Below are 225,233 nucleotides of genomic sequence, written 5' to 3'. Positions count from 1 at the left end.
TACATGAGGATCAGAAATCGGACGCCAAGCTCACCGAGTTGCGGCCACAGACCGAGGCCGGTTCTCCGTCCTGACGCGGTGGCTTGATCACAACGGCTCCGAAGCTTCGGGGAATTCCGCCCGGGCGGCCTCAAAAGCACACTGTCCAGGGAAACTCAAGCCTTGACCTGCACAGCGAGAGTCGGCAGGGTCTACACCAACCAAACCTTCTCGGTCACTAGCCGAGGAGGATGCGGGACGGGGGAAGACCAACCGGGGGGAAATCAAGCCGTACGCCGTCGCGTCCAGAGGCAGTCGTCTGCCCGGACGCCGTACGGTCATGCGTGCGTGATTTCGGCATCAATACCGTACGCCTTCTCATGTCCCCAGACACGAGAAGCGAAACGGGGACCATGCCGATCAACGTACTCATCTGCGATCAACTGCCCATTGTGCGAAACGGGATCAGTGCGATTCTGGCGCCCGAAGAAGACATTCGCGTCATCGACTCCACGGATTCCGGGATCCACGCGATGATGATTGCCAGGACACGCCGTCCGCACGTCATCATCACCAGCCTCGCGCTGGACGGCCTTTCCGGCCTGGAAATGATCAAAAGACTCCGCAAGGAGGACATCTCCCCCGCTCCGCGCATCGTCGCCTTCACCATGGACGACAGTGACGACGTCATCTCCGCGCTGCTGCACGCGGGCGTGACCGGACTTCTGGTCAAAGAGGTCGACCACGCGGAAATGGTGTCGGCGGTGCACGCCGCTGCGCGGGGACAGATGATGCTGGCGCCCCGGGTCGCCGAGCGTCTCGTCAGCTGGTTCCGCCGGCAGGACAGCCGTCCGGAAGGAGGTCTGCAGCCCGTGGCGGCCGCCCTGACGCCGCGGGAGCGGCAGGTGCTCTCGCTCATCGCGCGCGGCAGGTCGACGGAACAGGTCGCGGTGGACCTCGCCATCGGCATCGCCACGGTACGGACGCACGTGTACCGGCTGCGGAACAAGCTCGAGCTCAGGGACCGGGCCCAATTGGTCTCGTTCGCCTACCGCTCAGGGGTGATGCAGATGGCGACAGCCGACGGCTGATCCCTCAGCGGTTCGACGGAGGCTCATGTCCCGCTGCCGTACTAGCTTTTCTCCCCGATTCGACACGGCACGACAGACTCGCTACTCGCCGATGAGTACTGCTTTCTCCTCGGCGAAGTGGCAGGCCGACTCGTGGGCCGCGGGAGTGTCCGCGCCCTTGAAGCGCTCGGGGATCGCGAGGAGCGGGGTCTCCTTGGCGCACTTGTCCTCCGCCTTCCAGCAGCGGGTGCGGAAGCGGCAGCCCGAGGGCGGGTTGGCGGGGGACGGCACGTCGCCCGTCAAAATGATCCGTTCGCGGCCCTCGCGGGCCTCGGGGTCCGGGACGGGGACCGCGGAGAGCAGGGCCTGGGTGTAGGGGTGGGTGGGGTGTTCGTAGATCTGCTCGTCCGAGCCGATCTCGGCCATCTTGCCGAGATACATCACGCCCACCCGGTCGGAGATGTGCCGGACGATGGACAGGTCGTGCGCGATGAAGAGGTAGGAGAGGTTGAACTCGTCCTGGAGCTTCTCCATCAGGTTGATGACCTGGGCCTGGACGGAGACGTCCAGGGCCGAGACCGGCTCGTCGCAGATGATGATCTCGGGGTTGAGGGCCAGGCCGCGGGCGATGCCGATGCGCTGGCGCTGGCCGCCGGAGAACTGGTGCGGATAGCGGTTGATGTACTCCGGGTTCAGGCCCACCACGTCCAGCAGGTCCTGGACCTTCTGGCGGCGCGAGCCCTTCGGGGCCACCTCGGGGTGGATCTCGAAGGGCTCCCCGATGATGTCGCCCACCGTCATCCGGGGGTTCAGGGAGGTGTAGGGGTCCTGGAACACCATCTGGATGTTGCGGCGGACCGCCTTCAGCGCCCGCCCGGACAGCTTGGTGATGTCCTGGCCCTTGTAGAAGACCTCGCCGGCCGTGGCCCGCTCCAGGGTCATCAAAAGCTTGGCGACCGTGGACTTGCCACACCCGGACTCGCCCACGATGCCCAGCGTCTCGCCCTGGTACAGGTCGAAGGAGATCCCGTCGACCGCCTTGACCGCACCGATCTGCTTCTTGATCAGGATGCCCTGGGTGAGCGGGAAGTGCTTGACCAGGTTGCGGACCTGCAGGATCGGCTCACCGCGCTCCACCGGCGCCTCGATGGCCGCCACGGCCTCCTCGGCGGTGCTCACCTCGACGGTTTCCACCGCGGAGACGTTCGGCGTCTCGTCCTGAGGCCCCTCGGACTTCTTGAGCGGCTCAGCCATGGATCGTCTCCTTCCAGAAGTGGCACGCGCTGCCGCGGCCCGGCAGCTGGGCGCCGTCCTGCTCGGTGACCGGCACCAGCGCCGGGATCTCCGTGCGGCAGATGTCCTGCGCCTTGGGGCAGCGCGGGTTGAACGCACAACCGCCGGGGATCTTGAGCAGGTTGGGCGGCAGACCCTTGATCGCGTAGAGCTCCTGGCCCTTCTGGTCCAGGCGCGGGATCGAGTCCAGCAGGCCACGGGTGTAGGGGTGCGCGGGGCGCTTGTACAGCTCGTGCACCGGCGCCGTCTCCACGATCCGGCCCGCGTACATCACCGCGATCTTGTCCGCGACATCGGCGACCACGCCGAGGTCGTGGGTGATCAGGATCAGACCCATGTTGTACTCGCGCTGCAGCTCGGCGAGCAGGTCCATCACCTGGGCCTGGACCGTCACATCCAGCGCCGTGGTCGGCTCGTCCGCGATGATCAGGTCCGGCTCCAGGGCGAGCGCCATCGCGATCATGATGCGCTGGCGCATACCGCCGGAGAACTGGTGCGGATAGTCGTTCACCCGCTCCTTGGCCGCCGGGATCTTGACCTTCTCCATCAGCTCGATGGCCTTGGCCTTGGCCTCCTTGCGGCCCATGCCCTCGTGCACCCGGAACATCTCGCCGAGCTGATAGCCCACCGAGAGCACCGGATTCAGCGAGGACAGCGCGTCCTGGAAGATCATCGCGATCTTCCGGCCGCGGATCTTCCGGCGCTCCTCGCCGGACATCTTCAGCATGTCCTGCCCGCGGAAGAGGATCTCGCCCTGCGGGATCCTGCCGGGCGGCATGTCGAGGATGCCCATGATGGCCTGGGCCGTCACCGACTTGCCGGAGCCCGACTCACCGAGGACCGCGAGCGTTTCACCCGCGTCCACGCTGTAGTTGACGCCGTTGACGGCCTTGACCACGCCCTCACGGGTGTGGAACTCGACGTGCAGATCACGCAGTTCGAGCAGCGGGGTACCGTCCCCGGCCCCGGCACGCGGCTCCGGAACGCTCATGGTCTTGTCGATGGTCGTCACGTGCGCCTTTCTCAGTGCAGCTTCGGGTCGAGGGCGTCGCGCAGACCGTCACCGACGAAGACGAAGGCGAGCACGGTCAGGACGATCGCGACGCTGGGGAACGCCCAGAGGTGATCGCTGACGCCGATGAACTGCCGGCCGTCGGCGAGGATGTTCCCCCACTCCGGGACGCCCGGGGCGACGCCGATCCCCAGGAAGGAGAGCGAGGCGACGCTGACGATCGCCGTGCCGGTGTTGAAGGCGGCGTAGACGAGGACCGGTGTCATCGAGTTGGGAAGGATGTGCCGCAGCACGATCCGGGTGTGCCCGGCGCCGAGGGCCCGGGCCGCGGCGACGTAGTCCGCCTCCCGTACGGAGAGCATCGAACTGCGCAGCAGGCGGGCCACCGTCGCCCACGAGAACAGGGCCAGCGCGGCGATGACCGGCCAGACACCCTGCCCCGTGACCAGGATGATCGCGATGGCGCCGACGAGCAGCGGAAAGGCCAGGAACACATCCGCGGTCCGCATGATCACCGCGTCGACCCACTTGCCCGCATACCCCGCGAGCGCACCGAGCGTGACGCCGATCGCGCAGGTCAACACGATGGAGGCCAGCCCGATCAGCAGGGCGAGGCGGGTGCCCGCGATCAGCCGGGAGAGCAGGTCACGGCCGAGGCCGTCCGTGCCGAACCAGTGTTCGCCGGACGGGCCCTCCATGGTGTGGTTGAGGTCCTGCGTGGACGGGTCGTGGGGTGCGAGCAAGGGGCCCACGGCGGCGGTCAGCACCAGGCCCACCACGATGACGAGGCCGACCACGGCGAGCCGGTTCTGCAGGAACCGGGCGCGCACGACCCGCCAGTAGGTGGTCTGCGGAAGCCCCGCGGCTCCGGCGTCGTCCCCCTCCCCCGGGTCGGTGCCCGCCCGCGGCGGGGTCTCCTCGGTTGCCGGGGCCGCCGCTGACGGCCCGTCGGGCAGGACCACCGGCCCCTTGGTCAGTTCACTCATGGAGGTTCCTTCGTCGGGGCCGGAGTCACGGTCGGACCGGCGGAAGTTCAGGCGGTCAGCTTTCCCGGATGCGTGGGTCCAGGGCCGCGCACAACAGGTCCACCAGCAGGCTCAGGAAGACGAAGACGGCGACCCCGTACGTCACCACGCCCAGGACGATGGGGTTGTTCTGCTGACGGACCGCGTTGACCAGCGCGAGTCCGACCCCGTCCCAGTTGAAGATCGCCTCGGCGATCAGGGCGCCGCCCATCAGCAGGCCGAGGGAGATGCCGAGGTAGGTGACGACGGGGATGATGCTGTTCCGCAGCACGTGCTTGACCAGCACCGTTCTGCGCGGCAGCCCCTTGGCGACGGCCGTCTTGATGTAGTCCGCCTGGAGCACTTCCAGCATGGTCCCGCGCATCAGCCGGGCCACGAGCGCCGCGTCGACGATGGCCAGTGTCACCGCGGGCAGCACCAGGGACTTGATGGTGCCGTCGCTCAGGAGCGGGAACCAGCCCAGCTCGACGACGAAGAGCTTCTGCAGCAGGAACCCGACCACGAAGGTGGGGAAGCCGATGGTCAGCGTGGAGACGAAGGTCGCCGAGACGTCCCAGACGCTGTACTTGCGCAGGGCCGCCAGCACGCCGACGGGGACTCCGACGGCGATATTGATGACGATGGCGGCCAGTGCGAGCTGTGCGGTGTTCACCAGCTTCGGCGCGAGGATCTCGCTGACTTCGCGTCGCTGCACGTAGTCCTCGCCGAGGTCGCCGGAGAGCAGCCTGCTGACGTAGTTGAAGTACTGCTCGTAGTACGGCTTGCCCAGGCCGTAGCGCTCCTGCAGCTGGGCCACGACCACCGGATCATGGGCATTCTCGCCACCGCCGGCCAGCGAGCCGACCGGGTCGCCCGGGAGCACGAAGAGGCAAATGAAGAGAACGACGGTCGCTCCTATGAGGACGATCAGCATCTGCCCGAAACGACGGGCAACAAAGCGCCCCATAAAGTGTCCTCTCCCCTGTGCCGCTTCTTCACTTCACCTCTCGTGCTCCCCCGTGCGCTACTTCAGTGAAAGCCCCTCGAGTATCGGCGACTCTCCGAAGGAAAGGACATCGAGCCCGTTGAACTTGTCCTTCGCCGCCAGCCGGTACTCGGACCGGTGGAAGGTGGGGATGAGAGCCATGTCGTCCATGGCCACCTTCTCGGCCTGCTTGTAGAGGCGTATCCGCTTCTTCTCGTCCTTCGTGGCGCGCGCCTTGTCGACGAGCTTGTCGAATTTCGGGTTGCTGTAGCGGCTGCGGTTGTCGCCCATGACCTCACCGCTCTTGTCCTTGGCGATGGAACCGGAGTGCAGGAGCGGGTACAGGTAGTTGTCGGGCGTGGGGTAGTCGGCGCCCCACGAGTACCGGAACAGTCCCGTGGCGTCCGCGCTCTGTTCGGCCTCGAGCCCTTCCCTGAAGGATTTGCCCCGGAGCTTCACCTTGAGCCCGAGCGTGTCCTCGAGCTGCTTGCCCACGGCCTGGATCCACTGGTCGTGTCCGACGCCCGTGTTGAACACGAGGGACAGCTCGGTACCCGGCTTGAGACCCGCCGCCTTCGCGTGCTCCTTGGCCTTCTTGGCGTCGGGCTTCAGGCAGGAGGCGCAGAGCCCGTCCTGGTACGACTTGGGCAGCGCGGGCGGAATGATCGAGGACGCCGGCCGCTGGTAACCCTTGTAGAGCCCCTTGGTGATGGCCTGGCGGTCGATGGCGTACGAGATCGCGAGGCGGGCGTCACGGCTCTTGAGCGGCCCCTGATCGGTGATCGGCAGCAGATAGTTCATGCCGTTGACGTCCTGCGTCACCCACTTGCCCGCGGGCTTGAACTTGGCCTCGGCAGCCCTCAGTTGGCCCGGCGGGACGTGCGCGTAGTCGAAGAGGCCGGTCTGGAATCCCTGGTACTCGAGGTCGAACATGCTCTGATCGTTGAGCAGGGTGATGTCCACCCGGCCGATCTTGACCTTCTTGAGGCCGTAGGCGTCGTTGCGTACCAGCGAGATCTTCTTGTTGTGGTCCCACTTGCCCGCCATCTTGAACGGGCCGTTACCGATCGGCTCATCGGCGAATTTCTTGTTCTCGCCGGTTCCGGCCGCCTTGGGTATCGGGCTGAACACCGTGTGTGCGGTCTTCTTGTCGAACTCGCAGTCGCTCGCGGCGAGTCTGACCCGCAGCGAAGTGGCATCGGGCGCGGACAGCCCGCTGAGCTCCTTCGCCTTTCCGCTGCGCACCTTCTCGTATCCGACGATCCCGTCGAGGTGGTACGACACGTCGGAGGCCAGCTCCGGGTTCACCGAACGGTTCCAGCCGCGCACGAAGGCCGCCGCGTCCACGGGCTCACCATTGGTGAACTTCGTGCCGCTCTTGACCGAGAACTTCCACTGCGTGCAGTCGTCGTTGGTCGTGGCCGCCGTGGCGAGCCGAGGCTCCATCTCACCCTTGTGATTCACGCGGTACAGACCGGTGAACACCACCTCGGAGACAATCAGTCCCGTGGTCTCCGAGGCGAGTCCCGGGTCGATCGAGACCGGTTCGGTCAGACCGAATCGGAAGGTTCCGCCATCGGCAGATCCCTGGCTCTGGCTTTCTCCGCCACAAGCCGTCGCCGCCATGGCGAGGGCCGCGACCCCCGCGGCCCATCTGATTCTCCCGACACCACGCATGAAGTTGCCTGCCTCCTTCGATTTCCCACCCTGGCGCCCAACTATTGGAGGAAGCCGGGCTTCTGGGACACCCGGAACCACGTCACGTTTCCATTACGCAGCACGGCGGCATGTTCCGTATCGGGAGCAATCGGAAGGGAAGTCCATGTCACGGAAACGTAAGGGTAATTGGCGGCGGCCCCATGCGCACGATGCGTTGCTGTCTGTTCCGGCTCAGCGTTTAACTCCCCTTCAACGCAGGGACTTAGCCCGGCATAAGCGGAGTGATTACAGGTGTGGCACGGCAGTTGTTCTGTTGGCATCGACCGGCCCCGTCGGTAGGCTCCGACCACGCGGCTTCTCGAAGGGCTAATCCGTTGACAGAACTTGCTGCTTCTCATCCACTCGCCGACTCCCATCCACTCGCGGAGTACGGCTGGAACGACAGGGTCGAAGCAGATTTCGCCCCCTACGCACCCAAGGGGCTGCTGCCCGGGCGCGTCGTCCGCGTGGACCGCGGCCGCTGCGAGGTGGTGACGCTCGCCGCGGACGGCTCCTCGGTCCTGACCCTGGACGCCGACCCGGCACCCATCGCCTCACGTGACCCCATGTGGGCCGTCTGCGCCGGTGACTGGGTGGCCCTGGACCCCGAGGCCGACCCGGCCGCCGTGCGGGTCCTGCTGCCTCGCAGTACCGCGTTCGTGCGGTCCACCTCGTCCAAGCGCTCCGAAGGCCAGGTCCTCGCGACCAACATCGACTACGCGGTGATCGCCATCTCGCTCGCCGTGGAACTGGAGTTGGAGAGGGTCGAACGCTTCCTCGCCTTGGCATGGGAGTGCGGGGCGCAGCCCATGGTCGTGATGACCAAGTCTGATCTGATCCACGAACCGGAGACGCTGCGCTTCCTGTCGGAGGACATCCGCGATGCCGCTCCCGACGTGCCGGTCCTCGCCGTCAGCGCACGGACCGGTGCGGGCCTGGACGAGCTGGCGGCCCGGCTGTCCGACGGCACGTCGGTGCTGCTCGGCCAGTCCGGCGCCGGCAAGTCCACCCTCGCCAATGTGCTCGTCGGCCAGGATCTCCAGGAGGTCAAGGCCGCGCGGGACAGCGACGGCAAGGGCAGGCACACCACGACCCGTCGCGACCTGCTCGTACTCCCCGGGGGCGGCACCCTGATCGACACCCCCGGCCTGCGCGGCGTCGGCCTGTGGGACGCCGCGCACGGCCTCTCCTTGCTCTTCTCGGACGTCGAGGACCTGGCGGAGTCCTGCCGCTTCCACGACTGCTCACACACCGCGGAACCGCGCTGCGCCGTCCTGGCGGCGGTGGCGGACGGCGAGCTCTCCCAGCGGCGTCTGGAGAGCTACCGCAAGCTCACGAACGAGAACGAGTGGATCGCGGAGCGCATCGACGCGCGCCAGCGCGAGGAGGTGCGCCGGAACTGGAAACGGGGCGCGAAGCGCGGTGCGGTGCGCGACTGAACGGGCGTTCCGCCGGAACGCCGGGGCGGGGCACGCCGGGCGGGGCACGCCGGGGCGGGCCGGGGCAGCCCGACAACAGCTCACCTCAACGATTTCTCATCGCCCTTACCGACACAGTGAGGTCGGATCGCTGATCGGACGTATGGACCGGCCGCGCCTACGGGTGCGTGTCCGTGATGGCGATGACCTCGTCGAGGTGGTTCAGGGCGGTCTGCAGGTCGTCGATCTTGGCCTGGATGCGCTCGCGCTCGGCTCGCAGCATGCCTCGTTGCTCGGCGTCGGTGTGCCCGGAGTCCCAGCACGGCAGGAGTTCGGTGATCCTTCGGCTGGTGAGGCCGGCGGCGAACATCTGCTGGAAGAAGCGGACCCGGGGGATGGCGTCCTGCCGGTACAGGCGCTGGCCGGACGGGCTGCGCTCCGCGATGAGCAGCCCTTGCTGCTCGTAGTAGCGGACGGCACGCACGGAGACGCCGGCGCCGCGTGCCACCTCGCCGATGCGGATCAGCCGCTCGGCCGCGGTCGCTGTGACAGTCATGGTGATTCCTCTCACCCGTGGCCCCGAGGTCCGGCGCTTGCCTCTGACGCCGGCGTCAGGTTTTAGCGTACCGGCCATGGACATCAACAACTCAGTTGCCCTTGTCACCGGAGCCAACCGCGGTCTGGGCCGCGCCTTCGCCCAGCGCCTGCTCGAAAGGGGCGCCCGCAAGGTCTACGCGACGGCTCGCCGGCCCGAGACCGTGGACCTGCCCGGGGTCGACGTGTTGCCCCTCGACATCGCCGATCCCGCCTCCGTGAGGGCCGCAGCCGAGGCCGCCCCGGAGGTCTCGCTGCTCATCAACAACGCGGGGATCCAGACGGGGACCGACCTGGTGACCGGTTCGCTGGACGCGGTGCGGCACGAGCTGGAGACCAACATGTTCGGCCACCTGGGAATGATCCGGGAGTTCGCGCCGGCGCTCGCCAGGAACGGCGGGGGCGCGATCGTCAACGTCCTCTCCGCCATGTCGTGGTTCGGGGGCAAGGGCGCCAACGCCTACCACCTGACCAAGGCCGCCGCCTGGGCCATGACCAACGGCGTCCGCCTGGAGCTCGCCGAGCAGGGCACGCTCGTCACAGCGGTACACCTCGGCCTGGCCGACACCGACATGGCGGCGGGCTGGCCCGTCGACAAGATCGCTCCGTCCGATCTGGCCGACGCGGCGCTCGACGGTGTCGAGGCGGGCTCCGCCGAGGTCCTCGCCGACCAGTGGAGCCGGGACGTCAAGTCCCGACTGCCGCTGACGCCGGAAGAGTTCAACGCCGCAATGGACCGCGCCCTGGCGGCACTGACGGCGGCCTGATGAGCCTCTCGGTCCGCACGGGGCGCAAGAGTGCCTAGGTCTGTGCGGACCCGTATGGTCCATCCGTCGGGCGCGCAGCTGGACCGGGCTCGTCCGACAGGCTGAGAGGGCTCAGCAGAAGGCGGAACGCGAAGCGGCCATCGCGCAGTTGCGGGGGCTGCGTCAGCAGATGACGAGCGCGCATCCGCAGTCCTTCACCCCCGCGCGCCCGGCGGTCGCGCCCTGCCCACCGCGGCGGGCGGAGCAGGACGCGCCGGGCTACCTGGCCGCTGAGCAGGCCAGGCTGCTCAGTGCTGGCCAGAGTGCACGTCGTAGAACCACTAGGCGTCCCCGCCCGGAGAGATCAGGCCCGTCTCGTAGGCGAAGACCACGGCCTGGACACGGTCGCGCAGGTTCAGTTTCGACAGGATGCGGCCGATGTGGCTCTTGACCGTGGTCGGGGACGCTCGACCCCCACCTGGCCCGCTACCCCGATGACGAATGGGCCCAGCTGGTCACCGACCAACTCACCGGGGTGCGCTCCACCCTCGCCCAGCTTTCCAAGCGCTCCCGGCCCTGACACGAGCCCCTGCCATGCCGACCCCTGTCCGCCACCGGCCCCGCCGCTATCCCTCCGACACCACCATCGCCGAATGGGCCCTGCTCGAACCCCTGCTGCCAGTTGAGGCATGCCAGACCAAGACCGGCGGGCACCCCGAGAAGTGGCCCCGCCGGCAGATCGTCGACGCCATCCGCTACCTCGTCGACAACGGATCGAATGGAGGGCCCTGCCTGCGGACTTTCCCCCGTGGCAGACCGTTTACGGGTTTTTTGCGCGATGGAACCGGGCCGGGGTCATCACCTTCATCCGCGACCAGCTCTGGCGCCTGCGGCTCACCCACCCACAGATCACCCAGATCTGGGCAGACTCCGCCTACGCCCGCGACCTGCTGCCCACCTGAACCGCAGGCCACCTCTGGATGACCTTACGGCCCGTGCTGCGGCCCAAGGGCACCCACGACTTCGTCGTCCTTCCCCCGGCGCTGGAAAGTCGAACGCTTCCTCGGCTGGATCATGAACGCCCGCCGCAACTGCCGCGACTACGAACGCCTCCCCCAACACGCCGAAGCCCACCTGAACTGGGCATTCATCACACTCATGACCCGGCGCCTGCCCCTGCGAACGCCGAGCTGGACGAAGAAGCCGCATCCCGCAGACACCTGACATCCTTCGCCCCTTGGCTGCGTATTTGGCTCCATCGCCCTCTCTTGCCCGACGGCCTCTTCTCACAGACGGAGTCCCTGAGGTGAAGCGGCAGAGCGGCGCGCCGGGTGTTCCCCCAACACGACCGCGCCTCAGGGGTTGCCTCCGCCCTCCACGCAGGTGCTCACGGGCCTCTCTGACCCCATTACGACCCTGCGGGCCACACTGTGAGGCAGGCGCTGACGGTGGGCGGGTCTCCTGCGAGGCTGCTGGACGCGGACTTGCAGTAGGCGAGTTCGGCATTGGGCTTGCCCAGTTGCGTCTTGACATCGCTGATCTTCGCGTTCGGATCGCCCTCGAGAGCCACGCAGTCGCCGGTTTGGAACAAGTTCAGGCCGTCGAGGACCTCGCCGACGGCGCTTGGACCTGTGGGTTGGTCCGAGGTTTGAATCTTGTCGCAGAGGTAGGGCTTCAGGCCAGCGGGGGCGTGTTTGGTGGCTTCAGCGAACGTCCAGTTGTCCGTGCCGCGGGAGTCGGCGGCGACCGCGAAGGGAGCGGCGCCGACAAGAGCTGTCGCCAAGGCGGCGCTCACAGTGAGGAAACGCAGGTGTCGGTTCATGGGATCCGATTCTTGTGACCGTTGCGGCCCCCTGCGAACCGAGCAAGGTAAAGGAGTGAGCTTCACCCTCTACGGCCAGACCAGCTTGTCGATCCGCGACGCCTTCACCGCGTAACTGCCGCCTGGCCCGCTACCACCCGCCGTGCCTCGGCTGCCGCGAACCGACCCCCGCGTTGCCGAGACCAACGCCTGATACAGCGCGAGGGGCCATGCCTGCTCTGCCACGAGTCCCTCGCGTCACGGACAAGGCTGAACGCCGCCCTTTTACTGACGGCATCGCGCATTGACATGTCGCGAGTTGCCTTGAAGGCGGTGGCGTCCAGGCCACCGCAGACGCGTGGCGCACAGCCCAGCTCGTCGATGCACAAGAGATCGACGCTGTCGCACCGCTACTGACCCTCCGCACCGCTGCACACCTTGTCATGGCTACGCTGCCCCTGCCCCGCCGCCGCTGATTCGGAACGGTCCTCGTGCCCCCTTCTCTCGAATTCTGGTTGCTCCCAACGGGCTTCATGCTGATCGGCGCTGTCACGAGTGCAATTGCGTGTCGTGCCCTCCTCCGGGACCGGATCCTGCACGGCCGACGGCCGCCCCATGGAAACCAAAGGCCACATAGCCCGCGAGCTCCACCGCAACGCCCCACCTGGCACCCCGGTCACGGTCTACTACGACCCGGCAGCCCCCTCCCGCTGGACGCTCCCGTCCGCGGGCACCCGCATGTACTGGCTCATCGCCGCAACGGGGGCGACCTTTGCGTTGATTGGGATAGGAATCGCACTGGTAATAGCGTTCTGGGGATCTTCATTTGAAAAGTGCGATTCGGGTACGAGCGACTACAGCACCTCGTGCCCCTAGGGCCGACTAGCGCGGGTTGCATAAGGGAACCGGCCCTCCACCTGTGCTTTCGAGTTCAAAGACAGCTACTGAGGGCCGGTTGCCTGTGCGGTCTCACATCCGGGATTTGAGCACGTCGACCTCACAGCCCGGCGCGGTCGGGTCGAAGCCGTGCTCGACCAGCCAGCGAACCGCCAGCAGGCTGCGCAACGACCACCACGCGCGGACCACTTCGACGTCGACGTCGGTGCCGTAGCCGGCGATGACGTCGCCGAGGCGTTCCTCCTGTCCGAGCGTGAAGGTGGCGAGGTCGTACAGAGCGTCGCCCTGGCCCGCTTCGGACCAGTCGATGATGCCCGTGATCTCGTCGCCGTCGACGAATACGTGAGCGATCTGCAGGTCGCCGTGCGTGAACGCCGGAGTCCACGGCCGGAGCGCGGCCTCGGCGATCCTGCGGTTGCGGATGACCAGGTCGGCGGGCAGGACGCCGTTCGTCACGAGCCACTCGCACTCGCCGTCGAGTTCCGCCGTCAACTCGTCACGGCTCCGGCCGGCCCGGCCGGGCCAGGGAGGCAAGGGTGCGTCGTGCACCTTCCTGATGGCGGCGCCCGCCGCGGACCATGCCGTCGGCGACGCGGTCGACGGTTCGCCGAGGCGGCCGAGCGTCGTCCCCCGCAGCGCGGCGATCGCGAGCACGGGCGGCTTGCGCCACAGGACCTCCGGGGTCGGGACCGGCGCCAGGGCCATCGCCTCGACCTCGACGTCGATGCGCGCCTGATCGGCGTCCACCTTCAGGAACACGTCGCCGACGCGCAGGGTCGCGCGTTCGGAATGGGCGACGACGACGTTGACCTCATCCATGAGCGAGCAGTATTCCGGACCGGCTTCTTCAGGGCGATGTCACCTCCCTCAGGGCTGTGCCGTCCGTCTGGCTCGGGCCGTCGCACTGGTATGAGCCGACGATCCCCCATCCCTGGACTTGTTCGCCTGTACGAACGCGGGTGATGGTCGGCCTCTTAGCCTGAGGTGGTGATCAGTGACATGCCGTTGAACCCTCGCACCAGTCTTGTCCGTGTGATGGAGGACTTCAGCCCTGCCTTGCTCGACCTCGTGCACGGAAGCCCTGAGCCGACCGATGAGGTGGGCGGCGTCGTCATCCACGACCCGGGGGACGAGGTCACGTACCCGCCGCGCGCCATCGTGTTGGGCGTCGGGGTCTACGGGACGGAGGAGATCACCCGGCTCCTGCGGGAGCTGGGCCGGCACGGCGCGGCCGCCCTGGTGGTGCGCGGTCCGGTGGAGCGCGACGAGGCGCTGGCAGCCGCGGCGGCAGCCTCGGGTGTGGTGCTGATCAGCTTGACGCAGGGCGCGTCGTGGTCGCAGCTGACGGAGCTCCTGCGGACGCTGCTCACCGAGGGGGACATCGGGGACCCGGGCGTGGAATCGCTGGGAGGGGTCCCTTCCGGTGATCTGTTCGCGCTGGCCAATGCCGTCGCGACACTGCTGGACGCACCGATCACGATCGAGGACCGCCGCCAGCGCATCCTGGCCTTCTCCGGCCGTCAGGACGAGGCGGACCAGGCGCGCGTCGCCACGATCCTGGCCCGCCGGGTGCCCGACGGATACCTGCGGATCCTGGAGAGCCGGGGAGTCTTCAGCGAGCTGTACCGCAGTGACCGCCCGGTGCACATCGCCCCGGCCACGATCGAGGAGGGAGAGACCGCCCTGCCACGGGTGGCCGTCGCGGTGCGCGCCGGCGACGAGTTCCTGGGGTCGGTGTGGGCCGCGGTCGAGGAGCCGCTGACCCCCGATCGTGAGCGGGCGTTCCAGGACGCCGCCAAGCTCGTCGCGCTGCACCTGCTGCGCCACCGGGCGGGCGCCGACGCGCAGAACCGGCTGCGGGCCGACCTCGTGAGCACGGTCCTGGAGGGCGGCATGGGCGCGGCCGATGCCCTGGACCGGCTGGGGCTCGTGGAGGAGCCCACGGTGGTGATGGCCATGGGCCTCAGAGGGCAGCGGGGCGACCACGCGCACCTCGCCGCCGAACGGCAGCGGCTGACCAGTGCCCTGGGCATCCACCTCAACGCGGTGCAGCCCCGGTCGGCTCTCGCGCTGCTGGGCGACGTGGCCTATGCCATCGTGCCGGTGCCGGCAGATCCGGAGGCCGGTCAGGAGCGGGCGGTGCAGATCGCCGCCAACTTCGTGGAGCGGGCCGGCAAACGCTCCCAGGTGGTGATCGGCATCGGGTCGGTGGCCACCGACCCGTCGGCCCTCAGCCGGTCGAGGACCCGGGCGGACCGGGCTCTGCGGGTGCTGATGAGCGGCCCCGGCGACCGGAACGACCAGAGCGGCCAGAGCGACCAGAGCGACCAGCACAGTCGGCACGGCCAAAGCGACCAGCCCGACGAGAGCGGCCGGAGCCGCAGACGCGTGGCCTCGATCGGCGACGTGTACATCGACGCGCTGCTGCTGGATCTGCGGGACATGGCCGCGGTGCAGGGAGACGAGCTGCTCGGGCCGGTGGCCCGGCTCGTGGAGTACGACGCCCGCCATCGCTCGCACCTGGTCGAGACGCTCCGCGCGTGGCTGGACGCCTTCGGCGACGTCGTCGCCGCGTCGGCGAGCGTGTTCGTCCACCCCAACACCTTCCGCTACCGCATCCGGCGGGCCGCCGAGGTGGCGCGGGTCGATCTGCGGGATCCCGCGACGCGCTTCGCCCTCATGCTCCGACTGCGGTTGATGCGCCCCTCGGACGTCCAAGGGTGATCCACTCCTTGGCCGTGGTCACCTGCTCCAGAATCTCGCTGACCGGATCGACGCCGAGTCCCGGCGCGGTGGGGACGTCGAGATGGCCTTCGGCGAGCTCGAAGGGCTCGGTGACGTCCGTGGCGAAGTAGCGGCTTGAACCGGAGGTGTCGCCGGGCAGGGTGAAGCCGGGCAGCGCGGCCAGGGCGACATTCGCCGCGCGGCCGAGGCCGGTCTCCAGCATGCCGCCGCACCACACCGGGACGCCGTGGGCCACGCACAGGTCGTGGATGGCCTTGGCCTCCAGATAGCCGCCGACCCGGCCCGGCTTGATGTTGATGATCGACGCGGCTCCGAGGGTGAGGGCCGCGGCGGCGTCCTCGGCGGATTCGATCGACTCGTCCAGGCAGACGGGCGTGCGCAGCTGCTTGGCGAGCGCGGCGTGCTGGACCAGGTCGTCGTCGGCCAGCGGCTGCTCGATGAGGAGGAGGTCGAAGGCGTCGAGCTTGGCGAGATGGCGGGCGTCGGCCAGGGTGTAGGCGGCGTTGGCGTCGACCTGGAGGAGCAGGTCGTCGCCGAACCGCTCCCGCACCGCGCGGACCGGGGCGACGTCCCAGCCCGGTTCGATCTTGAGCTTGATGCGGACGTAGCCCTCTTCGATGAACCCGGCCACGGCGTCGAGGAGTTCGGGGACCGAGTCCATGATGCCGACCGAGACGCCGCACGGCACGCGCTTGCGCTCGGCGCCGAGGAACGAGCCGAAGGACTGGCCCGCGGCGCGCAGTTGGGCATCCAGGACGGCCGTCTCCAGTGCCGCCTTGGCCATCTTGTGGCCCTTGAACGGCTTCATGGCGCGCTTGACCGCGTGGGCGTCCGCGTCGGCGGGCAGCGCGGGGATGAGGAAGCGGCGCAGCACGTCGGCCGCGCCGTCGACGTACTCGGAGCAGTAGCGGGGCTCGGACATCGCCACGCACTCGCCCCACCCCTCGCTGTCGGGCGTGACCACGCGCACGAGCAGGACGTCGCGGGCGGTCTCGACGCCGAAGGAGGTCCGGAACGGCGCCCGCAGGGGCATCGCGATCCGGCGCAGTTCGATTCCATTGATCTTCATGATGCTTGGGCTCCTGGGGAGGATTCAGGGGTCACGCGGGACGGGGGCGGGCGCGTTCGACAACGTAGGAAGTCCGGTCGTGGAAGCCGGTGACGCGGGCGCCTTCGGCGAGCAGGCCGCCGAGCACCTCACGCATCGCGAGGCGCCACGCCTTGGCCGCGCCGGGGTCGGTGCGGCGCAGTCCTTCGATGTCCGGCGGGACCTCGACCAGCAGGGTCGCGGCGTCGCGACGGCCGATGACGGGCAGGTCGTCCCGTACCGCCAGCGCGGTCGCGGCATCGTCGGGGACCTGCACGGAAGTGCGGTGCGATGCCGCGGCGGCGATCACCGCGGGATGGTTCAGCTCCCAGGCGATGAGCGCCCGGTCGGTGTCGTCACCGCCGTTGATCGCGTCGTCCATCTCCCCGTAGAAGCTGGTCAGGTACTCCACCGGGAGCCCGCCGAGCTTGACCAGGTTGAAGTGGGCGTTGCGCCGCACCAACGGATCGTAGGTCCACGTGATCCGCCGCAGCCCGCGCGCCAGCGCCCACTCGCGCTGGTGCAGCTTGAGGGCCAGGCCCGCCCGGTGGCCGGGCAGCGCACCGGTGACGTGCGAGTGCAGGGCCTCCCCGGCGGGAGCTGCGAAGAAGGCGACGGACGCGCCGACCAGCCGGCCGTCGGCGAAGGCTCCGGCGACGTAGTTGCCCGCGTGGGAGAGCGCCCGCATCTGCTCGACCCCCATGGGCGAGCTGCCGGGGGCACTCCCCCAGATCTCCTCGAACAGCGTGTTGACACGCTCCAGTTCCCGCAGCTCGTGCAGCTCCCGTACATCGAGTGCGCTCACCGGGCGACCTCCTCGACAAGGGCGGCCAGGAGCCGGGCGCGGGGGGCCAGCTCGGCGACGACCACGTGCTCGTCGTCGGCGTGCGCCCCGCCCCCGACGGCACCGAGGCCGTCCAGAGTGGGGCAGCCGAGTCCGGCCGTGAAGTTCCCGTCGGACGCGCCGCCGACCGCCGCCGAGGACAACTGCCCGAGGCCCAGCCGCTGAGCGAGCAGGCCGGCCCGTGCGAACAGGTCGGCGGAGGACGCCTCCTCCAGCGGCGGCCGGTTGGGTCCGCCGCGGACCTCCACCCGCGCTCCGGGCACCGTGCTCTTCATGCCGCGCATCGCGCTGTCGACCCACTCCTGAGCCGTGAGAGAGGGGACGCGGACGTCCACGCTGACCGTGGCTTCGGCGGGCACCGTGTTGGTGGCCGACCCGGCCTTGACCACCGTGGGAACCACGGTGGTGCGCCAGCCGTCGCGGACACCGACGTTGGCCTCCTCGGCCAGCCCGGCCAGGGCGAGGATCAAATGCGCGGCCTCCACCGCCGCGTTTACGCCCTTGTCCGGCTCAAGACCGGAGTGGGCCGCCCTGCCGCGTACCACCAACTCGTACGCGGAGGTGCCCTTGCGCGCGGTCTTCAACGCGCCGCCGTCCGCCGACGCCTCCAGGACGAAGGTCGCCGCACACTGCCGTGCCGTCTCCTCGATCAGCGCCCGCGAGGTGTCCGAGCCGACTTCCTCGTCCCCGGTCACCAGGACGCAGACGCCGTCCAGGGAGGGCAGCGAGGCCAGGGCATGGAACAGCTGCACCAGCCCGGCCTTCATGTCGAAGACCCCCGGCCCGCGCGCGATGCCGTCGGCCACCGACCACGGATGCGTGGCCAGCGAGCCCATCGGCCACACCGTGTCGTGGTGTCCCAGGAGCAGCACGCGGGGGGTGCCGAATGTCCACCGCAGATGCGTGACGCCGTCGATGACGAGGCGTTCCGGCGAGGCGCCGAGATGGCGTGCCCCCTGGGCGGCCACGACGTCCGCGCTGCGCGCCACGGCGTCCAGGTCTGCGGAGAACGACTCGCACACCACCAGTTCCTCGAGGTCAGCGAGCATCGCGGGCAACTGGAGCGCCGGCCGTCCCGGCGGCGCGCCGCTCATCGGGCGCCGCCCGGCTTGCCCGGCTTGCCCGGCTTGCCCGGCTGCTCACGGAAGAACGCCGCCCAGCGGTGCGGGGTCCGCCGCTCCCCCGCCGGCATGAGCAGATCATCGTGCGTGTCGGCGACGACTGCGCGCCCGTACAGATCTTCGGTCACCTTCGGCTCCTCCTCGGATACATGCCTGTGACGCTAGGCGAGAGCGAGGAGCTGAAGTTCGTCGCGAAGCCCCGATTTCGTCGAAGTCCTCCGTATCGCTGAACGACTCGGCGATTCCGCGGCTCCGCGACTCCACTTCGGTGTCACGTGCGGCGGAGGACCGTCAGCAAGGGCGGATGAACCATGCGTCCGACCAGTTGCCCCACCCCTTCTTGTTGTTCGGCGGTATCTCGGGCCACACGAGCTTCTTGTCCTTATTGAGCACCTTGGCGTACGCACCGTCCTGGTTGTTGATGTAGGCGCCCACGCCCTCCCAATTGCTCAGCGCGTAGGTTCCGCACTGCCAGAACACGTGGATCTTCCAGCTCTCCTTCACCGGGTCCCACGTCTCGGTGCAGAAGCGGCCCTTCGGACAGGAGCTCAGCCCGTCCGTCGTGTGGAAGACCTTCTCGGGTGCGGGCGTGACCGTGGGGGATACCGCCTGTGGCGACACCGGGGCCGCCTGGGCCTGGGTGGCGGCCAGGGCTCCCGTCAGCGAGGCGAGGGCGACGGCCGTCGCCAGAACAGATCTCTTGACCAGCATGGGCTTGCACTCCTCGATTGCGGTCGGTGGCTGCGCTCGGCGTGGTCCGCGTCTTCCTTGCACAGCTCTTCCTTGCACAGCCTGGGCGGCCCGGGAATCGGAGCGCATGTGCTTTTGGCTCCAGCCAAAACGTCGGGCAGGTGCCGGCGTCAGGACCTGCCGAGGAGCTGATGGCCCAACGGGGTCGCGGTGTGCAGGACGCGTTTGCCGTCGCGTCGGGACGCGATGAGTCCGCCTTCCCGCAGCACGGCGAGCTGCTGGCTGACGCTCGGCAGGGACACACCTGTCGCGTGGGCGAGTTCGGAGGTGGTGGAGCAGGCGAGCACAGCGGCCTCGTACAGGAGCGCGGCGCGGGTGGGCCCCAGCAGGCGGGCCAGCGACGCCAGGGAGGCGGCGGACGACGCCGGGGAGGCGCCGGACGATGGCGGAGTCTTGTCGACCGGGTAGATGAGCACGGGCCGCAGGTCGCTGTCGGCCAGCGTGATGGGGCGCCGCCAGCAGAAGTACGACGGGACCAGCAGCAGGCCCCGGCCCTGTAGATGCAGGTCGTAGTCGACCGGATAGTCGACCGTCAGCACGGGCGGCTCCCACACCGCCATCGGCCGCAGAGTGTTCAACAGCGCCCGCGTCCCACCGTCGACGAGGGCGCGGGTGCGCAGCGCCCGGTCCGTCGCCGTGGTCGCGTCGATGTGCCTCCACACGGGCTTGATGAACTCCCGGTGGTACGTACGGAGGTTCGCGCCCAGCGCGGTCAGCGCAGCCGTGTCGCCGCGCGCCAACTCCGCGCCCGCCCATGGCCGTCCGCCGCTCGCCGACAGCAGGGCCAGCTCGTGGCGCAGTCGGCTTTTCGGTGTCGCGAGCACCCGGTCGACGCCTTCCCGCAGCTCCGGGGGGCCGCCTTCGACGGGCGGGGTGAGGAAGTCGGGGAAGTACGCCGCGCGTGGGACCAGAGTGGACAGTGCCGACGCCGCCCCTCGGGCCTCCTCGCCCCGTCGGACCAGGCCGCCGGCCATCCGCCGCCACGGCGCGAAGGCGAGGGCACCCTCACGGGTCTGCAAGCGGCACAAGCTGCACACGATCTCCCACAGCGGGTCCGGTCGCCGGGCGAGCCTGACGTTCTCCACATCACTGCCAGTGAAATGGATGCGCAGCATGGCTCCCCCGTCGGCCTTCGATGCCCGACCAACACTGTGTCACGCACGAGATCCCGGACGAGGGCCAATCTCGGTCAGGCACAATGCACTTGCTCGCTGGGGAGCCCCGCAAGGTTCGTGCGGGAATGACGCGCCAACCCATAGAATTCAAGAACAAACCAACAGTGCGGTTTTGACGCCAGATTCTTTTTCAAGATCGACGGGGGCGGCAGAAATGATCACTGCACAGCGGAGCGCGTCCGAGAGCCATGCGCGCGGAACCAGGGACTGCCCATGAACGCACATGTGGCGGCATGGGGCGGAAAGCCGCCGGATCTGCGTTCCGGACATGCGCCGCGGTCCTCGGCATCGGCGCGCACTCCCCTGGTCGGGCGCCGCCCCGACCTCCTCGACCTCTCCGTGCGACTCAAGCGGCCCACGGCCCGGTTGATCACCCTCGTCGGGCCCGGCGGCGTCGGCAAGACACGGCTGGCCGAGGCCGCGGTGGCGCACGCGGCGGTGCCCGTCGTGCGGCACGTGGACGCCCACGAGATCGAGACCCCTCAGGCGCTGGCCGAGGCCATGGACGTACCACCGCCGTCGGCCGAGTCCTGGCTGGTCCTCGACGGCTTCGAGCTCTCGGGGCACCCCGCGTCGGCCATGGTCGACGCGCTCCTCGACGAACGGCCCCTGCTGCGGATCCTTGCCACCGGCCGCAGGCCGCTGCATGCCCACGGCGAGCAAGTGGTCCCCGTGCGGCCACTGTCCGCGCCTCCGCCTCCCTACCACCAGGACGTCTCGGAGCTCCAGGAACACCCCGCGGTGACACTCTTCGTCGACCGGGCCAGGAGAATCATTCCCTCCTTCGCCCTGACCGAGGACAACGCCCGGACCGTCGCCGAGATCTGTGCCCGCCTCGACGGCATCCCCCTCGCCGTCGAACTCGCCGCGAACCGGCTGCGGTTGTTCGACCTCGACGTCCTTCTGACCCGGCTGCGGGACGGCAGGCCGGTCCTCGGGGGCAGCCACCCGGCACGCTCGCCCCGGCACCGCTCCATCAGCGCGATCTCGGAGCGCAGCTACGACCGGCTCGACGAGCACCAGCTCGCTCTCCTCACCCGGCTGTCGGTGGCCGTCGGCGGCATGAGCCTCACCACCGTCGGCGAGCTCTGGGGCCTGCCCGCCGACAGGGCCGAGGAGACCGTCGAGGCCCTGGCCGCCCACGCGTTGCTGCGCGTACACACCTCGGACGCGGAGACCCGGTGCTCGATGTACCACATCGTCCGGGAGTCCGGCCTGGAGCGGCTCGAAGCGGCCGGCACCCTGGACCACGTCCGCGATCAGCACGCCGAGCACTTCCTCGCGCTGGCGCTGCGGGCCGAACCGCACTTGGCCGGGCCTCGGCAGCACACGTGGCTCGACCGGCTGGCGACGGACCACGACAACGTCCGGGCCACCCTCTCCCATCTCACCGCGCGGGGGCGGCGGCACGACACCGCCCTGGCCGCGCTGGCCCTGCGCCGCTACTGGCTGACGCGTGGTCACCTCGCCAGCGGTGAGCGGTGGTTGGCGGACGCGTCGGCCGTGTTCCTCACCCGCGCCGAGCAACGGCACCTCACCGCGCGGGCCGAGGCGGCACGCGGCGCGCTTGCCCTGGCCGCCGGGGACAGCCATCTCGCGGCGGACTGTTTCCAGCGAGCCGCCATCGCCCATGCGGAGTGCGGGCAGCGCCACCAGGAGCTGACCGCCCGCACCCAACTCGCCGCTGCACGGCCCGACATGGCGTCCGACACCTCCCGCGCTCTGGCGGAGCACGTCCTCACGGCCGCGCGGACGTCCCCGGCGCCGGAAGAGGTCGGGGAGGCGGCACTCGCACTCGCCGCGCGGGCCCGCCACACCGACGCCAAGCTGGCCTCCGACCTGCTCGACGCGGCCGAGACCGTGTACACGCGGGCGCAGGACGTACGCGGCCAAGGCCTCGTACTGGTCCGGCGCGCCGATGTGAGCATCGCGCGCGGCGATCAGGAGCGGGCGGAGAGCCTGCTCCACGAAGGCCTGCTCCGGCTCCAGGCCGTCGGGGAGCGCACCATGCTGCCCCCGGCCCTGGAAGCCCGCGCCTATCTGCTGTGGCAGCGCCTGCCGGAGCAGGGCGAGCGGATCGCGAGGATACTCGCCGCCTCGACGGCCATCCGGGAGGCGACCGGAGCGAATCCGCTCCCTGCCTCGGCCGTGCCCGCCACCGCCGCGCGGGAGTTGCGCGCGTTCTGTTCGGGTCCGGAGTACGAGGCGGTACGGCGCGAGGGGCGGGCGCTGACTCCGTGGGCCGCGGCCCAGGAGGCGCTGGCCGCGCCGCTGCCCACCGGGCCCTCGCCGGCCGCGGCGCCCGAATCCGCCCGCCTCTCGGCCCGTCAGTACGAGGTGGCCCTGCTCGTCAGCAACGGATTGACCAACCGGCAGATCGCAGCCCGGCTCAACCTGTCGGAGTGGACCGTGGTGAATCACGTACGGCACATCATGCGCCGTCTCGACGTGCCGTCCCGCGTCCACATCGCCCAGTGGGTGGCGCATCAGACGCGGTAGCGGCCGGGAGGCGGCCGACCCCAGGGCCTCGATGCGCCCGTGGCCGAGGCCGCCTACCGGCGTGCCGGACGGCCGACGGACGCCCGCCCGACCGGGGTGATGACACAGGTTCTCAGGCCAGCAGCGGTCGCAACTCCCCGACGAGGACCTTTCCGTTCTCGTTCTTCGGCAGCTCCGCGACTCCCACGACCCGTTCAGGGATGTACCACTCCGTCATTCCCCGTCCGGCGAGAAACGCGCGCAGTTCCGCCAGGTCGGGCGTCCGGTCCGCGCGGGGCGCGAGTACCGCGCACGCGTGTTCCTGGCCGTCCTCCCCGCTGTATCCGATGATCACGGCTTCGCGCACGTCGGGATGGTGCAGGATCTCCCCCTCCACGTCCGCCACGGGGATCATGTACGGCCCGCCGACCCGGCGGCTCGCCCGCCCCTCGAAGCGCACGCCGCCCGCGCCGTCGTCGCGGACCAGATCGCCGGTGTCCATCCACCCTTCGTCCCGCGTCCAGGTCGGCTGGGCCACGCCGCCGTCCGCTCCGGGCGACCACACGGCCACGCAGACGGAGGGTCCACGGACCCAGAGCCGGTGCACGCCGTCCTCCCCCGGGACCTCCCGCAGGGAGATCTCCAGGCCCGCGAGGGGCCGCCCGTCACTGCGGACGGCACCGGCCGGCGGCCCCCCTTCCGGAGTGCGGATGCCCATGCCGAGTTCGGTCATCCCCCAACAGGTGCGCACCGGCACCGAGAAGGCGTCGGTGACGTCGGCCACGAGTTTCGGCACCACGGGCGCGCCCCCGCACATGACGAACCGCAGGTCGGGCAGCTCGTGCGGGTCGGCCCGCTGCGCCTCGACCAGCTGCGCCGCGAAAGGCGGCGCGGCGAACACCTGGGTGACGCGTGCCTTCGCCATCAGCTTCAGCTGTTCCGCCGCGTTCCAGGTGTCCAGGTACGCCCCGGTGCCCTGGGCGAGGATCGGCCCCCAGAGGCAGTACAGGAGACCGGCGAGCCCCGAGACGGGGTGGGGCGAGCAGAACACCTCACCCTTGTCCCAGCCGCGCTCGGCGGCGCCGGCCGCCGCGGCGGTCCCGGCGTGGAGCGTGTTCTCGGTGTGCAGCACGGCCTTGCGCTCGCCGGTGGTGCCGGAGGTGAACATCACCAGGATCACGGAGTCGAGGTCCGGCCCGGAGGGCACCTCGATCGGCTGCGGCAGCCGGTCCTCGTGCGCGGTGTGCAGGAAGTACGCGGCGAAGTCGACGGCCCCGTCGGGCACTTTGTCGCCGTAAACGACCCGGTGTCGCAGCTCGGGGAGCCCGGGCGCGATCTCTTCGAGGACCGCCGCGTAGTCGTAGCCGTTCCAGGTGTCCGGGACGACGCAGAGGCTCGCCCCTGTCACCCGGAGCAGCCGCTCCACCTCCCGGCTGCGCATCGTGGGCAGCAGCGGCACCGCGACGGCGCCCGTCCAGGCGCAGGCCAGGGTGAGTGCGGCGGCCTCCCACCAGCCGGGGAACTGGAAGGCGACCCGGTCGCCGCGCCGGATCCCCAGGGACAGCAGTGCGGCGCCGAAACGCTCGGCGTGGCCCGCGAGTTGGGCGTAGCTGATGGTGACCGGGTCGGTCGCGTCCGTGCGGGCGGCGACGACGGCCGGGGCCTCGGGGTGTTCGGCGGCCGTGTCGAGGAGGTCCTGGATGATGGACCGGTCACGCCACCAGCCGCGCTCGCGCATGCGCGCGGCGACGTCCTCGGGCGGCCGGATCCCGAAGGGGATCTCCCCGGCACCCGGTTCGTGCGGTCCGTGCGATTCGTGGTCAGTGGAGGCGGCGGGCTCAGGCACGCGTTCCCCCGTCATGCGGTGCGGATACGATTTCGGGCGCGGGGTCGACCAGGTCGCGGGGGAACTCCATGCCCCAGCGCACGAGTTCGATGTACGGCAGGTGCAACGACCCGACGGCCACGACCTGTTCGGTGATCCGGCCGTCGCGGACACGCACGGTGTGGGCCTCGATGCTCGTCCCGCGCTCGCCGGTGGGCTCCTGCCCGAGGAACGTGCCGGTGTTGTGCCAGTGCATCGTGAAGCGGAACGCCACCCGGGTGCCGTCCGCGTTGGAGAACTCGTCGTGCAGGGCCACCCGTACGCCCGGGAACCCCTGGTGTACGGCCTTGCAGAACTGGACGATGAACGGGACGCCCTTGACCCCCCATTTGAGGGGAGTGTAGAAGACGGCGTCCTCGTCGTAGAGCTCGGTGAGGGTGTCCCAGTCCTGCTCTCCGAGGGCCCGGATGTATCGCTGGATGAGCGTCTCGCCGTTCAATGTCCGCTCCTGCCTTCCATGTCGTGGTGCGCGGCCTTCACTCTCACCCAGTACCGACGCAGCGGCGCCGCGAAGTGTGACAGGCCCGTCCGGGCCATGGGTGTTGCCGCTCCCCGATCCCCAACTCACCAGCTGCTTCAGACCGTTTCCATGATTCCTGTCGTACTCATGTCACGGTTTCGCCTCCGGCTGCGTCGGTCCTGTTGAAGCACCTCACACGACGACGAACGAGAGGCCGCGGGATGGTCACGGACGCACCACACACTCGGCAGCGGAACCCCTGGCTGGTGCTTGCGGTGCTCTGCGCGAGTTCCTTCATGACGCTGCTGGACACGACGATCGTCACGATCGCCATTCCCGAGATGGCGGCGGGGCTCGGCGCGTCGCTGGACGACATCCTCTGGTTCGCCAACGCCTACATGCTGGTCTTCGCGGCGCTGCTGCTGCTCTCCGGACGGCTCGGCGACCGCTTCGGGGCGCAACGGGTCTTCGCCACCGGACTCGCGGTCTTCACCCTGGCATCGGTGGTGTGCGGCCTCGTGGACACCCCGGGGCAGATGATCGCGGCCCGGGCCGTCCAGGGGCTCGGCGCCGCGGTGATGATGCCGCAGACCCTGGCCCTGATCAGCGCCGTCTTCCCGGCGGAGCGGCGCGGGGCGGCCTTCGGCGTATGGTCCGCCGTCGCGGGTCTGGCCACGGTCGCGGGGCCCACCGTCGGCGGCGCGCTGGTCTCCGGCCTCGACTGGCGCTGGATCTTCTTCATCAACCTCCCGATCGGCGCGGTGGCACTGCTCGGCGCGCTCGTCGTGGTGCCCGACGTCCGGACGGGACAGCAGTCCTCGCTGGACCTGTCGGGTGCCGTCCTGTCCACGGCGGGCCTCACCCTGATCGTGTACGGGCTGATCGAGGGCGAGCGCTACGACTGGGGCACCATCGAGTCCTTCCTCAGCATCCCGCTCGTCATCGCGCTCGGTGTGGCGCTCCTCGGGGTCTTCGCGGTGCACCAGCGGGCCCGTCAGGACCGGCGCCCGCTGGTGCCGTTCGAGCTGTTCCGCAGCCGCGGGTTCACCGTCTCCGCCCTGCTCGGCGCGATGCTGCTGTTCGGTTCCATCGGTGTGCTGCTGCCGCTCACCCTCTACCTGCAGTCCGTGCTCGGGCTCTCCGCGGGCGAGGCCGGTCTCGCCCTCGTACCCGGACCGCTGGTCTCGATGTTCGTGGCACCCCTGGCCGGCAGCGCCGTCGGCAAGCTGGGCGGCCGCAAGCTGCTCATCCCCGGGCTGCTGATCTTCGGCGCCGGTATCGCCCTCACCGCCGTCATGGCCGAGCCGGACTCCAGCGTGTGGGCCATCATCCCGGGCCAAGTGGTCTTCGGCATCGGCATGGGTCTGGTCTTCGCGCCCACCAGCACGCTCGCGATGCAGGAGATCCCGCCGCGGCTGACCGGTGTCGCCTCCGGCATGTTCACCACGTTCCGGCAGATCGGCGCGGTCGTCGGCGGTGCCGCGGTCGGCGCCCTGCTGCAGAACCGGCTCGCCGCCGAGGGTGTCCCGGAGGAGGTGCGGCAGCAGGCCGGCCGGCTGACGGACTCGATGTACGCCGACGGCCTCACCGACGCGGTGCGCTACGGCCTGTTCCTGACGGTCGCGGTGGCCGTCGTCGGCTCCGCACTCGCCATGCTGCTGCCGCCGGCCCCGCGACCCGAGCCGGAATCGGCCTCGGAGGCGCCCGCGAAGGCGGACGTCGCCGGAGCCATGGACTAGCGGAATTCTTTCCCCGCTCCCCCTCCGCCCGCCGCATTTCCTGAACCCGAAACTGTTCCCTGAAAGGAATTCGGACGCGGCATCGGTGGATTCCGCATGGAGAACGGCAGGAATCGGCAGGAGGGGTGGGAGCTTGGGATTGTAGACTCGGCAGGGCAGTTGACGATCGATGGCGACGCGTCCTGAACCTGAGTGCACATGGAACGGAGAGTCATGGCCGAGGCGACAGCCGTCTCCGAGCGATCCGGCACCTCGGATCCGTTCGAACGGTACCGGCAGCTTCTGTTCGGCATCTCGTACCGCATGCTCGGTACCGTCGCCGACGCCGAGGACGTCGTCCAGGAGACGTGGCTGCGGTGGCAGCGCGTCGACCCGGACGCCGTCGCCGACCCACGCGGCTACCTGGTGCGGGCCGTCACCCGCACCTCCATCGACGAGATGCGCCGCAGCCGGACCCGGCGCGAGGAGTACGTGGGGCCCTGGCTGCCCGAACCGCTGCTGGTCTCGTCCGACGTCGCGGTGGAGTCCTCACTGCTCGGCGAGTCACTGAGCATGGCCGTCCTGGTGATGATGGAGACGCTCTCCCCGCTGGAGCGCGTGGTGTTCGTGCTGCACGAGGTGTTCGGGTTCAGCTTCCCCGAGGTCGCCGAGGCGGTCGACCGCAGCGAACAGGCCGTACGACAGCTCGGCAGCCGCGCCCGGCGCCATGTGCGGCTGCGGAACCGGCGCTTCGAGTCGGACCGCCGGCGGGTCCGCGAGATCACCGAGCACTTCGTCGCCGCCTGCCTCGGCGGCGACGTGGAGGCGCTCATGACGGTGCTGGCCCCCGACGTGACCATGTGGGCGGACGGCAACGGCCACGCGGAGACCCCGCGCGTCCCGCTGCACGGGGCCTCCGTGGTCGCCGAGTACTTCGCGTCCACCGCGGGCGGCTATCCGGCCGGGCTCGTGGTCCGGACGGACGAGCAGCACGACGGCACGCCCGCCGCCGTACTGGCCACCCCGGCAGGGGTGTTCGCCGTGGTCGCGGTCGACGTCGACCTGGTGGACGACCGTCCCCGGATCACCGCCGTACGCGCCGTGCGCAACCCGGAGAAGCTGCGCCGGGTCCCGGTCACCCCCTGAGGGTTCCAGTCACCCGCTGAACGGCCACGGCACGTCCCGAGGGTCGGCCCGCCCGCCGGCCGCCCGCTCATGGGCGGCCGGGGGGCGGTCACTCCGCCACGGTGTCCACCGCGTCGTGGTACTCCCGGCCCAGCACCCACTTCGCCACATGGAGGCGCGACGGCACGTCCAACCGGCGCATGACCTCCCGGACGTGGTTCACCACGGTCCACTCCGACAGGCCCAGCCGCTGCGAGATCTGGCGATTGGTCATCCCCTGGCTGACCAGCTTGGCCACCTCGTACTGACGGGCCGTGAGCCGCGCCGGACGGGACACCGCCGACGCGGACCCGGCGGGCGGCGGGCCGAAGGCGAGCGCCTCGCCCGCGGCCGCGACGGCGGAGAGCACCCGCCCCTCCCGCCACGCCGCCGCGTACTCGGAGCCGGACAGCAGGCGGCGCGCGTCGGGCAGAGCGGCGGCCACGCCGTGGACGAGCAGCGGCGGATGCGCTCCGGTCGACTCCCGCAGCGCGGACGCGGCCGCGAGGAGCCGCGCCACGCGGTGCCCCTGGTGCGGCAGCCGGCGCCACAAGTGCACCGCGTGCCCCTCCAGCACCGAGGGCAGCACCATGTGCTCCCCGATGGACCGCAGCCGGTACAGGCCCTCCCACAGCAGCCGCTCCGACAGCGCCTGATCACCTTGGCAGTCCGCCAGCACGCCGCGCATGCCGAGGACCAGCCCTTCGCCCCGGACGTCCCGCGCCCGCAGGAACAGGGAGTTGGCCGTGTCCAGCAGGTCGGCGGTGAGCTTGGCGTCGGCGCACCAGCTCCCGGCCGCCAGCGGCAGGGCGGCGTTCGCCACCTGGACGGTCGCCCCCTCGTGGGACGCCACGCGGAGCAGCTGCGCCGCGGCCTTGCGGATCGTCTCGGGCCCCGCGGACTGGTGGGTGAAGGCGAGCCAGGCCAGCGCCGCCCGCTCGTGGGCGGTCTCGCCCTGCTCGCGGAAGGCGCAGGCCGCGCGCCAGAAGCAGTCCGCGGCCAGCCGCACGCTGCCGCGCGCCAGGGCCACCTCGCCCCGTGCCGCGTGGGCCCGCGCGGACGGCTCCTCGTGTCCGGGGGCGGCGACGAACGTCTCCGCCGCCTTGGCCAGCCACTGCTCCCCGAGGTCGAGATGGCCGCGCACCAGCCAGAAGCGGTGCAGGGCGAGGGTGGCGCGTGCCGCGTCGAGCCGGCGGCCGCTCGTCTCCAAATGGGCCAGCGCGGCCAGCAGGTCCTCGTGCAGCGGGGCCAGCCGCTGGAGCCACTCGGCCTGCTGGGGTCCCGTCAGGTACGGCTCGGCCTCGAGGGCGAGCGACAGGAAGTGCTCCGCGTGCCGGCGCCGGGCGTCCGGCAGCTCGCCGGTGGCCGACAGCCGCTCCAGGCAGAACTCGCGGACGGTGTTGAACATCGTGAACCGCGGCTCCCCGCCGCCCGGCGTCACCCGCAGCAGATGGTGGCCGACCAGCGCCTCCACCGCCTGTTCCGTCCGGTGCGCGGGGAGCTCCCAGAACTCCTCCGCGGTGGGGAGGTTCGTGCCGGCGGTGAAGACCGAGAGACGGGTGAGCAGAGCGCGCTGCTCCTCGTCGAGCAGCCGGAAGCTGTGCTCGGTGATCGAGTGGACGCTGCGGTGCAGCGGCGAGCGCGCGGCGTGGTAGCCGCCCAGCACCGGCCGGCCTTCGCGGAGCCGGGTCAGCAGGCTGTCCACCGGGAAGAGCCGCAGCTTCTCGGTGACCAGCTCGATCGCCAGCGGCAGCCCGTCCATGCGGGTGCAGATCTCCGCCACCGCCCGGGCGTTCTGCGCGGTCAGCGCGAACGACGGGTCGATCGCCCGGGCCCGGTCGACGAACAGCTCCACCGCGGCGTAGTCCTGGAGTTCGAGGACGTCCTGCCGGTACGGCGAGGGCGGGGTCGGCAGCGGGGGCACCGGGAGGAACCGCTCCCCGTACAGACGCAGGGGGCGGCGGCTGGTGGCGAGGACGCGCAGTGCGGGCGCGTGGCCCAGCAGGGTGTCGACCGCGGCGGCCGTGGCGTCGGCGGCCTGCTCGCAGCCGTCGAGCACCAACAGGCAGGGCTCGTCCGGCAGGACGGCGGCCAGGGTCTCGGCCAGGTCGTCGCAGCCGGTGGTCCCGTGCAGGTCCAGATAGGCGACCCGGGCGATGCGGGCATCGGCCACGGCCGCGCAGGCCAGCCGGCTCTTGCCGACACCGCCGGGGCCGGTCAGGGTGATCAGCCGGTGTGCTTCCTCACCGAGCAGTGCGGAGAGGGTGAGGACCTCGAGGTCGCGCCCCACCAGCGTGTCGCGGTGGCCGGGTACGCGGGACGGCAGGTCGAGGGTCGGCCGGGGGCAGAGCCGGCCGGTGCCGAGCGCCCCGGCGGTCATCGGGATGTCCCGATCGCCCATGGGGCGAATTGTTTGTACTCAGATAACTGAAGTCTTGCATTCCGCATGACGCTACCCCCCGTAGCTCACGGTGCGTGAAACTCAGGGAAGAGCATACGGACCGCATATCTTCCGGGGAACCTTATTTTTCACATTCTTGGAATTACTCTCGCCGCCGTTCCAGATCCTGAGACGAGCGACTGATGACGGAATTCTCATTCCGCTTCGATTTCCTCAGGATCACGCGGCAGAGCATTCCGAAGATCAAACCCCAGAAAGCCGCGCCGAGTCCCCACAAGGTGATACCGGACGCGGTGGTGAGAAATGCGACGATCGCGGCGGTCCGGTGGTCCACTTCGGTGAACGCGCCCGAGATGCTGCCGCCCAGGGCACCCAGCAGGGCGACGCCCGCGGCCGCCGAGATCAGCTCCGGCGGCAGCGCCGCGAACAGCCCGGCGACGGTCGCCCCGCACAGGCCGACCGCGACGTACAGCACCCCGCAGCTCAGTCCGGCCACATAGCGGCGGGCGCGGTCCTCATGAGCGTCCGGGCCGGCACAGATCGCCGCCGTGATCGCGCCGAGGTTGAGGGCGTGCGCCCCGAACGGCGCGAGGACGACGGACGCCACACCCGTGTCACGGACCAGCGGCCCCGAGGGCACCGCGTAGCCGGCCGCCTTGAGCGCCCCCACCCCCGGCGCGTTCTGCGCCGACATGGTGACCAGGAACAGCGGCAGCGTCAGGCTCACCAGCGCCTCGCCTGGCCAGGCGGGCGCGGTGAACACCGGGGTGGCGAGGGAGAGTCGGGTGCCGCCGAGGGACAGCGTGCCGGTGAGGCCCGCCACCGCGACGGCCGCGGCGAGCGGCGCCGCTATGGCATACCGGGGCGCCACCCGCTGACAGACGACGTAACCGGCGAGCATCACCCCGGCCACCGCGGGACCGCTCTCCAGCGCCCGGAAGGCGTCCAGGCCGAACCGCAGCAGGATCCCGGCCAGGACGGCGGAGACGACGGCGGCCGGAACGCGCCGCATCAGCGCGTCGAACCAGCCCGTCGCGCCCACCAGTACGGTGAGCGCGGCGGCAGCCAGATACGCCCCGATCGCCGTCGCGTACGGCATCTCGTCGAGCTGGCCGACCAGCAGCGCCGCACCCGGTGTCGACCAGGCCGCCACGATCGGCGCGCGGTACCGCAGGCTCAGCACGAACCCGGTCACACCGCTGCCCACGGCGATCGCCCAGACCCACGACGAGAGGTGGGCCTCGTCCAGGCCGCCGGCGTGCGCGGCCTGGACCACGATGGTCAGGGGTCCCGCGAAGGAGACCACGACCGCTATGGCGCCCGCGACGACCGCGGACACGGACGCGTCCTGCCACATCCGCCGCGCGCGCCCGCCGTGGGCCTCCGCCATCAGAGGATCTCGACGTTGGCGGCGGGCCGCAGCCGCCGCTGGCAGTCCAGGACGTGCTGGGCGCCGCGCAGCACCACGTCGTAGTCGAAGTCGTCGTGATCGGTGAGCAGCACCACCGCGTCCGCGGCGGCCACCTCCTCCTCGGTGAGCTCCACCCTGCGCACCCGGGCGTCCAGCGGCACGGATTCCCGTACGTGCGGATCCACCGCGTGCACCTGCGCGCCGGTGCGCAGCAGCAGTTCGGCGACCTTCACCGCCGGCGACTCGCGGGCGTCGCCGGTGTTGCGCTTGTACGCGAGGCCCAGGAGGAGTACCCGGGAACCGTTCGCCGGGCGCTGGAGCCGATTGAGGGCTTGGACCAGCCGCTGGACCACGTAGTTCGGCATCTGGCTGTTGACGTCGTTGGCGAGGTCGACGAACCGGAACCGGCGGCCCAGTTCACGCTCCACCCGCCAGGAGAGATAGCGCGGGTCGACGGGCAGGCAGTGGCCGCCGACCCCGGGGCCCGGCGTGAACGGCATGAAGCCGAAGGGCTTGGAGGAGGCCGCGTCGATCGCCTCCCAGACGTCCACCCCGAGTTCGCGCGCGATCACCGCCATCTCGTTGACCAGCGCGATGTTGACGTGCCGATAGGTGTTCTCCAGGAGCTTGGTCAGCTCGGCGGTCTTCGTGTCGCGCACCGGCACGGTCCGCTCGACCACCGTGTCGTAGAACTCGGCGGTCCGGCGCAGGGACTCCGCGTCCACGCCCGACACGATCTTGGGGGTGGTCTCCAGGGTCCAGCGCCGGTTTCCGGGGTCGATGCGCTCGGGGCTGTAGCCGAGGTGGAAGTCGGTACCGGGGCACAGGCCGCTCTCCTTCTGCAGCAGCGCTCCGAATACGTCCTCGGTGGTGCCCGGGTACGTGGTGGACTCCAGGACGACCAGCGCGCCCGGCCGCAGGTGCGCGGCCAGTGTCAGCGCCGCCTCCTCGATGCAGGTCAGGTCGGGTACGTCGTCGAGGAGCGGGGTGGGCACGGTGACCACGGCCACGTCGAAGCCGTCGAGCGCCGCCACGTCGGTCGTGGGGTGGTAGGCCCCGGACTCCAGCGCCTTCGCCAGCCGGCGCTCGTCCACGTCCTCCACATAGGAGTCGCCGGACCGCAGCCGGGCGATCCGCCCGACGTCCACGTCGTAGCCCACGACGGTGTGGCCCGCCTCCACGGCCCGTACGGCCAGCGGCAGGCCCACATATCCCTGGCCGACCACCACCACGCGACGGCCCGAGCTCGGCGGGACGGCGTCGTTCTTCGTTGGGGACATCGTGTGCCCTTTCAGCCGTTGTGCACGAGCGCCAGGTTCGCCGCGACCAGCAGGACGACGCCCCAGCGGTGGATGGTGACGCCTTGTTTGCGGGCCGAGAGCACCTCACCCGCGACCAGCCCGGCGTGTGCCTGCCGGGCGCGCAGACCCACCACGGGCAGCAGGAACGCGCAGAACCACCACGGCACCGCGCCGACCGCCGCGGTGACGACGATCGCGCCGGTCTCGGCCAGCGAGAGCCCGGCGATGAAGCCGCGGTAGACGCCCGGCGGGACGCTCGTGGCGAGGTTGCGGCGGCCGGCCACCCGGTCGCCGTCCACGTCGTTGATGTTGGAGTAGACCGAGACCATGAGGCTCCACAGTCCGAACAGGAAGCACGCAAGCCACGCCGCACCGGTCATCTCCCCGTTCAGCAGGGCGAAGGGGATCAGCACGCACAGGCCGGTGCTCAGCCAGATGACCGCCTCCTGGCCGCCCCGGTAGCTGAGCTTGAGGCCGTAGGAGTACTGCACGCTGATGACCACAGAGAAGCCCGCGGCCGCCAGCGCCCACCAGGGCCGGTGCGGTGCGACCAGCGCGGTGAGCGCCCACAGGGCGCTGCCCCCGATGGCGCATCCCCAGCCGAAGCGCAGTGCTTGCCGCAGGGTGAGCCTGCCGTCGAGCAGGGGTTTGCGGTCCCGGGCGCGCAGTGACTCCTGCGGGTCGTAGTTGCGGGCGTCGCTGCCGTCCCGTACTCCGGTGACGTCGTCCAGTGCGACGGTGGCCGCCACGACCCCGACCCAGCCGATGTCGAACAGCACGAGGACCCACCAGGTGCGCGGTTCGTCCCAGGCCGCGCCGGGCAGCAGCGCCAGGACGACGAAGACGCAGAGGTAGTAGTCGAAGAAGGAGAGCTTCGCCAACTTCGCGTAGGCGCCCGCCCGTTCCCGGACGCCCTGGCGCGGTGGCGCCGCGGTGGTCGCCGTCATCGTCCCGGCTCCGCTCCGCCCTTGCGGCCGACCGTGCTGATCAGCACCTGGCTCAGCCAGTGGTGGGCCGGGTCGGCCATCTCGGCGAGGGCCGCGTCGATCCGGGCGTCGTCGAGGAGCCCGGCGCCGACGATGCGCGGTCGCATGAACTCCAGCCACAGCATGTAGTGCCTGGCCTGGTCGGAGCCGCCGCGCACCATCACGGCCCGGCCCTCCGCCGTCGCCTCCAGGCCGGCGGCCAGGACCAGTTGGTGGTCGACGTGCCCGCCGCGCGGGTCGTGGCCCGACTCGCGCATCAGGCCGTATCCGGCGGCTCGTACGTCCTGGAGGAAGTCCTCCGAGACGTACGAGCGGAACAGTGTGGAGGAGTCGGTGTCCTCCAGGAACAGCACTCCGCCCGGTCGCAGCGCGCGCACCATGCGGTCCACGGCGGCGGATCTGTCGGGCAGGTGCTGGAGCACCATGCGGGAGTGCACGAGGTCGAACGCCGCTTCGGGCAGGTCCTCCTCCCGCAGATCGTGCCGTACGGCGTCCACCTGGGGCAGTGACGCCAGCGCTGTGAGGCGATCGGTCTGGAGGTCGGTGGCGAGGACCCGTCCTGTGGGGCCCACGCGGTCGGCGAGCCAGCGCGCCACGGAGCCGGATCCGGCGCCGATCTCCAGGCAGTGCCAGCCGGGCCCCACGCCCAGCGCGGCGAGCCGCTCCAGGGTTCCGGGGTCCCATATCGCCTCGTTGGTGCGAAGCCGCTCGGTCTCCTTCTCCCAGACCGGGTCGAAGACGTACTCCTGCTGTGCCGGTGGGCTCGTCATGTGGGTCTCCATGGGCTGCACTCGCGTACTCATGCGTAGAACTCGCAGACCGTGTCGGCGATGAATTCGACCTCGGCGTCGCTGAGGTGGGGCCAGATCGGGATGGCCAGGTTGCGTGCTGAGGCCAGCTCGGCGTTGGGCCAGCTGCCGTCCGGTGCGGCCCACGGTGCGAAGGCGGGCTGCCGGGGCAGCGGCACGGGGTAGTAGATGTGGCTGCCTATCTGGTGCTCCGTCAGGTAGGCGCGCAGGTCCTCGCGGCGGTCGACGAGCAGTGAATAGACGTAGTAGCAGCGGCCGTTGCGGCCGGCGGGAGGCGCGAGCACCCCGCGCTCGCGCAGTGGCTCGAAGCGCTCGGTGTAGTAGTCGGCGATCCGCGCGCGGCGTTCGAGCCGGTCCGCGAAGCCGGGCAGCCGGTGCAGCTGGAAGGCGGCGAGCACCTCGTCGAACCGGTTGTTCTGACCGATCCGGTGGTGCAGGAAGCGGTGGACGCCGTCCTGCCCGTGGTTGCGCAACATCCGGACCGTACGGGCCAGTTCGGGATCGTCGGTGAGCACCACCCCGCCCTCGCCCGCGGTGCCGAAGGCCTTGACCTGGAAGAAGGAGAACACGCCGAGGTCGCCCCACCGCCCGGCGGGCCGCCCGTCGAGGACGGCGCCCTGGGCGACCGCCGCGTCCTCGATCAGTGCGACACCGTGCTCGCGGGCGATCGCCCCCAGCTGCTCCATGTCCGCCATGATCGAGAAGACATGGGCCGGCATCAGCGCCTTCGTGCGCTCGGTGATCAACGACTTGGTGGCGTCGGGGTCCAGGACCATCGTCCACGGGTCGACGTCGGCGAAGACCGGGGTGGCCCCGGTGTTCGCCACCGAACTGGCCACCGGCTGACAGCAGAACGCGGGCACGATCACCTCGTCGCCCGGGCCGATGCCCAACGCGCGCACGGACAGCTCGAGACCTCCGGTGCCGCTGGCACAGGCGATGACATGGCCGGCGCCAGTCATCTCGCCTAGCGCCGCCTCCAGTTCGGCGGTGCGCTCACCGAGGATGAACCGCTGATCGGGGCCCGTGCCGAGCTCGTGCACGGTCGACAGCAGCGCCTCGCGGTCGTCCTCGAAGAGGTCGGGGGGAAAGAAGGGCAGAGTTTTCATGACGCGGCCCCCGTGTAGAAGCGGCGGACGGCCTCGCACACCCGGTGCACTTCGTCGAGGGCGAGGTCGGGGTGGAAGGGGAGGGCGACGGTGCGCTCGCAGGCCGCCTCCGCGTTCGGGAAGTCGCCCCGGCGGTGGCCAAGTTCGGCGAAGCAGGGCTGGAGGTGGAGCGGGATGGGGTAGAAGACCTCGGTGCCGATGCCCTCCCTGGTGAGGTGCTCCACCAGGGCGTCCCGCCGCTCCACCTCGATCACGTACACGTAGAAGACCGGGTCCGCCGGTACGCCGCGGTCGACCACCGTGGGCACCCGCAGGACGCCCGGCATGTCGGACAGCAGCTCGGTGTACACCGCCGCCAGCTCCTTGCGGCGGTCGATCGCCGCGTCGAGCCGGGGCAACTTGCCGAGCAGCACGGATGCCTGGATGTCATCCATCTTGCTGTTGGTGCCCGAGGCGCCCGACAGGTTGGAGATGCCGGCGATGTGGTCCACGGTGCGGCCCATCCGGCCGTGGTGGCGCAGGATCGCCACCTGCTCGGCGATGTCCGGATCGTCCGTCAGGACGGCGCCCGCGTCGCCCAGCGCGCCCAGGGTCTTGGTGGGGAAGAACGACAGGACGCCGGCGTCGCCCAGCAGCCCGGCGTGGACGCCGTCGCGGCGCATGCCGATCCCCTCGGCGCTGTCCTCCACCACCTTCACGCCGTGCCGCTCCGCCAGGGCGCCGAGTGCGCCCATGTCGGCGAGCTGCCAGAACAGGTGCACCGGCATGATCGCCTTGGTACGCGGGGTGATGGCCGCCTCGGCGGAGCGCGGATCCAGCGAGTAACCGGCCGGTTCGATGTCGGCGAAGACCGGCTTGGCGCGGGCCAGCGCCACCGAGGTGGCCGTGGCGGCGAAGCTGAAGGCCGGCACGACGACCTCATCGCCGGGGGCGACACCACAGGCTCGCAGCAGCAGGACGAGGGCGTCCGTCCCGCTGTTCACCGCCACCACGTGCCGTGCTCCCGTGTAGGCGGCGAGCGCCTTCTCCAATTCCGCGACCTGCCGGCCGTGGGAGTACTTTCCACGGTCGAACATCTCGTTGAGACGGCGCTTGATGTCCGGCCAGCAGTCGTTGAACGTGTCGGCCTGAGTGAAGAACGGAACCGGCTTTCCGATTTCTCGTTCCGTATTTCGATCGGTGCTCCGGGCAGGGGTGATCACACAGTCCTCCGTGTAGCAGGACGGAGATATGGATGTGCGAAGCTAAGCCGGTCGATTTCCCGGCGGCAATGACAAACCCTTGCCGGGACCGGGGACGGGGCACCGGCAAGTATCAGTCATGCCGGACCGTGGGAGGCGTCGAACCAGCAGGTCAGGGAGGGTTGTTGAAGGACGCCGACCAGCCTTGCCGGGGGCCGTGGAGGGGGTCGGCGCTTGACACGGAACGCCCCCTCACCGCAGCTTTTCCAGGGTACCGCCGCGTTTCCGCATCACGTGTCAGAGTCCGATGAGCGGGTGACAGAGGATGTGCTCTCTTTGAAATTTCACGGCGATTCCGGAGGACCGGAGAAGTCGGCGGCACCGCATGTGAAGACTGCGGTTCCCGCCGGGCACGAGAAATCCGAAAGAACCTACGCCGAGGACATCGTGTGCGGACCACCGACCTCCCGAACGAAAGGCACCGCATGAGCGACGACGGCGTGCTGACCCGGTCGCTTGACGCCGTCCAGGAGCGCATCGACACCGTCCTCACCCAGGAGAGCGCGCGCTGGACCGCGGTGGATCCGCGCTGTGCCGCGTTCGTCGACAGCGTCACCGCGATCACCACCGCCAAGGGCAAGCTGCTGCGCCCCCGCTTCTGTCTCCTCGGCCACCTCGCCGCCGGCGGCACCCCCGGCCACGACAAGGCCGTCGACGCGGCCGCCGCCCTCGAACTCCTGCACACCTTCGCCCTGTTGCGCGACGACGTCCTCGACGACTCGCCGCTGCGCCGGGGCGCCGTCACCGCGCACGAACGGCACGCCAAGGAGCACCGGGCACGCCTCCTGCGCGGTGAACCCCGCCGCTACGGAGAGGGCATCGCCAACCTCGCCGCCGACCTCGCACACGTCTACGCCGACCGGCTGGCCCACGCGCTGCCCGCGGCGGCCCAGGCGGTGTGGGACGAGACCCGGGTCGAGGTCACCGTCGGCCAGTACCTCGACATCACCGTCGCCGCCGAAGGCGTGGCCGACCCGGAGCTCTCCCGCTGGATCGCGGTCTGCAAGTCCGGCCGGTACACCATCCAGCGTCCCCTCCAGCTCGGTTCCGCCCTCGCGGGCCGGCCCGATCTGGCCCCTGTCTTCGAGAGGTACGGTCTGCCGCTGGGCGAGGCGTTCCAGCTCAGGGACGATCTCATCGACGCCTTCGGTGACGCCGAGGACACCGGCAAACCCGCCGGTCTCGACCTCGACCGGTTCAAGATGAGCTACCTGCTCAGCCTCGCCGTACGCAGCGACGACCGGATCCGGGAGCTCGCCGCCACCCCCGCCGCCCCCGACGGCGCGGCCAGGATGCGCGACCTGCTCGTCACGACCGGTGTGGCCGACAAGGTCGAACAGCGCATCGCGGACCTCGTCGACCAGGCGCGCGAGGCGGTCGCCGACGCACCCCTGGTTCCCCGCTGGCGCACCGAACTCATGGAACTCACCACGCGTGTGGCGTACCGGGACCGCTGAGGCGTACCAGAACCGCTGAGGCGTACCGGGAGCACCTGGCTGCACCGGAGCCGCTGGAGTCACCGGAGTCACCGGACCGTACTGGAACCACCGAGCCGTACCGGAACCACCGAAAGGAACCGCACCGGCATGGACCGAACACTGATCATCGGGCTCGGGCGGGCGGGCCTCGGGCTGCACTGGGCGGTCCTGCGCAAGCTGCGCGCCGCCGGGCGACACACGGATCTCTTCGACCCCGCCCCCGTCCTGACCCTGGACCCGCCGGCCCCCGCGGCACCCGCGCGGGCCGAGGGCCTGCGCCCCGTCGCCTCGATCGCCGAGGCCCGCACCCTGCTGGACCCCGAGCGCACCGTCGTGCACCTGTGCACCCCGCCCGTGGCCCGCCTCGGCCTGCTGCACGAACTGGCCGCCGCGGGATTCCGCCGGATCATCGTGGAGAAGCCCCTGGCGGTCGACCGTCAGTCCGTCCACGAGATCCTCGCCCTCGCCCGCACCGAGCGGCTGCGGCTCGCTATCGTCGCCCCCTGGCTGGCCAGCGCGCTGACCGCACGGCTCGAACGCATCGTCGCCGAGGGCGCGTTGGGCGAGCTGCGCTCCATCGACATACGGCAGAGCAAGCCGCGCATGAGCCGCACGCTCACCGACGGCGGCCACCCCACCGCGTTCGACGTGGAACCCCCGCACTCCCTCGGGCTCTGTCTGCGGCTCGCCGGGGACGCCGTCCTCGCCGCCGCCGAGCTGACCGACATGCGGATCGGCGACACCACCATCCCCGGCATGGGCCGCGCCGAGCTGGTCTTCCGGCACCAGAAGGCGACCAGCCGGATCGTCTCCGACCTCACCGCCCCGGTCCGTGAGCGCCGCGTCCAGCTGGAGTTCGCCGACGGCCGGGCGGTCGCGCACTACCCCAACGGCGAGGACGACCACTACGCCCAGCTGCGGTTCAGCCGCACCGGGCGCCCCGAGACGTGGGAGGTCTTCCCCGACGACGCGCTGGCCGCCTACTTCGTCGACACGTACCGTGCCCTGCGCGACGGCACCGACCTGGCGGCCCAACTGCGCCTCTCCTCGCGCGTGGTGGAGCTGCTCGCCGACGCCAAGGACACGACTCGGCGGCCCGGCGCCGGGGACGCCCACTCCCCCGCCGGACCCGCCGGACTCGGCGGACCCGGCGGACGGCAGGTGAGCCATGCGGGATGACACGGGCTCGCGGGCCGAAGCGGGGGCCCGGGGCGAGGCAGGATCCCGGCGCGACAGGGGAACCCGGGGTGACGCGGGATCCCGGTACGACAGGGGGCCCCGGGATGACGCAGGACTCCGGGATTACGCAGAACCACAGGGTGACGCAGGACCCCGGGATTACGCAGGACCACAGGGTGGCGCAGAACCACGGGGTGACTCAGAACCCCGGCCCCCCGCCGGGGAACCCCTGCTCTCGCCGCCGCCCGGCATCCGCTACGCCGGCATCGGCGACGAGGCCGCGCCCGACCTCGCCGGCCAGATCCGCGCCCACCAGCTCCTCGGCTGGTCCGCGATCGAGCTGCGCGACATCGACGGCACCGCCCTCGCCGACCTCGACGACGCTGCGTTCGACCGGGTCGCCGCGTCCCTGCGCGAGGCACGCCTCGACGTGGTGTGCGTCAACTCCCGCATCGCCAACTGGGCCCGCCCCGTCACCGGCGACTTCGAGCTGGACCGCGGCGAGCTGACGCGCCTCGCCCCGCGCTGCGCCGCGCTCGGCACCCGGTACATCCGCGTGATGTCCTACCCGAACGACCCCGGCGCCCCGCTCGACGAGCCGGAGTGGGCCCGCCGGACGATCGGCCGGCTGACCCGCCTGGCCCGGCAGGCCGAGGACGCCGGTCTCGTCCTGCTCCACGAGAACTGCGCGGGCTGGGCCGGCGCCGACCCGGCCCGCGCGCTGCGGCTCCTGGCGGAGGTCGACAGCCCGGCGCTGCGGCTGCTGTTCGACACCGGCAACGGCGTGGCGTACGGCTACGAGGCGTACGACGTGCTCACCGAACTCGTCCCGTGGGTGGACCACGTGCAGATCAAGGACGCCCGGGCCGAGGCGGGCGAGGCGGTCTACACCCTTCCCGGGGAGGGGAGTTGCCGGGTCGCCGACTGTCTGCGGCTCCTGCTCGACCACGGCTACACCGGCACCTGGACCATCGAACCCCACCGCACCGTCCGCCCGCACGAGGGCCGTACCGACGCGGGCAGCGACGGCGTGGCCGAGTTCGTGCGGTACGGACGCGCCCTGGAGTCCCTGGCCTCGCGGCTGCCCGCCCGGTCGGCCCCCGACCGGGAGGCCGCCCGATGACGACACTGACCCACGCCGACCACGCCCTGCTCCTTCACCTCCTCGAACTCCCCACCGTCGGCCCCCTGGAGGGCGAGGGCGAGCCCCGGCTCAGGGAGGCACAGCGGGCCTACGCGGACGCCGCGCGCCCCCTGGGCTTCGAGGTCGTGCACCACGCCGCCGCCGAAGCCGCCGAGCTGACGGACGATCAGGTCCCGCTCGCCGTGCACAGGGCCGTCGCGGACGACCCCGCGTTCCTGGCCGTACAGCCCTCCCTGGTCCTCACGCTCGGCCCCGAACTGCCGCAGGCGGACACGGTGATGTTCAACGTGCACCTCGACACCGTCGCGGGTCTGGAGCCGGTCGGGTTCGACGGGGAGCGTTTCACCGGGCGCGGCGCGATCGACGCCAAGGGTCCCGCCGTGGCCCTGCTTGCCGGGGTGCGCGCGGCGCTCGACGCCGCCCCCGACCGGCTCGCCGGCACCCGCGTGCTCATCCAGGCGGTCGCCGGCGAGGAGGGCGGCGCCATGGGGGTGTTCGGCACCCGCCCGCTGATGCGCCGCGGCTGGTACGGCAGGCTCAACCTGTTCTGCGAGCCGACCGGGATGCGACTGCTGTCGCGCTCCACGGCCGCGATGACCGCCTGCGTCCGGGTCGACGGTGACGACGCCATCGACGACCGGCCCGCCGCAGGGCACAACGCGACCGTCCTGCTCGGGCACCTCGCGCAGCGGCTCGCCGCCCGGCTCCCGGAGCACGCGGACGGCGGCCAGGTCTGCGTCGCGGGCCTGCACACCGGGCACCTCCACAACCGGGTGTACGGGACCGGCCGGCTGCTGCTCAACTGCTCCTACCCCGACTCCGCCACAGGGCAGGCGCTGGCCGACCGTCTGGAACGCGAAGTGGCCGAGGGCGTGCGGGAGTTCACCGAGACCTATCGGGACCACCGGGACTTGGCCCGCACCGCCGCGGACGCCGCCGTGATCACCCGTGTCGAGTGGCACAAGCGCGGGCTGCCCGCGCTCCCGCCCCTGGACGACCCCTGGGCCGTCGACCTGCTGACGCGGGACGGCGGGCCGCCCCGATGGCCCGCCGACGAACCCGCGTTCACCTGCGACGCGATATGGGCGGCGGGCCTGCCCGGCGCGTACACCGCCGTCCTCGGCCCCGGCGACCTCGACCGCAACCACGCCCACGCGGCCGGGGAGTACGCCGACCTGGCCGATCTCGAAGCCTTCGCCGGGGCGGTGAGCGGCATCCTCGTCCGCTTCGCCGCCCGGCGGCACGCCACCACAGGAGGAAAGCGACAGTGACCCAGTCGACCGATGCCCCGCCGCACGACGGGGTGACCGTCCCGTACGACGCCCTCGTGACCTTCAGCGCCGAGGTCTTCACCGGCCGCGGGGTGCCGGAGGACCGGGCCCGCACCGCCGCGGAGGCCCTCGTCCACGGCGATCTCACCGGACTCACCTCGCACGGCCTCGCCAACCTCACCCGGCTCTACCTGCCCGCCCTCGACGCGGGCCGCATCGACGCCACCGCGGAGCCGGAGAAGATCACCGACACCGGTGCCGCCGTCCTCCTCGACGGACGCCGCTCCCTCGGCCTGTGGGCGGCGACCGAGGCGCTGGAGCTGGCCGCCGACCGTGCCGCGCAGACCGGCATCGCCCTGGTGACCATGCGCGACGCCACCCACTTCGGCTGCGCGGGGCACCACACGGCCCGGATCGCCCGGCGCGGCATGATGGCCTTCCTCGCCTCCAACTGCGGCCGCCAGCGCATTGCCCGCCCGCCGGGCGGCCGGGCCGCGATGCTCGGCACCAACCCGTTCAGCGTCGCCGCGCCCGCCGGCGACCGGCCGCCGTACGTCCTCGACATGAGCACCACCGTGGTGCCGACCGGCAAGGTGCGGGCCGCCGCTCGCGCCGGGGAGCCGATACCGGAGGGCTGGCTGGAGGACGCCGAGGGCCGCCCGGTGACCGATCCCCACGCCCTGGACACCGGTGCGGGCTTTCTGCGCTGGCTCGGCGGTGACCCCGCCACGGGCGCCTTCAAGGGGTACGGGCTCGGCCTGATGGTCGAGGTGCTCGCCGCGCTGGTGCCCGGTGCCGGGCTCGGCCCCGCCCCGGAGGCCCTGTCCGGCGACGGGCGGCCCTCCGGGCGTGACGACGACATCGGCCTCACCGCCCTCGTCCTGGCACCCGGCGCGCTCCGCCCCGGCCCGGACTTCCACACCGAGGCCGACGGTCTCTTCGGAGCGCTCCTCGACTGCCCGCCCCTGGACCCCGCTCGGCCGGTGAGCTATCCCGGACGGCCCGAGGAACTGACCGCGGCGCACCGCAGGGCGCACGGCGTACCGCTGTCCGCCCAGTGCCACGCCGAACTGACCGCGCTGGCCGCCGAACAGGACCTCGCGTTCCCCGAGCCGATCCCCGCGCCGGACGCTCTTCCCTCGGCGGGTGCCCGATGAGCCGCCGTCCGGCGGCGCGGACCCGCGTCGGCCTCATCGGCCTGGGTGTCATCTCGAAGTTCTATGTCGCCGGTTTCGACCGGCTGCCCGGCCTGGAGCTCGCCGCCGTGTGCGATCTGCGGCCCGCCGCCCTTGAGCCGTTCCGGAACGTCGCCAAGTGCTACACCGGTCACGCCGAACTCCTCGCCGACGCCGGCGTGGACGCGGTCGTCGTGAACGTCCCCAACGACGCGCACGCCGCCGTGTGCGGGGACGCCCTCGCCGCGGGGGTCGCGGTGTGCGTGGAGAAGCCGCTCGCCATCCGTGTCGAGGACGGCCGCGCGCTCGCCTCGCTGGCCAGGGAGAAGGACGTCACCCTCTTCACCTCCTTCCACCGCCGCTACAACTCCGCCGTCCTGCGCCTGCTCGACGAGGTCTCGGCGGCCGGCTCCCCCGTGCGCTCCCTCACCGTCCGCTACCTCGAACGCATCGAGGAGCACGCGGGCAGCGACCGCTGGTACCTCGACGCCGAGCGCTGCGGCGGCGGCTGCGTCGCCGACAACGGACCCAACGCCTTCGACCTGGTGCGGCTGTTCCTCGGCGACGTCGAGCCGGCGGGTGCCGAGGTCGTCCGCGACGAGCTGGGCACCGACCGCAGGGCCTCGGTCGATCTGCGCTCGACGGCCGGCGTCTCCGCGCGGGTCGAACTCGACTGGTCCTACGACGGCGAGGTCAAGGACGTCACCGTCGAACTCCGGGACGGCACCCGGCTGTTCGCCGACATGCTCGACGGGCACACCGAGTTCAAGGGTTCGCTCTGGCACGAGTACGTCGGTGTGCTCACCGACTTCGACACCCGCCTGCGCGCCGGACAGGACGCCTCCCGCGACGGACTCGCCGCCCTCGAACTCGTCGACGCCGTCTACCGCGCGGAAGGAGCCACTCGGTGAACCCGGGCGAGGACGGCGGCAAACGCACCGTGCACGCCACGGTGGTGAAGGTGCTGACCCACCGCCGCGACGACCGGGGCATGCGCCTCGAGGAGTTCACCAGCCGCTGCGTACGCGCCGGCGAGGTGCACGAGCTCGTCACCACCGACCAGGCCGGCAGCCCGCCCGAATCCCGCATCGACCGGGTCGGCTTCCTCGGCTTCGCCGAGATCCAGCGCGCCGGGGTGATCGACCGGGGCGACGAGGTGTGGATCGACGGCCGCCTCGCGGGCACCGTGCTCGGCTTCGACTCCTGCCACTTCCCCAACCACTACAACGTGCTGATCGCCGTCGACGACCTGGTGACGGGCCCCGACCTGGACCTGCGGCCGGAGACACCGCTGTTCTTCCGCCAGGTTCCGGCGGACGTCCGCACGTCGGGGCCCGCGGGAGCCACGCCCGGGCCCGCCGGAGCCACGTCCGGGCCCGCCGGAGCGAGGAGCTGACCTTGGAACCGCTGAACAGCATCAAGAATCCGGACAGTAGAAGGGTGCAATTCGCATGAGCTCCGTCACCTTCGACGTGACCCCTCCGCACGCCCCCGGCACCACCTGGCGGCTCGACGCGGAACTGTCCCTGCCGCCCGGTGAGGCGCCCGACACCGTGCTCCTGCTGCTGCCGGGGCTCACCTACGACCGCCGCTACTGGGCCGCTCCCGGCGCCCTCGGCTACACCCGGCACGCCGTCGGCGAAGGCTACGCCGTCCTTGCCCTCGACCGCCCCGGCACCGGCGCGAGCGAGCACCCGCCGGCCGAACAGGTCACGGTCGAGAGCAACGTCGAAGCCGTGCACCAGGTGGTGACCGCCCTGCGCCGGGGCGGCCCCGGGCGGCCCGCCTTCCGCCGTGTGGTCGCCGTCGGGCACTCCTTGGGCTCGGGCATCGCCCTGATCGAGGCGGCCCGCCACCGCGACCTGGACGCCCTCGTGGTCACCGGGCTGCTGCACGCCATCGGCCCGCTCTACCCGGAGGCGATGCCGGCCCTGTACCCGGCCGCCGAGGACGCGTTGCTCGCCCCGACGAACCCGCCGGAGAACTACCTGACCACCCGCCCCGGCTGCCGCGCCACCCTGTACGAGCACCCGGCCGGCATGGACCCCGACGTGTCCGCCTGGCACGAGGACACCAAGTCGACGGTGACCGCCGGGGAGGGCTTCACCCTGGACGCCATCTACCAGCCGGAGGTGGCCGCCGAGATACGGGTGCCCGTCCTGCTGGTCGTCGGCCGGGAGGACCGTCTCTTCGGCGGCGGGGACGCCTCCACCGAGGACGCCGCGTCCGTCGTCGCGTACGAGCGGAAGTTCTACACCGGCGCCACCGACCTGGAGGCGTTCGTCGTCCCGGACGCCGCGCACTCCCTCAACGTCCACCGCAGCGCGCCGAGTTGGTACGCCGCCGCCCACGAGTGGCTCGACCGCAGGTGCCCCGCACGTGAGCGCTGAGCCGAGAGGAGGGGACCGGACATGACAGACCGCAGCACCCGTCCACCGGCCGGCGGCCACGCCGTGGTCCTCGGCGGCAGCCTCGCCGGACTCTGCGCGGCGGCCGCACTGGCCACGCACGTGGACCGGGTCACGCTCGTCGAGCGCGACCGCTACCCGGACGAACCGCGCTGGCGCCGCGGCGTGCCCCAGGCCCGCCACACCCACAACCTGCTGGGCGCGGGCCAGCGCTCCCTCGAACAGCTCTTCCCCGGCCTCTTGGGCGAGCTGCGTGACCTGGGCATGGTCGAGGTCCGCATGCCGCAGGACATGCTGCTCATGGTGCCGGGCGGCTGGGTGGACCGCTTCGAGGGCCCGCACGTGGTCCTGTCCGGCTCGCGCGACCTCCTCGACTGGGCCGTCCGCCGCCGACTGCGGCTACTGCCCACCGTGGAGATCCTGGAGGAGACGGAGGCCGTCGGCCTCGTCGCCGGACAGGGCGAATCGGTCCGCGGGGTGCTGCTCCGCGACCGGGGCTCCGCGGCGCGCGCCGGTGGGGGCCGGCCGTACGAGCAGGCGGCCGACCTGGTCGTGGACGCCACCGGCCGCGGCTCCCGGGCCCCGGCCTGGCTCCAGGACCTCGGCTACGGCACGCCGGAGGAGAGCGTCGTCGACGCCGGCTGCGCCTACGCCACCTGCGTCCTCGAACCCGCCCCCGGGCACACCGCCGACTGGAAGTGCATCCTGCTCCAGTCCACACCGGAGGAGCCCCGCTCGGGCATCCTCAACCCCATCGAGAACGGCCGCTGGATGGTCTCCGTGGCCGGTCTCGGCGGCGAGCGTCCGCCGCTCGACCACGCGGGCTTCGTGGACTTCGCCAAACGCCTGCGCAGCACCGCCCTGTACGACGCGATCCGCGACGCGAAACCCCTCGGCGACGTGTACGGCTCCGGCCGTACGGAGAACCGCTGGCGCCACTACGAGCGGCTGACGCGCTGGCCCGACCGCTTCCTCGTGCTCGGCGACGCCGTCGGCGCCTTCAACCCGGCCTACGGACAGGGCATCTCCGTCGCCGGGATGAGTGCCCTCGTGCTGCGCCGGGCCCTGGAGCAGGCCGTGCCGCCCGGCGCCGGACGGATCCCGGCCGGTCTGACCGGCCCCCTGCGCAAACCGGTCGCCGACTGCGTGGAGGCCGCGTGGATGCTGTCGGGCAACGCCGACCTGGCGTACCCGGGAGCCTCCGACGGTCCGCTGCCGCTCGCCGCACGGCTCGGCAAGCGCTACACCGACCGGCTCCTGAAGGTGGCGACCACCGACCGGGCCGCGGCCATGGCCCTGCTCGACATGACCCACCTGCTGGCTCCGCCGCAGGCCGTGTTCCGGCCGAGGGTGCTGGCCTCGGTGCTGCGCGGCCCGAGAAACCCGACCTCCCCGACCACCTCGCCCCCCGGCCCCGCCGGGACCGGCCCGACCCGAGGAACGCCCATGACCGCCGAGTCCGAACGCATGGTGCAGGTCTACCGCAAGCGGGCCAAGCGCTACGACCTCACCTCCAACCGCCTCTACCTCATCGGCCAGCGCACGATGGCCTACAAGCACCTGGCTCTGGAGCAGCTCGCCCTGCGCCCCGGGGACACGGTCGTCGACGCCGGCTGCGGCACCGGCCACAACCTGCCGCTGCTCGCCGAGGCCGTGGGCCCGACCGGCCGGGTGATCGGTGTGGACCTCACCGACGCCATGCTGGAGCAGGCGGAGGACCGGGTGCGGCGCGCCGGGCTCTCCCAGGTCTCCCTGGTCCAGGCCGACCTGACGACCTATGAGTATCCGGAGAACGTCCGCGGCATCACCGCCTGCTTCTCGCTGACCCTCATCAGCGAGTACGCCAAGGTGATCGAGCGCGGCTACGAGGCCCTCGCGCCCGGCGGCCGCTGGGTGGTCCTCGACTACCGGCTGCCACGCTGGTGGCCGGAGCGGCTCATCCCCGCGCTGGGCCCGATGATCGCCCCCTTCGGCGGCGACACCAGCATGGTCCTGCGCCACCCGTGGGAACCGATCCAGGAGGGCGCCGCCCGCCACCGCGTGCTGACCCGGTACGGCGGGTGGGTGTACGTCGCGGTCGGTGAGGCCGCGGGCGGCAGGGCGAACCCATAGGGGAACGGCACGGTGCCCGCCAGGGGCGCGCGTGTCCGGCACCCGGCACCCGGTGCTCAGGGCGATGGGTGAGTAGGGGCCGTTCTCATGGGAAAGGGGCGGGCGGCGGCCGGGTGCAGGATTTGTCCGGCTGCCAGTTCGCGGTAGAGAGGGCTGGCGGTGAGCAGGTCCTCGTGGCGTCCGTGGGCGGTGGTGCGGCCGCTGTCCAGCACGACGATGCGGTCGGCGTGCTGGACGGTGGAGAGCCGGTGTGCGATCACCAGGAGGGCGCATTCCTGTGCGACGTCCTTCATCACCGTGGTGAGCGCCGTTTCGTTGATGGCATCGAGGTGGGAGGTCGGCTCGTCGAGCAGGAGCAGTGCGGGGCGGGCGAGCAGGGCGCGGGCCAGGGCGACGCGCTGGCGCTCGCCTCCCGAGAGGGTGTTGCCGCGGTCGCCGAGCATGCCGGACAGGCCGCCGCGCAAGCGCCGTACGACATGGTCGAGTTGGGCGAGTTCGATGACGCGCCGCACTTCGGCGTCGGTGGCGTCGGGCACGGCGTAAGTGATGTTGTCGCGCAGGGTGCCGTGGACGACATGGGTGTTCTGATCGACGACGGCGATCCGCGCGCGGCATTCCGCGCGGGTCAGTTCGGTGGCGGGCCGTCCGTCGAAGAGCAGGGTTCCGGAGTCCGGTTCGTAGAACCTGGCCACCAGAGCGAAGATCGTGCTCTTTCCGGCACCCGACCGGCCGACCAGGGCCGTCTGGCTCCGGTGGGGCACGGAGAGGGTGACACCGCGCAGGACCGGCCGGCCGGGGTCGTAGCCGAAGGTGAGGTCGCGCAGTTCGAGTGCGGGTGCCTCGTCGGATGCGGCCTCGGTCGTACGGGCTCGTACGGAGAGCCGTCCGGCCGGTGCGGGCTCCGCGGGCAGGTGCAGGGCTTCTTCGATGCGCTGGTAGGCGCCCATGCCGCGTTGGATCAGGCCGACCGCGCGGAAGACCGAGGACAGGGGCAGGACGAGGTACGAGGCGTAGAGCAGGAAGGCCACGAGGTCGCCGAGTGAGTTGGCGTGGCCGGTGACGCGCAGCCCGCCGATGACCAGGACGAGCAGGAAGGAGCCCTGGACGGCGAGTTCGACGGCCGGGCTCATGACGGACGCGAGTTTCGCGGTCCGTACGCCCGCGTCGTGAGCGGACTCGACGCGCTCGCCGATGCGCCGGGCTTCGCGGTCCTCGGCCCGGTGGACGCGGACCATCGGCAGGGCGCCGAGCGCGCGCTCGAGGTCGGCGGCGATGGCGCCGACGGAGGTCTGCATGTGCTCCGACGCGGCGCGGATGCCCTTCAGGAGCGAGGCCACGACCGCTGCCGCGGTGGCCACGGTCAGGGCGACCAGGGCCAGCAGCAGCGGGTCGATCCACATCATGAGGACGATCGCGCCGGCCGCGACGAGGGCTCCCGTGACGAGGTCGACGAGGGCCTGGGAGACCACCTCCCGCAGGAGGGTGGTGTCGGTGGTCACGCGGGAGATCAGGTCGCCGGTGCGGTGCCGGTCGTACTCCCGCATCTCCAGCCGCAGCAGTCGCGCGACCAGGCCGTGGCGGAGCTGTCGTACGACTCTTTCGCCCATGCGTTCCAGGACGAAGCGGCCGATGGCGCCGGTGGCCGCCTCGCTGACGAACAGCGCGGCCAGGACGAGCAAAAGGGGCCAGTACGCCCGTCCGTGCCCGCTCGCGTCCACGATCTGCTTGGCGACGAGGGGCTGGGCGAGCCCGAGCGCGGAGCCGGCGAGGGTGAGCACGGTGGCCACGACGACGGAGGTCCGGTGTCCGGTGGTGAGCCGGTACATGGTGGCCACCGCGGCCCGTGTCGTACGGTCCGGCGCCTTCGTGGAGGGCTTCTCCTCCTGCGCGTGGCGGTCCGTCTGCGCCTGGGAGTCCGTCATCGGCGGGGCGGCCGGTTCGCCGTCGCCGGCTCCACCGTGAGCAGCCGCGCGAAGTAGTCGTCGGGCACGTCTTCACCGACGGGGCGGCCCTCCGCCTCGATCCACGCGTGCGCGTTGAAGGGCGGCACGACGCTCGCCCCGGTGCACCACGTGGCCCAGCCGCCCGTCAGCCGGCACAGCAGGGCGGCGCCCAGCGAGCGGGGCAGGCAGCCTTTCGGACCGGCGCAGAGCAGGCTGACCGCGCACATCGCGTCCCGGGCGTTCTTGGCCTGTGCGGTGGTGGCCGGCGCGGCTCCTCGACGTACGACATCCAGGACGGCACGGATCCGGCGCGGGGGCAGGAACGAGAGCAGGACGGCCGGCAGCAGCACGAGGCGGGCGGCAAGGCGTCGGGCGAAGGGGACGCCGGTGGGCCGTTCCAGGGCGCTCGGTGTCGTCATGAGGCCAGCCCCGAGTCCCGGAGTTCCCGCACGAGTGCCGTGACGTCCTGCTCCGCGCGGGCCCGGCCGATGGCGAATTCCGTGACGAGCGCGTCGACGGCCGCCGTTTCGTCGCCGCCGTCGAGGAGGGTCTTCACGACCAGGGTGCCGGTGGGGTTGAGCTCCCAGTAGTTTCCGCTGCGCTGGTCCAGGAGGACGGTGCCGTAGTCGGTCTCCGTGGTGGAGACATCGGGGCCGAACCGCAGTGCCATGGTGGGTGACTGCCTTTCTCCGGTGGCGGGCGGGCAGGGGCTCAATGGGCGCGTGCGGGGGACGAGCCGCGCAGCCATACCTCGGCGGCGATGGTGGAGTAGAGGATGGCGTCGCGCAGCCCGGGGGCGGAGGGCCGCTGAGCGAGGTGACGCAGCGCGTCGCCGTCGACCAGGCCGAGCCGTTCCAGCCGGGAGTCCTCCCACAGGGCGAGCAGGTCGGCGCGGTGCCGTCGCAGGCCGTCGGCCGCGTCCATGGCGGCGGCGGCCTTGGTGGTGCGCCGCAGGCAGGTCTCGGGCACGATGCCGCGCATCGCTGCGGTGAGGACGGGCTTGTACGCCCAGGGCGTGACCCGTTCGTCCGGCCGGATCGCGAGGCACGCCTCGATGACCCGGTCGTCGAGGAACGGCGACGCCATGGGTACGCCGGCGCGGGCCGCCATCCGGTCCCACTGACGGATGATGCGTGTGCAGGAGCGGATCTGCTCCAGGTCGGTGTGCAGGCCGCGGTCCGGGTGCAGCGGCGTGGCCGTCGAAGCGGCTTCTCGCAGGGCCCGCCGGACCATGTGCTCGGCGTCGGGGGTGACCCAGTCGAAGAGGCGTGGGGGCATGCCCCAGCCGAGGCTGGTGGTGGCGGTGGCGGGGAGCGGCTCGCGAAGGTGTGCTGCGGCGTCGGCGAGGCACTTGCCGTAGGGGCGGGAGTCGGCCAGGGCCCGCACGGTGGCGCCGAGCGGCCACTGCCACAGGGCCCGGAAGCCGCGCAGCTGCCGCAGCGCGAACAGCGGGCGGGTGCGCGCCAGTCGGTGGTAGTACGCCTCGGAGCACCAGGCCACGTGGTCGCCGCCGATGCCCGTGAGATGCAGTCGACTGCCGCGTGCCGCCATGGCCGGCAGGTGGTGCAGGACCCGCGAACGGTCCATGACGCCGATGGTCGGTTCGTCCAGCAGGTCGTCGATGCCCAGCAGGTCGTCGTAGACCAGCGGCGAGGCGTCGGCGTCCCACACCACGTGCTCGACGTCCGGCAAGTGCTTCGTTGCCTGCTCCGCCCAGTGCAGGTCGGTGTCGGCCGGATCGCGTCCCGGCCACGTGCTGGCCACCACCTCGGCGGGCGACCGGTCGGCCAGGAAGCAGATGGAGGTGGAGTCCAGGCCGCCGGACAGGTCGCAGCTGACCACGCCGCCCTGCCGGGTGCGGGCGTCGACAGCCGCGGCGAGGGCCTCGCGGACCACCGGGGCGCCGTCGGCGAGCGTGCGGACCGGCTCCGGTGGGGTCCACCACCGGGTGTGGCGCACGGTCCGCCCGTCCGCGGCGACGATCAGGGCGTCCTGCGGCGGGACGGCGGTGACGGCACGCCACAGGGACGTCTCGGAGAGCGGATAGGGCACCGGCCACAGCAGCCGGACGGCGAGCTGCTCCTCGTCGGGATCGTGGCCCAGTGCGGCGGCGAGGACGTCGGCGCGGGTGGCGGCCACGCGCACGCCGTCCACGGCGGCGTGGAAGACGAGCCGGAGCCCGGACGCGGTGCCCTGCACCCTGAGCCGTCCGTCCATGGCGGCGACGAGGTGGAAGCTGCCGGGCAGGGAGCGGGCCAGCGCGTCCAGCTCCGCCAGGTCGCGCAACCGTCCTGCCCTGGCCTCCAGTTGGGCGGCGTCGACGGGGCAGCAGCCGACGACGGCCAGTGCGGTGCGTCCGGCGCGGGCCGTGACGATCTCCTGGTCGTCCCACTGCCCCACGAGCCATGGCCGGCCCGACGGGTGCTCGAGGACGCGGGTTTCGCGGGTTCCGGAGTGGGTGAAGGACCGGGCCACGGCGGCCGCGTCCTCGCGGTCGGTGAAGACCGCGAAGTGCGCGTCGCCGGGGCCCGTCCCCGCACTCTCGTGCGATTCAGTCATGACGTCGGGTCAAGGACCGTCGGTCGTCAGTTCTTGCTCAGGATGAGCCGGTCGTTGCCGGACCGCTGCAGCAGCCCGGTCTTCTTCCGGAATGTCCCGAGCCGGACGAGTGCCGGCGCTTCGTAGGCCTTCTTCATGACTTCTCCTCTGCTTGAGGATTGGCGCCGCCTCCCTGGCCGACGGCGCGCGGGGCTCCGTCGACCTGCCCGGGACTCATCGGGAACCCCGGGGCGAGGAAGTGGTCGCAGCACCTAGCTATGTGCACAACCGGAGCGCATGACAAGACCGCTGACATAAATACGACAATATGGAAATTAAGAGAAACGTTTCGACCTGCATCCTCGCAAAATGCCGATTATCAGGGAATCTTCGGCCATGCCGCTGGTGTCAGCTGCTGAACGGAACGGCGTCGGCCGGATCGGCGTGCCAGTTGGTGCTCAGCGGCTTGTCGATCAGGGTCGTGCTGGGCAGGCGGACGGAGACGGCGCCCTCCTCGTCCCCGGCGACGGCGATGATCAGCTGGTCGAACTCCGCGCCGTCGTCGTTGTTGGTCGACTTGGGGTTGATTCCTGCGTACGCGGCGGTGGAGCCGGAGAGCTTGACGGTCTCCGTGACGGTCTGCTCGACGGGAGCCACCTGCCGGTCTGGGTGGGAGCCGAACGAGGCGGAGGGGATGGTGCCTTCCAGGTAGCAGGTGATGCCCGGCCTGGCCTTCGCGGTCACGAGGAGGTAGCCACCGGCCTGGGTCTTCTCGGTGACCTTGAACGTCAGGTCGTTGGTCCCGCAGAGCTGCTCGACGGGGGCCTTGCTCTGGCCGCCGACCGCGAGGGCGGTACCGGCGGCGGTGGTGGCGAGGGCCACGGTGGCCACGGCGGTCAGGGCGAGACGAGCGGAACGGGTGGCGAGACGCGAACGCATCGAGAACTCCATGAGTGCGGTGAGTGGTTCGTCCGGCGAGCTGCTCGGACGATCCACAGCCTGGGCCGCGATCCGTCCCGGCCGCCACAACAGGCCGGTGGTACGGAACGCTGGAACACCGGAACGGCCGCTGACCAGCACAGATGCCCCCACCCTGGAACAGGCGGCTGGGACGGTGGCGCCGACCAGGGGGTGCAGGGCGCCGGTGAACACGGAGTCAGGCAGGGCGATCAGGAAGGCGAAGAGGAGCAGTACTGTCGCGGTCTCCCCCATCCTGGGGCGCCCCTCCCTGCGCGCCTGTGACCTGGGGCTGCTCTGACCCGGGAGCGACCCAGCCGTCCGGGAGGGGTGGAAATGGGGCGGCCGCGGTAGGCATTCCGCGTGCAGACCTTCCTCCCGTACCCCGACTTCACACGATCCGCCGCGGTCCTGGACCGGGCCCGCCTGGGCAAACAGCGGGTCGAGGCCCTTCAGGTGCTGCGCGGCCTGACCGTGCCCGGCTACGGCTGGCGGCACCACCCGGCGGTGCGCATGTGGACCGGTTACGAGGAGGCCCTCGTCCGCTACGGCCTCGACGTGTGCTCGGTGTGGGTGGCGGAAGGGCGCCCCGACACCTGTGCCGCCACCCTGGTCACCGACTTCACCCGGCATCGTCCCGGCGCCTCCGTGCGGGCCCTGGAGGAGCTCGCCGACGACGGCGAGCTGCCTCCCTGGCTGGGAGACCCGGCCTTCCACCGCAGCCATCAGTCGGCCCTGGTCCGCAAGGCGCCGGAGATCTACTCCCCGCTCTTCCCGGGCGTCCCCGACGACCTCCCCTACGTCTGGCCGGCCTCCGACCGGGACCCTTCGTGACCCTTCCGCCGACCTGCTCCGGCACTCCACTCCGGGCGCACAGGCCCACGCACCGGCCTACGCTTGCCCCATGCGGCTGCTGCTGACCTCCGACACGCATGTGCCGGCGCGGGCGAAGCGCCTGCCCGACGACCTGCTGGCCGAGATCGACCGGGCGGACGTGGTGATCCATGCCGGGGACTGGATCGACGAGGCCACGCTCGATCTGTTCGAGTCGCGGTCGCGTCGGCTGATCGCCGTGTACGGCAACAACGACGGCCCGCCGCTGCGCCGTCGGCTCGCCGAGGTGGAGCGGGCCGATCTTGCCGGGCTCCGGTTCGGTGTCGTCCACGAAACGGGGCCTGCCGCCGGGCGCGAACGCCGGTGCGCCGAGCGCTTCCCCGACCTGGACGTGCTCGTGTTCGGCCACAGCCACATCCCCTGGGACACCGAGGCCCCCGGCGGCCTGCGGCTCCTCAACCCCGGCTCGCCCACGGACCGCAGACGTCAGCCGTACTGCACGTTCCTCACGCTGACCGTCACGGACGCCGCGCTGCACGATCTGACGTGGCACCGGCTGCCGCTGAAACGCTGACCACGCCGGGGGTGCCGGTGTCGTCGGTCCAGTTGTCGGTCACGCGCAGCCGCCACGTGCCGTCACCACCCACCGCCGCGGCCGCCTCGTCACGTCGAGGACGGACGTCGCCCGCGCCGAGTTGTCGCCGATTCCTCTCGGAATTGTCCGTGATCAGTAACAGACGCATCCTTTGGCCAACGCTCCTCGTCCTGCCGGGTGGTCACAAGGTGACCGGGGATCGGCGAGAGACTGCGCAAAGGGGCGGACATGGCACGGCACGGCGGCGGGCGGGGCTGGTACGGCAAGTTGGTCGGAGCGGCGCTCGGGGTGACGATGCTCGCCACCGGCGCGTCGGTGTGGACCGCGCAGGCCGGTTCCGCGGGTGACTCCGCGCCGGAGGCGACCGCGCCGGCCAAGCCGGGCAGTGCCGTCGAGCCGGTCGCGGCGACCATCGCGCACGCCTCGGAGAAGGGGAAGCGCGGCATCAACATCACCATCGACGACGGCCCCGACCCGGTGTGGACCCCGCGCGTGCTCGACCTGCTGCGGGAGTACGGGGTGAAGGCCACGTTCTGCATGGTGGGGACGCAGGCGCAGGCCCACCCCGACCTGGTGAAGAAGGTGGTCGCGGCCGGGCACCGGCTGTGCGACCACTCGGTGTCGCACAACACGTCCATGGACAAGGACTCCCAGGCCTATCAGTCCCAGCAGATACTCGACGCCGAACGCATGATCACCAAGGCGTCCGGCGGCGTGCGCCCCATGTACTACCGCGCGCCCGGCGGCGCCTTCACCCCGTACAGCCGCAAGCTCGCCGCTTCCCGGGGCATGCGCCCGCTGGGCTGGAACGTGGACACCAAGGACTTTGAACGCCCCGGCACGGACGCCATCGTCGCCACCGTCGAGCGGGAGCTGCCCAACGGACCGACGCTCCTCTTCCACGACGCGGGCGGTGACCGCACCCAGACCGTCGAGGCCCTGCGCCGCCTCCTCCCCCGCCTCAAGGAGCAGGGCTACTCCTTCGGCTTCCCGGTGCGCTGACCCGACCCGAGGATGACCTGACCGGGCAGCCCTGATCCGGCCCGGTGGGCTGACCCGCCCCCGCGGCGCCGACCCGACCGGCGGCGCCGACCCGACCCCGCGGCGCCGCCCGGCGCGCCTCCGCGCCCCCGTGCCCGTAGCCTTGCCGCCATGTGCTGGAGCGCTACGGCCGACCTCGCCGCGGGCACGGGCATCGCGGCCGTGGGAGTCGTCTCGGTCGCCCTGGCCGCCCGGCGCCCCCGCGACCTGCCGCTCGCCGCGCTGCCGCTCCTCCTGGGGGTCCACCAGATCATCGAGGCCGAGGTCTGGCGCAACGACGGCGGCACCGGACCCGCCACCCTCGCCTGGGCCGTCATCGCGCTGCCGCTGCTTGCGCTGTGGGTACCGGTGGCCGTGCTGTGCGCCGCGCCGCCGGGCGCCCGGCGCCGGCTGCTCGCCCCGCTGGCGGTGGGGGCCGCGACGGCGGCGGTCCTCGCGTACGTCCTGGCGACCCGCACCGTCACGGCCGAGATCCGCGGGCACACCGTCGGATACTCTGTGGGGCTCCCGCGGGCCGAGCTGGTCGTCGTCGGCTATCTCCTCGCCACCATCGGCTCGCTCCTCCTCTCCGGCGACCGGGGCCTCGTCCTGTTCGGTGTGCTGGTCGCCGTCGGGGCCGCAGTGTCCTTCGCGCTGTGGCGGCAGGAGTACATCTCGACGTGGTGCGCGTTCGCCGCGGTGTGTTCGGTGGTCCTGTGCCTCTGGGCCGGACGGCGCCGCGCGCCGGTTCCACCGCCGCCCGGACAAGCGTCGCCCGGGTGAGCAACTCGTGTCCGGTGCCGCCGACTTCAGTCCGCGCGACCGGCTTCCACGGCGTGCGCACGGGCCCGTTCGCGCAGCGTGCCCGGGGCGAGCCCCAGGTGGATCTCGGCCGTCTCGATCACCAGGTCGCCCAGGTCCGGGCAGGCCGACAGCGGATCGTCGCCCTGACCGGCGGTGTTGGCGTACGTTCCCATGCCGTCGACCGCGATCAGAACGTGCAGCGCCGCCCTGAGCGCGCCCCCCGTGGTCTTGAAGCCACCCTCCTCGATCAGCTCGACGAGCGCTCCCCGCGTCCCCGCCTCCTGCGCGTCGACCGCCCGCGCCAGCGGCTCCTTGAAGCGGCTGAGGTGGCGGGCGTTGAGCCACAGCCGACTCAGGTCGACGTACGCGCCGCCGGTGAGCCGCACGAGGAAGAGCGCGAGCCGGTCGACCGGCGGCAGGCCCGCCTCCTCCCGCGGCAGCAGTGAGTCGCGCTCGCGCGTCGCGGCGTACGTGAACGCCTCGGCCACCAAGTCATCGGCCGCCGGGAAGTAATGGCCGATCAGGCTCGGCCGCACCCCCAGTTCGTCCGCCACCCGGCGCAGCGTCACCAGTTCCAGGCCCTGCGCGAGGGCGATGCGTGCCGCGGTCCGCACGATCTCCGCGCGCCGCTCCTCGGGGGGCTTCCTGCTGCGCGCCGGTCGTTCCCGCAGGGGTCTTGACGTCATACCGCACAGCCTATTGGATGAGCGCCCAACAGCGAATTGGACAGCCGCCCAATAAGCGGGCCGGGCGTCACCCGAGAGGCCAGGATGACCACACCACCCCCAGTACGTGCAGGTCGGCCCGAGACCCGGGGCATCGACCCGGTCCCCGACGCGGAGCGCATCGGACGCCCCCGCCAGCTCTTCGCCGTGTGGGCCGCCCCCAACGTCAGCTATCTGAGCTTCGCGGTGGGTGCCTCGCTGATCCTGACGGGGCTCTCCCTGCCGCAGGCCTTGGGTGTGATCCTGGCCGGGAACCTGCTGTGGATCTGCACCGGTGTGGTGGCCGCGAGCGGCCCCGCGGCCGGCACGAGCGGTTCGGTGATCTCCCGGGCGTACTACGGCGTGGTCGGCAACAAGATGGTCCTGATCGTGACCGGCTGGCTCATCGCCTCCGCCTACCTCGCCCTGAACTGGTCGGCCGCCTCCGTCGCCGGCATCGGCCTGGCCGGACGATGGGGCCTGCCCGACTCGCCCGTCCTCGACGCCGTGGTGATCTGTCTGATCGCCGGCGTCACCCTCCTCGTCGCGATCTACGGCTACGCGACCATCGTGCGCCTCTACACCGCCCTGAGCGTCCTGCTCACCGTCGTCTTCGTCGTGGTGACCGGATACGTGCTGGACGCGGTCGACTGGTCGTACACCCCCGCGGAACCACTGCACGGCGCCTCCCTGGCGGCCGCGCTCGGCACCGGCTTCACGCTCGTCGGGTCGACGGCGCTCTCGTACAGCAACAGCCCTGACCTGGCCCGCTATCTGCCGCGCGCCAGCTCCGTCACCGCCGTCGCCGGCTGGACGGCCCTCGGCGCCTATCTGCCGAGCACCGTCTTCACATCCGTGGGCGCGCTTGCGGCGACCGGCCTCGACATGGCCGACCCGCAGGCGGCCCTGGAAGAGCTCCTGCCCGGCTGGTTCGTGCCCGTCTTCGTGATCGCCGTCGTCCTCAACACCATCGCCAACAACGGAATGACGGCGTACAGCGCGGGCCTGTCCGTCCAGTCGGTGGGGGTGCGGATCGCCCGCATCCCCGCGGTCCTCGTGATCGGCGGGCTCGGCACGGCGGCGACCCTCTGCGCGATCCTCGTCTTCGACTTCCTGACCAGCGTCAACACGACGCTGCAACTGGTCGTCGTGATCACCGGTCCGGCGATGGCGGTGGCCGTCACCGACCTGGCGCTGCGGCGCAACCGCTACGACGGCGGGCGTCTGCTGCGCCAGGAGCGCGGCGGCCCGTTCTGGTACCGCGGCGGCTTCCACTGGCCGGGCCTCCTCGCCCTGTGCACCGGCGGCCTCGCCGCGCTGATGTGGGTGCGCACGACCTTCTGGACCGGCCCGCTCGCGACCGCCTCCGCCGGCATCGACCTCGCGATACCGGTCGGCATGGGCGTCGCCGCCCTCGTCTACTGGGCCACCGCACGCGCCTTGCGCACCATCGGCGCGGACGGCCCCGAAACCCCCGACTCACCCGACTCCCCCACCGCGAAAGGCGCATCCCTGTGCACGCCGACGTCATCGTGACGGCCGCCCGAATCGAGCCCCTGGAGACAGCCGACCACCAGGAGGAGTGGGCCGACCGCCCCGCCGACGCCCTCGCGATCACGGGCGGCCGGATCGTCGCGGTCGCGGCCGCCGACGAGATCGCGGCCCTGCGCGGTCCTGCCACGGTGGTCCACGACTTCCCCGGCGCCACCGTCCTGCCCGGCCTCGTCGACGGACACGCGCACCCGGTGTGGGGCTCCATCGAGATCGGCCGGGGCGTGGACCTGTCGGGGGCGGACACGCTCGACGCGGTCCTCGCCCGTGTCGCCCGGGCCGCCGAAGACGTCCGGGACGCCCCGGACGATGCCTGGATCACGGGGTACGACCTGGACGTCAACGTCTTCACGGCCCGTGGCGAGGAGCCCTCCGGCGCCGTCCTCAGCGAGCGCTTCCCCGGCCGCCCCGTCTCGCTCCTGACCCAGGACGCGCACGCCCTGGTCATCAGCCCCGAAGCCGTGCGGCGCGCGGGTCTGACCGGCCGCGAGACCTTCACCGACGCCTCGTGCGTGGTCACCGGCCCCGACGGACGGCCGACCGGTTACGTCCTGGAACTCCAGGCCATGGAGCTCGTCTTCGACCACTATCCCGAGGTGCCTGTCGCCACGGCCGCCGCCTACGTCCGTACGCAGTTGGAGATCCTGGCCCGCGGCGGCCTCACCGGACTGCACGCCCTGGACTTCACCGACCCGTCCGAGGACGTCTACCGGCACATCGAGGCGCACGGTGAACTCCCCCTGCGCATCCGCTGTTCTCCCCTCGTGCCCGCCGACTCGGCCCCCGGGGCGTGGCGGCGGATCGCCGAGCAGCAGGGGCTGGCCGGCCGCCGCTGGCACGTCGAGGGCGCCAAGTTCATGCTGGACGGCACCGCCGACAACGGCACCGCCTGGTTCGACCGCCCCGACCGTCACGGCGAGAACCGCGCGCCCCTCTGGCGCGACCTGGACGCCTACCGCGCCGCCGTCCGCTTCTTCACCGCACGCGGCATCCCCACCGCCACCCACGCCATCGGCGACCAGGCCGTGCGCCACGCACTCGACGTACTGGAGGAGGCGGGCCCTGCGGGCCGCGCCCCGCACCGCGTCGAGCACATCGAGTCCCTGCCCGACGATCTCCTCCCCCGGTTCGCGGAACTCGGCGTCGTGGCCGGCCTCCAGCCCGTGCACGGCACCCGGCACACCCGTGCGGACGGCACCGACAACTGGTCGCGCCGGATCGGCCCGGACCGCGCCGCGCGCGGCTGGCGCACCCGTGACCTGCTCGACCACGGCGCGGTCGTCGCGCTCGGTTCGGACTGGCCGATCGGGCCCGGCGACCCGCGCACCTGCCTCGCCGACTGCCAGCTGCGCCGCCCGGTGGACGAGCCGGAAACCGCCCCGGTCCAGCCCGGTCAGGCGATCACCGCGCGGGAGGCGTATACGGGTATGACCCGGGCGGCCGCCCGAGCGGCGGGCGCCGATCACGAACTCGGCCGGATCGCCCCCGGTTTCCTCGCCGACCTGACCGTCCTCGCGGACAGTCCTCTTGACCTCACCCCCGAGGAGCAGGCCCGCAATCCCGTCCTCGCCACCGTCGTCGGCGGCGATGTCCAGCTCCACTCCCGCACCGCTCACTGAGGAATTCCGATGCCCGCCATCCCCCGCCCCGCCGACCGCCTCCACATCGCCGTCTCCGCCGCCGACCCGTATACGCGGGGTGGGGCCCGCGGTGAACGACTGCGCACCGGCATCCCCGCCGCGCTCGACGTCTACGCCCGCCTCTTCGCCCTCGGCGGCATCACCCTGGGCGGCGCCCGCGACGACGCCGAACGCGCCCTCGACGTCATCGGCGGCTTCCGGCCCGCGGCCCGCGCCGAGATCGCCGGCCTCGCGCACGGTGCCGGTGTCGAGGAGTGGCAGGCCGGTGTCCTCAACGCGCGCACGGAGATACTGGCCCGCTCCACCGCCGTGCCTCCGGGCGAGTGCACCACCGTCGTGCTCGGCGGTCTCGGCGCGCAGACCTGGGACTGGCACGTCGAGCTGGCCGACCACTGGCACACCCTGGAGTCCCACGGCGCCCGCCACACCGTTGTCGGCCTCACCGAGCACGGCATCCTCGGCAAGATCGGCCTCAACAGCGCAGGCCTGGCCCTGCACTTCAACATTCTCGGTCATCTCCGCGACACCGTCGGCGGCGTCCCGATGCACGTCCTCGCCGCCGTCGTCCTCGCGGAGGCAGGCAGCGTCGCCGAGGCCGTCGAGCTCGTACGCTCCGCACCTCTCGCCTCCTCCGGCTCCTTCGCGCTCTTCGACGCGGCGGGGGACGCCGTGCTTCTCGACCTCAGCCCCGCGGGCGTGCACGAGATCCGACCCGACAGCCGCGGCGTCCTGCTGCGCACCAACCACTTCCTCACCCCGGCCCTCACCGCCGACGAGAAGACCTGGCTCTACCAGCCCGACTCGGCCGAACGCCGCGCCTTCATGTCCGACCGGCTCCACCGGACACCCCGACTCCCCTCCGAACCCGACGCCTTGGCGTCCCTCCTCGTCACCGGCACGGACGAACCACCCGTCACCTGCCTCCCCGACCCGGCCAAGCCCCTCGGCCAACGCTGGGCCACCCTCGCCACGGTCACCCTGGACCCGGCCACGCGCACGGTCCGCGTCCTGGACGGCACCCCGGCCGACATCGGCACCGCGCGCTGGCGGGCGCTGACGACCACCCCCTGCCCGCCCAGACTGACGTGACCGGTGCGTACGGCCGCGCGCCGATTGACGCACGCCGCTAATCGGGGCGCCGCCCACCGGCGGATCCGTGCACCATGAAGCCCATGAGCGTCGACATCGACATCTCCGGTCTCCCGACGGAGCGCATCGTCTTCGGGCCGTCCCCGCTGGCCGAGCTGGGGGCGGCGCTGCACGTGCTCTCCGAGCCGGGCCACCACCCCGGCCTGCACGGCTGGGCGACGACGACCGCCGCGGGGCTGAAGCCGGACCTGCTGGGCCGGATGGCGGAGGCGGAGTTCCTGTGGCGGTCGACGCGGTCCGACATCCTGCTGCCCCGCGGCCCCATGCCGCCCGCCACGCTGGCCGAGGAGCTGGACGACGTGGACGCGCTCGACGACGAGGCGTACGTCGCGGCCGCGCTCGAGATCAACGCCTCCGGCTGCATGCTGCGCTCCGGCGGCGGACGCTCCCCACTGGTGGACGAGACCGCGCGGGACGCCTCCCTGGAGCGGGCGTCCGCGCGCGGCCCGCGGCAGCTCGACTTCGCCCAGCACCTGCTGAAGGACCCGCCCACGGTCCGCGCCTGGATCCGGCGCCTCCTGGAGGACTGCGACGAGGCGTTCTTCGCCGACGTCTGGCAGCGGGTCCGCCCCCAACTGGCGGCGGACGCGCGGGAGAAGACCGCCCTGCTGCGTCGCAAGGGCCTCGCCGACGCGCTGGCGGCGGTGTCTCCGACCGTCACGATCGAGGAGGACGCGCGGGGCCGCCGCATCAGTATCGACAAGCTGGCCGACGGGTGGACGCAGGCCACGCAGCCGGGCCTCGAATCCGGCGTCACGTTCGTGCCGAGCACGTTCGGCTGGCCGCACCTCATCGTGCGGCAGGCGCCGGGGTGGCGTCCGGTCGTCGGCTATCCGGTGGCCGCACCGGAGTTGAGGCCGGGGCCGCGCACGTCGCAGCTGATGGAGAAGCGCCTGATGGCGCTGGCCCATCCGGCCCGGATACGGCTGTGCTGGGCGCTGGCCCGTGCCCCGTACACGACGAGTGAGCTGGCGAAGGGCTTCGGCCTCACTGCCTCCGAGGTGTCGCGCCACCTGAAGACGCTGCGCGAGGCCGAGATGCTCACCACGCGGCGGCACGGGAGGTACGTGCAGCACCAGTTGGACGTCACCGTGGTGGCGCGGCTGGGCAGCGACTTCCTGGAGTCGATCCTGCGGTGAGGGGCGCTGTGCCGGCAGCACCACCGGCACCGCCCGGGTGGGCGGCGCGTGGGAGAGTCGGTTCCATGACGACCGTATCCGGGGACTTCGAGTTGACCATGGACGAGCTGCGCGCCGTCGCGCGCTACGCCATGGAGAGCGCCGAGGAAGTACTCCCCGTCTTCGAGGCCGCCGCCCCCGAAGACCCCCGGCCGCGTGCGGCCGTCGACGCGGCACGGGAGTTCGTGAACGGCGCGCGGCGGACCAATCTCCAGCGCACCACCGCCCTGGACGCGCACCGCGCCGCGCGGGAAGCGGCCACGGAGGCCGAACAGCTCGCCGCGCGTGCCGCAGGCGACGCCGCTGCCGCGGCCTATCTCCATCCGATCGCGAAAGCCACCCAGGTGGGGCACATCCTGCGAGCCGCCGCGAGCGCGGCGCGCGTGGGCGAACTGAACGCGGGCGGCGATCCCGCCGTCGGGCTCGAACTGATCGAGCGGGCCGCACGGCGCGCCACCCCGGTCCTGATCGACGTCCTCGGCCGGTATCCGCTCGCACCGGCCGGCAAGAGCCGTGTCGCACAGCTCATGAGCATTCTGGACGCGTCTTTGCGTACGGCGGCCGCGAGCCGGGGGTCGGCGACGTAGAGCAGCCCGGCTTCGGCGAAGGCCGCGCACCAGGAACAGCTCGTGACCGGCTAGCGCGGCGCCTGTACGCCCGCGTGGAGCCGGGTGTAGGTGCGGATGCGGTAGCGCAGGCCGGAGGTGGAGGACTGCCAGCCCCTGTCCTCCGCGACGTGCCATGCCGCGTCCGGTGTCGGGGCGTAGGTGTCGCCGGTCACCGGGGAGTCGACTTCGGTCACCGAGAGCGTCGTGGCGTAGGCCAGGGCGGCGCGGTAGATCTCGCCGCCGCCGATCACCCACACCTCGGCGGGGGGTGCCGGCTCCGACGACGGATCGGCTCCGGGCGCGGGGCGTGCCGCCAGTTCCAGGGCCCCGGCGATCGACCCGGCGCGTTCCGCGCCGTCGGCCGCCCAGACAGGGTCACGCGTCACCACGATGTTGCGCCTGCCGGTCAGCGGGCGGAAGCGCGGCGGCAGCGAATCCCAGGTCTTGCGCCCCATCACCACGGGGTGGCCGAGGGTGGTCGCCTTGAAGTGCGCCATGTCCTCGGGGAGGCGCCACGGGATTCCGTTGTCCGCGCCGATCACGCCGTCGAGGGTCTGCGCCCAGATCAGTCCGACGTTCATACGGCGACCGGGGCCTTGATCGCCGGGTGGTGCTGGTAGCCGAGCACCTCGACGTCGGCGTAGGCGTAGTCGAAGAGGGAGTCGGCGGCGCGCAGCCGCAGCTCGGGAAAGTCGTACGGGGTGCGGGAGAGCTGTTCGGTGACCTGCTCGACGTGGTTGTCGTAGATGTGGCAGTCGCCGCCGGTCCAGATGAAGTCACCCGGTTCGAGGCCGGCCTGCTGCGCCACCATGTGCGTGAGCAGGGCGTAGCTCGCGATGTTGAACGGGACGCCGAGGAACAGGTCCGCGCTGCGCTGGTAGAGCTGGCAGGAGAGCTTGCCGTCGGCGACGTAGAACTGGAAGAAGGCGTGGCACGGGGCGAGGGCCATCTTGGACAGCTCGGCGACGTTCCACGCGGAGACGATCATCCGGCGGGAGTCCGGGTCGCGGCGCAGCGTGTCGAGGACCTCGCTGAGCTGGTCGATGTGGCCGCCGTCCGGCGTGGGCCAGGAGCGCCACTGGGCTCCGTAGACCGGACCGAGGTCGCCGTCCGCGTCGGCCCATTCGTCCCAGATGGTGACGCCGTGCTCGCGCAGCCAGCCGACGTTCGAGTCGCCGCGCAGGAACCACAGGAGTTCGTACACGATGGACTTCAGGTGCACCTTCTTGGTGGTGACCAGCGGGAAGCCCTGCGAGAGGTCATAGCGTAGTTGGTGCCCGAAAATACTCCGGGTACCGGTGCCCGTCCGGTCGGCCTTGGCCGTCCCGGAGGTGAGTACCGCGCGCAACAGGTCTTCGTACTGGGTGTCCGCCACAGTCGACGAGTCTAACGGCACGCCGGGAGCTCCCCGACCCGGCGATACGTTTACGCACCCGTCCCCGTCGTGGCTGGTCAGCAGCGGAAGTAGCAGTGGGTCGTCGTGCCGTCGGCCGGGTCGGTGTGGACGCGGACGAGGTCGGCGATCACGTGCACCAGGAGGAGTCCCCGTCCCCCGCGCTGGTCTCTGGGAGGGGGACAGCGGCCCGCGAGCGGGTCGGCGAGGACGCCGGCGTCCCGGACCTCGAAGACGACGTGGTGGTCCTGGGTCCAGATCCGCAGCGCGCCCGACCCTCCGCCGTGGATCACGCTGTTCGTCGTCAGCTCGGCGACGGCCAGGGCGAAATCCTGGAGCCTGGCCTCGGGCAGGCCGAGCTCGGCCGCCCTGAGGATGGCGTGATGCCGTACGTCGGACAGGGACTGCTTGGCGTAGGACACCTGCGGCACGTCGTCGGGTGCCGTGAGGGGCTGGTTGTAGCGGGAGACGACCGCCTCGGGAGCGTATGCCGGGCTCGTGTCCTCCGTGCCGGACCGGATGATCGTGGGGTGGGTGGCGTGGGCGTCGGCCAGGACCGTCTCGTCCAGGTTCACCTCGTCGTAGGGGCAGAGGATCGTCGCCTCGCGGCCCTGGAACGCGAGGTTGATCAGTGCCTCGTGCTGTGCGCAGGCGGGGTACTCCGTGGCGGTGCGTCCGGCCCAGATCGGTTCGCCGATGATACGGACCCGCCCCTCGGGGTGCGCGTCGGCGAACGCCCGCAGCACCCGGGGGATGATCCGGCCGGGGTTGCGTCCCGCCTGCGCCATGTCGAGCAGCTGCACCTTCTCGGCGCGCACGCCGAGGGCCGTGCGGATCAGGTCGAGGTTGGCCTCGGGGACCGCCACCGCGACCGCCTCGCCGGCGTCGAGGCCGTCCAGGACGAACGGCACAGTGCCCGCGAGGTACTCCTCTCGCCCCCGGTAGAACAGCGCCGGGTGGACAAAGGGTTCGGTCTGAGCCGTGGCGCTCATGGGGCGGACACCTCGATTGCTGACAGATCGGGCCAGAACAGCTCGAGCAGACGGGTCAGGGCGGGCGGCGGTCCTTCCAGCACGAGCCGCTGCCCGTCGGCCAGGCCCTGGGCGGCCACCGCAAGATCCGTGACTCCGGCCACATCGATGAAGGTCAGCGCCGAGAGATCCAGATGGTACGGGGGCCGGTGCTGCCGGGCCACCACCACCTGCTCAAGAGCCCGCTCCCACACCGGGTAGGTGGGCAGGCAGACCTCTCCGGCCACTTCGAGACCGGTCCGGTCGCTCAAGGGGCGAATCCGCAACCGAGAGTCCGAGGGCGTTGCTTCACCTGCCGACAAGTACCCCTCCTCGGGATAATCCACATCGCCCTCCCGCTTTCCTTCCAGGCATCACTAGTATCCCCCGCCTGGCTTGAAAGCAAGGCGAGTTGGAGTAGATCACTCGGCGCCGGCCCCGGTCCCGGTCTCGGTGGCGGTCCCTGTGCCGATCTCGGCACCGACCGCGGCCAGTGCCGTGGTCACGGGCTGGAAGAACGTCTCGCCGCCCACGGTGCAGTCACCGCTGCCGCCCGAAGTGAGGCCGATCGCGCTCCCGTCGCGGGTGAAGAGCGAGCCTCCGCTGTCCCCCGGTTCGGCGCAGACATCGGTCTGGATGAGGCCGGTGACGGTGCCTTCCGGGTAGTTGACGGTGGCGTCGAGCCCGGTGACCACTCCGTCGCGGAGCCCGGTGGTGCTGCCCATCCGGAACACTTCGAGGCCGACCGTCGCGTCGGCGGCCCGCACGATCGGGGTGACCCCGCCGTTGCCCGTGTCGACCTCGGCAGGGGCGGCCGCGGCCGGATCGTCGTACGTGACGAGAGCGAAGTCACCGTCCCCCGGGAACGTCGCCGCCTCGACGGTACCGATCGGCGCGCCGTCCGGGTCCTCCGACCACTTCTGGGCGGCGACCCCGCAGTGCCCCGCCGTGAGGAACCCGGGGCGTCCGTCCCCGGCCGTCACGTTGAACCCGAGCGAACAGCGCGCGCCGCCCCCGAAGATGGCGTCACCGCCCGAGGCGAAGGCCTTGAACTCTCCCGCGGACTTCTCGATGCGGGCCATTCCCGTGCCGAGCGATGCGACTGTCGCCTCCAGCTTGTCCCAGCGTTCACCGGTGACCGTGCGGTCGGCCGTGACCAGGATCCGGTTGGTCCTGGGGTCGGTGGCCCAGGCGGTGCCTGGCATGCCGGCCCGGCGGGCCAGTGTCCGCCCCGCGGCCCCCAGCGCGCCCGCGCTGTTGCGCACGCTGCGCGCGACCGCACCGGCTTGCCGCACCTGCGCGGTCACGTCCTCGTCGTCGCTCGCCACGTTGACGACGAGCCGCCGCCTGTCCGCGTCGTAGTACGCCCCGCCGTAGGCGTCGCCGAGCCGTGTGGCCAGCCGTCCGGCCAGCTTCGTCGCCGATGCCGCGCTGATCCGCTGGGACTCCGGCCCGGACTGCGCGGCACCGGCATGCTGCAGCAGAACTCCCGCTGTGGCGATGCCCGTCGCCGCGGCCACGGCCAGGACGGCCTTTCGTTTGGGTATGCGTTTGTGCCTCAACTCGTCGCCTCCTGTTGGGATACCGACCCCTGATACGGATGCGACGAGAGGTGTGTTCAGGTCGGCGAGCGACGCTTCGGCGCGCCGCCGCCCCGCCCGTTCAACGGAATCAGCGACTCCAGATGGGCGCCCTTGACCCAGGCCCCCAGCAGATCGCGGTGCACGGCCACGATGTCCTGCCGCACGGCCAGGCCCAGCGCCGCCTTCGTGAACGTGCGGCAGGTGGTGACGAACAGGGCGACGTCCGCGCCGTGCTCCGGGCGGGCGGTGCCCACGAACTTCTGCATGTCCTGCGAGGACACGCTGCGGTGCGGCGCGTACTTCTTGCACTGGACGACAAGCCTGCGGCCGTCGGCGAGGTGACCGACGACGTCGGCTCCCAGGTCGCCGCTCCTGCCGCTGACCACGACCTCCGTGCAGCCGTCCCGGCGGCACAGATCGGCGACGTACCGTTCGAAGTCCTGCCAGGAGAGCGCGTCGACCTCCGTCATCGACAACTCCCGCGCCTTCGCCTCCTCGTCCGCGCGCCACCGCCGGTCCCGCACGACCGCGAGCCGGTGCGCACGCCACAGCCCCCACCCGGCCGCGCCCACCGCGGCGGCGCCGAGCACGGCCACGAGCACGGGCCACACCGCCGCCCAGCGCCCGGCCACCCACACGGCGGCGGCCACCGCCGCGACCGCGCCCCAACCCCGCACCCGCGCGCGCGTGCGCTTCCTCGACCGCCGGCTCCGTCGTGCCGCCATCGCGCCCCCACTCCCCTGCTCCCCGCGCCCCTGTCCCGCAGTCTGGGAGGCCTGGCCGGGCCCGGCAAGGGGACCTGCTGCCCGGTGGTGCCGGCGCCCGGCTTGCCTTGGGTGGGTGTACCGCAGTTGTGCGCGCCCCGGGGAGGACGGATTCTGTAGGGAATGAACGGGGCTGGTGTGGCGCCATGACGGCATGGAACGCGTGGAACGCCGAGGCAAGCGCTGACTTCCGTGGTCCGCTCGACGTCACCAGGGCGGCCACGGCGGTCGTCGACGCGCAGAACACGGTCATGGGGTGGAGCCCCGCTGCGGAGCGGCTCCTCGGGTACCGGCCGCAGGAGATCATCGGCCGGCCCCTGTCGACGTTCCTGCTGTCCCCCGGCCCGGCGCCCGCCGCGCGCCCGCTCTCCGCCGGGTCGCGGGGCAATGAGCTCCGCGTCGCCCGGCACCGGGACGGGCGGGAGCTGCCCGTCGCCACCGCGGTGTGCCCCCTGGCGGGCGCCGGGTCCGCGGCGCGTGTCGTCGTCGTCACGGAGCTGCGGGATCTGCGGTTGTGGGAGTCCCGGCAGGCACTGCTGCACGGGCTGGCCACCCAGTCCCCCGTCGGCCTCGCCATCTACGACACCGATCTGCGCCTGACCTGGTGCAACACGGCGTACGAACTGGAGATGGGGCGGCCGTTCGAAGAGTTCCGCGGCTCTCGGGCCGACGAGATGTACTCCGAGGGGCGCTTCGTGAGCAAGGGCCATCCGCCCACGCTCGACTCGGTCATGCAGCACGTCCTGGACACCGGCGAGCCCTTCCTCGACCTGCACTTCCAGGGCCGGCCGCCCAGCGATCCGGAGAACGACCACCTCTGGTCCTGTGCCTACTACCGGCTCCAGGACGCCGACGGGCACGCGTTCGGAGTATGCGAAGACGCGTTCGACATCACCGACCGGTACAAGGCCCAGCGGCGGCTCGCCCTGCTCGTGGAGGCGGGCCGCGGCATCGGCGCCGCCCTCGACGTGCGGGTCACCGCCGAGAAGATCACCGAGGTGGCCGTGCCGGAGTTCGCCGCCACGGTGACGGTCGACCTCGCGGAGGCGGTCCTCGAGGGCGAGGTGCCGGCCAACAGCGGCGTGGCCGCGAAGTCGCTGGTACGGGTGGCCCGCTGCTCGGCCGAGGAGGCCGACTGCGCGCGGCAGCCGGGACAGCCGCTCCCCTTGGAGTATCCGCCGGGTTCGCCGCAGTACCGCAGCCTCTCCTCCGGCGGCCTCGTGCTCGACGACGCGGCCCTCGTCGTGCCGCTGCGGGCCGGGAACAGCATTCTGGGCCTCGTCACCTTCGTGCGCGGCACCGGTCCGGCCACCTTCGACAGCGGCGAGGTGGCCCTTGCCGACGAGTTGGTCGCCCGTACGGCCGTGTCCATCGACAACGCCCGCCGCTTCACCCGCGAGCGCACCGCGTCCCTGGCCCTCCAGCGACAGCTGCTGCCGCAACAGCTGCCCGAGCAGTCGGCGGTCGACCTGGCCTACCGCTATCTGCCCACGGACGACGTGACGGGGGTCGGCGGTGACTGGTTCGACGTCATCCCGCTGTCCGGCACCCGGGTCGGGCTCGTGGTCGGGGACGTGGTCGGCCACGGGCTGCAGGCGGCCGCCACCATGGGACGGCTGCGCACGACCGTCCGCGCGTTCGCCCAGATGGACATGGACCCCGTGGAGCTGCTCTCGCGGCTCGACGATCTGGTGGGGCAGGCGGCGGAGGAGCAGTCGGGCGGTGCCGGGCCTCCCGGCGGCTACACCGACGTGACCACCGGGGCGACCTGTCTCTACGCGGTCTACGACCCGGTGTCGCGGCGCTGCGTCATGGCCAGGGCCGGGCACCTGCCGCCGGCGGTCGTCGACCCGGACGGCCGGCTGTCCTTCCCCGACCTGCCGGCCGGGCCGCCCCTGGGCCTCGGCGGCCTGCCGTTCGAGTCGATGGAGATCGAGCTGCCGGTGGGCAGCCTGCTGGCCCTCTTCACCGACGGCCTGGTCGAGGCCCGTGACCGCGACATCGACCATGGGCTCGACACCCTGGGACGGGTACTCAGCGACCGGCACGCATCGCTGGAAGAGCTGTGCGACCGGGCCGTGGCGGAGCTCCTGCCGGGCGGCTCGACGGGCGACGACACCGCCCTGCTGCTCGTCCGCACCCGCGAACTCGACACCGCACAGGTCACCGAGTGGGAGCTGCCCGCGGAACCGGTCGCCCCGGGCCACGCGCGGGAGCTGGCCACCCGCCAGCTGCACCACTGGGGCCTCGGGGAGCTGTCGTTCGCGACCGAGCTCGTCGTCAGCGAGCTGGTGACCAACGCGGTCCGGTACGCCGAAGGGCCGATCCAAGTACGGCTCATCCGTGACCGCACCCTCCTGTGCGAAGTCGCGGACCGGGGCCACACCTCACCGCACCTGCGCCACAGCGGCGAGGAGGACGAAGGCGGGCGCGGCCTGTTCATCGTCGCGCAGCTCGTCCAGAGGTGGGGAACGCGCTACACCCGCTCCGGCAAGACCATCTGGACCGAACAGGCCTTTCCCCCTTAGAGCGCGGGCTCTCAACCGTGGCTAACCGTGGCGATCTTGGGCATGCGGAGACAAGTGATCTTCGTTGCCGACCGCTGTTGGGGAGTGGCATGACCGTACCCTCGCGCCCGGTTCGCCGGACGGACCGTGAGCGGCGCTTCGATCTGCGCGCGACCGCCCTGTTCTTCGTTCTCGTCGCGATCGTTCTGTGCGGATCGGTGGCTCTGGTGCGCGTCGCCGCCCAGATGGTCGAGAGCCGCCCGCTGTGGATCGGTTCGCTCGCCGTCGTGGGCCTCGCGGCCTGCTACCTGGGCCGGTCCAGGTGGCGCCGCTTCTCCGCGGCGAGGTACGCCCGGCGTACGGCCGAGGTGCTGGAGGAGGCGGCCGAGCGGGCCTCCGAGAGCATGGAGAGCGCACCGCCGCTGGTGCGGGACCCCCAAGAGACCGCCGCCACCGTCGTGATCGAGGCCCCGGTCGAACCCGACTACGCCGTACTCGACTACACCGAACTCGACGCCGACGGCTTCGAGCAGGCCATAGCCGAGCTGTGCGCCCGTGACGCGTGCCAGGAGGTGGAAGTCGTGGGCGGCGCCTGCGACTTGGGGGCCGACGTCGTGGCGGTGACCCCCGACGGGCGCCGGGTCGTCATCCAGTGCAAGCGGTACGGGGAGGACAACAAGGTCGGCTCGGAGGAGCTGCAGCGCTTCGGCGGCACGTGCTTCACCGTCCACGAGGCCGACATAGCGGCCCTCGTGACGACGAGCGACTTCACCGCTCCCGCCCTCGACTACGCGCAGCGGTGCGGCATAGTGTGCGTGGCCGGTGCGGAGCTGCGGGCCTGGCACGACGGCACCGGGCCGAGCCCGTGGGAGTCGGTGGTCTTCGACGCCTGACGGGGCCGGGCCCGGTCGCACGGGTCAGACCCCCGCCGAGTCCTTCTCGTACGGGTTCACGGTCATCGGCTCCGGCGCGGGGCCGTTCTCGCTCAGGCCGAACCGGTCGTGGAACCTGCGCAGCGGCCCCGGCGCGTACCAGGCGGAGCGGCCGAGCAGGCGCATGGCGGCCGGCACGAGGACGCCTCGTACGGCGATGGCGTCGATGAGGATGGCGAGCCCGCTGCCGAGGCCGAACAGCTGCATGAAGCTGATCTCGGCCGTGCCGAAGGCGAAGAAGCTCACCGCGATCAGGACGGCCGCCGCGCTGACGATGCGTCCGGTGTGGCCGAGTCCGTCGACGACGGCGGACTCGTTGTCCTCGCCCAGGTCGTGGAGTTCCTTGATGCGGCTGGTGACGAACACTTCGTAGTCCATCGAGAGGCCGAAGGCGACGCAGAACATCAGCACGGTCATCGACGTCTCCATCGGCTGCGGGGTGAAGCCGAGCAGGCCGGAGAGGTGCCCGTCCTGGAAGATCCAGGTCATGACGCCGATGGTCGCCGCGAGGCTGATCGCGTTGAGGACGAGCGCGCGCAGCGGCTGCACGATGCTGCCGGTGAAGAGGAACAGCAGCAGGAAGGTGGTGACGGCGATCAGGCCCACGGCGAGCGGCAGCCGGCCGCCGATGGAGGCGTTGGAGTCGACGAGTTCGGCGTCGGCTCCGCCCACGAGCGGGTGCGTTCCGGCGGGCGGGGCGGTCTCCCTGACCTGCGCGACCAGGTCCTTGGCCGCGTCGGACTTCGGCGTCAGGTCGCTCACCACGTTGAGCTGCTGCGCCGTGGAGCGGCCGAGTGCCGCGTTGCCGGGGCGGGTCGGCTCGGGCCGTCCGTCGGCGTAGGTTCCGGTGCCGGTCTCGACGCGGGCGACGCCCTCCAGGCCGGAGAGCCGGGCCGCGTACGACGCCAGCGGGGCCTTGTCCACGGCCTGGTCGATGACGACGTGCAGGGCAGCGGCGTCGTTGCCGTTGAAGTTCTCCCGCAGGGCCGTCGAGACCTGGCGGCTCTTGGCGTCCTCGGGCAGCACGCGCTCGTCCGCAGTGCCGAAGGTGATGCCGAGGAGCGGTCCGGCCGCGAGCAGCAGTACGGCGAGCACGGGCAGCGCGGTGAGCGCGGGCCGCCGCATGACGGTGCGGGCCAACCGCCCCCAGCCGGAGGTCGCGGAGCCGGTGGAGCGGTCCGGCTTCGCCCACGGCATCCGGCCGCTGTTGACCCGATGTCCGAGGACGTTGAGCAGGGCTGGCATCACGAACAGCGTGGCGAGGGCCGCGATGACGACGACACCGACGCCGGAGTATCCGAACGAGCGGAGGAAGTACTGGGGGAACACCATGAGCGCCGCGAGTGCGGCCGCCACCGTCGCGGCGGAGAACGCGACCGTGCGGCCGGCGGTGCTCATCGTCCTGCGCACGGCGTCCTCCACGCTCGCCCCCGCCGCGAGCTGTTCCCGGAACCGGCTGATCATCAGCAGGGCGTAGTCGACGCCGAGGCCGAGGCCGAGCGCGGTGGTCAGGTTGATCGCGAAGATGGAGACGTCGGTGACGCTGCCGACGAGATGGAGCTCGGCGAACACTCCGACGACGGCGATGAGCGCGATGGCCAGCGGGAGCAGCGCGGAGACCACGGTGCCGAAGACGACCAGGAGCAGCAGGAGGATCAGCGGCACGGCGATGGCCTCCGCCAGGACGAGGTCCTTCTCGGTCTGGGGCCCCATCTCGTGACTCACGCCCGCGCTGCCGCCGGCCTTGACGGTGAGGGTGTCCTCGTAGGTTCCGGCGTACTCGTCGATGACGCCCTTGGCGTTCTCCTGTTGCTCGGCGTCGCGCCCCTTCACCCGGGCGAGCACGATGGCCTCGCGGCCGTCCTTGGAGCGGAGGTCGGGGCTCTTCGTGTCCCAGTACGCGACCACGTTGTCGAGGTCCTGTTCGCGCTTGAGGTCGGACACGAGGGCCCGGCCGCTGCGCTCGGCGGCCGGTGCGTCGACGCGGCCGTCGGAGGCACGGACCAAGAGCACCAGGTTCGTCTCTCCGCCGAACCTGTCGTCGATGACGTCCCTGGCCCGGGAGGACTGCGAGGCCGGGTCGTCGAACCCGCCGCCCAGCAGCTTCCCGAACGCGCCGGCGCCCAGGGCGCCCATGAGGACCACGACCACGGCGGTGACGACGAGTACCAGCCGGGACCGTCGAATCGTCAGCTCGGCTATGCGTTCGAACACGCGGGTTCTCCTTCGGAGGTGCGGCGGATGGGGAGGTGCGATGGCGGGGGGTGTGAGGGGGTGCGTCGCCGCCGAACCTAGCGAGGAACAATTTGTTTGAGCAGTGTTAGATTTTTTTCATGCCCCGAGAGAAAGCCCCGATGTCCGGCCTGTCGCTGCGTGAGCGGCGCCGGGCCGTGGCCACCCAGGAGATCGTCGGCGCCGCCGAGTCCCACATCGTCGAGCACGGCCCGCACGCCCTGTCCCTGCGGGCGGTGGCGCGCACCCTCGGCATGACCGTGCAGGCGCTGTACCACTACTTCCCGAGCCGGGACGACCTCGTCACGGCGCTGATCACCAAGGCGTACGACGATCTCGCCGACGCCGTGCAGGCCGCCGCGGACACCGCGCAGGACGCCCCCGGTCTGCCGGGGCTCGTGGTCGCGGCCGAGGGCTACCGCCGGTGGGCCATCGACAACCCGGAGCGGTTCCAACTCCTGTACGGAGCGCCGCTGCGGCAGTACCACGCCCCCGTCGACGGCCCCACCACGGAGGCGAACCGCCGGATGGCCGCGGTCTTCGAGCGGGAGCTGTTCCGGGGCTTCACACCGGCCCAACTGGCCGCCGCCGACACCCGATCGCTCTCCCCCGGTTTCCTGGAGCACCTGGAGGACCTGTCACCGATGAGCGGCGAGGCCCTGCCGCCTCCCGCGACCGCTCTGTTGCTGAGCGTGTGGGGGTACGTGCACGGCATGGTCGCCCTCGAGGTGTTCGGCCACACCGGGTTCCTCGGCGCCCACCAGGCGGAGCTCTACCGGATGGCGATGCGGAATCTCCACGAGGACGTGCGGCGACGCGTACCGGAGCAGCCCTGAGCGCGACCCTCGGCCCGCGTCGTCGCGCGGCGGTGAACTTGTCGTTTATCGATATGCTCCGCTAGCCTGCGGCATATCGATAAACGATAGGAGGGGGCGCGGTGAACACGCGACTCACGAGGACCCTGGCCTCGGTGACCTTTGCACTGGCGGTGCTCTGCGGGCTCGCCTTCGCCGGCACGGCGCTCACCCACATGCTCGACGACGGAGCGGTCTGCGTGGAGACGGGCTTCTGGGCCAACGCCTCACTCGGGCCGGACGGCCTGCCGGTCGAGCAGGGCGTGGAGGCGTCCGCCAGCGCCACGCGCCTGTGTCAGGACAGCCCTTCCGTGGCGCAGCGGGCCGCCGACCTCGGGGGCCGACTCCCCTGGCTGCTGTTCGGGGCCGTCGCGCTGCTGCTCTTCTCCCGGCTGCTGAAGGCGGTGCTGCTCCAGGGACCGTTCACCGACACGGTGGCGCGAAGGCTCTCCGTCCTCGGCTGGTGCGTCGCCGTGGGCACCCCGCTGGCCGGGCTCGTCGTCGGCTGGTCCGAGTCCTGGCTGACCGGGAGCATGGCGCCGGTCGCGGGTTCGGGGCCGACGGTCAGCGGGCCGCAGGTGCTCGTCCTCGCCGGTCTCGCCGCGGTGACCATGGGGAAGATCATGCGCGAGGGTGTACGCATGCGGGAGGATCTCGAAGGGACCATTTGATGGCCGAAGAGGAACTGCACTCGATCCGGATCCATCTCGACCGGATCCTCGCCGAGCGCGGCATGACACTCACCGAGCTGTCCGAGAAGGTCGGCATCACCGTCGTCAACCTGTCCGTGCTCAAGAACGGGCGGGCCAAGGCCATCCGCTTCTCGACCCTGTCGAGGATCTGCGATGTCCTGCGGTGTCAGCCGGGAGACCTGATCACCCACGACACGGCCCCGGCAGGGGACGGCCGCTAGGTCACGTCCGCCTGCCGGGGCGACTGCTCACGGCGCCTTCTCGTCAGCGCGTGACCACATGCCGTTCGTTCGGTACGCAGTGGGTCATGGTCAGGCCGGAGACGTCGCGCGGCGGGTTCTTGCCCAGCCGCTCCAGGCGCGAGCGGTCCTCGTCCGTCAGCGTCTGGCTCGGCAGCGGTTCCAGGTGGGCCACGTCGTCGGGCCCGATGCCCAGTCCTTCGCCGACGCGCAGCCCGAGGTCGTTCTCGACCAGCAGGAAGTGCCAGACCATGCGCTCCTGGACCTTCCGGTCGCACTGGGAGATCAGCTCCACGAAGTTGCGTACGAGATCGTCCCGCTCCCAGTCCTCCATCAGCAGGTAGCGCTGGCCCGCCTGCTGGTAGTCGTTGGTGAGCGGGATCCGCTTGCGGGTGAGCCGGCCCCGGATCTCCGGGCCCTGCTCGTCGTGCGTCGGGTACTGGCCCTCGCGCAGTCCGCCCGTGATCGACGGTTCGTAGTTGACCTCGGGGTTCTCGTTCGCCGCCCGGTTGTCGTACGCCATCGCGCCGTCGCGCTGGTTGGTGCGCACTTCCGCGTTCTTGGCCTGGTTCACCGGCAGTTGCAGGTAGTTCGGGCCCACGCGGTAGCGCTGCGTGTCGCTGTAGGAGAAGGTCCGCCCGACGAGCATCTTGTCGTCGGAGAAGTCGAGGCCGTCGACCAGGACACCGGTGCCGAAGGCGATCTGCTCGTTCTCGGCGAAGTAGTTGTCGACCGTGCGGTCGAGCACCATGCGGCCGACGGCCTTCGGCGGGAAGTCCTGCTCGGGCCAGGTCTTGGTGTCGTCCAGCGGGTCGAAGTCCAGCTCCGGGTGCTCGCCGTCCTCCATGATCTGCACGAGCAGCTCCCACTCGGGGTGGTCGCCCCGGCGGATCGCCTCGTACAGGTCCTTGGTGGCGTGGCCGAGCTCGCCGGCCTGTACGTTCGCCGCGTCCTCCTCGGTCATGCTGCGCACGCCCTGCTTGGGCATCCAGTGGTACTTGACGAGGACGGTCTCGCCCTCGGCGTTGACCCACTTGTAGGTGTTCACGCCGAAGCCCTGCATGTGCCGGTAGTCCGCGGGGATGCCCCGGGGGCTGAAGAGGTTGACCAGCATGTGCATGCTCTCCGGGGTCTGCGACATGAAGTCGAAGATGCGGGAGGGCTTCTGCTCGTGCGACACGGGGTCGGGCTTCAGCGCGTGAATCACGTCCGGGAACTTCACGGCGTCCCGGATGAAGAAGACGCCGAGGTTGTTGCCCACGAGGTCCCAGTTGCCGTCCTCCGTGTAGAACTTCACGGCGAAGCCGCGTGGGTCACGGGCGGCCTCGGAGGAGTCGCGGCCGCCGATGACGGTGGAGAAGCGCAGGGCCACGTCGGTGCGTTTGCCCTGCTCCTGGAAGAGCTTGGCGCGGGTGTACCGGCTGATCGGTTCGTCGCCCCACTTCCCGTACGCCTCGAAGTGTCCGAAGGCGGTGACGCCCCGGGCGTGGACGACGCGCTCCGGGATGCGCTCGCGGTCGAAGTGGCTGATCTTTTCCAGGAAGTGGTAGTTCTCCAGCGTGGCCGGGCCCCGCGCGCCGACCGTGCGCTGGTTCTGGTTGTCGTAGATGGGATGACCCTGCCGGTCGGTGAGCACCGGCCGGGCGTCGTCCGCGGGTGAACCCATGCTGGATACGTCCGTCATGACCATCGGCTCCTTGACGAGATGACCGCGTGCGCGAGCCCGCGTGCGGGCGCGCGTGCGGGCTGGATGGTTGAGCCCAAGTACCCCGCCCCGTCCACGATCACACACATGCGGCCGGGGCGCCGCGCCGGCCGCACGGGGTTCGGCCGTCCGGACGTCGGACCACGCGAACGAGACCGTCGGTCTCCGTTTCCGTCGGCGGCGACGGGTTACCTGTCGCCTGGGCGGCCCCGTCCCTGAGGCGCGAAGGCCGCCGACGCGCTTGAGTGGAGGACACGGTGTTTCAGGACTCTCGTAAGGAAGGCACTGGCGTGCAGCGGATCAGGGGAGCCTTCCGGCGCGCGCGGAGCGCCTACTCCGGCGGGGAGGAACACCGGCTCGGCGGTCACCTCGGCGCCGTGGTCGCCTTCGGCGCGTACACGGCGGCCTGGGGCGCGGCCGTACACCTGCGGAAGACCAAGCTCCCCGAACGCCCCGAGCCCTGGGACCTCCTGCTCGCGGCGACGGCCACCTTCCGGCTCAGCCGACTGCTCAGCAAGGGATCGGTCACCAGCCCCCTCCGCGCGCCGTTCACGAAGTACGAGGAGGGCACCGGCCCCGCCGAGGTGAAGGAGAGCCCGCGCGGCGGAGACCTCAGGTCGACCGTGGGCGAACTCGTCACCTGCCCCTTCTGCCTGAGCGTCTGGCTGACGACCACCGTCACCGGCGCCCACCTGCTGTGGCCGCGTGCCACGCGGACCGTGACGGGCGGCCTCTCCACCCTGGCCGTCGCCGACGTCATGCAGCTGGGATACGACTGCCTGGTGCAGAAGAACGGCGAGTGAGCGCCGTGCACCACGAGGCGACCGGCTCCGATGCGCGGGAACCCCTGGGCGTCCGTCTCGCCGCCCGCGCGGCACGGGGCATCGCGCGCCGCCGCCACGCGCCCGCCCTGCACCCCTCCGGCGTCAGCTGCGACGGCGTGCTCACCGTCCGGCCGGGCGATCTCCCCTGGGGTGAGCCGTGGCTCGACGAACCCGGTGAGTACCGGCTCAGAATGCGGTGGTCGCGGGCCGTCGGCCTGCCGGGGAACGTGCCGGACGCGCTCGGGCTCGCGCTGCGGGTGTACGACGCGGGAGGCCCCGGCAGACCGCTGGATCTGCTCCTGACCACCAGCGGCTCGGGCCGCCGCACCAGGCATGTGCCGGTGCCGCGGCTCAACGCGCTGGCGGGGCCGTACTCCACGCTGCTCTCCTACCGCGTCGGCACCCGCGAGGCGCTGCTCGCCGCCCATCCCGACGTGACCTCGCCGCTCGTGCCCGGCGGCGTCGCGTCACTGCGCACGGCACTCCGGACGGCTCCGCTGACGTTCCACCTGTGTGCGGCGCTGTCGGGACAGGCGTGGCGCGTTCTGGGCACGATCACCACCGGGTCCGTGCACAGTGCGCCGCCCGCGGACACCGCTTCGTACGACCCGTACGTGAACCGGCTGGCACAGCTGCGCCCCACGGCCCGGTTCGGCGCACTGCGGGAAGCCGCCTATGCCGCGTCCAGGCGCGGACGACAGGCGGGCGACCCCGGACAGCCATGACGCGAAATATCCGCCATGCAGAGGAATGCCGGTCCAGGCCCGGGACACAAGAGGCCGCGCACCCCCTGCAAGCAGCGGATATGAGGGAGAACGACCCATGCTCATGGCCCATCTCGTCCTGAAGAACCTGCTCGAGCAGTACGAGGAGCTGCGCACCCTGCACACCCGGACGGGCAGCGCGGAGGCGCGGCGGCGGATGGACGACGTCGCCTATTCGCTGTGCGTGTCGACCGGAACCGGAAGCATCGACGCCGCCCTCGCCGTCGCCCGCTTCCGGCTGCGCCGGGTCGGCGCGGGAAGCGAGCCTCTTGTGCCCGCCTGACCCGCTGTCGCGCGAACGGGCGTGAGGGGGAGGGAGAGGCGGATGAAAATGCAGGGCGCCTTGGTCTACGCCAATGGGGCCCGTCCCAGTATTCTCATCCGTGGCCGGCCAGCACACCATGGTGACCTCCCCCCATTCGCCGCCTCCAGGAGGATCACGGTGAACGTTCGCACCAGAAGCTCGGCAGTCATCGGCAGCCTCTGCCTCGTCGTCTCCCTCGCCTTCACCACGGCGTCCGCGGACGAGTCCGCCACGCCGCACCGGAAAGCAGCAGCCAAGGTCGCGCTCAAGAAGGTGGCCATGGCCAAGAATCCGTCCGCCGGTGCCGCAGGGCCCGGCGGCACGGTCTGGATAGCCGAACGCGCGGGCACCGTAAGGGTCCTGGGCCCCCAGGGACTCGGCAAGCCCGTCCTCGACATCTCCGACGAGACCACCACCGACGGCGAACGCGGCCTGCTGGGCATCGCGTTCGACAACAAGTTCGCGCACTTCTACATCTCGTACACGGACCTCGAAGGCACCAGCACGGTCGACGAGTTCGCCGTGCGGCACGGCAGGATCCGGCCCGAGACCCGGCGCACCGTCATCACCCAGACGCAGCCCTACGCGAACCACAACGGCGGCGACATCAAGTTCGGCCCGGACGGCTACCTCTACATCGCCCTGGGCGACGGCGGCTCGGGCGGTGATCCGCACGGCAACGGACAGAACCTCGACACCCTGCTGGGCAAGCTGCTGCGGATCGACCCGCGCGGCGGCAAGCCGTACGCGATCCCGGCGGACAACCCGTTCGTCGGCGACCCGAAAGCCAAGGACGAGATCTGGGCGTACGGGCTGCGCAATCCATGGCGGTTCTCCTTCGACTCGGGCACGGGCGACCTGCTGATCGGCGACGTCGGCCAGAGCGACTGGGAGGAGATCGACTGGGCCCCCGCGAACAGCGACGGCGGCGAGAACTACGGCTGGGCGCGGATGGAGGGCACCCACCCCTTCCGCGGCGCCACCGAGCCCGCGAACCACGTCCCGCCGGTGTACGAATACGGCCGCGGTGGCCTCGGCTGCTCGGTGACCGGCGGATACGTGTACCGGGGCCGCGCGATCCCGGCCCTCAGGGGTCAGTACGTCTTCAGCGACTACTGCGACGGCACCCTGCGCGCGCTGCGCATGGAGCACGGCAAGGTCACCGGCGTTAGTGACCTCGGCGTCAACGGCGGCGAGGTCGTCTCCTTCGTGCAGGGCGGCAAGGGTGAGCTGTACGTGCTCGACATCGGCGGCAGCGTCGCCCGCCTGGACCCCGCGTAGGGGTCACCGCCCCTTGGCCGAGAAGTGCCGGTGGTCCGGGGCGGGCCGGCGCCCGCCCCACTGCCGGCCCGTCGAGCGCGGGCATGCCAAGGCGTGAGCAGTTTTTCCTTTCTCTGGACAAAGTGTGGACGTCCTCGGACACCGTCCCTACGCTGAGCGTCGCTTTGCCACAGAAATCTGCGTAACCCATGCCGGATTCCACCGGAACCACGCAGGAGGAAGAGTGAAGCCACGCCCCGGACCGATATCCGGCCGCACCCGCCGCAGGGCCCGAAGATCCACCGGCCTGCTGCTCACCGCCCTTCTCGGCGGCGGCCTGCTGACGCCCGCCGCGGCCGCGGACGACGACCCGCGGCCCTTCGCGGATCTGCCGCCGCAGGAACCCGGCGTCACCCTGCGGGTGTTCGACGTCCAGACCCCGTTGAAGAAGCTGTGCGACCTCAAGCCCGCACAGACCCCCAATGTCGACAAGCTGATTCCGACCGCCGACTGGACCTCCACGGACGGCTTCGGGTTCAGCAACAACTTCGTGTCGCAGATCATCGGCAATCTGAACGTGCCCGAGGCGGGCGCGTACGACTTCCGGTTGATCAGCGACGACGGCTCACGGCTCTTCCTCGGCGGCCAGCAGGTCATCGACCACGACGGGCTGCACGGCGCCGAGCCCAAGGACGGCCGGATCACGCTCAACGCCGGATACCAGTCGCTGCGCGTCGACCACTTCGACGCGGGCGGCGAGCAGCAGGTCACCCTCCAGTGGAAGCCGCCAGGGGCGAGTGAGTTCACCGTCGTGCCGAACTCGGTGCTCAGCACGGACGCCGACGTCGTCCGGGTCACGGCGCCCGGCCGCAAGGAGTGCGAGGGGACGTACGACACGCCCGGCGACGGTCTGCCGCTCACCGGGGTCAACCCCGGCTACGAGCTGACCGACCTGCGCCCGAAGGGCTTCGAGCCGCAGGTGTCCGCGATGGACTGGCTGCCCGACGGCCGGCTCGCGATCTCCACGTGGGGCGGGAGCAACGAGACGAAGGGCGAGGTGTACCTGCTCGACCACGTCACCGGCGACACCGGGCCCGAGAAGGTCACGTACAAGAAGATCGCCGACGGGCTCAGGGAGCCGATGGGCATCAAGTACGTGGACGGGAAGCTGTATGTGTCGGAGAAGCACCAGCTGACCGAGTTGAACGACACGAACGGCGACGACGTCACCGACGACAAGCGGAAGATCGCCGAGTGGCCGTACGGCAAGAACTTCCACGAGTTCGCCTTCGGTCTGCTCTACGACAAGGGCGACTTCCATCTGAACCTCTCCGTCGCCATCGACTACGGCGGCGCGACCACCGACCCGCAGCCCGCCCCGAACCGCGGCACGACCATCAAGGTCAACCGGAAGACGGGCAAGGTCACCTACCTCGCCGGCGGCCTGCGCACGCCGAACGGGATCGGGCGCGGCCCGGAAGGCGACCTGTTCGTCACGGACAACCAGGGCGGCTGGCTCCCCGCGTCCAAGCTGGTGCACATCAAGCAGGGCCGGTTCTTCAACCACTACATGAACCCCGACGGGCCCTACGACGACCGGCCCGTCACCAAGCCGGTGCTGTGGCTCCCGCAGAACGAGATCGCCAACTCGCCCAGCACGCCCATGCGGCTGGAGAAGGGGCCGTTCGCCGGGCAGCTGGTCTTCGGTGACGTCACGTACGGCGGACTGCAGCGAGCGGACCTGGAGAAGGTGAAGGGCGAGTACCAGGGCGCGGTGTTCCGGCACACGCAGGGGCTGGAGTCCGGCATCACCCGGATCAGTGAGGGCCCCGACGGCGCGATCTACACCGGCGGGCTCGGCGCCGACGGCAACTGGGGCCAGGAGGGCAAGCTCCGCTTCGGCCTGCAGAAACTGACGCCGAACGGCACGACCGCCTTCGACATCAAGACGATGCGGGCGACCCGCGACGGCTTCGAACTCGCCTACACCAAGCCCCTGTCCGAGGAGACCGCGGCCAAGCTGACCAAGGGCGCGTACGCCGTCGAGCAGTGGCGCTACGCGCCGACGCCCGCCTACGGCGGCCCGAAGATCGACGAGGAAGTACTGCCCGTCACCTCGGCGAAGCTCTCCGACGACCGGCGCAAGGTGCGGCTCACCATCCCGGGGCTCAGGAGCGACCGCGTCGTCCACGTCCGCTCGCCGCGCCCGTTCTCCGCGTCGTCGGGTGAGCAGCTCTGGTCCACCGAGGCCTGGTACACCCTCAACGCCAAGCCGGGCCCGGACGAGCCCGTCACCACGTACGACGCCGAATCGGCGCGGCTGTCCGGCAGCGCGGGCATCGACACCGAGCACGCCGGCTTCACGGGCGCGGGCTTCGTCGACGGCTTCGGTGAGCAGGGCGCGAAGGCGACCTTCGACGTCGAGGTGGCGAAGAAGGGCACGTACGACGTCGGTCTGCGGTACGCCAACGGCCCGCACCCCTCCCCCGGCACCAAGACGGTCGGCGTCAGCGTCAACGGCGCCCCCGCCGAGCGGACCAGCCTGCCGTCGACCGGCACATGGGACCGCTGGTCCACCAGGACGGAACGCCTCGAACTGCGCAAAGGCCGCAACACCATGACCTACGGGGTGGGGGCCGGGGACACCGGGCACGTCAACCTCGACGCGGTCGAGATCCGGCGCCCCGGGGCGCGGATCGACCTCTTCTCCGGCGGCAGCGTCGCGTCGGCCTGGCAGCACACCGACGGCCGCAGCGCCGAATGGCCGCACACCGCCGAGAAGTCCATGGAGGTCTGCTGCGGCGACCTGCGCACGAAACAGCACTTCGAGGACTTCAGGCTGCACGTCGAGTTCCGGGTGCCGAAGCTCCCGGACGACGTCACAGGGCAGGACCGCGGCAACAGCGGTGTCTACCTCCAGGACCGGTACGAGGTGCAAATCCTGGACTCGTACGGCGTCCCGAAGCTCGCGGACAACGAGGCGGGGGCGATCTACCAGAAGAAGGCCGCCGACCTCAACGCCTCGAAACCGCCGGAGAACTGGCAGACGTACGACGTCACGTTCCGTGCCGCCCGCTTCGACGCGGACGGCAAGAAGACGTCGGACGCGCGGGTCACGGTGGTCTGGAACGGCGAGAAGGTCCACGACGACGTGGCCGTCGACGGCCCGACCGGCGGGGGCGACCCGGAGTCGGCGGCGGCAGGCGCCATCCGGCTGCAGGACCACGGCAACAAGGTCCGGTTCCGCGACGTGTGGGTGGAGCCGCTGTCCTGACCGAGCCTGGCCCGGTGAGGGGGCGGCTTCCCCGGCTCTTGGCCGAACCAGGGAAACCTGGGCCGGAGCGGCCCCCCGGGGGAACGCCGCTGAACCAGCCCTGTGCGCCAAGTCCCCCGATTCGCAATCTTCACGCATGCGCGCACCGGAGCGTCCCACCCTCGCGTTCCAGGCAACCTGCGTTCCCCCAGGTCACAGCATGTTTCTGCATTCCAGCGTCCCCAACTTCCCGGCAACCGTGGCGGTCGGGACGGCTCCCGCCGCAGGGTGGATCCGTGCTCACCGGCCGCGCATCCACGGCCCGGTTGCCGAGCACTGATCCGCAGCAACGACATGGGGAGTACGTACATGGTTCGCAAGCACTCACGTCTGATCGCCGTGCCGGTCGCGGCCGTCGCCCTGACCCTGACGCTCGCCGGTCACCAGGCCGGCGCGGCCGAGGTGTCGGCGGCGGCCCCGTGTCTGGCCGGTGCCACGACGCTGGTCGGCGACCTCGACGGCGACGGCCGTCCGGACAAGATCACGAATCCGGGGCACACCGGCACCAAGATGACGGTGCAGTGGGGGGCCGCCGACGGCACGTTCGGTGTGAAGCACTCCGTCGGCAAGCTGCTCGGCGCCAAGCCCGGCGAGGTCGCCACCGCCGCGGTCGCCGACTTCCAGAACGACGGCAAGCTGGACATGGTCGTCAACATCGTCGAGCCGTCCGGCGGGGACGACCCGGCGACGGCCCGCGTCGCCGACTACCGCCCGGGCCCGCTCAAGCGCGCGAACCTGGCCTCCGCGCGCGCCCGGCACCTGGACATCGGTGAGGCCGGCGAGGCCCGCCAGCTCCGCGTCGCCAACTACGGCGACGACGCCTACCCGGACCTCGCGATCCTGAACTACGCCGGTGACGGCGTCCTCGAGCGGAACGTGCGCCTGTCGAAGGCGGCCAGTGGCCCTGGCAAGTACAACCAGGACCACGAGCAGAAGTACGGCGACTGGGGCACTCCGGCCGAGCCGCCGGCCATGCCCAGCGGCGGCTGGAAGCACTTCTACAAGTCCTGCTCCTGATCCACCCCCTCGGGCGCCGCCGGTCCTCCGTCCACCGGCGGCGCCCTCCGCCCACGTGAGGAAGATCCCTTGTCCACGCCAGTCGCCGACACGCCGGCCACCGACATACCCGTCACCGCTCCGAAGACGAACCGGGTGCGGGTCGCCGTCACCGCACCCGACCCGATCAGCCGCGAGGGAGTCCGCAGCCAGCTGCGCCGGCACCCGGAGGTCGAACTGTGCGAGAGCTCCGGGCCCGCCACCGTCGCCCTGCTCGTCGAGGACACCCTCGACGATGCGGCGCTCGCCCGGCTGAGACGCACCGTGCGCGGCGAGGGCGCGCGTGCCGTGCTCGTCACGGGTGCCGTCCGTGAGCACGAGCTCATCGATGTCATCGAGTGCGGTGTCAAAGCCGTCGTCTGGCGCCGCGAGGCGACCGCCCAGCGCCTGGTGCAGGCGGTGCTCACCGCCGCCCGTGGAGGCGGCGACCTGCCCGCCGATCTGCTGGGCCAGCTGATCGGCCAGGTGCGGCGCCTGCACCGGGGCGGCGCCGACGAGCCGGGCTTCTTCGCGGGCTTCACCAAGCGCGAGATGGACGTGGTGCGGCTGGTGGCCGAGGGACTCGACACCGCGCAGATCGCCCTGAAGCTGTCGTACTCCGAACGGACCGTCAAGAACGTGATGTACGGCCTCACCACCCGCCTGCACCTGCGCAACCGGGCCCACGTGGTGGCGTACGCGCTGCGCGAGGGCTACATCTGAGGGCCGCCCCGCTCTCATACGGTGAAGCGGACCGATTCGAGCTGGAGGTTCTCCTCCATCGGGCTGCCGCCGTACTTCCAGTCGCCGGGGTCGGTGCACGTCTCGCCCGTCCACTGCCGGTCCTTGATGTAGGTGTCGTGGCACACGGCGCCGTCGAAGACCTTGAGGGTGAATCCCTGCAGGGCGGGGTCCGCCTCCTCGGTGCTGCCGAGGACCATGTCCTCCTCGTCGTCCGCGTTCTCCCACTGGTCGCCGTTCCGCCAGCCCTCCCCCACATAGGCACCGGCGCCGGTGACGCCCTGGGTGTCGGAGACGGCGATGTCGAGGGCCTTGATGGCCGTGCCCGCCGTGCCGGCCTCGGCTCCGTCGCACACCGGGGTCTGCCAGCCTTCGCCCTGGACGAAGACGCGGTAGCAGATGTGGCGGCCCTCGCTGCTGCCGGCGAGGTCGCGCACCGCGGTGGCCGCCGTCTCCTCCTCCGGCTCTTCCTCTCCGCCACCGCCGCCGCCGTCTCCGCCGCCGCCCTCCGGTTCCGCCGGTGGTTCCTTGTCGGGCTTCTCCGCGGGCTCCTCCGGCTTCTCGGCCGGCGGGGACGGCGCGCTGCTGGCCGGCGGGGGCGGGCCGGCCGGCTCGACCTTGCCTGCCTCCTGCGGCTTCTCCCGCGCCGCGGTCTGCATCTGCGGCCGGTACGTCAGCCAGATCGTCACGAACGCGATCGCCACCGCGAGGAGCAGGCCGAGGGCGGCGGCCAGCCAGCCCGGCAGGACCCCGCGCTGCACGAAGGTGCCCGCCACGTCCACCGGCTCGGCGCCGGAGCGCCGCACGGCCAGCGCGTAGGGCTGCTCCTGCTTGGCGCCGAACCAGATGATCTGCTGGGGCCGCAGCGTCGCCTTCACGAACGCGGCCCTGCCCGGCTCGATCTGGACGTTGCCGGGGTCCAGGTCGTACGTCAGCCGGTCGCCGCTGTCACCGCCGCTGAGCGACGCGGTGACCCTGGTGTTGCCGAGGTTGTCCACCGCCAGCTGCGGCCGCCCCCGGAACCACCCCTTCACCGTCGGCGGCACCAGCTCGGCGCGCACCTCGGTGAAGGGCGTGACGGTGAGGTTCCCCTCGGGGACGGTGACGGCGCCCCGCTGTTCCGTCGGCGTGATCCGTACCGCGTACGGGATCGGCCCCGCGGTCGCGTCCGGGGTCCGCGGCGGGGCGAACGTCAGCTCCACCGTGCCGGTCGTCCCCGGGTAGAGCCGCAGCAACGGCGGCTCCACCGTGGTCCAGGCGGCGGCGTCACCGACCGGTTCGAAGCGGTAGGCGTCGACGATGTCACCGGTGTTGCGCACGCGCAGCAGCACCGTGGTGCTGCCGCCGGGGTCGACGGTCGTGGAGGCGGGTTCCAGGGAGGTCCAAAGGCTCACGTCACGACGCTAGGAAAGCCCGCGCCGTCTGTCAGGAGCCCGCCGGGCAGATCCGGTTGCCCGAACAGGCACGCGCGTGCGTGCGCTCGTCAGACCGCCGGGTAGGGGTGGTCGTTGAGCAGGCCGGCGAGGTGGACCGCGTTGGCCGCGAGTGTGCGGGTGGTCTCGGCGACCTCGTCAGGGGTGGCTTCGAGGTCCTGGTAGTCGGTGCCGTGCTGTGCCTCACCGACCCAGTACGTGACGGCGTTGGGGGCCAGGGAGAAGCCGATGTCGTTGAGCCCCTGGAACGTGTCGGCGCTGACCTTGTGAGCGCCGTCCTCGTTGCCGACGACGGCGACCACGGCGACCTTCCCGTAGGTGAAGGGGCGCCCCTGCTCGTCGGTCTCCGACGACTCGGCGTTGAGCCGTTCGAGGACGCGCTGGCAGATGCTGGAGGGGTGGCCAAGCCAGATGGGTGTGGCGATCAGGAGGATGTCGGCCTGCAGGACCTTCTCCCCAGCGCCGGCCAGGCGTCGTCGCCGCCCATGTCGATGGCGACGCCGGGGAGCACCTGGTGATCGGCCACGCGGACGGTCTCGGTGGTGACGTCGAGCTTTTCGAGCTCGCGCAGCACCTGGTCCGAGAGCAGCTGGCTGCTGGAGGGTGCCGGGGACGCGTTGAGGGTGCAGACCAGAGAGAGGGCGCGCATCGCATTTCCTTCTGTGAAGTGACTTCAGAGGGTCCGCCACCAGGCTGCGCACAGGACCGGCGGTGCCGCCAGGTGGCCGCCGGGGGCGGAGACCACCCCGCGTACCCGGGACCGACCCCGTGATGCGCGCCGACGGGGCCGGGTGCCGACGTGGGCCTCCTACTCCTCCGCTTCCTCGCTCTCGAAGTGCAGGGCGATGGACCTCAGCACGTCCGCGGAGGTCACGTCCATGCGTCCCTCGTCGTGGACCTCGGCGAGCTGTGCGAAGGAGAAGGCGAAGGCGGACGTGATCTGTTCGATGACGGGCCCCAGCTCCTGGCCCACCACCGCGGCGACCTCGATGGGGGTGGCTTCGGCGGGGAGTTCGATGCGCGGCAGCATCTCCTCGAGCATCGCACCGACCGCGCCGCTGTTCTCGATCTCTCCGTCCGGGTTCTCGCGTACCTGCCGGCGCATCTCGAGCGACTCGGTGAGGATGCCGACGACTCGTTGAATGATCTCGCGCTGCTCCATACGGCGAAGCCTAGACGCACGAGAGTTGGCGGGCGGGGACCGCGGACCCGGCTTCGTCGGTCCGCCGGCCGGGGTCATGGCGCGGGCTCTCAGCTCTCGGGCGCGGTGAAGTCGCACCAGACGGCTTTGCCCTCGCCTCGCGGCTCGACTCCCCAGCGTGCCGCGACCGCCTCCACCAGCAGCAGGCCGCGCCCGGAGGTGGCGGTCTCGCCCGGGGATCTCCTGCGGGGGCGGTCGCTGGAACGGTCGCCCACCGAGAGGCGGACGCGGCGCGGCGGGCCGGAGAGGACCTCCAGCGTGAGGATGGCGCCCGCGTCGGTGTGGACCAGGGCGTTGACGAGGAGTTCGCCGGCCGCCACCTCGACGTCGTCGGCGACGGCGCCGAAGCCCCACGCCGCGAGGTGTTCGCGCAGCGCGGCGCGCGCGTCGGTGAGTCCTTCCGGGTCGGCCTGGTGGACGTACCGGTGGATGCGGGGTTCCTGGGGTGTGCCGGGGTCGGGGAGCCGGCGCAGGACCAGGAGCGCCACGTCGTCGCCGGTGCCCCATCGCTCCCACAGGGCGTGCGAGAGGTGGTCCGCCAGGTCCTCGGCCCCCTCGGGGCCCGCGCGCATCTCGTCGGCGAGGTTCCTGATGCCGGTGTCGAGGTCGAGTCCCGCGTCCTCGACGAGTCCGTCCGTGCAGAGCACCATGGTCTCGCCGGGCACCAGGTCGAGCCGCACCTCGGGGTAGTCCTCCATGCCGAAGTCGGTGGCCAGGCCCAGCGGCAGTCCGCCGGCGACGCGCGGCACGCCCACCCTGCCGTCCACGTGCCGCACGAGGGGCGGCAGATGTCCGGCCCGCACGGCGCGCGCGATGCCGGTGGCGGGGTCGAACTGGGCGTAGGTGCAGGTGGCGAACCGCTCGGTGTCCAGCTCGGCCAGGAAGCGGGAGGCGCGGGAGAGCACGGTGCCGGGCGGGTGTCCCTCGCCGGCGAAGGCGCGCAGGGCGATGCGCAGCTGTCCCATGATGGCCGCGGCGTGGGTGTCGTGTCCCTGGACGTCTCCGACGACCAGGCCGATCCGGCCCCGGGGCAGGGTGACGACGTCGTAGAAGTCGCCGCCGACCTCGCGGCCGCCCCAGGCGGCGTGGTAGCGGACGGCGACCTCGGAGTCCGGGACGGCGGGGATCCCGCGCGGCAGCATCGTGGCCTGGAGGCTCTTGGCGAGGTCGCGTTCCTCGTCGAAGAGCATGGCACGCTGCAGCGACTGGGCGACGATTCCTGAGAGGCCGATGCAGAGGTTGCGGTCGGCGTCGGTGAAGTCCTTCCTGCCGCGGTAGAAGAGTGCGAGGCCGCCGATGGCGCGGTCCTGCGCGACCAGCGGCAGGAACGCCGCCGAGTCCAGTTTCATGTGCTCCACGTACGGCCGCAGGTGGGTGAGGCGCCGGGCGAGATCGGGCAGCGAGCCCACGAAGCGGGGCCGCCGGGTCATGACGGCCTCGGCCAGCGGCAGCGACTGGTCGAACTTGTACAGCTTGAGCTCGTCGAGGGCCTGCATCGTCTGGCCCACCAGGGCGATCAGCTTCAGGTTGTCGCCCTCGACGAGGCCGAGGACGAGGCCGTCGGCGGCGAACCGGTCCAGGCCGCTGGCGCCGGACAGCACGGCGACCACGTCGTCGACCGTGACGGCCCGCGAGAGCGCCTCCGTGGTGCCCTGCACCATCAGGGCGATGCCCTGGCGCCGCTCCTCCCTGGGGTCGATGGCGGCGAGTTCCGCCCCGTCGTCCTCGGCCGTCCGCAGGACTCCGAGGACGCGCACGGCCCGGCCTTCGTCGTCGCGCAGGATGCGGCCGCGTGCGTGGCTGAGGTGGATGGAGCCGTCGCGGTGCCGGGCCCGGAAGTAGACGCCGTACCTGTCCTCGCCGGCGGTGACGGCCCGGGTCACCGCGTAGTTGATGCGCACGGCCTCCTCGGGCGGAATGCGCTTCTGCAGTGAGGTCACGAAGCCGTTGAATTCGTCGGGCCGCAGGTCGAGCACCGCGAGGGACCCGGCGTCGAGGCTGAGCTCGCCGCTCACCAGGTCCCAGTCGAAGCTGCCCACACCGGTCAGGAGCAGGCGCTGGGCCGGCTCGACGGGTGGCTTCTTGGCTGACGTCATGGCTGTCTCCGTATGCCGCTCGGCCACCCTATGCGCCGGGTGCGCCACTCGCCCGCCGGAATCCGGTCCGGCCTTTCGTCCTCCGCCAAACGGGACCTTGGTCCTGTGTGAGCCGCTCTCGAAGGGACATTCGATGTGTGACGTCGGGCTGGCACTCCAGCGCCGACCTGCGCACAAGGAAAGGAACGTGCTCGTGGGCATCATCGCCTGGATCCTGATCGGTCTCATCGCCGGGGCCATCGCCAAGGCCCTCACTCCCGGCAAGGACCCGGGAGGCTGCCTGGTGACCATGTTGATCGGCATCGTGGGCGGCCTGCTGGGTGGCTGGCTGGGCAAGGTGATCTTCGGCGTCCACTCGATCAACGGCTTCTTCCACCTGTCGACCTGGATCGCCGCCATCGTGGGCTCCGTGATCGTCCTGTTCGCCTACCGCATGTTCACGGGCAAGCGGTGACATGGCCGTACCGCGGCCGCACTGTGGCCGCACTCATCGGGAGCGCGCACCCTCGCGGGGTGCGCGCTCCCGCGCTTTCCGCGGTGGGTTGCCTCAGCACGCTTTCCGAGGTGGGTTGCCTCAGCACGCTTTCCGTGGCGGGTTGCCCGACCACCTATTAGCTCAAGCGTTCGATTGCCGAGTACAGTGGACGCATGGCAACGCACCAGCTCCAGGGATCGCTCTTCGATCAGGGCGACGACGTGCGCCTGGGCTCCCTGGACGGCATCCGCAGGACGATCCTCGGCGACGGGGCGTGGCTCGACCTGCTGCCGGGCTGGCTCAGCGGCGCCGACGTCCTGTTCGAACGGCTGGCCGCGGACGTCCCGTGGAAGGCCGAACGCCGGGAGATGTACGAGCGGGTCGTGGACGTACCGCGCCTCCTCGCCTTCTACGGCGCCGGGGAGCCGCTCCCCCACGCCGTACTCGACGAAGCCAGGCAGGCCCTCTCCGCGCACTACGCGGCCGAGCTCGGCGAGGCGTTCACGACGGCAGGCCTCTGCCACTACCGCGACGGGCGCGACAGCGTGGCCTGGCACGGCGACCGCATCGGCCGGGGTGCCCGCGAGAACACGATGGTCGCCATCCTCTCCGTGGGAGCGCCCCGGGACCTGCTGCTCCGCCCGCGCCGCGGCGGCGCGACCGTCCGGCACCCGCTCGGACACGGCGACCTGATCGTGATGGGCGGCTCCTGCCAGCGCACCTGGGAGCACGCCGTCCCCAAGTCGGCCCGGGCGACCGGCGGGCGCATCAGCATCCAGTTCCGGCCGCACGGGGTGCGCTGAAGCCGCCTCAGCTCGTACGGCGGGCGAGCAGGCGGCGCACCACCTTGGTGAGCACGGCCGGCCGGAACAGCAGCGTGGGCGGGGCCGTCATGTTGAGGACCCGCACGAAGCGCGCCCACACGTCCGGCTCGTGCACGGCGAGCGCGAAGACCTGCTGGTTGTACCAGTGGGCGAAGCGCGCGGACAGCGGCTGCCTGCCGGGTGCCCACATGAGGTCCGAGCTGGTGGCCATGGTCCAGGGGACCTGGATGACGCGGGCCGCCGCGCGCTGGTAGGCGCGGCTGAGTCCGGCGAGTCCGGACGGCCCGGTCCGGTGGCGGGCGAGGAGCCGGCCGAGCAGCTCCGCCTCTAGCGCGGCGACCGTGAGTCCTTGGCCGTAGACCGGGTTGAACACGCAGAGCGCGTCGCCGAGGGCGATCAGGCGTTCGGGCCAGCGGGCGTTCTTGTGGTGCAGGCGCCACTCGTTGCCGGGGTTGGTGTAGCGGTGCACCGGTCCCTGTCGGGTGCCGCGCTTGATCTGTTCGGCGAGGCGGGGGTTGTCGAGGGTGTGGGCGAAGTCGAGGTAGCCCTCGTCGTCGGTGGGCGGCACGTGCTCGTCGACGCCGAGCAGTGAGCACATCCAGCGGTGGTGTTCCACGGCGAGCACCACGCCGCCGCGTGTGACGTCGGGCGCGAAGGCCATTTGATAGGCGACGTCGAAGTCCTGCTGGTCGTCCGGCGGGCGTTCGATGAGCGCGGAGGTGTAGGTGATCTTCGCTTTCACGACGGTCTTGGCGGAGACCGGCAGGCCCGCGTCGGTGAGCCAGCGGTCGACGGAGGTGGCGCGGCCCGAGGTGTCGACGACCAGGTCGGCGGTGACGTCGGTGGCCTCGCCGTCGCCCTCGGTGCGGTAACGGACCCGGTCGAGGCGGCCGGGGGCGCTCGCGGTCACCGTCTCGCAGCGGGTCGCCGGGAGCACGCGCACGGCCGGGAGGGCGGCCACCCGCTGCCGCAGGCGCCGTTCGAGCTCGTCGCGCGTGAAGGTCTGGACGGGGATGCCGACCTTGGTACGCGGCGCGTAGCCCGTCGGCAGCAGGAAGTTGATCCGCTCGCCGTAGTCGAAGACGGGCGCGCCCAGTTCGGCGAGCTCCGCCCGGAGCCCCGGAAAGAGCCTCTCCAGCGCTTCGCCGCCCCGGGCGAGCAGCGCATGCGCGTGATAGCCCTGCGGAACGTGGGGGTGGACCCCCGTGTCCGAACGCACCGGGTCGCGCTCCAGGACCAGCACCTCGGCGAAGTGGTCGGCCAGGACCCGCGCGGTCACGAGTCCGGCATACCCCCCGCCGACGACGACAGCCCGCTCCCAGCGGGTCTCGGGCGACGAGCTGTGCTGCTTCGTGGTCATGGCCGTCCCATTCCTCTCGGCTCAGGTCCACGTCACTTCACCGGGTGGCGGCACGGTTCTCAAGACCGCCGGGGGAGCGCACTGAAGCACGCCCCCGGGGCGGATTCGGAGCTTCCGGTCTTACGCAGGGGATCTCGGGTACACGTCACGGGCCGTCCTCGCCCATGTGGCGGACCGGCGCACTGTGTGGGCAGCCTGGGAGGAGCCCACACCCGGCCAGACGCAAGCCAGCAAGGAAGGTACGTCCTCATGCGTGCTCTCACATGGCAAGGCAAACGCGACGTACGCGTCGACGACGTCCCCGATCCCCGTATCGAGAAACCGGACGATGTGATCGTCCAGGTGACGTCGACCGGCATCTGCGGCTCGGACCTCCACCTCTACGAGGTCCTCGGGCCGTTTCTCGACGTCGGCGACATCCTGGGCCACGAGGCCATGGGTGTCGTCGCGGAGAAGGGCCCCGACGTCACCGAATTGGCCGTAGGCGACCGCGTGGTGATTCCGTTCAACGTCTCCTGCAACACCTGCTGGATGTGCCGGCAGGGGCTGCAGTCGCAGTGCGAGACGACCCAGGTCACGTCCATGGGCAGCGGCGGCTCCCTGTTCGGCTACACCAAGCTCTACGGGCAGGTTCCCGGCGGGCAGGCCGAGCTGCTGCGGGTTCCCTTCGGCAACACCTTGCCCATCAAGGTGCCGGAGGGCCCGCCGGACGACCGTTTCGTCTACCTGTCCGATGTGCTGCCCACCGCCTGGCAGGCCGTGGAGTACGCCGACATCCCGCCCGGTGGCAGCGTCACCGTGCTGGGCCTCGGCCCCATCGGCGACATGGCCACGCGCATCGCGCGGCTGCGCGGGGCGGAGCTGGTGATCGGTGTCGACCTCGTGGACACGCGGCTCGAACGCGCCCGGCGCAACGGTGTCACCGTCCTCGATCTGCGGCAGCACGAGAAGGATCTGGGGGACGCCGTCCGCGAACTCACCCAGGGGCGCGGCACGGATGCCGTGATCGACGCGGTCGGCCTGGAAGCGCACGGGGCGCCGGTGGCGAAGGCCGCCCAGTGGGCGACCGGGCTGCTGCCCGACAAGCTCGCCCGCCCCCTGATGGAGAAGGCCGGTGTCGACCGCATGGGCGCGCTGCTCGCGGGGATCGACGCGGTCCGGCGCGGCGGCACCCTCTCGATCAGCGGCGTCTACGGCGGGGCGGCCAGCCCGATGCCCTTGCTGACCATGTTCGACAAGCAGCTCCAGGTGCGCATGGGCCAGGCCAACGTATGGCGCTGGGTCGAGGACATCCGCCCGCACCTCACGGACGACGACCCGCTGGGCGTCGACACCTTCGCCACGCATCACCTGCCGCTCCAGGACGCCCCGGCGGCCTACGCGACCTTCCAGGCCAAGGACGACGGCATGGTCAAGACACTCCTGAAGCCATGACCGAGCAGCACGGCGCCGAGAGCGCCCTGATCGTGATCGACATGATCAACACGTACGACCACCGGGACGCGGAGCTGCTGCTGCCCTCGGCACGCAAGGTCGTCCCGGTGGTCGCGGAGCTGCTGACGGCGGCCCGCGCGAGCGGCGTCCCGGTGATCTACGTCAACGACAACTTCGGCCAGTGGCGCTCCCACCAGGGAGAGCTGATCGACGCCGCCATGGCCGGGCCGCACGCGGACCTGGTCGAGCCGATCCGGCCGGACGACGACTCGCTGTTCGTCGTGAAGGCCCGCCATTCGATCTTCTACGAGACCCCGCTCGCCTATCTCCTGTGGCAACTGGGCGTCCAGGACGTGACGCTGTGCGGTCAGGTGACCGAGCAGTGCGTGCTGTACTCCGCGCTTGACGCCCACATCCGGCATCTCGACGTGACGGTGGTGGTCGACGCGGTCGCCCACATCCACCCGCATCTCGCCGAGGCCGCCCTGGAGATGATGCGGATCAACCTCGGAGCCCGCCTCGCCCACGGCAGCGAGGTCACGTTCACCGAACGGCCCACGTAAGCAAAGGATCATGACGCGTTTCGTAACGGTGGGCCTTCTGACGGCCTGCGCGGCGGGCGGTGTGCTGCTCGCCCTCCTGATGTCCCCGTGGTGGTGGTTCGCCGCCGCGCCGCTGGCGGCCGTGGCGCTGACCGGTGTGTACGACCTCGTGCAGAGGCGGCACTCCGTGCTGCGGAACTACCCCGTCCTCGGCCATCTGCGGTTCCTCATGGAGGCGGTGCGCCCGGAGCTCCAGCAGTACTTCGTGGAGCGCAACTACGACGGCAGGCCCTACGACCGCGACACCCGCAGCATCGTCTACGAACGGGCCAAGGGCGTCGCCGCCGAGGAGCCCTTCGGCAGCGAGCGCGACATGGACGACCGCGGCTACGAGTTCCTCGTGCCGTCGATGGCGCCGGTGGACGTCCGGGACGAGCCGCCCCGGGTCCGGATCGGCGGCCCCGACTGCGCCGCGCCGTACGACATGGCTCTCCTCAACGTCTCGGCGATGAGTTTCGGCTCGCTGTCCGCCAACGCCATCGTGGCTCTCAACACCGGTGCGGCGCGGGGCGGGTTCGCGCACGACACCGGCGAGGGCGGCCTGTCCGGCTACCACCTGCGGCCCGGCGGCGACCTGATCTGGGAGATCGGGACCGGCTACTTCGGCTGCCGCACCCGCGACGGCGGCTTCGACGCGCAGCAGTTCGCCGAGAAGGCCGCCCACCCCGCCGTGCGATGTGTGTCGCTCAAACTGTCGCAGGGCGCGAAACCGGGGATCGGCGGCGTCCTGCCCGGCGGCAAGGTCAACGCCGAGATCGCCTCGGTACGCGGCGTACCGCAGGGTGAGACCGTCATCTCACCGCCGTACCACCGCGTCTTCTCGACCCCGCGCGAACTCGTCCGTTTCCTGGCCCGGATGCGGGAGTTGACCCACGGCAAACCGGTCGGCTTCAAGCTGTGCCCCGGTTCCCGCGCGCAGTTCCTCGCCGTGTGCAAGGCCATGAAGGCGGAGGGGATCACTCCCGACTTCATCGTGGTGGACGGCGCCGAGGGCGGCACGGGCGCGGCGCCGCTGGAGTTCGCCGACCACCTCGGCATGCCCCTCACCGACGGGTTGATCACCGTGCACAACGCGCTCGTCGGCACCGGCCTGCGGGACCGGATCCGGGTCGGCGCCAGCGGCAAGGTGGCGACCGGCACCGACATCGTCAAGCGCCTCGCCATGGGCGCCGACTACACCAACGCGGCCCGCGCGATGATGTTCGCCGTCGGGTGCATCCAGGCCCAGCGCTGTCACACCAACCGCTGCCCGACCGGCGTCACCACCACCGATCCGCACCGCGCCCGCGCCCTCGACGTCGTGGACAAGGCCGCCCGCGTCACGCGGTTCCAGCAGGCCACGGTCCACAGCGCGCTGCAGATCATGGCCGCGATGGGCGTCCGCGACCCGTCGGAACTGGGCCCGCACCACTTGCGGCGCCGCGAGGACCGCGGCAGGTTCCGCTCCTACGCCGAGCTGTACGACTGGCTCTCCCCCGGCGAACTGCTCGCGGCGCCGCCGGAGAGCTGGGCCGCCGACTGGCACGCGGCGGATCCGGACAGCTTCACCTCCTGACCGTCCGGGTCCCTGGCAGCCGGGTGGCCCCCGCGGCGGCGAGCAGGCAGAAGCCGAGCACCCACCAGAAGGTGTCGCCGAACGCCGAGGAGATGTCCGGGCCCCGCGCGGACAGCCGGTTCTCCAGGACGACCGCGAGGGCGGCCGTGCCGACCGAACCGCCCACCGTGTTGAGCAGGTTGAGCGCGCCGGACGCGCGGGGCAGGTGTTCGGGCTCGATGCGGCTGTAGACGATGTTCATGACGGGCGCGCCGATCATCGCCATGCCGATGCCGCGGACCGCGAGCGCGGCGATGATCAGCGCGTCCGGGGGCTCGTGGCCGAGCTGGGTGAACGGGACCGTGCCCGCGAGGATCAGCACGATGCCGGTGACCACCAGGGTCCGCGGCGCGACCTTGTCGATGGTGCGGTTGACCAGGACGGACCCGGCCGCCGCCCCGAGCCCCTGCGGGGCGAGCAGCAGCCCGGCCTCCCACGCCGAGAGTCCCCGGCCGGTCTGGAAGTACAGCGGCAGCAGGAACGTCGTGCCGAACACCGAGGCGCCGAGGACGAGCAGCGCGAGGGCGGCGGCCCCGAAGGGCGGCCGGGTGAACAGGCGGGGGTCGACCAGCGGGGTGCCGCGCGTGCGCAGCCCGTGCACCGCGAACCCCACCAGCATCGCGACGCCCGCCGTCACCCCGAGCACGGCCGGCAGGTCGCGGCCGTGGGCGACCTCGGTCAGCCCGTACACCAGCACGGCGAGGCCGGGTGAGAGCAGCGCGGCCCCCCGCAGGTCGAACGCCGTCCGCCGGGTCGACGGCGGTACGTCCGGGACGTACCGGCGTGCGAGGAGGGCGGCGACCGCACCGATCGGCAGGTTGACCAGGAACAGCCACTGCCAGGACGCCACGCCGAGCAGCGAGCCGCCGACGAGCGGTCCGAACACCGGCGACAGGAGCGGGACGACGGCGACGACGCTGATCACACGGCCGGTGCGGTCGCGTCCCGCGATGCGGGCGAGCAGCGCCTGTCCTGTCGCGGGCAGGAGCCCGCCGCCGAGCCCCTGGACCACCCGGAACACGATGAGGCTGGTCGCCGACCAGGCCAGCGCGCACAGCACCGAGCCGAGCAGGAACACGCCCACGGCGGCGAGCCACGTCCGCCGGCCCCCGAACCGATCGGCCAGCCAGCCCGATGCGGGCACGGCGGCGACGACGGCGAGGAGATAGGCGGTGCTGACCCACTGGATGTCGGCGACGGAGGCGTCGAACTCGTCGGTAAGCCGGTCGATGCCGACGCTGACGATGGTGGCGTCCAGCGTGGCCATGAAGGTGCCGAGCACCAGGATGAACGCGATGCGCAGCAGCTGCCCGTCCACCCGGTCGCGCTCGGCGGGTGGTGCGACGTCCTTGGTCATCGGCCCTCCAGGAGGTCGTGGACGTCGTGGTCGAGGTGCTTGTCCAAGGAGCGGAGCACGTCGAGGAGTTCGTCGGCGAGGCCGTCGACGGCCACGCCTGCCCGGTGGGCGAGCACGCCGGTCCAGCCGTCGCCGTCCGGCATGACGGTCAGGGTCACCGGGTGGTGCGTGGACTCGCGGAAGCGGGTGCCGACGAGGGTGAGCCCCGGGGCGGGTTCGCGGAGGCGGTCCGGGTCGACCGGATAGTTCTCGAACACCACCAGGCTGTCGAAGAGCCTGCGCCGCCCGGTCAGCCGTTCCAGGTCGGAGAGGGCGACGTGGTGGTGCTCGACCAGGGTCCGCTGGCGGGCCTGCAGATCGGCGAGCGTCTCGGCGAGCGTGCCGGTGAGCCGTGCGCGCACCGGCACCGTGTTGGCGAGCAGCCCGACGATCTCCTCGACGCCCGCCAGCTCCGGCGGACGGCAGGCGACCATGGCGCCGAAGCAGACGTCGGCGCGCCCGGAGCGCCGGGCGAGCAGCACCGACCAGGCGCCCTGGACCAGGGTGTTGCGGGTCAGGCCGCGCCGCGCGGCGAGCTGGGTCAGCTCGGTCACCAGCGCCGCGTCGAAGTTGATGAGCGTGGGCTCCTGCCAGGCCGGGCCGGGCTCGCTGCCGCTCAGGTAGTCGCCCTCGGGCAGGCCGGCCAGCTCGGCGGCCCAGGTGTCGAGGTCGGGCTCGTGGTCGGCGCGCCAGCGCAGGTAGTCGCCGAACGGGACGGGGGCGGGCAGGTCCGCGGCGACACCGCGGACGCGGGCCGTGTAGAGGTCGAACAGTTCGGTGAGGATGCGCGGGGCCGACCAGCCGTCGGAGAGCACGTGATGGCTGGTCATCACCAGGTGGGCGAGGTCCGCGCCGTCCCGGATCACGGTCAGGCGGAGCAGCGGGCCGCGGGCGAGGTCGAACGGTTCGGCCAGATCGGCCGCGAGGACGTCCTCGGCGGGCCCGTCGACCACGCGGAAGTCCGGCGCGGGCGACGCGGGGAGCACCGCCAGGTCGGCGGGGAACACGGCGCCCAGGTTCGGGTGCCGGGCCAGCAGGTCGCCGCCAGCGGCGCGCAGGGCGTCGGCGTCGAGCGGTCCCGCGAGGGAGAACGTCGACTGCACGGTGTACGGGTCGGGGCGTTCGGTGCGCGAGTGCCGCAGCATCACTTCCTGGAGCGGGGTGAGGGGCTGGACCCCGGCGATCGGCCGCTCGTGGTCGAGTGCCTTGATCTCCGGTGCGGCAGCGAGCTCTTGGAGCGCGCTCCGCAGGCACTCGGCGAGGTCCGCCACCTCGGCGGCGGTGAACAGCGCGGCCGGCCAGGTGATCCGGACCCCGAGCGCGTCGTCGCGCACCAGGGCGTTGACCATGAGGCTGTGCGGCAGGGGCAGTGCGTCGGTGCCGCCCGAGCCGAGCGGGTCGGCGTCCGGCGGCGCCTGCCACGGCGTCTCGTCGGCCGGGGCGCCGGGGAACTGGCCGAGGTAGTTCCAGGCGATCTCCGGCGCCACGGGGTCGAGGAGCCCCGCCGTGGTGAGGATGCCGTGTCCGAGGCCGTCGCCCTGCGCGCGCAGCCGCTCCCTGACCGCCTTCACGTCGTCGTCGGCGTCGAGGCGCACGGGGTGGACGGCGGTGAACCAGCCGACGGTCTGGGACAGGTCGACGTGCTGCGGGCGGCCGTGGCTCTCCAGCGCGACCAGGACTTCCCGCGTGCCGCGCCAGGCCCGTACCGCCTTCGCGAGCGCCGTGAGGAGCACGGCGTCCGGGGTGCTGCGGTAGGCGGCGGGCAGGGTCGTGATCAGGGCGCGGGTGGCCGCGGCGTCGAGCCGGATCTCGTGGTGCCGGGCGGTGGCCACGGTGTCCCTTGCGGGGTCGAGCGGGCCGGTGAGCGCCGGGGTGGCGGTCATCCCCTGCCAGTGGGGCAGTTCGGACCGCCGGTCGGCGGCGCGCAGCGACTGCGCCCAGCCGACGAACGACTGGCCGTGCCGGGCCAGTTCGCCGCCGGAGTGGGCGTGCTCGACGTCGTCGAGGAGGACGCGCCAGGAGACTCCGTCGACGACCAAGTGGTGGGCGATCAGGACGAGCCTGCCGGGCCGATCGGGTCCTGCGTCCACCCACAGGGCGCGCAGCAGCGGGCCGGTGCGCGGATCCATCGCGTCGCGGACCCCGGCGATGTGGGCGTCGACGTGTGCGCGCAGGTCGTCGTCGGTCGCGCGTACGCAGGTCAGGACGTCGGCGCCGGTCACCGCGCCGACCGGTGGGATGTGCAGGGCGTCGTCGGTCAGGCGGGCCCGCAGCACGTCGTGCCGGGCGAGGAGCGCGTCGAGCACGGCCTGCCAGGTCGCCGGGTCGCCGCCCGGCGGGACGCAGATCTCCACCCACTGGCAGAACCCGTCGGCCGCGGTGCCCGCGCGGCGCAGCAGGTCCCGCATGACCGGGGTCAGCGGCGCGTCGCCGGTCGCGGGTGCCGTGCCGCCGTCGAGGGCGCGGGCGCGTGCCGCGATCCCCGCGACCGTCGCGCCTTCGAAGACGTCCCGAGCGGTCAGCCCGAGCCCTTGGCGGCGGGCACGGGAGACCACTTGCAGGGACACGATGCTGTCGCCGCCGATGGCGAAGAAGTCGTCGTCGGGGCCGATGGCGTCGGTGCCGAGGACGTCCCGGAAGACGCCGAGCAGCACGGCTTCGGCCTCGGTGGCGGGTGCGCGCCGGGCCGCGGCGGCGGTCTCTGGGGCGGGCAGCGCGGTGGGGTCGAGCTTGCCGCTGGGGCTGAGCGGCAGCCGGTCGATGGGGACGAGCGCCGTCGGCACCATGTGGTCGGGCAGCTCCGCGGCCAGAAACTCGCGTACGCGGGCGGTGTCCAGGTCGGCGCCGTCCGTCGGGATGACGTAGCCGACGAGGCGTCCTTCACGGACGATCACGGCGCAGGCACGGACGTCGGGGTGGCTGGTCAGGGTCGACTCGATCTCGCCCAGCTCGACGCGGAAGCCGCGCACCTTGACCTGGTGGTCGACGCGGCCGAGGAAGACGAGCTGCCCGTCGGGCCGCCAGCGGACCAGGTCGCCGGTGCGGTACATCCGCTCGCCGGGCGGTCCGAACGGATCGGCGACGAACCGCTCCGCCGTCAGGCCGGGGCGGCCGAGGTAGCCGCGGGCGAGGCTCGGCCCGCCGAGGTACAGCTCGCCGGTCACGCCGACGCCGGCCGGCTGGAGCCCGCCGTCGAGGACGTAGGCGCGGACGTTGGGGTCGGGGCGGCCGATCGGCAGCGGTCCGGCGTCGTCCGGGTCGTAGTGCCAGGTCACGGAGTTGATGGTGACCTCGGTCGGGCCGTAGGCGTTGAAGAGCGCCCGGCGGCCGCTCCCCCAGCGCCGCGCCAGTTCGGGGTCGAGGCGCTCGGCGCCGACGACGAAGAACACGTCGGGGTCGACGGTGCGGTCGTCGGGCATCGCGGCCAGGAACGACGGCAGCAGGTTCACGCCCGTCACCCGGTGCTCGACGATGTAGTCGAGGAGTTCGTCGCCGGGGACGCGCACCTCCTCGGGGGCGATCACGGACGTGCCGCCGGAAAGCAGCGGCACCATGGTCTGCCAGAACGCGACGTCGAAGCTGGTCGACGCGAAGTGCAGGTACCGGTCGTGCTCGGTGACGCCGACGACCTCCTCCTGCAGCGCGATCAGGTCGGGCACGCCCCGGTGGGTCACGCCGACGCCCTTGGGCCGCCCGGTGGTGCCGGAGGTGTAGATGACGTACGCGAGCGCGTCCTCGGTCAGCCTGGCGCGGGCCTCGGCCGGGTCGGTGTCCGGCGCGGCGGCGAGGGTGGCAGGGTCGTCGAGGCGCAGGACCGGGAGGTCGCGGTCGACGGGGAGTTCGGCGCCGGTGGAGACGACGGCGGCCGGGGCGATGTCGTCGAACATGAACGCGAGCCGCTCGCGGGGGTAGCTCGCGTCCATCGGCACGTAGACCGCGCCCGCCTTGGCCACGCCGAACAGCGCGACGGTCATCTCGATGTCGCGGCCGAGCAGCACCGCGACCGGGTCCTGTGGCCGTACGCCGCGCGCGATCAGCGCGTGGGCGAGCCGGTTGGCCTGCCGGTCCAACTCGGCGTAGGTGAGGCTGCGTTCGCGGCAGACGAGTGCCTCGGCGTCGGGCTTGTGCCGGACCCGGGCGGCGAACTCGTCGAGCCAGTGGCCGCGTTCCTTGGCGGGGACGATCTCGGTGCCGGTGCGCAGGATGCGCTCGCGCTCGTCGGGGTCGAGCGCGGGCAGCCGGAGCGCGGGGCGTGCCGGGTCGTCGACGATCTCACGGAGGATGTTGTGCAGCCAGCGGCCGTAGTCGCGCACGGTGTCCGCGTCGAAGGCGCGCGGCTGGTAGCCGAGGCTGACGGTGATCTCGTCGTCGGGGATCACGATGACGGTCAGCGCGTAGTGCGTGGCGTCGGTGATGTCGACGCCGGCCAGGTCGAGCCCGGGTGCGAGCGGGGTGCGCTTCCGGCTGGACAGCGGGAAGTTCTCCATCACGAGCATCGTGTCGAAGAGTTCGCCGACGCCGACCGCCCGCTGGATGTCGGGCAGGCCGACGTGGTGGTGCTCGGCGAGGGCGACGCTCTCGGCGTGCACGTGGGCCATGAGGTCGCTCGCGGTCTGGTCCTGGGTGTGCCGGACGCGGACCGGGATCGTGGTGCCGAGCTGGCCGATCATCGACTCCACGCCGTCGACCTCGGCGGGCCGCCCGGAGACGGGGCAGCCGAAGACGACGTCGCGGCGGCCGGTGAGCTTGCCGAGGAGCAGGCCCCAGGCGGTCTGGAGGACCGTGGTGAGGGTGACGCCCTGCTCGCGGGCGAAGGCGCGCAGCCGGTCGCTGAACTCGCGGCCCAGGGCGACGGTTTCGCGGCCCGGCCGCTCGACGCCGGTCGCGGTGCTCGCGGGCGCGAGGCGCGTCGCGTCGTCGACGCCGGCGAGCGCGTCGCGCCACGCGGCGAGCGACGCTTCACGGTCCCGTCCCGCGAGCCACCGGAAGTACTCCGAGAGCGACGGGGCCGAGGGGGCGGCGGGGCCGCCGCTCAGCTCGGCGTAGAGGGCGAGGAGGGTGCGGCCGACGAGCGGCATCGACCAGCCGTCGAGCAGCGCGTGGTGGTTGGTGATGACCAGCTTGTGCTCGGCGGGGCCGACGCGGGACAGCAGGAAGCGGATCAGCGGCGGCCTGGCCGGGTCGAACGGACGCTCCAGGTCTTCCTTGGCGGCCTCGGGGAACCGGTCGTCCTCCCGCCAGTCGAGGGTCACGTCGGCGGGGATCACCTGCACGACGTCGTCCCCGGCGGTGCCGAGGTACACGCGCAGCGCCGGGTGGCGGCGAAGGAGTTCGCGGGCGGCCTCGGCCATCCGGTCGGGCCGCACCTCGCCGGCCAGGGTCGTCACCGCCTGCACGACATAGACGTCGGCCTCGTCGTCGTCGCGTACCAGGGTGTGGAAGGAGAGCCCGACCTGCAGCGGCGTGGCGGGCAGGACGTCGGTGATGCGGCCGGTGCGTTCGAGGGCGTCGATGGCCGGCTGGTCGAGGGCGACGAGCGGCAGGTCCGAGGGGGTGAGCCCGCCCTCGGTGTGGCGCGCGTGCTCGGCGAGCGCGTCGAGCGCGGCGGCCCAGGCGTTCCGCAGCGCCAGGACGGCGTCGGCGCCGAGCACCTCGGTCGCGGCGGTCCACTCGACGGCGAGCCGCGGCGCGCCCTCCTCGTGGACGAAGCAGTTGAGGGCGAGGACCTGCTCAAGTGCCTTGGCGCCGGGCTCGGTCACCGAGAAGGCGTCGTGTTCCGGCAGCCGCCAGCCGGTGCCGGGCAGCGAGGCGAAGCGGCCGAGGTAGTTGAGGAGGACGTCCGGCGGCGGCGTGGCCGCGAGCTCGGGGCCGGTCTCCGGGTCGAGGTGGCGCAGGACGCCGTAGCCGATCCCGTTGTCGGGGACGCCGCGTCTGGCCTCCTTGGCCGCGCGCAGCACCTCCCCCACGCCGTCGGCGAGGGGAACGCGGACCGGGTACTCGCTGGTGAACCAGCCGACCGTGCGGGACAGGTCGAGGTGTTCGCGGCCGTGGCCCTCCATCGACACGGTCACCGCGTCGCCCGACAGGCCCCACTCGCGCAGGGCGAGCACGAGCGCGGCGAGCAGCACCTCGTCGACACCGGCGCGGTAGGCCGCGGGCAGCGTCGTCAGGACCGCCTCGGTGACCTCGGGCGAGGCCACGGTGACCGACCGGTGGGCGGTGGCCACGGTGTCCCGGGCGGGGTCGAGGGGCCGGGCGCCGAGCCGGGAGGCGGCGGCGAGCGCGGCGCGCCAGTGGTCGAGTTCGTCGCGTCGCGCGCCGGATGCGCCCTGCTCGGCGAGGAGTGCGGCGTGCCTGCGCCATGACGCGCCGGCCGGTTCGAGGGTGCCGCCCGTGCAGGCCGCGTGGAGGTCGGGCAGCAGGATGCGCCAGGACACGCCGTCCATGGCGAGGTGGTGGACGACGAGGACGAGGCGGTCGGAGGTGCCGTCGCCGGTACGGCCGTTGGCGGTGTCGTCGCCGGTGCGGAGCAGGGCTGCCCGCATCAAGTCGCCCGAGCGCGGGTCGAGTTGTCCGGCGAGGCGCTCGGCCAGGGCGGTCACGTCCTCGCCGTGGACCTCGTCGACGACGGCCCGTACGGCGCCGCGCGGCAGCACTTCGAGGCCGTCGCCCGTCCGGAGCCGCAGCGCGTCGTGGTGGTCGAGCACCGCCTGTACGCCCGCCGTCAGGTCGGCGAGACCGAGTCCGTCGACGTGCAGGGCTGTCCACTGCGCGTAGGAGGCGACGACGTCCACGTCCGGGTGCGGGTCGAGGAGGCCGCGCACGATCGGGGGCGCGGGCACGGGCCCTGTCGGGTCGTCCGCCGGCTCGGCCACGTCCTCCGCCAGTCCCGCCGACGCGGCGAGGGCGGCGAAGGTGCGGCGCGCGAGGAGGTCCCGGGGCCGGAGTTCGAGGCCCCTGGCCCGCAGTCGGCTGCTGATGGTGATCGCGGTGATGCTGTCGCCGCCGAGGGAGAAGAAGTCGTCGTCCACGCTGACCCGGTCGACCTCGAACACCTCGGCGAGGACCGCGCAGAGCAGGCGTTCCCGCTCGGTCTGCGGCTCGCGGCCGCCGCCTGCGGAGACGGGTGCGGGCAGGGCGGCGCGGTCGAGCTTGCCGTTGGCCGTGACGGGCAGTTCGTCGAGTACGACCACGGCGGCAGGCACCATGTGTTCGGGGAGCGTCGCGGCCAGTCGGGCCCGTACGTCGTCCCCGGTGACCGTGGTCGACACGACGTAGCCGATCAGCCGGGACGACCGGACGGTGGCGGCCGCCGCGGTCACGCCCGGCACGGCGCCGAGCGCGGCCTCGACCTCGCCGGTCTCCACCCGGTGGCCGCGGATCTTGACCTGGCCGTCGCCGCGGCCCAGGTAGTCCAGGCCCCGGCCCGGCACCCACCGGGCCAGATCGCCGGTGCGGTACATGCGGGCGCCGGGCGGGCCGAAGGGGTCGGCGACGAACCGGTCGGCGGTCGCCCCCGGCCTGCCGAGGTAGCCGCGGGCCAGGTGCGGGCCTGCCAGATACAGCTCACCCGTGCGGCCGTGCGGGACGGGCTGCAGCGCGCTGTCGAGCACGTGGACGCGGGTGCCCGCGAGCGGGTGACCGATCGTCGGTTCGCCGCCGTCGATGCGGGCGGTGGTGGCGTCCACGGTGGCCTCGGTCGGCCCGTACATGTTGCGGGCGGTGACGCCGGACTCGGCGATCCGCCGCCAGAGCGCGGGCGGGGTGGCCTCGCCGCCGAGGACGAGCAGTGTCGGCCGGCGGTCGAGGAGGCCGCCGTCGACCAGCGGCGCGGCCATCGAGGGCGTGGTGTCGACGACGTCGATGCCGTCGCGGGCGTACGCGTCGAGCAGCGCGTCGGCGTCGCGGGCGGTCTCGGCGTCGTAGACGTGCAGTTCGTGCCCGCACAGCAGCCACATCAGGTGGTCGAACGCGGAGTCGAAGGCGAAGGAGTAGGTGTGCGAGACGCGCAGTGCGCGCTTCGCGGCGCCCTCGGCCTCGGCGATGACCGTCGACCGCTGGTGGTGCAGGAGTGCGGCCAGGCCGCCGACGCGGCCGAGCACGCCCTTGGGGCGGCCGGTCGAGCCGGAGGTGTGGATCACGTAGGCGAGGTGGTCGGGGTGCCGGGGCGCGGCCAGTTCACCGGCCGTCAGGGGGGTGCCGGGCAGGGTGGCGGCCTCATCGACGAGGGTCTTCCAGGGCAGCCCGTCGACGGTGTCGGCGGCGGTGATGACCAGGGCGGGGCGGGTGTCGTCGATCAGTCCGCGCAGCCGCTCGGGCGGGTAGGCGGTGTCCAGGGGCAGGAAGGCGGCGCCCGCGTCGAGGACGGCGAGGAGGGCGGTCACCGAGTCGGCGGAGCGCGGCAGCGCCAGCGCCACGACGTCGTCCGTCCCGATGCCGCGGGCCCGCAGCGCGCGGGCGAGCCGGTGCACGCGCTCGGCGAGGTCCTGCGCGGACAGCCGGTCGTCGCCGCACACGAGGGCGGTGTGCCCGGGGTCGGCGGCGGCCATGGCGTCGAACGCGGTCGGTACGTCCACGGGGGTGCCGGGCAGCGCGGGCGGGCACCAGTCCGCGAGGATCCGGTCCACGTCGCCGGCCAGGGCGATCCGGCCGACGGTCCGTCCCTCGATCAGCCCGGCGAGCAGGGTCCGCAGCCCGGCCAGCGAACTGTCCACGGACGCCTGGTCATTGGTCCTCGCGTCGACCTCGAAGCCGAGCAGCAGTCCGCCGTCGCGGGCGGGCAGGACGCTCAGGCCCATGTCCTCCGGCGGGCCGCCCGCGACGTTGCGCATGACGCCACTGGCCCCGGCGAAGTCGAGCGCCAGGTCGAACGCCTTGAGGTTGATGCCGCGTCCGTGGAGCAGCGCGCCCGCGCCGGGTACGCCGAGGTCACGGGGCAGGTCCTCGCCCCGGTAGCGCTGGTGGTCGCGCATCTCCTTCATCGCGGCGGCGACGCGGCGGCTCAGCTCGCCGAACCCGTCGCCGGGCCGGACGGTCACCCGCAGCGGCAGGACGTTGACCGCCATGGCGGGGGTGCGCAGTTCGACGGAGCCCGTCCGGCACATCAGCGGCAGCGCGAACACCACGTCGGTGCGGCCGAGCACGCGGTGCAGGAAGGCGGCGTAGCAGGCGATCAGCGCCTCACCCCAGGTGACGCCCTCGGTGTCGGCGAAGGCGCGGAGGCGGGCCGTCTCCTCGGGAGAGAGGGCCGCGCGGGCGGTCAGGGTGCGGTCGGGCGCGCCGGTCGCGGCATGGGCGTCGCCCAGGTCGGGCAGGGGGGTGAAGCGCTCGACCCAGTACGCGCGGTCCTCGGTGAACCGGTCGCTGTCCCGGTAGGCGCGGTCGGCGGCGACGAGGTCGGCGAAGGCGCCGAAGGTCGACTTGCGCGGCTCGGCGCCCTGGACCAGGGCGGTGTAGCGGGCGGCGGTGCGGCGGGCGAGCATCGCGGCGGTGTAGCCGTCGAAGACGAGGTGGTGGCCGAGCTGGGTGTACCAGACCTCGCGGTCGGAGAGCCTGATGACGGTGCGTGCGTACAGCGGCCGGTCCACCATGCCGCGGCAGGCCTCCCCCACCCGGGCCCGCTCGGCGTCGACGAGCGCGTGGGCGGCGGCGACGGGGTCGGCCTCGCCGCTGACGTCGACGAATCCGGGCGCCGCGACCGGTTCCTGACTGATCGTCTGGCGCGGCCCTTCGGGGGTGTCGTACACCCGCAGCCGCAGGGTCTCGGCTTCCTCGGTGGTCGCCCGGACCGCCTCGGTGAGTGCGGCGACGTCGACCGGCTCGCCGCCGGATATCTCCACGACGTCACCGACCACGTAGTACGGCGAGTCCGGTTCGAGGCGCTGGGCGTTCCAGATGCCCGTCTGGGCGCCGGTCAGGGGGAGCAGGCCGTCCGAGGAGACGCTTGCGGTGCTCAACTTACTCTCCTTGCAGTGTGGGGACGACCATCGGCGTATCGGTCACCGGGTCGGGGACGATGACGCTAGGCAGGTCGAACACGTCCTTGATCAGCGCGGCGTCCACGATGTCCCCGGGGTCGCCCTCGGCGACCACCCGGCCGTCCTTCATGGCGACCAAGTGGTCGGCGAAGCGGCACGCCTGGTTGATGTCGTGCAGGACGGCGATCACCGTGCGGCCCTCGTCGCGCAGCCTGGCGAGCAGGCCGAGCAGTTGGTACTGGTGCGTGATGTCCAGGAACGACGTCGGTTCGTCGAGCAGCAGGTAGGGCGTCCGCTGGGCGAGGACCATGGCCATCCACACGCGCTGGCGCTGTCCGCCGGACAGCTCCTGCACCGGCCGGTCGGCCAGGTCCGCGACGCCGGCGGCGGCCATCGCCTCGGTGACGGCCGCCTCGTCGTCGGGCGACCGGAGCGCGAGGAGCGACTGGTGGGCGAACCGGCCGCGGCCCACCAGGTGGCGGACCTTGATGTCGTCGGGGGCCAGCGGGTCCTGCGGCAGGAAGCCGAGTTGCCTGGCCAGTGCCTTGGCCGGGTAGCCGCCGACGTCGCGGTCGTCGAACCGCACGTGTCCGTCGGCGGGGCGCAGCAGGCGCACGAGCGCGCGCAACAGGGTGGATTTTCCACAGGCGTTGGGGCCCACGATGGCGGTGAACGCGCCGTCGGGGACGTCGAGGCTCAGCCGTGTGGACACCACCCGGTCTCCGTAGCGCAGGGTGATGTCCCGCGCGGTCAGGCGTGCGGTCACGCGCGCCCCACCTCCTTGGTCAGCAGCCAGATCAGGTAGCAGCCGCCGATCGCGGTGCTCACCACGCCGACCGGCAGGGCGACCGGCGCGAGGAGCATCTGGGCGATCAGGTCGGCGCCTTGGAGCAGTACCGCTCCGGTCAGCGCGGCCGGGAGCAGCGGCACTCCGGCGGCGCCCGCGAGCCTGCGCCCGATCTGCGGGGCGGCGAGGGCGATGAACGCGATGGGTCCCGCGACCGCGGTGACGGTGGCCGTGCAGCCGACGCCGACGAGGACCATCAGCAGGCGCAGCCGGTTGAGTGCGACGCCGGTGGTGACCGCGATCGCGTCGCCGAGCGACGCCTGGTGCATGGCGTGGGCCCGCGACGCCATGAGGGCGAGGAGCACGGCGATCACCGCGAAGGGGATGCCGAGGTCGTCCCAGCCCACGCCGGCGAGTGAGCCCGCGCTCCAGCCGACGGCGGCGATCGCCACCTCCAGGTCGGCGCGGAGCACGATCCACGAGTTGACGGCGGTCACCATCGCGTTGACGGCGATGCCGATCACCACGAGGCGCAGTCCGGAGAAGCCCCGGTCGAACGAGAGCAGGTAGATCACGGCCGCGACGAGCAGTCCGCCGAGCACGGATCCTGTGGCCAGTTGGGCGGATGTGCCCGACAGGACGGTGAGGGCGACCAGGGCGCCGGTGTAGGCGCCGGCGTCGAGGCCGATCACGTCGGGGCTGCCGAGCGGGTTGCGCGTGAGGTTCTGGAAGATCGCCCCGGCCACGCCGAGCGCGGCGCCGAAGACCAGTCCGGCGAGGACGCGCGGCAGCCGCCAGTCGGAGATCACCACGGAGCGGTCGGTGCCGGTCAGCGAGGCGAACACCTCGCCGGGCGTGGACCAGGACGCGCCGTAGCACAGCCCGAGCAGGCCGAGGCCGAGCATCAGGGTGGCCAGGGCCGCGACGAGCAGCACGGTGCGGCGTTCGGCTTTCAGTACGAGTGTGCTCACAGTGCCCCCGCCCCGTAGCGGCGGACGGCCCAGATCAGCATGGGTCCGCCGAGGAACGCGGTCACGACGGCCACCGGCACCTCGCCGGTGGGGAGCAGCACCCGCGAGCCGATGTCGGCGACGAGGAGCAGGATCGGGCCGAGCACCATCGAATGGAGGATGAGCCATGGCACCGAGCCTCCGGCGGGTCGGCGCACCAGGTGCGGCACGATCAGGCCGACGAAGAGGATCGGTCCCGCGACCGCTGTCGCCGCGCCGCTGAGCACGGTGATCAGTACGAGTGCGGCAGCCCGCACCCGGCTGACGTTCGCGCCCAGGGTGTGCGCGACGGTCTCGCCGAGCGACAGGGCGTTGAGCGCCCGGCTGAGCAGCAGGGCGCCGAGCAGGGCGGCCCCGATGACGGTCAACGGCAGGGCCAGCGGCGCCTGTTCGCGTGCCGCGAGGGAGCCGACCGACCAGAACCGGTACGCGTCGAAGGTGTCGGGGAGCATCAGCCGCAGGCCCAGTGCGACGCCGCTCAGGACGGCGGTCAGGGCCACGCCTGCGAGCACCAGACGCAGCGGCGAGTGCCGTCCGACGGCGGCGACGAGGAGCGCCGCGCCGACGGATCCGAGGACCGCGAAGCCCAGTTCGCCCGCCTGACCGGCCGTCAGGCCGAGTGCCGAGCCGATGGTGATGGAGAACCCGGCGCCCGCGGTGACCCCGAGGATGCCGGGCTCGGCCAGCGGGTTGCGGGCCAGGGTCTGGATGAGCGCGCCCGCCACCGCGAGGGCGGCGCCCACCGCGACGGCGAGCAGCGCCCGTGGCGCCCGGACGTCGCGCACGACGACGTGGTCGTCGGTGCCCCGGTAGTCGAAGAGGGCCCGCAGGACCTCGCCGGGGGCGACGGAGCGGGCTCCGACGCCGATGCTGAGCACGGCGACGACGGCCAGCAGGACGAGGCCGCCGATGAGCAGGCCGGTCTGCGGGACGGCCCGTCTGGTCACGGCCGCCTCGGAGGCGCGGCCCGCGACGGTCACCGCTTCAGGAGGGGCGCGAACGACGTGTCGATCGCGTCCAGGGTCTTCATGGCCTGCCCGTAGGTCGCGGCCTCGGTGTAGCGGATCGGGAAGGTCTTGCCGGCCTTGACGGCGGGCAGGTTCTTCCAGAGCTTCGAGTCCATGACGTACTTCACCGGCTGGGGGATGCTGCCGTCGGCGTTGACCGAGTAGGTGATGGCGTCGGCCTTGCCGAGCGCGGCCGGGAGCTCCTCGATGGACGGGTACTCACTGACCGCCTTGGAGCCGGGTCCCGGCTTCTTGACCTTGCCGTAGTACTTGGCGCCGATGTCCTCGGCGATGTTGGTGCCCCACGAACCGCCGAACTCCCGCTGGAAGGTGCCCTTCGCGGTCTCGCCGTACGCGCCGACGTGGCCGAGCTTGAGCTTCGGGAGCACGTCCTTGTACTTCTTGGCCAGCTCGCCGGCCTTGGCCTCGTACGTGTCCTTTGCGGCGTCGAACTTCTTGAGCGCGCCCGCCGCGTCGGACTGCTTGTGCGTCAGCTTGCGCCACGCGGACGGCACGGTCGGGCCGATCGCCACGACCGGGGCGATGCCCTCGAGCCGCTTGACGTCGATGTCGCCGAGTACGGGGGCGGGGACGCCGATGACGATCAGGTCGGGCTCGGCCTCGGCGATGGCCTCGTAGTTGGTCTCGGTCGCCAGCTCGCCCGCCACCTTGGGCGTCTTCTTGTACGTGGCGAGGTCCTGCTTGCTCATCATCGGCTCGCCGCGCTTCCACGACGAGATGCCGACGAGCGGGGCGCCGCCCTCGATCATGGCCGGGACGGCGTAGCCGGTGGCCACCACACGCTTCGGGTCGGCCGGGATGGTGATCTTGCCGTTGTCGGCGGCGAAGACCCGGGTCTTCCCCTTGCCCGAGTCGTCCGATCCACCGTCCGACGACCCGCATCCGGTCACCACCAGGGCCAGCGCCACGGCGCCGATCAGGGCCGACGATCTGCGTATGGACATGTTTTTACGCTCCTTGTTGCTTGGATGAGGCATCAGTGACAGTGGGTCAGTGGTCGTCTTCGTCGAAGTCGGCGACGCCGCGCTTCCAGTAGCCGGTGATGTCGTGGTCGGCCTTGTCCAGTCCGAGCACATCGCGGACCCAGCGGCGCAGCGGCTTGATCTGCCCGGCCTCGCCGGCGACCCACACGTAGACCCGCTCGCCCTCGGGCACGGTCACGGCGGTCACGGCCCGTTCCAGCGCGCCACCCGTGCCCGCCGGGGCGTCGCCCCGGTGCAGCCAGCGCACCTCGACGCCCTCGGGCGCGGACAGCTCGATCTCCTCGCCGGCGTCGGCGACTTCGACGAACGCCCAGCCCCGCGCCGTCCGGGGCAGCTCCTCCAGCCAGCGGGCGATCGCGGGCAGCGCCGTGATGTCGCCCGCGAGGAGATAGCGGTCGTAGGTGTGCGGGACGATCAGTCCGCCGGGCGGTCCGGCGACGTGCACGACGGCTCCCGGCTCGACCGCGTGCGCCCAGTCCGACGCGAGCCCGCCGTCGTGCGGCACGATGTCGATGTCGAGCTCACCGGTCACCGGGTCGTACCGGCGCACGGTGTACTCCCGCGAGGTGGGGGCAGGTCGCGGCCAGCGCAGCATCGCCCCGTTCCGCTCGGGCAGCCGCAGCGAGCCGTCCGGCTCCGGGAACACGAGCTTCACGTGCTCGTCCGGGGCGTGCGCCTCGAAACCCTCGGTGCCGGGCCCGCCCAGGGTCAACCTCAGCAGACCGGTACCGACCATGGCGGTGCGGACGACCTCGACCTCCCGGATGCCGATCGGGTAGCCCACCTTCTCGGCGTGCAGGCCCGCGCGGACCTCGGCGATCCGGTCCAGGTGCCGGTGCCGGTGGTCGACCCGGCTCACGCGGCACGTCCCGTCAGGAGCTCCGTCCAGTGGCCGAGTTCGGGCTGCTCGGCGAGGTCGGGGAACTCCAGCGCGGTCGCCCCCGCCGCACGCCAGCGCTGGACCAGCGTCATGATCCGCACCGAGTCGAGACCGAGGTCGAAGAGGTCGTCGCCGGGAGCGATCTCGGTGGGTTCGCAGTCGAGCAGCTCCGCGATGTCGGCGCGGACGCGCTCGGGCGACAGGGTCTGGCTCATCGGATGGCTCTCCTTCGAAAACGGGTGCCGACAGCACGGCAGGCCCGTCGACCCCTGCGTACTGAGGCAAGGCTAACCTAACTTAATCTTGGTCATGGCATGCAAACGGGAGGCCCTCCGAAGGGCCTCCCGTGGTTCTGCCTCAGCTGTCGCCGCGTCACATGGACGGTGGTCGCCGCCGGTTGTCGGGCGCCACATCAAGGAGGGCGTTCTCGACGACCTCCGTGAGGGCCGGATGGATCCACAGCGGGCGGGCGGCGACGTCCCGGGCCGAAAGGCCGAAGGTCATGGCGAGGACCAGCGGCTGGATGAGCGTGGCGGCCTGCGGGCCGAGCACGTGCGCGCCGAGCAGACGGCCCGAGCCCCGGTCGGCCAGCACCTTGCAGAAGCCCTGGCCGTCCTCGAGCGCCCAGCCGTACGCCACATCCTCGTACCGGCACGAACCGACCACGTAGTCCCGGCCCTGCTCACGGGCCTCCTGCTCGGTGAGCCCCACCTGGGCGATCTCGGGGCGCGCGAACACGGCGGCGGGCACGACGTCGTAGGACATCGTGCGCGGCTCGTCGGGGTGCAGCAGATTGTGGGCCACCACCTCGCCCTCGCGGTTGGCCACGTGCTTCAAGGGCGGCCCGGCGGCGATGTCGCCGAGCGCCCAGACCCCGGCGGCGCTGGTGCGCAGCTGCGCGTCGACCTCGATCAGGCCCTTGTCGTCGCAGGTGATGCCGGCCCGGTCCAGGTCGAGCCGGTCGCTGTTCGGCTTGCGGCCAGCGGCGACGAGCAACGTGTCCGCTTCGAGGACGGAACCGTCGTCGAGAGTCAGCCGCAGCTGTCCGGGGCTTCCCTCCACGCGCGTCAGCTCCCGGCCGAGACGCAGGTCGTAGCTGTCGCGCACGATGTCGGTGAAGGCCGCCGCGATCGACTCGTCCTGCTCGGAGAGCAGCCGGTCCTGCTGCTCGACGACGGTGACCGCGGTGCCCGCGGCGTGGAAGACGTGTGCCAGTTCGGCGGCGATGTAGCCGCCGCCGAGCACCACCATGCGCTCGGGCACCTCGTCGAGCCGCATCACGGTGTCGGACGTCTCATAGGGCAGCCCGGACTCCGCGACCACCGGCGGGACCGCGGGGCGGCCGCCCGCGACGACGACGATCCGGTCCGCGCCGACCTGTTCCGTCCCGTCCGCCGCCTCCACCAGGAGCTCGCGCTCCCCGGTGAACCGGGCACGCCCGCGGTACACGGTCACGAAGTCCGACGCGCGGCGGCCTTCCTCGCCTTCGCGCGCGACGGCGTCGAGCCGCCCGAAGACGCGTTCCTGGACGCCCGCCCAGGAGACTCCGTCGGGTTTCGCCCGTACGTTGTGCCGTTCGGCCTCGCGGACGGTGTCGGCCACTTCCGCCGTCACGGCGAGCATCTTGCTGGGGATGCAGCCCACGTTCAGGCAGGTGCCGCCGAAGGGGCCCTCCGCGACGAGAGCCACGTCCAGATGCGAGAAGCGGTCGTCGATCAGCGCGTTGCCGGTGCCCGCGCCGAGGACAAGGAGATCATGATGTCTCATATGTGGAGCGTATCCGCGTATGCCCGTTACACACCTGGGGAGCGGTGCGGCCGCCCGTCACAGGTGTCGCGACCGCCCGTCACAGGTGCCCGGCCGTCCGTCACAGGTGCCCGGCCGTCCGTCACAGATGCCGCGGCGGGCTGTTGCGGACGGCCGAGCGGCGCGCCCACAGCGCGCACGCCAGCAGCACGAGTCCGGCGAAGCTGTACGCCCACGCGTTGGACGCGCCCGTCGCCGCGCCGACCCCCCAGGCCAGCGACCACACGGCGAACAGAACGCACAGGGCGCTCCACGCGAGCGTCCACATCCGGTGGCGCGCCTCGAGACGCTGCGCGGTACCGCGCTCCATCTCCCCCATGCCGGGCTCGCCGCCCGGCTCTTCACGTATCGTCATAAGCCCCCGGGTGCCCCGGAGTTGATGGGTGAATCACCCCCGGAACCCCCGGCGCTCACAAGTGGCGCGTGACGGCCTGCTGGGCGCTCGCGGACGCCGAGCGGACCGCCCCGGCCGCGTTCCCCGCCACGCCGCTCAGCGTGTGCGCGGCCTCGCGCCGGGTGCGGCGGGCCGCCCGTCGGCCGCTGACCGCCGCGCTCCGGGTGCGGTACGCGACCGACGGCTTGCCGTGGGTGTCCGCCGCCGCCAGCAGCAGCCCGCCGAGCAGCGAGACGTTCTTGATGAACTGGGTGCGCTGGGCGGCCCGTTGCTCGGGGTCCTTCTCCTTCCACCAGGCGTGCCCGGCCAGGGTGGTCGGCACGAGGGTGCCCGCCAGCGCGAGGGCGGCCACGCGCGGCAGGCGCCCGGTGGCGAGCATCAGGCCGGCGCCCAGCTGAACGGCACCGTTGATGCGGACGAGGCGCTCCGGGTCCTCCGTGAGCCAGGGGATGCGGGAGCTCACCGGAGCCGTGACGGGCTCGGCGGCCGGGGCCACGCGCTGCGGGTCCCTGAGCGTGTGCAGCCCGCCGGTGACGAAGACGGAGGCGAGCATCGGGCGTGCGCATTTCCTGAGAACAGCCATGCCTTCCGGCTGCCCCCAATGCACACACTCAGACACGGTTTCGAGGATCCGCTCGGGGTACGGGGAACAGGAATCCCGAGACAACCCGACGACACCCACCGCCTCGGCGGTGAGAGCCCCAGGAGGACCTCATGGCCGGACTGCTCGCACGCATCAGGGCGTACAGCCGCACCCCGCAGGGCCGACGGACCGTCAGTTCCGTGCGCCGGGCCGCCGCCGACCCGCGCAAGCGCGCGCAGGCCCGTTCGCTCCTCTCCCGGCTGCGCGGACGCCGCTGACCCGGCGCGCGCCCGACGAGGCGGGCGAAGATCGATGAGTTTCTCCACGTCCCGCGGTCATCAGTGATAATCGACGGCCCAGACCTTCAGGAGAACTCAGATGCGCACGCTGATCAGCACCGCCTTCGTCTCGCTCGACGGCGTCGTGGAGGCCCCCGGCGGCGAGCCCGGTTACCGGAACTCCGGGTGGACGTTCAAGGACATCGAGTTCGTCCCGGAGGCGTTCGAGATCAAGGGCCGGGAGCAGCAGGAGGCCACCGCGATGCTGCTGGGCCGGGTCAGCTACGAGGCGTTCAGCCAGGTCTGGCCGGACATGGCGGACTTCGCCGACTACAAGCCGATGCCCAAGTACGTCGTCTCCACCACCCTCGGCGAGGGCGACCTGGTGGCGGACTGGGGCGAGACCACGATCCTGCGCTCGCTCGACGAGGTCGCCGCGCTGAAGGAGACGGAGGGCGGCCCGATCATCGTGCACGGCAGCGCCGCTCTCAACCGGAGCCTCTCGGACGCCGGCCTCATCGACCGGTACCACCTGCTCGTGTTCCCCCTGCTGCTCGGCGCGGGGAAGCGGCTGTTCAGCGACACGGACAAGGACACCCAGAAGTTGAAGCTCGTCGAGCACGAGGCCTACGCCAACGGTCTGCAGAAGAACGTCTTCGACGTGATCCGCTGAGCCGACTGTGACTGTGCGGACTTTGATCTACGCCCCGGCGGCGCTGCTCTTCCTCGTCTTCTGCTGGCGCATGGTGCGCGAGCGCCGCCGGTTCGGCAACGCGGTGCTGCTCGGGCTCGCCGCGCTCTGCGGGCTTGCGGCCTGGATGTACGAACTGGTCTCGTCCGGCTCCACATCGGGGCTGGTCGTGGCCGTCTCACTGCTCGTCCTCGGCGGCGTGGGCATCCTGGTGCTCGTGTGGCTGCTCTTCCTCAACGGCCTGCGGATGGTGCGCAAGGAGGGCAGAAGCCCCACCAACATGCTCTCCCTGATGGGCGCCCTGTGCATTGTCGCCGTCGTGGCCCTGGCGGTCACGGCGGCCATCCTGCGGACGCCGGTGATGATCGGCGTGGGCGTGGCGGCGCTCGGCCTCGCCTGCTACGTCTCGTTCCTGTTCCTGAGTTTCGTCGTGTACGCGTTCCTCTACGGCCGGCTGCGCATCCGCCGCAAGGCCGACTTCGTGGTCGTGCTGGGCTCCGGCCTCATCGGCGGGTCCACGGTGCCGCCGCTGCTGGCGAGCCGGCTCCTGCGGGCGCAGGAGGTGCACGCGCTGCTCAGCAAGCGCGGTGGCGCGCCCGTCCTCATCACGTCCGGAGGGCAGGGGCCGGACGAGGACGTGCCGGAGTCCCACGCGATGGCCGACTTCCTGACGGAGCGCGGCTTCCCCGCCGACCTGATCGAACGCGAGGACCGGTCGACCACGACCGAGGAGAACCTGCGGTTCAGCAAGGCGATCATGGAGAAGTCCGATCCGGACTACCGGTGCGTCGTCGTGACGAACAACTATCACGCGTTCAGGGCCGCGCTCACGGCCCGGCGGATCGGCGTCAGGGGTCAGGTCGTCGGCTCGACCACGGCGGCGTACTTCTGGCCCAACGCGACGATCCGCGAGTTCGCCGCCGTCCTCGTCGCCTACAAGCGGACCAACATCGCCATGTGCCTGCTGTTCGTCCTCGGCGGCGTGCTGGCCTGGGCCGCGCGCTGAGCCGAGCATGTGCGCGGCCGCGTCCCTGTCCCACCAAGGCGCGGCCGCTCTCGCGCGCCACCCGTTTCTCCGCATGTCATTTCAGTAGAAAAGCCCTTTTTCTCCCTACGGTGGGCGGGTCGTACACCGAACCCACCCTGGAGTGCTCATGCGTCCCGCCCTGTCCCGTACCGTCGCCCTCTCCGCCGGTCTGCTGCTCTGCGCCGCTCCGGTGACCGCGTCCCTGGCCGTCGCCGACCCGGCAGCCCCCGCCCACGGTCAGCACGCGGCACCCAAGAAAGCGACCCTGACGGCGAAGGCCACGGTCAGATCGATCAAGGCGTGGGAGCAGTTCCGGGTCTACGGCTCCAGCACCGGGATGCGGGCGGGGACGCAGGTGACGCTGCAGCAACTGCAGAAGAAGCGCTGGGTGTCGCTGCCGATCCGGATGAAGACCAACAGGGCCGGGGCCTACAACCTGCGGGTCAAGCTCGGCATCAAGGGCCTCAACAAGATCCGCATCGTCGGCGGGGGCGCCGTCTCGAACGTCGTGCAGGTCACCGTCCGCTGACGCGGGCCGTACGCGTCGAGGGCGGGCCGGTGCGGATGGCGTCGATCGTCTCGTCCAGAGACATCTCCGAGCTGTCGAACCACTCGCCCTCGCCCGCGAGTTCGCTCCGCATCGCCCGGTCCAGGAAGGACCAGTCGTCCGCGAGGACCTTGTCCCGTGCGGTGAGCCGCCGGGACACGACCTCCACCGAGGGCGCCAGCACGATCAGCCGCAGCGGCAGGCCCTTCAGGTGCTCCCGGTAGAACTCCAGGTGCGCGCGCCGGACGACGACGTCGTCGATGACGGGCACGACACCGGCCGCGTGGAAGCTGCGCGCCAAGGCCGCCGCGTTGCGTGCCCGCAGCAGCAGTTGACGGTCCGCCTCCACGTCCTCCTCCGGCGTGGGCAGGCGGCCGCCCGAGACGATGAGGTCCTGGAGGTGGTCACCCTCGATGTGCGCGCCGAGGGGAAACCGCCGGGCCAGACCGTCCGACACCGAACTCTTCCCGGATCCCGGAATCCCGACGACGAGAAACACGTGCGGAGCCGGTTCGGTGTCGACGGCTTGGCCCTGGAACGAGGTTTCCGGCATGCCCTGTCCAACTCTCCTCTACGTGCCCGGCGGCGGTCCGTCGCAGCGGTGCGACTGCAATGCCGGGCGAACGGAATCGCTTCACATACCGCACACAACCTCCCCCACGATCTTTACCCAACGGTTGATTACTGGATCAATTCCCAGTTGAGAGGCGCTTATTACTCAACCTTTGGCAGGATTTTGCTCTGTCATCTCACCGTAATGCGATGGCAAAGTGGGTGACACGACAGCCGTACAGGCTGACCGGGGCGACAGCGACCCGCCGTCACGGCGGGCCCGTGCCGCCCCACCGTCACCATCGACCCGACCACACCGCGTCCCGGCACCGCCGAAGCGACGCAGGAGGCAGGCCACCTTGAAGTCACTGATAGCCAACGCCCGTTCGTTCGCCACGACGCACGTGGCAGACCCCCGGAACGCAGCGGCCTTCCAGGCCCTCGGCGCCGGGCAGTCCCCGGAAGCCCTGTTCGTCACGTGCTCGGACTCACGCGTCGTACCGGCCCTGATCACCGGAGCACGTCCCGGCGAACTCTTCGAACTCCGCACGGCGGGCAACATCGTCCCGCCCTACCCCGCCGGCGGCACCCACCCCGACAGCGGCCCCATGAGCGAGGCAGCCACCATCGAGTACGCGGTGTGCGTCCTCGGCGTCCGCGACATCGTCGTCTGCGGACACTCCCACTGCGGCGCGGTGGGCGCGCTGGTGCGGCGCGAGGACCTGTCGGCCGTGCCGGCGGTGCGCGACTGGCTGGAGCACTCCGTCGCCCCCGACGACGCCCTGCGCTCTCTCACCCCCACCTCTGCGGACGTGGCGGAAGCCGTGCAGACACACGTGCTCGCCCAGGTGGAGCGGCTGCGGGCGTACCCCTGCGTCCAGGAGCGCCTCGCCGAAGGCTCACTCACGCTGCACGCCTGGTACTACGAAGTCCACACGGGCATCGTCACCGCCCACCGGCCGTCGGACACCGGCCGGCCGTCGTTCAGTCCTCTGTGAGTGCCGCCGCTCTCCCCTGACCGGCCCACCCACACGACAGGACCCCCACCCTCATGTCCTCGCTTCCTTCCCCTTCCTCCCCCCTCCGCTCGCCCTTCAGCGCCCTGCGCGAACCGGGCGTGCTGCGTCGGGACATACTCGCCTCACTCGTCGTCTTCCTGGTCGCCCTGCCGCTGTGCGTCGGCGTGGCGGTCGCCTCCGGCGTGCCGGCCGAGCTCGGCCTCGTCACCGGCATCGTCGGTGGAATCGTCGTCGGCTGCCTGCCGGGCAGTGCCCTGCAGGTGAGTGGGCCCGCCGCCGGACTGACCGTGCTGGTCTTCGAAGCCGTACGCGAGTTCGGGCTCAGCATGCTGGGCGCCATCGTGCTCCTCACCGGAGCGCTCCAGATCGTCCTCGGCCTGCTCCGCTGCGGGCGCTGGTTCCGCGCGATATCCGTCTCCGTCGTCCAGGGCATGCTGGCGGGCATCGGCCTCGTGCTGATCTTCGGCCAGCTGTACACCATGGCCGGGGCCGAGCAGCCGCGCTCCGGTGTCGACAAGATCACCGGAGTGCCCGGGCTGCTCGCCGACACCGTGCAGGACACCACGGCACTGACCGCCGCCGCCCTCGGCATCGGCATCGGCACCATCGCCGTCCTCGTCCTCTGGCCGAAACTGCCCGCCGCGGCACGCGTGGTGCCCGCCCCGCTGGCCGCCGTCGCCCTCGCCACCGCCGTCACCGCCGGATTCGGCCTCGACGTGGCCAACGTGTCGGTGCGCGGCATGGTCGACGCCATCCAGCCGCCCGGCCTCGGCGACCTGGCGGACCTGGGCACCGTGGCCGTGCTCGGCACCGTCCTCGCGTTCACCCTGATCGCGTCCGCCGAGTCGCTGTTCAGCGCGGCGGCCGTGGACCGCATGCACGACGGGCCGCGCACGCAGTACGACAAGGAGCTCGTCGCCCAGGGCGTCGGCAACACGGTGTGCGGGGTGCTCGGCGCCCTGCCGATGACCGCGGTCATCGTCCGCAGCTCCGCCAACGTCCAGGCGGGCGCCCGCACCCCGCTCTCCCGGATCCTGCACGGCGTGTGGCTCCTGCTGTTCGCGGTGCTCCTGCCGGCCGCGCTCGGCATCATCCCGCTGGCGGCGCTCGCCGGCGTCCTGGTGCACGCGGGCTGCAAGCTGATCCCCTTCAAGGAGATCGTCCCGCTCGCCCGCGCCCACCGCGGCGAGGCCGTGGTCCTCTCCGTCACGGCGATCGCCATCGTGGTGACCAACATGTTCGAGGGCGTGGTCCTCGGCCTGGTCCTCGCCGTGGTCAAGGCCGCCTGGGAGACCTCCCACATCCACCTGGACGTACGGGAGTTGACCGACGGGCGGATGGTGGTGACCCTCACAGGGAACGCCACCTTCCTGCGGCTCCCCCGCATCCTGGAGACGCTGGAAGCCATGCCGCAGGACCGGCCCATCGAGCTGGACCTCACGGAGGTCCGGCACTTGGACCACGCCTGCCGCACGACGCTGGAGAACTGGGCCCTGCGGCACAACGACAGCGGTACGGAAGCCGTCCGGATGAAGACACGTCCGGTGGCCGAGGCCGGGGCCTGACGCCCCCCTCACACCGCCTGCCGCTCTCCGAATTCCCCCTGCTCCGGGTGGCGAGCGCGACATGCTCGCCGCCCGGTGTCCCACCCCTCGGCACAGCGTGCCGGTCAACCATGGAGGTTTCACCGTGGAACAGCTCATCAAGCGCATGACGGAGGAGTCCGTGTGGCGGAAGTGGGTCGCCGCCAACTCCGCCCAGGGCGTGAAGGAGGGCTGCATCAGCGCGACGCCGAAGAGCGGCTGCATCAGCGCCACCGGCAAGACCGGCTGTATCTCCTGACGCAGTGACCCGGCGGGGCGGTGGCCGCAGCGGCCACCGCCCCGCCCCTCACTCCCCACCCCCCGCACCCCGGAGCCCCCTTGAATCGCCTGCCGAGCGCCGACGTCCTGGACAAGGTCCGGGACATCCCCCTCTACCGCGCGTCCGTCGAGCGCGGCGACTTCCCGATCCTGGAGAAGCCGGAGATCGCCCGGGACTTCCCGGCCAACTGGATGACCCCCGGGCTCGAACGCGCCCTGGAGTCCGGCGAGGCGGAGTTCGTGCTGTCCACCGGCACCAACCACGCCCGCATGCAGCTCATCCGGCCGCCGTACTTCCTGCTCCGCTCCTACTACCGGCTGTGGAGCGAACACCCCGACCTCGGCCCCCTCTGGCACGAGGGCGCCCGGCGGATCTCACTGACCACCGTCCTCGCCACCGAGCACGTGGCGCGCGTCAACGCCCGTAAGCCGGGGGCCACCCCGGGCGAACGCTGGCTCGACGACCGGACGTTGTACCTCAACCGCCGTCTGGACCCGGCGGACTGGGACCGTGCCGAGGTCGAGCGCATGCTCGCCGAGATCCGCGAGGTGAGCGCCGCGCACCCGCGGGGTTCGTACCTCCTGGACTGCTCCGGCTACCACCTCGCGCATCTGGTCAGGAAGGTCGACGAGTGGGACCTGTGGGACCGGTTCCCCCGGCCGGCCGGCATCGTCCACGCCTACGAGTACACACCGCTGAACGTCCGCGCGTATCTGCGCGCCCACTTCGACTGCCCGATCGTCGACCTCTTCGGCAGCACGGAACTGGGCTACCTCTTCTACAGCGCCGAGGACGGCCGCTACCGCCCTTATCTGCACGACATGAGCGTGGAGCTGATCCCGGTGGAGCCGGGCAGCGGAATCCACAGCCTCATCGTCACCAGCATCCGCAATCCGTACATGCCGCTGGTCCGCTACCGGTCCGGCGACTGTGTCCGCACCCATGACGGAAGCACGGACCCCGAGCGGATCGTCTCCTTCTGCGGCCGCGAGAAGGAACTGCTGCCGACGCCCGGCGGCCCCGTCGCACAGGCCGACCTCGACGCGCGGGTCACGGCCGCGTCGCCCCGGGTCTTCCTGCACCAGCTGCACCTGACGGGCGAGGACCGGGGCGTGCTGCGGTGCACGACCTTCGACGAGAAGCCGCTCTCCCCCGCCGAGGACGCCGAACTCGGCTCGACCGTCAGTGAGTTGACGGGCCGCACCTGCCGTGTGGAGCACGTCACCCACGTACCGATCGGGCGTTCCGGCAAGTACGCCTGGCTGACCACGTCCTAGCGCCGAACCGACAGGAAACCCCCATGCACGCACCCGCGCCGAACGCGCCCGCGCCCACCGCCGAGGAGCTGCTCGGCACCGCCCTGTACGACGAGGTGGTCCGGCACTTCGCGGCGAAGCCCGACGCCCCGGACGCCTCGTACATCAGGCACCAGGTCCGCGAATGCCTCCGCTACCTCTACCTGGTCTCCCGCCACCCCGACCGGCTCGGCGGCCTCTTCCTCCCCGTCGAGCAGGACATCGACGAGATCTGGCACTACCTCATCCTGCAGACCCGTGAGTACCGGGAGCTGTGCGAGCAGCGCCTGCCCGGCGGCCACTTCATCCACCACCGGAGCGTGTCCTACGACGCCTACCAGCAGGCGCCGGGCCGCGAGACGGCCGCCGAGGAGGCGCTGCGGTGGATCCCCCTCTACACCGCCGCGTTCGGCCCGTACGACGAGGACGCCCTGCCGCACTGGACGGTCGTGCGCTTCCTCCACGACGAGCTGGGGCTCTCCCTCGCGGAGATCGCGTCGTCGGCGGAGGGCTCGGAGAGCTAGGGCGTGGGCGGCGCGATCTGCGAGTGTGGGGTGGACGGCCGAAGACCACGCTTCGAGAGGATCACCTGGTGCAGATCAACGCCCTCATCATCGACGCCGCCGACCCCGAGCGGCTCGCCGCGTTCTGGTCCGAGCTGCTGGACAGGCCGGTCGTGGGCCGCACGGGACCGTACGTATGGCTGCGCCGGGAGAACGGCCTGGGCGTGGGGATCCAGCGCAGCGACGCCCCGAAGCCCGGCAAGAACCGTCTGCACTTCGACCTCTCCTCGCCCGACCCGGCCGCCGAACAGCGGCGGGTCGAGGCGCTCGGCGGACGCAGGCTGGAGGAGTACGCCGACGGCGGCTTCCTGGTGATGGCCGACCCCGAGGGCAATGAGTTCTGCATCATCCCCGACGGCCCCTTCGAGCTCGACGACGAAGGCCGTACGAACTATCTCGGCTGACCGGGTTCCAGTCCGGCCGTCCGGGTGCGCAGCCACGACGTCAGCAGGTGTACGCGGCGGTCCTGCTCGGGCGGTCGGCGGCTGAGCAGGTGGTAGCCGGTCCCGTCGGCCACGAAGCCGAAGGGGGCGGCGAGTTGGCCCCGCTCCAGGTCGTCGCGGACGACGGCGTAGGGCGCGATGGCGACGCCGACACCGGCCACGGCGGCCTGGACGGTCAGATAGAAGTGCTCCAGTGTCTGCGTCTGCTGCGCGGCCTCGGCCGCCGTCCTGCCGGTGAGGCGCCGCCAGTCGTCCCAGGCCCCCGGCCTCGTGGCGGCGTGCAGGAGAACGGTGTCCGTCACGCCGGTGGCGTCGGCGAGACGGGCCGCGAGGTCGGGCCGGCACACCGGGCCGATCCGCTCGCCGAACAGGCGGGTGCGGTGCACGTCGTCGGGGAACGGGAAGTCGTCGCGGCGGATCGCGAGGTCGATGCCGTCCCGTTCGAAGAAGACCGGGCCGCCCCCGGCGGACAGGTGGACGGTGACATCCGGCGCGCTCGCCGTCAGGTCGGGCAGGCGTGGGATGAGCCAGCGCATCAGGAGCGTCGGCTCGCACGACAGGGTGAGGGGTCCGGCCGGCGCACGCCGTGAGATCTGCCGGGCGGTGGCGTCGATCTGGTCGAGCGCGTCCCTGACGACGGCGGCCAGTTGGCGTGCCTGCGGTGTCGGGCGCAGGGCGCGCGTCCCGCGCTCGAAGAGGGAGACGCCGAGGGCCCGCTCCAGGTTCTGGATCTGCCGGCTCACCGCGCCGTGCGTCACGTGCAGTTCCTGTGCGGCCGCGGTCATGCTCGCGTGCCGGACGGTGGCCTCGAAGGGCAGCAGGGTGTTCGGGGGCGGAAGGTCCGGCCAGCGCATGCGTGAACTCTAGTCACAGCTCCCGTGACAAGGAATCGTTTGTCCTGTCCTTTCCGGCTGCACGACCATTGATTCCGTCACAGCGAGCCGACCGACGGAGAGGCATGGCATGACATCGCTCGACGGGCCCGGGCCACGCGTCACCGTCCTTGCGGACGACCTCACCAGTGCCGGGGACGGCGCGGCGCCCTTCCGCCGCACGGGCCACGCCGCACGGATCCTGTTCTCCGCTCCCGCGGCGCCCGTCCCGGCCCCCGGGGTGACCGCGATCGACCTCGGCAGCCGTCTCCTGGACGAGGCGGCCGCCGCCGCGCGCACCCGGCGGGCGGCACACCTGTGCACCGGTTCTCAACTCCTGTTCAAGACGGTGGATTCCACGCTGCGCGGGCATGTCGGGGCGGAGGTCAGGGCCGCGTGGGAGGGGTCGCGGCGACGGGCCGTGGTGATCGCGCCCGCCTTTCCCGCGGAGGGCAGGGTGACGGTGGACGGCGTGCAGTACGTGCGGGGTGTGCCGGTCCATGAGAGCGCGTACGCCCGCGACCCGGTGCACCCGGTGCGGTGCGCGGACCTGACGACGCTCTTCCCCGAGGCGGCTCCGGTCGGGGCGGACGAGGCGGCCGCGCTGCCCGGGCTGATCGGTGACGGCCGGCTGATCGTCTGTTCCGCCCGGCAGGACGGTGACCTGGACCGGATCGTGGCGGCGGTGCCGCGCCTCGACGACGTGCTGTGGGTCGGCTCGCCCGGCCTCGCGGCGGCGCTGGCCCGACGGTGCGCGACCACCGGTGGCGCGGGCGCCGCACCGCCCCCTCCGGCGCGGCGCCCGCTCGTCGCCGTCGGCAGCGTCAGCCCCGCGACGCGACGGCAGTTGGCGGTGCTGCGCGGCCGGGACGAGGTGCGGGGCGTCACCGTGGGCGGTGACGCGGCCGCCGCGGCGGAGGCCCTGCGGAAGCTGACGGCGCCCGTCCTCACCCTCCAGACGCCCGACGTGCGGCACACTCCGGTGGCGGCACGGGCACTGGCCCGCTCGCTGGCCGCGGCCGTCCGCATCCTGACCGAGCAGGGCCTGGTGGACGCCCTCGTCGTCACCGGCGGGGAGACCGCCGTGACCGTACTCGAAGCTCTCGATGTCACCGGGCTCGACCTGACCGACGAGCCCGAACCCGGCGTCGCCCGCGGCACCCCGTTCGGCAGACCGTCCCTGCCCGTGCTCGTCAAGGCGGGCGGCTTCGGCGACGACGACCTGCTCGTGCGCCTGTGCCACCTCGTCCGGCACCCCTCGACCGAGGAGACCCCCGCATGATCCCGCTCGCGCTCAGCATGGGTGACCCCTGCGGCATCGGCCCCGAGATCACCCTGAAGGCGTGCGCCGACCCCCGGCGCACCGTGCCCGTCGTCGTCATCGGCGACCCGGGCGTCCTCACCCGCGCCGACCGGTTCGCCGGCACGGGGCTCGCGGTCCGCCCGGTCGCCTCGATCGCCCAGGCCGAGTACGCGCCCGGCACGGTGGACGTGCTCGCCGAGACCGACCTCCCCGACGGCCTACCGTGGGGCGCGCTCGACGCACGCGCGGGCAGCGCGTCCTACCAGTACGTGCGCCGCGGAGCACGGCTCGCCATGGACGGTCACGTACGCGCCCTGGTGACCGCTCCGATCAACAAGGAGGCGCTGCGCCTGGGCGGGGTGCCCCATCCCGGGCACACCGAGATCCTGGCCGACCTGTCCGGCACCACCGACTACGCGATGATGATGGCCAACGAGGAGCTGCGGGTGGTCCTTGTGACCGTTCACGAGCCCCTGCGCACCGCGATCGACGCGATCGACACCGAGCGCGAACTCGCCGTCATCCGGCTCACCCACCGCGCGCTGGAGGGGAGCGGTCCGGCCGCTCCGCGCATCGCGGTCGCGGGCCTCAATCCGCACGCGGGCGAGAACGGGCTGTTCGGCCGCGAGGACACGGACATCATCGCCCCGGCGGTCCGGGCCGCCCGGAGCGAGGGCATCCGGGCCAGCGGTCCGTGGCCCGCCGACACCGTCTTCATGCGGGCCCGCGCCGGGGAGTTCGACGCGGTGGTCGCGCAGTACCACGACCAGGGCCTCATCCCCGTCAAATACCTCGGGCTCGAACACGGCGTGAACATCACGCTCGGCCTGCCGTTCGTCCGCACCAGCGTGGACCACGGCACGGCCTTCGACATCGCCGGCCGCGGCCGGGCCGACCACACCAGCCTGCTCACCGCGCTGCACCACGCCGACCGGCTCTCCGCGCGCTGATTCCCGGTCCCCACATCCGCCCTCAAGACCGCAGGAGCACCGTGGACTTCATCTTCATGCTCACTCGCGACGACCGCACCGTCACCGACTGCCTCGACGTCGTCGACGCCGTCAGGGGCCTCGGCATCACCCACATCGGGTTCAAGGACATCGGCGTCGACCGCGACACACTCACCCGACTGCACGCCGCACTCAGGGAGTTCGGGGCCACCACCTGCCTGGAGGTCGTCAGCACCGACCGCGACCAGGCCCTCGCCTCGGCACGAACCGCCGTCGAACTCGGCGTCGACCTCCTCATGGGCGGCACCTGGATCGAGGAGACCCTCCGCATCCTGCGCGGCACGTCCACCGCCTACCTGCCCTTCGCCGGGGAGCCCTTCGGCCACCCCACCCGTCTCGCCGGAACCCCGGCCCGCATCGCCGAGGACTGCCGACGGGCCGAGGCCGCGGGCTGCGCGGGCGTCGACCTCCTCGCGTACCGCGCCACCGAAGCCGACCCCCTGGACCTCGTCCGTGCCGCCCGCGCCGCGACCACCGGACGGCTGGTCGTCGCCGGTTCCATCACCGGCGCCGACCGGATCCGGGAGCTCGCCGCGGCGGGGGCCGACGCGTTCACGATCGGTTCGGCCGCCTTCGACGGTTCCCTGCGGCCCCGCGCGGGCACCCTCGCGGCGCAGCTCGGTGCGGTGCTCGACGTCGTACGGGAGCCGGGCCTCTCCTGATACCGAGCGGCCCGTCCTCGTACTCGTGCGGTGACAGGCGGCGTCGCTACCGGGCGCCGTCGAACGTCCACACGGCTTCGGCACCCGGTCCGACCGTGAGCGTCGACCGGCCGATCCGCTCCTCGTGGCGCTGTGTGGCGGGGTGGTTGAGCGAGAAGCGGACCTCCCGCAGGCCCGCCTCCGCGCGGCTCGTCGCGTCGAGCCGGATCGTGGTGCCGCCCCGCAGGGCGACGGCGCCGCCACCGGGCAGCGGACGGACGACGAACCCGCCGGCCCGCAGCAACGGCACCGTGCTCGCGATGTCGCGCGGGGTGGCCGCGAGGCGCAGGGACGTCACGTCCCGCATGCGGTGCTTGCGGTAGTCGTCGTTCAGATAGCGCTCGCGGCCGACGTCGCCCGGGTGGTCGGGCGGCTCGGTCTTGCTGCGCGGGTCGGCGAAGTACTCCGGCCGGTACTCCATCGCCCAGGTGCCGAAGGAGTCGTACTGGTCGGCCTCGATGACGAAGAAGCCGTCGAACCACGGCACGGGGACGCCGTCCCCGAAGTCACGCGTCTGCAGGAAGTCGGCCGGGGTGATGCCCTGCTTCCGCACCCGTTCCCGCACCGTCGCCAGGTCGCCCGCGCGCTCGACCGAGACGGCCATGCCGGCCGCGCCGAACTCGCCGTCCTTGCCGGGCAGGTCACCGACCCCGAACAGTTCGAGGTAGGTCTCGCGGCCCAGGAGGTAGCGGCCGGTCCAGGTCTGTCCGCCGGAGCCGGTCGTGGTGCGGACCTGGAAGTTCGCGAACTCCCGCAGATAGGCGGAGTGCTCGATGGCGTCGGCGGTCTCCCGGTCCACGACTCCGTAGGCGTGGTTGTAGAAGAGCAGTTGCCGGCCGTGCGAGGGCTTGTCCTCGCCGGGCGGCGCCGCCCACGCGCTCCCCTCGGCCGACCAGACGAGAACGGCGGCGAGCGCCACGACAAGGGCCATGAACATCCGCGACTTCCGGCGCAGCAGCATGCGGACGATCGTAGGGGGAGCGGGACGAGTCGGACAGCGGTAGCGCGCCGCGATTTCACTCGCGCCCCTCCCGTGGGGTATAGTCGATCATGTGCTCGCCGCCGAACAGACGGTGCCGGGCCCGGCGTTGGTGGTCCAAGGAAAGGCGCCCCACTTCCTGTGGGGAGATGCAGGTGCAAGGCCTGCCCAGCGCTCGCGAGAGAAGGCCCCGGCCTCCGGTGACGGAGACCGGGGCCTTCTGCCGTTCCGCTCTGTTGTCGGTCGCAGGCGACACTGATGGCATGTTCTCCGACCGGCTTACGCCCCCGACCGGCTACGGACGTCTCCGCGTCGAGCGGCACGACCTCGCACCCGCCCGCTGGCTGGAGCGACGCCCCCTCGGCTCGTCCGCGTTCGGCACGGTCGCGGCGGTGTGCGCCCCCGGCTTCGAGGCGTACGCGCGGATCCTGCATCCGGCGCGGCTCGGCGCGGCGCCGGTGCGGTGGGACCGGGCCGCCGCCGCGTACGGCGCGACGGTCGACGCGGCGACGCGCTGGCACGAGCTGATCGGCGCCGACGACCGTCTCCTGTACCGCAACGACGACACCCCGGCCGTCCCTGGCGTCTGGGACGAGCACCCGCACGAGGGCCCGCCCCCCGCCGACGTGGCCCGCGCCCTGATCCCCGTCCTGGCCCTGCACACCCGCACCCCCGACCGCTGCTGGTACGGGCTGTGGGCCGGGTACGGGCACGTCGAATGGGGTGACGTGCCCGTCTTTCACACGCCTGGCCGTGAGGAGGTCCTGCTCGCCGGCCCCCTCGACGACGCCGACTCCCCCGCGCCCGGCACCCATGAAGGCGTGCCTGACCTGCCCGACCTGTGGTGGCCCGAGGACCGGGCCTGGTGCGTGGGCGGGGACGTCGGTCTGGTGAGCACGTACGTCGGCGGCTCGGCGGAGTGCGTCGCGGACATCCTCGCGACCGCGGGCCTGGAGGCGTACGCGGTCGGCGAGACGTCGGCGGTGGACTGAGCGGCGCGGCGCTCAGCGCAGCAGGCCCGCGCGGGCCGACCGTGCCGTGGCGACGAGTTCGGCGACCGTGGCCAGCTTGACCCGGGGGCGGCCGGCGGTGCGGCCGCGCGTGATCTCGGCCCGTTCGATGGCGGCCAGCCCCCGCGCGTCGACCACCTGACGGTTGCGGCGGCGGGCCAGCCGGTGGAAGGCCCTGGGGGTGTGCCGCGGGGTGGGCAGGGTGCCCGCGACCGCGTCGGCCAGGAGCGTGGAGACCGTCTCGGCGGCGCAGGTGCGGTTGGCGCCGATGCCGCCGGTGGGGCCGCGTTTGATCCAGCCCACGACGTAGGTGCCCGGCCGTCCGTCGACCCGGCCGCCCTCGTGGGGCACCGTGCCGTCGGTCTCGTCGAAGGGGAGCCCGGCGACGGGGACACCGCGGTAGCCGATGGCCCGCAGGAGCAGGCCCGCCGGTATGGTGCGCTCCCCCGCTTCGGCGGCGACGCGCACGGCGTCGACCCGGTCCGTGCCCAGCACTTCGACGGGTTCGCAGTGGAAGCGCAGCACGGTCCTGCGGCCCGGCGCCGGGGGCCGCTCCCAGTCCTGCCGCGCGCGCGTGACGTCCCGCAGGACCGCCGCCTTGTCCTTCTCGCCCGCGGTGTCCACGGCGGCCGCGATGCGCGGGTCGTGGTCGTCGACGACCAGGTCCACGCCCGGCAGGTGCTTGAGGGCGAGCAGTTCGGACCTGGTGTACGCGGCGTCCTCGGGGCCGCGCCGGGCGAGCAGGACCACTTCGCGCACCTTGCTGTCGCGCAGGGCCCGCAGCGCGTGGTCGGCGATGTCGGTGCGGGCGAGGGTGTCGGGGTCGGCGAGCAGGATCCGCGCCACGTCCAGGGCCACGTTGCCGTTGCCGACGACGATCACGCGCTCCGCCGACAGGTCGATGCCGTCCGGCGTGGCGTCCGGGTAGGCGTTGTACCAGGCGACGAACGCCCTCGCGGAGAGGCTGCCGGGCAGTTCCTCGCCGGGGACCGCGAGGCGCCGGTCGGCCGAGGCGCCCACGGCGTAGATGACCGCGTCGTGGTGGTCGGCGACCTCCTCCGGAGTGACGTCGGTGCCGACGTCGAGGCCCAGGTGCATCCGGACCCTCGGGTGCGTGTGGAAGCGCGCGAAGGTGTCGCCGACCTTCTTGGTGGCGGGGTGGTCCGGTGCCACGCCGTGGCGCACGAGGCCGCCGGCCACCGGCAGCCGGTCGATCAGGGTGATCTCGGCGCTGGTGTGGAGCAGCAGGTCCTGCACGGCGTACATTCCGGCGGGGCCGGTGCCGACGACGGCGATCTTCAGCGGGGCGAAGTCCGCGGGCAGGACGCGCGGGAAGGACGGCTCGCCCCAGGTGTGGAAGTTGGGCCCGTCGGGAGCGGGTTCGGTCCTTCCGCTCTCCCGGTCGTCCTCGTAGTAGGCCGCGTTGATCGCGGCGTACTCCTGCTGTGCGGCGGGCAGGCTGTCCACCGGGAAGATCGCGTCGACGGGGCACGCGTCGGCGCAGGCGCCGCAGGCTATGCATGTCTTCGGGTCGATGTGCAGCATCTCGGTGCTGCCGAACGCCCGCTCCTCCGGCGTGGGGTGGATGCAGTTGACCGGGCAGACGGCGACGCAGGTGGCGTCGCTGCAGCAGGTCTGGGTGATCGCGTAGGTCATGTTCGTCGGCTCGCTCGGCTCAGGTGGGTCGGGTCGGCTCAGATGAGGTGGGCGCGCTTGTAGAACACCAGGGCCGGCTTGGTGAGCAGGCCGCAGGAGGCCAGGAACTCCATGAGGCCCGAACAGCTGGAGCGCATCATGGACTTGTGGTGTTCGTTGGCCTTCGCCTCGGCGATCGCCCGCTCCTCGTCGAGCCCGGCGTTGGCGTACACCTCGCGGTTCACCATGCTGGTGACGATGACGTACGACGCGATGGCCACCACCAGGGCGTTGAACTCCCGGCGCATCCGGCCGGCGCCCGCGAGCCGCTTGCGGGTCTGGTCGCGGGCGAACTTCATGTGCCGCGACTCCTCGACGACGTGGATGTTGTTGATGGTGCGGACGAACGGCACGACCCGCTCGTCCCGCATCCAGTCGCGCTGCATGACGTCGAGGACCTCTTCGGCCACGAGGATCGCGGCGTACGCGGCCTCGCCGAAGGCGACCGACTTGAAGACCCTGCCGAGTTCGGTGGCCCAGCGGCGCGGCCGGTAGGCGGGGGCACCGAGCTTCTCGGCGCCGCGGGCGAACATGATGGAGTGGCGGCACTCCTCGGCGATCTCCGTGAGCGCCCACTGGACCTCGGTGCTCGTCGGGTCCTTGGCGTAGACGTCGCGCAGCACCATCTGCTGCAGGATCATCTCGAACCAGATGCCCGTGCTGGCCACCGAGGCGGCCTCCTGCCGGGTCAGCTCCTTGCGCTGCTCCTCGGTCATCTCCCGCCAGTAGGCGGTGCCGTAGAGCGTACTCCACTCCGGGCTCGCGCCGTGGCAGTTCCGGTCCAGCGGCGTCTCCCAGTCGACCTCCTCGGCCGGGTCGTACGCCAGCACGGCGGCCGAGTCCAGCAGCCGCCGGGCGACATCGCCCTCCGGGGAGTGGTCCTGTGTGCTCGGCCGAACAGTGCTGCTTGCCATGCTGCGGCTCCTTGACTCGGACGTCCGGGCAGTGGGCGCGGCGCCTCGTCGCACGGCAGGCCGCGACCCCCTTGTTAGACGGAATGTATAACAAGGGGGTCGGGTGCGCCTACCCTCGAGTAAGCACGAAATGGAACCGGACGGTCAGCCGCTCGTCGCGGGCCAGCGGATGCGCGTACTGCACGCGGACACGACCAGCGCGGACGCGGCGACGGCGGCGAAACCCCACACGAGACTGCTGGCGTTCGCGATGAATCCGATGAGCGGCGGCCCGGCAAGCAGACCCGTCGTGCCCATCGCGGCGACCAGCGTCAGCGCGTCCGACCCCTGCCCCGCCGCGGCCACATAGACGCACGGGGTGACGGCCGCGATGCCGAGGCCGACACAGGCGAAGCCCAGCAGGGCGGGCACCAGGCCGCCGCTGAGCAGCGCGAGCGCGAGCCCGGCGCCGGCCAGCACGCTGCCGGTCAGGACGATGCGGCCGTCACCCCAGCGGCTGCGCCAGCCGTCGGCGAAGAGGCGGGCGACGACCATCATTCCGGAGACGACGGCGATGCCGAGGGGGGCCAGTTCGGCGGAGGCCTCGGCGACGTCCTCCAGATAGAGGGCCGACCAGTCGTTCATGGCGCCCTCGGTCACGGTGCCGAACGCCATGGCGACGCACATCCACAGCGTCACCCGGGACGGCACGGTCCACTTGCCCTTCTTTTTTGCGGTCTCCTTCTCGGTCCCCTTCTCCGTCTCCTCCCTCACTTCCTCCTTGGCGGCCGACCGGCCGTCCGACAGGAGCCCGGTCCGCGCCAGGGCAAGCAGCAGGAGCAGGAGCAGCGCGGCCGCTCCGAAGTGCACGGCGACCGTCGAGGTCACCGCGTTCATGCCGGAGGCGAGCAGCGCGGCGAGCAGCGAACCGCCGCTGAACGTCGCGTGCAGCCGGGCCATGGCGTTGCGCTCGTACCGGTTCTCCAGCTCGGCGCCCTGGGCGTTCATGGCGACGTTGAGGCAGCCGACGAGGACACCGTCGACGCACATGACGAGCAGGGCGACGGGGTAGTTGGGCGCCGCGGCCAGGGCGAGGAGCAGCAGGGCGAGGCAGAGCGCGGACAGGAGCGCGAGGCGCCGCGAGCCGAGGCGCCGCATCAGGACGGCCACGATCGGGAACGACACGGCGGCGCCGATGCCGGCGGCCATCAGGAGCACGCCGACCTCCGCCGCGGTCAGGTCGAGGTCCGCCTTGATGGCGGGGATCCGCGCCGCCCATGTCGCGTACTGGAAGCCGAGCGAGCAGAACAGCGCCGCGATCGCCAACTGGCCTCGGTGGAAAGGATCACGCACGCGGAGCACCCGCCTCAGCCCACATTTCTGTTTCTTCCGGTGCCGGTACGCCGACCGGCACCGCCTTGGACATGTACACAGCTGTCGGGCCGTAGCCGGCCGGGGGCGGGCCCCCTCGGCGGGCGGTGAAGCCGCGGCCCGCCCAGAACGTCTCGCTGCCGCCGACGGCGACCAGGGAGATCTGCTCGTACCCGTGCGAGCGGGCCGTCGCGGTGAGGTGCCGCAGGAGGTGCCGGGCCAGTCCCCGGTGGCGCAGGTGCTCCGCGACGACGATGTCGTGCAGGTGCAGGTTCCGCGAGCGGAGCGTCGTCGTCCGCTCGGTCCCGCGCAGCTCGGGGTAGGCGGACTCCGGGTAGGGCAGGGCCAGCAGGTAGCCCGCGAGGCGCCGTTCCAGGTCCAGCGCGAAGCACGTTTCCGGCGACGCCCGCATCCGGGACTCCAGGGCGGCGCGGCCCTCCGACAGGCCGAGGGGTTCGTAGGCGCGGGACTCCAGCGCCACGATGCCGTCCCAGTCTCCGTCGGCGATGCGGCGTACCCGTATCTCGTCGGTCATGCGGCCTCGCCGTCGATCCAGGTGTACGGGAGCGGGCTGAAGCCGTTGAAGCCCTGCGTCATGTAGCTGGTGGCGTACGCGCCGCAGGAGAGCACCCAGACCGGGTCGCCGGAGGCGAGCTCCCTGGGCACCGGGACGAGGCCGTCCTCGTGGGAGTAGGCGTCGTCGCTGTCGCAGGTGGGGCCCGCGATCACGGCGGGGACGGACTCGGCGTCGCGATGCGTGGGGAAGACCATGCGGTACTGCAACTGGTCCATTTCGTAGAGGCCGTTGAACTTGCCGCAGCTCAGGTACAGCCAGTACTGGCGCTCTCCGTCGGGCGTGCGGCGCGCGGAGAGCCGGGAGACGTGGGCGCGGATGGCGCCGTGGTCGGCGGTGAGGTAGCGCCCCGGTTCGATGACGAAGCCGAGCCGGTGGCCGGGTATCGCGGCCAGGCGTGCCATTCCCTCACGGATGACGGCGAAGATCTTGTCCAGCGGCGGGTCGAGGGGCCTGCCGTGCTTGTCGCGGTACCCGAGCGCGGGCAGCCCGCCGCCGAGGTTGACGTGGTCCAGGGAGATCCCGCGCCCGGCGAGGGCCGCGAGCACGTCGGCGATGCGGTCGAAGGCGCCGTGCCAGGCGTCGGCCGTCATCTGCTGCGAGCCGACGTGCACGGACAGGCCGGCGGGCGTGAGACCAAGGTCGCGCGCCGTGGCGAGGATGGTGAGGGCGTCTTCGGGCGAGCAGCCGTACTTGTTGCTGAGCCCCCAGAGCGCGCCTTCACCGGTGGTGGCGAGCCGGCAGAACACCCGGCTGCCCGGGGCGTGTTCGGCGATCGCCCGCACGTCCTCCAGGCTGTCGGTCGCGAAGGCCCTGATGCCCAGCCGGAACGCGTCGACGATGTTCCGGTCGGATTTGATGGTGTTGCCGTAGTGCATCCTGCCGATCGGCACGCCCGCCGCCAGCGCCTGCTCCACCTCCTTGGGTCCGGCCGCGTCGACTCCGGAGCCGCGCCGCGCCAGCCGGGCGAGGACCTCGTCCACCGGGCAGGCCTTCATCGCGAAGCGGACGGCCACGCCCGGCAGTTCGCGGCACAGGGTGTCGTAGCGTTCCTCGATGCCGGGAAGATCGAAGACGATCTGGTCCTCGGCGGCGGCCGCGAGGGCGTCGAGGAGCGGGCCGCTGTCGTGCCCCGGCACCGCGCCGAACGCCTCCCGGGTCGGGTACGTCGTCGTCGGGTATGTCGTCGTCGCGCTCACGCCGGGTGTCCCGCCGTCAGGAGCGGCCCGGTGGCCTTGCTCGCGCGCACGAGGGCTTCCCAGGCCTCGGTCAGCAGGGCGAAGTCCTCGATGTCGCTTCGCGCCTCGTCGAGGAAGCGTTCGCGGCGCGTGGCCAGGTGGTCGGCGAACTCCGCGTACCTGCCGCCGAGTCTGCGGTAGGCGGCGTCCAGGCGGTCGAGCCGCCGGACGTTCCCGGCCTGGTCGAGCCCGGTGCTCTCCCGGGCGAACCCGGCGACGACGGAGGCGCTGACGTGTCCGCGGTCGTCGAGCAGCCCGTCGCCGGCCGCGGCCATCCGGTCGTAGATGTGGTTGAAGTAGAGCATCGACAGGAAGAACTTGGCGAAGCGCGTCTGGTACGCGAGGAAGCCGGCGTCGGTCCTGCGTTCCGCGGTGTAGTAGTTGACGATGTTGCGGTTGTGCAGGACGCCGGGGAGGGCGGCGTCGTGGACCAGGTGGATGAGGAAGTAGTCGCTGCCGATGGTGTCGGTGGCGGGCGGCAGCGGCACGCGCTCGTGCACGTCGTGGAAGCTGATGTTGCACATGTCGACGCGCATCGGGTCGACCAGGGTGAGCAGCGCGTGGTCGCGCTCGAACGAGGCGGTTCCCGCGCCCCGGAAGGAGTCGTCGACCAGGTCCCGCTTCTCGGCCTCGGTCCAGTGGTCGGGCGCCCAGAGGCTGACCACGTCGTAGTACACCTCGGGGTCGAGGCGGTGGATCTCGCCGATGTCGACGGAGAGTTCCCCCACGAAGGAGCTGCCGACCATGGCCACCCGCCGCTCGGCGTGGCGGGGTTCGAGAGCGCTCTCGGTGACGCCGTGCGCCGCCTCCTTCGCGGGCCTGCCCAGCGACATGAGCTCGTGGTGGACGGGGAAGACGGGCTCGCCGTCGACGGTCTGGTAGCGGCTGTCGGAGTCCCTGCGGTGGACGGACTCGCAGCCCAGCGCGGCGGCGATGAGGAAGGCGCGGTTGGTGCAGGCGCCGTAGGAGAGTCGGTCCGGGAGCATGAGGTCGAGGACCAGCTCCGGCTTGGCGACGTCGGCCTTGTCGATCACCCGGCGCAGGAAGTCGCGCTGGGCCGGCTCGTCCAGGTGGTGCACGACGACGCGCGGCACGTCGGGCAGTGCGCGCACGGCCCGGGTGTGTTCGGCGAAGGTGGCCGGGTCGGAGGAGTCCAGGATCAGCAGGTGCGCCTCGACGTCGAAGTGCGCGACCGCGTAGGCCGCTTCCTCGCCGATCGCCGCGATGGTCTGCGGGCAGGCCCGGTTGGTGGGGAGCGTCAGGCAGATTCGGCGCATGCTGCTTCCCCGTTCCAGGACTTGAGGCCGAGCAGCTTGGCGCCCAGGTCGTTGAGTGCGGCGGTGCCGTACCGCAGCGACTCGTGCTTGTGGGCGTCGCCGAGGAGCGTGGCGTTCCAGTCCGGTGTGGAGAGGTTGCTCCAGGAGTCGACGCGGGAGCGGCGGAGCTCGTCGTGGGTCTCCAGGGCGGGCATCATCGAGAGGTACTGGACCGCCCGGACGCCGTCCTTGGAGGTGTTGGGGGCCACGCCGTGGGCCAGCAGGCCGTTCCAGATCAGCAGGTCGCCGGCTTCGAGCTCCGGTCGTACGACGGGCATCTCGTCGCGGTCGATCGCGGGGCGTATGGGGTCGCGGTCGTCGGGCTGGAGGGCCTTCCACCGGTCGAACTGCCGGAACAGCTCGGGGCAGCACTGGAAGCCGCCGTGGTCCTCACGGGTGTCGTCCAGGGCGATGATGCCCTGCACGCGCTGGGGCAGCACGCCGAGGGTGGTGTCGACGTCCCAGTGGAGGTTGATGTCGAAGCCGCGTTCGGTGGGCGCGATGAGGGAGCGGGAGCGGTTCTTGATGTTGGGCGGGTTGAGGTTGAGCCGGTCCAGGGTCACCCAGAGCTCTTCGCAGTCCCATACGTCGACGAACGCGTCGTAGACCCGCCGGGTCTGTCGGCTGTCCCAGATGAGCTGGTGGTGGTAGGCCTCGACGAAGCCGTAGACGTGCAGCTCGCGGTCGAGGTCCGAGCGGAACTCGCGCTCCTCGTACCAGGTCTCCGGGCGGCCGCGGTCAAGGCCCTGGAACTCCCAGGCGAAGTCGAGGAGGTCCTTCGCGGCCTCGGCGGGGATCGCCTGCTTCACGACGACGTAGCCGTACGTCTGCCAGAACGCGAAGTCCTCCTCGGAGAGAACGCGCAGGGGGCGTGTCTTGCGGAGGTCGCGCAACTGGGTCTGCGCCAGGTACGTCTCACCGTCCGAGCTGAAGTACGGGACTTCCGAGGGGGCGCGATGGAGGTAGCGGTCGCTCGCTGGCATGTGGTGCTCCAAGGATCGGTTCTTCCGGCGGCAGGTCTCCACGCCGGACCACCAAAATGGACTAGACCAACTCTCCGTGTCAACAATTGAATTGGGCGCCTTGACCGTCAAAAGAGCGACATTTACCCCCAGTTCACGCGCCCGCCATATGAGGATTCGGCAAAGAACCGGCAGCTCAACTCGGTGCTACTGAGCGGTAGTTGGTCCGGACCAGGACGAAAACACGCGTCCACGCGCATTGACGCCGCACGGCACCCGGTTCAGGGTGTTGCACACCTCAGCGCGCGCCCCGAATCTCACGCACCGTGAACCCCTCCCAGCAGAGGAAGGCTCTTCTCATGCGAAGACGCGTCTTTGTCCGTGGTCTTGCCTGTGGTCTGGCGGCGACCGGCACGGGGGCCGCCCTGTCCGGGCCCCTGGCCGGCACCGCCACCGCCCGCCCCGCGTCGGCCTCCGGCAGCTGGCAGGAGGTCACCGCGCCCGCCGGGCAGCCCGCCGCCACCCTCGTCTCGGTGGCCGCCGCCGGGCCCGGTCTCGCCTGGGCCGTGGGCGCCCAGGGCGTGTACGGCAGGGACGAGGGCACCCCGCTCTCCCTCAGCTGGAACGGCGCCGCCTGGTCACTGGACGACGTGTCCCACCTGGCCTACACGGGCGGCCTGCGTGCCGTCGCCGTGGACCCCGCGGGCGGCGCGGCCTGGGCCGTCGGCACCGACAGCGCGGGCCACGACCAGCTCCTGACCTGGGACGGCACGACCTGGCGCGAGGCCGGCTTCCCCGGGCGTGGCGAGGCGGGGACCCGGCTGACGGACGTCGCGGCCGGACCGGACGGCCGGTTCTGGGTGTCGGGGCGGCACGGCGACCGCGCCGGAGTGCTGCGCGGCGACGGCAGGACCTGGCGCTGGTGCAGGCCGCTGCCGGACCCGGCCGCGCCGACGCCGTACGGGGTCACCGTGGCACCCGGCGGCGACGTGTGGGTGTTCGGCGACATCATCGCCCGCTGGGACGGCACCTGGACGGTCGTGCCGCGCCTGCCCGGCCTGCGCGCGGCGGTGACGGGACTGCTGCCGGTCGCGCACGACGACGTCTGGCTGACCGGCTACGCGTACGGCCCCGGCGGTCCTCCCGGCAAGCCGCCCGGCATCAGGCTGGAGCACTGGGACGGCACGGAGTGGACGAGCCCCGGTGCTCCGTTCGGCGTCGGCCTGCTGAGCGGCATCTCGGGCGACGACCTGGGCCGCCCCGACCTGATCTCCGGCTGGGACTTCTGGGACCAGAAGCGCGCCCACTACCTGCGCTGGAACGGCACGGCCTGGGCGAGCGAACGCGGCCCCGAGACGCCCGGCGCCTACCTGCCGGAGGCCATCGCCCGGATCCCGGGGTCGGGCGGCGGCTACTGGTCGGTGGGCACGACCTCCTTCTCGCCGTTCCCGCCGGCCCAACTCCGCGTGGAGCGCTTCGGCTAGCCGGGAGCCCCGGCGCGCGGCACGTACCGCGCGCCGGGGCCATCGGTCACTCGTCGATCGCCGCGCCGAACGCCGCACCCGTGGCGGGCGCCCCGAGCGAGCCCGCGCCGTACGTCCAGGACCCGGCGCCGGTCACGCCGCCCGATCCCGCGGACAGGACCCACACCACGCCGTCCCCGGCGTTCTCGCCGGGCGCGGCCGCGAGGAGGCCGAAGCGACCGTCACGGTTGGGGTCCGAGAGCCGCACCTGCGCGCCCCACTTGTCGCCCTTCTCGGGCGCGCCGGGGATGTCGGCGGAGTCCTGGTCGAAGGATTTCGCGCCGCTCGCCGTCAGCCCGTTCTCCGAGCCGCGCAGCACCCAGACGGCGCCCGCGTCGGCGACCGTGCCGATGTCCTCGCCCGGCGCGCCGATCGCGACGTCCGCGTAGCCGTCGCCGTTCGTGTCCGCGACGGACAGGTCCGCGCCCCAGCCGTCACCGCGCTCGGCGACACCGGGCACGCCCTCGGCGTCCTGCGTCCACCACTTGGCCTCCTCGCCGAGGCCGTCCGCGGTTCCGTAGCGCACGCCGACCAGGCCGCCGGTCATCGTCTCGCCGCCGTCGTCCGGCGAGTTCGGTTCGCCGGTCACGAGGTCGTCGTAGCCGTCGTTGTTGATGTCGCCGGAGGCCGCCGCAGGACCGCCGCGCAGGTCGTTCTTGTACGTGAGGCCGTCGGCGCCGCCCGCGAACTGCACGGACCAGCCGTGACCGGGTTCGTCCCCCTCGGTGGTGCCTGCGGCGACGAGGTCGGCGTAGCCGTTGTTGTCGTAGTCGCCGGTGGTCAGCGCCTTGGACACGATCGAACTTGCGTCGGCCGACCTGCCGAGCCGCTCGGTGGCCTGCCGGCGCAGCTGCGCCTCTCCCCCGGCCTGCGGCGCGGGTTCGTACACGAAGAGGTCCAGGTTGTCCCGGTCGAGGACGGCGAGGAGGTCGCCGGGCGTGTCCGCGGTGAAGTGCGCCGCGGCGAGACCGAGGCCGAACTGCTGGCCCGCGGCGGCCTGCTCGCTCTGCAGCCAGCTGCTGGCGGATCCGGTGAGTCCCGACTTCGAGCCCCACAGGACGGCGACGCCACCGGCGTCCGTCCCCTCGTCGAGGTCCTCGCCGGGGATGCCGACGATCGCGTCGTCGTAGCCGTCGCCGTCCAGGTCGCCGGTGGCGACGGCCTTGCCGAAGCCGTCGCCGGCCTCGGCGGCGCCGGAGACGCCGGCCGTCGACTGGCTGAACCGGGCGACGTTCGTGGTGCCGATGCCTCTGGTCGAGCCGTACTGGACCGTGACGAGGCCGGCTCCCTTGGCCCCGCTCACCGTGGCGCCCGGGGCGCCGACCAGGACGTCCTCGTATCCGTCGCCGTTGAAGTCGCTGTTGCGGTCGTCGGCGTGGGTACCCCCAGGGGTGCCGGCGAAGGCGGCGGGGGCGGCGGCGATACCGGCCCCGGTCAGCAGAAGGAACGAGGCCGCGGCGAGGGCGGCCGAACGGTTCTTGCGCACGAGCGGCTCCTGTGAAGGAAGGTGGCCGGGCAGGCGCGGGGGGTGTCCGGAAAGGGCCCGTTCCTTGTCCGGCGCCCTGTTCGACAGGGGATGCGGCGGAAGGGTTGTACGAGGTGACGATTCCGGTACGTTCGGGTGAACTCGCGGCGCCCCGCCGTCACTTCCAGCCGTAGGCGTACGCGGCCACCCAGGTGATCTCCAGCTGGGCGCTGCTGCCGGGCGCCGCCCCCGGCCCCTCCAGGGCGCTCTCGTTCTGCAGGACCCAGGAGAGCGGCCGGTCCGGCACGCCCCTCGTGTCGTGTCCCGTCTCGCGTCCGTCGACGAAGAACCGCACATGGCCGGGGGTCCACTCGGTGGAGACGGTGTGCCACTCGGTCCAGTCGTCCGCGCCCGGGTACGAGCCCTGTTCGCCTCCGCCGCAGGGGTGGTGGAAGGCGGTCAGGGAGCCGGTCCACTCGCCTTCGGGGTGGTCCATCTCGCAGCCGCCGCCGTAGTGCAGCCAGGCCGACTTGTAGCCGGGAGCCTGCTTGGTGACCTTGATCCGGGCGCTGTACTTGCCGTACTTCATCTGCATGACGGCGCGTGGTACCACCGCCGACGCGTGGACGGGCCCTCCGTCGGCGGGCCGCCACATGCGGATGCGCATACGGCCGTCGCCGTCGGCCGCAGGACCCACGCTGACGGTGTCCTCCGGGTGGTAGACGCCGACGACGTCGCGGTCCCGGTCGTTCGCCGTGTCGCGCCAGCCCGTGGGGTACGCCCACCAGTTGTCGCGGTAGGCGCCGTCGAGGCCTGAGCAGTACGCGGCGGAGGTGTCGGCGTGGTGGTCGCAGTCGCTGAACGCGCCGAGCGGCACCCGGTCGCCGTTGAAGTCCTCGGCGAGGACCTGCCAGAACGGCCCGCAGTCGCCGCGCGGCAGGGTGCTGCCCGCGGTGCGGCAGGCGTCGGCCGACAGCGGCGCTCCCCCGGCACTCGGGACGCACAGCAGGGCGCCGAGCAGCAGCACGCCGAGCGCGCCGGACAAGACCGGTCGCCTGCGCCGCCGTCCCGCCGCCGCGTGTCGTCCCATGGCGCTGCCTCCGCTCCGCGGACACCCCCGAGGAGGGGTCATCCTCGTGCAGCGCGCACCACACCGCCAGAGTCCTGGCGCCCCTCAGGGAGTCGAGGCGGGCGGCGGGGTCCACCGTCGGCCGGGCGGCACCGCGGTGGAGACGCCGTAGTCCTTCTTGAGCTCTTCCGGGATGGCGTAGTGCATCACGCGTCCGCGGGTGAGGGAGGACAGCTCGAAGACGCTGACGAGGTGGCCGATGCGGTCCAGCGCCCAGGCGCCGTACGGGGAGCGGTCCTCGATGCTCTCCAGGACGCCGAGGAGTCGGGGCACCGCTTTGACCGCGGTGTCCCACGGCGTGCGCGGCACCGCGAGCCAGTCGGCGCAGGTGTCTCCGACAAGGAAGCGGATGAGGGCGGAGACGACGGGGTCGAGCAGGGTCCCCGGCACCACTTCCTCGTAGAGGTCGATGAGCTGCCGCGTCAGGTGCGCGCCCTCCTCGGAGGGGCCCATGTGGCGGAGCATGTACAGGTCGAGGAACCGGCGGGCCTCGTCGAGTGTCTTGGGGACCGCGTCCTGGTCGACGCCGAGCATCGCGCCGACCACGCGCCAGGCGTAGTAGTAGGCCTCCGCGCCCTCCGTCGACATGTGGATGCCGAGGCGGTGCAGGCTGTCCAGCACGAGCATCGAGAAGAACATCTGCCCGCCGATCATGTCCTCCTGACAGATCGGCGTGCCGAGGGCGGCGGTGTCCCACTGGTTCTCGCGCTTCAGGTGGTGGCGGATCGACGCGTGCAGGAGGCGCACCTTCTGGGCCGCGGGGATGAAGCGGCTGCCGCTCTCGAAGGCGTCGGGCTGCATGAGGTGGACGGTGAACTGGCCGGTCTCCGCCATCCGTTTGGAGGGGTACTTCAGTCCGTGCGTGGTCGACAGCAGCTTCGCCACGTGCGGGACGACGTAGCAGGCGGGCATGGAGGCGAAGGACAGGGCGGTGGAGATGTGCACGTTGTTGTCGATGAAGAACAGCCGGGCCTTCTCCATCTCCCCCCAGTCCACCCAGGACGGCGGGACGCGGGTGGCCTCCAGGTACTCCCGCGCCACGTCGGGCAGCCCGTCCGGCAGCGGGGCGCCGACGGTGGACACGTACCGCATCAAGGTGTTGAAGGTGCCCACCTGCCCGCGTTCGAAGAGCGTGGCGACGGTGGCGTCGGCGAGTTCGTCCCCGGCCAGGCGCAGGCCGTCCATCGATGCCTCGGTGCAGGTCATGGCAGGGTTCCTCGTCTTCCGTTGCGGGTCAGGACGGACGGAGCGCGGCCGAACGCGCCAGCGCGGTCAGCGCGGTGTCCGCATAGGGGGGCAGGGCCAGCTCGTGCAGCACGTCGAGGGCTTCCTCGACCCGCGCGCCGATCATGTCCTCGACGCGGGCGGGCGCCCCGAGCCGGCGCATCACCTCGCGCACCTCCTCGAGGCTCTCGCCGCCGAGGTCCGGCCGGCCGAGGAGAGCCCGCAGCCGCTCCCGCTCGTCGTCGTCCGCGAGGCGCCAGGTCTCCGCGAGGAGGGCCGTCGGCCGGTGGGCGCGCACGTCGTCGGCGTTGGCCTTGCCGGTGACCTCCGGGTCCCCGAACAGGCCGAGCAGGTCGTCCCGCAGCTGGAACGCCTCGCCCAGCGGCAGCCCGTACGCGCGAAAACCGTCGCGCAGCCCCGCCCCGGCACCGGCCAGGGCCCCGCCGATGAGCAGGGGCTGCTCGACGGTGTACTTGGCGGTCTTGTAGCGGATCACCTTCAGCGACGCATCGGTGTCCGGCACGGCTCCGGTGCGCAGGATCTCCAGGCACTCGCCCGCGATCAGCTCCCGGGCCATCACCGTCCACAGCGGCCTGGCCCGGGCCAGATACGCGGCGGGCAGGCCGCTGGCGGCGAAGAGCTCCCCGGCCAGGGCCATCAGCAGATCTCCCACCAGCATCGCCAGTGACCTGGCGGCGGCGTCGCGGCGGGGCCTGCGCCGGACGGCGCCGCGCAGGGCCAGGTGCGCGGTGGGCCGCCCGTGCCGCAGCGGGCTGTCGTCGATGAGGTCGTCGTGCACGACCGCCGCGGCGTGCACCAGTTCCATGGCGGCCGCCGCCCGTACCAGCGCGTCGCTGTCCGGCTGCCCCACCGCGCGCCAGCCCCAGTAGCAGAACGCCGCCCGCAGCCGCTTGCCGTCCGCGACCGCCGCCTCCAACTGCCCGGCCACCGGGTCGAGGAGCGGGTCGACCGCCGCGAACCGGTCCGCCTCCTCGGCGACGAAGCGTTTCAGGACGTCGTCGACACGGGTCTTGAAGCCGGTCGGCTCCCAGAGGTCATACGTCATCGGCGGACCGTCGGGCCAGGGCGCGCCGGGCCAGGATCTCCAGGTGGGCCGGGGGCGCCGTCGCGTACCGGTCGAGCGCCAGACGTCCGCGGGCCGTGAGCTCGCGCTCGGCCTCCGTCGCCAGCTCGGCGGTGTCGGAGCGGCGCAGCAGCCCCCGCACCGCCCCCAGGGCCGAACTCGCCGTGCTCACCGCCAGGTCGGCCAGTCCGGCCACCAGGAGCACCGCCCGGCCGTCCGGCCCTTCGTGCCGTTCCGCTTCCCGAGTCATGCCGTCTCCCCCCATCCCCTCGTCCGTCCGGGCGGAGTCGGCCGCCCGCCGTCCCGGTGAGCATCGCGTCCGGACCGGCCCGGGCGCGGCGGAACTCACGATCGGGTGATCACATCGCTCGGCCGTGCGGATCACGGTCACGGCGAGCGGGCCGTGGTCCCTGCACTCGGCCTTTGCGGTGCTCTTCGCAGGAAGGCACGGATCGGTTGATCGGTGACGGAGGGCAGTCGTGCAAGCCTCCTCCACGTCGTTTTGTCCTTGTGAGGAGCTGATGTGCACGTGACCGTTCCCTCCCTCTTCCGGTCCGGAATGAGGTATCTGTGTCTCCTCGCCGTCGTGGCGGGAAGCGGCCTGCCGGCCATGCCCGCCGCCGCGCACTCCGCCGCGGGCGCCGCGGCGAAGCCGCTGCCCGGCGGGCTCGGCCCGTGTGTGCCGGGCAACTGCCCCAGCGGTGGGTATCCGCCGGTCAACAACGATGGGATCCGGTACCGCGACAACGGCATCAACGTGTACGTGGGCGGCGATTTCCTCGTCCGCGGTCGCGCCGCGGAGGCCGAAGGGCGCGTCGTCGTCCTCGGCGACTTCGACCAGGACAAGGTCGCCGGCGCCAGCAGCGTCTACAACATCGGGGAGGCCGGCGTCGGCTCCCGGGTGGCGCCGCCCGTCGGCGCGGACTGGCTCACCACGGGCGGCGACGTCCGGGTCGCCGCCGGCGAGCGGCTGCTTGCCGAGGACGGTGTGGTGCGCCACGCCGGTGACGCCACCGGCAGGATTCTCGGCACCCTGCGCAAGGACGCCGACGCCGCCGAGCCCTACCGGCCGCTGCGGGACGAACTCACCGCCGCGAGCCAGTGTTACGCCCACCCCGAGGGCGGCACGCGCACGCCGACGGGAACGGCCACGCACGCGGGCGGCGAGACCCTGTTCCGGGGCGACAACACCTCCATGCTCCAGGTCTTCAACGTGAACTTCGACCTGATGGGCGGCAGCGGCGGCCAGGAGGGCATCCGCTTCGAGGGCATCCCGGACGGCGCCACGGTGCTGGTCAACGTCCTCGGGACCAAGCGCACCATCAACACGTACAGCGGGACGATCGACGACAGCAGCGGGTTCAACCAGCTGCGGAGCCGGCTGCTGTGGAACTTCCCCGACGCCACGTCGGTGGAGATCAAGGGCACCGGACACTTCCAGGGCAATGTCCTGATCGGCGACCAGGGCTCGGCGTCCACGATCAGCGTGCCGGGCATGAACGGCCGCTTCTTCACCACGGGCTCGCTCACCCACACCAGCTCGGCGTCGGGCGGTGGCGGCCAGGAGTTCCACAACTACCCCTTCGACGGCGACCTGCCGGACTGCTCCGACACGCCCACCTCGGGCGAGGTGAAGGTCGTCAAGACCGACGAGGACGACGGGGAGCCGCTCGCGGGCGCGGAGTTCGAGCTGTGGGAGGAGACCAACGGCGTCGACGGGCTGCAGACCCGCGGCGACGACCCGGACACGAAGGTCGGCGGATCCTGCGTCACCGAGGCCCCGGGCGAGTGTGCCCGGACGGTGCCGCTCGGCACGTACTACTGGCGCGAGACCAAGGCCCCGCGCGACTACGACCTGCCCTCGCCGAACGTCTTCGGACCGCTGGAGCTGACCGAGGCCAACGCCTCCGCGGGCGTGTCGGTCACGGCCGCCAACGAGAAGAAGCGCACGGTCGTGGAGGGCGAGGTCACCGTCGTCAAGAAGGACAAGGACACGGGCAGGCCGCTGCCGGGCGCGGTCTTCCAGCTGTGGCGCGAGACCAACGGCAGGCCGGGGCTCCAGCAGACGGGGTCGGACCCCGATACGTCGACGGGCTCGCCCTGCACGACGGACGCCGTCGGCACCTGCGAGAAGGAGGTCTCTGTCGGCACGTACTACTGGGTCGAGACGAACGCCCCCGACGGGTACGAACTGCCGGATCCTGCGGTCTTCGGGCCTCTCGTCCTCACCGCGGCCGACGCCGACGACGGGGTATCCGTCGAGGCGCTGAACAGTGTGCGTGACGAACCGGAGGACGTCGGCTCGATCACGGTCGTCAAGAAGGACAAGAAGACGGGCAGGCCGCTGCCGGGCGCGGTCTTCCAGCTCTGGCGCGAGACCAACGGCAGGCCGGGCCTGCAGGCCTCGGGCGCGGGCCGGGACAGGCTCGTCGACGGGGGTTGCGCCACGGACGGCCGTGGCCGGTGCGAGTTCCAGGGGCTCGACCTAGGCTCGTACTACCTGCGCGAGACGGCCGTGCCCGACGGTTACGTCCTGCCGTCGAAGAGGGTCAGCGGCCCGCACCGGGTGACCGAGGGCAACGCGGCGAAGGGTGTCACGGTGACGCTCACCAACGAGCGCGGCGGGGGCAAGAAGAAGTAACCCCCGGTGGCCCCGACGGGCACGGGTGGCGTCAGCCGCCCGTGCCCGGCTTCGTGCCCCAGATGTAGAGGCGGTCACCCTTGACCAGCAGGTCGTAGAGCCGCTTCGCATCCCCGATGGCCAGGTTCACGCAGCCGCCCGAGCCCGACGAGAAGAGGTCGGAACGGGTGCCGTGGAGGGCCTGTCCGCCGTTGAAGAACTGCGCGTACGGCATGGGGACGCGGTAGATCGTCGAGAAGTGGTCGCGGTTCTTCAGGTAGATCCGCTGCCAGCCGCGGCGGGTCTCCAGACCGTCCCGGCCGCTGCGGATCGGCACCGGGTCGAAGACCAGCCTGCGGCCGGACTGCGCCCACAGGACCTGTCGGGTCAGGTCCACGCACGTGACCCGGTACGGCTTCGCGGGGCAGGTCCGCCGTTGCGCGGGGTTCCGCCGGATGGAGTCGGCGACGACGAAGCGGTACGTCCGCAGGTTGGCGCTGCCGTCCGCGGGGCGGACGCCGAGCCGCTGCTGGAGCCGCCGGATGGCCGCGCAGTCGGCGGCGGACTGGCGCCCGTCGACCGGCAGCCGCAGCTCACGCTCCAGCTCCCGCTGGTAGGGGGCGGTGCCCGCGCGGCACGCCGGCTCGACGAGGGCGGCGGGAGCGGGAGCGGCGGCCGCCCCGTGCGACGCGGGGACGGTCAGCGACAGGGCGGCGATCGATGAGAGGAGCCAGCGCATCGCACCAGCTTCGGGCGGTCCGCCGCCGCTGCCCCCGCGACACGACCCGACCATCCGACGATTGCTCCGAACAGGCGCCCGGCGGCCGTTCCCCGCAACCCTGTTGCAACGTGCCGCGGGGCAAAGTCGCCCCATGGACCGCCAGGAGACGAAAGACACCGATGGCAGCACCCCTCGGGTCGAGCTCACCCCTGCCGCCGCACGGCTCGTACGGCGACTGCGGGAGCTGCACGGGCCGCTGATGTTCCACCAGTCGGGCGGCTGCTGCGACGGCAGCGCCCCCATGTGCTTCCCGGACGGCGACTTCCGCACCGGTGATTCCGACGTCTGCCTCGCGTCGTTGACGGTGGATGGGGTGGCCGAGCCCGTAGCGTTCTGGATGTCGAAGAGCCAGTACGAGGTGTGGAGCCACACCCGGCTGATCGTGGACGTGGTACCGGGCAGAGGCAGCGGCTTCTCGCTGGAGGCACCGGAGGGCGTACGTTTCCTCATCCGTTCCCGCTTGGCCGGAACGTAGCCACCCGCATCTGGTGAACTCCCCTGGCTGCTGCGACAGTTACTTCGCTCACTTCGCCGCCCGGCCGACACCAGGAACCAGGGGGATCTGTGGCACGCCAGAAGCAACGCGGTGGACGGTCCAGAACGGTCTGCACCCTCTTCACCACGCTCGGCATGCTGGCCGGTGCGGCTCTCGCGGGAGCGGCACCGGCCGGTGGTGCTCCCGGCGTCGCGGAGCGCGCCGGCGGCAGGATCGCGCCGGGCGTGGAGTACCGGTACTTCGATGTCGAGGGCTCCCGCGGCACGGCCCGCGCGCACGTCCTCGACGTGGATCTGCGCGACCCGCGCACGCGTGTCGGGCTGCTGTATCCGGGCAAAGTCGCGGCGCGTGCGCCCGTCTCCACGCTCGCAGACGGGGCCGGCGCAGTCGGCGGCATCAACGGAGACTTCTTCAACATCACCGAGACGCAGCACCCGGGTGTCGAGGCGACCGGCGCGCCCGTCGGGCCCGCGATCGCGAGCGGCCGTGCTCTCAAGGCCGCCGTGCCGAACGGGCAGCGCTTCGGTCCCGCGATGCCGCCGGGCGTGACCACCGAGGCCGTCCTCGGCGTGGGCCAGGACCGCAGGGCCCGCCTGGACAGCCTCGCCTTGGACGGACAGGTCCGCACCCGTGGCTCCCGCCTCCCGCTGGGCGGCCTCAACCAGTACGCGCTGCCGGTGGGTTCCGTCGGCGCCTTCACCACCGACTGGGGCACCGTCTCGCGCGTGCGCGCGACCTGCGGCACCGACACGAGCCGCGGCGCGCCCTGCAGCACCGACACGCACGAGGTGACGGTGCGTGACGGGCGTGTCGTGGCCTCGGCCGACACGCCGGGCAGCGGCCCGATCGCCGCGGACGAGACGGTCCTGGTCGGCCGTGAGGCGGGCGCGCAGGAGCTGCGGAAGCTGTCGGCGGGCGACCGGGTGCACGTCAGGCACCGTCTTGTGGCGGCCGAGTCGCGCAAGCCGTTGCGCTTCGCGATCGGCGGCTACCCCGTGCTGCGGAACGGTGTGCCGCTGCCCGGCCTCGATGCCACGACGTCGGCGGTGCGGACGGCGGCGGGGATCTCCGACGACGGCCGTCGGCTGCTGCTGCTCTCGCTCGACGGGTCCCCGGAGTTCCGTGCGGGTCTGACGATCGCCGAGGTGGCCGAGACGCTGCGGGGCCTCGGCGCGCGGGACGGCTTCAGCCTGGACGGCGGTGGCTCATCGACCCTGGTCTCCGCGACGGCCACGCTGGTCGCGCGCGCCCCGGGCGCCGATGCCGTGACGGTACGGAACAACCCGAGCGGCGGGATCGAGCGGCCCGTTCCGAACGGCATCGGCGTGTTCTCCGGGAAATGACGGCCCGTCACTCCGTGTCGCGTACCGCCACGAGCCCGTTGAAGACGCCCACATAGGCCGTCCCGTCGGGTCCGAGCGTCACGGGCGCCCAGTTGTTGTCATAGGCGACACCCGTGCCGGCGAGCCGCTTCCAGCGGGTGTCGCCGGTGCGGAAGTCGACCGCGGTGAGGTACCAGGCGTCGACGCCGAGGCTGTTGGGCTCCTTCGTGTAGAAGTACAACAGGCCGTTGGCGGTGGAGAGTTTGGGCACGGTGGACGGGGCGCGCACCCCGCTCTCCCAGGCCGTGTCGCAGCCGCTGCCGTCCTCGCGCACGTCGATTCTGCTGACGCCGCCGACGACGCTGCGGCCGAAGGTGAGCGAGGTGATGTTCTCGTAGCCGTAGTTGTTCTCGACGACGAGGCTGTCGCCCCAGGTGATCAGCGAGTTGTCGGTGGTGGACGCGCCGGAGCGGAAGACGGGGACCTTGCAGACGAGCCGCTCGTCGGCGGGCACGTCGGCGCCGCGGCGGTAGACGAGGACGTTCATGCGGTCGTCGGCGTTGTCGGTGATCGCGACATAGTCGTCGTGCTCTCCGAAGAGGTCCGGGGTGGTGCCCGAACCCTGGTTCACCGAGCCGGGCTTGGTGCCGGTGCCGCGGTCGTACGTCTGACGCCAGACGGCCTTCGGAGTGCCGTCCGCGGCGGCGCGGAAGCTGTAGAGGGCGTGGTCGGAGACGATGGAGACGCCGTCCTCGGCGACGGAGAACGAGTTCTGGATCTCCTCGCCGGAGAGGCGGATCGAGCGGATGTCGCCGGACTCCGGGTCGACGGTCCCGACCCGCCCCTGCCGCGTCACCCACCAGATGCGCCCGTCCCAGTCCGGCATCACCGACGTGACAGGGTCGCACTCACCGCTGGGATACAGGTTGGTCCAGCTCACGCAGTCGTGCGGGACGTGTGCCGTCAGGTCCCACTCCTTGTCGACGAAGAAGCGCCATCCGCCGTCGGCCGTGCGCTCGTGCGCGAGCCGGACGATGTGCTGGCGGGAGTCGGCGAGGACGAGCCTGTCCTCGTTGTCGAGGTACGAATAGGCGCCGCCCGACGTGTCCTTGAAGATCTTCGAGAAGTCGAGCCGGGTGATGGCCTCGACGGTCGAGGGCCGCTGCGGCAACTTGTACTCGGCGAGCGTGTCCAGCGTCCTCGGGTCGAGCAGCTTGACCAGGAAGCCGGTGAACGTGCCGCACACGGTGACGATGCGTCCGTCGCGGTCGAAGGTGACGGTCGCGCACTCGCCGCCCAGCGCCGCCATCTTCTCGCTGTCGACCGCGGGCCGCTTCCCGAGCGGACCGCTCCAGGGGTACGTGCCGCTGCCCGCGGCGTCGGCGTGCATGCCGCTGCGGCCGTTGGCGGCCAGGTACGGGTGCTGGGGTGGCGGGGTGCCGGGCAGCGGGCGGGCGTCGGCGGGGGCGCCCTCGTACTGCTCGACGAGCCGGTGCCCGGGGGCTCTGGGTATGTCGTCGGCGTAAGCGGGGACCGCGAGGGACACGGTCAGCGCCATGGCACCGGCGGGAACGAGGCGGCGCAGTCTGCTGGGCATGCGCCGAAGCTAGAGCGCTCCTCTTGAAGTGTCCATGAAACAGCGTCAGTTATTCATGAACCCGAAAGGAACGGCCCGCGGGCCGGCGCACGAACCGGTCACGGCCGGATGCCGCTGACGATGTGGGCGGTGGCCGTCAGCCCGTCCTGGATGGTCGGGGCCATGCTCGTGCCGGCCAGGTAGAAGCCCAGCAGCAGGCAGACGACGGCGTGCGACAGCTTCAGCGCTCCGTTGCGCAGAAAGACCGCAGCAAGGATCACGAGCAGCAGCACGACAGAGATCGAGACAGCCATGCGAAGTACCTCCTCCGCCACGCGGGACCGCGGCTTCCGGCCGTCAGTGTCGCGTAGCGGAGGAGGCGTTCGGGCCTCTGACCTGTGCTCCGAACGGGTGTTACTCGCGCGAAGGTTGATCCGGTCGGATCATCGGCCGTGCGCGTCGAGGAAGGCCTCGAGGCCCGCGAGGTCATCGGTGTTGAGGTGGTCGACACCGGCGGCGAGCAGCTCGCTCCAGACCGCGTCGCGCTGCGGGCCCGGCAGGTCGGGCGTCGCCCAGAAGCGGACGCGCTGCCCGCGCGCGTGGGCGGCGGAGACGATGTCGCGCAGCTTGTCGCGCTCGGCGGCGGGCATCGGGCCCGTGCCCTGCCAGTTGAAGTTGAGGAACCAGTTGTCGCTGATCAGCGGGATGAACGAGGCGGGCGCGGCGGTTCCCAGGTCGGCGAGGCGGCCGTCGTAGAAGGCGTGCCGGACGCGCTGCGCCTCCATGGGGGCGCGGGCCGCGCGGTGACCGGAGACGACAGCCGTGATCGCGCCGCGGCGCACCTTCCCGTGGGCGTACGACGTGAACAGGTGCCGGTAGGGCCGCAGTTGGCGGTGGAGTGCGGCGTATGTCGACGCGCCCTCGGTCTTGATGTCGATGAGCAGCTGGAAGGGGGTGCGATGGTGCCCCCGGTACACGGAGCCGTGGTTGGCGCGCACGCGGGCCGCCAGGGGCTTCAGGTAGAGCGACGCGAGGGTGCGGGTGGGGTCGAGGTCGACCGGGTCATGGGCGACGAGCAGCTCTCCGTCGACGAGGAAGATGTCGGCCTCGACGCTGCCGAAGCGGTGGCCGAGGGCGTCGAGGAGGGGCCGGGGGTGTTCGTAGTCGTTGTGGGCGTGGGCGCGGAACAGCGGCCGGGGGCGGGGGTGGCGCGCGCCGCTGCTCGCGTGCGCGTGGGCGGGTATCGCGATGCCCCCCGCGAGGGCCGCGCCGAGGGTGGTGAGGGCTCTGCGACGGGTGGTGAGGGCCATGTCTGCCTCCCGGAGGGACGAGTCGTGACGCGTCGGGACGCGACGCGCGGATACGACGGTGAGCGGAACCTCAGTGAGTATGAGGCCCAGCCCGTGTCAGGAAACCCTGGCCTTACGGGAGTTGGCGCTATCGATGCCGGGCGTTCACGACGGGTGCCGTGACCTGCTCGGTCACCGTCCGGTTCCTCAGTTCCCGAAAAGTGCGTCCTTCCAGTTCAGTGGCTGCTCTCCTACGGTTCCCGAGTAACCACAGGAGAGCGAGAGCTCTCGCGACAGGAGAGCGGACGACAGCATGCCCACGAACGATGTCTTCAGCCACGACGTGCCGGCCGAGAGCGACTTCGGCTATGCGCAGGCGATCAGGTCCGGCGATCTGATCCATGTCTCCGGACAGCTCGCGCTCGACAAAGTCGGCGAGTTCCGTCACGCGGACGACTTCGCCGCCCAACTCGACCTGACGTACGCCAACTTCGACAAGATCCTGAGCCACTACGGCGCGACCCGCGGTCAGATCGTCTCGCAGACCCTGTACGTGGTGGACCTGAGGCGGCACGCCGGGGCGGTGGCGGCGGGGAACCTGGCGTACTTCGGGGGCCACCGCCCGGTCAGCACGGTGGTCGGCGTCACCGAACTGACCTTCCCCGGCCAGGTCGTCGAGATCAGCTGCGTCATCGACACCCGGCTGCCCGCCTGAGCGGGCCCTTACTGTTCGGCGGGCGCCCTGTCCGTCAGTTCGTCCCAGTGCGTGGTGCGGTCGCACCACCGTTCCAGGAGGACGCGGTCGTGGCCGACGGCCAGCAGCCCGGCGCCGCGTTCGGCCCGGTACTCCTCCACGACGTGGACCAAGGCCGCCGTCGTCGAGGCGTCCAGCATCGCCGTCATCTCGTCGCAGATCAGCCAGCGCGGGCGCAGCACCAGCGCGCGGGCCAGGCACGCGCGTTGCAGCTGGCCGTCGCTGACCTCGTGCGGGCGGCGGCCCAGCAGCTCCTTGCCGAGGCCGACGCGGGCCGCGAGCTCCGGGACCGCGGTGGCCGCTTCGGAGCCGCGGCCCACCGCCCGCAGCGGTTCCGCGATCAGGTCGGACAGGGCCAGCCTGGGGTCGGCGGAGAGCCGCGGCTGCTGGAAGACGACGCCGAAGGCCGTGCGCTGTTCGCGGGGGGCGCGGTGGCGCCAGCCGCGGGCGGGTTCGCCGTCGATGACGACCTGGCCCGCGTCGGGGCGGTGCAGCAGCGCGGCGACCCGTGCGAGGGTGGACTTGCCGCAGCCGCTCGGGCCGAGCAGGCCCACGGATGCGCCGGGGGCGATGGTGAGGTCGACGTCCCGGACGACGGGCGCGCGCCGGTCGTATCCGGCGGTGATGGCGCGAAGTTCAAGCACGGGGGGCCTCCAGCACGTCCGCGTGGGGGTGGTGGCAGGCCGCCCCGTCCGTGAGCGCGGGCAGCGCGCCGCACGCCTCGTCGGCCCGGTCGCAGCGCGCCGCGAACGCACATCCCGCGGGGAGCGCGGACAGCTCGGGCGGCATGCCGGGGACGGGGGTGAAGGCGCGCTCCGGCAGGGCGTTCAGGAGCCCGCGGGCGTAGGGGTGCCGGGGGCCCGGCGTGCCGAAGAAGTCGGTGGCGTCGGCGAGTTCGACGACGCGGCTGGCGTACATCACGGCGACGCGGTCGGCGATCCGTTCGGCGGCGGCCAGGTCGTGGGTGATCAGGAGCAGCGCGCGGTCGTCGCCGACGTGCCGGCGCAGTTCGTCGACGGTGCGGTCCACGAGGTCACGGTCGAGGCCGGTCGTGGGTTCGTCGGCGAGCAGCAGCGGCGCGTCGCCGATGAGGGCGAGCGCGGTGGCGGCGCGCTGGGCGAGGCCGCCGGACAGCTCGTGGGGGTAGCGGTCGAGGTGGCCCGAGGGGAACGCGGCGCGCTGGGCGGCCGCTTCGGCGGCGGCCCGCAGCTGCGGCTTGCGCACCCCGGCGAGCTCGCGCAGGGTCTCCTCCAGCTGGGAGCGCACGGTGCGGACCGGCGTCAGATGGGCGGCGGGACTCTGCGGCACGAGGCCGACGCGCCGCCCCCGCACGGTGCGGGCGAGGGTGCGCTCGTCGGCGGTGAGGAGATCCAGGCCACCGATCAGCGCGCTCCCCGCGGTCTCGGCGTTCTCGGGGAGCAGGCCGAGCAGCGCGGAGGCGAGCACGGACTTGCCGCAGCCGCTCTCGCCGACCAGGGCGAGGCACTCCCCCGCCGCGAGGTCGAAGGTGGCGTCGGTGACGGCGGAGACGTGGGCGCCGCCGCGCATGCGGAACCGTACGGAAAGACCCTGTACGGACAGGACGGGGACCGTCACAGCATGAGCTCCGATCGGCGCCGGGGGTTGATCCGTTCCCGCCAGGCACCCGCGAGGCCCGCGATCGCCAGGGTGGGCACGATGATGAACAGGCCGGGGAAGAGGGTCGGCCACCAGTCGCCCGCCAGGAGCGAACCGCGCGCGCTCTGCACGAGCGTGCCGAGGCTCGCCTGGTGGGAGGGGAGGCCGAGGCCGAGGAAGGACAGCGCGGACTCGTGCCAGATGGCGTGCGGCACCATCAGGACGGCGGCGAGTCCGGCCTGCGGCAGGACGCCGGGCAGCAGGTGCCGCACGGCGACGCGAAGGCGTGAGGCGCCGCCGGAGATCGCCGCGTCGACGTAGGGCCGCGAGCGCAGGGACAGTACCTCGGCGCGCACGATGCGAGCGGTGGACAGCCAGTGGGTGAGCGCCACGGAGACGACGACCGGCCAGACGCCGGGTCGGAACATCGCGACGATGAAGATGCCGAGCAGCAGGTGCGGCACGGACGAGAAGACGTCCACGAGCCGCATGACGATCCGGTCGACCCAGCCTCCGGAGGCGGCCGCGAGGGCGCCGACGGCCGTGCCGATGACGGTGGCGACGACGGCCGCGACGACGCCCACGAGGAGCGAGACCCGCAGGCCGTAGACACAGCGCAGCAGCAGGTCGCGGCCGACGTCGTCGGTGCCGAAGGGGTGCGCCAGCGACGGCGGCTGCAGCTTCGACGCGAGGTCGACGGCCTGCTCGTCGAGGTTCACGAGCGGTGGTACGACGAGGACGGCGAGGACGACCGCGGCGACGATCACTGCGGACGTACGCACCCGCCACGCGCGCGTGGAGCGGCGCACGCCCCCATGGGCGCGCCAGACGATGTCAGCCATCGAATCCCACCCTCGGGTCGGCGAGGCCGTACAGGAGGTCGGCCACGAGGTTGCCCAGGAGGACCGCGGCGGTGGCGAGCGCGGTCAGGGCGGCGAGCAGCGGGAAGTCCACGGAGGTCGCCGCCTGCACGGTGGCGGCGGCGATGCCGGGCCAGCTGAAGACGGTCTCCACCAGGAGCGCCCCGGTGATCAGTTCGGGTACGCGGGAGCCGATGAGCGTGAGCACGGGCAGCATGCCGGAGCGCAGTGCGTGTCCGAGCAGCACGGTCCGTTCGGCGAGGCCACGCGCGCGTGCGCCGCGTACGGGGTCGTCGCCGAGCGCGTCGCCGACGCCTTGGCGCACGTAGAGGACGAACCAGGGCAGCTGCGAGATCGCGAGGACGCCCGCGGGCAGCACCAGGTGGCTCGCGACCTGGCCTGCGGTCACGGTCGAGCTGGCCGTGTCGGTGAGGCCGCCCGAGGGCAGTACGCCGAGCTTCAGCGCGAACAGCCAGACGGCGAGCAGGCCGAGCCAGAACGGCGGCGCGGCTTCGAGGGTGTACGCGAGGGAGGTCACGGCGCGGTCGACCCAGCCGCCGGGGCGGCGGGCGGCGAGGACGCCGAGGGCGGTGCCGAGCAGGATGGCGACGAGGAACGCGGTCGCGGCGAGCAGCACGGACCAGCCGATGCGTTCGCCGATGGCGTCCGCGACGGGCTGCCGCAGGGTGCTGGAGTCGCCGAGGTCACCGGTGAGCGCCGAGGTCAGCCAGTCCCACCAGCGGGCGGTCAGCGGCCGGTCGACGCCGAGGTTGGCGCGCAGCTGGTCGAGGTTCTCCTGCGAGGCCGTGAGTCCGGCCGTGCCCGCGTACGCCTTGACGGGGTCGAAGGGCGAGGCGGCGGCGATGGCGAAGACGCCGAAGGAGACGACGAGCAGCACGGGCACGGCGAACAGCAGCCGCCGTGCTGCGAGGCGGGCCATCGGCCCCCAGGGAAGGCGACGCCGCGTCGCCTTCCCGTGGGCCTCGGATATCGCCGATGTCACTTCTTCGGCTGCCAGTCCTCGACGTTCCACCAGGGGCCGGAGGCCAGGCCGTGGTCGTGCGGCTCGACCTGGGTGGTGAGATCGCCGAACTTCTTGTCGACCACGTAGAGGTGGTCGATGTGGGTGAGGAAGGTGTAGCCCGGGTTCTTCACCAGCTCGCGCTGGATGGTGTCGTACGCGGCCTGGCGCTCGGCGTGGTCGCCGCTCTTGCGGGCGTCCTCCAGGGCCTTGTCGACCTTGGGGTTGTCGTAGTGCGCCATGTTGTTGAAGCCGTCGCCGGCGAGGGAGGACTTCAGGAGCGTGTACTGGTCGAAGTCCGGGTCGGCCGGGGAGCCGCCGCCGGCGAGGACCGCGTCCTTGGGCATGCGGGGCTCGATGACCTCCCACGTGCCGGACTGCACCTCGACCTTGATGCCGATCTTCTTGGCGTCGGAGGCGTAGGCGAGGGCGTGGTCCTGGCGCAGCTTGTCGCCGGAGAGGTACCAGAGCGGGAACTTCGCCTGGACGCCGTCCTTCTCGCGGATGCCGTCCTTGCCCGGCTTCCACCCGGCGTCGTCGAGGATCTTCTTCGCCTTGGCGGCGTCGAACTTGCGCTCGGTGCCCTTGGTGAACCAGGGGCTGTCCGTGGGGACGGGCCCGTAGGCCTCCTTGCCCTCGCCGTACAGGATCGAGTCGACCATGGCCTTGCGGTTCACGCCGACGTCCAGGGCGCGGCGGACGGCGGTGTCGCCCGCGACCTTGTTGCCGGTGGGCAGCGTCACGACGCGGTAGTCGAAGGTCTTGGCGGCGTACGTCTTCTTGCCGCTGTCGCTCTTGTACTTCTTCGCGAGGTTGGGCGGCAGGATCGCGCCGTCGAGCTCACCGGCGTCAAGCCGGGTGGCGCGGATGTCGTCGTCCTTGATGATCGCCATGGTGAAGTTCTTGACCTTCGGCGCGCCGCCCCAGTAGTCGGGGTTGGCCTTGAAGGTGAGCTTCTCGCCCTTGGACCACTTGACCAGCTCGTACGGGCCCGTGCCGACCGGCTTGGTGGTGAAGGCGCCGGTGTTCACGTCCTGCTTGGCCGCGATGTGCTCGGGCGCGATGGGCAGGACGGTCCGCTCGGCGAACGGCGCGTAGGGGTACTTGAGGTGGAAGACGACGGTGTCCTCACCCTTGGCCTCGACGCTCTTGACGGCGTCGAGCTCGGTCTTGGACGCGTTGTTCGTCTTCTTGTCGAGGATCGTCTCGTACGTGAAGACGACGTCCTTGGCGGAGAAGGGCTTGCCGTCGCTGAACTTGACGCCCTTGCGGAGCTTGTACGTGTAGGTCTTGCCGTCGTCGGTGACCTTGGGCAGCTCGGCCGCGAGGGCGGGCTTGAGCTTCATGTCGGCGTCGTGCGTGAGCAGCCCGTCGAAGATCTTCGAGTTGCCGTCCTTGCCGTAGCCGAGGAGCGGGCTGAGGGTCTCGGGCTCGTACGCGATGCCGACGAGCGCCGAGTCCTTCGTGCCGCCCGCGCCGCCGCTGTCGCCCGGCGCCGAGCAAGCGGAGGCGGCGACCGCTATCGCGGCCGCCGTCGCCACCGCGCCTGCGCCCCGTATCGATCGGGCCCTCATGCTCCACACCCCTACTGAAGATCAGCTGTTGTTGCGAACAGCTCGCAATTATGCACCACGTAATGGTGGCGTAAAACGCGCAGCCCGCACCTGGTAGGTGCGGGCTGCATCAAAATGGGTTCGACGGGTCAGGGCGCCTGGAGGTCCACCAGCTCCGCGAGCGCCTCGCGGTGCCGTCCCGCCGTGCCGTAGGCCACCGAGTCCGCCTTGGCGCGCTTCAGGTAAAGGTGGACGGGGTGCTCCCACGTCATGCCGATGCCGCCGTGCAGCTGCAGCGCCTCCTCGGCCGCGCGCACCGCCACGGGAGCGGCGTAGGCCTGGGCGAGGGCGGCCGCCACGTCCGCGTCGGCGCTGCCCGTGGCGAGGGCGTCGCAGGCGTGGCGGGCGGCGGCGCGGGTGTTGACGACCTCGGTCCACAGCTGGGCGAGCCGGTGCTTGAGCGCCTGGAAGGAGCCGACAGGACGGTTGAACTGGTGCCGCTCCTTCGTGTGGCGGACCGTCTCCGTCAGGCACCACTCGGCGATGCCCAGCTGTTCCGAGGCGAGCAGCGCGGCCCCGGCCCGCAGGCCCCGCCGTACGGCCGCTTCCGCGTCCGCGTCCCGGGACAGCTCACGCGCGCGTGCCCCGTCGAAGGTGACCGTGGCGAGCGGCCGGGTGAGGTCGAGGGACGTCCGCGGGGTGACGATGACGCCGTCCTGCGCGGTGTGGACCGCGTAGAGCCCGCCGTCGGCGGGGACGAGCAGCACATCGGCGCCGATCGCGTCCGCGATGCCGGTCACCTGCCCGTGCAGGGCGCCCTCCTCATGGCGTACGCCCTTGACGGGGCCGCCGGGAGCGACGGCGAGACCCACGGCGAGCGCGCCCACGGTGCGCCCCGCGGCGAGCGCCCCGAGCAGCTCGGTGGCCTCGCTGCCCCCGCAGGCGAGCAGCGTCTCCGTGGCGACGACGGCGCTGGTGAGATACGGCACGGGCGCCACCGAGCGGCCCAGCTCCTCCAGCACGACGGCCGCTTCGCGGTGCGTGGCACCCTGGCCGCCCAGCTCCTCGGGGATGAGGAGCCCGGCCAGGCCCATGCTGTCGGTGAGCGCCTTCCACAGCTCGCGGTCGAGCGGTTCGTCGCTCTCGGCGCGTGCGAGGACGGTCGCGGCGTCGCACCGGTCGGCGAGCAGGGCCCGCACGGCGGAGCGCAGCGCCTCTTCCTCTTCGGAGTACAGCAGGTCGCTCATCGCGCGAGGTCCTTCCAGGCGACGTCCTTGTCGGTGCGCGGCTCGGCGGGCAGGCCGAGGACGCGCTCGGCGACGATGTTCAGCAGGACCTCGCTGGTCCCGCCCTCGATGCTGTTGCCCTTGGAGCGCAGGTAGCGGTAGCCCGCGTCACGGCCGGTGAAGTCGACGATCTCGGGCCTGCGCATCGTCCAGTCCTCGTACAAGAGGCCTTCCTCGCCGAGGAGTTCGACCTCCAAGCCGCTGATCTCCTGGTTGAGACGGGCGAAGCCGAGCTTCATGCCGGAGCCCTCGGGTCCCGGCTGTCCCGCGACGAGCTGCTGGCGCAGCCGCTCCCCGGTGATCCTGGCCACCTCCGCGTCGACCCAGAGCTTGAGCAGGCGCTGGTGGAGGTCGTGCGTGCGCAGTTCGGGGCGCTCGCGCCAGGCCTTGGCGACCGGGCCGATCATGCCGCCCTCGCGCGGGATGCGCATGCCGCCGATGGAGACGCGCTCGTTCATGAGCGTGGTCTGGGCGACCTTCCAGCCATCGCCGACCGCGCCGAGGCGGTGCGCGTCCGGGATGCGCACGTCGGTGAGGAACACTTCGTTGAACTCGGCCTCGCCGGTGATCTGGCGCAGCGGCCGCACCTCGACGCCGGGGTCCGTCATGTCGCACACGAAGTACGTGATGCCCCGGTGCTTGGGCACGTCCGGGTCGGTGCGGGCGATCAGGATGGCCCAGCGGGCCGTGTGGGCGCTGGAGGTCCACACCTTCTGGCCGTTGACCACCCAGTCGCCGGTCTCCTCGTCGCGGACGGCGCGGGTGCCGAGCGCGGCGAGGTCGGAGCCGGCACCCGGCTCGCTGAAGAGCTGGCACCACACCTCCTCGCCGGTCCACAGCGGGCGCAGGAAGCGGCGCTTCTGCTCCTCGGTGCCGAAGCCGAGCACGGTCGGCGCCGCCATGCCGAGGCCGATGCCGATGCGGCGCGGCTCGTTGTCGGGCGCGCCCGCGGCCTCCAGCTCGGCGTCCACGACGGCCTGCAGGGAGCGCGGCGCGCCGAGCCCGCCGAGGCCCTCGGGGTAGTGCACCCAGGCGAGGCCGGCGTCGAAGCGGGCCTTGAGGAAGTCGGCGCGGTCCGTCGTGGCGGGCGGGTGCGCGGCCAGCAACTCCTGGGTGCGGGTGCGCAGTTCGGCGGCGTCGGTCATGCGGCACCTCCGTGCGGCAGGACGACGACCCGGCCGGTCGTGACGCCGTCGGCGACGCGCTGCACGGCGGACGCGGCACCGGCCATCGGCACGCGCTCGCTCACCAGCGGCTTGATGGCGCCCTTGGCGGCGAGCTCGGACAGCTCTTCGTGGCAGCGCCGGATCAGGCTCGGATCCTTGGTCTTGTACAGGCCCCAGTGCAGGCCCACGATCGAGTAGTTCTTCACGAGCGCGTGGTTGAGCGCGGGTGTCGGGATGGAGCCGCTGGCGAAGCCGATGACGACGATCCTGCCCTCGAAGGCCACGCACTTCGCCGACTTGGCGTAGGCGTCGCCGCCCACGGGGTCGTAGATCACGTCGGCGCCGCGGCCGCCGGTCGCCTCCTTGACGGCGCCGATCACGTCGTCCGTACGCCGGTCGAGGACGAGGTCGCAGCCGAGCTCGCGCGCGACCTCCGCCTTGTCCTCGCCGCCGACGACTCCGATGACCCTGGCGCCCGCGGCCTTGCCGAGCTGCACCGCGGCGCTGCCGACACCGCCCGCCGCCGCGTGCACCAGGAGGGTCTCGCCCGCCTGGAGGTGCGCGCGGCGGTGCAGGGCGAACCAGCCGGTCTGGTAGCCGATGTGGAGCGCGGCTGCCTCCGCGTCGTCCAGCGCGTCCGGGGCGGAGAGCAGGGCGGCCGCGTCCGCGACGGCGTACTCGGCGAAGCCGCCGTACGGCAGCACGGAGTTGGCGATCACCCGCCGCCCGTCCTCGGTCTCGCCGCAGATCTCCATGCCCGGCGTGAACGGCATCGCGGGCCTGACCTGGTACTGACCCCGGCAGAGCAGCGCGTCCGGGAAGTTGATGTTCGCGGCGCGGACCTTCAGCAGCACCTGCCCCTCATCGAGCGCGGGGCGGTCCACCTCGGCGAGGCGCATCACCTCGCCCGGCTCGCCGTTCTCGTGCACTTGCCATGCCTGCATGCGGGGCCTCCACGGGGCTGTCGTAGACCGTGCTCGACCGCATACTAAGCGGTCGCTTGCCCCCATGGGAACAGCTTGGGGGCAGTCGCGGGGACAGTCCGCGGAGGTGGCCCGGGAGCCGTCAGTCCGCGTCACTCTTACGGGTCGGCCTGGCCCGTACGTGCATGCGCTCCCCCTGCGGCCCGAAGAGGCTGATGAACTCGGCGCCCCCCTCGCTCGTGGCCCCGAACCAGTGCGGGACCCGGGTGTCGAACTCCGCGGCCTCGCCCGGGCCGAGCACCACGTCGTGGTCGCCGAGGATCAGGCGCAGCTTCCCGGACAGCACGTACAGCCACTCGTACCCCTCGTGGGTCTGCGGCTCGGGGGCGGCCGCGGTACGGGCGGGCTCGACCACCTTGTACGCCTGGAGGCCGCCGGGCTGCCGGGTCAGCGGCAGCATGGTGCGGCCGTGCCGGACGATCGGCTTGGCCCGCACGCGCGGGTCGCCCACGGGCGGGGCGCCGACCAGCTCGTCCAGGGGGACCTGGTGGGCGCGGGCGATCGGCAGGAGCAGTTCGAGGCTGGGCTTGCGGTGGCCGGACTCCAGGCGGGACAGGGTGCTGACCGAGATGCCGGTGGCGGCGGACAGGCCCGCGAGGGTGGCGCCGCGCTCCTTGCGGATGCGGCGCAGCCGGGGGCCGACCTCGGTGAGGACCTGATCCATCGCTTCGGGCTCCGGGGTGTCTTCGCTCATGGACCCATCATGCCCCTTCTTGCCGAACCGGCAAAGAGACTTGTCGTTCTCGCACGCCTTGGGCGATGGTCTCCGTGGAGGTGGTCACCATGACTGACACCTTGGACGAGAGGCGGAACGACATGCGTAACGAGAGCTATGACGTAGTGGTCGTCGGCGGCGGCACGGCGGGGCTGAGCGCGGCGCTCGTGCTCGGCCGGTCCCGGCGGCGGGCCCTGGTGGTCGACGCGGGCGAGCCGCGCAACGCGCCCGCCGCGCACATGCAGGGCTACCTGTCGCGGGACGGCATGCCGCCCGCCGAGTTCCTCGCCGAGGGACGGCGGGAGCTGGAGCGCTACGGGGTGGAGGTCGTGCGGGGCCGCGTGTCGGCGGTGACGGCGGACGGCGCGGGCGAGTTCGGGGTCGCGCTGGCGGACGGCGGGGCGGTGCACGCGCGCCGGGTCGTCATGGCGACGGGCCTCGTGGACGAACTGCCCGCGGTGCCGGGCGTCGCCGAGCGCTGGGGCCGCGACGTGCTGCACTGCCCGTACTGCCACGGCTGGGAGGTGCGGGACCAGCCCTTCGGTGTGCTCGCCGGGGATCCGTTCAACAGCCACCAGGCGCTGCTCGTCACCCAGTGGTCCAAGGACGTGACGCTGTTCCTGCACACCGTGCGGGACCTGCCGGACGCGGAGTGGGAGCGGCTCGCGGCCGCCGGGGTCCAGGTCGTCGAGGGCGAGGTCGCGGGCCTGGAGGTCGAGGACGACCGGCTGACGGGCGTGCGGCTCGCCGACGGCCGGGTGTTCCCGCGCTCGGTGCTGTTCGTCGCGGCGAAGCCGGTGGCCCGGACGAGTCTCCTGAGCGCGCTCGGCGCGGAGTTCAAGGAGACCCCCTTCGGGCCGTACCCCACCGTGGACGAGACCTTCCGCACCACGGTCCCGGGCGTCTGGGCGGTCGGCAACGCCGCGGGCCCCATGGAGCAGGTGATCAACGCGGCGAGCGCCGGCTACCGCGCCGGGTCGATGATCAACGCCGACCTCGTCATGGCCGACATCGACGCGGCGGTGTCCCGCCGCCGGGCGGGGGTCTTCACTCCGGAGGGCGAAGCGGAGGTGGCGCGACTGGCGGCGGGAGCGCGCACGTACGAAGCCGCGGGGACTTCAGTGGACTCTACTGGCCGTACCACTGCTGGTAGTTGAGGCCGTTGCAGGGGTGCTCGCGCAGGCCGAAGGCGCCGCTGTCGTCGATGCATCGGCCGGTGTTCTCGTTCTTGAAGGTCGCCGTGCCATTGCTGTTGCGCCACAGCTCCCAGCGCTGGTAGTTGAGGTTGTTGCAGGGGTGCTCGCGCAGCCCGAAGGCACCGCTGTCGTCGATGCACCGGCCGGTGTTGGCGTTCCGCAGGACCCAGTTGCCGTTCTGCCCGTAGAGCTGCCAGTCCTGGTAGTTGAGGCCGTTACAGGCGTGCTCGCGCAGGCCGAAGGCGGCGCTGTCGTCAATACAGCGGCCGGTGTTGACGTTTCGGATGGCGCCCCCGGCCATGGCCTGTGCGTCTCCGGGCTGCACCTGTACGGCGCCCGGCCCCGGGAACGACGCGGTGGCCGTCTCGGCGGGAGCGGCGGCGGCCGTCTCCGCGGGAGCGGCGGGTGCGGCGGGTGCGGCGGCCGCGCCGGTGCCGGCGAACATCAGGGACGCGCTCGCGATGCCCGCCGCGAGGACGACGAGCGGACGGGGCGCGGTGAGTCTGCGTAAGGACACTTCTGCCTCCGGTTCATGCCTGTAAAGGGCGATAAGTGTTGGACGTAGGGGTGGATGTCAGATTTCAGGGGGATCTTGCAGCGAGCCCCGAGGCTAGGGCGCGGACCGTGAACATGACAGGGCTGGTCGGCGAGTTGTCCGCCCGCACCGGTGGAATGGCCGAATGCCTGTGATGGCGGCCGAAGTGTGTGGAGCTTTCACGCCGTACGAGGTATCGATGCGCGCATGACGCATCACGACGCGGACGACGGGGCGGGCCAGGAGAGCGACGGCGGGGCTGTGGCGCCGGGTGGCAGGGCGGTCGCTCCGGGCGGCGCAGCCGTGGTGCAGGACGGGGCAGCCGTGGTGCCGGACGGTGCAGCCGTGGTGCCGGGCGGCGTGCTGCCCGGGCTCCCGCCTCCTCCCCCGCCCGGAGCGGCCGCCCTGCCGCCCGGCACCTACTCCGGGACCGTCGTCCTCGTCACCGGGGGCGGGACGGGCCTCGGCAAGGCCATCGCCGCGGAGTTCGCGCGACTCGGCGCCGACCTGGTCATCGCGAGCCGCAAGGAGGACCGACTCAAGGCGGCGAGGGACGAACTGGCGGCGCTGGGCGGGCGCGTGACGGCCGCGGTGTGCGACATCCGGGACGCCGAGCGCGTCGCGGACGTCTTCGACGTGGCGCAGGAGGCGTACGGCCTGCCGGACGTCCTGGTGAACAACGCCGCCGCCAACTTCCCCGTCCCCGCGGAGGACATGTCGCCGAACGCCTGGCACTCGGTCGTGGACATCACGCTCACCGGCACGTTCCTGATGACGCGCGAGTTCGGCCGCCGGCACCTGGCCGCGGGCACCCCCGGCTCGGTCATCGACGTGGGGGCGTCGTACGCCTGGACGGGCGGCCCCGGCTTCGCCCACAGCGCGGCGGCCAAGGCCGGGGTGAAGAGCCTGGTGGAAACCCTGGCCGTGGAGTGGGGTCCGTACGGCATCCAGGTCAACGGCCTGGTGCCGGGCCTGATGCCGCACGACGACATGACCGACGACATCCGCGGCAACCTCGACCGGGCCGGGGACACGGCCGCCGCCCGTCAGCCCGCCCTTCGCGTCGGCCTGCCCCGCGAACTGGGCTGGGCGGCCACCTTCCTCGCCTCCCCGTACGCCCGCTTCATCACGGGCCACACGCTGGTGGTCGACGGCGCGAACTGGCAGCGCAGGGGGCTGGTGAGCCCGCCGGTGGTGACGGTACGGGAACAGCTGGGCCTCCCTGCTTTCCCTGCCTCCCACGCTGCCCTCGCGCCCCGCACTCCCGCTGCGCCCGGCGCTCCCGCTGCGCCCCGCACTCCCGCCGCGCCCCGCACTCCCGCCGCGCCCCGTGCTCCCGCTGCGCCCCGCACTCCCGCCGCGCCCCGTGCTCCCTCTGCGTCTCACACTTCCGCTGGGCCCCTTACTTCCCCCGGCTCCCCTGCCTCCCCCGATTCCCCTGGCTCCCGGGCTTCCCCTGGCTCCCGCCCTTCCCCTACTTCCCCTCGAACGACGCCGCCCGCCGCGCCGCCTTCGCCCCGTAGCCCTCGCGCGAGTCCTCCGACGTGAGCGTGATCGCCGCGTTCATCGCGACGCGGTCGAGCGCCTCCGCCATCCCCGTGTCGGCGTACGCGTCGATGCCGCGCTTGATGCCCTGGACGGCGAGCGGCGCGTTCGCGGCGATCTCGGCCGCCAGCGCATGGGCCGTCTCCGCCAACTCATCGACCGGAACCACCTGTTGGAGCAGCCGGAGCCGCTCGGCCGTGGCCGCGTCGATCCGGCGTCCGGTGAGGGCGAGCAGCTTCGCCCAGCCGGCGCCGGCCTCGCGGGCGATGCGCAGGTCACCGCCCGCGTCCACCGCGACGCCGAGTCGCGCCTCGGGCAGCGCGAAGACCGCGTCGTCGGCCGCGATCCGCACGTCCGCCATCAGCGCCAGTTCGAAGCCGAACCCGAGGCAGTACCCCTGGACGGCCGCGACGACCGGCTGCGGCAGCTGCGCGAAGACGCGGAAGCGCTCGTGGACCCAGCGCATCGCCTCGTAGTAGTTGCGGACGCGCTCGGCGCCGGAGCGGCCCGTGATGGCGCCGCCCGGCGCCGTGATATCGATGCCCGCGCAGAAGGCCCGGCCCTCGGCACGCAGCAGCACCGCCCGGATGGAGTCGTCGAACCGGATGCGGTCGGCGAACAGGCCGAGTTGGCGCGTGGACTCCCAGCTCCACGCGTTGAGCTTGCGCGGGCGGCAGAGGGTGAGGATGCCGAGCCCGTCCTCGACGTCGAGGCGCAGCCGCTCCTCGCCCCGCGGGATGTCCGTTCCGATGGTGTCGATCATCCGCGCCCCCCGCTGGCCCAGCGTTTCGCTTCCTGATGGGCCGTCAGGCTAGGGGCGCCGGCTCACCGACTGAAGACCTCGAACCCCACCGCCGGTCTTCCGCCGAAGCGGGGCGCCAGCGCCTGGGCGTTGCCCGTGAGGAACGTACGGCAGTACTTCTCCGGGTCCTCGTCGGTCAACGCCTCGATGTAGGTGCGGTGTTCGAGGAGGGATGCCACCGACCGGTCGAGGCCCGCCGTCGCGTCCGCCGCGTGCGTGGGCGTCGACGAGCCGGCGACGGCGACCCACCGCACGCCGTCCCAGGGCTCCAGGCCCTGCTCCTCGATCAGTTCCGGGAAGATCCAGCGGTTGCCCGCGTCCGCGGCCGCGTCAAGCGTGGCGCGGCCGACCGCCACGTGGTCCGGCGTGTTCCAGGCGACGCCGCCCCACGTGTCGCGGTGGTTGAGCGTGATGACCAGCTCGGGGCGGTGCCTGCGGATCGCGGCGGCGATGTCGCGGCGCAGCGCGGTGCCGTACTCCACGACGCCGTCCTTGTGGTCGAGGAACTCCACAGTGTCCACGCCGACGACGGCCGCGCTCGCCCGCTGCTCCCGCTCGCGCAGCGGGCCGCAGGTGGCCGGGTCGAGCGTGTCGATGCCGGCTTCGCCGCGGGTCGCCAAGAGGTACGTGACCTCGCGGCCGCCGTCCGTCCAGCCGGCGATCGCGGCCGCGCACCCATACTCCAGATCGTCCGGGTGGGCGACGACGGCGAGCGCGCGCCGCCAGTCCTCGGGCATGGGAAGGAGCTGGTCGGCGGGGGTGGCTGAATGCTGCGGCTCGGTCATGATTCTCACCTTAACCCCGGGGTCCGACAACGAGTTGGGCGTCGGGAGCGGAACGGGCCGGGGGCCCTCAGGCCTCGCCGCGCGTCAGCGCGAGCAGCCGGTCGAGCACGCGCGGACCGCTCGCCCGCAGCCCGTCGTGCTCGAACTCGTCGGTGACCCAGGTCCGCAGGCCCCGGATGGCGCGGGCGGTGAGCAGGGAGTGCTCGGTGTCGACGTACAGGTCGTCGTGGTAGATCGCCGCCGCCACCGGCACCTCGTTCGCGGCGAGGCGCTCCGTGTCGTACAGGCGCGGCCAGCCGGTGCGCTCGGCGAGCAGGTCGGCGGTCTCGCGCAGTGGGCGCAGCGCGGGGTCGGTGTCGAACATCCAGCGCTGCACGGCCTCCCCGGTGAACAGCAGCGGCGCGTCGCCCGCCAGCGTCTTCTCCGCGTCGAACTGCGGGAACTCGGCGCGCGTCCGCTCGGCCGACCAGGCGGTGGGCCGCTCGCCCTGGCCGTAGATCGCCTCGTGCAGAACCGCGAAGAGCGGGTTGCCCGCGTACGAGAGGACGGCCTGGACGTTCTCCTGGAAGGCGTCGGAGAGCGCGAACCCGGCCGGTGTGCGCACGAAGGCGTCTTCGAGGAGGTAGTGCAGGCGGTGGCTGCCGTCGCCGGCGCCGAGCAGTATGCCGAGGGACTGGAAGGCCTGGACGGTCAGCTTGTAGCCGCCGTTCAGGACCGGCTCGTGCTCGGCGAGGTGGGCGGCGATGCGGCGGGCCCGCTCGACGTCCTGCGGGTACCGGGCGTAGTGCGCGGCGGTCTTGCGCTCCATGCGCGGGTAGGCGGCGCGGTACACGTCGTCGGCGTGGCCGTCGAGCGTGGGCAGGCCGCCGGTGATCAGCGCGGTGGACAGGCCCTCTGGCGCCGCCGACAGGTAGTGCGTGGCGCAGAAGCCGCCGAAGCTCTGGCCGAGGACGGTCCAGGGGGCGCCGCCGGTCACCTCGGCGCGGATCGCCTCGCAGTCGCGGACGATGGAGTCGGCGCGGAAGTGGGCGAGGTAGTCGGCCTGTTCGCGGGGGCCGCCGCGCGGGGGGAGCGTCTGGCGGTTGGCGGGCGTGGAGGCGCCGGTGCCGCGCTGGTCGAGGAGGAGGACGCGGAAGTCGTCGAGAGCGCGGTCGAGCCACGATTCCCTGCCGTGGAAACGGGTCGCCCCGAAGCCGGGGCCGCCCGTCAGGTACACCAGCCAGGGCAGGTCCGCGCCGCCCTTGGACGCCGACACCACTTCGCGCGCGAAGACCTCGATCCGCTCCCCCGCCGGATCGTCATGGTCGAGCGGCACGCTGAAGCGACGGTCGGTGAGGACGACGCCCGGCTGGCGGTACGTGAGGGTCAAGGCTGCTCCTGGACGATGTGGCGGGTACGTGTGTTCGGTGCCCAGTCCAGCACATGGGCCGCGTCTGCGGGCTTCTGGGCCGTCACCCGTGGACGCGCCCGCGGCTGCGGCTGCGGCTGCGGCCGGTCAGCGGGGCGGCAGGCTGGAGCGGCGCACGACCAGCTCGGGCACGAGCACCACGCGCCGGTGCTCGTGCGCGCCCGCGGACCCCTCGCCCTCGCCCTCCCCCGTCGCCCCCCTCTCCCCCGTCTCGCTCGGCTGCCTCGTCACGCTCGGCTGCCTCGTCTCGTCGAGGAGCAGTTCCGCCGCCATCGCGCCCATGGTGACGGCGGGCTGGCGCACCGAGGTCAGTGGCACCACGGCGGCGGCCGCGAACTCGATGTCGTCGTAGCCGACGATCGCGATGTCCTCGGGGACCCGCACACCCGCCGCGTACATCGCCTGGAGGACCCCGAGCGCCAGCAGGTCGTTGGCGCAGAAGACGGCGGTGGGCCGCTCGGCGAGGCCGAGGATGCGGGCCCCCGCGTCGCGTCCCGCGGCCACGTCGAGGCGTTCGGTGGGCAGCTCCCGCAGCGCCGACGCGTCCAGACCCGCCTCGGCGAGCGCCTGGAGCGCACCTTCGCGACGGTCCTTGACCTGGTTGAGTCCGGGCGGGCCGCTCACGTACGCGATGCCTCGGTGCCCCGCGTCCACGAGGTGGCGGACGGCGAGCGCGCCGCCCATCACGTCGTCCACGGAGACGGAGCACTCGGTGGCGCCCTCGGCGACCCGGTCGACGAGGACGAACGGAATGCCGTGCCTGCGAAACGCTTCGATGTTGCGGCCGGTCGCGTCCGCGGGCGTCAGCAGGACGCCGTGCACGCGCTGCTCGGCGAAGAGCGCGAGGTACTCGGCCTCTTCGGAGGGGCTCTGTCCGCTGTTGCACACCATGACGCGGAGTCCCGCCTCACGCGCGGCCCGTTCGGCGCCGCGGGCGACGTCCACGAAGAAGGGGTTGCCCATGTCGAGGACGAGCAGCGCCATGATGCGGCTGCGGCCCGCGCGCAGCTGGCGTGCCGATTCGCTGCGCACATAGCCGAGCCTGTCGATGACCGCGAGCACCCGGTGCCGGGTCTCTTCGGAGACCATGTCCGGGCGGTTGATCACGTTCGACACGGTGCCCACCGACACTCCGGCGTGCTTCGCCACGTCTTTGATGCCGACCATGCGTTCCAGGTGCTCCATCCTGCCGTTCGACATCCTGCCGTTCGACCGTGGCCGGCCGTGCGGCCCAGCGTACTGAGACACCTCGACTCGAAGGCGCGTACGGCGCCGAAGGACCTGCTCAGGCCGTGCGCGGCCAGGGCGGGGGCTCTCTCACGGGCAGCACCGATCAGGGTGAAAGGTTTCAACCGGGTCCCAGGGAAGCTAGACCCGTGCCAACTGCACCGTCAATGGGCGGGACTTGAGAAGCGCGACGGCGGCAGAGACTTTTCCCTAAGAACGCAGCAGCCGACGCGAGGTGAGCGATGAGCCCTCCCTTACTCGCCCCCTTGACAGCCGTCACCCCTGTGCCTAGCTTCGCCGTGCATGAAACGATTCATCCGCGAGTCGTTACGGAGCTCCGTTGTGATCAGCAGAAGACGACTGCTCGGCACCATCGGCACCACCGGCACCATCTCCCTGGGCACGCCCGTCGCAGGTACCACCGCCGCCGCGACAGCCACGCCCGCCACCGCTCCGGACCGCCTCGACGAGCCCGACGTGTGGGACGGCGGCAGGGCGACCTCACCCGATTCCGTCCTCGTCCCGTACGGCGGCCCACAACTCAAGGCGCACACCACTTTTCGAGGTATCGACGGGCATGCGGCGGGCGCGCCTCGCCCTCACGACTGACGAGGGGCTCACCGCGTACGTAAACGGCACGCGCGTGGCGCACACCGAGGCCGACAGAGCCACCGACAACCGGCGCCGGCCCGTGCTCGCGAACCGGGCTTCCGCAAGGTCCTCGTCCCACCGCGCCCGGGCGGCGAGGTGACGGAGGCGGAAGGCCGCTTCGACTCGGTCCGCGAGCCCGTCACTGCACGCTGGCAGCCGAGCTCCGACGGATTCCGTCTGGCGCTGACGCTCACGCTGCCCGCCCACACCACGGCCGAGGTGTGGCCCCCGGCCGGCAAGGCCGCCCAAGTAACCCACGGCTTCGCGGAGTTCTTCCGGATGGACGACGGCTACGCCGTCTACGCCGCGGCCTCCGGAACCCACCACTTCTCCACCGATGACTGACCCACTCGAACCATCTTTCGGAAGGCTGCGCGATGACCGCCGGACCCAGCAAGGACGCCGTGAAAGCGGCACTCACCACCCAGGTCTTGGAGACACCGTCCTGGGCGTACGGCAACTCCGGCACGCGCTTCAAGGTCTTCGCGCAGCCAGGCGTCCCGCGCACGACACGCGAGAAGCTGGACGACGCCGCCCGTGTGCACGCGCACACCGGCGTGGCGCCCGCCGTCGCCCTTCACATCCCGTGGGACCGCGTCGACGACTACGGCGCGCTCGCCGAGTACGCCAGGGAGCGCGGCCTGCGCCTCGGCGCGATCAACGCCAACGTCTTCCAGGACGACGACTACCGGCTCGGCTCGGTCACCAACCCCGACCCGGCCGTCCGGCGCAAGGCCGTCGCCCACCTCTTGGAGTGCGTCGACGTCATGGACGCGACCGGCTCGAAGGACCTCAAGCTCTGGTTCTCCGACGGCACCAACTACCCCGGCCAGGACGACCTGCGCGACCGGCAGGAGCGCCTGGCGGAGGCGCTTCGCACGGTCTACGACCGGCTCGGCGACGGCCAGCGGATGCTCCTGGAGTACAAGCTGTTCGAGCCGGCCTTCTACGCCACCGACGTCCCCGACTGGGGCACCGCGTACGCGCACTGCCTCAAGCTGGGCCCCAAGGCGCAGGTCGTCGTCGACACCGGCCACCACGCGCCGGGCACCAACATCGAGTTCATCGTGGCGACGCTGCTGCGCGAGGGCAGACTCGGCGGCTTCGACTTCAACTCGCGCTTCTACGCCGACGACGACCTGATGGTCGGCGCGGCCGATCCCTTCCAGCTCTTCCGGATCATGTACGAGGTGGTGCGCGGCGGCGCCTTCGCGGCGAGCACTCCCGACGGGCCCGGCGCGAGCACCTCCGAGGGGCCGGGTGTCGCGTTCATGCTCGACCAGTGCCACAACATCGAGGCGAAGATCCCCGCAATCATCCGCTCGGTGATGAACGTGCAGGAGGCCACGGCGAAGGCGCTGCTCGTGGACGTCGAGACGCTGACCGCCGCGCAGCGCGCGGGCGACGTGCTCGCGGCGAACGGGGCGCTGATGGACGCGTACAACACCGACGTGCGCCCCCTACTGGCGGAAGTCAGGGAGGAGTCGGGGCTCGCCCCTGATCCGCTCGGGGCGTATGAGCGGTCAGGCTGGCAGGAGCAGATCGTCAAGGAGCGCGTCGGTGGCGTGCAGGCCGGATGGGGGGCATGAGCGGCATGGAGCGGCACACTTGCGTCACGGAACTGCTGGACCGCGCCCACACGCTGGGCGCGGACCCACGCAACACGAATTATGCCGGGGGGAACGCGTCGGCGAAGGGCACCGCGCCCGACCCGGTGACGGGCGACGCCGTCGATCTGATGTGGGTCAAGGGCTCCGGCGGCGATCTCGGCACGCTGCGGGAGTCGGGCCTCGCGGTGCTGCGGCTGGACCGGCTCCGCGCCCTCACGGGGGTGTTCGCGGGCGTAGAGCGCGAGGACGAGATGGTCGCGGCGTTCGACTACTGCCTGCACGGCAAGGGCGGCGCCGCGCCCTCCATCGACACGGCGATGCACGCCCTGGTCGAGGCGGCGCATGTCGACCACCTGCACCCCGACTCCGGTATCGCGCTCGCCTGCGCGGCCGACGGCGAGAAGCTGACCGCCGAGTGCTTCGGCGACACGGTGGCGTGGGTACCGTGGCGCCGCCCGGGGTTCCAGCTGGGCCTGGACATCGCGGCCGTGCGGGCGGAGCGCCCGGAGGCGATCGGCTGCGTCCTGGGCGGGCACGGCATCACCGCGTGGGGGGACACGTCCGAGGAGTGCGCGCGCCACTCGCTGCACATGATCCGCACCGCGGAGCGCTTCCTCGCCGAGCGCGGCAGGCGAGACCCGTTCGGCGCGGAGCTCGCGGGGTTCGGTCCGCTCCCCACCGCCGAGCGCCACGCGCGCGCGGCCGCGCTGGCCCCCGTCATCCGGGGCCTGGCCTCCCAGGACCACCCACAGGTGGGCCACTTCACCGACACGGCACCGGTCCTGGACTTCCTCTCCCGCGCCGAACACCCGCGGCTCGCCGCCCTCGGCACCTCCTGCCCCGACCACTTCCTGCGCACGAAGGTCCGGCCGCTGCTCCTCGACCTGCCGCCGACAGCACCCCTGGACGAGACGGCCGACCGCCTCCGGGAGCTCCACGCCGACTACCGCACGGAGTACGCGGCGTACTACGCCCGGCACGCCCAGCCCGGCTCGCCCGCGATGCGGGGCGCCGACCCGGCGATCGTCCTGGTGCCGGGCGTGGGCATGTTCAGCTTCGGCAAGGACAAGCAGACCGCGCGCGTGGCGGGCGAGTTCTATGTGAACGCGATCAACGTCATGCGGGGCGCGGAGGCCGTCTCCTCGTACACGCCGATCGAGGAGTCCGAGAAGTTCCGCATCGAGTACTGGGAGCTGGAGGAGGCGAAGCTGCGCCGTATGCCTGCACCGAAGCCCCTGGCGACCCGGGTGGCCCTCGTGACGGGCGCGGGCAGCGGTATCGGCAGGGCGATCGCGCACCGTCTCGCCGCCGAGGGTGCCTGCGTGGTCGTCGCCGACCTGGACACCCGGAGCGCGACCGCTGTGGCCGACGAACTGGGCGGGCGGGACACGGCGCTCGCCGTCACCATGGACGTGACCAGCGAGGCCCAGATCACCGCGGCATTCGAAGCGGCGGCCCTCGCCTTCGGCGGCGTGGACCTCGTCGTCAACAACGCGGGCATCTCCCTGTCCAAGCCACTCCTGGAGACCACGGCCCACGACTGGGACGTCCAGCACTCCGTGATGGCGCGCGGCTCCTTCCTGGTCTCACGGGAGGCGGCCCGCGTGATGCGGGCGCAGGGCATGGGCGGCGACATCGTGTACATCGCCTCGAAGAACGCGGTGTTCGCCGGCCCGAACAACATCGCCTATTCCGCGACCAAAGCCGACCAGGCGCATCAGGTCCGCCTGCTGGCAGCGGAGCTTGGTGCCGACGGGATCCGGGTCAACGGCGTGAACCCGGACGGTGTGGTGCGCGGTTCGGGCATCTTCGCCAGCGGCTGGGGCGCCCAGCGGGCGGCGGTGTACGGAGTGCCGGAGGACGAGCTCGGCGCGTTCTACGCACAGCGGACCCTCCTCAAGCGCGAGGTCCTGCCGGAGCACGTGGCGAACGCGGTGTTCGCCCTGACGGGCGGGGACCTCTCGCACACGACGGGTCTGCACATACCGGTGGACGCGGGCGTGGCGGCGGCCTTCCTTCGCTGAGCCCCCCCGTTCGCCCGGCCCCTCCACCTCCCGTCCCGCCCACCGACCCTGTGAGCCCTCATGACCCCTAGCTCATCCCCCCGCTTCGCCGCGGTCGACCTGGGCGCGTCCAGTGGGCGCGTCATGGTCGGCCGGGTGGGGCCCGGCAGCCTCGACGTGGAGAAGGTGCACCGCTTCCCGAACACCCCCGTGCGCACGGGCCCCACCCTGCACTGGGACATCCTCGCGCTCTACGCAGGAGTGCTCGACGGACTGCGCGCCGCCGGACAGGTGGCGTCCGTCGGCATCGACAGCTGGGCCGTCGACTACGGCCTGCTGGACGCCGACGGCGCCCTCCTCGGCAACCCGGTGCACTACCGCGATCCCCGCACGGAAGGCATCGCCGACCAGGTGTGGGCACGCATCCCGGCCGCCGAGCTGTACGGTGCGACGGGGCTGCAGTACGCACCGTTCAACACCCTGTACCAGCTCACGGCCGCCCACGGCACACACCAACTCGCCGTGGCTCGCCATGCGTTGCTCATCCCGGACCTGCTCACGTACTGGCTGACCGGCCGGCTCGGCACTGAGCTCACCAACGCCTCCACCACGCAGCTCGTCGACCCGCGCACCCGCGACTGGTCGTACGAGGTGGCCGGCCGTCTCGGCATCGACCTCGGCCTGTTCCCGCCCCTGCGGCAACCAGGGGATCCGGCGGGCCTTCTGGAGCCCCACGTCCTGGCGGACACCGGTCTGGCGGGCGACGTCCCCGTGACGGCCGTCGCCTCGCACGACACCGCGTCCGCCGTGGCCGCCGTGCCCGCGGCCGACGGCGCCCGCTTCGCGTACCTCTGCACCGGCACCTGGTCGCTCGCCGGGCTCGAACTGGACGCGCCCGTCCTGACCGAGGAGAGCCGGAAGGCCAACTTCACCAATGAGCTGGGCATCGACGGCACCGTCCGGTATCTGCGCAACATCATGGGGCTCTGGCTGCTTCAGGAGTGTCTGCGGGCCTGGCGCATGACCGACTCTGGCGCGCTGCTCGCCGCGGCGGCCGAGGCCGAGCCGCTGCGTTCGGTGGTGGACGCGGGCTCCCCCGAGTTCCTGGCGCCCGGCCGGATGCCGGAACGGATGACCGAGGCCTGCCGCGCCTCGGGGCAGCCGGTGCCCGCCTCCCCCGCCGAGACGGTCCGCTGCGTCCTCGACTCCCTGGCGCTCGCGCACCGGCGGGCCCTGGCGGACGCCCAGCGGTTGACCGGGCGCACGGTCGACGTCATCCACCTGGTCGGCGGCGGCGTCCGCAACGGGCTGCTGTGCCAACTGACCGCGGACGCCTGCGGTCTGCCGCTCCTGGCAGGCCCCGTGGAGGCCTCCGCGCTCGGCAACATCCTCGTGCAGGCCCGCGCCCACGGCCTCCTCTCGGACCGCGCAGAGGCACGCGCCCTGGTGGCCCACAGCATGCCCCCGACGCGCTACGAACCACGCGGCGGCACCGCACGGTGGCAGGCCGCCGAGGACCGTCTGCGGATATGCAGCCGGCCGAGCCCGCTCACCGGGTGACCGCCGATGATTCCCCCGCGGTCCCCGCCCGCGTACGCTGCACCCATCCGATGACCGACTAGGAGGAACCCGCGATGCGTGTCGCCCTGTTCCTGACCTGTGTCAACGACACGCTGTATCCGGACACGGGCCGCTCAGTGGTGAAACTGCTGACCAGACTGGGAGTTGACGTCGACTTCCCGATGGCGCAGACCTGCTGCGGGCAGGCGCACTACAACACCGGTTACCGCCATCAGGCAGAGCCACTCGCCCGGCATTTCTCCGATGTATTCGGGTCCGATGCGTACGACGCGGTCGTGACGCCGTCGGGATCGTGCGGGGCGATGGTGCGGGAGCTGTATCCGCGCATGGGCGAGCGGGCACGCGCCGAGGGCCGTGGCGAAGGGCTCGCGCGCACGCTCGCCCCCGTCGTCCCCAAGACGTACGAACTGACGGAGTTTCTGGTGGACGTCCTCGGAGTCACCGACGTCGGCGCGTACTACCCGCACAAGGTCACGTACCACCCGACCTGCCACGGGCTGCGTTCTCTCGGTCTCGGCGACCGGCCCACGCGGCTTCTCCAAGCGGTCAAGGGACTTGAGCTGGTGGAGCTGCCCGGCGCCGAGGAGTGCTGCGGCTTCGGCGGCACCTTCGCCGTGAAGAACTCCGATGTCTCGGCGGCGATGGGCGCCGACAAGGTGCGCCACGCCGAGTCGACCGGCGCCGAGGTGCTGTGCGCGGCGGACAACTCGTGCCTGATGCACATCGGCGGCACGATGACCCGGCTGGGCGCGGCCGTGCGCCCCGTCCACATCGCGGAGATCCTGGCGAGCACGGAAGAGGAGCCCCTGTCATGAGCGGCACGACCGGCACGTACCTCGGAATGCCGGCCTTCCCAGCGGCCGCGCGCGAGGCCGTGGGGGACACCACCCTGCGCGCCAATCTCCGGCACGCCACCCACACCATCCGCGACAAGCGGGTCCGCGCCATCGCCGAGCTGGACGACTGGGCCGCGCTGCGCGAGGCGGGCCGGCAGATCAAGGACCACACGCTCCGTCACCTGGACCACTACCTGATGCGTCTGGAGGAGTCCGTCACCGCGGCGGGCGGCACCGTCCACTGGGCGGCCGACGCCGACGAGGCCAACCGCATCGTGACCCGGCTCGTCCAGGAGACGGGCGAGTCCGAGGTCGTCAAGGTCAAGTCGATGGCCACGCAGGAGATCGGCCTCAACGAAGCCCTGGAGGCCGCGGGCATCCACGCCTACGAGACCGACCTGGCCGAACTCATCGTGCAGCTCGGCGACGACCGCCCCTCGCACATCCTGGTCCCCGCCATCCACCGCAACCGCGGCGAGATCCGCGACATCTTCGCGCGGGAGATGGGCCGTTGGGGCCGCCCGGCCCCGGAGGGGCTGACCGACACCCCGGCCGAGCTCGCCGAGGCGGCCCGCCGCCACCTGCGCGAGAAGTTCCTGCGCGCCAAGGTCGGCATCTCCGGGGCGAACTTCATGGTCGCCGAGACCGGCACGATGGTCGTCGTGGAGTCGGAGGGCAACGGTCGGATGTGCCTGACCCTCCCCGAGACGCTGATCTCCGTCGTCGGCATCGAGAAGACCGTGCCGGCCTGGCGCGACCTGGAGGTCTTCCTGCAGACGCTCCCCCGCTCCTCGACGGCCGAGCGCATGAACCCGTACACCTCCATGTGGACTGGAACCGCCGATCAGGACGGCCCCAGCGCCTTCCACCTGGTCCTCCTCGACAACGGCCGCACCGACACCCTCGACGACGAGGTGGGCCGCCAGGCCCTGCGCTGCATCCGCTGCTCGGCGTGTCTCAACGTGTGCCCGGTGTACGAGCGGGCGGGCGGGCACGCGTACGGCTCGGTCTACCCCGGCCCGATCGGCGCGATCCTCAGCCCCCAGCTCCGGGGCACCGGGAGCGCGATCGACGCCTCCTTGCCGTACGCCTCCTCGCTCTGCGGCGCCTGCTACGAGGTGTGTCCCGTCGCCATCGACATTCCCGAGGTCCTCGTGCACCTGAGGGAGCGGGTCGTGCAGGGCGGCGAGGTGACACGGCAGGGCAACAAGGTGACGCTGCAACCCGCCAAGGGGCACGCGGCGGAGCGGGCGGCGATGCGCGCGGCGGGCCTGGCGTTCGCCCGCCCCGGTGCGCTGCGCGCGGGCCAGCGGCTCGCGTCGCGCACCCGGCGGCTCCATCCGCGCACGCTCCCGGGGCCCGGGCGGGCCTGGAGCGCGACCAGGGACCTGCCGAAGGTCCCGGCGGAGCCGTTCCGCGACTGGTGGCAGCGGACGAACGGAGGAGCGGCGAAGTGAGCAGCAGGGACCGGATCCTGGGCCGGGTGCGCCGCGCCCTGGCCGACGTGCCGAAGGACGCCCCCGTCGCGTACGAGGACGCTGTCGAGCGCGGCTACCTCCGCGAGCACGGCAGCCGCAGCACCGCGGAGACCGTCGACCTGCTCGCCGAGAACCTCGCGGAGTACCGCGCGATCGTGCACCGCACCACCCCCGCGGAGCTCCCGACGACGCTCATGCGGCTGCTCGCCGAGCGCGGCGCACAGACCGTGCTGGTGCCGCCGGGGCTGCCGGCCGGCTGGCTGGCCGAAGCGGATCCGGTCCGGATCCACGACCGGGCCGCGAGCACGCCACAGGAGCTCGACCGGGTCGACAGCGTCGTGACCGGCTGTGCGGTGGCCGTCGCCGAGACCGGCACGATCGTGCTCGACGGCTCCCCGGACCAGGGCCGCCGCCGCATCACCCTGGTGCCGGACCATCACATCTGTGTCGTACGGGTTCCTGAGCAGGTAGTCGCCTCCGTGCCGCAGGCGCTCGAACGGCTCGACCCCGCCCGCCCGCTCACCTGGATCTCCGGGCCCTCCGCGACCAGCGACATCGAGCTGGACCGGGTCGAGGGAGTGCACGGTCCGCGCACCCTGGAGGTGGTGTTGATGAGCGGTGAGTGACGGGCGCGGCTAGCGTGAGGACATGATCCGGTTCGAGCAGGTGACCAAGCGTTACCCGGACGGCACGACGGCCGTGGACGACCTCTCCTTCGAGGTCGCCGAGGGCGAACTGGTCACCCTTGTCGGCCCCTCCGGCTGCGGCAAGACCACCACGATGATGATGGTGAACCGGCTCATCGAGCCGACGTCGGGCCGCATCTTCGTGAACGGGGAGGACATCGCCGACGTCGACCCGGTGCGCCTGCGCCGCCGCATCGGCTATGTCATCCAGCAGGTCGGCCTCTTCCCGCACCGCACGATCCTCGACAACACGGCGACCGTCCCGGCCCTGATCGGCTGGAAGAAGGCGAAGGCGCGGGCCCGTGCGGCGGAGCTGCTCGACCTGGTGGGCCTGGACCCGAAGACGTACGGCTCCCGCTATCCCGAGCAGCTCTCGGGTGGCCAGCGACAGCGCGTCGGCGTGGCCAGGGCGCTGGCCGCCGACCCGCCCGTGCTCCTGATGGACGAGCCGTTCGGCGCCGTCGACCCCGTAGTCCGCGAGCAGTTGCAGGACGAGTTCCTGCGGATGCAGGCGGCCGTCCGCAAGACGGTGCTGCTGGTCACGCACGACATCGAGGAGGCCGTCCGGCTCGGCGACCGCATCGCGGTGTACGGGCAGGGGCGCATCGAACAGTTCGACACGCCGGGGGCGGTGCTCGGGGCGCCCGAGACGCCGTACGTCGCCGAGTTCGTGGGCGCCGACCGGGGGCTGAAGCGGCTCTCCGTCACCGAGATCCAGACCGACGACCTGGAGGAGCCGCCGATCGCCCGCCTCGACGAGCCCGCCGCGCAGGCCGCCGCCCGGCTGCGCGCGGAGGAGGCACGCTGGGCCGTCGTCCTGGACGCTGCCGGCGACCTGCACGGCTGGGTCGGCCTCGACGAGGTCGCGCTGGCCGGCACCGGCGGCACCGTCGGCGACCTGGCGCACCGGATGAACTCGTGGGTGCCGGTCGGTGCCCCGCTCAAGCAGGCGTTCGGCGTGATGCTGCAGCACGACGCGGGCTGGGTCGCCGTTCTGGACGGCGCCCGCTTCCTCGGCGTCCTGACCCCGGCGAAGCTGCACGAGGCGCTGCGGCGCTCGGTGGACGCGGACGCGCAGGGGGTGGCGCGGGACCAGGTGGAGTTCGACTCGGTGGCCGACGCGTAGGCGCTCCGGTGGGCGTTTCGCTGGTTGGACGGTTCTCTGGCTGCGGGCTGGTTGTGGCTGGGCGCGCAGTTCCCCGCCCCCCTATTAGGGGCGCTTACAGGAGGCCCTTGTCCTCCAAGTAGGCGCGTGCCACGTCCTGTGGCAGGCGGCGCCAGCTGTCCACCTGCTCGTTCATGGAGGCGAGGTCCTCGGTCGTCAGGACGGGGTTGAGGCGGCCGAGCGCGGCCGCGACACCCTTGCTGCCCGCCCGGGAGCGGTTGACCACGGGCACGAGGTAGTCGGCGTTCTGGAGGTGCTTGTCGTCCTTGAGGAGCACCAGGCCGAAGTCGTCGAGGGTAGCGTCCGTCGACGTGGTGAGCACCATCTGGTCCTGGCCGCCCTGCACGGCCTTCTTGGCCTGGGTGGTGCCGACGCCCTTGGGGTCGACCCGGGTGATGTCGATGCCGTACACCTTCTTCAATCCTGGTGCGCAGTACGGGCGCTGCACGCATTCGTCGCCCGCGGCGAGGCGGACCTTCAGGCCGGACCTGCCCAGGTCGCTGAGCGTCTTGAGCTGGTGCTGCTCTGCGTAGGAGGAGGCGACGGCGAAGGCGTTCTGGTCGACGGCCTTGCCGGGGTCGAGGACGGTCAGGCCGCGCGGGGTGGCGAGGCGGCGCAGGGCCAGCATGGTCCTGTCGAGGTCGGGCGAGCCCACCGGCGGCGCGTCGGCTCCGTTCTTCTTGGCGTTGAGCCAGTCCGCGAAGGTCGCCGCGTATTCGGGGACGACATCGATCTGGCCGGACTCGAGGGCGGGTTCGTAGAGCTCGCGGTTGGCTACGGACAGGATGCGGGTGCCGTATCCCGCCTTGTTCAGGAGCAGCGCGTACATCTGGGCGAGCAGGTCGGACTCGGTGAAGCCCGCGGAGCCGACGACGAGGTTCTTGCTGTCGCCCGGCGGGGCGGTGACCTCGCCCCGATTTTCCAGCGAGGGGCCGGTCGCGCAGCCGCTCACGAGGACCACGAGAACGAGGAGGACCGCGGCGGGCCCTCTGCGCCGCTTCATCCGGCGCTCCCCCGTCCGCGTGTCCAGCCCGGGGCGAGCCGCTCGGCCACTTCGAAGACTCCTTCGACGAGCAGCGCGAAGACGGCCACGAGGACGGCGCCCGCCACGACCTGCGGGGTGCTCGCCAGGTTGAAGCCCGCCGTGATGATCCGGCCGAGCCCGCCGCCGCCCGCGAGAGCGGCGATGGTGGCGGTGGCCACGAGCTGCACGGCGGCGATGCGGACCCCGCTGAGCACCAGCGGAAGCGCGAGCGGCAGTTCGACGCGCCACAGCATCTGCCGCCCGGTCATGCCCATGCCGCGCGCCGCCTGCACGACGCTGCGGTCGACGCCGCGCATGCCCACGTACGCGTTGGTGAGCAGCGGCGGTACGGCGAACAGCACGAGTGCGACGACGGTCGGCCCGTCGCCCCACTTGCCGAGGGGGGTGAGGAGGAGCAGGACGAGGACCGCGAAGGTCGGCACGGCGCGTCCGACGTTGGAGATGTTGACGGCGAGCGCGCCGCCCTTGCCGAGGTGGCCTAGGACGAGCGCGATCGGCAGGGCGATCAGGCAGCTGAGCAGCAGACAGACGACGGTGAGGACGAGGTGCTGGGTGAGCCGGTGCCAGATGCCGTCGTCGCCGGTCCAGTGCGCGGAGTCGCCGAGCCACGCCCAGGCGTCGCCGAGTGTTTTCATGAGCGGACCGCCCGTGCTCTCTCCCACGGGGTGAGGACGCGCTGCACCCCGAGCAGCAGCAGATCGGCGGCGACGGCGATGACGACGCACAGCACGGACGCGGTGAGGACCTGTGCCTTGAAGTACGTGTTCATGCCCGTGTAGATGAGGTTGCCGAGGCCTCCGAAGCCGACGATCGCGCCGATGGTGACCAGGGAGACCGCGGAGACGGTGGCGATGCGGAGTCCGGCCATGGCGGCGGGGAGTGCGAGTGGGAGTTCGACGGTGAGCAGGAGGCGGATGGGGCCGTACCCCATGCCTCGGGCGGCCTGCCGGGTGTCCTCGGGGACGGCGCGCAGGCCGGCGAGGATGTTTCGCACGAGCAGGGTGAGGGAGTAGAGGACGAGACCCGCGACGACGAGCGACGCGGAGAGGCCGTACACCGGGAGCAGCAGGGAGAACATCGCGAGCGAGGGGATGGTGTAGAGGACGGTGGTGAGCGCGAGGACCGGTCCCGCGGCCCACCCCCAGCGGCGGGCGAGCACGGCCAGCGGCACGGCGACGACGAGCGCGATCAGGACGGAGAGGCCGGTCAGCTGCAGGTGCTGGACGACCGCGTCGAGCAGGATCTGGCGGCGGGTGTCCAGGTACTCACCGCAGATCCACTCGTTGCGCGCGAGGCAGTCGTCGGGGGGCACGGTCACCTGTCCATTCAAGGCGGATGTGGCGGGTGACGGCGCGTTCTGGTGACCCGAGTGGGTCAGCCGGCCCTTGGCGCTCTCCTGTCCGGCACGGGCCGAGCCGGACTCGCAGAGCGAATGTGGAGCGTCAACTCCCTTACGTACAGGGTTAGTTGCCGTCCACGGACGGCCCGCGCCACGTGACAGCAGCGAGCTGACGCCGCATGATGGGTGAGTCATGGAGACTTCGGGACCGACGCCTCGCCCTCGGTCGCACGGCGGCCGTGGGCCGACCGCGCGGCTGGCGCGGGGTGCGCGTCCGAGGCATGGCCCGGGTCTGAGGCAGGGCGCGGGTCTGACGCCGGACGCGGGTCCGACTCCGGGCACACGTCCTGCGGACGGTGCGCGTCCGGTGAGGGGCGCGGGGCCCGCGGACGGTGCGCGTCCGGCGAGGGGCGCGGGTACCACGGACGGTGCGCGCACGGCGCCGGGCGCGCGCCCGGTGGAACTGGCGCGGTCCCTGGTCTTCTCCGTGGCGAGTGCCCTCCTCGCCGTGGCCGGCTACCACTTCGCCTTCGGGTCGACGGCTTCCTGGGACGTTCGGGCGGTGGCCGCCACCGTCCTGTTCTGCGCCGGACAGGTCGCCGCCTCGTGGTGGTCCGAGCCTGCGCACGGCGCGGATGCCCCGTTCGGCGGCATCCTGCGCGGTGCCTGGCGCGATGGCCGAGACGAGGCTCCGTACGACAGCCGACGCGAGGCGCAACTCGACGTCCAGCGCAACAGCCCACGCGACGCCCAGCGCTACACGCGACACGACGCCCAGCACGACATCCCACGCAACATCCGCCACAGCGCCGAGCGCGAGCCCCAACACGAGGCCCGACGCGAGGCCATCCCGCGCAGCGCCCGACGCGAGCCCCAGCACGGCAGCCAACGCGAGGCCCCCCACCGCAGCAGCCGGCACCACCTCCAGCAAGGCACCCTCCACAAGGCCCAGCCCGGCGCCCCGCGCCGGCCGACCGCAGCCCCCGTCCGCCGCCTGGCGCGGATGCTGCGTCTCCTGGGGGCCTTCCTCGTCCGCCTCCTGCGCCCCTTCCGCGTACCGCTGCCCGCCGCGCTGCCGCGGCCGGCCCCGGTCCCCCGCACGGGGCGGCCGGTTCGCGCGCCCTCTCTCCCCCTCCTCCTCGCGGACGCGGTCGTACGGCGAGGTCCGCCCGTCCGTCCGCCGCTCGCCGTCGTCTGACCGGTGCCGAAGCGCGTCACCCCGTACCGGCCGGCACGGACGGGAGCGGCCCGGGGGCGCCCGCGCGCATGCGCGACCGCCCGACTCCGCACCTTCCACAGCTGATTCCGGTGCCGCCGCCCGAGCCCTGCCCGTAGAACACGCGCCGCGGCGGCCCCAGGAGGGACCTCCATGTCCAAGACCGTCGTCGTCATCGGCGCGGGCCCGTACGGCCTGTCCGCCGCCGCACATCTGCGGGCGCGCGGCCTGGCCGTCCGGACCTTCGGCGCCCCCGTGGCGAACTGGGCCCGGCGCATGCCCGCGGGCATGCTGCTGCGGACGCCGCCCGCCGCGTCCGCGCTCGCCACCCCGCGCGAGGGCTTCACCCTGCACGACTTCTGCCGCGAGGCCGGGGAGCGCAGGCCGGGCGAGCACGACCCGGTGCCCGTCCGTCTGTTCATCCGGTACGCCGGGTGGTTCCGGGAGCGACTGGTGCCCCGCGTCGAGGACGAGCGGGTGGCGGCGGTCGACCGGGGTGCGGACGGCTTCCGCGTCAAGCTGGCGTCGGGTGAGGTGCTGCGGGCCTGCGCCGTGGTCGTCGCCACCGGCCTCACCGGGTTCGCCCACCTGCCCGAGCCCCTCGCGGCAGCCGCGTCCGGCGGGCCGTCCGCCCTCGGCCGGATCTCGCACAGCTCGCAGCAGACCGATCCGGGCACGTTCGCCGGGCGCAGCGTCACCGTGGTCGGGGCCGGGCAGTCCGCTCTGGAGAGCGCGACCCTGCTCCACGAGGCGGGCGCCGACGTCCGGGTGCTGACCCGCGGCGCGCGCATACGGTTCGACGCGCCGCCGTCGTCCGGCCCGCGGTGGCAGCCGGACAGCCCGGCGGGCCGCTCCTGGGGGCGGTACGGCCTGACCCGCCGGCCGGCCGCGTTCCGCCTGCTGCCCGCCGGCGCCCGGCTCCGGCTGGCCGAGCGGGGGCTGCGGCCGGGCGGGGCGTGGTGGCTCAAGGAGCGGTTCGAGGCAAGCCGCGTGCCCGTCCTCACGGAGCGGCGGATCACGGCGGCGGACGCGGACGCGAGAGGCGTCACCCTCCACACCACGACACCGGACGGCGGCACGCACACCGTCACGTCCGACCACGTCCTTGCCGCCACCGGCTACCGCGTCCACGTCGAGGCGCTGGACTTCCTCTCCCCCGAACTCCGCGCGGATCTGCGACGGACCGGCGGATTTCCCGTCCTGGACAAAGGGTTCGCCTCCAGTGTGCCGGGACTGCACTTCACCGGGCCGCCGGCGGCCGCGATCTTCGGACCGGCGATGCGCTTTGTCAGCGGCACCTGGTTCGCGGGCCCCCGGCTCACGAAGTCCGTGGCGGCGTGCTGCGACGACTGAGATGTGAGGCCCGTACACCCGAGCAGCCCGAGCAGCCCGAGCAGCCCGAGCAGCCCGAGCAGTCTCACTGCGGCACGAGCAGAGCGACAAGCCGTTCAATCTGCCCGCGGGGGTCAGGGGTGCCGGCCCAGCCGGTCATCAGGAGGTGGTGGACGGTTCCGACGAGGGCGAGCGCCGTGGTGGCGGTGTCGGTGCCCGCCGGGAGGCGGCCGAGCCGGAGTTCGGCGTCCAGATAGGCGGCGAGCGACTCCTGGATCGCGGCGAAGCCCGGTGCGCCCTCGGCCAGCGCGTCCCGGATCTGCTGGGAGGTGGTGTTGCTGGTCATGGCCAGGCCGACGACCCCGGGGTCGAGGGAGTCCAGGAGCCCGAGCGCGACCCCGTTGAGGTTCGCGGCCACGGTGTCCTGGCCCGCCCGCGCGGGAAGCCCCTGAGCCGCTGCCGCGGTGCGCGCGAACCGGTCGAGCACCAGCTCGGCGATGAAGGCGTCCACCCCGCCGAAGTGTGTGTGCAGCACCCCCTTGGCGCAGCCCGCCTCAGTGGTGACGGTTCGGCTGGTGAGCCCCGCGGCCCCCTCGCGGGCGACGATCCGCTCGGCGGCGTCGAAGAGCCGCTCACGAAGGTCGGGGATCGCGACTCCACGCGGTGACATGGCTTCTCCTCAAGGCTCAAGGCTCCTGGCTATGCACTGCCCCCATTGCCAGAATGGGCGCCCGCCCATACTGTTTGGGCGAGCGCCCATTCTAACGCGGACGGGTGCCCATCTCCCCATGCGGCCACCCACCGCCCCACACCGCCGATCACCGCCACATACCGACGACACCCACCAGGGGGCAGAGCATGCGGAACATCGTCAACACCGAACAGGCGCAAGCATGGAACGGTTACGAGGGGGACCACTGGGCCCGCCACCAAGACCGCTGGGACGCGGTGAACGAAGGCCTGAACTCCCCTCTCCTGGACGCCGCTTCCCTCCGCCGGGACGACCGCGTCCTGGACATCGGCTGCGGCGCCGGGCAGACGACCAGGCTGGCCGCGCGCCGGGCGAGCGGCGGCCACGCGCTGGGGCTCGACCTGTCGGCGCCGATGCTGGCGCGGGCCCGCGACACGGCCCGGCGGGAGGGCATCGCCAACGTCTCCTTCGAGCAGGGCGATGCCCAGGTCCACGCGCTGGCACCCGCCGCGTACGACGTCGCGATCAGCCGCTACGGCGTGCTGTTCTTCGCGGATCCGGTGGCGGGCTTCGGCAACATCAGCCGGGCGCTGCGCCCCGGCGGGCGCGCGGCGTTCATCTGTGGCGCGTACCCGGAGGAGAACGAATGGCTCCAGGCCTTCGCCGAACTGCGCGACCTCCTCCCCATCGGAGGCTTCGGCAAGCCGGGCGGACCGGGGATGTTCTCCCTGGCGGACGCCGACAGAACCTGCGAGATCCTCTCCGCCGCCGGTTTCGAGGGTGTCGGAGCAACCCGCGTGGGGGCGTACGGGACTTGGGGCCGCGACGCTGCCGACGCCGCGGGCTTCCTCCTCGGCTCCGGACCGGGACGCCACCTGTCGAGCCGGGCCACACCCGACACCCGGGCCCGCGCCCTCCACCGCCTGACGGAAGTCCTGCGCCCCCACGAGAAGGACGGTGCCCTGCGCCTGCGCAGCACGGCGTTGCTGGTGACGGCGGTACGGGGACAGCAGTAAGCGACAGGGTGGGGTGCCCCTCGAGTCCCTAGTGCGGCATCGCTACGATGCGCTGCCATGAGGCAGACGCAGTGGACCGGCGCCGCCCGGCACACCTTGTGCCGCGTCGCGTCGCTCGCTGCGCTCGTCTCGCTCGTGGCCGCGTTGTTCATGTGTCTCGGCCCCGTCGCGCCCGACGGTGGCCACCAGGGGGCCGGACACACGACGGCCGTCGCCGGGGCGCCGGCCCTCGACGACCAAGTGCCGCGCGTGAAGGACGCCGACTGCCCGCCCGATGAACGGCGTTGCGCTCCCGCCGCCCACCACGTACGGGCGGTGCTCGGCCAGGGCGGTCCTTCGCTGCCGGCCTTCGACCGGCCTGCTCCGTATACCGAGGTGCTTTCGGTGCCCGGCCCCGCGGTCGAGCAGCCCTCGGACCGCGGCTCTCCCGATCTCCACATGCTCCAGGTGCAGCGGACCTAGGCGGATCCCGGCAGGGCGGCCCGCGTCTTCGGCCCGCCCCGCACAGGCGTCCCCCGACACCACCACCACCGCCGCGCGTCCGTGCGGCGGTCACAAGGAGCACCCATGGCCAAGGCCAAGGCCCACAAGCCGAACAAGAAGGCAGCCGCAGCCGAGCGCAGAGCCCGCCTGGAGGAGATGCGCCGCGCGGAACAGGCGCGCGAGCGCCGGAACCGCATCATCACCGTCACCGTGAGCACGGTGATCGTGGCCTCGCTCATCGGCTTCGGCGCGTACGCCATCAACCGTGCCAACGACAAGGAGGAGCAGAACTCCGCCGCGGCCAAGAAGCCCGTGCGGGGCGAGAAGACCTGGGACGCGAAGAAGCTGGGCCGTGACCACGTCACCAAGGCCGTCACCTACCCGATGACGCCACCGGTCGGCGGCAACCACCACCAGGCCTGGATGACCTGCGACGCCTCGGTCTACGAAAAGGCGATACCGAACGAGAACGCCGTGCACTCGCTCGAACACGGCGCGGTCTGGGTCACGTACAACGACAAGGCCCCCGCCGCCGACATCAAGAAGCTCGGCGACAAGGTCTCCAAGACGCCGTACAGCCTCATGAGTCCCGTCGCCGAGCAGCGGAGCCCGATCATGCTGTCGGCCTGGGGGCATCAGCTGACCGTCGACAGCGCGGCGGACCCGCGGGTCAAGGAGTTCTTCAGCAAGTACGTGCAGGGCCCGCAGACTCCGGAGCCGGGCGCCGCGTGCAGCGGAGGCGTCGACTCCGCGTGATCTGTTGACTGGCATATCTGTTGACCGGGTCCGGTTGACCTGGATCCGGCCGGCGCGCCGACTTGGTGCCGTGCGCCGGCCGGAAACCCGCTTTGTCGATCAGGTCGCGGCGGGCTGCGCGTCAGCAGCCGTGCGGGTCAGCCGTCCCGCGCGGTGCAGCCCGTGGAGGGAGGCCGCGCAGCCGAGGCCGAGGACGAGCAGCGCGAGCCAGGGCAGCGCCGACATGCCCGCCTCGCGGGCGGCGTCGAGGACGGCCCCGGTCAGCAGGTTGCCCACGGTGATGCCGACACCGCAGATGGTGTTGTAGAGGCCGTAGTGGGTGGCGACGAGCCGGTCCCCCGACAGTCGGACGATGGTGTCCATCTCGAAGGGGTACGCGATCATCGTCCCGAGCGCGAGCAGCAGCGCGGCCAGCATCGGCGGTACGGCGGCGAGCAGCCACCGGCCGGCTCCCCCGCCGGGCACCGGCAGCGCCGTCGCGGCGAGGAGCGGCACGAAGGCGAACCCCATGCACAACAGCCCCCGCACCAGGGCCTGTCCGGGCGCCAGCCGCTCCCTGCACCAGGCCGTCACACGTGTCTGTCCGAGGATGGTGGTGAGGCCGGACACCGCGAACAGCAGCGCGACGGCGACGGTGCCGGACCCGCCGTCGCCGCCGAGCCGCCGCACCTCCAGGGGCAGGGCCAGATAGACCTGGAAGGTCAGGACGTACGAACCGATCATCGCGGTCGAGAAGAGCAGGAAGGCACGGTTGCGGACGACGCCGCGCCACTGCGCGACGATCCCGTCCCCGGAGGCCGACCCGCGGTCCCCCGCGTCGTTGCCCCTGCGGGCGGGCAGCGCGCGGATCTGCACGACGCTCAGGAGCGCGAAGACCGCCGCCGAGACCAGGCAGGTGAGCCTGAAGTCGACGCCGGTCAGCAGCATTCCGACGAGCGGGCCCAGCAGGATGCCCGCCTGGTAGAAGACGTTGAACAGCGCGAAGGCCTCCACGCGGCGCTCCCCCGCGTCGGCGGCGAGATAGGCCCGCACCGCGGGGTTGAACAGCGCCCCCGCGAACCCGGTGGCCGCGGAAGCGACGAGCAGCGCGGGCACCGAGTCGACGAGGCCGAGCGTGGCGAAGCCGACCGTGCGCAGGACGCATCCGGCGACGATCAGCGGCTTGTAGCCGAACCGGTCGGCGAGGGTGCCGCCGACGAGGAACATGCCCTGTTGGCTGAAGTTGCGTACGCCCAGGACGAGTCCGACGAGCCAGCCGGCGAGGCCGAGCGTGCCGGACAGGTGTTGGGCGAGGTACGGCATCAGCATGTAGAAGCCGAGGTTGATGGTGAACTGGTTGGCCAGGAGCAGCCGGACGCTCCGGTCGTACGAGCGGAACTGCGTGAGAGTCGTCTTCACCGCGCCTCACCCTCCGCGGCCTTGCGCCCGGTCGGCGCGACGAGCGGATCGTGGACGGTGGCGCAGCGGGTCCAGCGGCTGACCTCCTTCTCGTCGGAGCTGCTCACGACGTCTGGTTCGGGTGCCGGAGGTCCGCCCAGGAGGCCGTGTTCGGCGCAGTACGCGTCGTCGTAGACGGTCTCCAGGTAGCGCTGCGGTCCATCGGGGAAGACACCGACGACCCGGGCGTCGCGCGGGAGCGTCCGGGCGAGCCAGCCCGCCACCAGCGCGACCGCGCCGACGCTCCAGCCGCCGGTCGCGTAGTGGGACGTCGCCAGCTTCCGGCACGCCCAGACGGCTTCGGCCGGCGCCACCCAGTGCACTTCGCTGAAGTGCTCGTACGCGACGTTGCGCGGGTAGATGCTCGACCCGAGACCACGCATGAGCCTCGGGCGGGCCGGCTGGCCGAAGATGGTCGAGCCGACGGTGTCCACGCCGACCAGGCGCAGTTCGGGATAGAGCTGCCGCAGGACGCGGGAGATGCCCGCGGAGTGCCCGCCGGTGCCGACGCTGCACACCAGTACGTCGATGTGGCCGAGCTGCGCGGCGAGTTCGAGGGCCAGCGGGGTGTAGGCGGCGACGTTGTCGGGGTTGCCGTACTGGTCGGGGCACCACGAACCGGGGTCTTCCGCGAGGAGTTCGGCGACGCGGTCACGGCGGGCCTGCTGCCAGCCGCCCGCCGGGTGCGGCGCGGGCACCATGTCGACGGTGGCGCCGTGGGCGGCGAGCAGCCGGGTCATGGACGGTTCGAGGCCGGGGTCGGTGACCAGGGTGACGGGGTGCCCGTGGACCGTACCGGCCAGCGCGAGCCCGAGGCCGAGCGTGCCGCTCGTCGACTCGACGATACGGCGGCCGGGCTGCAACTCGCCGCGGACGCGGGCGCGTTCGACCATGTGCAGACCGGGGCGGTCCTTGATGCCGCCCGGGTTGAACCCCTCCAGCTTGGCCCAGAAGCCGCGGCCGGGCGGGGTGAAGGGCTGGGAGACGTGCAGGACGGGGGTGTTCCCGACGAGGCCGGGGAGGGTGGAGCCGAGAGGGGCGGAGGTGAGAGGGGTGGGGGTGGGAGCGGTGAGGGCGGGAGGGACAGGGGTGAGAGGGGCGGAGTCGTGTGCGACGGGAGAGTGCATCTCTTCGCTTCTTCGCTCTCATTCGAGGGGGGTGGACGCATACGGAGGGCTCACGACGGCCCCTATATGCGCCACCTGCACAGCGAGTTGAGAGCGGTACGGCCCCCGCCCGGCAGCGCCCGTGGGGCGGCTCTCCGGATGCGGTGCACTGAGGCACGTACGGCGTCCGAGGCCCGGGTCACGCCGAGCATGAGCGGAAGAAGGCGGGCGGACGACTGCGCGGCGGAACCCGGACCGGATCCGGGCTCGTGGCAGTGGTCGGGCGAAGCGGGCGCCTCCAGCACGGCGGGCGCGCCGGCGACTTCGGCTTGGGCTCGGGCCTGGGCTTCGGCTTGGGCTCCGGCGACCGCGTGCGGTCCCGCGTGGGCATGGTGTTGCCCGCCGGCGCACGCGAGCACCGCGGCCAGCAGCAGGACGTACAACGCGTTCAACAGGACGTACGACGCGTTACGGATGAGCGGCGTGTTGCGGGTGAACAGCCGATGCAGCACAGATCCTCCACGCGGCAGCTGCCCGGCCGGGGCACGAATACGAATACAGATACGGATGCGGAACACGTGCCGCCAACGGCCGGAACGAGGACAGACCGGTCAGGGAACCGGTCGGCCTAGGTGCGCAGAATCGTGGAGTCGGCCGCGTGCGCTATCGGGAGCACGACGTCCCGGGCCGCGCCGCGCTGGGCACGCACGGACGCGGGAACGCCGTCCTGCCACCGCGGGTCGAGCGGGGACAGGCAGGGCAGCTCGACACCGGGCCCCTGCGGCGGCTGGCCCAGGGCGCACTCCTCGACGGTGTGCTGCTGGGGATGCTCGTGCCGGGGGCTGTCCGGCACCCCGGCGAAGACCGCGTCGCCGCCCGAGACGGCTGCGGGGGACATCACCGACGCCGTCACGACACCGCGATCGGTGCCGAGGTGACGACTCGTGGCCTCCGGACTGGCCACGTGCGTGAACACCAGTCCGAACAGAAAGAGACCCAGCCCCACGGCCCGCCACAGAGCCACCGTCGAGCGGCTCCGCCGGGCGCTGGAAGGAGACCAGGCCGTCATCACGCCGTGATCCTAGCCCGCCACATCAGACCCGTCGAGCACACCGGTGAACCCCACCCCCGGACCCACCACGCCTATGGCGGTGTCAGCCGTACAGCGCCTCCGGTGGTCCGACGTCTCGTCCGCGGGCAAGTCCCCGTCGGCACGCAAAAATCCTGTGGGCGGACCGCGGCGCCCGCTGCTACGTTGCCGGTGGCCGTGCGACGGAGCGAGGAGGTGGTACCCGTGAACGCAGTATCGACATGGGTGCTCCTCTCCGGGGTCACGGTCGGGCGACAGGTCGTCCGGGAGCGCCGACTCTGAGCGCTCCCGAAAGGTACGACCATGCACTTCACTTCTGAGCAGCGTCTCGACGACGGCGTCCTCGAACGGGAATTCACCCTCGGCGATCTCGGCGAGATCCCCGGCACCCTGTGGACGCCTGCGTCCGCCGCACCGGCTCCGCTGATCCTCATGGCCCACAACAACGGTCTGCCCAAGCGCGAACCCCGGCTGGTGGCCCGGGCCCGGTACTCCGCCGTGCGCGGCTACGCGGTGGCCACCATCGACGCCTCCGGGTGCGGTGACCGGCCCCGCACCACCGCCGAAGAGCAGGCCCGCGCCGATCTGCGCCGGGCGATGCGGGCCGGCGAACCGGTCGACGACATCTTCGAGTCCATGGTCGGTCCGCTGGTCGAGAAGGCGGTGCCGGACTGGCGGACCACCCTGGACGCCCTGCTCTCGCTGCCCGGGATCGGCGGCCCGGTCGGGTACTCAGGGTGGACCGCTCTCGGCATCCGCCTCGCGGTGTACGAGCCACGCATCGCGGCCGCCGGACTCTTCGCCGGGGGTTACGTCCCCCAGGCCCAGCGCGAGGAGGCCCGGCGGGTCACCGTCCCGCTGCTGTTCCTGCTGCAGTGGGACGACGAAGGAAACCCCCGCCAACGGGCCCTGGACCTGTTCGACGCCTTCGGCAGCAAGGAGAAGACACTGCACGCCAACCTGGGCGGACACACGGGCACTCCGTGGTTCGAGGCGGAGGACGGAAACCGGTTCTTCGACCGCCACCTGAAGTAGGACCGAACCGGCACACCGCCTGCCGCAGCTAGCAGCCTGCAACTAGCAACTAGCAACTAGCAGGCGGTGTGCTCGGCTCCGGCCCGGCCGCGACTCCAGCGCGTTCCACACACGTGACCTTCGCTCGGCCCGGTGCGCTCCGACTTGTGTGTCAGTCGCCGGAGTTGACCTGCTGATCGATGCGCAGGGTCAACTGCAGGGCGTCCAGGGCGCTGGCCGGGGTGATCTGGTTGTCCGCCTCGCCGCGCAGGACCGCAAGCACGTGTTCGATCATCGCCGTGTACTGGTCGGCCGGGGGCAGTTCCACCTCTTGGGTGCCTTCGCCGGTGCAGGCGGTCAGGCGGGTGGTGGGTTTGCCGTCGTAGCCCATGGTGGAGACCGACTCGAGGACGCCGTCGGTGAAGGCGGCGGTGTAGCCGCCGCGCCCGCCCCACGGCATGGGCCGCAGTGAGGAGACCGAGCTGCGTGCTATCGCCCCGTCGAAGGCCATGACCGCCTCGACCGCGCCGGCATCCGCGTTCCGTTCGACCGAGGTGACGTGGACCTGGTGGGGCGTGCCCAGAGCGCGGGTGATCAGGTCGAGGTCGCTGTGCATGGCCTCCATCGGCAGCACCTTCGCCCCCAGGCTTGCGCCGGGCCACAGCGGCGCCATCGCCGACCAGCAGGTCAGCTCCTCCAACTGCCCGTACGTACCGTTTCGTACGGCATCGTCGAGTGCCTGATTGGCGGGGATGAACCGCTCGAACATGTCCACGAACACCTGCCGGTCGCTCGACTCGGCAGCGGCCACGAGCCTGCGGCCCTCCTCCAGGGAACGGGCCATGGGCAGTTCGGTCAGCACATGCTTGCCGGCCTCCAGGGCGCGCAGTGCCATCGGGGTGTGGAGCGCGATGGGCAGGCAGACGTCGACCAGGTCGAAGGAGTCGTCGGCGAAGGCGGCATCCAGGTCGGTGGCGGCGGTGAAGCCGAACTGGTCGGCCACCTGCGCGGTCTTGTCCGCGTCGCGGCCGAACATCACCACGTCCACGTCGTCGCGGGCCGCGTAGACGGCGGCGTGCGCCTGGCCGAAGTTGGTTCCCAGCAGTGCGATCTTCATGAGTCTTCCTTCGAATGCGGAGAGGGGTGCAGCCCCCGGCCGCGTACGGGGGTCTCGGGCGAGGTCAGGAGGGCTGGGCCTGGCTGATGCACAGCGGTTGGCCGGAGGGGTCCAGCAGGACCGTCCAGTGCTCGCCGCCGGGCTGGAAGTCGGGCTTGCTCGCCCCGACTTCCAGCAGCCGCTTCTCCGCCGCGGCCACATCGGGAAACGCCAAGTCCATGTGGAAGGGCAGCTCCTGCTGGGGCCAGGCAGGCGCGGTGAAGGAGTCGGAGGTCCAGAAGACGTACATCGTGTTGCCGACGGTGACGGGGAAGGCGACCTCGTTGCCGTGTTCGTCGGGGTAGGGAGTGCCGACCTCGCTGCCCAGCGCGGCGGCGTAGAACTCGGCGAGCCGGCGCCCGTCGTCGGCCCAGATCGCGTACGAGACCACCGAACCGTTGAGGACGTCGGCGGAGGGGGAGGGGGAGGGGGAGGGGGAGGTGCTCATGGTGGGGGGTCCTTGTCTCGGTGTGCGGCTCCGTGTGCGCGGGCCACAGTTCTGTCGGGTTGCTACCGGGGAGCCCGGTGGTATTGGGGCAGCCTCCCGGTGCTGCCCCACCTGATTCATGGCCGTTCGGGCGGGGAGAACAGCCCGCAACGGTTGCCTCACCGGAACCCGCGCGGCGAGCACGACGACCAGCGTGGCCGACCGTCGCGAGGATGTCGCGTCCGTAAGGGTTCGGTGGGGTTTGTTCTCGGGCATGCCACCACGTTAGGAGGCTTTTAGGACACCTCACGTCCTCAGAGCGCGCCATCCTGGGAAACATGACGACCGACCTTCCCGCACGGATGCTCCGGCTGCTTTCCCTGCTGCAGACGCGCCGCGAGTGGTCCGGCGCCGAGCTCGCCGAGCGGCTCGGTGTCACCGGCCGCACCGTCCGCCGCGACATCGAGCGCCTGCGCGATCTCGGCTACCCCGTCGAGGGCACCACCGGCCGTGCCGGCGGCTACCGCCTGGCCTCCGGCGCCGCCATGCCGCCCCTCATCCTCGACGACGACGAAGCCACCGCGACCGCCGTCGCCCTGCGCACCGCGGCCGGGTACCTCACCGGCATGGAGGAGACCACCCTGCGCGCCCTCGCCAAGCTCGAACAGGTCCTCCCCGCCCGCCTCCGGACCCAGGTGGCCGCCCTGCAGCAGTCGACCGCCACCATCGAGTGGGAGCGCCGAGGACCGCGAACCGACGCGGCGACCCTGACCGCGCTGGCAGCGGCCTGCCGGGACCGGGAGACCGTCACCTTCGCCTACACCACCCGCACCGGCCACAGTGCCGGCCGCCGTGCCGACCCGCACCACCTCGTCGCGTCCGGCGGCCTGTGGTACCTCCTCGCCCACGACCACGCCCGCGACGACTGGCGCATCTACCGCCTCGACCGCGTCACCGACCTGGTCCCGACCCGCCACCGCTTCACCCCCCGGCTCGTCCCCGGCCACGACCCCGCCGCCTACGTGGCCGGAAAGATCGCTGCCGCGCCTGTGCGCCACCGGGCCATCGCCACGGTCCGGGAACCCGCCGACACCGTCCGCCGACGCACCTGGGCCCTCGCCACCCGCATTCGGCCGGCCGGGCCCGACGCCTGCACGGTGGACTGCTCCGGCGACCACATCCCCAGCATCGCCCAGCTCCTCGCCGGCCTCGACGCGGACTACACCCTGGACGCCGACGAACCCGTCCTCAGACACCTGCGCACTGCCGCACGCCGCGCCCTGGACGCCGCCGGATGACCCGCGGGGAACTCTGACTGGATCACGGAGGGCGCGGTGGTGGCGTACACCTGCCGGAAGGCATGAGGCCGCCGCGTGCATCGCCGGATAGCCCGGTTTGTGCACCGCTGCCCACCCGCCCCGGCGATCACATCCCGAGAGCGCACGCCCCACCCCTTGATGTGCCCTCGTCAGCTGTGTCAAATAGGTCCGGACCAATAGGTCCGTACCTATGCCGTCGAGTGGAAGGCAGCACCGTGCGACGGATCCCCCGTCTGTCCGCCCCTCTGGCCCTGCTGACGGTGACGGCCGCGACCGCGGCCACGCTGAGCGGCTGCGCGTGGGGCGGCGGCGACACCAAGGACACCCGGCCCCCGACGGCACCCCGCGGCCTCACCGTGCAGGCGGGCAGCTCCACCACCGCCCACGTCATGTGGAACCAGGCCACCGACGACACCGAAGTCACCCGGTACGAGGTGTACCGCGGGAGCGAGAAGGTCAAGGAGGTGCCCGGCCGGGAGCACATGGTGGACGTCGTCGGTCTGCGGCCGTCCGCCACGTACACCTTCACCGTCCGGGCCCGCGACGCCGAGGGGAACGTCAGCGAGGAGAGCAAGGAGCTCTCCGTCACGATGCCCGCCGCGGCCGCCGCCGACCACAAGCCCCCGACCAGGCCCGGGCGCCTGACGGGCGAGGCGGAGGGAAGCCGGGCGGTGATGCTCTCCTGGGGCAAGTCGTCGGACGACAAGAAGGTGGCCTCGTACGAGATCTTCCAGGGCGGCACGAAGATCCACAGTGTGGGCGGGGGCCAGACCGCGACGCTGGTCACGGGGTTGCGGCCCGGCACCGACTACACCTTCACGGTCAAGGCGCGCGACGCCGCCGACAACTTCTCGCCCGCGAGCCCCGGGGTCCGTGTCACCACCGCGGCGGGCAAGGGCTCGGGGCGCGGCACCGCACCCACCGGCTTCCGCGCGGACACCCACCGCGCCGACGGGGCGTACTACATCGACCTGTCGTGGACACCGCCGCGCACCGGCGGCGCCGTGACGGAGTATCAGATCCAGCTGGACGGCCGCACCGCCACCTCGCTCGTCTTCGGCGGCACCGCGCCGCGCGACAAGGCCGAGCACAGCTTCTACATCGGCAGGGAGGCCGGGGAGCGGCACCGGGTGCGGGTCCGGCCCAAGCTGCCGGACGGGACGTGGGGCGGCTACTCCCCCGAGCGGACGGTCACCACCGGCTGAGCCCCCACCACCCCCGAACTCAGCCCCGACCGCGCGCGGCCGCTTCCCGCTCGCTCAGCAGCGCCGCCGCGCGCCGGCACCAGTCGCGGGACTCGCGCTCGAAGGCGAGCCCGCGCAGACAGGTCAGATAGGGGCCGACGCGCTCGCCGGTGCGCAGGAACTCGTCCTCGTCCGCGCCGCCCCGCAGCCGCACGAGGAGCTTCTCCAGGACCTCGATCTTCGCCTCGGCGACCGCCGCCCGCTCCGCGAGCTGCTCGATCACCGGGGCGGCGGCGACGCCGTCGACGGCCTGCACCTTCACCAGCAGGTCGTCGCGGATGAAGGACGGCTTCGCGGCCCGCGCGGCGAACCGCTCCATCTCGGCGAGACCGTCGTCGGTGACCTTGAACAGCCGCTTGTTGGGCCGGCCCTCTTGGACGACCTCCCGCCCGGCGACCAGACCCTCTGCCTCCAGCTTGGCCAGCTCGGCGTAGAGCTGCTGGGGCAGTGCGTGCCAGAAGTTGGCCACGCCGATGTCGAAGCCCTTGGCCAGCTGGTATCCGCTGTACTCGCCGTCCAGCAGTGCCGCGAGCACCGCGTGCCGCAGAGCCATGTCCCGGATCCCCTTCCCTTCAGCCGCCCTTCACTCCATCATAGTCATCATTCTGACTAGTCAGGTTGATGACTATGCACCTGGATACCTCGGAGGAACCATGACGCATCCCACCGCCGCCCGCTTCCGTGCCCTCGTCGAGCAGCGCGATCTCGACGCCCTGGAGGAGCTGTTCACACCGGACATCCGCTTCTACAGCCCGGTGAAGTTCACGCCCTTCGAGGGCCGCCCCATGGTGCTCGGGCTCTTCGGCGTGCTGCTGCGGACGTTCGAGGACTTCCGGTACGTCGGTGCGTACTCGGGCGAGGCGCGGACCAGCTCCGACGGCGGCGAGGCGGAGTCGGACGTGCTGCTCTTCCGCACCACCGTGAACGGGAAGGAGATCCACGGCATCGACCTCCTGCACTTCGACGAGGAGGGGCGGATCAAGGAGTTCACCGTGATGGTGCGGCCGCAGTCCGCGGTGCAGGCGCTGGGGCAGGCGGTGTACGAGGGACTCGTCGCGGACGGCCTCGTGCCCGCCCCCCACTGACACCTCCGCTCGACACCGCTGCCGGACACCCCTGCGCCGGACGAAGGATTCCGTCACCTGCCCGGCGGCCGTCCGCATGCGGTCGCCGCGCGCGGCACGTTGGCTCTTCGTCAGGTAGCACGGGCGTTCCCCGACTCTCGGCGGCGCATGGGTTGTACCGCCTCCCGTGTCACCGGAGGGCAGACTCATGCGTACTACTCAGATATGTGTCCGTACCGGCCTGACCGTCGCCGCCGCCGCGTTGCCGCTGATCATGGGTGCTCCTTCGGCGTCCGCGGCCGACGATCTCACCGTCACCGCCACCGGTTCCACGGTGCGGGCCACCACCGCCGCGTGTCCCGACGGCGGTACGGCCTCGCTCATGGGCGCCGCCAACGCCAGCTTCGCCGGCGGACAGCAGGCGGCGCTGGTGAACGGCAGCGCTTCCTGGCGGAACGTCAGCGCCGGTTCCTACACGGTGCTCGTCTCCTGCAAGGACGGCACGCAGGTCGGACCTCGGACCGTCACCGTCGGCACCACGCCGACGGCCTCCTCGACGACCGCGCCCGCGCGGGGCGTCCGCGGAGGACTCGGGGGCGGTTCCGAGGACCGCGGCACGATCACGCTCGTCACCGGCGGGGCCCTGGTGGCCGCGGCCACCGTCGGCGGCGTCTGGTACGTGCGTCGCCGCGGGGCCACGGGCCGCCTCTGACCGAGGGCCACGGCACGGCACCGACGACCGCCGCCCACCCGTCACGTTCCGGGTGGGCGGCGGTCGCACGCGGAGGCACCCTTGCCGACGCATGCCGAGGCACCCTTGCCGACCCCACCGAACCGCCTTACCGTCCTCCCAGCCGACAGGGGAGGGCGCGTTCATGCCACGACCGCTCAGCGTTCAGCTCTACACCGTGCGCGACCAGCTCGTCGCCGACCGGGAGGGGACGCTGCGCCGCCTCGCCGGTCTGGGATACGGCGCGGTGGAGGCGTACGACGTGCTCGGTGACCCGAAGGGGCTGCGCCGTGTCGTGGAAGACCTCGGGCTCACCGTGTCCGGCACGCATGCCGTGCAGCTGCTCGGCCCGGAGCCGGAGCACGTCCTCGACGCGGTGCGGACGCTCGGGACGGATGTCGCGATCGTTCCCGCGGGCATCCCGCCCGAGGAGTTCGCCTCCCGCGACGGGCTCGCGCGTACGGCCGACCGCCTCAACTCCCTTGCCGCGCTGGCCCGTCGGCACGGTGTACGCATCGGCTACCACAACCACTGGTGGGAGATCGAGCCCCGCTTCGGCGACGACGCGGCAGCCCCGCACGCTGTCGACGTCCTCGCCGGGCTGCTCGACCCGGACGTCTTCCTGGAGATCGACACCTACTGGGCGGCGGTCGGCGGCGCCGACGTCCCGGCCCTCCTGCGCCGCCTCGGCGACCGGGTGCGGGCCCTGCACCTCAAGGACGGCCCCGGCACCCGGGAGGACCCGAACGTGGCGGTCGGCGGCGGCACCATGCCGGTGCCGGAGATCCTCGCCGCCGCGCCGGACGCCTGGCGCATCGTCGAGTTCGACTCCTGCGCGGGCGACGCGGACGCCCTCTTCGGCGAGCTCGCGGCCAGCCACGCCTACCTCGCCACCCTGGAGGCGCTGTGACTCCCGCCCCCGTCGGCTCGGGCCCGGTCGGCGTCGCCGTCGTCGGCGCGGGCGTCATCAGCGCCGAGTACCTGCGTACGTTGAGCAGGTTCCCGGACGTTCGGGTCGTGGCCGTCGCCGATCTCGACGAGGAGCGGGCGGCCGCCGCGGCCGTCACCCACGGCATACCCGTGTCGGGCGGGGTCGCGACGGTGCTCGCGCTGTCCGAGGTCGAACTCGTCGTCAATCTCACGGTCCCCGCCGCGCACGCGCAGGTGGCGACGGCCGCGCTGCGCGCCGGGAAGCACGTCTACGGCGAGAAACCCATCACGCTCGCCCCCGGCGAGGCGGAGAAGCTGCTCGCCGAAGCCTCGGAGCGCGGGCTGCTCGTGGGCAACGCGCCGGACACGTTCCTCGGCGCGGGTCTGCAGTCGGCGCTGCGGGCCGTGGCGGCCGGGCACATCGGCGCGCCCGTGGCGGCGACGACCGTGACGCAGAGCCTGGGGCCCGAGGGCTGGCATCCCGATCCGGCGTTCTTCTACCAGCCGGGCGCGGGTCCGCTCTTCGACCTGGGGCCGTACTACCTGACCTCGCTCGTCGCCCTGTTCGGCGGTGTGGAGCAGGTGGCCGCGACGGCGGCACGCGCGCGTGTGGAGCGCGTCGTCGGGTCGGGGCCGAAGGCGGGACAGGCGTTCCCCGTCGACGTGCCGACGCATGTGTCGTCGCTCCTCCGGTTCGCCTCCGGAGTGCGGGCCGCCTCGACGTTCAGCTTCGACTCCGCGCTGCCCCGCATCCGTTTCGAGGTCACCGGGACCGAGGGCACCCTCGCCGTGCCCGACCCGAACACGTTCGGCGGCCCGCTGAGACTGCTGCCCAACGGCTCCGACGAGTGGCGCGAACTGCCCGTCAAGGGGCGGACCGACGGGCGGGGCCTCGGCGTGGTCGACATGGCGCGCGCCCTGCGGCACGGCACCGCGCACCGGGCGTCCGGCGCGCTCGCGCTGCACGTCCTGCAGACGATGACGGCGATCGCGGACTCCGCCGAGCACGAGCGGTTCGCCTCGCTGCCCACGCAGGTCGTGCCACCGCGGCCGCTGCCCGCGGACTGGGACCCTCGGGAGGCGACGCTCGGCTAGGGGCCCGTGCCGGAAGAAGCCCCTACGGCGTCTCCAGTTCCTCGATGGTCCGCGTGAGCCACTGCGTCCAGAACGTCTCCAGGTCGATGCCCGCCCGCAGCACCGCGTGGCGCAGCCGGTCCTCGACGGCGTCCTTCCCCGGCGGGAAATCGCGCCGTTCGATCTCCTCGTACTCGGCCAACTGCCGCCGGTGCAGGTCGAGATGGCGGCGCAGGTCCTCCTGTACGCCCGCGATGCCCGCCGTGCCGACGACCGCCGCGGCGCGCAGGCGCAGCAGGAGGGTGTCGCGGAGCGGCTTCGGGTCCTGGCTCGCCGCCGTCCAGCGGGCCAGTTCGGCGCGGCCCGCCGGCAGGACCTCGTACTCCTTCTTCTGCCCCCGTGTCGCTCCCTGCCGCGGCAGCGCGCGGATGGCGCCCTCGCGCTCCAGCCTGCCCAGCTCGCGGTAGATCTGCTGGTGCGTGGCCGACCAGAAGTAGCCGATCGACTTGTCGAACCTGCGGGTCAGTTCGAGGCCCGACGACGGCTTCTCCAGGAGGGCGGTGAGGATCGCGTGCGGGAGTGACATGGGGGCAATCCTAGGGAGGCGGTCCTGGGGACGGGCCGCGCAGGCGTGGGATCAGAGCGCGGCGGCCAGCTCCGTGCCCTGCTTGATGGCGCGCTTGGCGTCCAGCTCGGCCGCGACGTCCGCGCCCCCGATGAGGTGGGCCGCGACGCCGGCCGCGACGAGCTCCTCGTACAGGTCGCGGCGCGGGTCCTGTCCGGAGCAGAGCACGACCGTGTCGACGGGGATCACGGACGACTCTCCGTCGACGGTGATGTGCAGGCCCGCGTCGTCGATCAGGTCGTAGCTGGCTCCCGCCACCATGGCGACGCCGCGGTGGCGCAGCTCGGTGCGGTGGATCCAGCCCGTGGTCTTGCCGAGACCCTGGCCGACCTTGGAGGTCTTGCGCTGCAGCAGGTGGACGGTGCGGGGCGGTGTCGGCCGCTCGGGCTTCGTCAGACCGCCGCGCTCGCGGAAGTCCATGTCGACGCCCCACTGCCGGAAGTACGTGGCCGGGTCCAGGCTCGCCTTCTCGCCGCCGTCGGTGAGGAACTCGGCGACGTCGAAGCCGATGCCGCCCGCGCCGATGATCGCGACCCGCTCCCCCACGGGCGCGCCGTCGCGCAGCACGTCGAGGTAGCCGACGACGCTGGGGTGGTCGATGCCGGGGATCTCCGGGATACGGGGGGTGACGCCGGCGGCGACGACCACTTCGTCGTACGCCTCCCCCGCGAGCGTGTCCGCGGTGACGACGGTGTTCAGCCGGACGTCGACGCCGCGCAGGTCGAGCTGGGTGCGGAAGTAGCGGAGGGTCTCGTCGAACTCCTCCTTGCCGGGGACCTTGCGGGCGACGTTGAGCTGGCCGCCGATCTCGGCTGCCGCGTCGTACAGCGTGACGTCGTGGCCGCGTTCGGCGGCGGAGACGGCGAAGGCGAGTCCTGCGGGGCCCGCGCCGACGACGGCGATGCGCTTCTTGGTGCGGGTGGGCGAAAGCACGAGCTCGGTCTCGTGGCAGGCGCGCGGGTTCACCAGGCAGGAGGTGATCTGCAGGTTGAAGGTGTGGTCGAGGCAGGCCTGGTTGCAGCCGATGCAGGTGTTGATGGCCTCGGGCCGCTCGGCCCTCGCCTTGTTGACGAAGTCCGGGTCGGCGAGCAGCGGGCGGGCCAGCGACACCATGTCGGCGGCGCCGTCGGCGAGCAACTGCTCGGCGATCTCGGGGGTGTTGATGCGGTTGACGGTCACGAGCGGCACGGAGACCTCGCCCATGAGCTTCTTCGTGACGAAGCTGTACGCGCCGCGCGGCACCGACGTCGCGATGGTGGGGATCCGCGCCTCGTGCCAGCCGATGCCGGTGTTGATGATCGTGGCGCCCGCGGCCTCGATCTCCTTGGCGAGGTGGACGACCTCTTCGAGGGTCGAGCCGCCGGGCACGAGGTCCAGCATGGAGAGGCGGTAGATGATGATGAAGTCGGCGCCGACGCGTTCGCGGGTGCGGCGGACGATCTCGACGGGGAAGCGGATGCGGTTCTCGTAGGAGCCGCCCCAGCGGTCGGTGCGCTGGTTGGTGGGGGCCGCGATGAACTCGTTGATCAGGTAGCCCTCGGAGCCCATGACCTCGACGCCGTCGTAGCCCGCGAGCTTGGCGAGTTCGGCGGCGCGCACGAAGTCCTCGACGGTCTGCTCGACCTCGTCGTCGGTGAGCTCGCGAGGCACGAAGGGGCTGATCGGCGCCTGGATGGCGCTGGGCGCGACGAGCTTGTCGTGGTAGGCGTACCGGCCGAAGTGGAGGATCTGCATCGCGATCTTCCCGCCCTCGGCGTGCACGGCGGCGGTGATCGCCGCGTGCTCCTTCGCCTCCGCCTCGGTGGTGAGCTTGGCGCCGCCGTCCCAGGGCCTGCCGAGCTCGTTCGGGGCGATGCCGCCGGTGACGATGAGGCCGACGCCGCCGCGCGCCCGGGTCGCGTAGAACTCCGCCATCCGCTCGAAGCCGTTGGGCGCCTCTTCGAGGCCCACGTGCATGGAGCCCATGAGGACCCGGTTGGGCAGGGTGGTGAAGCCCAGGTCGAGCGGGTTCAGCAGGTTCGGGTATCGGCTCATGGGCCCCTCCGTACGCGGTGTCTACAGGACAGTTGTAGACCAGGCGCGGACGTTGTGCAACTAGTTGCATAACCTCGCCGGAGGGGACCGCCGCGGCCGACGCGATGTCCGAATCCCGCCAGCCGCACCCCCGCGCACGCCCCAGACTGGAGGCAGCACCCGAACGCTTGAGGAGAGTCCGATGACCGTCCACACGACGATCGACAGTCCGCTGGGCGAGCTGCTGCTGGTGGGCGAGGAGTCGGCCACCGCCAAGGGCGGCACCGCGCTGGCCTCGCTGTCCATGCCGGGCCAGAAGGGCGGCGCCGTCGTCCTTGACGGCTGGGTGCGCGACGACGCGGCCTTCGACGTGATCACCGCGCAGCTGCGCTCGTACTTCGCCGGAAGCCTGACCCACTTCGACATCGAGTACGCCGCCGGGGCGGGCACCGAGTTCCAGCGCAAGGTCTGGTCGGCGCTGGACACGGTCCCCTACGGCACCACGACCACGTACGGGCGGCTCGCCGAGCAGCTCGGCCTCTCCCGAGCCGCCGTCCGCGCCCTCGGCACCGCCGTCGGACGCAACCCGCTGCTGATCGTGCGCCCCTGCCACCGGGTGGTCGGCGCCGACGGCTCCCTCACCGGTTACGCCGCGGGCCTCGACCGCAAGCGGCGGCTCCTCGACCTGGAGGCGGCCTGACCGCCACCGCACGGACACCCCCGTCCGGTCATCGGTCTTCGGTGAAGCCGCTGACGCGCAGCGTGATGTTCAGCCGCCCGGCCAGCCCCAGCTCCGGCGGCCCGGTGCCGGGGATGATCCGCGGCACCCCGTGGTGGGCGAGGCGGGAGGCGCCGCCGAAGACGACCAGGTCGCCGCTGCGCAGCTCGATGTCCGTGTACGGCCTGGTGCGCGTCTCCGTGTTGCCGAAGCGGAAGACGCCCGTGTCACCGAGGCTGAGGGACACCACGGGCGCGCCGGACTTCTCGTCGCTGTCGCGGTGCATGCCCATGCGCGCGTCGGCGTCGTAGAAGTTGACGAGGGCGATGTCGTACGTCTCATCGACCTCGTGACCGGCGGCTTCGGCCGCCCGGCGGCCCAGCTCGGCGAGCCACGGCGGCATCGGCTTCACGGGGGCGCCGTCCCCGTCGACCACGGTCCGCGCGTACCCGTACGGATACCAGTGCCAGCCCAGACAGAACTGCCGAGCGGTCATCGCGCCGCCGCCGGGTGTCTTGACTTGCCGCAGCCCGGCGGGCGGCGCCGCCCACGCCCGGCAGGCCGCCACGAGACGCAGCTGTTCCTCCGGTGCCAGCCAGTCCGGCAGGTGCACCGCCCCCGGGCCGAGGACGGTGCGGCTCCGGGGGAACAGTTCGTCGTGGGCCACGTCGGTCAGTATGGCCACGTCCAGTCGGCGACCTCGGGCAGGTCCGTGCCGTGCTCGCGGATCCAGGCGTCGTGCCGGGTGCGGACGTCGGCCATCGCCTGGCGTACGGCCGTCGCCCGCACGGCCAGGCCCGGGACGCGGTCGATGACGTCCATGACGAGCCGGTACCGGTCGAGGTTGTTGCGGACGACCATGTCGAACGGCGTGGTGGTCGTGCCCGCCTCCGTATAGCCGCGCACGTGCAGGTGGTCGTGGCCGGTGCGGCGGTAGGCGAGGCGGTGGATCAGCCACGGGTAGCCGTGATAGGCGAAGATCACCGGCTTGTCGCGGGTGAAGAGCGCGTCGTACTCGGAGTCCGCCATCCCGTGCGGGTGCTCCTCGCGGGGCATCAGGCGGGCCATGTCGACGACGTTCACGACGCGCACGGTGAGCTCGGGCAGGTGCTCGCGCAGCAGCGCCGCGGCGGCGAGGACTTCCTGGGTGGGCACGTCACCCGCGCAGGCGAGGACGACGTCGGGTTCCCGCGAGCCGTCGTCCGTCCCCGCCCACTCCCAGACGCCCGCCCCGCGCGCGCAGTGGGCACGGGCGTCGTCGAGGGAGAGCCAGTCGAAGCAGGGCTGCTTGCCCGCGACGACGACGTTGACGTAGTCCCGGCTGTGCAGGACGTGCTCGGTCACGGAGAGCAGGGTGTTGGCGTCCGGCGGGAGGTAGACGCGTACGACGTGGGGGCTCTTGTTGAGCACGTGGTCCACGAAGCCGGGGTCCTGGTGCGAGAAGCCGTTGTGGTCCTGCCGCCACACATGCGAGGTCAGCAGGTAGTTCAGGGACGGCACGGGCGCGCGCCACGGCAGGGTGCGGGAAGTCTTCAGCCACTTGATGTGCTGGTTGACCATCGAGTCGACGATGTGGACGAACGCTTCGTAGCAGGAGAACAGGCCGTGGCGGCCGGTGAGGGTGTAGCCCTCCAACCAGCCCTGGCAGAGGTGTTCGGAGAGGACTTCCATGACGCGGCCGTCGCGGGCGAGGTGCTCGTCCGTGTCGAGGATCCGGGCCTGCCAGGCCTTGCCCGTCGCGTCGTAGAGCGCGCCGAGCCGGTTGGACTCGGTCTCGTCCGGGCCCACGACGCGGAAGTCGCGGCGCCCCGCGGTGTCCGCCATGACCTGCGCGAGCAGCTTGCCGGTGATCCGGGTCGGCTCGTGCAGGGTCGTGCCCGGCTTGTCCACGGGAACGGCGAACTTCTCCAGGGGCGGGACGGGCAGCCTGCGGGTCAGGCGGCCGCCGTTGGCGTGCGGGGTGGCGCCGAGCCGACGCTCGCCGCCGGGGACGCAGGCCAGGACCTGCTCGGTGGGGCGGCCGTCCGCGTCGAAGAGCTCCTGGGGGCGGTAGGACTTCAGCCACTTCTCCAGCTGCCGCAGGTGTTCCGGGTTCTCGCGGACCCCGGAGAGCGGCACCTGATGCGCGCGCCAGGTGTTCTCGACGGGCTCCCCGTCGACGGCCTCCGGCCCTGTCCAGCCCTTGGGCGTGCGCAGCACGATCACCGGCCACCGCGGGCGGCCCTGCACTCCCCCGCCGCCGCGGGCGGCCCGCTGGACCGCGGCGATGCGGTCGAGCGCCTGGTCCATGGCCTTGGCCATCGCCTGGTGGACCTTGCGCGGCTCGTCACCGGCGACGTACAGCGGCTCGTGGCCGTAGCCCTTGAGGAGCGCGTCGAGTTCGGCCTCGGGGAGGCGGGCGAGGACGGTCGGGTTGGCGATCTTGTAGCCGTTGAGGTGGAGGATCGGCAGGACCGCGCCGTCGTGCGCCGGGTCGTGGAACTTGTTGCAGTGCCAGGAGGCGGCCAGCGGCCCGGTCTCGGCCTCGCCGTCACCGATGACGCAGGCGACCAGCAGGTCCGGGTTGTCGAGGGCGGCTCCGTAGGCGTGCGCGAGCGAGTAGCCGAGCTCACCGCCCTCGTGGATCGAACCGGGCGTCTCGGGCGCCACGTGGCTCGGCACACCCCCGGGGAACGAGAACTGGCGGAACAGCTTCGCCATGCCCTCCGCGTCCCGCGAGACGTCGGGATAGACCTCGCTGTACGAGCCCTCCAGCCAGGAGTTGGCGAGCACGGCGGGGCCGCCGTGGCCCGGCCCCCACACGCACAGGGCCTCGAGATCCCGCTCCTGGATCACGCGGTTGAGGTGGGTGTGGACGAAGTTGAGGCCGGGTGACGTGCCCCAGTGGCCGAGCAGGCGCGGCTTGATGTGCTCGGGCCGCAGCGGCTCGGTCAGCAGGGGGTTGCTCATCAGATAGATCTGGCCGACGGCCAGGTAGTTGGCGGCGCGCCAGTGGGCGTCGAGCGCCGCCAGGTGGTCCTTCGCCACGGGTGCCACAGGTCCTCCTCGCGTGATTCGGGGCATACGGCGGGGTCAGGCGTGCCGATCGGGTTCCACGTGAGTGGCGGGTCAGTCGTGCGGGACGCTGTCGTCGGCGCTTTCGTGCGGTGGGCCGGCCATGCGGCACGGTTTCCCTCCGCGTCCAGCACATCAGCCGTGCGGGACGACCGCCACCGGGCAGGCCGCATGGTGGAGCACCGCGTGGCTGACCGGCCCGAGCTGCATACCGGGCCGGCCCTCGCGGCGGTGGGCGCCGACCACGAGGAGGTCGGAGTCGCGGGCCGCGTCGAGCAGCGCGGTGCGGGCGTGCCCTTCCGGCACGTCGCGGCGCACCGTGAGGGTGCGGTGGGCGCGCAGGGGTGCGCGCAGGGCCTCGTCCAGCTGCTCCTCGGCCCGCCGCTGGTGCGGGTCGGTGAGCCCGGCGGGCGTGGGCCGGGCCGGGGCTTCGTGGGCCGGGCAGCGCCAGGCGTGCACGGCGCGCAGGGTGGCGCCGCGCCGCTCCGCCGCGTCGCACGCGAAGGCAACGACGGCGGCCGAGTCGCCGGGCTCCCCCACGCCGACGGTGATCTGTGATCCGGCCTCCGGGTTCGGGCCGCGCCCGCCGACGACATGCGACCCGCTGTCCCGCTTCGGCGCGCCGCCGCCGACGGCCTGCGGCCCGCTGCCCCGCTTCGGCGCACCGTCGCCGACGACCTGCGGCCCGCTGCCCCGCTCCGGCGCACCGCCGACGACGACCTGCGGCCCGCTGCCCCGGTTCGCGGCGCCTTCGGCATCGCGTACGACGACGACCGGCGCCGTGGCGCGGGCGGCGACCGCCAGGCTCACCGAGCCGAGCAGCAGCCCGGCGAGCCGGCCCCTGCCCCGGCTGCCGACGACGACCATCGAGGCCTCGCCGCTCACGCGGATCAGCGCGGCGGCCGGATCTTCGGGCAGGACCGCGCCGCTCACCTCGACGGCGGCCGTACGGCGGCGGGCGTGCTCCACGGCCCGCTCGACGACCTGGTCCGCCGAGACCTGTACGGCGTCGCCGCCGCCGGTGCCGAAGGACGGCTCGTGCCCCTCGTACCACTCCCAGCTCGACGCGTACACGACGCGCAGCGGTGTCTCCCGCCGGACGGCCTCGTCGACGGCCCAGTCCAGCGCCCGCAGGCCGGCCGGTGAACCGTCGACACCCACGATCAGGGGCAGTTCCACGGTCGATCGTCTCCCTCCGCCGCCGGGGGCCGCGGCTCGGCCCGGCCGTCGCCCTACGACGCTGCCATCACGCGCGCCCGCGCGGGAGTGCCGAACAGGCCCGGTGTCGGTGTCGGAGGTCGCCCCTCACCGCCCGTCCTTCACCGTCCGCCTTTGACCGCCCGCAGCAGGACGAACTTCGGGTCGCTCGCCACGACCTCCGCGTTGCCGAAGAGCTTGCGGAGGCGCACGTGGTAGCCGAGGTGGCGGTTGCCGATGACCCACAGCTCGCCGCCGGGGCGCAGCGCGGCGCGGGCGCCGGTGAACATGCGGCGGGCGGTCGCGTCGGTCGTCGCCTGGTGGCTGTGGAAGGGCGGGTTGTTGAGAACCAGGTCCACGGTTTCCGGCGGCACGGCGGTGAGGGCGTCGCCGGCCACGAAGTGCGCCTTGGCGTCGGCGGCGGCGTTGGCGCGGAAGGTGGCCTCGGCGGAGGCGACGGCCTGGAACGACTCGTCGATGAAGGTGACCGTGGCGTCGGGGTCTGCGACGGAGGCGGCGGTGCCGAGCACGCCGTTGCCGCAGCCGAGGTCCACGACGTGGGCGGCGCCGCGGGCGCGCGGCAGGTGCTTGAGGAAGAAGCGGGTGCCGATGTCGAGCCGGTCGGCGCAGAAGATGCCCGCGTGGTTGACGACGGTCAGGCCCGCGCCCGCGCCGGAGTCGGCGGGCAGCACGTAAGTGCGGGGCCAAGGGCTGACTCCCGCCGCCTCCCCCGGACCCGGGGTGCTGAAGATGAGGCGTGCCTTCTGCCGGGCCAGCGACGTCCTGGTCGGGCCGATGATCCGCTCGAAGAGCTCCAGCGTCGACGTGTGGATCTCGGTGACCATGCCGGTGCCGACGACGACCGTGCCTTCGTGCAGGGCGGGCGCGAGCCGGTGCAGCTGGTCCTCGAGGAGCGCGAGGCTCTTGGGTACGCGGACCAGGAGTACGTCGACGCGGGCGGGCGGAGTGTCCCTGGTCGTCAGGAGCCGTGCCGCGTCCGGCGGGTGTCCGGCCCGCGCCAGGTTGGCGCGGGTGGCCTGCTGGGCGAGGAAGGAGTCGGTGATCTGCACCGGCACGCGCGCGTGCCCCGCGAGCGCGGTGGTCAGCGCGCCCCACCGGTCACCGACGACGGCCACGGTTCCGGAGAGGTCGACGGCCGCCGCCCCCTCCTCGCCCGCCAGGTGCCGCAGCAGATAGGCGTCGGCCGCCGACCAGGCGCGCAGCTGGTCGCGGGGGTCCTCCGGGAAGCGGGTGAGGTCGTACGCGCCCCATGACGTGCTCAAACGGTTCATCGTGCCCTCAGGCTAACGGAGGGCCCACAGCAGCCCGTACGCGCAGCCCGCGAGCCGCACCGGGCGCGGGCACGGACTCTCACTGTCCCGCCGGGGCCTCGAACCAGGTGGGGCCGTCGGCCATCGCGTGCTTGATCCGGGACAGCGCGAACTCGTTCAGCGGGGGCAGCGCGTCCACGTCGAACCACGCCACTTCCAGCGACTCGTCGTCGTTGACGCGCGCCTCGCCGCCGACGGCACGGCAGCGCAGCGTGATGTCCATGTACTGGCAGGTGTCACCGTTGTCGTAGGTGACCGGCTGGAGGGCCTGCACCAGGACGACGCGCTCCGGCACGCAGTGCACGGCCGTCTCCTCGTACACCTCGCGCACCGCGCACTCCGCGGGCTGCTCACCCGGGTCGGGGATGCCGCCGATCACCGCCCACTTGCCGTTGTCGGAGCGTCGCCCGAGCAGCACCCGGCCCTCGTCGTCGAAGACGACGGCGGTGACGCCGGGGAGCCAGAGCAGCTGCTGCCCGGCGGCGGCCCGGATGGTGCGGATGAAATCAGGAGTAGCCATGGCCCGACCCTATCGGCGCGGCACCGGCGTCCCCGCCGAGGCCGGGACCTACTCCACTCCGGGGCGCCGGGTCCGCACAGCCGAGGTCACGGCCCAGCCGAGGCCGCCCGCGGCGAGCAGCACCAGGATGGCCTCGGGCAGCACGCCGAGGCGGGTTGCGGGGGTCCGCGAGGAGCGCAGCGGCACCTCTTCGACGAGCGAGTCGGCGGTGTACCACGTCGTCTTCGCCCGCACCTCGCCGTCCGGCATGATCACCGCGCTGACGCCGCTGGTCACCGGCACCGTGACGGCGCGGCTGTGCTCAACGGCGCGGATCCGGGACATCGCGAGCTGCTGGTAGGTCATCTCGCTGCGGTCGAAGGTGGCGTTGTTGCTGGGTACCGAGATGAGCTGCGCGCCGTGAGTGACGGTGTCGCGCACCGCCCAGTCGAACGCCGCCTCGTAACAGGTCGCGATGCCCACCTTCGTACCGGCCATGGTGAAGACGCCGGGCGCCGTGCCGCGGCTGAAGTCCTGGCGCACCTTGTCGACGTCGCTGCTGAAGGCGCTGATGAGCGAGCGCAGCGGGATGTACTCGCCGAAGGGCTGGATCTGCCGCTTGTCGTAGGTGTCCGTGGGGCCCTTCTCCGGGTCCCAGAGGATCTGCTCGTTGTAGAGCCTGCCGTCCTTCTTCTCGACGACGCCGCCGACGGAGACGGGCGCCCCGATGGCCTTGACCGCGCCCTCGATCGCGAGGCGCGCGTCGGGGTTGGTGAACGGGTCGATGTCGGAGGAGTTCTCCGGCCACAGGACGAGGTCGGGGCGCTTCACCTTGCCCGCCTTCACCTCGGCGGCGAGGCGTTCGGTCTCGCGCACGTGGTGGTCGAGGACGGCGCGGCGCTGCGCGTTGAAGTCGAGTCCCGCGCGCGGGACGTTGCCCTGGATCGCGGCGACGGTCGCGGTGCCGTCCTCCGCCTCGTCGCTGACGAGCGCCCGCGCCGCGAAGGCGCCGGCCACGGGCACGAGCACGCTGAGCGCCGCGACCGCCGCCGCGCCCCGGCGCACGACACGGGTACCGCGTACGTCGACGACCTGGCGCACGACCTCGTACAGACCGAACCCGCACAGGACGACCGCGAACCCGAGCACGGGAGTGCCGCCGAGCGCGGCGAGCGGCAGGAAGACGCCGTCCGCCTGGCCGAAGGCGACCTTCCCCCAGGGGAAGCCGTTGAACGGCACACGCGCGCGTGCCGCTTCCCCCGCGATCCACAGGGCGGCCGCCCAGAGCGGATACGCGGGCAGCCGCGAGACGGTCGCGATGCCCGCGCCCACGAGAGCGACGAAGACCGCCTCGACCGCCGCGAGCGCCAGCCACGGGCCTGGGCCGACCTCGACGCCGGTCCACACGAGGAGCGGCAGCAGGAAGCCGAGGCCGAAGAGGTAGCCGAGGCCGAGGCCCGCCTTCCAGGTCCGGCCGCGCAGACACCAGGCGAGGGCGGCGAAGGCGGGGAGCGCCAGCCACCACAGCGTGCGGGGCGGGAAGCTGACGTAGAGCAGCACTCCGGAGAGGGCCGCCACGGCGGCGGGCGCGAGCCGTCGCAGGACGCGCACGGCCCGGTGGGCCCGCGGGGGCTGCGGATCGAGCTGGTCCGGCTCGTCTACGGGAGTGGTGGTGGCGGTCACCCGGGGAGTGTACGGCGCGTCACCTGGGCGCCGACAGCTCGGTCGGCCGGGGCGACGGGGGCCGCGCGCGGCACCGCCGGCCGTATCGTTCCTGCACAACCGGTCCCGCGGTCCGGCGCCAGCCGTTAGCGTGTGGCCGAGTCCTCTGCCTCCGGCCGGTTCGCGTCACCGCGGACGCGGCCCGCGTCGGCGGGGGCCCGTCATACACCGGGGGGCGACGGGGTGGGGTCAACGGGGACGGCCATGCCGGCCGGTCCGGCGGCGGCGCGGGAGCGCCCTGCCGCGTCCGACGCGACGGGCGGCGCGCTGCTCGGGGCGTGCGCGGCCTGGGCGCTGATCACCGCGGGTGTGCACGGCGGAAGCCCCGAGGGCGTGCTCCTCGCGGTCCTCGCCGTGGCCGCCGGTTACGCGGGCGGCCGGATCTCCGGGGCACTGCTGCCGGTCGCCGCGCCCTGCGCGGGCGCGCTCGCGGGGCTCGGCCTCGCCGTGGCGGCGCCGCGCCTCACACTCGGCCCGTCCTCCTCCCTGGGCCACACCGGTGCCACGGCCGCTCTGCTGATCCTCGCGACCGGTGCGGCCTGCTGTGCGGCGTGGGCGGCCCGGACTCCGGTGGCGCGCCTCGTGCTGCGGCTGCTTGCCGTGGGGATCGCCGGTGCCGCGGCGGCGCTCGGTTCCCCGGCCGGCTGTGCGGGGTCCGTCGTGGTGCTGCTCTGTTCGCTGGCGGTGGCCCGGCTGCGCGGCAGGACGCTCGGTCTCGCCGGGCTCGCGCTCGCGTCGGTGCTGATCACCGGCGTTTCGCTGGCGGTGGCCGACGACGCGCTGCCGGGCGGTCTGACGGCGCCCGTGGAGAGCGGCCTCGGCCGGCACCGTGTGCTGCTGTGGCAGGACGCGCTGGCCCTGGCGGAGCAGGAGCCCGCGACGGGGGTGGGCCCCGGCCGGTTCGGTGAGGTCAGTCCGGTGGCCGCCGAATATCTCCTGGCGGACGGGAAGCCGCATTCGGCGCCGCTGCAGCAGGCTTCGGAGCAGGGTTTCGTCGGGGTGGGGCTGCTGGCGGCGGTGTTCTGCTGGCTGCTGTACGCCCTGTGGCGTTCACCCGGCTCCACCCAGGTCGTGCTCTCGGCGGGCGCCGCCCTGACGGCGCTGACGGCCGTGGCGGCGGTGGGCAACGCGCTGAGCGTGACGACGGTGACGACCGGTGCGGGCCTCCTCGCGGGCATCGCGACGGCCCGGCCTCTGCACGAGGACCCGTTGCGCGGCGGCCGTCCGGTCAGCCCGCGTTCCCCATGAGCCGCAGCCGGGCCCTGATGGCGCGCACCGCCGACTCGGCGTTGTCCACCGTCACCGTGAACTTGTGGCCGTCGCCCAGGCTGAGCACCAGGCCCTCGCCGCGCCTGACCACGACGGCGGTGCCCTTCTCGGGCCGCCAGCGGTATCCCCAGCCGCCCCACTGCCGGGGTGTCACGGCGGGCGCGAACTCCGCGCCGACGACATGGGAGAGCGGGATGAGGCGGCGCGGCAGCCCCAGATGACCGCAGCGCACCTCAAGGAAGTCCTTGTCGACCTTCACGGCCACATGGACGAAGGCGAGCGTCCCGAAGAGCATCAGGAGGCCGACCGCGATGCAGCCCACGACGGACATGACCAGAGGTGCGATGCCGGAGGTCCACATGGAGCCGACCGCGAGCTCGATGCCGAGCGCCAGGCAGGCGGCGCCGGCACACGCGAGGAGCCACTGGACGCGGTTGGTCGCGCGTCCGGTCCAGACCTCGTGCGGGTTGTCGGATGCGGCCCGCTCGTCGTGGGCGTAGTCCTTCATGCCATCGAGACTACTCAGATTCCGCGGTGAAGCCACCGCGTAGCGGAACGTCACGGCCCGCTCACGCGGGGACCGCCGCGCGTCAGAGCGCCGGGCTGGTCTCCGCGAGCATGCGCCCCTCCGCGTAGGTGAGCGCTGTCGTCGGCAGCTGCTCCTCGCGGCCGCTGAGCAGGACGGTGAGGCCGGGGGCGGCCGCCGCGGGATCGGTGGCGACGGGGTCGGTGCCGGGGCGGGCGCCGATCCTGCGCAGCGCCTGGGCGGCCACCGCACCGGCCGAACCGTGCAGGACGAGGGGCGGCAGACCCGGCTGCTGGACGGCGGCGCGAATACGCTCAGCGACCAGTTCGTAATGGGTGCAGCCCAGGACGACGGCCCTTACATCGCGCGGGGTGAGGGCCGCGGCGGCGGCGATCGTCTCGTCGATGGCCTTCTCGTCCGCGTACTGCACGGCGTCGGCCAGGCCGGGGCAGGGCACTTCGGTGACGTCGATGCCGCGCGCGAACTCGTCGATGAGGCCGCGCTGGTAGGGGCTGCCGGTGGTGGCGGGCGTGGCCCAGATGGCGACGGGTCCGCCGCCCGCGGCCGCGGGCTTGATCGCCGGCACGGTCCCGATCACCGGGATCGCGGGCTCGAGGCGGGCGCGCAGGGTGGGCAGCGCGTGCACGGACGCGGTGTTGCAGGCCACGATCAGGGCGTCGGGCCGGTGTGCGGCGGCGGCCTCGGCGACGGCGACGGCCCGCCCGGTGAGGTCCTCCGCGGTGCGTGGCCCCCAGGGCATTCCGTCCGGGTCCGAGGAGAGGACGAGATCGGCGTCGGGTCGCAGGCGACGCACCGCGGCCGCCGCGGCGAGCAGTCCGATGCCGGAGTCCATGAGCGCGATCTTCACCCGGTCACCATAGTCGATGGGCCCCACAGGCCCCTTCCCGTGGGGCAGACTTCGTCGGATGAGCGCCGTTGCGTGGATCGCCGCCGGATCGCTTGCCGCGTGGCTGTGGCTGCTGTTGGGGCAGGGCTTCTTCTGGCGTACGGACGTCCGTCTGCCACCGCGCCGGGATCCCGGGCAGTGGCCGTCGGTCTGTGTCGTCGTCCCCGCCCGGGACGAGGCGGCGGTGCTGCCGCGGAGCCTGCCGTCGCTGCTCGCGCAGGACTATCCGGGGCGGGCCGAGGTCTTCCTCGTCGACGACGGCAGTTCGGACGGCACGGGGGAGCTGGCCCGCGCGCTGGCCGAGCGGCACGGCGGCCTGCAGCTGACCGTCGGCTCCCCCGGCGAGCCGCCCGCGGGCTGGACGGGCAAGCTCTGGGCGGTACGCCATGGCATCGCCCTCGCCCGCGCACGTGACCCCGAGTACCTCCTGCTCACCGACGCGGACATCGCCCACGAACCGGACAGCCTGCGCCAGTTGGTGGCCGCGGCGGACCACGAGGGCTTCGACCTCGTCTCCCAGATGGCCAGGCTGCGGGTGGAAAGCGGCTGGGAGCGCCTGGTGGTCCCGGCGTTCGTCTACTTCTTCGCGCAGCTCTATCCGTTCCGGTGGATCGCCCGGAAGGGCTCGCGGACGGCCGCCGCGGCGGGCGGCTGTGTCCTGTTGCGCACGGACGCCGCCGAGCGCGCCCGGGTCCCGGACGCCATCCGGCACGCGGTGATCGACGACGTGGCGCTCGCGCGGGCGGTGAAGCGCTCCGGCGGTCACATCTGGCTCGGCCTCGCGACACGCGTCGACAGCGTGCGCCCCTATCCGCGCCTCGGTGATCTGTGGCGGATGGTGTCGCGCAGCGCGTACGCACAGCTGCGGCACAACCCCCTGCTGCTCGCCGGGACGGTCGCGGGTCTCGCCGTGGTGTACCTCGCCCCGCCGGTGGCGCTGTTCGCGGGTCTCGCCATGGGAAGCGCGGCGGCGGCCGCGGCCGGTGGTCTCGCGTGGCTGGTGATGACGGTGACGTACCTGCCGATGCTGCGCTACTACGGACAGCCGCTGTCGCTCGCCCCGCTGCTGCCCGCCACCGCGTTCCTGTATCTCCTGATGACCGTGGACTCGGCGGTGCAGCACTACAGGGGGCGCGGTGCGGCGTGGAAGGGCCGTACGTACGCGCGTCCCGACACCGCCGCTCCGGGCCCTGCCCCCGACCCCGCCCCCGAGTAGCGCTGAGGCGTCACTTCCTGCCGGGCGTCCAGTTCATGCCCCACCCGTAGGTGTGGTCCATGGTGCGCTGCGGGCTCACGCCGCGCTCCGGCACCAGGTAGCGGGCCTCCCGCTGGACGACGAGGTCGCCGCCGTTGTTGGTGAGCAGCGCCAGCGCGCACACGGTCGAGGGGACCGTGCACTCGTCGAGCGAGAAGTCGACCGGGGCGCCGTGCTGGGGCTGGAGGGTGACCGTGGCGTTGAGGTCGGCGAAGCTCCGGGCGCCTTGGTAGATGGTCACGAAGATGACGATGCGCCGGAAGTCGTTGATGTGGTCGAGGTTGATGGTGAGGTTCTCGCCGGTGGCGACGGCTCCGGTGCGGTCGTCGCCGTCGAGCAGGATGTACGGGGGTTGGTGCAGCGCTCCGAAGGCGTTGCCCAGCGCCTGGACGACTCCCTTGCGGCCGTCGGCGAGTTCGTAGAGGGCGCAGAGGTCGAGGTCGAGGTCGGCGTGCATGGCGACGGCCCGGCCCAGTTTGGCGCCCCACCCCTTGAACTGCTTGCGCACCTCCCAGTTGAGGTTCACGCGCATGCCGCCCGAGGTGCCGCCCTGCTTGGTCAGGGAGACCGACGGCGCGTCCTTCGTGAGGGTGACCTTGGTCAGGCGTACGGGGGCGGGGGCAGGGGCGGCCGGTGGGGGTGCGGGGGCGGCCGGGGCTACGGGGGCGGATGGGGCCACCGGGTCGGGCGCGGCTACGGGGGCAGGTGCGGCTACCGGGGCAGGTGCGGCTACCGGGGCAGGTGCCGCCACCGGGGCGGGCGCCGCCTGCTGTGGCTCGTCCACCGAGATGCCGTAGTCCGTCGCGAGGCCTTCGAGCCCGCTGCCGTACCCCTGTCCGACGGCGCGGAACTTCCACGCGCCCTGGCGCCGGTAGAGCTCGCCGAGGACGAAGGCGGTCTCCACGGTCGCGTCCGCGCTGTCGTAGCGCGCGAGTTCGGCGCCGCTCGACGCGTCCAGGACGCGGATGTAGAGGCCGGGCACCTGTCCGAACGTGCCGCTGTCGGCCGACGCGGCGAGCACCACGGTCTCGATGCCGGGCTCCACGCGCGCGAGGTCGACCGTCAGCACATCGGTCACACCGGCGCCGGAACGCTGCTTGCCCTCGTGGCGCACCGCTCCGGAGGAGTGCTCCGGCTGGTTGTAGAAGACGAAGTCCGCGTCCGAGCGCACCTTTCCGGAAGGCGACAACAACAGCGCGGACGCGTCGGCGTCCGGCACTCCGGCTCCGGAACCCCACCCCAATTCGATCCGTACCGCGGGTGCCGGTACGGGAACGTTCGATCCTTTAGGCATTGTCATGTCCGCCCCCATCGCAAGTCGCCGTCCGGCAGGGCCGCCGTTTCCGTTCCCGGCCAACCTATTACCCGGACCGCGAAGAGGCCCACGACGGCGCCCCGGGGGCCTTCCCGGCCGACCGCGGGTAACCCGCCAGGAGCTCGGCCTTTACACGATCCGTACGCCGTTCGGCGACCGATTTTCCCAAGTTCGCTCGCATTGGGGATCCACGACCACTGTCGACACGTAAAACAACCCTCTTATCGGTCTCCCCAACCAGCACATCTAGGGCTTAACTTATGGAGCATGACCTCCCCCCGCTCCACCTATGGCGGCGGTTACTACTCCGCGCCGTCCTTCCCGGACACCCCGATCTATGACTCCCTCGTCGCAGAGCGGGGCACTCCTCAGATCGCCCCGATCCGGGTCCCTTCCGCGTACGACACGGGTAACCACCTGCCCGCACTGCCGGCCGCGCTGCCCGCGCTGCCGGCCGCCCCTTCCCACCCCAACCAGGGGTACGGCTATCCGCAGGCCCAGCAGCCCGCACCGCTGCAGCAGGCCCCGGCGCCGTACATCCCGCAGCAGGCCGCGGCCCCGCGCGGATACCCGGGCGCCCAGCCCCAGCGACCCGCGCCCGGTACGGGTTACGAGGCGATGCGCCCGGCGGCCCCCCGCCCCGCGCCCGCGACGTACGAGGATCCGTACAACCGCCCCTACCGCGGGTACTGACCTCCAGGCGGCCGGGGGCACGCTCTGCGTGACGCCGCCGTCGGGCCTCGGCCCGGCGGCGGCATCCGCATGCCCGCGCCCGGGTGGGGAACCCGGCGCCGGGCCATGGACGTTGAGACGGACGCGGAAGGGGGTGCGGAGCAGTGCGGGCAATCGTCGGCCTCTGGCGGTGGCGGCACAATCCGCTGTGCCGCGGCACCGACCTCGCCGAGGCCTGGCTGGCCCTGGTCGCGCTGGTGTCGATCGTCGTCGCCGTCCCGGTCGTCGGCGTGTGCACCACGAGCCTGGCGCGGGACGCCCTCCTCGCCTCGGTGCACCAGCAGCGCGCGGAGCGCCACGCGATCACCGGCACCGTCCTGCGGAAGGTCGAATCGCCACCGGTCGACCCCGACCCCGAGACCTCTTCGGCACGCGACGCGCGCAGTCGTGTCCTCGCGCGCTGGCAGGCACCGGACCACACCGACCGTCGCGGCGTCGTCCTGTCCGAGCTCGAGTCCCCGCGCCCGGGCGACCGTTTCAGGCTGTGGACCGACGAGCGGGGCCGGGTCGTCGGCCGCCCGCTGGACGACGCGACCGCGACGACGCACGCGGTGCTCGCCGGATTCGGCGCGGCCACGGCGAGCGTCGGCATCGTCGAGGGCACCCGCAGGCTGATCCTCTGGCGCATCGTGCGGGCGCGGCACGAGCGGCTGGACCGGGCATGGGAGAAGGCGGGCCCGGACTGGGGCCGAACCGGCGCCGGTTCCTGACCCGCCCGCCCCGGCCATCGGGTCAACTCCGCCTGCCCGCGCGCGCTACGGTGGACCGGCCGAACTCCTCGGCCCCTTGCGCACTGCCGGGACACGCAGTGACACGGCACATCCCGCAAGGTCCGGCGTACGAACAAGGTGGGGGCAGAGCAACTCCATGGCACAGGGCACGGTCCAGGTGACGCACACCGGCACGTCGCGGTGGCGGCGCCGCACCGGCGAATACGCATCGCTCGCCGCTGCCTTGGAGGCCGCGAGCGACGGGGACGTACTGACCGTCGCCGCGGGCACCTACCGCGAGAACCTCGTCGTCCAGCGCGCGGTGACGCTGCGCGGCCCCGAGAGCTCCGCCGGCTCGGTGCGCATCGCGCCGTCCGACGGGGTGCCGCTGACCGTCCGCTCCTCCGCGATCGTGCAGGACCTGCTCATCGAGGGCCAGGACTCGTCCGCGCCCGCGCTGCTCGTCGAGGACGGCGCCCCCGAGCTCATCGGCATCCGCGTGGTGACGCGGTCCGCGGCCGGCCTGGAGGTGCGCGGCGGCGCGCGTCCGACGGTGCGCCGCTGCACCGTCGACAACCCTGGCGGCATCGGCATCGCGGTGCTCGACGGCGGGGGCGGTGTCTTCGAGGAGTGCGAGATCGTCGCGGCGGGCCAGTCCGGTGTCTCGGTGCGCGGCGGCGCCCATCCGCGCCTGGAGCGCTGCCGGGTGCACCACACCTCGGGCGCGGGCCTCTCGGTGACCGGGGAGCACACCGGGCTCGAGGCCATCGGCTGTGAGGTGTACGAGGTCAAGGGTTCGGGGGTGCAGGTCACCGGGCGGGCCTCGGCGCACCTGACCGACTGCGACGTGCACCGCACCACCTCCGACGGCGTCACGCTCGACACGGACGCCGTGCTCACCCTCGCCGACTGCCGCATCCACGACATCCCGGAGAACGCGATCGACCTGCGGTCGCGCTCCGTGCTCACCCTCACCCGGTCCACGGTGAGCCGCTTCGGCCGCAACGGACTCTCGGTCTGGGACCCCGGCACGCGCGTGGACGCCAACCAGTGCGAGATCCACGACAGCACGGGCGACTACCCGGCGGTCTGGGTCAGCGACGGCGCGACCGCCGTCCTGGAGTCGTGCCGCGTGCACGACGTGCCGGACGCCCTGTTCGTCCTGGACCGCGGCTCGCGCACCGACGTCGTCGACAGCGACCTCTCACAAGTGCGCAACACCGCCGTGTCGGTGAGCGACGGCGCGACCGCGCAGCTCGACGACTGCCGGATCCGCGAGGCCGCCACGGGCGCCTGGTTCCGCGACCACGGCAGCGGCGGCACCCTCGCCAACTGCACCATCGACTCCGTGCAGACCGGCGTGATCGTCACCAAGGGCGCGGACCCCACCATCGAGCGCTGCACGGTCACTTCGCCCGCCGAGGCCGGTTTCTACGTCTCGGCGGGCGGTCGCGGCAGCTTCCACGGCTGCCGGGTCAGCGGCAGCGACGGCTACGGCTTCCACGTCATAGACGGCTGCCGTACGACGCTGAAGAAGTGCCGCACGGAGCGGTGCGCCCGGGGCGGCTTCGAGTTCTCCGAGGAGGGGCCGCTCGTCGAGGAGTGCGCGAGCGACGAGAGCGGCGGCCTGCGCGCCCCCGCGCCCACCGCGCAGACGACGCCCGCGGTGCAGACCGCCACGCAGACCGTCGGGCTGCTCGGCTCCCTGCCGGCCCAGCAGACCCCGCAGCCGGCCGCACCGGCACCCAGGAAGGCCGCCCGCGCCTCCAAGGAGGTCCTCGGTGAACTGGACGCCCTGGTCGGCCTGGACAGCGTCAAGCGCGAGGTGCGCGCCCTCACCGACATGATCGAGGTGGGCCGCCGCAGGCAGCTGGCCGGACTGAAGGCCGCGTCGGTCCGCCGCCACCTGGTCTTCACCGGCTCCCCCGGCACGGGCAAGACGACCGTCGCCCGGCTCTACGGCGAGATCCTCGCCTCCCTCGGCATCCTGGAGAGCGGCCACCTCGTCGAGGTGTCGCGCGTCGATCTGGTCGGCGAGCACATCGGCTCGACGGCGATCCGCACCCAGGAGGCCTTCGACCGCGCGCGCGGCGGCGTGCTGTTCATCGACGAGGCGTACGCCCTGTCGCCCGAGGACTCGGGGCGCGACTTCGGCCGCGAGGCCATCGACACGCTCGTGAAGCTGATGGAGGACCACCGCGAGGCCGTCGTGGTGATCGTCGCCGGTTACACCGCGGAGATGCAGCGGTTCCTGTCCGTCAACCCCGGTGTGGCGTCCCGCTTCTCACGGACCATCACCTTCAGCGACTACGCCCCCGAGGAGCTGCTGCGGATCGTGGAGCAACAGGCCGACGAGCACGAGTACCGCCTCGGCACCGGTGCGTCCGAGGCGCTCCTGAAGTACTTCACGGCGCTCCCCAAGGGCCCCGCGTTCGGCAACGGACGCACCGCGCGGCAGACGTTCGAGGCGATGGTGGAGCGGCACGCGGGGCGGGTCGCCCAGCTCGATGAGCCGAGCACGGACGACCTCACCCTGCTGTATCCGGAGGATCTGCCGGAGCTGGTGTGACGCCTTCGGCCGTCGCGGGCCTCGGGGGCGGCACGCAGGGCTTGAGGCGGGCGAGGAGCCGCGCCCGCTCCTCGGCGAACGCGGGGTCGGCCTGGTAGTCGCTGTGGCCGAGGATGGGCGCGGGCAGCGGGTGCTCCTCCGTACGGCCGTAGGCGAGGGGGTCCTTGAGGGCGGCGCGGTCGACCTGCGGGCCGCAGTCGCCGTGCAGCTGGATGGGGCCGCCTATGGGGTCGGTGGTGCGGTAGAGGTTGCGCCAGCAGTCGACCTCGCGGTGCAGGGAGGACAGGGCGGCGGGGCCGAAGTGGTCGGGGAACCACCGGCCGTACAGGCGCTCCAGGGGTGAGCCGTAGGTGAGCAGGGCGACGCGCCTGCGGACCGACGGGCGCAGCTGCCAGGCGGCGGCCGCCGCGAGGACACTGCCCTGGGAGTGGCCGGAGAGGACGAGACGGCCTCCCGTGGCGTTCGTGGCACGCGTCCAGCTCGCCATCCGCCAGGTCAGGTCGGGCACCGCGCGCTCGGCGTAGCACGGGGGCGCGAAGGGATGGGCCGCGCGCGGCCAGAACGTGCCGACGTCCCAGAGGATGCCGATGGTGCGGCGGGCGGAGGGGTCTTTGTAGGCGCGGCGGCCCCAGGTGATGAAGAGTATGAAGCCGAAGCCGATGAGCCAGGATCCGAGGGCCTGGGAGGTCTCCGCGGCGCCCTCCAGGACGTTCGGCGCGCCGTGCGCCGCTTTCGCCGGCACCTCGTCCGTCACCCACGCGCCGGTGAGCGCGGCGGCGCCGAGCAGCAGCGTCACGGCGGAGATGATGCCGACGAGGAGGGGCGCGCGGTCGGTGAGGGCGGCACGCGCGCGGGTGCCCGCGATGCGGCGGGTGCGGGTGAGGTCGGTGCGCTCGTCGGGATAGTCCCGCGCCAGCTGTGCCATCTCGCGGCGCTTGCGCTGCATGGTGCGGATGCCGAACCAGCCGCACAGCACCGCGACGACCACCAGGAGCGGCGGGATCACGGACGCCTGCCAGGTGAGCACCACGGCCGGTCCCGCGATGGAGCCCTGGGTGCCGTCGAGCCAGTCGGAGACGCGCTGCGCGCCGCCGCCGGTCATGACGCCGCCGAGCGCGCAGGACAGCATGGCGACGGCGGGCCCTCCGAAGCCGCGGATGGCGGTGCGGGAGTCGGGCGAGGTGCGGTACAGGAGGTGGGCGGCCACCGCGAGGCACAGGACCAGGAGGCCCTGGACGAGCGCGATGCCGCCGAAGGTGGCGTCGCCGGGCAGCCGGCCCGTGGAGCGCCAGCCGGGGCGGGACCAGCCCGCGTACAAGAGGACGAGCCCGAGGAGGACGAGGGCGCTCAGCGGCAGCCAGCGCACCAGGGTCCGGTCCAGCTTGCGGTCGAGCCGGTTCTCGGTGCGTCCCCTGCGGCACACGACCCAGACGACGACTCCCCCGCTCAGGACGAGGGTTGCGTCGAGCGCCCAGCCGAGGACGTCGAGCAGGGCGGGGCCGCCGGGCCGCCGGTCGTGCCGGGCGGCGGACGTGCCGACCGCGGCGGCGACGGTGAGCAGGCCCGCGGCGGTGTGGGCGGCGCGGAGCCGGGCCACCAGACGCCGTCCGTACCAGAACCCGGGCCTGCCGAGTGCGGTGCGGCTGGTCTCCTCCTCGGGGTCGGGCTGCTGGGGCAGCGGCTGCTGGGATTCGTACGCGCTCCAGGTGCGGTGGGACAGATACCAGAGCAGGCCGGTGAGGGCGGCGGGGAGCAGCGCGGCGACGGCGAGCCGGCGGCCGGGCTGGGACCACCAGCCGCCGTGGCCGTCGGCGTCGGTGGCGAGGAAGCCGAGCCAGGAGCGGTCGTCTGCGCACTCGGGGGTGCCCGCGCACTGCCACGCCGTGAGGTCGAGGGCGAGCTCGCAGGCGGCGGCGACGAGCAGCACGGTGAGGGTGAGGCCGATGAGCCGCACCAGGAGGCCGTAGGTGCGCACGAGCCGCTTGCGGTGGCGCGAGGTGGGGCGCATCCAGTGGGCGAGGTTGACGACCATGAAGGGCAGCAGCAGGAGCCACAGGGCGCGGGAGCCATTGCCCGACGTCAGGTTGCACCAGACGTACGCCTCGGGCACCGGTTTGCCCCGGTAGTCGTCGGGGCGCCGCTCCGCGTCGGCGTCCTCGGTGCGGCGGAACATGGCCGCCGTGTCGTCGCCGGTGATCCGCACGGTGCGCGGGTCGTCCAGCATGCGTTCCGGTGTGGTTCCCCCGACTCCGTGGACCAGGAGTTCGAGGGCGGTCTCGTCCTGCGTGGCACGCTCCACTGTTCCGCTTCCCCCGAGATGCGCATGGTGAGAATCCAAGGATCTCGGCTCGTGGCCCTCCGCGCACCCCTCGTCACGCAATCTCCCCCTTCCTGGTGAGCTTCCCGGCTGTTTCCGGTCGTTCAGGGCCGTGCGTGAGCCGCCGGTCGGTGGCACGGCTGTCGGTCGCGCGTGCGAGGATGAGGCAGCGCGCCGGGCGGGCGCGACGGACGTGACGAGGCAGAAGGGCCGGACCGGGCGTGAGTGACAATCAGAACCTCCTCGCCGAGCAGCGCCGCGCCCTGATCCTCGACGAGGTGCGCCGCCGCGGCGGTGTCCGTGTCAATGAACTCACCCGCAAGCTCGGCGTGTCGGACATGACGGTCCGCCGCGACCTCGACGCGCTGGCCCGCCAGGGCGTGCTGGAGAAGGTTCACGGCGGCGCGGTCCCGGTGGTCGAGGCGAGCACGCACGAGCCGGGGTTCGAGGCCAAGTCGGGCCTGGAGCCGACCGCCAAGGAGGACATCGCGCGGGCCGCGGCGTCCCTGGTGGCGCCCGGCACGGCGATCGCCCTGTCCGGTGGTACGACGACGTTCGCGCTGGCCCACCACCTCTTGGACGTCCCGGACCTGACGGTGGTGACGAACTCGGTGCGGGTGGCGGACGTCTTCCACTCCGCGCAGCGCACCTCCGGACAGCGGCAGGGCGCGGCGACGGTCGTTCTGACGGGCGGTGTGCGGACCCCGTCGGACTCGCTGGTCGGCCCGGTCGCGGACCAGGCGATCGGGGCGCTCCACTTCGATGTGCTCTTCCTCGGTGTGCACGGCATATCTGTGGAGGCCGGCCTGTCGACGCCGAATCTGGCGGAGGCCGAGACCAACCGGCGTCTGGTGCAGTCGGCGCGGCGCGTGGTGGTGGTCGCGGACCACACCAAGTGGGGGACGGTGGGCCTGAGTTCGTTCGCGACGCTCTCGCAGGTCGACACGCTGGTGACCGACGCGGGACTGCCCGCCGAGGCGCGCTCGGAGATCTCCGAGCATCTGAACCGGCTGGTGATCACGGGCGAGCGGGCGCCGACCGGGGAGACCGACGGAGAGACCGACGGTTCCGCCGCGGAGGGCGCCGACAACTCCGAGGACGGCGCAGACATCTGACGGCCCGCCAGCTAAGGTGACGGTACTCGGTCAACCATCCGTCCGCTGGGGGCAGAGTTACATGGCACGCCGACTTCGCCCCGTGGGGCTCGAGTTCGTGGATTCCGCTCCGGTGCGTCTGGTCTTCGTACGCGAGGTGAGCGCGCCTCCCGAGGCGGTCTACCGCGCCCTGGCCGACGACGTGACGGGCTGGCCCCGGTGGTTCACCGCGGTCACCCTGTGCCGGCCGACCGGCGGGGGCACCGGCCGCGAGGTCCGGCTCAAGGGCGGGACGCGCTTCCAGGAGTCGATCCTCGCCGCCGACGGACCGGTGCGGTACACCTATCGCGTCGACGAGACGAACGCGCCCGGCCTGCGCGCCCTCGTCGAGGAGTGGCGGCTCTCCCCGGCCCGCGCCGAAACCACCGGCACGGCCGGAACCACCGGAGCCGATGCCACCGGCACCCGGGTGCAGTGGACCTTCGCCATGGACGGCACCGCACCCCTGCGCGGCGCCATGAGGCTCGTGCGCCCCGGCCTCGGGCGGTCGTTCCGCGACGCCGTCACGGCGCTGGACCGGCGGCTCGCCGCAGCCGGGGCATAGGCTCCGAGCCGGGGAAGGCGGCTACTCGGGCCACGCCCCCGTGGTCAGCAGCGTGTCGATCGCGAGCGCGTACGGCGCGATGTCCAGGCCCTGTTCGGCCAGCCACGCGTCCGAGTAGTACTTGTCCAGATAGCGGTCACCGGGGTCGCAGATCAAGGTCACGACGCTGCCCGTGCGGCCCGCGGCGACCATCTCGGCGACGATCTTCAGGGCGCTCCACAGGCCCGTGCCGGTCGAGCCGCCCGCCTTGCGGCCGATGGCTTGTTCCAGGGCGCGCACCGCGGCGACGGACGCCGCGTCCGGCACCTTCATCATGCGGTCGATAGCGCCGGGCACGAAGCTCGGCTCCATGCGGGGCCTGCCGATGCCCTCGATGCGGGAGCCGCAGTCGCTCGTGGCGTCCGGGTCGCTCTTCGTCCAGCCGTCGAAGAAACAGGAGTTCTCCGGGTCGGCGACGCAGATGCGGGTGTTGTGCTGCATGTAGTGGACGTAGCGCGCGATGGTGGCCGAGGTGCCGCCGGTGCCCGCCGTGGCGACGATCCACGCGGGCTCCGGGTAGCGCTCCAGCCTGAGCTGCTGGTAGATCGATTCGGCGATGTTGTTGTTGCCCCGCCAGTCGGTGGCCCGTTCCGCGTAGGTGAACTGGTC

203 protein-coding genes and 4 pseudogenes (2 of these 207 running past the window's edge) are annotated in these 225,233 nt (G+C 72.1%); 95 read left to right on the top strand and 112 right to left on the bottom strand.

From position 1 onward, the window contains the following. Together ACZ7LU_RS19460 and ACZ7LU_RS19455 are read left to right on the top strand one after the other, a co-directional pair. Window positions 1–74: the final stretch of an MFS transporter gene (locus ACZ7LU_RS19460; RefSeq protein WP_471917382.1), read on the top strand. Its footprint begins 1,264 nt before the window's first position; only the last 74 of its 1,338 coding nucleotides appear in the window; the start codon falls outside the window, past its left edge; it ends in the stop codon at window positions 72–74. 249 nt (window positions 75–323) lie between these two features. Beyond that, window positions 324–1,070 (top strand): response regulator, encoded by a 747-nt coding sequence (locus ACZ7LU_RS19455; protein ID WP_471917381.1) that lies wholly within the window; start codon window positions 324–326, stop codon window positions 1,068–1,070. A gap of 81 nt (window positions 1,071–1,151) precedes the next feature. On the opposite strand, the gene ACZ7LU_RS19450 is transcribed toward ACZ7LU_RS19455, so the two are convergent. The 5 genes from ACZ7LU_RS19450 to ACZ7LU_RS19430 are packed head-to-tail and all read right to left on the bottom strand — an operon-like array spanning window position 1,152 to window position 6,789. Beyond that, complete coding sequence (locus ACZ7LU_RS19450; protein WP_471917380.1) at window positions 1,152–2,303, bottom strand: ABC transporter ATP-binding protein; 1,152 nt, start codon at window positions 2,301–2,303, stop codon at window positions 1,152–1,154. Further along, the gene (locus ACZ7LU_RS19445) at window positions 2,296–3,354 is read right to left on the bottom strand and encodes an ABC transporter ATP-binding protein (protein ID WP_471917379.1); all 1,059 of its coding nucleotides are present in this window, start codon (window positions 3,352–3,354) and stop codon (window positions 2,296–2,298) included. The genes ACZ7LU_RS19450 and ACZ7LU_RS19445 overlap by 8 nt, the downstream gene beginning before the upstream one ends. Window positions 3,355–3,365: 11 nt before the next feature. Then, window positions 3,366–4,340 (bottom strand): ABC transporter permease, encoded by a 975-nt coding sequence (locus tag ACZ7LU_RS19440; protein ID WP_471917378.1) that lies wholly within the window; start codon window positions 4,338–4,340, stop codon window positions 3,366–3,368. 55 nt (window positions 4,341–4,395) lie between these two features. Next, window positions 4,396–5,325, bottom strand: coding sequence for an ABC transporter permease (locus ACZ7LU_RS19435; RefSeq protein ID WP_471917377.1), 930 nt, complete (start codon window positions 5,323–5,325; stop codon window positions 4,396–4,398). Between the two features lie 57 nt (window positions 5,326–5,382). Further along, window positions 5,383–6,789, bottom strand: a complete 1,407-nt coding sequence (locus tag ACZ7LU_RS19430) for a peptide ABC transporter substrate-binding protein (RefSeq protein WP_471917376.1) — start codon at window positions 6,787–6,789, stop codon at window positions 5,383–5,385. 587 nt (window positions 6,790–7,376) lie between these two features. Here ACZ7LU_RS19430 and rsgA point away from each other — a divergent pair. Then, the gene (gene rsgA / locus ACZ7LU_RS19425; protein ID WP_471917375.1) at window positions 7,377–8,480 is read left to right on the top strand and encodes a ribosome small subunit-dependent GTPase A; all 1,104 of its coding nucleotides are present in this window, start codon (window positions 7,377–7,379) and stop codon (window positions 8,478–8,480) included. A gap of 157 nt (window positions 8,481–8,637) precedes the next feature. Here the strand turns inward: rsgA and ACZ7LU_RS19420 are convergent, their stop codons facing one another. Then, window positions 8,638–9,015, bottom strand: a complete 378-nt coding sequence (locus ACZ7LU_RS19420; RefSeq protein WP_471917374.1) for a MerR family transcriptional regulator — start codon at window positions 9,013–9,015, stop codon at window positions 8,638–8,640. A gap of 76 nt (window positions 9,016–9,091) precedes the next feature. On the opposite strand from ACZ7LU_RS19420, the gene ACZ7LU_RS19415 reads away from it, so the two are divergent. Continuing rightward, a complete protein-coding gene (locus tag ACZ7LU_RS19415) occupies window positions 9,092–9,820 on the top strand; it encodes an SDR family oxidoreductase (protein ID WP_471917373.1) in 729 nt (242 codons plus the stop codon). Between the two features lie 320 nt (window positions 9,821–10,140). Here the strand turns inward: ACZ7LU_RS19415 and ACZ7LU_RS19410 are convergent. After that, a pseudogene (locus tag ACZ7LU_RS19410) lies at window positions 10,141–10,263 on the bottom strand (response regulator transcription factor); the annotation flags it as partial. Between the two features lie 130 nt (window positions 10,264–10,393). Between ACZ7LU_RS19410 and ACZ7LU_RS19405 the strand changes: the two are divergent. After that, window positions 10,394–11,005 (top strand): annotated as a pseudogene (locus tag ACZ7LU_RS19405) (transposase); the annotation flags it as partial. Window positions 11,006–11,207: 202 nt separating this feature from the next. On the opposite strand, the gene ACZ7LU_RS19400 reads toward ACZ7LU_RS19405, so the two are convergent. Next, window positions 11,208–11,621 carry a hypothetical protein gene (locus ACZ7LU_RS19400; protein ID WP_471917372.1) on the bottom strand — a complete coding sequence of 138 codons (414 nt, stop codon included), beginning with the start codon at window positions 11,619–11,621 and terminating at the stop codon, window positions 11,208–11,210. A gap of 534 nt (window positions 11,622–12,155) precedes the next feature. On the opposite strand from ACZ7LU_RS19400, the gene ACZ7LU_RS19395 reads away from it, so the two are divergent. After that, window positions 12,156–12,476 (top strand): DUF3592 domain-containing protein, encoded by a 321-nt coding sequence (locus ACZ7LU_RS19395; protein ID WP_471917371.1) that lies wholly within the window; start codon window positions 12,156–12,158, stop codon window positions 12,474–12,476. 93 nt (window positions 12,477–12,569) lie between these two features. Here ACZ7LU_RS19395 and ACZ7LU_RS19390 read toward each other — a convergent pair whose 3' ends face one another. Further along, window positions 12,570–13,316: a phosphotransferase family protein gene (locus tag ACZ7LU_RS19390; protein ID WP_471917370.1), complete on the bottom strand. Its 747-nt coding sequence runs from the start codon at window positions 13,314–13,316 to the stop codon at window positions 12,570–12,572. A 180-nt stretch (window positions 13,317–13,496) separates the two neighbouring features. Here ACZ7LU_RS19390 and ACZ7LU_RS19385 point away from each other — a divergent pair, with 180 nt between their 5' ends. Then, window positions 13,497–15,221 (top strand): PucR family transcriptional regulator, encoded by a 1,725-nt coding sequence (locus tag ACZ7LU_RS19385; RefSeq protein WP_471917369.1) that lies wholly within the window; start codon window positions 13,497–13,499, stop codon window positions 15,219–15,221. Here the strand turns inward: ACZ7LU_RS19385 and menC are convergent. The 6 genes from menC to ACZ7LU_RS19355 form a co-directional block, all read right to left on the bottom strand. Continuing rightward, complete coding sequence (gene menC / locus ACZ7LU_RS19380) at window positions 15,175–16,311, bottom strand: o-succinylbenzoate synthase (protein WP_471917368.1); 1,137 nt, start codon at window positions 16,309–16,311, stop codon at window positions 15,175–15,177. The genes ACZ7LU_RS19385 and menC overlap by 47 nt on opposite strands. 31 nt (window positions 16,312–16,342) lie before the next feature. After that, window positions 16,343–17,134, bottom strand: a complete 792-nt coding sequence (locus tag ACZ7LU_RS19375; RefSeq protein ID WP_471917367.1) for a GNAT family N-acetyltransferase — start codon at window positions 17,132–17,134, stop codon at window positions 16,343–16,345. Next, complete coding sequence (locus ACZ7LU_RS19370; protein ID WP_471917366.1) at window positions 17,131–18,222, bottom strand: M20 family metallopeptidase; 1,092 nt, start codon at window positions 18,220–18,222, stop codon at window positions 17,131–17,133. The genes ACZ7LU_RS19375 and ACZ7LU_RS19370 overlap by 4 nt, the downstream gene beginning before the upstream one ends. A 41-nt stretch (window positions 18,223–18,263) precedes the next feature. Continuing rightward, a complete protein-coding gene (locus tag ACZ7LU_RS19365) occupies window positions 18,264–18,422 on the bottom strand; it encodes a hypothetical protein (protein WP_471917365.1) in 159 nt (52 codons plus the stop codon). Between the two features lie 163 nt (window positions 18,423–18,585). Continuing rightward, a complete protein-coding gene (locus ACZ7LU_RS19360; RefSeq protein WP_471917364.1) occupies window positions 18,586–19,005 on the bottom strand; it encodes a hypothetical protein in 420 nt (139 codons plus the stop codon). Window positions 19,006–19,154: 149 nt separating this feature from the next. Next, window positions 19,155–20,159 carry an ArsR/SmtB family transcription factor gene (locus ACZ7LU_RS19355; RefSeq protein WP_471917363.1) on the bottom strand — a complete coding sequence of 335 codons (1,005 nt, stop codon included), beginning with the start codon at window positions 20,157–20,159 and terminating at the stop codon, window positions 19,155–19,157. A 273-nt stretch (window positions 20,160–20,432) separates the two neighbouring features. Here ACZ7LU_RS19355 and ACZ7LU_RS19350 point away from each other — a divergent pair, with 273 nt between their 5' ends. Beyond that, complete coding sequence (locus tag ACZ7LU_RS19350) at window positions 20,433–22,718, top strand: ATP-binding protein (protein WP_471917362.1); 2,286 nt, start codon at window positions 20,433–20,435, stop codon at window positions 22,716–22,718. A 112-nt stretch (window positions 22,719–22,830) separates the two neighbouring features. Here the strand turns inward: ACZ7LU_RS19350 and ACZ7LU_RS19345 are convergent, their stop codons facing one another. Further along, window positions 22,831–24,543: an AMP-binding protein gene (locus tag ACZ7LU_RS19345; protein WP_471917361.1), complete on the bottom strand. Its 1,713-nt coding sequence runs from the start codon at window positions 24,541–24,543 to the stop codon at window positions 22,831–22,833. After that, the gene (locus ACZ7LU_RS19340) at window positions 24,536–25,021 is read right to left on the bottom strand and encodes an ester cyclase (RefSeq protein ID WP_471917360.1); all 486 of its coding nucleotides are present in this window, start codon (window positions 25,019–25,021) and stop codon (window positions 24,536–24,538) included. Before ACZ7LU_RS19340 ends, ACZ7LU_RS19345 begins: the two co-directional genes overlap by 8 nt. Before the next feature lie 242 nt (window positions 25,022–25,263). On the opposite strand from ACZ7LU_RS19340, the gene ACZ7LU_RS19335 reads away from it, so the two are divergent. Further along, window positions 25,264–26,781, top strand: a complete 1,518-nt coding sequence (locus ACZ7LU_RS19335; RefSeq protein ID WP_471917359.1) for a DHA2 family efflux MFS transporter permease subunit — start codon at window positions 25,264–25,266, stop codon at window positions 26,779–26,781. A gap of 213 nt (window positions 26,782–26,994) precedes the next feature. After that, window positions 26,995–27,906, top strand: coding sequence for an RNA polymerase sigma factor SigJ (sigJ, locus tag ACZ7LU_RS19330; RefSeq protein WP_471917358.1), 912 nt, complete (start codon window positions 26,995–26,997; stop codon window positions 27,904–27,906). An 88-nt stretch (window positions 27,907–27,994) separates the two neighbouring features. On the opposite strand, the gene ACZ7LU_RS19325 is transcribed toward sigJ, so the two are convergent. The 7 genes from ACZ7LU_RS19325 to ACZ7LU_RS19295 form a co-directional block, all read right to left on the bottom strand. After that, a complete protein-coding gene (locus ACZ7LU_RS19325) occupies window positions 27,995–30,325 on the bottom strand; it encodes a helix-turn-helix transcriptional regulator (RefSeq protein WP_471917357.1) in 2,331 nt (776 codons plus the stop codon). A 142-nt stretch (window positions 30,326–30,467) separates the two neighbouring features. Continuing rightward, on the bottom strand, window positions 30,468–31,715 hold the full coding sequence (locus ACZ7LU_RS19320; protein WP_398307909.1) for a benzoate/H(+) symporter BenE family transporter: 1,248 nt from the start codon (window positions 31,713–31,715) through the stop codon (window positions 30,468–30,470). Beyond that, entirely contained in the window at window positions 31,715–33,016 is a 1,302-nt protein-coding gene (locus ACZ7LU_RS19315; protein ID WP_471917356.1) for a nucleotide sugar dehydrogenase, read from the bottom strand. Before ACZ7LU_RS19315 ends, ACZ7LU_RS19320 begins: the two co-directional genes overlap by 1 nt. 11 nt (window positions 33,017–33,027) lie before the next feature. Beyond that, window positions 33,028–33,984, bottom strand: a complete 957-nt coding sequence (locus ACZ7LU_RS19310) for a UbiA family prenyltransferase (protein WP_471917355.1) — start codon at window positions 33,982–33,984, stop codon at window positions 33,028–33,030. Then, on the bottom strand, window positions 33,981–34,793 hold the full coding sequence (locus tag ACZ7LU_RS19305) for a class I SAM-dependent methyltransferase (protein WP_471917354.1): 813 nt from the start codon (window positions 34,791–34,793) through the stop codon (window positions 33,981–33,983). The genes ACZ7LU_RS19310 and ACZ7LU_RS19305 overlap by 4 nt, the downstream gene beginning before the upstream one ends. A gap of 29 nt (window positions 34,794–34,822) precedes the next feature. Then, window positions 34,823–35,941, bottom strand: a complete 1,119-nt coding sequence (locus tag ACZ7LU_RS19300; RefSeq protein ID WP_471917353.1) for a DegT/DnrJ/EryC1/StrS family aminotransferase — start codon at window positions 35,939–35,941, stop codon at window positions 34,823–34,825. Then, window positions 35,938–37,143, bottom strand: a complete 1,206-nt coding sequence (locus ACZ7LU_RS19295) for a DegT/DnrJ/EryC1/StrS family aminotransferase (RefSeq protein ID WP_471917352.1) — start codon at window positions 37,141–37,143, stop codon at window positions 35,938–35,940. The genes ACZ7LU_RS19300 and ACZ7LU_RS19295 overlap by 4 nt, the downstream gene beginning before the upstream one ends. 428 nt (window positions 37,144–37,571) lie before the next feature. Between ACZ7LU_RS19295 and ACZ7LU_RS19290 the strand changes: the two genes are divergently transcribed. The 9 genes from ACZ7LU_RS19290 to ACZ7LU_RS19250 all read left to right on the top strand — a co-directional run bounded on the left by ACZ7LU_RS19290 (window position 37,572) and on the right by ACZ7LU_RS19250 (window position 47,949). Next, a complete protein-coding gene (locus tag ACZ7LU_RS19290) occupies window positions 37,572–38,639 on the top strand; it encodes a polyprenyl synthetase family protein (RefSeq protein WP_471917351.1) in 1,068 nt (355 codons plus the stop codon). Between the two features lie 129 nt (window positions 38,640–38,768). Next, a complete protein-coding gene (locus tag ACZ7LU_RS19285; protein WP_471917350.1) occupies window positions 38,769–39,839 on the top strand; it encodes a Gfo/Idh/MocA family oxidoreductase in 1,071 nt (356 codons plus the stop codon). Further along, window positions 39,829–40,962, top strand: a complete 1,134-nt coding sequence (locus ACZ7LU_RS19280; RefSeq protein WP_471917349.1) for a sugar phosphate isomerase/epimerase family protein — start codon at window positions 39,829–39,831, stop codon at window positions 40,960–40,962. The genes ACZ7LU_RS19285 and ACZ7LU_RS19280 overlap by 11 nt, the downstream gene beginning before the upstream one ends. Then, complete coding sequence (locus ACZ7LU_RS19275; RefSeq protein ID WP_471917348.1) at window positions 40,959–42,254, top strand: M20/M25/M40 family metallo-hydrolase; 1,296 nt, start codon at window positions 40,959–40,961, stop codon at window positions 42,252–42,254. The genes ACZ7LU_RS19280 and ACZ7LU_RS19275 overlap by 4 nt, the downstream gene beginning before the upstream one ends. Beyond that, on the top strand, window positions 42,251–43,411 hold the full coding sequence (locus tag ACZ7LU_RS19270; protein ID WP_471917347.1) for an Ldh family oxidoreductase: 1,161 nt from the start codon (window positions 42,251–42,253) through the stop codon (window positions 43,409–43,411). The genes ACZ7LU_RS19275 and ACZ7LU_RS19270 overlap by 4 nt, the downstream gene beginning before the upstream one ends. After that, window positions 43,408–44,340 (top strand): Gfo/Idh/MocA family protein, encoded by a 933-nt coding sequence (locus ACZ7LU_RS19265; RefSeq protein WP_471146259.1) that lies wholly within the window; start codon window positions 43,408–43,410, stop codon window positions 44,338–44,340. The genes ACZ7LU_RS19270 and ACZ7LU_RS19265 overlap by 4 nt, the downstream gene beginning before the upstream one ends. Continuing rightward, window positions 44,337–44,825 carry a DUF6917 domain-containing protein gene (locus tag ACZ7LU_RS19260; protein ID WP_471917346.1) on the top strand — a complete coding sequence of 163 codons (489 nt, stop codon included), beginning with the start codon at window positions 44,337–44,339 and terminating at the stop codon, window positions 44,823–44,825. The genes ACZ7LU_RS19265 and ACZ7LU_RS19260 overlap by 4 nt, the downstream gene beginning before the upstream one ends. Window positions 44,826–44,880: 55 nt before the next feature. Next, window positions 44,881–45,819, top strand: a complete 939-nt coding sequence (locus ACZ7LU_RS19255) for an alpha/beta hydrolase (RefSeq protein ID WP_471917345.1) — start codon at window positions 44,881–44,883, stop codon at window positions 45,817–45,819. A 21-nt stretch (window positions 45,820–45,840) separates the two neighbouring features. Continuing rightward, on the top strand, window positions 45,841–47,949 hold the full coding sequence (locus ACZ7LU_RS19250) for a class I SAM-dependent methyltransferase (RefSeq protein WP_471917344.1): 2,109 nt from the start codon (window positions 45,841–45,843) through the stop codon (window positions 47,947–47,949). Between the two features lie 56 nt (window positions 47,950–48,005). On the opposite strand, the gene ACZ7LU_RS19245 is transcribed toward ACZ7LU_RS19250, so the two are convergent. The 6 genes from ACZ7LU_RS19245 to ACZ7LU_RS19220 all read right to left on the bottom strand — a co-directional run bounded on the left by ACZ7LU_RS19245 (window position 48,006) and on the right by ACZ7LU_RS19220 (window position 53,642). Then, window positions 48,006–49,775, bottom strand: coding sequence for an ABC transporter ATP-binding protein (locus tag ACZ7LU_RS19245; RefSeq protein ID WP_471917764.1), 1,770 nt, complete (start codon window positions 49,773–49,775; stop codon window positions 48,006–48,008). Window positions 49,776–49,867: 92 nt separating this feature from the next. Then, window positions 49,868–50,311: a lasso peptide biosynthesis B2 protein gene (locus tag ACZ7LU_RS19240; RefSeq protein ID WP_471917343.1), complete on the bottom strand. Its 444-nt coding sequence runs from the start codon at window positions 50,309–50,311 to the stop codon at window positions 49,868–49,870. Continuing rightward, window positions 50,308–50,562 carry a lasso peptide biosynthesis PqqD family chaperone gene (locus ACZ7LU_RS19235; RefSeq protein ID WP_398307940.1) on the bottom strand — a complete coding sequence of 85 codons (255 nt, stop codon included), beginning with the start codon at window positions 50,560–50,562 and terminating at the stop codon, window positions 50,308–50,310. Before ACZ7LU_RS19235 ends, ACZ7LU_RS19240 begins: the two co-directional genes overlap by 4 nt. Window positions 50,563–50,603: 41 nt before the next feature. Next, complete coding sequence (locus ACZ7LU_RS19230; protein ID WP_471917342.1) at window positions 50,604–52,451, bottom strand: lasso peptide isopeptide bond-forming cyclase; 1,848 nt, start codon at window positions 52,449–52,451, stop codon at window positions 50,604–50,606. A 26-nt stretch (window positions 52,452–52,477) separates the two neighbouring features. Next, complete coding sequence (locus ACZ7LU_RS19225; protein WP_107098009.1) at window positions 52,478–52,588, bottom strand: keywimysin-related RiPP; 111 nt, start codon at window positions 52,586–52,588, stop codon at window positions 52,478–52,480. A 250-nt stretch (window positions 52,589–52,838) separates the two neighbouring features. Then, window positions 52,839–53,642, bottom strand: a complete 804-nt coding sequence (locus ACZ7LU_RS19220) for a DUF4232 domain-containing protein (protein WP_471917341.1) — start codon at window positions 53,640–53,642, stop codon at window positions 52,839–52,841. Window positions 53,643–53,750: 108 nt separating this feature from the next. On the opposite strand from ACZ7LU_RS19220, the gene ACZ7LU_RS19215 reads away from it, so the two are divergent. The 4 genes from ACZ7LU_RS19215 to ACZ7LU_RS19200 all read left to right on the top strand — a co-directional run bounded on the left by ACZ7LU_RS19215 (window position 53,751) and on the right by ACZ7LU_RS19200 (window position 56,619). Then, a complete protein-coding gene (locus ACZ7LU_RS19215) occupies window positions 53,751–54,221 on the top strand; it encodes an MSMEG_6728 family protein (RefSeq protein ID WP_471917340.1) in 471 nt (156 codons plus the stop codon). 70 nt (window positions 54,222–54,291) lie between these two features. Then, on the top strand, window positions 54,292–54,795 hold the full coding sequence (locus ACZ7LU_RS19210) for a metallophosphoesterase family protein (RefSeq protein ID WP_471917339.1): 504 nt from the start codon (window positions 54,292–54,294) through the stop codon (window positions 54,793–54,795). Between the two features lie 249 nt (window positions 54,796–55,044). Then, window positions 55,045–55,818 (top strand): polysaccharide deacetylase family protein, encoded by a 774-nt coding sequence (locus tag ACZ7LU_RS19205; protein ID WP_471917338.1) that lies wholly within the window; start codon window positions 55,045–55,047, stop codon window positions 55,816–55,818. 150 nt (window positions 55,819–55,968) lie between these two features. Continuing rightward, the gene (locus ACZ7LU_RS19200; protein WP_471917337.1) at window positions 55,969–56,619 is read left to right on the top strand and encodes a DUF6629 family protein; all 651 of its coding nucleotides are present in this window, start codon (window positions 55,969–55,971) and stop codon (window positions 56,617–56,619) included. A gap of 26 nt (window positions 56,620–56,645) precedes the next feature. Here ACZ7LU_RS19200 and ACZ7LU_RS19195 read toward each other — a convergent pair whose 3' ends face one another. Next, entirely contained in the window at window positions 56,646–57,326 is a 681-nt protein-coding gene (locus ACZ7LU_RS19195; protein WP_471917336.1) for a TetR/AcrR family transcriptional regulator, read from the bottom strand. Between the two features lie 84 nt (window positions 57,327–57,410). Between ACZ7LU_RS19195 and ACZ7LU_RS19190 the strand changes: the two genes are divergently transcribed. From ACZ7LU_RS19190 to ACZ7LU_RS19170, 5 genes are all read left to right on the top strand, one after another. Next, entirely contained in the window at window positions 57,411–58,880 is a 1,470-nt protein-coding gene (locus tag ACZ7LU_RS19190) for a purine-cytosine permease family protein (protein ID WP_471917335.1), read from the top strand. Then, window positions 58,859–60,514: an amidohydrolase gene (locus ACZ7LU_RS19185; RefSeq protein ID WP_471917334.1), complete on the top strand. Its 1,656-nt coding sequence runs from the start codon at window positions 58,859–58,861 to the stop codon at window positions 60,512–60,514. Before ACZ7LU_RS19190 ends, ACZ7LU_RS19185 begins: the two co-directional genes overlap by 22 nt. A 9-nt stretch (window positions 60,515–60,523) precedes the next feature. Beyond that, window positions 60,524–61,624 carry a C45 family autoproteolytic acyltransferase/hydolase gene (locus ACZ7LU_RS19180; RefSeq protein WP_471917333.1) on the top strand — a complete coding sequence of 367 codons (1,101 nt, stop codon included), beginning with the start codon at window positions 60,524–60,526 and terminating at the stop codon, window positions 61,622–61,624. A gap of 83 nt (window positions 61,625–61,707) precedes the next feature. Further along, window positions 61,708–62,823 (top strand): DUF5937 family protein, encoded by a 1,116-nt coding sequence (locus ACZ7LU_RS19175; protein ID WP_471917332.1) that lies wholly within the window; start codon window positions 61,708–61,710, stop codon window positions 62,821–62,823. 65 nt (window positions 62,824–62,888) lie between these two features. After that, window positions 62,889–63,449 carry a putative immunity protein gene (locus ACZ7LU_RS19170; protein WP_471917331.1) on the top strand — a complete coding sequence of 187 codons (561 nt, stop codon included), beginning with the start codon at window positions 62,889–62,891 and terminating at the stop codon, window positions 63,447–63,449. 50 nt (window positions 63,450–63,499) lie between these two features. On the opposite strand, the gene ACZ7LU_RS19165 is transcribed toward ACZ7LU_RS19170, so the two are convergent. The 6 genes from ACZ7LU_RS19165 to ACZ7LU_RS19140 all read right to left on the bottom strand — a co-directional run bounded on the left by ACZ7LU_RS19165 (window position 63,500) and on the right by ACZ7LU_RS19140 (window position 68,181). Beyond that, complete coding sequence (locus ACZ7LU_RS19165; RefSeq protein WP_471118564.1) at window positions 63,500–64,051, bottom strand: dihydrofolate reductase; 552 nt, start codon at window positions 64,049–64,051, stop codon at window positions 63,500–63,502. Further along, window positions 64,048–64,845 (bottom strand): thymidylate synthase, encoded by a 798-nt coding sequence (locus ACZ7LU_RS19160; protein ID WP_468089988.1) that lies wholly within the window; start codon window positions 64,843–64,845, stop codon window positions 64,048–64,050. Before ACZ7LU_RS19160 ends, ACZ7LU_RS19165 begins: the two co-directional genes overlap by 4 nt. Window positions 64,846–64,922: 77 nt before the next feature. Further along, window positions 64,923–65,855 (bottom strand): anti-sigma factor RsbA family regulatory protein, encoded by a 933-nt coding sequence (locus ACZ7LU_RS19155; protein WP_468309951.1) that lies wholly within the window; start codon window positions 65,853–65,855, stop codon window positions 64,923–64,925. Then, window positions 65,852–66,145, bottom strand: a complete 294-nt coding sequence (locus tag ACZ7LU_RS19150) for an STAS domain-containing protein (protein WP_398307973.1) — start codon at window positions 66,143–66,145, stop codon at window positions 65,852–65,854. The genes ACZ7LU_RS19155 and ACZ7LU_RS19150 overlap by 4 nt, the downstream gene beginning before the upstream one ends. A 150-nt stretch (window positions 66,146–66,295) precedes the next feature. After that, complete coding sequence (locus ACZ7LU_RS19145; protein ID WP_471917330.1) at window positions 66,296–67,435, bottom strand: S1 family peptidase; 1,140 nt, start codon at window positions 67,433–67,435, stop codon at window positions 66,296–66,298. 56 nt (window positions 67,436–67,491) lie between these two features. Continuing rightward, entirely contained in the window at window positions 67,492–68,181 is a 690-nt protein-coding gene (locus ACZ7LU_RS19140; protein WP_471917329.1) for a restriction endonuclease, read from the bottom strand. A gap of 185 nt (window positions 68,182–68,366) precedes the next feature. Here ACZ7LU_RS19140 and ACZ7LU_RS19135 point away from each other — a divergent pair, with 185 nt between their 5' ends. Continuing rightward, window positions 68,367–70,748, top strand: coding sequence for a SpoIIE family protein phosphatase (locus tag ACZ7LU_RS19135; protein ID WP_471917328.1), 2,382 nt, complete (start codon window positions 68,367–68,369; stop codon window positions 70,746–70,748). Window positions 70,749–70,837: 89 nt separating this feature from the next. Continuing rightward, window positions 70,838–71,620 (top strand): restriction endonuclease, encoded by a 783-nt coding sequence (locus tag ACZ7LU_RS19130; RefSeq protein WP_471917327.1) that lies wholly within the window; start codon window positions 70,838–70,840, stop codon window positions 71,618–71,620. A gap of 24 nt (window positions 71,621–71,644) precedes the next feature. Here ACZ7LU_RS19130 and ACZ7LU_RS19125 read toward each other — a convergent pair whose 3' ends face one another. Then, window positions 71,645–73,873, bottom strand: coding sequence for an MMPL family transporter (locus ACZ7LU_RS19125; RefSeq protein WP_471917326.1), 2,229 nt, complete (start codon window positions 73,871–73,873; stop codon window positions 71,645–71,647). Between the two features lie 119 nt (window positions 73,874–73,992). On the opposite strand from ACZ7LU_RS19125, the gene ACZ7LU_RS19120 reads away from it, so the two are divergent. The 3 genes from ACZ7LU_RS19120 (at window position 73,993) to ACZ7LU_RS19110 (ending at window position 75,658) form a co-directional block, all read left to right on the top strand. Then, window positions 73,993–74,727, top strand: a complete 735-nt coding sequence (locus ACZ7LU_RS19120) for a TetR/AcrR family transcriptional regulator (RefSeq protein WP_471917325.1) — start codon at window positions 73,993–73,995, stop codon at window positions 74,725–74,727. A gap of 134 nt (window positions 74,728–74,861) precedes the next feature. Then, window positions 74,862–75,416: a DUF2975 domain-containing protein gene (locus ACZ7LU_RS19115; RefSeq protein ID WP_471917324.1), complete on the top strand. Its 555-nt coding sequence runs from the start codon at window positions 74,862–74,864 to the stop codon at window positions 75,414–75,416. Continuing rightward, complete coding sequence (locus ACZ7LU_RS19110) at window positions 75,416–75,658, top strand: helix-turn-helix domain-containing protein (protein WP_468309926.1); 243 nt, start codon at window positions 75,416–75,418, stop codon at window positions 75,656–75,658. Before ACZ7LU_RS19115 ends, ACZ7LU_RS19110 begins: the two co-directional genes overlap by 1 nt. Before the next feature lie 43 nt (window positions 75,659–75,701). On the opposite strand, the gene ACZ7LU_RS19105 is transcribed toward ACZ7LU_RS19110, so the two are convergent. Next, window positions 75,702–77,360 carry a catalase gene (locus ACZ7LU_RS19105; protein WP_471917323.1) on the bottom strand — a complete coding sequence of 553 codons (1,659 nt, stop codon included), beginning with the start codon at window positions 77,358–77,360 and terminating at the stop codon, window positions 75,702–75,704. A 311-nt stretch (window positions 77,361–77,671) separates the two neighbouring features. Between ACZ7LU_RS19105 and ACZ7LU_RS19100 the strand changes: the two genes are divergently transcribed. The 7 genes from ACZ7LU_RS19100 (at window position 77,672) to ACZ7LU_RS19070 (ending at window position 85,604) form a co-directional block, all read left to right on the top strand. Then, entirely contained in the window at window positions 77,672–78,184 is a 513-nt protein-coding gene (locus ACZ7LU_RS19100) for a DUF1360 domain-containing protein (RefSeq protein WP_398307993.1), read from the top strand. After that, window positions 78,181–78,930, top strand: a complete 750-nt coding sequence (locus ACZ7LU_RS19095) for a phosphodiesterase (RefSeq protein ID WP_471917322.1) — start codon at window positions 78,181–78,183, stop codon at window positions 78,928–78,930. Before ACZ7LU_RS19100 ends, ACZ7LU_RS19095 begins: the two co-directional genes overlap by 4 nt. Window positions 78,931–79,027: 97 nt before the next feature. Next, a complete protein-coding gene (locus ACZ7LU_RS19090) occupies window positions 79,028–79,252 on the top strand; it encodes a DUF5133 domain-containing protein (protein ID WP_398307996.1) in 225 nt (74 codons plus the stop codon). A 159-nt stretch (window positions 79,253–79,411) separates the two neighbouring features. After that, window positions 79,412–80,554: a PQQ-dependent sugar dehydrogenase gene (locus ACZ7LU_RS19085; RefSeq protein WP_471917321.1), complete on the top strand. Its 1,143-nt coding sequence runs from the start codon at window positions 79,412–79,414 to the stop codon at window positions 80,552–80,554. A gap of 223 nt (window positions 80,555–80,777) precedes the next feature. Beyond that, window positions 80,778–83,807 carry a 3-keto-alpha-glucoside-1,2-lyase-like domain-containing protein gene (locus ACZ7LU_RS19080; RefSeq protein ID WP_471917320.1) on the top strand — a complete coding sequence of 1,010 codons (3,030 nt, stop codon included), beginning with the start codon at window positions 80,778–80,780 and terminating at the stop codon, window positions 83,805–83,807. Window positions 83,808–84,155: 348 nt separating this feature from the next. Beyond that, window positions 84,156–84,863, top strand: a complete 708-nt coding sequence (locus ACZ7LU_RS19075; RefSeq protein ID WP_398308002.1) for an FG-GAP repeat domain-containing protein — start codon at window positions 84,156–84,158, stop codon at window positions 84,861–84,863. A gap of 105 nt (window positions 84,864–84,968) precedes the next feature. After that, entirely contained in the window at window positions 84,969–85,604 is a 636-nt protein-coding gene (locus tag ACZ7LU_RS19070) for a helix-turn-helix transcriptional regulator (RefSeq protein ID WP_471917763.1), read from the top strand. 14 nt (window positions 85,605–85,618) lie between these two features. Here the strand turns inward: ACZ7LU_RS19070 and ACZ7LU_RS19065 are convergent, their stop codons facing one another. The 4 genes and pseudogenes from ACZ7LU_RS19065 to ACZ7LU_RS19050 form a co-directional block, all read right to left on the bottom strand. Continuing rightward, window positions 85,619–87,016 carry a hydrolase gene (locus tag ACZ7LU_RS19065; protein ID WP_471917319.1) on the bottom strand — a complete coding sequence of 466 codons (1,398 nt, stop codon included), beginning with the start codon at window positions 87,014–87,016 and terminating at the stop codon, window positions 85,619–85,621. 89 nt (window positions 87,017–87,105) lie between these two features. Continuing rightward, window positions 87,106–87,704: pseudogene (locus tag ACZ7LU_RS19060) on the bottom strand (flavodoxin family protein). A 159-nt stretch (window positions 87,705–87,863) separates the two neighbouring features. After that, window positions 87,864–88,217: a hypothetical protein gene (locus tag ACZ7LU_RS19055; protein ID WP_398308010.1), complete on the bottom strand. Its 354-nt coding sequence runs from the start codon at window positions 88,215–88,217 to the stop codon at window positions 87,864–87,866. An 89-nt stretch (window positions 88,218–88,306) separates the two neighbouring features. Continuing rightward, a complete protein-coding gene (locus tag ACZ7LU_RS19050) occupies window positions 88,307–90,352 on the bottom strand; it encodes a SpoIIE family protein phosphatase (protein ID WP_468090020.1) in 2,046 nt (681 codons plus the stop codon). Between the two features lie 193 nt (window positions 90,353–90,545). On the opposite strand from ACZ7LU_RS19050, the gene ACZ7LU_RS19045 reads away from it, so the two are divergent. Then, a complete protein-coding gene (locus ACZ7LU_RS19045; protein WP_398308453.1) occupies window positions 90,546–90,806 on the top strand; it encodes a GlsB/YeaQ/YmgE family stress response membrane protein in 261 nt (86 codons plus the stop codon). A 194-nt stretch (window positions 90,807–91,000) separates the two neighbouring features. Continuing rightward, window positions 91,001–91,630 (top strand): alpha-ketoglutarate-dependent dioxygenase AlkB, encoded by a 630-nt coding sequence (locus ACZ7LU_RS19040; protein WP_471917318.1) that lies wholly within the window; start codon window positions 91,001–91,003, stop codon window positions 91,628–91,630. Between the two features lie 7 nt (window positions 91,631–91,637). Here ACZ7LU_RS19040 and ACZ7LU_RS19035 read toward each other — a convergent pair whose 3' ends face one another. Continuing rightward, complete coding sequence (locus tag ACZ7LU_RS19035; protein ID WP_471917317.1) at window positions 91,638–93,011, bottom strand: NAD(P)/FAD-dependent oxidoreductase; 1,374 nt, start codon at window positions 93,009–93,011, stop codon at window positions 91,638–91,640. A gap of 249 nt (window positions 93,012–93,260) precedes the next feature. Between ACZ7LU_RS19035 and ACZ7LU_RS19030 the strand changes: the two genes are divergently transcribed. From ACZ7LU_RS19030 to ACZ7LU_RS19020, 3 genes are read left to right on the top strand one after another with little or no spacing between them, the layout of a single operon-like run. Beyond that, complete coding sequence (locus ACZ7LU_RS19030; RefSeq protein WP_468090024.1) at window positions 93,261–94,445, top strand: alcohol dehydrogenase catalytic domain-containing protein; 1,185 nt, start codon at window positions 93,261–93,263, stop codon at window positions 94,443–94,445. Beyond that, entirely contained in the window at window positions 94,442–95,008 is a 567-nt protein-coding gene (locus ACZ7LU_RS19025) for a cysteine hydrolase family protein (protein WP_471917316.1), read from the top strand. The genes ACZ7LU_RS19030 and ACZ7LU_RS19025 overlap by 4 nt, the downstream gene beginning before the upstream one ends. Before the next feature lie 10 nt (window positions 95,009–95,018). Further along, window positions 95,019–96,602 carry an FMN-binding glutamate synthase family protein gene (locus ACZ7LU_RS19020; protein ID WP_471917315.1) on the top strand — a complete coding sequence of 528 codons (1,584 nt, stop codon included), beginning with the start codon at window positions 95,019–95,021 and terminating at the stop codon, window positions 96,600–96,602. Here the strand turns inward: ACZ7LU_RS19020 and ACZ7LU_RS19015 are convergent. From ACZ7LU_RS19015 to ACZ7LU_RS18965, 11 genes are all read right to left on the bottom strand, one after another. Further along, window positions 96,592–97,998 carry an MDR family MFS transporter gene (locus tag ACZ7LU_RS19015; RefSeq protein WP_471917314.1) on the bottom strand — a complete coding sequence of 469 codons (1,407 nt, stop codon included), beginning with the start codon at window positions 97,996–97,998 and terminating at the stop codon, window positions 96,592–96,594. The genes ACZ7LU_RS19020 and ACZ7LU_RS19015 overlap by 11 nt on opposite strands. After that, complete coding sequence (locus ACZ7LU_RS19010) at window positions 97,995–107,993, bottom strand: amino acid adenylation domain-containing protein (RefSeq protein WP_471917313.1); 9,999 nt, start codon at window positions 107,991–107,993, stop codon at window positions 97,995–97,997. Before ACZ7LU_RS19010 ends, ACZ7LU_RS19015 begins: the two co-directional genes overlap by 4 nt. Before the next feature lies 1 nt (window position 107,994). Next, a complete protein-coding gene (locus ACZ7LU_RS19005; protein WP_468090034.1) occupies window positions 107,995–108,780 on the bottom strand; it encodes an ABC transporter ATP-binding protein in 786 nt (261 codons plus the stop codon). Further along, window positions 108,777–109,706 (bottom strand): FecCD family ABC transporter permease, encoded by a 930-nt coding sequence (locus ACZ7LU_RS19000; RefSeq protein ID WP_468310239.1) that lies wholly within the window; start codon window positions 109,704–109,706, stop codon window positions 108,777–108,779. The genes ACZ7LU_RS19005 and ACZ7LU_RS19000 overlap by 4 nt, the downstream gene beginning before the upstream one ends. A 62-nt stretch (window positions 109,707–109,768) precedes the next feature. Continuing rightward, window positions 109,769–110,791 carry a FecCD family ABC transporter permease gene (locus ACZ7LU_RS18995; protein ID WP_468718890.1) on the bottom strand — a complete coding sequence of 341 codons (1,023 nt, stop codon included), beginning with the start codon at window positions 110,789–110,791 and terminating at the stop codon, window positions 109,769–109,771. After that, window positions 110,788–111,783: an ABC transporter substrate-binding protein gene (locus tag ACZ7LU_RS18990; protein WP_471118520.1), complete on the bottom strand. Its 996-nt coding sequence runs from the start codon at window positions 111,781–111,783 to the stop codon at window positions 110,788–110,790. Before ACZ7LU_RS18990 ends, ACZ7LU_RS18995 begins: the two co-directional genes overlap by 4 nt. Window positions 111,784–111,829: 46 nt before the next feature. After that, window positions 111,830–112,681, bottom strand: a complete 852-nt coding sequence (locus ACZ7LU_RS18985; RefSeq protein WP_468309878.1) for a siderophore-interacting protein — start codon at window positions 112,679–112,681, stop codon at window positions 111,830–111,832. Further along, on the bottom strand, window positions 112,678–112,917 hold the full coding sequence (locus ACZ7LU_RS18980) for a phosphopantetheine-binding protein (protein WP_468090042.1): 240 nt from the start codon (window positions 112,915–112,917) through the stop codon (window positions 112,678–112,680). The genes ACZ7LU_RS18985 and ACZ7LU_RS18980 overlap by 4 nt, the downstream gene beginning before the upstream one ends. Before the next feature lie 157 nt (window positions 112,918–113,074). After that, on the bottom strand, window positions 113,075–114,469 hold the full coding sequence (locus ACZ7LU_RS18975) for a mycothione reductase (RefSeq protein ID WP_471917312.1): 1,395 nt from the start codon (window positions 114,467–114,469) through the stop codon (window positions 113,075–113,077). 121 nt (window positions 114,470–114,590) lie between these two features. Then, window positions 114,591–114,863: a hypothetical protein gene (locus tag ACZ7LU_RS18970; protein WP_398308038.1), complete on the bottom strand. Its 273-nt coding sequence runs from the start codon at window positions 114,861–114,863 to the stop codon at window positions 114,591–114,593. 55 nt (window positions 114,864–114,918) lie between these two features. Beyond that, window positions 114,919–115,485, bottom strand: coding sequence for a DoxX family protein (locus ACZ7LU_RS18965; RefSeq protein ID WP_398308040.1), 567 nt, complete (start codon window positions 115,483–115,485; stop codon window positions 114,919–114,921). A gap of 131 nt (window positions 115,486–115,616) precedes the next feature. Between ACZ7LU_RS18965 and ACZ7LU_RS18960 the strand changes: the two genes are divergently transcribed. The 4 genes from ACZ7LU_RS18960 to ACZ7LU_RS18945 all read left to right on the top strand — a co-directional run bounded on the left by ACZ7LU_RS18960 (window position 115,617) and on the right by ACZ7LU_RS18945 (window position 118,010). Continuing rightward, entirely contained in the window at window positions 115,617–115,763 is a 147-nt protein-coding gene (locus ACZ7LU_RS18960) for a hypothetical protein (protein WP_362989886.1), read from the top strand. A 100-nt stretch (window positions 115,764–115,863) separates the two neighbouring features. Next, on the top strand, window positions 115,864–116,436 hold the full coding sequence (locus ACZ7LU_RS18955) for a dihydrofolate reductase family protein (protein WP_471917311.1): 573 nt from the start codon (window positions 115,864–115,866) through the stop codon (window positions 116,434–116,436). 70 nt (window positions 116,437–116,506) lie between these two features. Next, a complete protein-coding gene (locus ACZ7LU_RS18950; protein WP_471917762.1) occupies window positions 116,507–117,460 on the top strand; it encodes a YdcF family protein in 954 nt (317 codons plus the stop codon). Between the two features lie 148 nt (window positions 117,461–117,608). Then, window positions 117,609–118,010: a hypothetical protein gene (locus ACZ7LU_RS18945; RefSeq protein WP_398308044.1), complete on the top strand. Its 402-nt coding sequence runs from the start codon at window positions 117,609–117,611 to the stop codon at window positions 118,008–118,010. Here ACZ7LU_RS18945 and ACZ7LU_RS18940 read toward each other — a convergent pair. Continuing rightward, window positions 117,997–118,581 (bottom strand): AAA family ATPase, encoded by a 585-nt coding sequence (locus tag ACZ7LU_RS18940; protein WP_471917310.1) that lies wholly within the window; start codon window positions 118,579–118,581, stop codon window positions 117,997–117,999. The genes ACZ7LU_RS18945 and ACZ7LU_RS18940 overlap by 14 nt on opposite strands. A 358-nt stretch (window positions 118,582–118,939) precedes the next feature. Between ACZ7LU_RS18940 and ACZ7LU_RS18935 the strand changes: the two genes are divergently transcribed. From ACZ7LU_RS18935 to ACZ7LU_RS18910, 6 genes are all read left to right on the top strand, one after another. Next, window positions 118,940–119,578, top strand: coding sequence for a carbonic anhydrase (locus ACZ7LU_RS18935; protein WP_471917309.1), 639 nt, complete (start codon window positions 118,940–118,942; stop codon window positions 119,576–119,578). Window positions 119,579–119,631: 53 nt separating this feature from the next. After that, window positions 119,632–121,164 carry a SulP family inorganic anion transporter gene (locus tag ACZ7LU_RS18930; RefSeq protein WP_471917308.1) on the top strand — a complete coding sequence of 511 codons (1,533 nt, stop codon included), beginning with the start codon at window positions 119,632–119,634 and terminating at the stop codon, window positions 121,162–121,164. Window positions 121,165–121,288: 124 nt separating this feature from the next. Beyond that, on the top strand, window positions 121,289–121,441 hold the full coding sequence (locus tag ACZ7LU_RS18925) for a hypothetical protein (protein WP_468718885.1): 153 nt from the start codon (window positions 121,289–121,291) through the stop codon (window positions 121,439–121,441). 80 nt (window positions 121,442–121,521) lie between these two features. Continuing rightward, on the top strand, window positions 121,522–122,739 hold the full coding sequence (locus ACZ7LU_RS18920) for a phenylacetate--CoA ligase family protein (protein ID WP_471917307.1): 1,218 nt from the start codon (window positions 121,522–121,524) through the stop codon (window positions 122,737–122,739). 23 nt (window positions 122,740–122,762) lie between these two features. Then, entirely contained in the window at window positions 122,763–123,281 is a 519-nt protein-coding gene (locus ACZ7LU_RS18915) for a glycine-rich domain-containing protein (RefSeq protein ID WP_468563135.1), read from the top strand. 68 nt (window positions 123,282–123,349) lie between these two features. Continuing rightward, window positions 123,350–123,724, top strand: coding sequence for a VOC family protein (locus tag ACZ7LU_RS18910; protein WP_471917306.1), 375 nt, complete (start codon window positions 123,350–123,352; stop codon window positions 123,722–123,724). Here ACZ7LU_RS18910 and ACZ7LU_RS18905 read toward each other — a convergent pair. Continuing rightward, window positions 123,712–124,617 carry a LysR family transcriptional regulator gene (locus ACZ7LU_RS18905; RefSeq protein WP_471917305.1) on the bottom strand — a complete coding sequence of 302 codons (906 nt, stop codon included), beginning with the start codon at window positions 124,615–124,617 and terminating at the stop codon, window positions 123,712–123,714. The genes ACZ7LU_RS18910 and ACZ7LU_RS18905 overlap by 13 nt on opposite strands. Window positions 124,618–124,726: 109 nt before the next feature. Here ACZ7LU_RS18905 and ACZ7LU_RS18900 point away from each other — a divergent pair, with 109 nt between their 5' ends. From ACZ7LU_RS18900 to ACZ7LU_RS18890, 3 genes are read left to right on the top strand one after another with little or no spacing between them, the layout of a single operon-like run. Continuing rightward, entirely contained in the window at window positions 124,727–125,917 is a 1,191-nt protein-coding gene (locus ACZ7LU_RS18900; RefSeq protein WP_471917304.1) for a four-carbon acid sugar kinase family protein, read from the top strand. Next, window positions 125,914–126,888: a 4-hydroxythreonine-4-phosphate dehydrogenase PdxA gene (pdxA, locus tag ACZ7LU_RS18895; RefSeq protein ID WP_471917303.1), complete on the top strand. Its 975-nt coding sequence runs from the start codon at window positions 125,914–125,916 to the stop codon at window positions 126,886–126,888. Before ACZ7LU_RS18900 ends, pdxA begins: the two co-directional genes overlap by 4 nt. Window positions 126,889–126,929: 41 nt before the next feature. Beyond that, a complete protein-coding gene (locus tag ACZ7LU_RS18890; RefSeq protein ID WP_471917302.1) occupies window positions 126,930–127,610 on the top strand; it encodes a HisA/HisF-related TIM barrel protein in 681 nt (226 codons plus the stop codon). Between the two features lie 46 nt (window positions 127,611–127,656). On the opposite strand, the gene ACZ7LU_RS18885 is transcribed toward ACZ7LU_RS18890, so the two are convergent. Continuing rightward, on the bottom strand, window positions 127,657–128,610 hold the full coding sequence (locus ACZ7LU_RS18885) for a DUF5829 family protein (protein ID WP_471917301.1): 954 nt from the start codon (window positions 128,608–128,610) through the stop codon (window positions 127,657–127,659). 281 nt (window positions 128,611–128,891) lie between these two features. Between ACZ7LU_RS18885 and ACZ7LU_RS18880 the strand changes: the two genes are divergently transcribed. Further along, window positions 128,892–129,620 (top strand): hypothetical protein, encoded by a 729-nt coding sequence (locus ACZ7LU_RS18880; RefSeq protein ID WP_471917300.1) that lies wholly within the window; start codon window positions 128,892–128,894, stop codon window positions 129,618–129,620. Between the two features lie 12 nt (window positions 129,621–129,632). Here the strand turns inward: ACZ7LU_RS18880 and ACZ7LU_RS18875 are convergent, their stop codons facing one another. From ACZ7LU_RS18875 to ACZ7LU_RS18845, 7 genes are all read right to left on the bottom strand, one after another. Then, window positions 129,633–131,294 (bottom strand): FAD-dependent oxidoreductase, encoded by a 1,662-nt coding sequence (locus ACZ7LU_RS18875; RefSeq protein WP_471917299.1) that lies wholly within the window; start codon window positions 131,292–131,294, stop codon window positions 129,633–129,635. Between the two features lie 38 nt (window positions 131,295–131,332). After that, a complete protein-coding gene (locus ACZ7LU_RS18870) occupies window positions 131,333–132,247 on the bottom strand; it encodes an AurF N-oxygenase family protein (protein ID WP_471917298.1) in 915 nt (304 codons plus the stop codon). Between the two features lie 144 nt (window positions 132,248–132,391). Beyond that, a complete protein-coding gene (locus ACZ7LU_RS18865) occupies window positions 132,392–133,588 on the bottom strand; it encodes an MFS transporter (RefSeq protein WP_471917297.1) in 1,197 nt (398 codons plus the stop codon). After that, window positions 133,572–134,132: a GNAT family N-acetyltransferase gene (locus ACZ7LU_RS18860; RefSeq protein WP_471917296.1), complete on the bottom strand. Its 561-nt coding sequence runs from the start codon at window positions 134,130–134,132 to the stop codon at window positions 133,572–133,574. Before ACZ7LU_RS18860 ends, ACZ7LU_RS18865 begins: the two co-directional genes overlap by 17 nt. Further along, complete coding sequence (locus ACZ7LU_RS18855) at window positions 134,129–135,310, bottom strand: type III PLP-dependent enzyme (RefSeq protein ID WP_471917761.1); 1,182 nt, start codon at window positions 135,308–135,310, stop codon at window positions 134,129–134,131. Before ACZ7LU_RS18855 ends, ACZ7LU_RS18860 begins: the two co-directional genes overlap by 4 nt. 56 nt (window positions 135,311–135,366) lie before the next feature. Then, window positions 135,367–136,686 (bottom strand): DUF6271 family protein, encoded by a 1,320-nt coding sequence (locus tag ACZ7LU_RS18850; protein WP_471917295.1) that lies wholly within the window; start codon window positions 136,684–136,686, stop codon window positions 135,367–135,369. Continuing rightward, window positions 136,668–137,708 carry a phytanoyl-CoA dioxygenase family protein gene (locus tag ACZ7LU_RS18845; protein ID WP_471917294.1) on the bottom strand — a complete coding sequence of 347 codons (1,041 nt, stop codon included), beginning with the start codon at window positions 137,706–137,708 and terminating at the stop codon, window positions 136,668–136,670. The genes ACZ7LU_RS18850 and ACZ7LU_RS18845 overlap by 19 nt, the downstream gene beginning before the upstream one ends. A gap of 338 nt (window positions 137,709–138,046) precedes the next feature. Between ACZ7LU_RS18845 and ACZ7LU_RS18840 the strand changes: the two genes are divergently transcribed. Next, window positions 138,047–139,171 (top strand): NHL repeat-containing protein, encoded by a 1,125-nt coding sequence (locus ACZ7LU_RS18840; RefSeq protein ID WP_471917293.1) that lies wholly within the window; start codon window positions 138,047–138,049, stop codon window positions 139,169–139,171. Window positions 139,172–139,217: 46 nt separating this feature from the next. Here the strand turns inward: ACZ7LU_RS18840 and ACZ7LU_RS18835 are convergent, their stop codons facing one another. From ACZ7LU_RS18835 to ACZ7LU_RS18815, 5 genes are all read right to left on the bottom strand, one after another. Then, window positions 139,218–140,696, bottom strand: a complete 1,479-nt coding sequence (locus tag ACZ7LU_RS18835; RefSeq protein ID WP_468563109.1) for an esterase — start codon at window positions 140,694–140,696, stop codon at window positions 139,218–139,220. A 157-nt stretch (window positions 140,697–140,853) separates the two neighbouring features. Beyond that, the gene (locus tag ACZ7LU_RS18830; RefSeq protein ID WP_471917292.1) at window positions 140,854–141,765 is read right to left on the bottom strand and encodes a glycoside hydrolase family 16 protein; all 912 of its coding nucleotides are present in this window, start codon (window positions 141,763–141,765) and stop codon (window positions 140,854–140,856) included. A gap of 84 nt (window positions 141,766–141,849) precedes the next feature. Next, window positions 141,850–143,010 carry an oxygenase MpaB family protein gene (locus tag ACZ7LU_RS18825; RefSeq protein WP_471146350.1) on the bottom strand — a complete coding sequence of 387 codons (1,161 nt, stop codon included), beginning with the start codon at window positions 143,008–143,010 and terminating at the stop codon, window positions 141,850–141,852. A gap of 28 nt (window positions 143,011–143,038) precedes the next feature. Further along, window positions 143,039–144,094, bottom strand: coding sequence for a polyprenyl synthetase family protein (locus ACZ7LU_RS18820; protein WP_471917291.1), 1,056 nt, complete (start codon window positions 144,092–144,094; stop codon window positions 143,039–143,041). After that, window positions 144,084–144,362, bottom strand: coding sequence for a polyprenyl synthetase (locus tag ACZ7LU_RS18815; protein WP_471917290.1), 279 nt, complete (start codon window positions 144,360–144,362; stop codon window positions 144,084–144,086). Before ACZ7LU_RS18815 ends, ACZ7LU_RS18820 begins: the two co-directional genes overlap by 11 nt. 279 nt (window positions 144,363–144,641) lie before the next feature. Between ACZ7LU_RS18815 and ACZ7LU_RS18810 the strand changes: the two genes are divergently transcribed. Continuing rightward, complete coding sequence (locus ACZ7LU_RS18810; RefSeq protein WP_471917289.1) at window positions 144,642–146,753, top strand: choice-of-anchor A family protein; 2,112 nt, start codon at window positions 144,642–144,644, stop codon at window positions 146,751–146,753. A 31-nt stretch (window positions 146,754–146,784) separates the two neighbouring features. On the opposite strand, the gene ACZ7LU_RS18805 is transcribed toward ACZ7LU_RS18810, so the two are convergent. Further along, window positions 146,785–147,471: a L,D-transpeptidase gene (locus ACZ7LU_RS18805; protein WP_471917288.1), complete on the bottom strand. Its 687-nt coding sequence runs from the start codon at window positions 147,469–147,471 to the stop codon at window positions 146,785–146,787. Window positions 147,472–147,604: 133 nt separating this feature from the next. On the opposite strand from ACZ7LU_RS18805, the gene ACZ7LU_RS18800 reads away from it, so the two are divergent. Together ACZ7LU_RS18800 and ACZ7LU_RS18795 are read left to right on the top strand one after the other, a co-directional pair. Beyond that, complete coding sequence (locus tag ACZ7LU_RS18800) at window positions 147,605–147,988, top strand: DUF779 domain-containing protein (protein ID WP_468563095.1); 384 nt, start codon at window positions 147,605–147,607, stop codon at window positions 147,986–147,988. 155 nt (window positions 147,989–148,143) lie between these two features. Beyond that, the gene (locus tag ACZ7LU_RS18795; protein WP_471917760.1) at window positions 148,144–149,352 is read left to right on the top strand and encodes a phosphodiester glycosidase family protein; all 1,209 of its coding nucleotides are present in this window, start codon (window positions 148,144–148,146) and stop codon (window positions 149,350–149,352) included. Between the two features lie 7 nt (window positions 149,353–149,359). Here the strand turns inward: ACZ7LU_RS18795 and ACZ7LU_RS18790 are convergent, their stop codons facing one another. The 3 genes from ACZ7LU_RS18790 to ACZ7LU_RS18780 form a co-directional block, all read right to left on the bottom strand. Next, window positions 149,360–150,928: a hypothetical protein gene (locus ACZ7LU_RS18790; RefSeq protein WP_471917287.1), complete on the bottom strand. Its 1,569-nt coding sequence runs from the start codon at window positions 150,926–150,928 to the stop codon at window positions 149,360–149,362. Window positions 150,929–151,026: 98 nt separating this feature from the next. Further along, the gene (locus tag ACZ7LU_RS18785) at window positions 151,027–151,221 is read right to left on the bottom strand and encodes a hypothetical protein (RefSeq protein WP_362989947.1); all 195 of its coding nucleotides are present in this window, start codon (window positions 151,219–151,221) and stop codon (window positions 151,027–151,029) included. Window positions 151,222–151,350: 129 nt separating this feature from the next. Next, window positions 151,351–152,217, bottom strand: coding sequence for a phosphatidylinositol-specific phospholipase C/glycerophosphodiester phosphodiesterase family protein (locus ACZ7LU_RS18780; RefSeq protein ID WP_471917286.1), 867 nt, complete (start codon window positions 152,215–152,217; stop codon window positions 151,351–151,353). A gap of 292 nt (window positions 152,218–152,509) precedes the next feature. On the opposite strand from ACZ7LU_RS18780, the gene ACZ7LU_RS18775 reads away from it, so the two are divergent. Next, window positions 152,510–152,911 (top strand): Rid family hydrolase, encoded by a 402-nt coding sequence (locus tag ACZ7LU_RS18775; RefSeq protein ID WP_471917285.1) that lies wholly within the window; start codon window positions 152,510–152,512, stop codon window positions 152,909–152,911. 8 nt (window positions 152,912–152,919) lie between these two features. Here the strand turns inward: ACZ7LU_RS18775 and ACZ7LU_RS18770 are convergent, their stop codons facing one another. From ACZ7LU_RS18770 to ACZ7LU_RS18730, 9 genes are all read right to left on the bottom strand, one after another. Continuing rightward, a complete protein-coding gene (locus ACZ7LU_RS18770; protein WP_398308106.1) occupies window positions 152,920–153,594 on the bottom strand; it encodes an ABC transporter ATP-binding protein in 675 nt (224 codons plus the stop codon). After that, window positions 153,587–154,498, bottom strand: a complete 912-nt coding sequence (locus ACZ7LU_RS18765) for an ABC transporter ATP-binding protein (protein WP_398308465.1) — start codon at window positions 154,496–154,498, stop codon at window positions 153,587–153,589. Before ACZ7LU_RS18765 ends, ACZ7LU_RS18770 begins: the two co-directional genes overlap by 8 nt. 44 nt (window positions 154,499–154,542) lie before the next feature. Next, window positions 154,543–155,409: an ABC transporter permease gene (locus ACZ7LU_RS18760; RefSeq protein WP_398308108.1), complete on the bottom strand. Its 867-nt coding sequence runs from the start codon at window positions 155,407–155,409 to the stop codon at window positions 154,543–154,545. Continuing rightward, window positions 155,402–156,367 carry an ABC transporter permease gene (locus ACZ7LU_RS18755; RefSeq protein WP_398308110.1) on the bottom strand — a complete coding sequence of 322 codons (966 nt, stop codon included), beginning with the start codon at window positions 156,365–156,367 and terminating at the stop codon, window positions 155,402–155,404. The genes ACZ7LU_RS18760 and ACZ7LU_RS18755 overlap by 8 nt, the downstream gene beginning before the upstream one ends. A gap of 59 nt (window positions 156,368–156,426) precedes the next feature. Beyond that, window positions 156,427–158,022: an ABC transporter substrate-binding protein gene (locus tag ACZ7LU_RS18750; RefSeq protein WP_471917284.1), complete on the bottom strand. Its 1,596-nt coding sequence runs from the start codon at window positions 158,020–158,022 to the stop codon at window positions 156,427–156,429. A gap of 128 nt (window positions 158,023–158,150) precedes the next feature. Next, on the bottom strand, window positions 158,151–159,248 hold the full coding sequence (locus ACZ7LU_RS18745) for an acyl-CoA dehydrogenase family protein (protein WP_471917283.1): 1,098 nt from the start codon (window positions 159,246–159,248) through the stop codon (window positions 158,151–158,153). After that, on the bottom strand, window positions 159,245–160,432 hold the full coding sequence (locus tag ACZ7LU_RS18740; protein ID WP_398308116.1) for an acyl-CoA dehydrogenase family protein: 1,188 nt from the start codon (window positions 160,430–160,432) through the stop codon (window positions 159,245–159,247). Before ACZ7LU_RS18740 ends, ACZ7LU_RS18745 begins: the two co-directional genes overlap by 4 nt. After that, the gene (locus ACZ7LU_RS18735; RefSeq protein ID WP_471917282.1) at window positions 160,429–161,397 is read right to left on the bottom strand and encodes an NADPH:quinone oxidoreductase family protein; all 969 of its coding nucleotides are present in this window, start codon (window positions 161,395–161,397) and stop codon (window positions 160,429–160,431) included. The genes ACZ7LU_RS18740 and ACZ7LU_RS18735 overlap by 4 nt, the downstream gene beginning before the upstream one ends. Before the next feature lie 121 nt (window positions 161,398–161,518). Next, complete coding sequence (locus ACZ7LU_RS18730; RefSeq protein ID WP_398308120.1) at window positions 161,519–162,130, bottom strand: helix-turn-helix domain-containing protein; 612 nt, start codon at window positions 162,128–162,130, stop codon at window positions 161,519–161,521. Between the two features lie 89 nt (window positions 162,131–162,219). On the opposite strand from ACZ7LU_RS18730, the gene ACZ7LU_RS18725 reads away from it, so the two are divergent. Beyond that, on the top strand, window positions 162,220–163,308 hold the full coding sequence (locus ACZ7LU_RS18725; protein WP_471917281.1) for an NAD(P)/FAD-dependent oxidoreductase: 1,089 nt from the start codon (window positions 162,220–162,222) through the stop codon (window positions 163,306–163,308). On the opposite strand, the gene ACZ7LU_RS18720 is transcribed toward ACZ7LU_RS18725, so the two are convergent. Beyond that, the gene (locus ACZ7LU_RS18720) at window positions 163,280–163,864 is read right to left on the bottom strand and encodes an RICIN domain-containing protein (RefSeq protein ID WP_471917280.1); all 585 of its coding nucleotides are present in this window, start codon (window positions 163,862–163,864) and stop codon (window positions 163,280–163,282) included. The two genes, ACZ7LU_RS18725 and ACZ7LU_RS18720, sit on opposite strands and share 29 nt — an antisense overlap. Before the next feature lie 225 nt (window positions 163,865–164,089). On the opposite strand from ACZ7LU_RS18720, the gene ACZ7LU_RS18715 reads away from it, so the two are divergent. Further along, on the top strand, window positions 164,090–165,430 hold the full coding sequence (locus ACZ7LU_RS18715) for an SDR family oxidoreductase (protein ID WP_471917279.1): 1,341 nt from the start codon (window positions 164,090–164,092) through the stop codon (window positions 165,428–165,430). Here ACZ7LU_RS18715 and ACZ7LU_RS18710 read toward each other — a convergent pair. The 4 genes from ACZ7LU_RS18710 to ACZ7LU_RS18695 all read right to left on the bottom strand — a co-directional run bounded on the left by ACZ7LU_RS18710 (window position 165,357) and on the right by ACZ7LU_RS18695 (window position 169,598). Then, window positions 165,357–166,190: an enoyl-CoA hydratase/isomerase family protein gene (locus ACZ7LU_RS18710; protein ID WP_471917278.1), complete on the bottom strand. Its 834-nt coding sequence runs from the start codon at window positions 166,188–166,190 to the stop codon at window positions 165,357–165,359. The genes ACZ7LU_RS18715 and ACZ7LU_RS18710 overlap by 74 nt on opposite strands. 62 nt (window positions 166,191–166,252) lie before the next feature. Next, the gene (locus tag ACZ7LU_RS18705) at window positions 166,253–167,014 is read right to left on the bottom strand and encodes a PIG-L deacetylase family protein (RefSeq protein ID WP_468090125.1); all 762 of its coding nucleotides are present in this window, start codon (window positions 167,012–167,014) and stop codon (window positions 166,253–166,255) included. A gap of 67 nt (window positions 167,015–167,081) precedes the next feature. Further along, the gene (locus ACZ7LU_RS18700) at window positions 167,082–168,383 is read right to left on the bottom strand and encodes an alpha/beta fold hydrolase (protein ID WP_471917277.1); all 1,302 of its coding nucleotides are present in this window, start codon (window positions 168,381–168,383) and stop codon (window positions 167,082–167,084) included. Between the two features lie 126 nt (window positions 168,384–168,509). Continuing rightward, complete coding sequence (locus tag ACZ7LU_RS18695) at window positions 168,510–169,598, bottom strand: LacI family DNA-binding transcriptional regulator (protein WP_471917759.1); 1,089 nt, start codon at window positions 169,596–169,598, stop codon at window positions 168,510–168,512. Between the two features lie 393 nt (window positions 169,599–169,991). Between ACZ7LU_RS18695 and ACZ7LU_RS18690 the strand changes: the two genes are divergently transcribed. From ACZ7LU_RS18690 to ACZ7LU_RS18650, 9 genes and pseudogenes are all read left to right on the top strand, one after another. Further along, entirely contained in the window at window positions 169,992–170,258 is a 267-nt protein-coding gene (locus ACZ7LU_RS18690) for a hypothetical protein (protein ID WP_471917276.1), read from the top strand. A gap of 99 nt (window positions 170,259–170,357) precedes the next feature. Then, a pseudogene (locus tag ACZ7LU_RS18685) lies at window positions 170,358–170,645 on the top strand (alpha-L-rhamnosidase C-terminal domain-containing protein); the annotation flags it as partial. A gap of 32 nt (window positions 170,646–170,677) precedes the next feature. Then, entirely contained in the window at window positions 170,678–171,889 is a 1,212-nt protein-coding gene (rhaI, locus tag ACZ7LU_RS18680) for an L-rhamnose isomerase (protein ID WP_471917275.1), read from the top strand. Between the two features lie 5 nt (window positions 171,890–171,894). Continuing rightward, complete coding sequence (locus tag ACZ7LU_RS18675) at window positions 171,895–173,934, top strand: bifunctional aldolase/short-chain dehydrogenase (protein WP_471917274.1); 2,040 nt, start codon at window positions 171,895–171,897, stop codon at window positions 173,932–173,934. Between the two features lie 60 nt (window positions 173,935–173,994). Next, window positions 173,995–175,473: a rhamnulokinase gene (locus ACZ7LU_RS18670; protein ID WP_471917273.1), complete on the top strand. Its 1,479-nt coding sequence runs from the start codon at window positions 173,995–173,997 to the stop codon at window positions 175,471–175,473. A 74-nt stretch (window positions 175,474–175,547) separates the two neighbouring features. Further along, window positions 175,548–176,309, top strand: a complete 762-nt coding sequence (locus ACZ7LU_RS18665) for a (Fe-S)-binding protein (RefSeq protein WP_471917272.1) — start codon at window positions 175,548–175,550, stop codon at window positions 176,307–176,309. Then, window positions 176,306–177,787: a lactate utilization protein B gene (locus ACZ7LU_RS18660; RefSeq protein ID WP_471917271.1), complete on the top strand. Its 1,482-nt coding sequence runs from the start codon at window positions 176,306–176,308 to the stop codon at window positions 177,785–177,787. Before ACZ7LU_RS18665 ends, ACZ7LU_RS18660 begins: the two co-directional genes overlap by 4 nt. Then, window positions 177,784–178,434 (top strand): LutC/YkgG family protein, encoded by a 651-nt coding sequence (locus tag ACZ7LU_RS18655; protein ID WP_471917270.1) that lies wholly within the window; start codon window positions 177,784–177,786, stop codon window positions 178,432–178,434. Before ACZ7LU_RS18660 ends, ACZ7LU_RS18655 begins: the two co-directional genes overlap by 4 nt. Window positions 178,435–178,456: 22 nt before the next feature. Beyond that, complete coding sequence (locus ACZ7LU_RS18650; RefSeq protein WP_471917269.1) at window positions 178,457–179,620, top strand: ABC transporter ATP-binding protein; 1,164 nt, start codon at window positions 178,457–178,459, stop codon at window positions 179,618–179,620. Window positions 179,621–179,714: 94 nt separating this feature from the next. Here ACZ7LU_RS18650 and ACZ7LU_RS18645 read toward each other — a convergent pair whose 3' ends face one another. The 3 genes from ACZ7LU_RS18645 to ACZ7LU_RS18635 are packed head-to-tail and all read right to left on the bottom strand — an operon-like array spanning window position 179,715 to window position 182,022. Then, window positions 179,715–180,662 (bottom strand): ABC transporter substrate-binding protein, encoded by a 948-nt coding sequence (locus tag ACZ7LU_RS18645; RefSeq protein WP_471917268.1) that lies wholly within the window; start codon window positions 180,660–180,662, stop codon window positions 179,715–179,717. Beyond that, window positions 180,659–181,339, bottom strand: coding sequence for an ABC transporter permease (locus tag ACZ7LU_RS18640; protein WP_398308469.1), 681 nt, complete (start codon window positions 181,337–181,339; stop codon window positions 180,659–180,661). Before ACZ7LU_RS18640 ends, ACZ7LU_RS18645 begins: the two co-directional genes overlap by 4 nt. Next, window positions 181,336–182,022 (bottom strand): ABC transporter permease, encoded by a 687-nt coding sequence (locus tag ACZ7LU_RS18635; protein WP_471917267.1) that lies wholly within the window; start codon window positions 182,020–182,022, stop codon window positions 181,336–181,338. The genes ACZ7LU_RS18640 and ACZ7LU_RS18635 overlap by 4 nt, the downstream gene beginning before the upstream one ends. 478 nt (window positions 182,023–182,500) lie before the next feature. Here ACZ7LU_RS18635 and ACZ7LU_RS18630 point away from each other — a divergent pair, with 478 nt between their 5' ends. Beyond that, the gene (locus ACZ7LU_RS18630) at window positions 182,501–183,241 is read left to right on the top strand and encodes a hypothetical protein (RefSeq protein ID WP_471917266.1); all 741 of its coding nucleotides are present in this window, start codon (window positions 182,501–182,503) and stop codon (window positions 183,239–183,241) included. 171 nt (window positions 183,242–183,412) lie between these two features. Then, window positions 183,413–184,612, top strand: coding sequence for an FAD-dependent oxidoreductase (locus ACZ7LU_RS18625; protein WP_471917265.1), 1,200 nt, complete (start codon window positions 183,413–183,415; stop codon window positions 184,610–184,612). Window positions 184,613–184,676: 64 nt separating this feature from the next. Here ACZ7LU_RS18625 and ACZ7LU_RS18620 read toward each other — a convergent pair whose 3' ends face one another. Next, the gene (locus ACZ7LU_RS18620; RefSeq protein ID WP_471917264.1) at window positions 184,677–185,261 is read right to left on the bottom strand and encodes a TetR/AcrR family transcriptional regulator; all 585 of its coding nucleotides are present in this window, start codon (window positions 185,259–185,261) and stop codon (window positions 184,677–184,679) included. 188 nt (window positions 185,262–185,449) lie between these two features. On the opposite strand from ACZ7LU_RS18620, the gene ACZ7LU_RS18615 reads away from it, so the two are divergent. The 3 genes from ACZ7LU_RS18615 to ACZ7LU_RS18605 all read left to right on the top strand — a co-directional run bounded on the left by ACZ7LU_RS18615 (window position 185,450) and on the right by ACZ7LU_RS18605 (window position 187,537). Further along, window positions 185,450–186,298, top strand: coding sequence for a class I SAM-dependent methyltransferase (locus tag ACZ7LU_RS18615; protein WP_471917263.1), 849 nt, complete (start codon window positions 185,450–185,452; stop codon window positions 186,296–186,298). A gap of 57 nt (window positions 186,299–186,355) precedes the next feature. Further along, complete coding sequence (locus ACZ7LU_RS18610; RefSeq protein WP_471917262.1) at window positions 186,356–186,760, top strand: hypothetical protein; 405 nt, start codon at window positions 186,356–186,358, stop codon at window positions 186,758–186,760. Between the two features lie 105 nt (window positions 186,761–186,865). Beyond that, a complete protein-coding gene (locus ACZ7LU_RS18605; RefSeq protein WP_471917261.1) occupies window positions 186,866–187,537 on the top strand; it encodes a DUF3105 domain-containing protein in 672 nt (223 codons plus the stop codon). A gap of 99 nt (window positions 187,538–187,636) precedes the next feature. Here the strand turns inward: ACZ7LU_RS18605 and ACZ7LU_RS18600 are convergent, their stop codons facing one another. The 4 genes from ACZ7LU_RS18600 to ACZ7LU_RS18585 all read right to left on the bottom strand — a co-directional run bounded on the left by ACZ7LU_RS18600 (window position 187,637) and on the right by ACZ7LU_RS18585 (window position 191,152). Then, entirely contained in the window at window positions 187,637–188,935 is a 1,299-nt protein-coding gene (locus tag ACZ7LU_RS18600) for an MDR family MFS transporter (RefSeq protein WP_471917260.1), read from the bottom strand. Next, entirely contained in the window at window positions 188,932–190,101 is a 1,170-nt protein-coding gene (locus tag ACZ7LU_RS18595) for a PLP-dependent cysteine synthase family protein (RefSeq protein WP_471917259.1), read from the bottom strand. The genes ACZ7LU_RS18600 and ACZ7LU_RS18595 overlap by 4 nt, the downstream gene beginning before the upstream one ends. Window positions 190,102–190,163: 62 nt before the next feature. Next, window positions 190,164–190,592, bottom strand: a complete 429-nt coding sequence (locus ACZ7LU_RS18590; protein WP_471917258.1) for a hypothetical protein — start codon at window positions 190,590–190,592, stop codon at window positions 190,164–190,166. 116 nt (window positions 190,593–190,708) lie between these two features. After that, window positions 190,709–191,152 carry a hypothetical protein gene (locus ACZ7LU_RS18585; protein ID WP_471917257.1) on the bottom strand — a complete coding sequence of 148 codons (444 nt, stop codon included), beginning with the start codon at window positions 191,150–191,152 and terminating at the stop codon, window positions 190,709–190,711. A gap of 321 nt (window positions 191,153–191,473) precedes the next feature. On the opposite strand from ACZ7LU_RS18585, the gene ACZ7LU_RS18580 reads away from it, so the two are divergent. Then, the gene (locus ACZ7LU_RS18580; RefSeq protein ID WP_471917256.1) at window positions 191,474–192,205 is read left to right on the top strand and encodes a dienelactone hydrolase family protein; all 732 of its coding nucleotides are present in this window, start codon (window positions 191,474–191,476) and stop codon (window positions 192,203–192,205) included. A 151-nt stretch (window positions 192,206–192,356) separates the two neighbouring features. Here ACZ7LU_RS18580 and ACZ7LU_RS18575 read toward each other — a convergent pair whose 3' ends face one another. Then, the gene (locus ACZ7LU_RS18575) at window positions 192,357–193,301 is read right to left on the bottom strand and encodes a Gfo/Idh/MocA family protein (RefSeq protein WP_471917255.1); all 945 of its coding nucleotides are present in this window, start codon (window positions 193,299–193,301) and stop codon (window positions 192,357–192,359) included. 64 nt (window positions 193,302–193,365) lie between these two features. Next, window positions 193,366–193,788: a VOC family protein gene (locus ACZ7LU_RS18570; RefSeq protein WP_471917254.1), complete on the bottom strand. Its 423-nt coding sequence runs from the start codon at window positions 193,786–193,788 to the stop codon at window positions 193,366–193,368. A gap of 317 nt (window positions 193,789–194,105) precedes the next feature. On the opposite strand from ACZ7LU_RS18570, the gene ACZ7LU_RS18565 reads away from it, so the two are divergent. Both ACZ7LU_RS18565 and ACZ7LU_RS18560 read left to right on the top strand, forming a co-directional pair. Further along, complete coding sequence (locus ACZ7LU_RS18565) at window positions 194,106–195,065, top strand: helix-turn-helix transcriptional regulator (protein ID WP_471917253.1); 960 nt, start codon at window positions 194,106–194,108, stop codon at window positions 195,063–195,065. Between the two features lie 236 nt (window positions 195,066–195,301). Further along, on the top strand, window positions 195,302–196,291 hold the full coding sequence (locus ACZ7LU_RS18560; RefSeq protein ID WP_471917252.1) for a fibronectin type III domain-containing protein: 990 nt from the start codon (window positions 195,302–195,304) through the stop codon (window positions 196,289–196,291). 19 nt (window positions 196,292–196,310) lie between these two features. Here ACZ7LU_RS18560 and ACZ7LU_RS18555 read toward each other — a convergent pair whose 3' ends face one another. After that, a complete protein-coding gene (locus ACZ7LU_RS18555; RefSeq protein WP_468563030.1) occupies window positions 196,311–196,883 on the bottom strand; it encodes a PadR family transcriptional regulator in 573 nt (190 codons plus the stop codon). 100 nt (window positions 196,884–196,983) lie between these two features. On the opposite strand from ACZ7LU_RS18555, the gene ACZ7LU_RS18550 reads away from it, so the two are divergent. The 4 genes from ACZ7LU_RS18550 (at window position 196,984) to ACZ7LU_RS18535 (ending at window position 200,149) form a co-directional block, all read left to right on the top strand. Beyond that, window positions 196,984–197,415 carry a nuclear transport factor 2 family protein gene (locus ACZ7LU_RS18550; RefSeq protein WP_468715667.1) on the top strand — a complete coding sequence of 144 codons (432 nt, stop codon included), beginning with the start codon at window positions 196,984–196,986 and terminating at the stop codon, window positions 197,413–197,415. Window positions 197,416–197,602: 187 nt separating this feature from the next. After that, a complete protein-coding gene (locus ACZ7LU_RS18545) occupies window positions 197,603–198,106 on the top strand; it encodes a hypothetical protein (RefSeq protein WP_468090180.1) in 504 nt (167 codons plus the stop codon). A gap of 163 nt (window positions 198,107–198,269) precedes the next feature. Then, entirely contained in the window at window positions 198,270–199,034 is a 765-nt protein-coding gene (locus ACZ7LU_RS18540; RefSeq protein WP_471917251.1) for a sugar phosphate isomerase/epimerase family protein, read from the top strand. After that, a complete protein-coding gene (locus ACZ7LU_RS18535) occupies window positions 199,031–200,149 on the top strand; it encodes a Gfo/Idh/MocA family protein (protein ID WP_471917250.1) in 1,119 nt (372 codons plus the stop codon). Before ACZ7LU_RS18540 ends, ACZ7LU_RS18535 begins: the two co-directional genes overlap by 4 nt. 22 nt (window positions 200,150–200,171) lie before the next feature. On the opposite strand, the gene ACZ7LU_RS18530 is transcribed toward ACZ7LU_RS18535, so the two are convergent. Continuing rightward, on the bottom strand, window positions 200,172–200,714 hold the full coding sequence (locus tag ACZ7LU_RS18530; RefSeq protein WP_471917249.1) for a PadR family transcriptional regulator: 543 nt from the start codon (window positions 200,712–200,714) through the stop codon (window positions 200,172–200,174). A 51-nt stretch (window positions 200,715–200,765) separates the two neighbouring features. Then, window positions 200,766–202,787 carry an oxidoreductase gene (locus ACZ7LU_RS18525; protein ID WP_471917248.1) on the bottom strand — a complete coding sequence of 674 codons (2,022 nt, stop codon included), beginning with the start codon at window positions 202,785–202,787 and terminating at the stop codon, window positions 200,766–200,768. Between the two features lie 181 nt (window positions 202,788–202,968). On the opposite strand from ACZ7LU_RS18525, the gene ACZ7LU_RS18520 reads away from it, so the two are divergent. Continuing rightward, on the top strand, window positions 202,969–203,466 hold the full coding sequence (locus ACZ7LU_RS18520) for a methylated-DNA--[protein]-cysteine S-methyltransferase (RefSeq protein WP_471917247.1): 498 nt from the start codon (window positions 202,969–202,971) through the stop codon (window positions 203,464–203,466). 28 nt (window positions 203,467–203,494) lie between these two features. Here the strand turns inward: ACZ7LU_RS18520 and ACZ7LU_RS18515 are convergent, their stop codons facing one another. From ACZ7LU_RS18515 to lnt, 6 genes are all read right to left on the bottom strand, one after another. Next, the gene (locus ACZ7LU_RS18515) at window positions 203,495–204,169 is read right to left on the bottom strand and encodes an alpha-ketoglutarate-dependent dioxygenase AlkB family protein (protein WP_471917246.1); all 675 of its coding nucleotides are present in this window, start codon (window positions 204,167–204,169) and stop codon (window positions 203,495–203,497) included. Next, window positions 204,157–206,547, bottom strand: a complete 2,391-nt coding sequence (locus tag ACZ7LU_RS18510; RefSeq protein ID WP_471118375.1) for a phosphoketolase family protein — start codon at window positions 206,545–206,547, stop codon at window positions 204,157–204,159. The genes ACZ7LU_RS18515 and ACZ7LU_RS18510 overlap by 13 nt, the downstream gene beginning before the upstream one ends. Before the next feature lie 126 nt (window positions 206,548–206,673). Then, a complete protein-coding gene (locus tag ACZ7LU_RS18505; RefSeq protein WP_471917245.1) occupies window positions 206,674–207,717 on the bottom strand; it encodes a universal stress protein in 1,044 nt (347 codons plus the stop codon). 140 nt (window positions 207,718–207,857) lie between these two features. Continuing rightward, window positions 207,858–209,027 (bottom strand): methyltransferase, encoded by a 1,170-nt coding sequence (locus ACZ7LU_RS18500; RefSeq protein WP_471917244.1) that lies wholly within the window; start codon window positions 209,025–209,027, stop codon window positions 207,858–207,860. A gap of 79 nt (window positions 209,028–209,106) precedes the next feature. Further along, entirely contained in the window at window positions 209,107–209,586 is a 480-nt protein-coding gene (locus ACZ7LU_RS18495; RefSeq protein ID WP_468090199.1) for an NUDIX hydrolase, read from the bottom strand. Window positions 209,587–209,634: 48 nt separating this feature from the next. Beyond that, window positions 209,635–211,248 carry an apolipoprotein N-acyltransferase gene (gene lnt, locus ACZ7LU_RS18490; protein ID WP_471917243.1) on the bottom strand — a complete coding sequence of 538 codons (1,614 nt, stop codon included), beginning with the start codon at window positions 211,246–211,248 and terminating at the stop codon, window positions 209,635–209,637. 243 nt (window positions 211,249–211,491) lie between these two features. Here lnt and ACZ7LU_RS18485 point away from each other — a divergent pair, with 243 nt between their 5' ends. Then, a complete protein-coding gene (locus ACZ7LU_RS18485; RefSeq protein ID WP_471917242.1) occupies window positions 211,492–212,535 on the top strand; it encodes an O-antigen ligase family protein in 1,044 nt (347 codons plus the stop codon). Here ACZ7LU_RS18485 and ACZ7LU_RS18480 read toward each other — a convergent pair. Next, a complete protein-coding gene (locus ACZ7LU_RS18480) occupies window positions 212,516–213,064 on the bottom strand; it encodes a hypothetical protein (protein WP_398308216.1) in 549 nt (182 codons plus the stop codon). The genes ACZ7LU_RS18485 and ACZ7LU_RS18480 overlap by 20 nt on opposite strands. Window positions 213,065–213,146: 82 nt before the next feature. Further along, window positions 213,147–213,950, bottom strand: coding sequence for a glutamate racemase (locus tag ACZ7LU_RS18475; protein WP_471917241.1), 804 nt, complete (start codon window positions 213,948–213,950; stop codon window positions 213,147–213,149). 58 nt (window positions 213,951–214,008) lie between these two features. On the opposite strand from ACZ7LU_RS18475, the gene ACZ7LU_RS18470 reads away from it, so the two are divergent. Beyond that, window positions 214,009–215,205, top strand: coding sequence for a glycosyltransferase (locus ACZ7LU_RS18470; protein ID WP_471917240.1), 1,197 nt, complete (start codon window positions 214,009–214,011; stop codon window positions 215,203–215,205). 10 nt (window positions 215,206–215,215) lie between these two features. On the opposite strand, the gene ACZ7LU_RS18465 is transcribed toward ACZ7LU_RS18470, so the two are convergent. Continuing rightward, entirely contained in the window at window positions 215,216–216,544 is a 1,329-nt protein-coding gene (locus ACZ7LU_RS18465; protein ID WP_471917239.1) for a TerD family protein, read from the bottom strand. A gap of 282 nt (window positions 216,545–216,826) precedes the next feature. Here ACZ7LU_RS18465 and ACZ7LU_RS18460 point away from each other — a divergent pair, with 282 nt between their 5' ends. The 3 genes from ACZ7LU_RS18460 (at window position 216,827) to ACZ7LU_RS18450 (ending at window position 220,570) form a co-directional block, all read left to right on the top strand. Then, window positions 216,827–217,252 carry a DUF6643 family protein gene (locus ACZ7LU_RS18460; RefSeq protein WP_398308224.1) on the top strand — a complete coding sequence of 142 codons (426 nt, stop codon included), beginning with the start codon at window positions 216,827–216,829 and terminating at the stop codon, window positions 217,250–217,252. A 143-nt stretch (window positions 217,253–217,395) separates the two neighbouring features. Beyond that, on the top strand, window positions 217,396–218,001 hold the full coding sequence (locus ACZ7LU_RS18455; protein WP_398308226.1) for an Rv1733c family protein: 606 nt from the start codon (window positions 217,396–217,398) through the stop codon (window positions 217,999–218,001). Window positions 218,002–218,158: 157 nt separating this feature from the next. Further along, window positions 218,159–220,570 carry a right-handed parallel beta-helix repeat-containing protein gene (locus tag ACZ7LU_RS18450; protein WP_471917238.1) on the top strand — a complete coding sequence of 804 codons (2,412 nt, stop codon included), beginning with the start codon at window positions 218,159–218,161 and terminating at the stop codon, window positions 220,568–220,570. On the opposite strand, the gene ACZ7LU_RS18445 is transcribed toward ACZ7LU_RS18450, so the two are convergent. Then, window positions 220,530–222,869: a hypothetical protein gene (locus ACZ7LU_RS18445; protein ID WP_471917237.1), complete on the bottom strand. Its 2,340-nt coding sequence runs from the start codon at window positions 222,867–222,869 to the stop codon at window positions 220,530–220,532. The two genes, ACZ7LU_RS18450 and ACZ7LU_RS18445, sit on opposite strands and share 41 nt — an antisense overlap. 239 nt (window positions 222,870–223,108) lie before the next feature. On the opposite strand from ACZ7LU_RS18445, the gene ACZ7LU_RS18440 reads away from it, so the two are divergent. Both ACZ7LU_RS18440 and ACZ7LU_RS18435 read left to right on the top strand, forming a co-directional pair. Beyond that, window positions 223,109–224,002, top strand: coding sequence for a DeoR/GlpR family DNA-binding transcription regulator (locus ACZ7LU_RS18440; protein WP_471917236.1), 894 nt, complete (start codon window positions 223,109–223,111; stop codon window positions 224,000–224,002). Between the two features lie 61 nt (window positions 224,003–224,063). Then, window positions 224,064–224,585: an SRPBCC family protein gene (locus ACZ7LU_RS18435; RefSeq protein WP_471917235.1), complete on the top strand. Its 522-nt coding sequence runs from the start codon at window positions 224,064–224,066 to the stop codon at window positions 224,583–224,585. Between the two features lie 21 nt (window positions 224,586–224,606). Here the strand turns inward: ACZ7LU_RS18435 and cds1 are convergent, their stop codons facing one another. Next, window positions 224,607–225,233 carry the 3' portion of an L-cysteine desulfhydrase Cds1 gene (gene cds1, locus ACZ7LU_RS18430; protein ID WP_471917758.1) on the bottom strand. The gene runs 471 nt beyond the window's last position, so only the last 627 of its 1,098 coding nucleotides appear in the window; its start codon lies off the right edge, out of view; its stop codon occupies window positions 224,607–224,609.

This window comes from Streptomyces sp. NPDC039462 (assembly GCF_055639375.1).
This window is presented reverse-complemented; position numbering and strand designations above follow the sequence as displayed.

What these genes read in the sequence shown, in the direction of transcription:
- ACZ7LU_RS19450 (WP_471917380.1), bottom strand. Translation starts at nt 2,303, where the DNA reads ATGGCTGAGCCGCTCAAGAAGTCCGAGGGGCCTCAGGACGAGACGCCG.
- ACZ7LU_RS19440 (WP_471917378.1), bottom strand. Translation starts at nt 4,340, where the DNA reads ATGAGTGAACTGACCAAGGGGCCGGTGGTCCTGCCCGACGGGCCGTCA.
- ACZ7LU_RS19435 (WP_471917377.1), bottom strand. Translation starts at nt 5,325, where the DNA reads ATGGGGCGCTTTGTTGCCCGTCGTTTCGGGCAGATGCTGATCGTCCTC.
- ACZ7LU_RS19430 (WP_471917376.1), bottom strand. Translation starts at nt 6,789, where the DNA reads ATGGAGCCTCGGCTCGCCACGGCGGCCACGACCAACGACGACTGCACG.
- ACZ7LU_RS19420 (WP_471917374.1), bottom strand. Translation starts at nt 9,015, where the DNA reads ATGACTGTCACAGCGACCGCGGCCGAGCGGCTGATCCGCATCGGCGAG.
- ACZ7LU_RS19415 (WP_471917373.1), top strand. Translation starts at nt 9,092, where the DNA reads ATGGACATCAACAACTCAGTTGCCCTTGTCACCGGAGCCAACCGCGGT.
- ACZ7LU_RS19400 (WP_471917372.1), bottom strand. Translation starts at nt 11,621, where the DNA reads ATGAACCGACACCTGCGTTTCCTCACTGTGAGCGCCGCCTTGGCGACA.
- ACZ7LU_RS19390 (WP_471917370.1), bottom strand. Translation starts at nt 13,316, where the DNA reads ATGGATGAGGTCAACGTCGTCGTCGCCCATTCCGAACGCGCGACCCTG.
- ACZ7LU_RS19385 (WP_471917369.1), top strand. Translation starts at nt 13,497, where the DNA reads ATGCCGTTGAACCCTCGCACCAGTCTTGTCCGTGTGATGGAGGACTTC.
- menC (WP_471917368.1), bottom strand. Translation starts at nt 16,311, where the DNA reads ATGAAGATCAATGGAATCGAACTGCGCCGGATCGCGATGCCCCTGCGG.
- ACZ7LU_RS19370 (WP_471917366.1), bottom strand. Translation starts at nt 18,222, where the DNA reads ATGCTCGCTGACCTCGAGGAACTGGTGGTGTGCGAGTCGTTCTCCGCA.
- ACZ7LU_RS19360 (WP_471917364.1), bottom strand. Translation starts at nt 19,005, where the DNA reads ATGCTGGTCAAGAGATCTGTTCTGGCGACGGCCGTCGCCCTCGCCTCG.
- ACZ7LU_RS19355 (WP_471917363.1), bottom strand. Translation starts at nt 20,159, where the DNA reads ATGCTGCGCATCCATTTCACTGGCAGTGATGTGGAGAACGTCAGGCTC.
- ACZ7LU_RS19350 (WP_471917362.1), top strand. Translation starts at nt 20,433, where the DNA reads ATGAACGCACATGTGGCGGCATGGGGCGGAAAGCCGCCGGATCTGCGT.
- ACZ7LU_RS19335 (WP_471917359.1), top strand. Translation starts at nt 25,264, where the DNA reads ATGGTCACGGACGCACCACACACTCGGCAGCGGAACCCCTGGCTGGTG.
- sigJ (WP_471917358.1), top strand. Translation starts at nt 26,995, where the DNA reads ATGGCCGAGGCGACAGCCGTCTCCGAGCGATCCGGCACCTCGGATCCG.
- ACZ7LU_RS19325 (WP_471917357.1), bottom strand. Translation starts at nt 30,325, where the DNA reads ATGGGCGATCGGGACATCCCGATGACCGCCGGGGCGCTCGGCACCGGC.
- ACZ7LU_RS19320 (WP_398307909.1), bottom strand. Translation starts at nt 31,715, where the DNA reads ATGGCGGAGGCCCACGGCGGGCGCGCGCGGCGGATGTGGCAGGACGCG.
- ACZ7LU_RS19315 (WP_471917356.1), bottom strand. Translation starts at nt 33,016, where the DNA reads ATGTCCCCAACGAAGAACGACGCCGTCCCGCCGAGCTCGGGCCGTCGC.
- ACZ7LU_RS19310 (WP_471917355.1), bottom strand. Translation starts at nt 33,984, where the DNA reads ATGACGGCGACCACCGCGGCGCCACCGCGCCAGGGCGTCCGGGAACGG.
- ACZ7LU_RS19305 (WP_471917354.1), bottom strand. Translation starts at nt 34,793, where the DNA reads ATGACGAGCCCACCGGCACAGCAGGAGTACGTCTTCGACCCGGTCTGG.
- ACZ7LU_RS19300 (WP_471917353.1), bottom strand. Translation starts at nt 35,941, where the DNA reads ATGAAAACTCTGCCCTTCTTTCCCCCCGACCTCTTCGAGGACGACCGC.
- ACZ7LU_RS19285 (WP_471917350.1), top strand. Translation starts at nt 38,769, where the DNA reads ATGGACCGAACACTGATCATCGGGCTCGGGCGGGCGGGCCTCGGGCTG.
- ACZ7LU_RS19280 (WP_471917349.1), top strand. Translation starts at nt 39,829, where the DNA reads ATGCGGGATGACACGGGCTCGCGGGCCGAAGCGGGGGCCCGGGGCGAG.
- ACZ7LU_RS19275 (WP_471917348.1), top strand. Translation starts at nt 40,959, where the DNA reads ATGACGACACTGACCCACGCCGACCACGCCCTGCTCCTTCACCTCCTC.
- ACZ7LU_RS19265 (WP_471146259.1), top strand. Translation starts at nt 43,408, where the DNA reads ATGAGCCGCCGTCCGGCGGCGCGGACCCGCGTCGGCCTCATCGGCCTG.
- ACZ7LU_RS19255 (WP_471917345.1), top strand. Translation starts at nt 44,881, where the DNA reads ATGAGCTCCGTCACCTTCGACGTGACCCCTCCGCACGCCCCCGGCACC.
- ACZ7LU_RS19250 (WP_471917344.1), top strand. Translation starts at nt 45,841, where the DNA reads ATGACAGACCGCAGCACCCGTCCACCGGCCGGCGGCCACGCCGTGGTC.
- ACZ7LU_RS19245 (WP_471917764.1), bottom strand. Translation starts at nt 49,775, where the DNA reads ATGTACCGGCTCACCACCGGACACCGGACCTCCGTCGTCGTGGCCACC.
- ACZ7LU_RS19240 (WP_471917343.1), bottom strand. Translation starts at nt 50,311, where the DNA reads ATGACGACACCGAGCGCCCTGGAACGGCCCACCGGCGTCCCCTTCGCC.
- ACZ7LU_RS19235 (WP_398307940.1), bottom strand. Translation starts at nt 50,562, where the DNA reads ATGGCACTGCGGTTCGGCCCCGATGTCTCCACCACGGAGACCGACTAC.
- ACZ7LU_RS19230 (WP_471917342.1), bottom strand. Translation starts at nt 52,451, where the DNA reads ATGACTGAATCGCACGAGAGTGCGGGGACGGGCCCCGGCGACGCGCAC.
- ACZ7LU_RS19225 (WP_107098009.1), bottom strand. Translation starts at nt 52,588, where the DNA reads ATGAAGAAGGCCTACGAAGCGCCGGCACTCGTCCGGCTCGGGACATTC.
- ACZ7LU_RS19220 (WP_471917341.1), bottom strand. Translation starts at nt 53,642, where the DNA reads ATGGGGGAGACCGCGACAGTACTGCTCCTCTTCGCCTTCCTGATCGCC.
- ACZ7LU_RS19210 (WP_471917339.1), top strand. Translation starts at nt 54,292, where the DNA reads ATGCGGCTGCTGCTGACCTCCGACACGCATGTGCCGGCGCGGGCGAAG.
- ACZ7LU_RS19205 (WP_471917338.1), top strand. Translation starts at nt 55,045, where the DNA reads ATGGCACGGCACGGCGGCGGGCGGGGCTGGTACGGCAAGTTGGTCGGA.
- ACZ7LU_RS19200 (WP_471917337.1), top strand. Translation starts at nt 55,969, where the DNA reads ATGTGCTGGAGCGCTACGGCCGACCTCGCCGCGGGCACGGGCATCGCG.
- ACZ7LU_RS19195 (WP_471917336.1), bottom strand. Translation starts at nt 57,326, where the DNA reads ATGACGTCAAGACCCCTGCGGGAACGACCGGCGCGCAGCAGGAAGCCC.
- ACZ7LU_RS19190 (WP_471917335.1), top strand. Translation starts at nt 57,411, where the DNA reads ATGACCACACCACCCCCAGTACGTGCAGGTCGGCCCGAGACCCGGGGC.
- ACZ7LU_RS19180 (WP_471917333.1), top strand. Translation starts at nt 60,524, where the DNA reads ATGCCCGCCATCCCCCGCCCCGCCGACCGCCTCCACATCGCCGTCTCC.
- ACZ7LU_RS19175 (WP_471917332.1), top strand. Translation starts at nt 61,708, where the DNA reads ATGAGCGTCGACATCGACATCTCCGGTCTCCCGACGGAGCGCATCGTC.
- ACZ7LU_RS19170 (WP_471917331.1), top strand. Translation starts at nt 62,889, where the DNA reads ATGACGACCGTATCCGGGGACTTCGAGTTGACCATGGACGAGCTGCGC.
- ACZ7LU_RS19165 (WP_471118564.1), bottom strand. Translation starts at nt 64,051, where the DNA reads ATGAACGTCGGACTGATCTGGGCGCAGACCCTCGACGGCGTGATCGGC.
- ACZ7LU_RS19155 (WP_468309951.1), bottom strand. Translation starts at nt 65,855, where the DNA reads ATGAGCGCCACGGCTCAGACCGAACCCTTTGTCCACCCGGCGCTGTTC.
- ACZ7LU_RS19140 (WP_471917329.1), bottom strand. Translation starts at nt 68,181, where the DNA reads ATGGCGGCACGACGGAGCCGGCGGTCGAGGAAGCGCACGCGCGCGCGG.
- ACZ7LU_RS19135 (WP_471917328.1), top strand. Translation starts at nt 68,367, where the DNA reads ATGACGGCATGGAACGCGTGGAACGCCGAGGCAAGCGCTGACTTCCGT.
- ACZ7LU_RS19130 (WP_471917327.1), top strand. Translation starts at nt 70,838, where the DNA reads ATGACCGTACCCTCGCGCCCGGTTCGCCGGACGGACCGTGAGCGGCGC.
- ACZ7LU_RS19120 (WP_471917325.1), top strand. Translation starts at nt 73,993, where the DNA reads ATGCCCCGAGAGAAAGCCCCGATGTCCGGCCTGTCGCTGCGTGAGCGG.
- ACZ7LU_RS19110 (WP_468309926.1), top strand. Translation starts at nt 75,416, where the DNA reads ATGGCCGAAGAGGAACTGCACTCGATCCGGATCCATCTCGACCGGATC.
- ACZ7LU_RS19105 (WP_471917323.1), bottom strand. Translation starts at nt 77,360, where the DNA reads ATGACGGACGTATCCAGCATGGGTTCACCCGCGGACGACGCCCGGCCG.
- ACZ7LU_RS19090 (WP_398307996.1), top strand. Translation starts at nt 79,028, where the DNA reads ATGCTCATGGCCCATCTCGTCCTGAAGAACCTGCTCGAGCAGTACGAG.
- ACZ7LU_RS19075 (WP_398308002.1), top strand. Translation starts at nt 84,156, where the DNA reads ATGGTTCGCAAGCACTCACGTCTGATCGCCGTGCCGGTCGCGGCCGTC.
- ACZ7LU_RS19055 (WP_398308010.1), bottom strand. Translation starts at nt 88,217, where the DNA reads ATGGAGCAGCGCGAGATCATTCAACGAGTCGTCGGCATCCTCACCGAG.
- ACZ7LU_RS19050 (WP_468090020.1), bottom strand. Translation starts at nt 90,352, where the DNA reads ATGACGTCAGCCAAGAAGCCACCCGTCGAGCCGGCCCAGCGCCTGCTC.
- ACZ7LU_RS19040 (WP_471917318.1), top strand. Translation starts at nt 91,001, where the DNA reads ATGGCAACGCACCAGCTCCAGGGATCGCTCTTCGATCAGGGCGACGAC.
- ACZ7LU_RS19035 (WP_471917317.1), bottom strand. Translation starts at nt 93,011, where the DNA reads ATGACCACGAAGCAGCACAGCTCGTCGCCCGAGACCCGCTGGGAGCGG.
- ACZ7LU_RS19030 (WP_468090024.1), top strand. Translation starts at nt 93,261, where the DNA reads ATGCGTGCTCTCACATGGCAAGGCAAACGCGACGTACGCGTCGACGAC.
- ACZ7LU_RS19025 (WP_471917316.1), top strand. Translation starts at nt 94,442, where the DNA reads ATGACCGAGCAGCACGGCGCCGAGAGCGCCCTGATCGTGATCGACATG.
- ACZ7LU_RS19020 (WP_471917315.1), top strand. Translation starts at nt 95,019, where the DNA reads ATGACGCGTTTCGTAACGGTGGGCCTTCTGACGGCCTGCGCGGCGGGC.
- ACZ7LU_RS19015 (WP_471917314.1), bottom strand. Translation starts at nt 97,998, where the DNA reads ATGACCAAGGACGTCGCACCACCCGCCGAGCGCGACCGGGTGGACGGG.
- ACZ7LU_RS19000 (WP_468310239.1), bottom strand. Translation starts at nt 109,706, where the DNA reads ATGCTCGGCCTCGGCCTGCTCGGGCTGTGCTACGGCGCGTCCTGGTCC.
- ACZ7LU_RS18990 (WP_471118520.1), bottom strand. Translation starts at nt 111,783, where the DNA reads ATGTCCATACGCAGATCGTCGGCCCTGATCGGCGCCGTGGCGCTGGCC.
- ACZ7LU_RS18980 (WP_468090042.1), bottom strand. Translation starts at nt 112,917, where the DNA reads ATGAGCCAGACCCTGTCGCCCGAGCGCGTCCGCGCCGACATCGCGGAG.
- ACZ7LU_RS18975 (WP_471917312.1), bottom strand. Translation starts at nt 114,469, where the DNA reads ATGAGACATCATGATCTCCTTGTCCTCGGCGCGGGCACCGGCAACGCG.
- ACZ7LU_RS18970 (WP_398308038.1), bottom strand. Translation starts at nt 114,863, where the DNA reads ATGACGATACGTGAAGAGCCGGGCGGCGAGCCCGGCATGGGGGAGATG.
- ACZ7LU_RS18965 (WP_398308040.1), bottom strand. Translation starts at nt 115,485, where the DNA reads ATGGCTGTTCTCAGGAAATGCGCACGCCCGATGCTCGCCTCCGTCTTC.
- ACZ7LU_RS18960 (WP_362989886.1), top strand. Translation starts at nt 115,617, where the DNA reads ATGGCCGGACTGCTCGCACGCATCAGGGCGTACAGCCGCACCCCGCAG.
- ACZ7LU_RS18955 (WP_471917311.1), top strand. Translation starts at nt 115,864, where the DNA reads ATGCGCACGCTGATCAGCACCGCCTTCGTCTCGCTCGACGGCGTCGTG.
- ACZ7LU_RS18950 (WP_471917762.1), top strand. Translation starts at nt 116,507, where the DNA reads ATGGTGCGCGAGCGCCGCCGGTTCGGCAACGCGGTGCTGCTCGGGCTC.
- ACZ7LU_RS18945 (WP_398308044.1), top strand. Translation starts at nt 117,609, where the DNA reads ATGCGTCCCGCCCTGTCCCGTACCGTCGCCCTCTCCGCCGGTCTGCTG.
- ACZ7LU_RS18940 (WP_471917310.1), bottom strand. Translation starts at nt 118,581, where the DNA reads ATGCCGGAAACCTCGTTCCAGGGCCAAGCCGTCGACACCGAACCGGCT.
- ACZ7LU_RS18930 (WP_471917308.1), top strand. Translation starts at nt 119,632, where the DNA reads ATGTCCTCGCTTCCTTCCCCTTCCTCCCCCCTCCGCTCGCCCTTCAGC.
- ACZ7LU_RS18915 (WP_468563135.1), top strand. Translation starts at nt 122,763, where the DNA reads ATGCACGCACCCGCGCCGAACGCGCCCGCGCCCACCGCCGAGGAGCTG.
- ACZ7LU_RS18905 (WP_471917305.1), bottom strand. Translation starts at nt 124,617, where the DNA reads ATGCGCTGGCCGGACCTTCCGCCCCCGAACACCCTGCTGCCCTTCGAG.
- ACZ7LU_RS18900 (WP_471917304.1), top strand. Translation starts at nt 124,727, where the DNA reads ATGACATCGCTCGACGGGCCCGGGCCACGCGTCACCGTCCTTGCGGAC.
- pdxA (WP_471917303.1), top strand. Translation starts at nt 125,914, where the DNA reads ATGATCCCGCTCGCGCTCAGCATGGGTGACCCCTGCGGCATCGGCCCC.
- ACZ7LU_RS18885 (WP_471917301.1), bottom strand. Translation starts at nt 128,610, where the DNA reads ATGCTGCTGCGCCGGAAGTCGCGGATGTTCATGGCCCTTGTCGTGGCG.
- ACZ7LU_RS18880 (WP_471917300.1), top strand. Translation starts at nt 128,892, where the DNA reads ATGTTCTCCGACCGGCTTACGCCCCCGACCGGCTACGGACGTCTCCGC.
- ACZ7LU_RS18875 (WP_471917299.1), bottom strand. Translation starts at nt 131,294, where the DNA reads ATGACCTACGCGATCACCCAGACCTGCTGCAGCGACGCCACCTGCGTC.
- ACZ7LU_RS18870 (WP_471917298.1), bottom strand. Translation starts at nt 132,247, where the DNA reads ATGGCAAGCAGCACTGTTCGGCCGAGCACACAGGACCACTCCCCGGAG.
- ACZ7LU_RS18860 (WP_471917296.1), bottom strand. Translation starts at nt 134,132, where the DNA reads ATGACCGACGAGATACGGGTACGCCGCATCGCCGACGGAGACTGGGAC.
- ACZ7LU_RS18850 (WP_471917295.1), bottom strand. Translation starts at nt 136,686, where the DNA reads ATGCGCCGAATCTGCCTGACGCTCCCCACCAACCGGGCCTGCCCGCAG.
- ACZ7LU_RS18845 (WP_471917294.1), bottom strand. Translation starts at nt 137,708, where the DNA reads ATGCCAGCGAGCGACCGCTACCTCCATCGCGCCCCCTCGGAAGTCCCG.
- ACZ7LU_RS18840 (WP_471917293.1), top strand. Translation starts at nt 138,047, where the DNA reads ATGCGAAGACGCGTCTTTGTCCGTGGTCTTGCCTGTGGTCTGGCGGCG.
- ACZ7LU_RS18830 (WP_471917292.1), bottom strand. Translation starts at nt 141,765, where the DNA reads ATGGGACGACACGCGGCGGCGGGACGGCGGCGCAGGCGACCGGTCTTG.
- ACZ7LU_RS18825 (WP_471146350.1), bottom strand. Translation starts at nt 143,010, where the DNA reads ATGACCTGCACCGAGGCATCGATGGACGGCCTGCGCCTGGCCGGGGAC.
- ACZ7LU_RS18820 (WP_471917291.1), bottom strand. Translation starts at nt 144,094, where the DNA reads ATGACGTATGACCTCTGGGAGCCGACCGGCTTCAAGACCCGTGTCGAC.
- ACZ7LU_RS18815 (WP_471917290.1), bottom strand. Translation starts at nt 144,362, where the DNA reads ATGACTCGGGAAGCGGAACGGCACGAAGGGCCGGACGGCCGGGCGGTG.
- ACZ7LU_RS18805 (WP_471917288.1), bottom strand. Translation starts at nt 147,471, where the DNA reads ATGCGCTGGCTCCTCTCATCGATCGCCGCCCTGTCGCTGACCGTCCCC.
- ACZ7LU_RS18800 (WP_468563095.1), top strand. Translation starts at nt 147,605, where the DNA reads ATGGACCGCCAGGAGACGAAAGACACCGATGGCAGCACCCCTCGGGTC.
- ACZ7LU_RS18795 (WP_471917760.1), top strand. Translation starts at nt 148,144, where the DNA reads ATGCTGGCCGGTGCGGCTCTCGCGGGAGCGGCACCGGCCGGTGGTGCT.
- ACZ7LU_RS18790 (WP_471917287.1), bottom strand. Translation starts at nt 150,928, where the DNA reads ATGCCCAGCAGACTGCGCCGCCTCGTTCCCGCCGGTGCCATGGCGCTG.
- ACZ7LU_RS18785 (WP_362989947.1), bottom strand. Translation starts at nt 151,221, where the DNA reads ATGGCTGTCTCGATCTCTGTCGTGCTGCTGCTCGTGATCCTTGCTGCG.
- ACZ7LU_RS18780 (WP_471917286.1), bottom strand. Translation starts at nt 152,217, where the DNA reads ATGGCCCTCACCACCCGTCGCAGAGCCCTCACCACCCTCGGCGCGGCC.
- ACZ7LU_RS18775 (WP_471917285.1), top strand. Translation starts at nt 152,510, where the DNA reads ATGCCCACGAACGATGTCTTCAGCCACGACGTGCCGGCCGAGAGCGAC.
- ACZ7LU_RS18765 (WP_398308465.1), bottom strand. Translation starts at nt 154,498, where the DNA reads ATGCGCGGCGGCGCCCACGTCTCCGCCGTCACCGACGCCACCTTCGAC.
- ACZ7LU_RS18760 (WP_398308108.1), bottom strand. Translation starts at nt 155,409, where the DNA reads ATGGCTGACATCGTCTGGCGCGCCCATGGGGGCGTGCGCCGCTCCACG.
- ACZ7LU_RS18755 (WP_398308110.1), bottom strand. Translation starts at nt 156,367, where the DNA reads ATGGCCCGCCTCGCAGCACGGCGGCTGCTGTTCGCCGTGCCCGTGCTG.
- ACZ7LU_RS18750 (WP_471917284.1), bottom strand. Translation starts at nt 158,022, where the DNA reads ATGAGGGCCCGATCGATACGGGGCGCAGGCGCGGTGGCGACGGCGGCC.
- ACZ7LU_RS18745 (WP_471917283.1), bottom strand. Translation starts at nt 159,248, where the DNA reads ATGAGCGACCTGCTGTACTCCGAAGAGGAAGAGGCGCTGCGCTCCGCC.
- ACZ7LU_RS18740 (WP_398308116.1), bottom strand. Translation starts at nt 160,432, where the DNA reads ATGACCGACGCCGCCGAACTGCGCACCCGCACCCAGGAGTTGCTGGCC.
- ACZ7LU_RS18735 (WP_471917282.1), bottom strand. Translation starts at nt 161,397, where the DNA reads ATGCAGGCATGGCAAGTGCACGAGAACGGCGAGCCGGGCGAGGTGATG.
- ACZ7LU_RS18730 (WP_398308120.1), bottom strand. Translation starts at nt 162,130, where the DNA reads ATGAGCGAAGACACCCCGGAGCCCGAAGCGATGGATCAGGTCCTCACC.
- ACZ7LU_RS18725 (WP_471917281.1), top strand. Translation starts at nt 162,220, where the DNA reads ATGACTGACACCTTGGACGAGAGGCGGAACGACATGCGTAACGAGAGC.
- ACZ7LU_RS18715 (WP_471917279.1), top strand. Translation starts at nt 164,090, where the DNA reads ATGACGCATCACGACGCGGACGACGGGGCGGGCCAGGAGAGCGACGGC.
- ACZ7LU_RS18710 (WP_471917278.1), bottom strand. Translation starts at nt 166,190, where the DNA reads ATGATCGACACCATCGGAACGGACATCCCGCGGGGCGAGGAGCGGCTG.
- ACZ7LU_RS18705 (WP_468090125.1), bottom strand. Translation starts at nt 167,014, where the DNA reads ATGACCGAGCCGCAGCATTCAGCCACCCCCGCCGACCAGCTCCTTCCC.
- rhaI (WP_471917275.1), top strand. Translation starts at nt 170,678, where the DNA reads ATGACCGCCGGACCCAGCAAGGACGCCGTGAAAGCGGCACTCACCACC.
- ACZ7LU_RS18675 (WP_471917274.1), top strand. Translation starts at nt 171,895, where the DNA reads ATGGAGCGGCACACTTGCGTCACGGAACTGCTGGACCGCGCCCACACG.
- ACZ7LU_RS18670 (WP_471917273.1), top strand. Translation starts at nt 173,995, where the DNA reads ATGACCCCTAGCTCATCCCCCCGCTTCGCCGCGGTCGACCTGGGCGCG.
- ACZ7LU_RS18665 (WP_471917272.1), top strand. Translation starts at nt 175,548, where the DNA reads ATGCGTGTCGCCCTGTTCCTGACCTGTGTCAACGACACGCTGTATCCG.
- ACZ7LU_RS18660 (WP_471917271.1), top strand. Translation starts at nt 176,306, where the DNA reads ATGAGCGGCACGACCGGCACGTACCTCGGAATGCCGGCCTTCCCAGCG.
- ACZ7LU_RS18650 (WP_471917269.1), top strand. Translation starts at nt 178,457, where the DNA reads ATGATCCGGTTCGAGCAGGTGACCAAGCGTTACCCGGACGGCACGACG.
- ACZ7LU_RS18645 (WP_471917268.1), bottom strand. Translation starts at nt 180,662, where the DNA reads ATGAAGCGGCGCAGAGGGCCCGCCGCGGTCCTCCTCGTTCTCGTGGTC.
- ACZ7LU_RS18640 (WP_398308469.1), bottom strand. Translation starts at nt 181,339, where the DNA reads ATGAAAACACTCGGCGACGCCTGGGCGTGGCTCGGCGACTCCGCGCAC.
- ACZ7LU_RS18625 (WP_471917265.1), top strand. Translation starts at nt 183,413, where the DNA reads ATGTCCAAGACCGTCGTCGTCATCGGCGCGGGCCCGTACGGCCTGTCC.
- ACZ7LU_RS18620 (WP_471917264.1), bottom strand. Translation starts at nt 185,261, where the DNA reads ATGTCACCGCGTGGAGTCGCGATCCCCGACCTTCGTGAGCGGCTCTTC.
- ACZ7LU_RS18615 (WP_471917263.1), top strand. Translation starts at nt 185,450, where the DNA reads ATGCGGAACATCGTCAACACCGAACAGGCGCAAGCATGGAACGGTTAC.
- ACZ7LU_RS18610 (WP_471917262.1), top strand. Translation starts at nt 186,356, where the DNA reads ATGAGGCAGACGCAGTGGACCGGCGCCGCCCGGCACACCTTGTGCCGC.
- ACZ7LU_RS18605 (WP_471917261.1), top strand. Translation starts at nt 186,866, where the DNA reads ATGGCCAAGGCCAAGGCCCACAAGCCGAACAAGAAGGCAGCCGCAGCC.
- ACZ7LU_RS18595 (WP_471917259.1), bottom strand. Translation starts at nt 190,101, where the DNA reads ATGCACTCTCCCGTCGCACACGACTCCGCCCCTCTCACCCCTGTCCCT.
- ACZ7LU_RS18580 (WP_471917256.1), top strand. Translation starts at nt 191,474, where the DNA reads ATGCACTTCACTTCTGAGCAGCGTCTCGACGACGGCGTCCTCGAACGG.
- ACZ7LU_RS18575 (WP_471917255.1), bottom strand. Translation starts at nt 193,301, where the DNA reads ATGAAGATCGCACTGCTGGGAACCAACTTCGGCCAGGCGCACGCCGCC.
- ACZ7LU_RS18570 (WP_471917254.1), bottom strand. Translation starts at nt 193,788, where the DNA reads ATGAGCACCTCCCCCTCCCCCTCCCCCTCCCCCTCCGCCGACGTCCTC.
- ACZ7LU_RS18565 (WP_471917253.1), top strand. Translation starts at nt 194,106, where the DNA reads ATGACGACCGACCTTCCCGCACGGATGCTCCGGCTGCTTTCCCTGCTG.
- ACZ7LU_RS18555 (WP_468563030.1), bottom strand. Translation starts at nt 196,883, where the DNA reads ATGGCTCTGCGGCACGCGGTGCTCGCGGCACTGCTGGACGGCGAGTAC.
- ACZ7LU_RS18550 (WP_468715667.1), top strand. Translation starts at nt 196,984, where the DNA reads ATGACGCATCCCACCGCCGCCCGCTTCCGTGCCCTCGTCGAGCAGCGC.
- ACZ7LU_RS18545 (WP_468090180.1), top strand. Translation starts at nt 197,603, where the DNA reads ATGCGTACTACTCAGATATGTGTCCGTACCGGCCTGACCGTCGCCGCC.
- ACZ7LU_RS18540 (WP_471917251.1), top strand. Translation starts at nt 198,270, where the DNA reads ATGCCACGACCGCTCAGCGTTCAGCTCTACACCGTGCGCGACCAGCTC.
- ACZ7LU_RS18530 (WP_471917249.1), bottom strand. Translation starts at nt 200,714, where the DNA reads ATGTCACTCCCGCACGCGATCCTCACCGCCCTCCTGGAGAAGCCGTCG.
- ACZ7LU_RS18525 (WP_471917248.1), bottom strand. Translation starts at nt 202,787, where the DNA reads ATGAGCCGATACCCGAACCTGCTGAACCCGCTCGACCTGGGCTTCACC.
- ACZ7LU_RS18520 (WP_471917247.1), top strand. Translation starts at nt 202,969, where the DNA reads ATGACCGTCCACACGACGATCGACAGTCCGCTGGGCGAGCTGCTGCTG.
- ACZ7LU_RS18510 (WP_471118375.1), bottom strand. Translation starts at nt 206,547, where the DNA reads ATGCCCCGAATCACGCGAGGAGGACCTGTGGCACCCGTGGCGAAGGAC.
- ACZ7LU_RS18500 (WP_471917244.1), bottom strand. Translation starts at nt 209,027, where the DNA reads ATGAACCGTTTGAGCACGTCATGGGGCGCGTACGACCTCACCCGCTTC.
- ACZ7LU_RS18495 (WP_468090199.1), bottom strand. Translation starts at nt 209,586, where the DNA reads ATGGCTACTCCTGATTTCATCCGCACCATCCGGGCCGCCGCCGGGCAG.
- ACZ7LU_RS18485 (WP_471917242.1), top strand. Translation starts at nt 211,492, where the DNA reads ATGCCGGCCGGTCCGGCGGCGGCGCGGGAGCGCCCTGCCGCGTCCGAC.
- ACZ7LU_RS18480 (WP_398308216.1), bottom strand. Translation starts at nt 213,064, where the DNA reads ATGAAGGACTACGCCCACGACGAGCGGGCCGCATCCGACAACCCGCAC.
- ACZ7LU_RS18470 (WP_471917240.1), top strand. Translation starts at nt 214,009, where the DNA reads ATGAGCGCCGTTGCGTGGATCGCCGCCGGATCGCTTGCCGCGTGGCTG.
- ACZ7LU_RS18465 (WP_471917239.1), bottom strand. Translation starts at nt 216,544, where the DNA reads ATGACAATGCCTAAAGGATCGAACGTTCCCGTACCGGCACCCGCGGTA.
- ACZ7LU_RS18460 (WP_398308224.1), top strand. Translation starts at nt 216,827, where the DNA reads ATGACCTCCCCCCGCTCCACCTATGGCGGCGGTTACTACTCCGCGCCG.
- ACZ7LU_RS18450 (WP_471917238.1), top strand. Translation starts at nt 218,159, where the DNA reads ATGGCACAGGGCACGGTCCAGGTGACGCACACCGGCACGTCGCGGTGG.
- ACZ7LU_RS18435 (WP_471917235.1), top strand. Translation starts at nt 224,064, where the DNA reads ATGGCACGCCGACTTCGCCCCGTGGGGCTCGAGTTCGTGGATTCCGCT.